This is a genomic window from Pseudomonas guariconensis, from assembly GCF_015680235.1.
In the GTDB taxonomy this organism is placed as follows: Bacteria; Pseudomonadota; Gammaproteobacteria; order Pseudomonadales; family Pseudomonadaceae; genus Aquipseudomonas; species Aquipseudomonas guariconensis_A.
The window spans coordinates 57,441-284,724 of record NZ_JADLJL010000001.1; the positions used below are offsets into that span (position 1 = coordinate 57,441).

Annotated in this window: 214 protein-coding genes, 1 tRNA gene and 5 pseudogenes (2 of these 220 only partly in view); 102 read left to right on the forward strand and 118 right to left on the reverse strand. The window is 63.0% G+C overall.

The genetic code is table 11. From position 1 onward, the window contains the following. From IRZ56_RS00250 to IRZ56_RS00270, 5 genes are all read right to left on the reverse strand, one after another. Nucleotides 1-989 carry the 5' portion of an MFS transporter gene (locus tag IRZ56_RS00250; protein WP_196143061.1) on the reverse strand. Its footprint begins 340 nt before the window's first position, so the window shows 989 of its 1,329 coding nt (coding positions 1-989); it begins with the start codon at nt 987-989; its stop codon lies off the left edge, out of view. Between the two features lie 153 nt (nt 990-1,142). Then, nucleotides 1,143-2,354 carry a M24 family metallopeptidase gene (locus tag IRZ56_RS00255; protein ID WP_196143062.1) on the reverse strand — a complete coding sequence of 404 codons (1,212 nt, stop codon included), beginning with the start codon at nt 2,352-2,354 and terminating at the stop codon, nt 1,143-1,145. Between the two features lie 249 nt (nt 2,355-2,603). Beyond that, on the reverse strand, nt 2,604-4,856 hold the full coding sequence (katG, locus tag IRZ56_RS00260) for a catalase/peroxidase HPI (protein ID WP_196143063.1): 2,253 nt from the start codon (nt 4,854-4,856) through the stop codon (nt 2,604-2,606). 172 nt (nt 4,857-5,028) lie between these two features. Further along, entirely contained in the window at nt 5,029-5,907 is an 879-nt protein-coding gene (locus tag IRZ56_RS00265; RefSeq protein ID WP_196143064.1) for a DMT family transporter, read from the reverse strand. A gap of 436 nt (nt 5,908-6,343) precedes the next feature. Next, the gene (locus tag IRZ56_RS00270) at nt 6,344-6,556 is read right to left on the reverse strand and encodes a PLD nuclease N-terminal domain-containing protein (RefSeq protein WP_084859055.1); all 213 of its coding nucleotides are present in this window, start codon (nt 6,554-6,556) and stop codon (nt 6,344-6,346) included. 144 nt (nt 6,557-6,700) lie between these two features. Here IRZ56_RS00270 and IRZ56_RS00275 point away from each other — a divergent pair, with 144 nt between their 5' ends. Then, nucleotides 6,701-7,708 (forward strand): GlxA family transcriptional regulator, encoded by a 1,008-nt coding sequence (locus IRZ56_RS00275; RefSeq protein ID WP_196143065.1) that lies wholly within the window; start codon nt 6,701-6,703, stop codon nt 7,706-7,708. A gap of 18 nt (nt 7,709-7,726) precedes the next feature. On the opposite strand, the gene IRZ56_RS00280 is transcribed toward IRZ56_RS00275, so the two are convergent. From IRZ56_RS00280 to IRZ56_RS00310, 7 genes are all read right to left on the reverse strand, one after another. Beyond that, a complete protein-coding gene (locus IRZ56_RS00280) occupies nt 7,727-8,398 on the reverse strand; it encodes a TetR/AcrR family transcriptional regulator (protein ID WP_196143066.1) in 672 nt (223 codons plus the stop codon). Between the two features lie 96 nt (nt 8,399-8,494). Then, entirely contained in the window at nt 8,495-15,757 is a 7,263-nt protein-coding gene (locus IRZ56_RS00285) for a neuraminidase-like domain-containing protein (RefSeq protein WP_196143067.1), read from the reverse strand. 541 nt (nt 15,758-16,298) lie between these two features. Then, on the reverse strand, nt 16,299-17,711 hold the full coding sequence (locus IRZ56_RS00290) for a DOPA decarboxylase (protein ID WP_196143068.1): 1,413 nt from the start codon (nt 17,709-17,711) through the stop codon (nt 16,299-16,301). Nucleotides 17,712-17,913: 202 nt separating this feature from the next. Next, the gene (locus IRZ56_RS00295) at nt 17,914-18,858 is read right to left on the reverse strand and encodes a LysR family transcriptional regulator (RefSeq protein WP_196143069.1); all 945 of its coding nucleotides are present in this window, start codon (nt 18,856-18,858) and stop codon (nt 17,914-17,916) included. A gap of 112 nt (nt 18,859-18,970) precedes the next feature. Next, nucleotides 18,971-19,681, reverse strand: a complete 711-nt coding sequence (locus IRZ56_RS00300) for a YebC/PmpR family DNA-binding transcriptional regulator (protein WP_196143070.1) — start codon at nt 19,679-19,681, stop codon at nt 18,971-18,973. 194 nt (nt 19,682-19,875) lie between these two features. Continuing rightward, on the reverse strand, nt 19,876-21,267 hold the full coding sequence (locus tag IRZ56_RS00305; protein ID WP_196143071.1) for an FAD-dependent oxidoreductase: 1,392 nt from the start codon (nt 21,265-21,267) through the stop codon (nt 19,876-19,878). Between the two features lie 12 nt (nt 21,268-21,279). Further along, a complete protein-coding gene (locus tag IRZ56_RS00310) occupies nt 21,280-22,596 on the reverse strand; it encodes an MFS transporter (RefSeq protein WP_196143072.1) in 1,317 nt (438 codons plus the stop codon). A 263-nt stretch (nt 22,597-22,859) separates the two neighbouring features. Here IRZ56_RS00310 and IRZ56_RS00315 point away from each other — a divergent pair, with 263 nt between their 5' ends. After that, on the forward strand, nt 22,860-23,729 hold the full coding sequence (locus tag IRZ56_RS00315; RefSeq protein WP_196143073.1) for a LysR substrate-binding domain-containing protein: 870 nt from the start codon (nt 22,860-22,862) through the stop codon (nt 23,727-23,729). A gap of 198 nt (nt 23,730-23,927) precedes the next feature. Continuing rightward, entirely contained in the window at nt 23,928-24,299 is a 372-nt protein-coding gene (locus IRZ56_RS00320) for a DUF2784 domain-containing protein (protein WP_196143074.1), read from the forward strand. On the opposite strand, the gene tam is transcribed toward IRZ56_RS00320, so the two are convergent. Both tam and IRZ56_RS00330 read right to left on the reverse strand, forming a co-directional pair. Then, nucleotides 24,289-25,065: a trans-aconitate 2-methyltransferase gene (gene tam, locus IRZ56_RS00325; RefSeq protein WP_196143075.1), complete on the reverse strand. Its 777-nt coding sequence runs from the start codon at nt 25,063-25,065 to the stop codon at nt 24,289-24,291. The two genes, IRZ56_RS00320 and tam, sit on opposite strands and share 11 nt — an antisense overlap. 27 nt (nt 25,066-25,092) lie before the next feature. Further along, nucleotides 25,093-25,602 (reverse strand): annotated as a pseudogene (locus tag IRZ56_RS00330) (RrF2 family transcriptional regulator); the annotation flags it as partial. A gap of 1 nt (nt 25,603) precedes the next feature. Here IRZ56_RS00330 and IRZ56_RS00335 point away from each other — a divergent pair. Further along, nucleotides 25,604-25,804 (forward strand): annotated as a pseudogene (locus IRZ56_RS00335) (NAD(P)/FAD-dependent oxidoreductase); the annotation flags it as partial. A 288-nt stretch (nt 25,805-26,092) separates the two neighbouring features. Next, complete coding sequence (locus IRZ56_RS00340; protein WP_419183243.1) at nt 26,093-27,703, forward strand: methyl-accepting chemotaxis protein; 1,611 nt, start codon at nt 26,093-26,095, stop codon at nt 27,701-27,703. Between the two features lie 148 nt (nt 27,704-27,851). Here the strand turns inward: IRZ56_RS00340 and IRZ56_RS00345 are convergent, their stop codons facing one another. After that, complete coding sequence (locus IRZ56_RS00345) at nt 27,852-29,258, reverse strand: purine-cytosine permease family protein (protein ID WP_196143077.1); 1,407 nt, start codon at nt 29,256-29,258, stop codon at nt 27,852-27,854. A 315-nt stretch (nt 29,259-29,573) separates the two neighbouring features. Between IRZ56_RS00345 and IRZ56_RS00350 the strand changes: the two genes are divergently transcribed. The 9 genes from IRZ56_RS00350 (at nt 29,574) to IRZ56_RS00390 (ending at nt 37,092) form a co-directional block, all read left to right on the forward strand. Further along, nucleotides 29,574-30,059: a flavin reductase family protein gene (locus IRZ56_RS00350; protein ID WP_196143078.1), complete on the forward strand. Its 486-nt coding sequence runs from the start codon at nt 29,574-29,576 to the stop codon at nt 30,057-30,059. Between the two features lie 132 nt (nt 30,060-30,191). Further along, nucleotides 30,192-31,235, forward strand: coding sequence for an LLM class flavin-dependent oxidoreductase (locus tag IRZ56_RS00355; RefSeq protein WP_196143079.1), 1,044 nt, complete (start codon nt 30,192-30,194; stop codon nt 31,233-31,235). Nucleotides 31,236-31,637: 402 nt separating this feature from the next. Beyond that, nucleotides 31,638-32,234 (forward strand): amino acid synthesis family protein, encoded by a 597-nt coding sequence (locus IRZ56_RS00360; RefSeq protein ID WP_084853534.1) that lies wholly within the window; start codon nt 31,638-31,640, stop codon nt 32,232-32,234. Between the two features lie 71 nt (nt 32,235-32,305). Next, complete coding sequence (locus tag IRZ56_RS00365; RefSeq protein ID WP_196143080.1) at nt 32,306-33,139, forward strand: alpha/beta fold hydrolase; 834 nt, start codon at nt 32,306-32,308, stop codon at nt 33,137-33,139. Continuing rightward, nucleotides 33,136-34,617, forward strand: a complete 1,482-nt coding sequence (locus IRZ56_RS00370) for an aldehyde dehydrogenase (protein WP_196143081.1) — start codon at nt 33,136-33,138, stop codon at nt 34,615-34,617. The genes IRZ56_RS00365 and IRZ56_RS00370 overlap by 4 nt, the downstream gene beginning before the upstream one ends. Before the next feature lie 14 nt (nt 34,618-34,631). Beyond that, complete coding sequence (locus tag IRZ56_RS00375) at nt 34,632-35,117, forward strand: flavin reductase family protein (RefSeq protein ID WP_196143082.1); 486 nt, start codon at nt 34,632-34,634, stop codon at nt 35,115-35,117. Nucleotides 35,118-35,292: 175 nt separating this feature from the next. Continuing rightward, a complete protein-coding gene (locus tag IRZ56_RS00380; RefSeq protein ID WP_012314144.1) occupies nt 35,293-35,682 on the forward strand; it encodes a carboxymuconolactone decarboxylase family protein in 390 nt (129 codons plus the stop codon). Between the two features lie 91 nt (nt 35,683-35,773). Next, nucleotides 35,774-36,526 (forward strand): GntR family transcriptional regulator, encoded by a 753-nt coding sequence (locus IRZ56_RS00385; protein ID WP_196143083.1) that lies wholly within the window; start codon nt 35,774-35,776, stop codon nt 36,524-36,526. A gap of 2 nt (nt 36,527-36,528) precedes the next feature. Beyond that, nucleotides 36,529-37,092: an NUDIX hydrolase gene (locus IRZ56_RS00390; RefSeq protein WP_196143084.1), complete on the forward strand. Its 564-nt coding sequence runs from the start codon at nt 36,529-36,531 to the stop codon at nt 37,090-37,092. Between the two features lie 91 nt (nt 37,093-37,183). Here the strand turns inward: IRZ56_RS00390 and IRZ56_RS00395 are convergent, their stop codons facing one another. Together IRZ56_RS00395 and IRZ56_RS00400 are read right to left on the reverse strand one after the other, a co-directional pair. After that, entirely contained in the window at nt 37,184-37,672 is a 489-nt protein-coding gene (locus IRZ56_RS00395) for an RES family NAD+ phosphorylase (RefSeq protein WP_328303998.1), read from the reverse strand. After that, a complete protein-coding gene (locus IRZ56_RS00400; protein ID WP_196143085.1) occupies nt 37,654-38,160 on the reverse strand; it encodes an antitoxin Xre/MbcA/ParS toxin-binding domain-containing protein in 507 nt (168 codons plus the stop codon). The genes IRZ56_RS00395 and IRZ56_RS00400 overlap by 19 nt, the downstream gene beginning before the upstream one ends. 257 nt (nt 38,161-38,417) lie before the next feature. Here IRZ56_RS00400 and IRZ56_RS00405 point away from each other — a divergent pair, with 257 nt between their 5' ends. Beyond that, entirely contained in the window at nt 38,418-39,770 is a 1,353-nt protein-coding gene (locus IRZ56_RS00405) for an SPFH domain-containing protein (protein WP_196143357.1), read from the forward strand. Between the two features lie 49 nt (nt 39,771-39,819). Here IRZ56_RS00405 and IRZ56_RS00410 read toward each other — a convergent pair whose 3' ends face one another. Continuing rightward, the gene (locus IRZ56_RS00410) at nt 39,820-40,113 is read right to left on the reverse strand and encodes a DUF1330 domain-containing protein (RefSeq protein WP_196143086.1); all 294 of its coding nucleotides are present in this window, start codon (nt 40,111-40,113) and stop codon (nt 39,820-39,822) included. Nucleotides 40,114-40,190: 77 nt separating this feature from the next. Between IRZ56_RS00410 and ribBA the strand changes: the two genes are divergently transcribed. Next, entirely contained in the window at nt 40,191-41,303 is a 1,113-nt protein-coding gene (gene ribBA / locus IRZ56_RS00415; protein ID WP_196143087.1) for a bifunctional 3,4-dihydroxy-2-butanone-4-phosphate synthase/GTP cyclohydrolase II, read from the forward strand. Nucleotides 41,304-42,448: 1,145 nt separating this feature from the next. Here the strand turns inward: ribBA and IRZ56_RS00420 are convergent. Continuing rightward, on the reverse strand, nt 42,449-43,846 hold the full coding sequence (locus tag IRZ56_RS00420; protein ID WP_196143088.1) for a PAAR domain-containing protein: 1,398 nt from the start codon (nt 43,844-43,846) through the stop codon (nt 42,449-42,451). Between the two features lie 693 nt (nt 43,847-44,539). Between IRZ56_RS00420 and IRZ56_RS00425 the strand changes: the two genes are divergently transcribed. The 4 genes from IRZ56_RS00425 to IRZ56_RS00440 are packed head-to-tail and all read left to right on the forward strand — an operon-like array spanning nt 44,540 to nt 48,462. After that, the gene (locus tag IRZ56_RS00425; protein WP_196143089.1) at nt 44,540-45,565 is read left to right on the forward strand and encodes a polyamine ABC transporter substrate-binding protein; all 1,026 of its coding nucleotides are present in this window, start codon (nt 44,540-44,542) and stop codon (nt 45,563-45,565) included. After that, nucleotides 45,562-46,479, forward strand: a complete 918-nt coding sequence (locus tag IRZ56_RS00430) for an ABC transporter permease (RefSeq protein ID WP_196143090.1) — start codon at nt 45,562-45,564, stop codon at nt 46,477-46,479. Before IRZ56_RS00425 ends, IRZ56_RS00430 begins: the two co-directional genes overlap by 4 nt. 5 nt (nt 46,480-46,484) lie before the next feature. Beyond that, complete coding sequence (locus IRZ56_RS00435; protein ID WP_196143091.1) at nt 46,485-47,294, forward strand: ABC transporter permease; 810 nt, start codon at nt 46,485-46,487, stop codon at nt 47,292-47,294. A gap of 19 nt (nt 47,295-47,313) precedes the next feature. Beyond that, complete coding sequence (locus IRZ56_RS00440; protein WP_196143092.1) at nt 47,314-48,462, forward strand: ABC transporter ATP-binding protein; 1,149 nt, start codon at nt 47,314-47,316, stop codon at nt 48,460-48,462. A 130-nt stretch (nt 48,463-48,592) separates the two neighbouring features. Here the strand turns inward: IRZ56_RS00440 and IRZ56_RS00445 are convergent, their stop codons facing one another. Then, entirely contained in the window at nt 48,593-49,504 is a 912-nt protein-coding gene (locus tag IRZ56_RS00445; RefSeq protein ID WP_196143093.1) for a LysR family transcriptional regulator, read from the reverse strand. Between the two features lie 99 nt (nt 49,505-49,603). On the opposite strand from IRZ56_RS00445, the gene IRZ56_RS00450 reads away from it, so the two are divergent. The 10 genes from IRZ56_RS00450 (at nt 49,604) to IRZ56_RS00495 (ending at nt 63,061) form a co-directional block, all read left to right on the forward strand. Further along, a complete protein-coding gene (locus IRZ56_RS00450) occupies nt 49,604-50,695 on the forward strand; it encodes a tartrate dehydrogenase (protein ID WP_196143094.1) in 1,092 nt (363 codons plus the stop codon). 183 nt (nt 50,696-50,878) lie between these two features. Then, nucleotides 50,879-52,477 carry a BCCT family transporter gene (locus IRZ56_RS00455; RefSeq protein ID WP_328310292.1) on the forward strand — a complete coding sequence of 533 codons (1,599 nt, stop codon included), beginning with the start codon at nt 50,879-50,881 and terminating at the stop codon, nt 52,475-52,477. 176 nt (nt 52,478-52,653) lie between these two features. Then, entirely contained in the window at nt 52,654-53,772 is a 1,119-nt protein-coding gene (locus IRZ56_RS00460) for an aromatic ring-hydroxylating oxygenase subunit alpha (RefSeq protein ID WP_196143096.1), read from the forward strand. 48 nt (nt 53,773-53,820) lie between these two features. Beyond that, nucleotides 53,821-55,269, forward strand: coding sequence for an NAD-dependent succinate-semialdehyde dehydrogenase (locus IRZ56_RS00465; RefSeq protein ID WP_196143097.1), 1,449 nt, complete (start codon nt 53,821-53,823; stop codon nt 55,267-55,269). Between the two features lie 62 nt (nt 55,270-55,331). Further along, a complete protein-coding gene (locus IRZ56_RS00470; protein ID WP_196143098.1) occupies nt 55,332-56,306 on the forward strand; it encodes a PDR/VanB family oxidoreductase in 975 nt (324 codons plus the stop codon). 92 nt (nt 56,307-56,398) lie between these two features. Continuing rightward, nucleotides 56,399-57,631, forward strand: a complete 1,233-nt coding sequence (locus IRZ56_RS00475; RefSeq protein ID WP_196143099.1) for a M20/M25/M40 family metallo-hydrolase — start codon at nt 56,399-56,401, stop codon at nt 57,629-57,631. A gap of 121 nt (nt 57,632-57,752) precedes the next feature. Further along, nucleotides 57,753-59,252, forward strand: a complete 1,500-nt coding sequence (gene glcD / locus IRZ56_RS00480; protein ID WP_196143100.1) for a glycolate oxidase subunit GlcD — start codon at nt 57,753-57,755, stop codon at nt 59,250-59,252. Next, nucleotides 59,252-60,304: a glycolate oxidase subunit GlcE gene (glcE, locus tag IRZ56_RS00485; protein ID WP_196143101.1), complete on the forward strand. Its 1,053-nt coding sequence runs from the start codon at nt 59,252-59,254 to the stop codon at nt 60,302-60,304. The genes glcD and glcE overlap by 1 nt, the downstream gene beginning before the upstream one ends. 9 nt (nt 60,305-60,313) lie before the next feature. Continuing rightward, a complete protein-coding gene (gene glcF, locus IRZ56_RS00490) occupies nt 60,314-61,603 on the forward strand; it encodes a glycolate oxidase subunit GlcF (protein ID WP_196143102.1) in 1,290 nt (429 codons plus the stop codon). Between the two features lie 24 nt (nt 61,604-61,627). Then, the gene (locus IRZ56_RS00495; RefSeq protein WP_196143103.1) at nt 61,628-63,061 is read left to right on the forward strand and encodes a PLP-dependent aminotransferase family protein; all 1,434 of its coding nucleotides are present in this window, start codon (nt 61,628-61,630) and stop codon (nt 63,059-63,061) included. Here IRZ56_RS00495 and IRZ56_RS00500 read toward each other — a convergent pair. Together IRZ56_RS00500 and IRZ56_RS00505 are read right to left on the reverse strand one after the other, a co-directional pair. Then, nucleotides 63,054-64,250: a CynX/NimT family MFS transporter gene (locus IRZ56_RS00500; protein WP_196143104.1), complete on the reverse strand. Its 1,197-nt coding sequence runs from the start codon at nt 64,248-64,250 to the stop codon at nt 63,054-63,056. The genes IRZ56_RS00495 and IRZ56_RS00500 overlap by 8 nt on opposite strands. Then, the gene (locus IRZ56_RS00505; protein WP_196143105.1) at nt 64,247-64,705 is read right to left on the reverse strand and encodes a nucleoside deaminase; all 459 of its coding nucleotides are present in this window, start codon (nt 64,703-64,705) and stop codon (nt 64,247-64,249) included. Before IRZ56_RS00505 ends, IRZ56_RS00500 begins: the two co-directional genes overlap by 4 nt. Nucleotides 64,706-64,950: 245 nt before the next feature. Between IRZ56_RS00505 and IRZ56_RS00510 the strand changes: the two genes are divergently transcribed. Further along, on the forward strand, nt 64,951-65,388 hold the full coding sequence (locus IRZ56_RS00510; RefSeq protein ID WP_196143106.1) for a carboxymuconolactone decarboxylase family protein: 438 nt from the start codon (nt 64,951-64,953) through the stop codon (nt 65,386-65,388). Between the two features lie 240 nt (nt 65,389-65,628). Here the strand turns inward: IRZ56_RS00510 and IRZ56_RS00515 are convergent, their stop codons facing one another. Beyond that, nucleotides 65,629-66,639, reverse strand: coding sequence for an AraC family transcriptional regulator (locus tag IRZ56_RS00515; RefSeq protein ID WP_196143107.1), 1,011 nt, complete (start codon nt 66,637-66,639; stop codon nt 65,629-65,631). Nucleotides 66,640-66,808: 169 nt separating this feature from the next. Between IRZ56_RS00515 and IRZ56_RS00520 the strand changes: the two genes are divergently transcribed. From IRZ56_RS00520 to IRZ56_RS00530, 3 genes are read left to right on the forward strand one after another with little or no spacing between them, the layout of a single operon-like run. Beyond that, on the forward strand, nt 66,809-67,993 hold the full coding sequence (locus tag IRZ56_RS00520; RefSeq protein ID WP_196143108.1) for an acetyl-CoA C-acyltransferase family protein: 1,185 nt from the start codon (nt 66,809-66,811) through the stop codon (nt 67,991-67,993). A gap of 11 nt (nt 67,994-68,004) precedes the next feature. Then, nucleotides 68,005-68,853 carry a 3-hydroxybutyryl-CoA dehydrogenase gene (locus IRZ56_RS00525; protein ID WP_196143109.1) on the forward strand — a complete coding sequence of 283 codons (849 nt, stop codon included), beginning with the start codon at nt 68,005-68,007 and terminating at the stop codon, nt 68,851-68,853. Nucleotides 68,854-68,868: 15 nt separating this feature from the next. Then, nucleotides 68,869-69,453, forward strand: coding sequence for a TetR/AcrR family transcriptional regulator (locus IRZ56_RS00530; RefSeq protein WP_196143110.1), 585 nt, complete (start codon nt 68,869-68,871; stop codon nt 69,451-69,453). Nucleotides 69,454-69,794: 341 nt separating this feature from the next. Here the strand turns inward: IRZ56_RS00530 and IRZ56_RS00535 are convergent, their stop codons facing one another. Continuing rightward, nucleotides 69,795-70,547, reverse strand: a complete 753-nt coding sequence (locus IRZ56_RS00535; RefSeq protein WP_196143111.1) for an anti-sigma factor family protein — start codon at nt 70,545-70,547, stop codon at nt 69,795-69,797. Next, on the reverse strand, nt 70,544-71,059 hold the full coding sequence (locus IRZ56_RS00540) for a sigma-70 family RNA polymerase sigma factor (protein ID WP_196143112.1): 516 nt from the start codon (nt 71,057-71,059) through the stop codon (nt 70,544-70,546). The genes IRZ56_RS00535 and IRZ56_RS00540 overlap by 4 nt, the downstream gene beginning before the upstream one ends. 124 nt (nt 71,060-71,183) lie before the next feature. Between IRZ56_RS00540 and IRZ56_RS00545 the strand changes: the two genes are divergently transcribed. From IRZ56_RS00545 to IRZ56_RS00565, 5 genes are all read left to right on the forward strand, one after another. After that, nucleotides 71,184-72,236: a catalase family peroxidase gene (locus IRZ56_RS00545; RefSeq protein WP_196143358.1), complete on the forward strand. Its 1,053-nt coding sequence runs from the start codon at nt 71,184-71,186 to the stop codon at nt 72,234-72,236. After that, nucleotides 72,233-72,766, forward strand: coding sequence for a cytochrome b (locus tag IRZ56_RS00550; protein WP_196143113.1), 534 nt, complete (start codon nt 72,233-72,235; stop codon nt 72,764-72,766). Before IRZ56_RS00545 ends, IRZ56_RS00550 begins: the two co-directional genes overlap by 4 nt. 83 nt (nt 72,767-72,849) lie before the next feature. Continuing rightward, nucleotides 72,850-74,043, forward strand: coding sequence for an MFS transporter (locus IRZ56_RS00555; protein WP_196143114.1), 1,194 nt, complete (start codon nt 72,850-72,852; stop codon nt 74,041-74,043). An 82-nt stretch (nt 74,044-74,125) separates the two neighbouring features. Continuing rightward, entirely contained in the window at nt 74,126-74,671 is a 546-nt protein-coding gene (locus IRZ56_RS00560) for a cupin domain-containing protein (RefSeq protein ID WP_196143115.1), read from the forward strand. 261 nt (nt 74,672-74,932) lie between these two features. Further along, a complete protein-coding gene (locus tag IRZ56_RS00565; RefSeq protein ID WP_196143116.1) occupies nt 74,933-75,526 on the forward strand; it encodes a DUF4157 domain-containing protein in 594 nt (197 codons plus the stop codon). 41 nt (nt 75,527-75,567) lie between these two features. Here the strand turns inward: IRZ56_RS00565 and IRZ56_RS00570 are convergent, their stop codons facing one another. Next, a complete protein-coding gene (locus IRZ56_RS00570; RefSeq protein WP_196143117.1) occupies nt 75,568-76,446 on the reverse strand; it encodes a LysR family transcriptional regulator in 879 nt (292 codons plus the stop codon). Between the two features lie 111 nt (nt 76,447-76,557). Between IRZ56_RS00570 and IRZ56_RS00575 the strand changes: the two genes are divergently transcribed. The 3 genes from IRZ56_RS00575 (at nt 76,558) to IRZ56_RS00585 (ending at nt 79,973) form a co-directional block, all read left to right on the forward strand. Next, the gene (locus IRZ56_RS00575; protein WP_196143118.1) at nt 76,558-77,619 is read left to right on the forward strand and encodes a YeiH family protein; all 1,062 of its coding nucleotides are present in this window, start codon (nt 76,558-76,560) and stop codon (nt 77,617-77,619) included. An 88-nt stretch (nt 77,620-77,707) separates the two neighbouring features. Then, complete coding sequence (gene ppnN / locus IRZ56_RS00580) at nt 77,708-79,081, forward strand: nucleotide 5'-monophosphate nucleosidase PpnN (protein ID WP_196143119.1); 1,374 nt, start codon at nt 77,708-77,710, stop codon at nt 79,079-79,081. Nucleotides 79,082-79,331: 250 nt separating this feature from the next. Next, nucleotides 79,332-79,973: a TIGR04211 family SH3 domain-containing protein gene (locus IRZ56_RS00585; protein ID WP_196143120.1), complete on the forward strand. Its 642-nt coding sequence runs from the start codon at nt 79,332-79,334 to the stop codon at nt 79,971-79,973. A gap of 92 nt (nt 79,974-80,065) precedes the next feature. Here the strand turns inward: IRZ56_RS00585 and IRZ56_RS00590 are convergent, their stop codons facing one another. From IRZ56_RS00590 to IRZ56_RS00600, 3 genes are all read right to left on the reverse strand, one after another. Beyond that, a complete protein-coding gene (locus tag IRZ56_RS00590; protein WP_196143121.1) occupies nt 80,066-81,001 on the reverse strand; it encodes a 5'-nucleotidase in 936 nt (311 codons plus the stop codon). After that, entirely contained in the window at nt 80,991-81,695 is a 705-nt protein-coding gene (locus IRZ56_RS00595) for an MOSC domain-containing protein (RefSeq protein ID WP_196143122.1), read from the reverse strand. Before IRZ56_RS00595 ends, IRZ56_RS00590 begins: the two co-directional genes overlap by 11 nt. A 137-nt stretch (nt 81,696-81,832) precedes the next feature. Continuing rightward, nucleotides 81,833-82,102: a hypothetical protein gene (locus IRZ56_RS00600; protein ID WP_196143123.1), complete on the reverse strand. Its 270-nt coding sequence runs from the start codon at nt 82,100-82,102 to the stop codon at nt 81,833-81,835. A gap of 226 nt (nt 82,103-82,328) precedes the next feature. Here IRZ56_RS00600 and IRZ56_RS00605 point away from each other — a divergent pair, with 226 nt between their 5' ends. Beyond that, nucleotides 82,329-83,015, forward strand: coding sequence for a GNAT family N-acetyltransferase (locus tag IRZ56_RS00605; RefSeq protein WP_196143124.1), 687 nt, complete (start codon nt 82,329-82,331; stop codon nt 83,013-83,015). A 110-nt stretch (nt 83,016-83,125) separates the two neighbouring features. On the opposite strand, the gene IRZ56_RS00610 is transcribed toward IRZ56_RS00605, so the two are convergent. After that, nucleotides 83,126-84,535, reverse strand: a complete 1,410-nt coding sequence (locus tag IRZ56_RS00610; protein WP_196143125.1) for an amino acid permease — start codon at nt 84,533-84,535, stop codon at nt 83,126-83,128. Nucleotides 84,536-84,968: 433 nt separating this feature from the next. Between IRZ56_RS00610 and IRZ56_RS00615 the strand changes: the two genes are divergently transcribed. The 4 genes from IRZ56_RS00615 to IRZ56_RS00630 all read left to right on the forward strand — a co-directional run bounded on the left by IRZ56_RS00615 (nt 84,969) and on the right by IRZ56_RS00630 (nt 92,845). Then, complete coding sequence (locus IRZ56_RS00615; RefSeq protein ID WP_196143126.1) at nt 84,969-86,393, forward strand: PLP-dependent aminotransferase family protein; 1,425 nt, start codon at nt 84,969-84,971, stop codon at nt 86,391-86,393. 512 nt (nt 86,394-86,905) lie between these two features. After that, nucleotides 86,906-91,492: an inverse autotransporter beta domain-containing protein gene (locus tag IRZ56_RS00620; protein WP_196143127.1), complete on the forward strand. Its 4,587-nt coding sequence runs from the start codon at nt 86,906-86,908 to the stop codon at nt 91,490-91,492. Between the two features lie 164 nt (nt 91,493-91,656). Then, complete coding sequence (locus IRZ56_RS00625) at nt 91,657-92,565, forward strand: LysR family transcriptional regulator (RefSeq protein ID WP_196143128.1); 909 nt, start codon at nt 91,657-91,659, stop codon at nt 92,563-92,565. Between the two features lie 127 nt (nt 92,566-92,692). After that, the gene (locus IRZ56_RS00630; RefSeq protein WP_196143129.1) at nt 92,693-92,845 is read left to right on the forward strand and encodes a DUF3309 family protein; all 153 of its coding nucleotides are present in this window, start codon (nt 92,693-92,695) and stop codon (nt 92,843-92,845) included. Between the two features lie 118 nt (nt 92,846-92,963). Here IRZ56_RS00630 and IRZ56_RS00635 read toward each other — a convergent pair whose 3' ends face one another. Beyond that, a complete protein-coding gene (locus IRZ56_RS00635; protein ID WP_196143130.1) occupies nt 92,964-93,695 on the reverse strand; it encodes a hypothetical protein in 732 nt (243 codons plus the stop codon). Between the two features lie 184 nt (nt 93,696-93,879). Here IRZ56_RS00635 and IRZ56_RS00640 point away from each other — a divergent pair, with 184 nt between their 5' ends. Continuing rightward, nucleotides 93,880-94,386 carry a VOC family protein gene (locus IRZ56_RS00640; RefSeq protein WP_196143131.1) on the forward strand — a complete coding sequence of 169 codons (507 nt, stop codon included), beginning with the start codon at nt 93,880-93,882 and terminating at the stop codon, nt 94,384-94,386. A 65-nt stretch (nt 94,387-94,451) separates the two neighbouring features. Beyond that, nucleotides 94,452-95,207 (forward strand): glucose 1-dehydrogenase, encoded by a 756-nt coding sequence (locus IRZ56_RS00645; RefSeq protein WP_196143132.1) that lies wholly within the window; start codon nt 94,452-94,454, stop codon nt 95,205-95,207. Between the two features lie 142 nt (nt 95,208-95,349). Here the strand turns inward: IRZ56_RS00645 and IRZ56_RS00650 are convergent, their stop codons facing one another. Next, nucleotides 95,350-97,107, reverse strand: a complete 1,758-nt coding sequence (locus IRZ56_RS00650) for an FAD-dependent oxidoreductase (RefSeq protein ID WP_196143133.1) — start codon at nt 97,105-97,107, stop codon at nt 95,350-95,352. A gap of 169 nt (nt 97,108-97,276) precedes the next feature. Here IRZ56_RS00650 and IRZ56_RS00655 point away from each other — a divergent pair, with 169 nt between their 5' ends. Beyond that, nucleotides 97,277-97,867 (forward strand): TetR/AcrR family transcriptional regulator, encoded by a 591-nt coding sequence (locus IRZ56_RS00655; RefSeq protein ID WP_230390294.1) that lies wholly within the window; start codon nt 97,277-97,279, stop codon nt 97,865-97,867. 4 nt (nt 97,868-97,871) lie between these two features. On the opposite strand, the gene IRZ56_RS00660 is transcribed toward IRZ56_RS00655, so the two are convergent. From IRZ56_RS00660 to IRZ56_RS00670, 3 genes are all read right to left on the reverse strand, one after another. Next, nucleotides 97,872-98,045, reverse strand: coding sequence for a hypothetical protein (locus IRZ56_RS00660; RefSeq protein ID WP_196143134.1), 174 nt, complete (start codon nt 98,043-98,045; stop codon nt 97,872-97,874). A 93-nt stretch (nt 98,046-98,138) separates the two neighbouring features. Next, the gene (locus IRZ56_RS00665) at nt 98,139-99,065 is read right to left on the reverse strand and encodes an alpha/beta hydrolase (protein WP_196143135.1); all 927 of its coding nucleotides are present in this window, start codon (nt 99,063-99,065) and stop codon (nt 98,139-98,141) included. Continuing rightward, nucleotides 99,052-99,882: an SDR family NAD(P)-dependent oxidoreductase gene (locus IRZ56_RS00670; RefSeq protein ID WP_196143136.1), complete on the reverse strand. Its 831-nt coding sequence runs from the start codon at nt 99,880-99,882 to the stop codon at nt 99,052-99,054. Before IRZ56_RS00670 ends, IRZ56_RS00665 begins: the two co-directional genes overlap by 14 nt. A 187-nt stretch (nt 99,883-100,069) precedes the next feature. Between IRZ56_RS00670 and IRZ56_RS00675 the strand changes: the two genes are divergently transcribed. The 3 genes from IRZ56_RS00675 (at nt 100,070) to nudE (ending at nt 103,026) form a co-directional block, all read left to right on the forward strand. Further along, the gene (locus tag IRZ56_RS00675) at nt 100,070-101,113 is read left to right on the forward strand and encodes a Rieske 2Fe-2S domain-containing protein (protein WP_196143137.1); all 1,044 of its coding nucleotides are present in this window, start codon (nt 100,070-100,072) and stop codon (nt 101,111-101,113) included. A gap of 139 nt (nt 101,114-101,252) precedes the next feature. Beyond that, on the forward strand, nt 101,253-102,380 hold the full coding sequence (locus tag IRZ56_RS00680) for a helix-turn-helix transcriptional regulator (protein WP_196143138.1): 1,128 nt from the start codon (nt 101,253-101,255) through the stop codon (nt 102,378-102,380). 94 nt (nt 102,381-102,474) lie between these two features. Then, nucleotides 102,475-103,026, forward strand: coding sequence for an ADP compounds hydrolase NudE (nudE, locus tag IRZ56_RS00685; protein WP_196143139.1), 552 nt, complete (start codon nt 102,475-102,477; stop codon nt 103,024-103,026). Between the two features lie 215 nt (nt 103,027-103,241). Here the strand turns inward: nudE and nfuA are convergent, their stop codons facing one another. The 3 genes from nfuA to IRZ56_RS00700 form a co-directional block, all read right to left on the reverse strand. Next, nucleotides 103,242-103,826, reverse strand: a complete 585-nt coding sequence (gene nfuA / locus IRZ56_RS00690; RefSeq protein WP_196143140.1) for a Fe-S biogenesis protein NfuA — start codon at nt 103,824-103,826, stop codon at nt 103,242-103,244. A gap of 58 nt (nt 103,827-103,884) precedes the next feature. Continuing rightward, on the reverse strand, nt 103,885-104,919 hold the full coding sequence (locus IRZ56_RS00695; protein WP_196143141.1) for an acyltransferase family protein: 1,035 nt from the start codon (nt 104,917-104,919) through the stop codon (nt 103,885-103,887). Between the two features lie 180 nt (nt 104,920-105,099). Beyond that, complete coding sequence (locus IRZ56_RS00700; RefSeq protein ID WP_196143360.1) at nt 105,100-107,400, reverse strand: fatty acid cis/trans isomerase; 2,301 nt, start codon at nt 107,398-107,400, stop codon at nt 105,100-105,102. Between the two features lie 175 nt (nt 107,401-107,575). Between IRZ56_RS00700 and metH the strand changes: the two genes are divergently transcribed. Both metH and IRZ56_RS00710 read left to right on the forward strand, forming a co-directional pair. Further along, nucleotides 107,576-111,283: a methionine synthase gene (metH, locus tag IRZ56_RS00705; protein ID WP_196143142.1), complete on the forward strand. Its 3,708-nt coding sequence runs from the start codon at nt 107,576-107,578 to the stop codon at nt 111,281-111,283. A 224-nt stretch (nt 111,284-111,507) separates the two neighbouring features. Next, nucleotides 111,508-111,726, forward strand: coding sequence for a DUF2970 domain-containing protein (locus IRZ56_RS00710; protein WP_196143143.1), 219 nt, complete (start codon nt 111,508-111,510; stop codon nt 111,724-111,726). Between the two features lie 268 nt (nt 111,727-111,994). Here the strand turns inward: IRZ56_RS00710 and IRZ56_RS00715 are convergent, their stop codons facing one another. After that, a complete protein-coding gene (locus IRZ56_RS00715) occupies nt 111,995-113,074 on the reverse strand; it encodes an ABC transporter substrate-binding protein (RefSeq protein ID WP_196143144.1) in 1,080 nt (359 codons plus the stop codon). A 216-nt stretch (nt 113,075-113,290) separates the two neighbouring features. On the opposite strand from IRZ56_RS00715, the gene IRZ56_RS00720 reads away from it, so the two are divergent. From IRZ56_RS00720 to dkgB, 3 genes are all read left to right on the forward strand, one after another. Then, complete coding sequence (locus tag IRZ56_RS00720) at nt 113,291-114,943, forward strand: nitrite/sulfite reductase (protein WP_196143145.1); 1,653 nt, start codon at nt 113,291-113,293, stop codon at nt 114,941-114,943. Further along, entirely contained in the window at nt 114,927-115,421 is a 495-nt protein-coding gene (locus tag IRZ56_RS00725) for a DUF934 domain-containing protein (RefSeq protein ID WP_196143146.1), read from the forward strand. The genes IRZ56_RS00720 and IRZ56_RS00725 overlap by 17 nt, the downstream gene beginning before the upstream one ends. A gap of 243 nt (nt 115,422-115,664) precedes the next feature. Further along, entirely contained in the window at nt 115,665-116,468 is an 804-nt protein-coding gene (gene dkgB, locus IRZ56_RS00730) for a 2,5-didehydrogluconate reductase DkgB (RefSeq protein WP_196143147.1), read from the forward strand. A gap of 99 nt (nt 116,469-116,567) precedes the next feature. Here the strand turns inward: dkgB and IRZ56_RS00735 are convergent, their stop codons facing one another. Next, nucleotides 116,568-117,290 carry a FadR/GntR family transcriptional regulator gene (locus IRZ56_RS00735; protein WP_196143148.1) on the reverse strand — a complete coding sequence of 241 codons (723 nt, stop codon included), beginning with the start codon at nt 117,288-117,290 and terminating at the stop codon, nt 116,568-116,570. A gap of 295 nt (nt 117,291-117,585) precedes the next feature. Here IRZ56_RS00735 and IRZ56_RS00740 point away from each other — a divergent pair. After that, a pseudogene (locus IRZ56_RS00740) lies at nt 117,586-118,925 on the forward strand (MFS transporter). 19 nt (nt 118,926-118,944) lie between these two features. After that, nucleotides 118,945-120,315 (forward strand): glucarate dehydratase, encoded by a 1,371-nt coding sequence (gudD, locus tag IRZ56_RS00745; protein ID WP_196143149.1) that lies wholly within the window; start codon nt 118,945-118,947, stop codon nt 120,313-120,315. 117 nt (nt 120,316-120,432) lie between these two features. Here the strand turns inward: gudD and IRZ56_RS00750 are convergent, their stop codons facing one another. The 5 genes from IRZ56_RS00750 to IRZ56_RS00770 are packed head-to-tail and all read right to left on the reverse strand — an operon-like array spanning nt 120,433 to nt 126,288. Further along, the gene (locus IRZ56_RS00750) at nt 120,433-121,617 is read right to left on the reverse strand and encodes an acetyl-CoA C-acyltransferase (RefSeq protein ID WP_196143150.1); all 1,185 of its coding nucleotides are present in this window, start codon (nt 121,615-121,617) and stop codon (nt 120,433-120,435) included. A gap of 26 nt (nt 121,618-121,643) precedes the next feature. Then, a complete protein-coding gene (locus IRZ56_RS00755) occupies nt 121,644-122,075 on the reverse strand; it encodes an acyl-CoA thioesterase (protein ID WP_196143151.1) in 432 nt (143 codons plus the stop codon). Further along, complete coding sequence (locus tag IRZ56_RS00760) at nt 122,075-123,238, reverse strand: iron-containing alcohol dehydrogenase (RefSeq protein ID WP_196143152.1); 1,164 nt, start codon at nt 123,236-123,238, stop codon at nt 122,075-122,077. The genes IRZ56_RS00755 and IRZ56_RS00760 overlap by 1 nt, the downstream gene beginning before the upstream one ends. Before the next feature lie 36 nt (nt 123,239-123,274). Then, nucleotides 123,275-125,053: an acyl-CoA dehydrogenase C-terminal domain-containing protein gene (locus tag IRZ56_RS00765; protein ID WP_196143153.1), complete on the reverse strand. Its 1,779-nt coding sequence runs from the start codon at nt 125,051-125,053 to the stop codon at nt 123,275-123,277. Then, nucleotides 125,050-126,288, reverse strand: coding sequence for a 3-hydroxyacyl-CoA dehydrogenase (locus IRZ56_RS00770; protein ID WP_196143154.1), 1,239 nt, complete (start codon nt 126,286-126,288; stop codon nt 125,050-125,052). The genes IRZ56_RS00765 and IRZ56_RS00770 overlap by 4 nt, the downstream gene beginning before the upstream one ends. 77 nt (nt 126,289-126,365) lie before the next feature. On the opposite strand from IRZ56_RS00770, the gene IRZ56_RS00775 reads away from it, so the two are divergent. Beyond that, nucleotides 126,366-127,283: a LysR family transcriptional regulator gene (locus IRZ56_RS00775; RefSeq protein WP_196143155.1), complete on the forward strand. Its 918-nt coding sequence runs from the start codon at nt 126,366-126,368 to the stop codon at nt 127,281-127,283. A 134-nt stretch (nt 127,284-127,417) separates the two neighbouring features. Further along, a complete protein-coding gene (locus IRZ56_RS00780) occupies nt 127,418-129,379 on the forward strand; it encodes an alkyl/aryl-sulfatase (RefSeq protein WP_196143156.1) in 1,962 nt (653 codons plus the stop codon). 40 nt (nt 129,380-129,419) lie between these two features. Here IRZ56_RS00780 and IRZ56_RS00785 read toward each other — a convergent pair whose 3' ends face one another. Genes IRZ56_RS00785 through IRZ56_RS00800 form a run of 4 tightly spaced genes read right to left on the reverse strand, consistent with a single transcriptional unit; the run spans nt 129,420 to nt 133,197 of the window. After that, nucleotides 129,420-129,713, reverse strand: a complete 294-nt coding sequence (locus IRZ56_RS00785; RefSeq protein WP_328310339.1) for a DUF202 domain-containing protein — start codon at nt 129,711-129,713, stop codon at nt 129,420-129,422. Next, on the reverse strand, nt 129,706-130,092 hold the full coding sequence (locus IRZ56_RS00790) for a YidH family protein (protein ID WP_196143157.1): 387 nt from the start codon (nt 130,090-130,092) through the stop codon (nt 129,706-129,708). The genes IRZ56_RS00785 and IRZ56_RS00790 overlap by 8 nt, the downstream gene beginning before the upstream one ends. Then, nucleotides 130,092-131,414 carry a DUF1329 domain-containing protein gene (locus tag IRZ56_RS00795; RefSeq protein WP_419183242.1) on the reverse strand — a complete coding sequence of 441 codons (1,323 nt, stop codon included), beginning with the start codon at nt 131,412-131,414 and terminating at the stop codon, nt 130,092-130,094. The genes IRZ56_RS00790 and IRZ56_RS00795 overlap by 1 nt, the downstream gene beginning before the upstream one ends. Before the next feature lie 10 nt (nt 131,415-131,424). Beyond that, entirely contained in the window at nt 131,425-133,197 is a 1,773-nt protein-coding gene (locus IRZ56_RS00800) for a DUF1302 domain-containing protein (protein ID WP_230390295.1), read from the reverse strand. A 326-nt stretch (nt 133,198-133,523) separates the two neighbouring features. Between IRZ56_RS00800 and IRZ56_RS00805 the strand changes: the two genes are divergently transcribed. After that, a complete protein-coding gene (locus tag IRZ56_RS00805) occupies nt 133,524-134,480 on the forward strand; it encodes a LysR family transcriptional regulator (protein ID WP_196143159.1) in 957 nt (318 codons plus the stop codon). A gap of 34 nt (nt 134,481-134,514) precedes the next feature. On the opposite strand, the gene IRZ56_RS00810 is transcribed toward IRZ56_RS00805, so the two are convergent. From IRZ56_RS00810 to IRZ56_RS00855, 10 genes are all read right to left on the reverse strand, one after another. Further along, the gene (locus IRZ56_RS00810) at nt 134,515-135,783 is read right to left on the reverse strand and encodes an MFS transporter (protein WP_196143363.1); all 1,269 of its coding nucleotides are present in this window, start codon (nt 135,781-135,783) and stop codon (nt 134,515-134,517) included. 103 nt (nt 135,784-135,886) lie between these two features. Then, the gene (locus tag IRZ56_RS00815; protein ID WP_196143160.1) at nt 135,887-137,050 is read right to left on the reverse strand and encodes an acyl-CoA dehydrogenase family protein; all 1,164 of its coding nucleotides are present in this window, start codon (nt 137,048-137,050) and stop codon (nt 135,887-135,889) included. A 15-nt stretch (nt 137,051-137,065) separates the two neighbouring features. After that, the gene (locus tag IRZ56_RS00820; RefSeq protein WP_196143161.1) at nt 137,066-138,613 is read right to left on the reverse strand and encodes an AMP-binding protein; all 1,548 of its coding nucleotides are present in this window, start codon (nt 138,611-138,613) and stop codon (nt 137,066-137,068) included. A 172-nt stretch (nt 138,614-138,785) separates the two neighbouring features. Continuing rightward, nucleotides 138,786-139,346 (reverse strand): nucleotidyltransferase family protein, encoded by a 561-nt coding sequence (locus tag IRZ56_RS00825; protein WP_196143162.1) that lies wholly within the window; start codon nt 139,344-139,346, stop codon nt 138,786-138,788. Continuing rightward, nucleotides 139,343-140,314, reverse strand: a complete 972-nt coding sequence (locus IRZ56_RS00830) for an XdhC family protein (RefSeq protein ID WP_196143163.1) — start codon at nt 140,312-140,314, stop codon at nt 139,343-139,345. Before IRZ56_RS00830 ends, IRZ56_RS00825 begins: the two co-directional genes overlap by 4 nt. A gap of 3 nt (nt 140,315-140,317) precedes the next feature. Then, nucleotides 140,318-141,529 (reverse strand): cytochrome c, encoded by a 1,212-nt coding sequence (locus IRZ56_RS00835; protein WP_196143164.1) that lies wholly within the window; start codon nt 141,527-141,529, stop codon nt 140,318-140,320. Between the two features lie 2 nt (nt 141,530-141,531). Next, complete coding sequence (locus IRZ56_RS00840; protein WP_084858839.1) at nt 141,532-142,071, reverse strand: (2Fe-2S)-binding protein; 540 nt, start codon at nt 142,069-142,071, stop codon at nt 141,532-141,534. Beyond that, entirely contained in the window at nt 142,064-144,895 is a 2,832-nt protein-coding gene (locus IRZ56_RS00845; RefSeq protein WP_196143165.1) for a xanthine dehydrogenase family protein molybdopterin-binding subunit, read from the reverse strand. The genes IRZ56_RS00840 and IRZ56_RS00845 overlap by 8 nt, the downstream gene beginning before the upstream one ends. Before the next feature lie 217 nt (nt 144,896-145,112). Next, a complete protein-coding gene (locus IRZ56_RS00850) occupies nt 145,113-145,412 on the reverse strand; it encodes a hypothetical protein (protein WP_196143166.1) in 300 nt (99 codons plus the stop codon). A gap of 55 nt (nt 145,413-145,467) precedes the next feature. Then, nucleotides 145,468-145,656: a hypothetical protein gene (locus IRZ56_RS00855; RefSeq protein WP_196143167.1), complete on the reverse strand. Its 189-nt coding sequence runs from the start codon at nt 145,654-145,656 to the stop codon at nt 145,468-145,470. Nucleotides 145,657-145,732: 76 nt separating this feature from the next. Between IRZ56_RS00855 and IRZ56_RS00860 the strand changes: the two genes are divergently transcribed. Further along, nucleotides 145,733-147,706 (forward strand): BCCT family transporter, encoded by a 1,974-nt coding sequence (locus tag IRZ56_RS00860; protein WP_196143168.1) that lies wholly within the window; start codon nt 145,733-145,735, stop codon nt 147,704-147,706. Nucleotides 147,707-147,841: 135 nt separating this feature from the next. Next, complete coding sequence (locus IRZ56_RS00865; RefSeq protein ID WP_196143169.1) at nt 147,842-148,378, forward strand: AAA family ATPase; 537 nt, start codon at nt 147,842-147,844, stop codon at nt 148,376-148,378. A 69-nt stretch (nt 148,379-148,447) separates the two neighbouring features. Here IRZ56_RS00865 and IRZ56_RS00870 read toward each other — a convergent pair whose 3' ends face one another. Both IRZ56_RS00870 and IRZ56_RS00875 read right to left on the reverse strand, forming a co-directional pair. Further along, nucleotides 148,448-150,349, reverse strand: coding sequence for a potassium transporter Kup (locus IRZ56_RS00870; protein ID WP_196143170.1), 1,902 nt, complete (start codon nt 150,347-150,349; stop codon nt 148,448-148,450). Between the two features lie 141 nt (nt 150,350-150,490). Further along, nucleotides 150,491-151,354 carry a GGDEF domain-containing protein gene (locus IRZ56_RS00875; protein ID WP_196143171.1) on the reverse strand — a complete coding sequence of 288 codons (864 nt, stop codon included), beginning with the start codon at nt 151,352-151,354 and terminating at the stop codon, nt 150,491-150,493. A 243-nt stretch (nt 151,355-151,597) separates the two neighbouring features. Between IRZ56_RS00875 and IRZ56_RS00880 the strand changes: the two genes are divergently transcribed. After that, nucleotides 151,598-152,977 (forward strand): DUF1329 domain-containing protein, encoded by a 1,380-nt coding sequence (locus IRZ56_RS00880; protein ID WP_196143172.1) that lies wholly within the window; start codon nt 151,598-151,600, stop codon nt 152,975-152,977. A gap of 75 nt (nt 152,978-153,052) precedes the next feature. Here the strand turns inward: IRZ56_RS00880 and IRZ56_RS00885 are convergent, their stop codons facing one another. The 4 genes from IRZ56_RS00885 to IRZ56_RS00900 all read right to left on the reverse strand — a co-directional run bounded on the left by IRZ56_RS00885 (nt 153,053) and on the right by IRZ56_RS00900 (nt 155,971). Continuing rightward, entirely contained in the window at nt 153,053-154,033 is a 981-nt protein-coding gene (locus IRZ56_RS00885; protein ID WP_196143173.1) for a quinone oxidoreductase family protein, read from the reverse strand. Nucleotides 154,034-154,117: 84 nt separating this feature from the next. After that, nucleotides 154,118-154,990: an SDR family NAD(P)-dependent oxidoreductase gene (locus tag IRZ56_RS00890; protein ID WP_196143174.1), complete on the reverse strand. Its 873-nt coding sequence runs from the start codon at nt 154,988-154,990 to the stop codon at nt 154,118-154,120. Then, nucleotides 154,987-155,637 (reverse strand): Dabb family protein, encoded by a 651-nt coding sequence (locus IRZ56_RS00895; protein WP_196143175.1) that lies wholly within the window; start codon nt 155,635-155,637, stop codon nt 154,987-154,989. Before IRZ56_RS00895 ends, IRZ56_RS00890 begins: the two co-directional genes overlap by 4 nt. Next, entirely contained in the window at nt 155,627-155,971 is a 345-nt protein-coding gene (locus tag IRZ56_RS00900) for a hypothetical protein (protein ID WP_196143176.1), read from the reverse strand. Before IRZ56_RS00900 ends, IRZ56_RS00895 begins: the two co-directional genes overlap by 11 nt. Nucleotides 155,972-156,182: 211 nt before the next feature. Here IRZ56_RS00900 and IRZ56_RS00905 point away from each other — a divergent pair, with 211 nt between their 5' ends. Continuing rightward, nucleotides 156,183-157,193 carry a helix-turn-helix domain-containing protein gene (locus IRZ56_RS00905; protein ID WP_196143177.1) on the forward strand — a complete coding sequence of 337 codons (1,011 nt, stop codon included), beginning with the start codon at nt 156,183-156,185 and terminating at the stop codon, nt 157,191-157,193. 154 nt (nt 157,194-157,347) lie between these two features. Beyond that, the gene (locus IRZ56_RS00910; RefSeq protein ID WP_196143178.1) at nt 157,348-158,469 is read left to right on the forward strand and encodes a sensor histidine kinase; all 1,122 of its coding nucleotides are present in this window, start codon (nt 157,348-157,350) and stop codon (nt 158,467-158,469) included. A gap of 324 nt (nt 158,470-158,793) precedes the next feature. On the opposite strand, the gene IRZ56_RS00915 is transcribed toward IRZ56_RS00910, so the two are convergent. The 3 genes from IRZ56_RS00915 to IRZ56_RS00925 form a co-directional block, all read right to left on the reverse strand. After that, complete coding sequence (locus IRZ56_RS00915; protein ID WP_196143179.1) at nt 158,794-160,989, reverse strand: OsmC domain/YcaO domain-containing protein; 2,196 nt, start codon at nt 160,987-160,989, stop codon at nt 158,794-158,796. Between the two features lie 114 nt (nt 160,990-161,103). Next, on the reverse strand, nt 161,104-162,453 hold the full coding sequence (locus IRZ56_RS00920) for a hypothetical protein (RefSeq protein ID WP_196143180.1): 1,350 nt from the start codon (nt 162,451-162,453) through the stop codon (nt 161,104-161,106). Nucleotides 162,454-162,809: 356 nt separating this feature from the next. Continuing rightward, entirely contained in the window at nt 162,810-163,529 is a 720-nt protein-coding gene (locus tag IRZ56_RS00925) for a TorF family putative porin (protein ID WP_196143181.1), read from the reverse strand. A gap of 302 nt (nt 163,530-163,831) precedes the next feature. Between IRZ56_RS00925 and IRZ56_RS00930 the strand changes: the two genes are divergently transcribed. Next, the gene (locus IRZ56_RS00930; RefSeq protein ID WP_230390296.1) at nt 163,832-165,238 is read left to right on the forward strand and encodes a sensor histidine kinase; all 1,407 of its coding nucleotides are present in this window, start codon (nt 163,832-163,834) and stop codon (nt 165,236-165,238) included. A gap of 111 nt (nt 165,239-165,349) precedes the next feature. Here IRZ56_RS00930 and IRZ56_RS00935 read toward each other — a convergent pair whose 3' ends face one another. Then, nucleotides 165,350-166,729 (reverse strand): purine-cytosine permease family protein, encoded by a 1,380-nt coding sequence (locus IRZ56_RS00935; protein ID WP_196143183.1) that lies wholly within the window; start codon nt 166,727-166,729, stop codon nt 165,350-165,352. Between the two features lie 285 nt (nt 166,730-167,014). On the opposite strand from IRZ56_RS00935, the gene IRZ56_RS00940 reads away from it, so the two are divergent. Together IRZ56_RS00940 and IRZ56_RS00945 are read left to right on the forward strand one after the other, a co-directional pair. Then, nucleotides 167,015-167,716 (forward strand): EthD domain-containing protein, encoded by a 702-nt coding sequence (locus IRZ56_RS00940; RefSeq protein WP_196143184.1) that lies wholly within the window; start codon nt 167,015-167,017, stop codon nt 167,714-167,716. A 370-nt stretch (nt 167,717-168,086) separates the two neighbouring features. Next, the gene (locus tag IRZ56_RS00945; protein ID WP_196143185.1) at nt 168,087-169,844 is read left to right on the forward strand and encodes an OPT family oligopeptide transporter; all 1,758 of its coding nucleotides are present in this window, start codon (nt 168,087-168,089) and stop codon (nt 169,842-169,844) included. A 236-nt stretch (nt 169,845-170,080) separates the two neighbouring features. Here IRZ56_RS00945 and IRZ56_RS00950 read toward each other — a convergent pair whose 3' ends face one another. The 4 genes and pseudogenes from IRZ56_RS00950 to IRZ56_RS00965 form a co-directional block, all read right to left on the reverse strand. Continuing rightward, nucleotides 170,081-170,599 (reverse strand): DUF1993 domain-containing protein, encoded by a 519-nt coding sequence (locus IRZ56_RS00950; protein ID WP_196143186.1) that lies wholly within the window; start codon nt 170,597-170,599, stop codon nt 170,081-170,083. A 129-nt stretch (nt 170,600-170,728) separates the two neighbouring features. Continuing rightward, nucleotides 170,729-171,087: pseudogene (locus IRZ56_RS00955) on the reverse strand (DUF6713 family protein). Between the two features lie 849 nt (nt 171,088-171,936). Further along, nucleotides 171,937-172,155: a hypothetical protein gene (locus IRZ56_RS00960; protein WP_196143187.1), complete on the reverse strand. Its 219-nt coding sequence runs from the start codon at nt 172,153-172,155 to the stop codon at nt 171,937-171,939. Beyond that, nucleotides 172,152-172,445: a hypothetical protein gene (locus tag IRZ56_RS00965; RefSeq protein WP_196143188.1), complete on the reverse strand. Its 294-nt coding sequence runs from the start codon at nt 172,443-172,445 to the stop codon at nt 172,152-172,154. Before IRZ56_RS00965 ends, IRZ56_RS00960 begins: the two co-directional genes overlap by 4 nt. 110 nt (nt 172,446-172,555) lie before the next feature. Here IRZ56_RS00965 and IRZ56_RS00970 point away from each other — a divergent pair, with 110 nt between their 5' ends. Continuing rightward, nucleotides 172,556-173,218: an SOS response-associated peptidase gene (locus IRZ56_RS00970; protein WP_196143364.1), complete on the forward strand. Its 663-nt coding sequence runs from the start codon at nt 172,556-172,558 to the stop codon at nt 173,216-173,218. 334 nt (nt 173,219-173,552) lie between these two features. On the opposite strand, the gene IRZ56_RS00975 is transcribed toward IRZ56_RS00970, so the two are convergent. The 37 genes from IRZ56_RS00975 to IRZ56_RS01145 all read right to left on the reverse strand — a co-directional run bounded on the left by IRZ56_RS00975 (nt 173,553) and on the right by IRZ56_RS01145 (nt 199,855). Further along, a complete protein-coding gene (locus IRZ56_RS00975; protein WP_196143189.1) occupies nt 173,553-173,915 on the reverse strand; it encodes a hypothetical protein in 363 nt (120 codons plus the stop codon). After that, nucleotides 173,912-174,400, reverse strand: a complete 489-nt coding sequence (locus IRZ56_RS00980; RefSeq protein ID WP_196143190.1) for a glycoside hydrolase family protein — start codon at nt 174,398-174,400, stop codon at nt 173,912-173,914. Before IRZ56_RS00980 ends, IRZ56_RS00975 begins: the two co-directional genes overlap by 4 nt. A 134-nt stretch (nt 174,401-174,534) precedes the next feature. After that, a complete protein-coding gene (locus IRZ56_RS00985; RefSeq protein ID WP_196143191.1) occupies nt 174,535-175,293 on the reverse strand; it encodes an SGNH/GDSL hydrolase family protein in 759 nt (252 codons plus the stop codon). Nucleotides 175,294-175,332: 39 nt separating this feature from the next. Beyond that, nucleotides 175,333-177,318, reverse strand: coding sequence for a hypothetical protein (locus tag IRZ56_RS00990; protein WP_196143192.1), 1,986 nt, complete (start codon nt 177,316-177,318; stop codon nt 175,333-175,335). A gap of 56 nt (nt 177,319-177,374) precedes the next feature. Then, the gene (locus IRZ56_RS23280; protein ID WP_196143193.1) at nt 177,375-180,119 is read right to left on the reverse strand and encodes a host specificity factor TipJ family phage tail protein; all 2,745 of its coding nucleotides are present in this window, start codon (nt 180,117-180,119) and stop codon (nt 177,375-177,377) included. Next, nucleotides 180,091-180,498 carry a hypothetical protein gene (locus IRZ56_RS01000; RefSeq protein ID WP_196143194.1) on the reverse strand — a complete coding sequence of 136 codons (408 nt, stop codon included), beginning with the start codon at nt 180,496-180,498 and terminating at the stop codon, nt 180,091-180,093. The genes IRZ56_RS23280 and IRZ56_RS01000 overlap by 29 nt, the downstream gene beginning before the upstream one ends. Nucleotides 180,499-180,501: 3 nt before the next feature. Continuing rightward, complete coding sequence (locus IRZ56_RS01005) at nt 180,502-180,993, reverse strand: DUF1833 family protein (RefSeq protein WP_196143195.1); 492 nt, start codon at nt 180,991-180,993, stop codon at nt 180,502-180,504. A gap of 1 nt (nt 180,994) precedes the next feature. Next, nucleotides 180,995-181,465 carry a transposase gene (locus IRZ56_RS01010; protein ID WP_196143196.1) on the reverse strand — a complete coding sequence of 157 codons (471 nt, stop codon included), beginning with the start codon at nt 181,463-181,465 and terminating at the stop codon, nt 180,995-180,997. Further along, the gene (locus IRZ56_RS01015; protein ID WP_196143197.1) at nt 181,462-183,915 is read right to left on the reverse strand and encodes a phage tail tape measure protein; all 2,454 of its coding nucleotides are present in this window, start codon (nt 183,913-183,915) and stop codon (nt 181,462-181,464) included. The genes IRZ56_RS01010 and IRZ56_RS01015 overlap by 4 nt, the downstream gene beginning before the upstream one ends. Nucleotides 183,916-183,981: 66 nt before the next feature. Further along, nucleotides 183,982-184,257, reverse strand: a complete 276-nt coding sequence (locus tag IRZ56_RS23050; RefSeq protein ID WP_328310531.1) for a phage tail assembly protein T — start codon at nt 184,255-184,257, stop codon at nt 183,982-183,984. Further along, complete coding sequence (locus IRZ56_RS01020) at nt 184,191-184,661, reverse strand: phage tail assembly chaperone family protein, TAC (protein WP_196143198.1); 471 nt, start codon at nt 184,659-184,661, stop codon at nt 184,191-184,193. The genes IRZ56_RS23050 and IRZ56_RS01020 overlap by 67 nt, the downstream gene beginning before the upstream one ends. A gap of 8 nt (nt 184,662-184,669) precedes the next feature. Then, nucleotides 184,670-185,404 carry a phage tail tube protein gene (locus IRZ56_RS23355; RefSeq protein WP_196143199.1) on the reverse strand — a complete coding sequence of 245 codons (735 nt, stop codon included), beginning with the start codon at nt 185,402-185,404 and terminating at the stop codon, nt 184,670-184,672. A gap of 63 nt (nt 185,405-185,467) precedes the next feature. Further along, the gene (locus IRZ56_RS01030; protein ID WP_196143200.1) at nt 185,468-185,836 is read right to left on the reverse strand and encodes a DUF3168 domain-containing protein; all 369 of its coding nucleotides are present in this window, start codon (nt 185,834-185,836) and stop codon (nt 185,468-185,470) included. Next, nucleotides 185,833-186,318 carry an HK97-gp10 family putative phage morphogenesis protein gene (locus IRZ56_RS01035; protein ID WP_196143201.1) on the reverse strand — a complete coding sequence of 162 codons (486 nt, stop codon included), beginning with the start codon at nt 186,316-186,318 and terminating at the stop codon, nt 185,833-185,835. Before IRZ56_RS01035 ends, IRZ56_RS01030 begins: the two co-directional genes overlap by 4 nt. After that, a complete protein-coding gene (locus IRZ56_RS01040; RefSeq protein WP_196143365.1) occupies nt 186,311-186,652 on the reverse strand; it encodes a phage head closure protein in 342 nt (113 codons plus the stop codon). The genes IRZ56_RS01035 and IRZ56_RS01040 overlap by 8 nt, the downstream gene beginning before the upstream one ends. Beyond that, complete coding sequence (locus IRZ56_RS01045; protein WP_196143202.1) at nt 186,652-187,128, reverse strand: head-tail connector protein; 477 nt, start codon at nt 187,126-187,128, stop codon at nt 186,652-186,654. The genes IRZ56_RS01040 and IRZ56_RS01045 overlap by 1 nt, the downstream gene beginning before the upstream one ends. A 3-nt stretch (nt 187,129-187,131) precedes the next feature. Continuing rightward, on the reverse strand, nt 187,132-187,524 hold the full coding sequence (locus IRZ56_RS01050) for a hypothetical protein (RefSeq protein ID WP_196143203.1): 393 nt from the start codon (nt 187,522-187,524) through the stop codon (nt 187,132-187,134). 40 nt (nt 187,525-187,564) lie between these two features. Beyond that, nucleotides 187,565-188,779, reverse strand: a complete 1,215-nt coding sequence (locus IRZ56_RS01055; RefSeq protein WP_196143204.1) for a phage major capsid protein — start codon at nt 188,777-188,779, stop codon at nt 187,565-187,567. Nucleotides 188,780-188,793: 14 nt separating this feature from the next. Further along, the gene (locus IRZ56_RS01060; RefSeq protein WP_196143205.1) at nt 188,794-189,669 is read right to left on the reverse strand and encodes a head maturation protease, ClpP-related; all 876 of its coding nucleotides are present in this window, start codon (nt 189,667-189,669) and stop codon (nt 188,794-188,796) included. A gap of 13 nt (nt 189,670-189,682) precedes the next feature. Continuing rightward, the gene (locus IRZ56_RS23065; RefSeq protein ID WP_328310391.1) at nt 189,683-190,174 is read right to left on the reverse strand and encodes a phage portal protein; all 492 of its coding nucleotides are present in this window, start codon (nt 190,172-190,174) and stop codon (nt 189,683-189,685) included. Further along, nucleotides 190,113-191,084 (reverse strand): phage portal protein, encoded by a 972-nt coding sequence (locus IRZ56_RS01065; protein WP_230390297.1) that lies wholly within the window; start codon nt 191,082-191,084, stop codon nt 190,113-190,115. The genes IRZ56_RS23065 and IRZ56_RS01065 overlap by 62 nt, the downstream gene beginning before the upstream one ends. Further along, nucleotides 191,084-192,796: a terminase large subunit gene (locus tag IRZ56_RS01070; protein ID WP_196143206.1), complete on the reverse strand. Its 1,713-nt coding sequence runs from the start codon at nt 192,794-192,796 to the stop codon at nt 191,084-191,086. The genes IRZ56_RS01065 and IRZ56_RS01070 overlap by 1 nt, the downstream gene beginning before the upstream one ends. Further along, the gene (locus tag IRZ56_RS01075) at nt 192,796-193,179 is read right to left on the reverse strand and encodes a hypothetical protein (protein ID WP_196143207.1); all 384 of its coding nucleotides are present in this window, start codon (nt 193,177-193,179) and stop codon (nt 192,796-192,798) included. The genes IRZ56_RS01070 and IRZ56_RS01075 overlap by 1 nt, the downstream gene beginning before the upstream one ends. Nucleotides 193,180-193,306: 127 nt before the next feature. Beyond that, a complete protein-coding gene (locus tag IRZ56_RS01080; RefSeq protein WP_196143208.1) occupies nt 193,307-193,675 on the reverse strand; it encodes an HNH endonuclease in 369 nt (122 codons plus the stop codon). Further along, entirely contained in the window at nt 193,666-193,845 is a 180-nt protein-coding gene (locus tag IRZ56_RS01085) for a hypothetical protein (RefSeq protein ID WP_196143209.1), read from the reverse strand. The genes IRZ56_RS01080 and IRZ56_RS01085 overlap by 10 nt, the downstream gene beginning before the upstream one ends. A 78-nt stretch (nt 193,846-193,923) precedes the next feature. Beyond that, nucleotides 193,924-194,154, reverse strand: a complete 231-nt coding sequence (locus IRZ56_RS01090; RefSeq protein WP_196143210.1) for a hypothetical protein — start codon at nt 194,152-194,154, stop codon at nt 193,924-193,926. 3 nt (nt 194,155-194,157) lie between these two features. After that, nucleotides 194,158-194,481 carry a phage holin, lambda family gene (locus IRZ56_RS01095; RefSeq protein ID WP_054889174.1) on the reverse strand — a complete coding sequence of 108 codons (324 nt, stop codon included), beginning with the start codon at nt 194,479-194,481 and terminating at the stop codon, nt 194,158-194,160. An 80-nt stretch (nt 194,482-194,561) separates the two neighbouring features. Continuing rightward, complete coding sequence (locus tag IRZ56_RS01100; protein WP_196143211.1) at nt 194,562-194,819, reverse strand: DUF2513 domain-containing protein; 258 nt, start codon at nt 194,817-194,819, stop codon at nt 194,562-194,564. A 124-nt stretch (nt 194,820-194,943) separates the two neighbouring features. Beyond that, nucleotides 194,944-195,522 carry a hypothetical protein gene (locus tag IRZ56_RS01105; protein ID WP_196143212.1) on the reverse strand — a complete coding sequence of 193 codons (579 nt, stop codon included), beginning with the start codon at nt 195,520-195,522 and terminating at the stop codon, nt 194,944-194,946. Nucleotides 195,523-195,533: 11 nt separating this feature from the next. Further along, nucleotides 195,534-195,851: a hypothetical protein gene (locus tag IRZ56_RS01110; RefSeq protein ID WP_196143366.1), complete on the reverse strand. Its 318-nt coding sequence runs from the start codon at nt 195,849-195,851 to the stop codon at nt 195,534-195,536. Continuing rightward, entirely contained in the window at nt 195,848-196,132 is a 285-nt protein-coding gene (locus IRZ56_RS01115; protein ID WP_196143213.1) for a hypothetical protein, read from the reverse strand. Before IRZ56_RS01115 ends, IRZ56_RS01110 begins: the two co-directional genes overlap by 4 nt. Beyond that, entirely contained in the window at nt 196,129-197,427 is a 1,299-nt protein-coding gene (locus tag IRZ56_RS01120; protein ID WP_196143214.1) for a tyrosine-type recombinase/integrase, read from the reverse strand. The genes IRZ56_RS01115 and IRZ56_RS01120 overlap by 4 nt, the downstream gene beginning before the upstream one ends. Next, nucleotides 197,424-197,840: a VRR-NUC domain-containing protein gene (locus tag IRZ56_RS01125; RefSeq protein WP_196143215.1), complete on the reverse strand. Its 417-nt coding sequence runs from the start codon at nt 197,838-197,840 to the stop codon at nt 197,424-197,426. Before IRZ56_RS01125 ends, IRZ56_RS01120 begins: the two co-directional genes overlap by 4 nt. Beyond that, on the reverse strand, nt 197,822-198,031 hold the full coding sequence (locus IRZ56_RS01130; protein ID WP_196143216.1) for a hypothetical protein: 210 nt from the start codon (nt 198,029-198,031) through the stop codon (nt 197,822-197,824). Before IRZ56_RS01130 ends, IRZ56_RS01125 begins: the two co-directional genes overlap by 19 nt. Continuing rightward, nucleotides 198,028-198,711 carry a replication protein P gene (locus tag IRZ56_RS01135; RefSeq protein ID WP_196143217.1) on the reverse strand — a complete coding sequence of 228 codons (684 nt, stop codon included), beginning with the start codon at nt 198,709-198,711 and terminating at the stop codon, nt 198,028-198,030. Before IRZ56_RS01135 ends, IRZ56_RS01130 begins: the two co-directional genes overlap by 4 nt. Continuing rightward, nucleotides 198,708-199,436 carry a DnaT-like ssDNA-binding domain-containing protein gene (locus tag IRZ56_RS01140; protein ID WP_196143218.1) on the reverse strand — a complete coding sequence of 243 codons (729 nt, stop codon included), beginning with the start codon at nt 199,434-199,436 and terminating at the stop codon, nt 198,708-198,710. Before IRZ56_RS01140 ends, IRZ56_RS01135 begins: the two co-directional genes overlap by 4 nt. A 242-nt stretch (nt 199,437-199,678) precedes the next feature. Then, complete coding sequence (locus tag IRZ56_RS01145; RefSeq protein WP_196143219.1) at nt 199,679-199,855, reverse strand: Cro/CI family transcriptional regulator; 177 nt, start codon at nt 199,853-199,855, stop codon at nt 199,679-199,681. An 88-nt stretch (nt 199,856-199,943) separates the two neighbouring features. Here IRZ56_RS01145 and IRZ56_RS01150 point away from each other — a divergent pair, with 88 nt between their 5' ends. From IRZ56_RS01150 to IRZ56_RS23070, 3 genes are read left to right on the forward strand one after another with little or no spacing between them, the layout of a single operon-like run. Beyond that, nucleotides 199,944-200,801: an XRE family transcriptional regulator gene (locus IRZ56_RS01150; protein WP_196143220.1), complete on the forward strand. Its 858-nt coding sequence runs from the start codon at nt 199,944-199,946 to the stop codon at nt 200,799-200,801. Between the two features lie 25 nt (nt 200,802-200,826). Continuing rightward, complete coding sequence (locus IRZ56_RS01155) at nt 200,827-201,093, forward strand: hypothetical protein (RefSeq protein ID WP_196143221.1); 267 nt, start codon at nt 200,827-200,829, stop codon at nt 201,091-201,093. After that, nucleotides 201,086-201,382 carry a hypothetical protein gene (locus IRZ56_RS23070; protein ID WP_230390298.1) on the forward strand — a complete coding sequence of 99 codons (297 nt, stop codon included), beginning with the start codon at nt 201,086-201,088 and terminating at the stop codon, nt 201,380-201,382. Before IRZ56_RS01155 ends, IRZ56_RS23070 begins: the two co-directional genes overlap by 8 nt. 85 nt (nt 201,383-201,467) lie before the next feature. Here IRZ56_RS23070 and IRZ56_RS01165 read toward each other — a convergent pair whose 3' ends face one another. Then, nucleotides 201,468-201,788, reverse strand: coding sequence for a DUF1654 domain-containing protein (locus IRZ56_RS01165; RefSeq protein ID WP_196143222.1), 321 nt, complete (start codon nt 201,786-201,788; stop codon nt 201,468-201,470). A 385-nt stretch (nt 201,789-202,173) separates the two neighbouring features. Here IRZ56_RS01165 and IRZ56_RS01170 point away from each other — a divergent pair, with 385 nt between their 5' ends. The 18 genes and pseudogenes from IRZ56_RS01170 to IRZ56_RS01255 all read left to right on the forward strand — a co-directional run bounded on the left by IRZ56_RS01170 (nt 202,174) and on the right by IRZ56_RS01255 (nt 212,800). Then, complete coding sequence (locus tag IRZ56_RS01170) at nt 202,174-202,557, forward strand: response regulator transcription factor (RefSeq protein WP_196143223.1); 384 nt, start codon at nt 202,174-202,176, stop codon at nt 202,555-202,557. A 19-nt stretch (nt 202,558-202,576) separates the two neighbouring features. Then, nucleotides 202,577-202,846, forward strand: coding sequence for a hypothetical protein (locus IRZ56_RS01175; protein WP_196143224.1), 270 nt, complete (start codon nt 202,577-202,579; stop codon nt 202,844-202,846). Continuing rightward, nucleotides 202,843-203,388, forward strand: coding sequence for a hypothetical protein (locus IRZ56_RS01180; protein WP_196143225.1), 546 nt, complete (start codon nt 202,843-202,845; stop codon nt 203,386-203,388). Before IRZ56_RS01175 ends, IRZ56_RS01180 begins: the two co-directional genes overlap by 4 nt. Continuing rightward, nucleotides 203,385-203,669: a hypothetical protein gene (locus IRZ56_RS01185; protein ID WP_230390299.1), complete on the forward strand. Its 285-nt coding sequence runs from the start codon at nt 203,385-203,387 to the stop codon at nt 203,667-203,669. The genes IRZ56_RS01180 and IRZ56_RS01185 overlap by 4 nt, the downstream gene beginning before the upstream one ends. 67 nt (nt 203,670-203,736) lie before the next feature. Further along, on the forward strand, nt 203,737-204,213 hold the full coding sequence (locus tag IRZ56_RS01190) for a hypothetical protein (protein ID WP_196143226.1): 477 nt from the start codon (nt 203,737-203,739) through the stop codon (nt 204,211-204,213). A gap of 115 nt (nt 204,214-204,328) precedes the next feature. Beyond that, nucleotides 204,329-204,904 (forward strand): DUF1566 domain-containing protein, encoded by a 576-nt coding sequence (locus IRZ56_RS01195; protein WP_196143227.1) that lies wholly within the window; start codon nt 204,329-204,331, stop codon nt 204,902-204,904. Between the two features lie 54 nt (nt 204,905-204,958). Continuing rightward, on the forward strand, nt 204,959-205,312 hold the full coding sequence (locus tag IRZ56_RS01200; protein ID WP_196143228.1) for a four helix bundle protein: 354 nt from the start codon (nt 204,959-204,961) through the stop codon (nt 205,310-205,312). A gap of 354 nt (nt 205,313-205,666) precedes the next feature. Then, the gene (locus IRZ56_RS01205) at nt 205,667-206,668 is read left to right on the forward strand and encodes an RNA-directed DNA polymerase (RefSeq protein ID WP_328310541.1); all 1,002 of its coding nucleotides are present in this window, start codon (nt 205,667-205,669) and stop codon (nt 206,666-206,668) included. 65 nt (nt 206,669-206,733) lie between these two features. Beyond that, a complete protein-coding gene (locus IRZ56_RS01210; RefSeq protein ID WP_196143230.1) occupies nt 206,734-208,668 on the forward strand; it encodes a DNA cytosine methyltransferase in 1,935 nt (644 codons plus the stop codon). A gap of 15 nt (nt 208,669-208,683) precedes the next feature. Next, the gene (locus IRZ56_RS01215) at nt 208,684-209,229 is read left to right on the forward strand and encodes a Lar family restriction alleviation protein (protein WP_196143231.1); all 546 of its coding nucleotides are present in this window, start codon (nt 208,684-208,686) and stop codon (nt 209,227-209,229) included. 80 nt (nt 209,230-209,309) lie between these two features. Continuing rightward, complete coding sequence (locus tag IRZ56_RS01220) at nt 209,310-209,912, forward strand: hypothetical protein (protein WP_196143232.1); 603 nt, start codon at nt 209,310-209,312, stop codon at nt 209,910-209,912. Then, nucleotides 209,909-210,188: pseudogene (locus IRZ56_RS01225) on the forward strand (hypothetical protein). The gene IRZ56_RS01220 and the pseudogene IRZ56_RS01225 overlap by 4 nt, the downstream one beginning before the upstream one ends. Continuing rightward, nucleotides 210,185-210,529: a hypothetical protein gene (locus IRZ56_RS01230; RefSeq protein ID WP_196143233.1), complete on the forward strand. Its 345-nt coding sequence runs from the start codon at nt 210,185-210,187 to the stop codon at nt 210,527-210,529. Before IRZ56_RS01225 ends, IRZ56_RS01230 begins: the two are co-directional and overlap by 4 nt. Beyond that, nucleotides 210,526-210,927, forward strand: coding sequence for a hypothetical protein (locus tag IRZ56_RS01235; RefSeq protein WP_230390301.1), 402 nt, complete (start codon nt 210,526-210,528; stop codon nt 210,925-210,927). The genes IRZ56_RS01230 and IRZ56_RS01235 overlap by 4 nt, the downstream gene beginning before the upstream one ends. Nucleotides 210,928-210,970: 43 nt before the next feature. Continuing rightward, entirely contained in the window at nt 210,971-211,171 is a 201-nt protein-coding gene (locus IRZ56_RS01240) for a hypothetical protein (RefSeq protein ID WP_196143234.1), read from the forward strand. 56 nt (nt 211,172-211,227) lie between these two features. Further along, nucleotides 211,228-211,455: a hypothetical protein gene (locus tag IRZ56_RS01245; RefSeq protein WP_196143235.1), complete on the forward strand. Its 228-nt coding sequence runs from the start codon at nt 211,228-211,230 to the stop codon at nt 211,453-211,455. 39 nt (nt 211,456-211,494) lie between these two features. After that, nucleotides 211,495-211,737: a DUF4224 domain-containing protein gene (locus IRZ56_RS01250; RefSeq protein WP_070572529.1), complete on the forward strand. Its 243-nt coding sequence runs from the start codon at nt 211,495-211,497 to the stop codon at nt 211,735-211,737. A 1-nt stretch (nt 211,738) separates the two neighbouring features. Beyond that, nucleotides 211,739-212,800, forward strand: a complete 1,062-nt coding sequence (locus IRZ56_RS01255; protein ID WP_196143236.1) for a tyrosine-type recombinase/integrase — start codon at nt 211,739-211,741, stop codon at nt 212,798-212,800. A gap of 111 nt (nt 212,801-212,911) precedes the next feature. On the opposite strand, the gene IRZ56_RS01260 is transcribed toward IRZ56_RS01255, so the two are convergent. Beyond that, nucleotides 212,912-212,999 (reverse strand) — tRNA-Ser (locus IRZ56_RS01260). A gap of 135 nt (nt 213,000-213,134) precedes the next feature. Here IRZ56_RS01260 and IRZ56_RS01265 point away from each other — a divergent pair. The 8 genes from IRZ56_RS01265 (at nt 213,135) to IRZ56_RS01300 (ending at nt 219,073) form a co-directional block, all read left to right on the forward strand. After that, entirely contained in the window at nt 213,135-213,806 is a 672-nt protein-coding gene (locus tag IRZ56_RS01265) for a Bax inhibitor-1/YccA family protein (protein WP_084855691.1), read from the forward strand. Between the two features lie 364 nt (nt 213,807-214,170). Beyond that, nucleotides 214,171-215,550: a nucleobase:cation symporter-2 family protein gene (locus tag IRZ56_RS01270; RefSeq protein WP_196143237.1), complete on the forward strand. Its 1,380-nt coding sequence runs from the start codon at nt 214,171-214,173 to the stop codon at nt 215,548-215,550. 87 nt (nt 215,551-215,637) lie between these two features. Beyond that, entirely contained in the window at nt 215,638-216,030 is a 393-nt protein-coding gene (tusD, locus tag IRZ56_RS01275; protein ID WP_196143238.1) for a sulfurtransferase complex subunit TusD, read from the forward strand. Between the two features lies 1 nt (nt 216,031). Beyond that, complete coding sequence (tusC, locus tag IRZ56_RS01280; RefSeq protein WP_196143239.1) at nt 216,032-216,391, forward strand: sulfurtransferase complex subunit TusC; 360 nt, start codon at nt 216,032-216,034, stop codon at nt 216,389-216,391. Beyond that, nucleotides 216,391-216,687 (forward strand): sulfurtransferase complex subunit TusB, encoded by a 297-nt coding sequence (gene tusB / locus IRZ56_RS01285; protein WP_196143240.1) that lies wholly within the window; start codon nt 216,391-216,393, stop codon nt 216,685-216,687. The genes tusC and tusB overlap by 1 nt, the downstream gene beginning before the upstream one ends. Continuing rightward, nucleotides 216,684-217,019, forward strand: a complete 336-nt coding sequence (locus IRZ56_RS01290) for a TusE/DsrC/DsvC family sulfur relay protein (RefSeq protein WP_196143241.1) — start codon at nt 216,684-216,686, stop codon at nt 217,017-217,019. The genes tusB and IRZ56_RS01290 overlap by 4 nt, the downstream gene beginning before the upstream one ends. Continuing rightward, the gene (locus IRZ56_RS01295) at nt 217,016-218,017 is read left to right on the forward strand and encodes a glycosyl transferase family protein (RefSeq protein ID WP_196143242.1); all 1,002 of its coding nucleotides are present in this window, start codon (nt 217,016-217,018) and stop codon (nt 218,015-218,017) included. The genes IRZ56_RS01290 and IRZ56_RS01295 overlap by 4 nt, the downstream gene beginning before the upstream one ends. A gap of 96 nt (nt 218,018-218,113) precedes the next feature. Then, nucleotides 218,114-219,073 carry a glutathione S-transferase family protein gene (locus IRZ56_RS01300; protein ID WP_196143243.1) on the forward strand — a complete coding sequence of 320 codons (960 nt, stop codon included), beginning with the start codon at nt 218,114-218,116 and terminating at the stop codon, nt 219,071-219,073. A gap of 34 nt (nt 219,074-219,107) precedes the next feature. Here IRZ56_RS01300 and cysG read toward each other — a convergent pair whose 3' ends face one another. From cysG to ftsK, 6 genes are all read right to left on the reverse strand, one after another. Continuing rightward, the gene (gene cysG / locus IRZ56_RS01305) at nt 219,108-220,502 is read right to left on the reverse strand and encodes a siroheme synthase CysG (protein WP_196143244.1); all 1,395 of its coding nucleotides are present in this window, start codon (nt 220,500-220,502) and stop codon (nt 219,108-219,110) included. Beyond that, the gene (gene serS, locus IRZ56_RS01310; RefSeq protein WP_196143245.1) at nt 220,503-221,783 is read right to left on the reverse strand and encodes a serine--tRNA ligase; all 1,281 of its coding nucleotides are present in this window, start codon (nt 221,781-221,783) and stop codon (nt 220,503-220,505) included. It abuts the gene before it with no gap. Nucleotides 221,784-221,807: 24 nt separating this feature from the next. Further along, nucleotides 221,808-222,182 carry a fluoride efflux transporter CrcB gene (gene crcB / locus IRZ56_RS01315; protein WP_196143246.1) on the reverse strand — a complete coding sequence of 125 codons (375 nt, stop codon included), beginning with the start codon at nt 222,180-222,182 and terminating at the stop codon, nt 221,808-221,810. Further along, complete coding sequence (locus IRZ56_RS01320; protein ID WP_196143247.1) at nt 222,179-223,504, reverse strand: replication-associated recombination protein A; 1,326 nt, start codon at nt 223,502-223,504, stop codon at nt 222,179-222,181. Before IRZ56_RS01320 ends, crcB begins: the two co-directional genes overlap by 4 nt. An 11-nt stretch (nt 223,505-223,515) precedes the next feature. Beyond that, nucleotides 223,516-224,139: an outer membrane lipoprotein chaperone LolA gene (lolA, locus tag IRZ56_RS01325; protein WP_196143248.1), complete on the reverse strand. Its 624-nt coding sequence runs from the start codon at nt 224,137-224,139 to the stop codon at nt 223,516-223,518. A gap of 62 nt (nt 224,140-224,201) precedes the next feature. Continuing rightward, the gene (gene ftsK / locus IRZ56_RS01330; protein ID WP_196143249.1) at nt 224,202-226,616 is read right to left on the reverse strand and encodes a DNA translocase FtsK; all 2,415 of its coding nucleotides are present in this window, start codon (nt 226,614-226,616) and stop codon (nt 224,202-224,204) included. 384 nt (nt 226,617-227,000) lie between these two features. Between ftsK and aat the strand changes: the two genes are divergently transcribed. Then, on the forward strand, nt 227,001-227,284 hold the 5' portion of the coding sequence (aat, locus tag IRZ56_RS01335) for a leucyl/phenylalanyl-tRNA--protein transferase (RefSeq protein ID WP_196143370.1). Its footprint extends 397 nt past the window's final position; 284 of the gene's 681 nt are visible here — the first part of the coding sequence; its start codon is at nt 227,001-227,003; the stop codon falls past the right edge of the window.

The following is a 227,284-nucleotide window of genomic DNA, read 5'->3' on the forward strand; positions in this document are numbered from 1 at the left end:
CCCAGAAACAGCAGCGAGGCGACCACCAGCATGGGCTTGCGACCAAAGCGGTCCGACAAGCGCCCCATCAGGAAGATCAACCCGATGTAGGTTGCCAGCGACACCGTCGAGGCAATGAACGAGTCACCCTCGCTCATGCCCATTTCGTTGGACAGGTAAGTCGGCATGTAGCTGAGCAGCAGGTAGAAGGCGACCGCATTCAGGCAGGTCACGCCAATGCCGATCAACACGCTGCGCCGGTGCAGGGTCAGCAGTTCGCGGATCGGTGTGGCGCCCGCGCAGCCCTTGCTTTCCAGGCGCTGCTCCATCTCCAGGAACTTGGGCGTGTCCTGCAGGCTCATGCGGATATAGCGCCCCACCAGGCCGAACGGTGCAGCCAGCAAAAACGGCAGGCGCCACCCCCAGCTGTGCAAGGCCTCGGTGCTGAGCAGCGCATGCAGGCTGGCAACGAACGCGGCGCCGAACAGCAACCCAGCGGCGGTACTGGCCGGCACGATGCTGGTGTACAGCCCGCGACGGCCTGCTGGCGCGTATTCGGCCAGAAACGCCGAAGCCCCGGCATACTCGCCCGACGCGGAAAAACCCTGTACGAGGCGAATCAGAAGCAAGAGGCACGGCGCCCACAGGCCGATCTGCGCATGGCTGGGCAGTATGCCGATGCAAAACGTCGACACCGACATGATCAGGATCGACCACGACAGCGCGTTGCGTCGCCCGTAGCGGTCGCCGAAATGCCCCCAGACCACCCCACCCAGCGGTCGGACGATGAAGGACAAGGCAAACACCGCAAAGGTGGCCAGCAAGCCGGTGGTCTTGTCGGCATCGGGGAAGAACGTGGCAGCGATGATGGTGGCCAGGTAGCCATAGGCGGCATAGTCGAACCATTCGACGAAGTTGCCCATGAAACTGGCTCGCGCAGCCTTGCGCAGCGCCTGGCGTTCGGCGTCCTGTGCCGGGAGGTCAAGGTGACGGGCGCTCATGGTGATCATCGCGCACCTCCCTGGGCGGGCAGCAAACGAGATTTCGGCACAACGGAATGACGCTGGGACATGACGGATACCCTCTGTTCTTGTAATTGGCGGCAGGGTCGAGCGGTCACTGGCGGGAAGGTCGCGGGGCAGGCCCGCGACCGTGCCCGAGGGTCACTTGCGGATGATGTTGTGCTCCGGCCCGTAGGGGAAATGGGTGATGTTCTCGGCACCGTGCTCGTTGACGATCAGGATGTCGTGCTCACGGTAGCCGCCCGCGCCGGGATGCCCTTCGGGCAGCATGATCATCGGCTCGATCGACACCACCATGCCTGGCTCGAGCACGGTGTCGATGTCCTCGCGCAGCTCCAGCCCCGCTTCGCGGCCGTAGTAATGGCTCAGGGTGCCGAAGGAGTGGCCGTAACCGAAGGTGCGGTACTGCAGCAGGTCATGGCGAAGGAAGATCTCGTTCAGCTCGCGGGCGATGTCGCAGCAGCGGATGCCGGGACGTACCAGCTTCAAGCCCGCTTCGTGCACCTCGACGTTGGCTTGCCACAGGCGCAGGTACTCGTCCGGGCAGTGGTCGAGGAACAAGGTGCGCTCCAGCGCGGTGTAGTAACCGGCGATCATCGGGAAGCAGTTGAGGCTGAGGATCTCGCCCTTGCTCACCTTGCGGCTGGTGACCGGGTTATGTGCGCCATCGGTATTGAGCCCGGACTGGAACCAGGTCCAGGTATCCATCAGCTCGGCGTCAGGGAAGCTGCGGGCGATCTCACGCACCATTGCCTGGGTGGCATGCAATGCCACCTCGTACTCAGGCACCTGATCGCGCAGGGCCTCGACCACTGCCGCGCCACCGATGTCGGCGACACGCGCACCCTGACGGATCAATGCCTGCTCTTCGGCGGACTTGATCATGCGCATGCGCATGCAAGGCGCGCCGATGTCGACCAACTCGGCCTTGGGATAACAGGCAGCGAGCTTGGCATGATTCTGTAGATTGAGATGGTCATGCTCCACGCCGATGCGCGAGGCCAGCGGCAGGGCCTGCTGGATGGCGACGAAGAAGTTGTCGCGCTGCCAGTCGGTGTAGACGATGTTGTCGGTGCCGACCGTCCGCCGCCAGGGTTGGCCGCCATCGATGTTGGCGCTGATCGAGACCACCTTGTCCTGGGTGACCACCAGCGCATAGGGGCGCCCGAACGAGCAGTAGAGGAAGTCGCTGTAGTAGTTGACGTTGTGGTACGAGGTGAAAATCGCCGCCTCGATGTCATGCTCGGCCATGTAAGCGCGCAGGCGGGCCTGGCGGGCAGCGTACTCCTGAGCGGAGAACGTGGGTTTGACTTTCTCGCCGTTGCGGATTTTCAGGGTCTTGGGCATTTGCATGGTGGGTTTCCTTGTCGTTATGGGCATGCTGTTCAGGCCGGTTGCCTGGGATGCATTGCAGCAGAACGACCAAGGGCGCTTTTGTATCTATCCGACCTGAAATTGGCGAAACGGCCACCGTCCCTTGGCGGCCTTTTTTGCGGATCACCTGGCACAAAGCCGCCCCACAGGCACAGCGCAATGGCGTGCGCAGTACCTGTGGGGCGGCCTGGTATCGCGAAAGGGGCGTACAGGCCCCTCAAGCCACGGTTACTTCAAGTCGAACCTATCGAGCTCCATCACTTTGACCCAGGCAGCGACGAAGTCCTTGACGAACTTGTCCTGGCCATCACTGCTGCCATAGACCTCCGACAAGGCCCGCAACTGGGCGTGGGAGCCAAACACCAGGTCGACGCGGGTACCGGTCCACTTCACCTGGCCAGTCTTGCGGTCGCGACCTTCGAAGGTTTCGTTGTCCGCCGAGGTCGGCTTCCACTCCACGCTCATGTCCAGCAGGTTGCGGAAGAAGTCGTTGGACAGCACACCGGGCTTGTCGGTAAAGACCCCGTGTCGGCTGCCACCGACATTGGCGCCCAGTACCCGCAGGCCGCCGATCAGCACGGTCATCTGAGGTGCGGTGAGGGTCAGCAACTGGGCTTTGTCCAGCAACAGTTTCTCGGCCTTGACGCTGTAGCGGGCTTTGGTGAAGTTGCGGAAACCGTCGGCCAAGGGCTCGAGCACACCGAACGACTCGACATCGGTCTGCTCCTGGGAGGCGTCCATGCGTCCAGGTCTGAACGGCACATTGACTGTGTGCCCACCGTCCTTGGCAGCTTTTTCCACCGCGGCGCAGCCCGCCAGCACGATCAAATCGGCCAGGGAAACCTTCTTGCCCGAGGCGTTGAACTCACTCTGGATCTTCTCCAGCGCCTTGAGCATTTTGTCCAATTGTTCAGGCTGGTTGGCTGCCCAGAACTTCTGCGGCGCCAGGCGCAGGCGGCCGCCGTTGGCACCACCGCGCTTGTCCGAACCCCGGAAGGTCGAGGCCGAGGCCCAAGCGGTGGAGACCAGTTCGCCGACGCTCAGGCCCGAGGCCAACACCTTGGCTTTGAGGGCGGCGATGTCTTGATCGTTGATCAGCGGGTGGTCCACCGGCGGGATCGGGTCCTGCCAGAGCAGCACCTCCTGCGGCATTTCCGGGCCCAGGTAGCGTGACAGCGGGCCCATGTCCCTGTGGATCAGTTTGTACCAGGCACGGGCGAAGGCATCAGCCAACTGGTCGGGGTTGTCCTTGAAACGCCGGGCGATCGGCTCGTAGATAGGGTCGAAACGCAGGGCCAGGTCGGAGGTGAGCAGGGCCGGCGCGTGACGCTTGGAAGGATCGTGGGCATCGGGGATCTGTCCTGCCCCGGCGCCGTTCTTCGGCCGCCACTGGTGGGCACCGGCCGGGCTCTTGGTCAGTTCCCAGTCGAAGTTGAACAAGTTCTCCAGGTACTCGTTGCTCCACTTGGTCGGGGTAGACGTCCAGGTCACTTCCAGGCCACTGGTGATGGTGTCGCCGCCCTTGCCGGTACCGAACTTGTTCTGCCAGCCCAGACCTTGCAGCTCGAGGCCTGCGGCTTCTGGCTCGGGTCCGACGTTGTCGGCAGGGCCTGCACCGTGGGTCTTGCCGAATGCATGACCGCCGGCGATCAGGGCCACGGTTTCCTCGTCATTCATGGCCATGCGGCCGAAGGTCTCACGGATGTCCTTGCCGGAAGCCACCGGGTCGGGGTTACCCTCGGGGCCTTCCGGGTTGACGTAGATCAGCCCCATCTGCACGGCGGCCAAGGGGTTCTCCAGGTTTCGCTCGCCGCCCAGGGCGCGCCCTTGTTCTTCTTCGTGCTTCTGCGGTTCGGCCACCAGGTCGCCCTTGCCGGGGGGTTGCGCCTTGCCGTAACGGGTGTCACCGCCCAGCCAGACCTTTTCCGAGCCCCAGTACACATCTTCATCCGGCTCCCATACATCGGCGCGCCCACCGGAGAAGCCGAAGGTCTTGAAACCCATGGATTCCAGGGCCACGTTGCCCGTCAACACGATCAGGTCGGCCCAGGAAATGTTGCGTCCGTACTTCTGTTTGATCGGCCACAGCAAACGCCGGGCCTTGTCCAGGCTGACGTTGTCCGGCCAGCTGTTGAGCGGGGCGAAACGCTGCTGGCCGGAGCCTGCGCCACCCCGGCCGTCGCCGATACGGTAGGTGCCAGCACTGTGCCAGGCCATGCGGATGAACAGCGGGCCATAGTGGCCGAAGTCCGCGGGCCACCAGTCCTGGGAGTCGGTCATCAAGGCTCGCAGGTCTTGCTTGAGGGCCTGGAAATCAAGGCTCTTGAACGCCTTGGCGTAGTCGAAGTCCGGGTCCATCGGGTCGGACTTGGACGAATGTTGATGGAGGATCCGCAGGTTCAACTGGTCAGGCCACCAGTCACGGTTGCTCGTGCCGCCACCGGCGGTCTGATGAAACGGGCATTTCGATTCGTTCGACATCTGCATGTACCTTTCGCACGGAAATGGGACAGGCATCAGGGGTGTCCCTGCCCATGCCTGCATGCCGTTTTCTTGGGGCAGAGTGAAGCCTAGCCGAGCGCAGCCAGGTTTCTAATAGGGTAAATATCTAGGCTTGATAGACAGCGACTGTCGCCTGTACGCGGCTGTCTGGTCATTTGCCGCGCTGCATCCAGGCCGCACCCAACCCACTCAGGCAGATGATGGCAATGCCCACCAGGCTGGTGATGTCCGGCACCTGGCCGAAGATCAGCAGGCCCAGCAAACCGGCGAAGACGATCTGGCAATAGCTGAAGGGTGCCAGTAAGGCCGGGGCGGCCAAGCGAAAGGCCTGGGTCAGCAGCAGGTGCGCGGTCATGCCGCAGCCACCGAGGGCGAGCATCAACAGGACGTGGTCCCACTGCGGCGTTTGCCAGAAAAAAGGCACCAGCACGCTCAAGATCACGGTATTGCACAGCCCGGCGAAGAAATTGCTGGTGGTGGGGCTGTCGTACACCGAAAGCTTGCGGGTCAGCAATTGATAGAAGCAAAAGCCCAGGGCCGAACCGAAGGGAAACAGGATTGCCGGGGTAAACAACGAGCCCCCGGGATGCACCACTACCAAGACGCCGATAAAGCCCATCACCACCGCAACCCACTGGCCGACGCTGACCCGTTCCTTGAGCAACGGCACCGAAAGCGCGGTCACCAGCACCGGAGCAAGGAAGTTGACCGATGTCGCCTCGGCCAGCGGCAGGTATTGCAGGCCCGTGGTGAACAGCAGGCTGGTGCTCAACAGGCTCAAGGCGCGTAGCGTCTGCAAGACCGGGCGGCGAGTGCGTAGTACGGCCATGCCGGCCTTAGGCAGGAAGATCCCGGCCATCAGCAGGGTATGCACCAGGTAGCGTGCCCAGACCACCATGATGATCGGGTACAGGCCGCCGAGAAACTTGGATAGGGCGTCGTGGCTGGCGAACAGGAAAGTCGCCATCACCACTAGAGCGATGCCGCGCAGCGGTTGGTTGACTCCGGAGAGCGGGGTACTGGCACTCATGGCGTTCTCGGCGGTGGCGCACGGTCGCGCCGGGAACCGCGCGGCCGGTCGGTCGGCGGGTTTACTGTGCGGATTCTAGAAGAGATGCACCGGGATGCGAAACCTGTATGTCCTGTTGCCAGCTTTATCGATCGACTAATGCCGGTCAGTTAGGCTACTTGGAGCATTTCATGGGGACTGCTGTGCAGTCCATCGCGGGGCAAGCCCGCTCCCACAAGGGCCTGCAAAATCAAGTCGCACAAAGAACGGATGGCAAGCGCTGACCTCTGTGGGAGCCAACTGTCTTGAGTCGCTTGCCCCGGTCCTATCGCTGGCAAGCCAGCTCTCATAGAACAACGCATAACTATTTGATTTTGCGGGCCTTGTGGGAGCGGGCTTGTCCCGCGATGGGCCGCGTAGCGGCCCCAATCAACTGACCGGCATTCCCCCGGGCGTTCTATTTTTCCTCGAGCACCGCCCGCCCCTTCACGGCCCGAGGTCCCATCCAGGCCCAGACGATCAAGCCGGGTAAGGGTACGTAGACCACGAAGACGATCCACAGCATCTTGCGCTCGGCACGCCGGTCGCTGCCGATGATGTGCCAGATGGCGAAGATCTCCAAGAGGATCAGGATGGCCGCGAGAATGATCCAGATCGTTCCGATTTCCATGAGCGCTCTCCCAATAGGCATGTAGTGCTTTGGGTGCCCGCCAACCGCCAGGGTTCAGTCGGATCCTGCCCGCATGCGCGACCAGTTGTCTTTCCCTCGCGCTCCCAGCAAACTCATCGGGCCAGCCAGGAAGCGGAGTCAGCAGTGTCCACGCCACGTCAGTTCAGCCAGAAAACCAGCACCAGCAATATGCTGCGGCTAAAATCCGCCTCCGGTAACGGCCAGGTGCCCTATCGGGTCGACTTCGTCCTGCTCGAACATTTCTCCATGGCCAGTTTTACCGTGGCGATGGACGTACTGGTCACCGCCAACCTGTTGCGTGCCGACAGCTTCCGTTTCAACCCGCTCTCGCCCAAGGGTGACCGGGTGCTCAGCGACCTGGGCCTGGAGCTGGTGGCCAACGAGCTCAACGCTGCCAGCCTGAAGGAGCTGGACCTGCTGGTGATCTGCGGCGGCTTGCGCACGCCACTCAAATACCCCGAGCTCGACCGTATGCTAGGCGAGTGCGCGGCCCATGGCGTGGCGCTGGGCGGCTTGTGGAACGGGGCCTGGTTCCTTGGCCGCGCCGGTGTGCTGGACGACTACGGCTGCAGCATTCACCCAGAACAGCGTGCCAGCCTCGCCGAACGCAGCCCACAGACCCGCCTGACCCCGGCCAGCTTCACCCTGGACCGCGACCGGCTCACCGCCGCCAGCCCCAATGGCGCCATGGAGCTGATGCTCGGTCTGGTCCGTCGTCTCTATGGCGACGCCCTGGCCGAAGGCGTGGAGGAAATCCTGTCGTTCTCCGGTGCCCGCTATCGCCAGGTTGGTCCTGGGGCGAAGAAGTCCATGAGCCTGCACCTGCGTACCATCGTCGAGCTGATGGAGAACAACCTCGAGGAAACCCTCAGTCTCGACCAGCTCGCCGCCTACAGCGGCCGCTCACGGCGCCAGATCGACCGCCTGTTCCAGGCCCAGCTCGGCACTTCGCCGCGGCGCTACTACATGGAGCTGCGCATCACCAAGAGCCGCCGGCTGCTGCAATACTCCGACCTCTCGGTAATGGAAGTCGCAGTAGCCTGCGGTTTCGTCTCGGTCTCGCATTTCAGCAAGTGCTATGCAGCTTACTTCGGCTACCCGCCGTCACGGGAACAACGGCTGGGCGAGTGAAGCTGCTGGGGGCTTGACTCAAGCGCGGATGTAACCCAACACCGCGTCGCGAATCATCTGCTTGTGACGCCGCTTGACCTCCTGTTCGCAGAGGTCGATCTGGAAGATCTCGCTGAAGGTGTGCCGGTTGGACACGCGGTAGAAGCAGAACGAGCTCATCAGCATGTGCAGGTCGATGACATCGATGCCTGGCCTGAACACGCCCTCCTCTACGCCACGCTGGAGGGTACGAGCCAACCCCTGCAACACCAGGCTGCTCATTTCGCGAATCGCCGGTGATTGCTTGATGTACTCGCCGTAATGGATGTTCTCGGTGCAGACGATGCGCACGAAATCGACGTTATGGTCATGGTGGTCGAAGGTGAACTCCACTACGCGCTCGATGGCCTGCACGGCCGGCAGCGACTCCAGATCGAGGCTGTGCTCGGTCTTGCGGATGTCGCCGTAGAGCTTGACCAGGCACTCGATGTACAACTGCTCCTTGCTGCCGAAGTAGTAGTAGATCATTCGCTTGGAGGTGGCGGTGCGCTCGGCGATGGCATCGACACGCGCACCGGCGAGGCCTTGCTGCACGAACTCGTGGATCGCGGCCTGGAGGATGTCCTCACGGGTTTTCTCGGGGTTGTGCTTGCGCGACTTGCGCCCCCCGTCGCCCCCGTGTCCCCCGAGGTTGACTACCGAATCACTCATACCCACTCGCAGGTTGTTGTCTTCAATGGCAAGGGATTATCCGCGAGCGGGGCGGAACAGGGAAGCGGGAGGGCATCGGCATGCCCTCCCACACCGTCAGCGGACGGTGAACTGGACGTGCAAGGTAATGTCTTTCAGGTCAACCAGAACCGACTGCTCCTTGGCATCGGGGAAGCTCAGTGTCAGCCAGGTATCGTCCTCATCGTTTGCCAACGCAATGTTCAACCCCTCGAACGGCAGCCATCGGGTGGCCGCGTTGCCGCCCTCCTGAGGAAACAAGCCATCGTCGTTCCTGGCATGGGATATCACGCTTTGGTGGCAGCCGGCGGGCAAGCCGGTGTAATTGGTCATCAGCCGTGCACGAAGCTGCCCGGAGGACTCGACATTCGCACCCTCAAGGCTCACGCCTATACGACGTACGCGACACGTGCCTGCTGCGAACTCCTCTGCCAGGCCCAACTGATTGAGACCGAACTGGACCGACAGCCTGTTCGACTCGTACGTCACACTGCTCAGCGGCAATGTACACTCGACATCCTCTCCTGCCAGCACCGCAACAATCGCCTCCGACAGGGTGGTCGGATTCCCCCCTGAGTCCTTACCGAATGAGCCTTCAAAGACCGAAGCCAATGACACAGCGCGGGTCACCTCCAACTCCCGCTTCTGCCATTTCACCCAGGCGTCCTCCATCTGCCCCAGCGCCAGCATCAGCCCCTCTCCGCACAACAAGCCCGCCCAGGCGCCGTTCCAGGTACCGGTGCGCAGGTAGGTCGTGGTGTCGCCTTTCTCCCATTGCAGTGCGCTTTGCGCCATCATGCAGCGCGAAACCGTCAGGTCGTAGTAGCTGTAGAAAATGTTCGCCAGGCGGGCACGCAGCCAGCTGTACATCGGCTTGGCGGTCATCTTGCCTTGATGGAAGGCCAGCTGTGCCGCTGCATTAGCTGCCTGGGCCTGGGTATGAGCGATCTGCATCTTGATGGACGTTTCGCGGACCGCCAAAGCATCCAGTTGCGCCTGTGCGATGGCCATCAATTTTTCGGCGCTCTTGTATTGGATCTCCCAGTCCTGGCGGCGGCGGCGGTATTTTTCCTTTTTACTGATCGCCGCCTCGGCAAATTTCAGCCCCGTCATTCCAAGCCGCGCGAGCGTCGCCGATGCCTTCAATGGCCCACCGGGCTGTCCGCCTCCGTTGGAGGTGCCAAACACGTTGGGAAATGTCTTTGTCAGGCCCTCCGATACGGCAAGGGACCCCCAGGTTCCCAGCAAGGCCTTCTTGCTCAGCGTCAAGGTCATGGCAAGATTCTCGGCGCCGCTGATGTATTCGTCATACAACGCCCGGTAATGGTCGTGCCGTACCCGGGCAGCATCCTTGAGAGCCGTGAGCCTCACCGTCTCGGCCTGCAACTCTTGGAGCGACTGCTCCTGCAACGCGACACTGCTGGCGGATAGTTCTGCGCCTTGGGTATTGAGCAGCTCCACCAACGCTTCGGCATCCTGGCGCTCAAGGAGGAGGCGCATCGTATTGCCGAACAGAATGAGGTGAGACGTCATGGCACGTGCGCTCTCCAGCAGCGGAGTGAAACGCAAGGCCGGCACACCTTTGATTTCGGGCAAGGCGTTCTCGCCACCGGCCTGAGCTGCCACCGCCGCAGCCAGCAATGCCTTTGGGTCGGCCGGTTTGGCATACAGCGGCAGATTCAGCGGCTGGCCATCCAGGCTCAGGTTGTGCCGCAGGTTGTACAGGCGAATGCGCAGTGCTTCCCAGTACCCCAGCAGCATGCGGTTGGCTTCGGGCAGGAACGATGTCCGACCGGCCTCCGCGCGATCGCCGGCTATCACACGCAAATGTGTCACATCCTCGGCACGGACGCCTTCGGTCATCAAGGCCAGTGCCTGCATGCGATCTTCCAAGGTTTGTTCCGAGGCCACCTCGCCCAGCGACGGATCATCCCAGGCGCTGCTCGCCTCGATCCAGGGTGCGTCGCCCAGCAGTCGCAAGGCGCGCTGGTACCAGACCTTCGCTTCGCTCAGGGTGTCTCGCTCCAGCTTGCGGTACGCGGCGTCGCCACGCCCCAAGGTGATATCCACCAGCCGCATGAAGACATGGAGCTTGTAGTGCATCGGGTCGTTCTGCGCCACGGCATCCGGGTCCAGCGCCTTCAAGGGCTCATCGTTCCAGTCAGTGTCTTCCTCCAGCGGGCGTACGTTCCACATGCGCCGGGTGTACTGCCCGTTCACGGTATAGCCGGCCGGGTTGAAGATGTAGGTGAGCCACTGTTCGGCCAGGTCGAAACGCTCCTCTTGCAGGAACCGCTGCATCACCATCATCGGTGTGTAGTAGAACAGTTCCCAGAAGTACAGCGCGTTGGCGCCAGCGAAATCCATCAAGGGGTTCTCGCCGCTGCCTTCGATGCCAGGTTCGGGGATCTGCTGGGTCTCGTAACTGAGAATGGTGTCGATGCCCAAAGCCGCACGCTCGGTGAGTTGGCGCGCGAACAGCGTATTGAGCCGGGTCACCCAGCCATTGCGCTTGAGATACTGCGCACCCTCGGCGGTCTCGCCGATAATCGCCGTCTGCAACGTATCGCCTTCCTTGACGACGCTGATTGTCCATTCGCGCACATGCTCCTTGCCGAACTGGAACCGCACGAGATGCTCGCCGATCGCGTCGTCCCACTCCCCCATATCGCCGACTTTCAACGTGCTGGAAAAATTGACCTGCTGCGGGCCCCCGGCCAGGTCGAAATCGGCTTTTGCCTGTTCCGTGATGGCCTCTCCTGCCTTTGCCCTATGCACGCTACGTTGTATGTCCACCGCCGCGACCTTGCCCAAGGGGTCCTTATATCGGCGGGGTGTCACCTTTTCAGCGCCTGCACCGGCTGGGTGGTACAGCAAGGACGCAATGTTGATATTGTGCGTGGTACCGGCCTCGCGATCGCGAGCGAAATTGAATCTTACATTCACCGCCTGCAATGGATATCCCAGCGTTGCGATCCTGAACCTCCCCATGTGGGCCTCGCCTTGGGCAGCCGGCACTCTCTTGAACTTGCCGGGTTCCGCGGGCAGCGGCACGTCGAATACGTCAACGATCGAATCGGCCAGGTCAGGGAAAAAGGTCTTGAAACGGGCGCGACTGACGCACAGATACCCCCAGTATTCGTTATCTTCCTTGCGCGCCATGAAAGCACCATGGCCGCTACGGGCCAGCACGGGCAACGTTTCATCTTCATCCAGAAGCGCGGGATATTCGTTCACCAGGGCGGTTATCCAGACATTCTCGATTTCCGGGCGGACCGCCTCCACCACCAATGTCGTGTCGAGGTGCAGGCTATAAGTACCCTCCCTGGTATCTGACGTATCGATAACGTTCAAACCGCCCACGACGATATCGAACACCTTGAAACCTTCAGGTACGGAACCCGGCTCGGAGCGAATATCCCCGCTCACAGGTTTGCCCTCTCCGTCGAACACCGCACACATTCCCGTGTGTTTGGCCGAATCCAGCCAATGCCTGACCTGTTTCAGATACCCCGTGATCGGTACCTCCCTGCTACTCAGGTCCTCGCGGATCTCCAGGCCACCGAAACTTTCGGGCCCTTCGGTGTCATCTTGGGGAGCCTGACGCCGATCATACAGACCGACCAATAGCGCGTTGCGCCCCGGTCGCATCGACAGGAACATCGCAAGGTCCTCTTTCGGTATCTTCGTGCAGCCTGCTTTCGGTTTTTCCTTGCACTCCAATTGCGCCACGACGTCGCTGGACAACGGGTAATCCAGCGGCGCGCTCCAGGTCCCGTCATAGCGCAACCAGGCAAGCTTGTAGGACCAACGCCATTCATGATCCCTTGGCTTGCCTTCGTCATCGCGGGTGATGAGGTGCTCCTGACGCTCTACCCACAGCAGGTACAGACGCTCACGGTAGATCACCGGCCTTATCAACCGGCCATGCACCTGGGGCGCCATGTCGATCTTCGTCCAACCGGTCCAAGCATTGGCCGGTAGTACGCCATCGCTCCCACGCTTGCCTTCGTCCACCGCACGCCACCAGTACTGGCGAGGTTCACCACGGCTGCGGCCAATGAACCAGGACTTGCCAGTGTCCGCCAGACGGCTTGCATGGTAGCCACTGACCGTTTCCAGGTTGGCCACTTCTTCGAAGGCGCCCAGGTAACCATGGAAGGCGTCGCCCACGGTGTCGTCGTTGATCTGCGCCTGCCCCAGCGTTTGGAGCATGCTGTCCATCGCCTTGGTCTGGCCCAGACGTACGGTCGGGTCGATGTAGTTTTCCGGGTAGTACATCAACATCTGCCCGGCCGACCAAGTGGCATAGCGGGCATTCCAGCGGGTCCAGTCACGGAAGAACTGCCGGTCCAGTGCTGCTGTCTTCAAGGCATGCTTGTCTTCCGGGTCCGACAGGGTGCGATGAATGAACATCTGCAGCGCCGCCGTGGCTTCGGCGATACGAGAAGTCATCACCTGCGCACCGTTCAGGCTGTCCAGTAACAGGTGCTGGTTCAGTTGCTCCACGCCAGCATGTTCCTGGGCCGCCAGGAAGCCGGCCAATGCACCACTGAGTGCTTCATCGGTAACCGAGTGGGCGCGTTTGCCCTGCGAGCGGGTCAGGCCTGCCTGGAAGGCATCCGCGAGTGTCTGCCAGGCGGCCCAGGACCCGGATAGGTAGTCCAGCTTGATCATCGCCCCGATCGTGACCGGCTGCACGCCGAACGTTGTCGCCAGTGAGACCCACTGCAGGACCACGGCAATCTCGTACCAACTGACAAGCGCTGCCGCATCCGCGATGTCCTCTCGCCAACGGGCCTGGTCGATGGCCTGGGCAATGGTCATTTCGGCCAGCCCCGAAGCTTGCGCAAGCAGCTTGGCTGGCACGCCATCGCCGCCCAGGGCGGTGATCAGCGCTCCGCTTGCCCCCGCTGGGTCTGGCAGTTTTTTCAGCCAGGTGCAAAAGTCCGCCAGGGCTGTCACCATCTCCACGTTGCATGCCAACGTCGCGCTGGCCTCGTCACCCTGCACCGCTTCTGGAGACAGCGCCTGAGGCCGCTCGACCAGAAGTGTCAACACGTCGGCAGTGACCCCAGTGGCGTGAACGATCAACGCCATTTGCGCCAGCCCGTAGGCGAACGCCGTCACCTGCTCTTGCTGTTCCTCGGGCGGGGCTTCGGTTGTCAGGATCGCACCAGCATCCACCAGTGAAAGGCCACCCGGCTTAGCCCGGTGCGCCCAGTTCAACAGCGCCTGCGCCGCGGTTTCGCCGCTCAGGCCAAACACCGAAGCCATCAGTGCGCTCAGCGCACGAACATAGTCCTGCGCGCCAGGCGTCTCGGGCAACGACGCATTGGCCACGGCCGTCGCCATATCCTGGAGCAGGTTGGAAATTTCGGTACTCGGTGGGATTTCATCGACCTTGCGGATCATCAGTGACAGGTCATGGACCGTCCAACCCCGCTCATCCATCCAGCCGCACAAGCGCGTCAGGCGCTCCAGCACCTGCGTCCATTCGACCGCAGGTGCCTCACCCAGTGCACGAGCAGTGCCCAATGCCTCCAGCACCAGTTGCAGTTCGACTGGCGCCAGCCCATGTACGCGGCCCCATATGCTCAGGGCATAGAGGCGGGACAATTGCCCAAGCGTGGTCGCGAAGCGCACGTCTGCGTCCTGTTCGGCCGCCAACAACTGGCCCAGCGTATACAAGCCTTGGTCGTCGGTCTGGCAGGCACGCTTGAGGGTGGCTTTGACGTCTGCCTGCTCCTCGGCCTTGGAAGGGTGCAGATCGAGCATGACGTAGTCTTCGCAGCTCAGCCCGCCGTCGATGAGCGGTGGGTCGTTGAACAGCCGATCGAACTGGCTCGCTTCGCCGGCCCGGGCCGTCACGCCTATCGACTTCCCGGCCATGACCAGAGCATCTTCCATGGCGATGTCATGGCGTCGGCTCAGGCACGAGGTATGCGCCAGTGTGGCCAGCGTCTGCCGGGTGATCTGCTCAGGGTTTTCGCTGTCGATGATGTCGTTCAGCTGCGCAGCGCAAAGCCCGGTGGCCTTGTGCAGCCTGATAGTCTTGTTGAGCCTGAGCAAAAACTGCGCGGGCGACAACCTGGGCATGGCGTAATGCGCATCGTATGAACGCCCCTGCATCGCGTTGGGCTCGAGTTTGATTCGGTACTCTACATACGAGCGGCCTTCTGCCGGCCCCTTCCAGGTGAATGGATAGTGGTATTCCTTCTCCGCCAGCCACTGCTCTTCGCCCAGTGCCTTTGGGGTAAGCTTCAGTTGCAGCGCATCCTTGACATCGAATCTGATGACGCCCCCGAGCTTGAGCTTGAAGCTCAATTGCCAACGGTTCCCGCCCAGGAAAAACAAGTGCGCGTAGTGGATCGCCTCACTGGTCGCTCCCACGCCCACTTGGTACACGACCCCGTCGGTCTTGAGCAATTCAGAACGATCCGTCTGCGCACCACGCCGCTCCTCGTTGACCTTGGCACCGCCATTGATGAAGCTCATCAACAGGCGGTCGTCCAGGCCAAACCATTCACGTAAACGGTCAGGGCGGAGCATCTCCTCGGGCATGGTGCCCGGAAAATACCTGGGGAACTTTTCGTCGGCATTTTCCCGGGTGATTTCATCCGTCAACAGCTCGTACAAGGCAGGCGAGATCGCGTGAAGGATACCGACACGTGCAGCGCTGCTCAGGTGCTTGGTGACATGGGGTGCCGCCCACATGTGCGCGAACGTCGGATCCTTCAGGCGATGCGCCTGGCGAAAGCGGTTGTGATGGTGATGGTAAGGCGTGGTTCCACTGCCCACATGGCGCGCCAACCCGTCCAGCGAGACGTCATGATGACTCAGCTTCGCCATCAGGATTTCATTGGACAGGCTCAGTGCGCCCACCGGCGTGTCCAGGTTCGCCTGACTCAATTCCAGCCCTTGCAGATCGGGGCGGCGGGCATCGATGTGCCAAGGATTGCCCTCGGGGTAGAGTTCCCGGGCCTCGCGATACAACGTCACCAGGTAAGCCGCAGGCGAGAACATGGACGCGACATCACCGGGGGCTGCGAACGTCAGCGCACGCCCACCGAACCAGTCCTTGTAGTCCTGTACCGAAGCGCCCGAGTCCTTCATGCCCAGCTTGATTGCCTGGGGCAGCAAGGGCGAGGCGCGGGTGAGGATCTTTTTTTCCGTTATCAGCGCATCGTTGCACGCTTTGCGAGCAGCCTGATGCAGCGTCTGCACCTGATACAAGGAGAGTTCCGCGCCCAGTTCGGCATGCAGTTCTGCACAAGAGCGCAACCCAGCCGCAGCCGTCAGAGAGACGGCAGCGGGAACATCGAATTCTTTTCGCGACATTATCCAGCCTCATTTAATCATGAGCAGGCGCGCGCCCCTGACACGGTCATCGGTCGAAGTCCAACAACGTGTCGAACCTGTACAGGCAAGGCGCTCGCCTGAAGCAAGTAAATTTCTATTGAAGGAGGCGCAGTTCCGTCGCACACACCAGACATTACAACGGAGGAAAAAGGCGGGGTGAAGAAGGACAACACCGCTGACGGTGCCGGTCAAAACATTTGAATGTTTCCCATGTGCCGTGCGCAGGGCACTCATTCATCCTGATCACATATCCTCTCACTCGTCCATATAATTAAACGGGTGTCGAACTACCCGTTCTTCCCTGTATCAAGCCGCTACATTTAACCTCTCAACCAGCGAGGCGGATGGTAGCCAAGGACAGCACCGGCACTAACTGGCAGAAGTAACAGGTATGGTGAAGAACCGTCTTTCAAGCGACGGATAACGATGTCGCAGCAAGGGAAATGATTGCAGAGCGGCCCGATCGGGGAAGAGCCCGGTGCCTACGCCCGCTAACAGGCCGCAATGCAGGCTTGTGCGCTCAAGCCTTGACGATCCCCTGCAGATTCGCCCACAACCGCTCCACATCTGCCCGCTCGGTCGGCAGCGCCCCCACTGATACCCGCACCATCCAGCGCCCATCCAAGGTCGCCGGTGTCACATAGGCATCGCCGGAGCCATTGAGCCGATCCGCCCAGGCGCGGGTATGCGCATCCAGGGCTTCACCTGCCAGCCCCGTAGGCCGATGGCGAATACACAGCGTCTGTAACTGCACGGGCGCCAACAGCTCCCATTCTGGTGCGGCCTCGACCTGCTCGGCCAACCAGCGGGCGTTGTCCAGGTCGCGGCGTAGACGTTGCTGTAGGGCCTGGACCCCTTCGCTGCGCAGCATGAACCACAGTTTCAAGGCACGGAACCGCCGGCCCAGGGGGATACCCCAGTCGCGCAGGTTCTTCACCTCCCCGTCCACCGCCGACTGCAGGTAACTGGGGTTGGTGCTCATCACCCGGATCAGGTGCTGGGGGTCGCGTACGTAGTAAATCGAGCAGTCGAAGGCCACACCCAGCCATTTGTGGGCATTGACCACCACCGAGTCGGCCAGCTCGATGCCGTCCCACATCCAGCGGCATTCGGGCAGGATCATCGCCGAGCCGGCCATGGCCGAGTCGACGTGCAACCACAGCGAATGCGCCTGGGTGATGGCACCGATAGCGGCCAGCGGGTCCAGGGCGGTGGTGGCTGTGGTCCCGGTGGTGGCGACCACGGCACAGGGCTGGTTGCCTGCGGCCAGGTCCTGCTCGATGGCCGCCTGCAGCGCGTCTGGACGCATGGCGAAACGTTCGTCGGTAGGAATCAGGCGGATGTTCTGGCGACCGAAACCGGCCAGCAACGCCGCCTTGTCCACCGAGCTGTGGGCATGGGCGCTGACATACACCACCAAGGGTTTCTCCTGGGCCTGCAGCCCGCCACGCACCAGGGCATAGTCGGTGGCCCGCTCACGGGCGCAGATCAACGCGACCAAGGTGCTGGTGGATGCGGTGTCCTGGATCACCCCGCTCCACTGCGCCGACAGGCCCAGCAACTGGCGTAGCCAGTCGAGGGTGGTTTCCTCCAGCTCACTGAGCGCTGGGCTGGACTGCCACGACAGGCCCAGCACGCCCAGCCCGGTGCTGAGGAAGTCGCCCAGTACCGAGGACAAGGTGCCGTTGGAGGGGAAGTAGCCGTAGAAGTCCGGGTGTTGCCAGTGGGACAGCCCAGGCATCAGCAGCTTGTCGACATCGGCGAGGATCGCCTCGAACGGCTCGCCCTGTTGCGGTGCCCCCGCAGGCAAGGCGGCCTTGAGGTAGCCAGGCTCGACCTGGGCCATGACCGGGCGCTCGGCAACCGTTTGGCGGTAGTCGGCGATCAGGTCGATCAGTTGGTGGCCGTATTGGCGAAAGTCTTCTGGGGTCACGTGCGCGCTCCTGGGAAATCCTGGTGGTCAGTGCAGGCCCAATCGCGGGGCAAGCCCACTCCCACGCCGACTTATAGGAACACCCCCCCAACAGGGTTGCCCAGTTTGTGGGAGCGGGCTCGTCCCGCGATAAGGCCCGCCTCGTACCCAAGAGTCTAGGCGCGCTCTATCTTTGGGAAGAACCCCGCTTCGCGCATAGCTGCTATGGCGAAGGCGCATGCCCGCCCTGTACGCCGAACTGCGACTGGCGCCACAGCTCGAACACCCGGTTGCGCAACCAACGGTGCTCGGCCGAGGCCTGCAGCCGCTGGTGCCAGACCACCCAGTAACGCTGGGTATGGTCGATGAAACCCAGTGGCCGCCAGGCCAGCGGATGCAGGCGACACAACTGGCGAGCGATATGCTCGGGCACGGTGGCCAGGCCCTGGCCATTGCCGATCACCTGCACCGCGGCGCAGAAGAACGGCACTTGCAAGCCGATCCGTCGCTGCAGCCCTTGGGCACGCAGGTGGCGGTCGATGAAACTGTCCTTGTCGCCACCGCCGGAGATACGCACATGTTTGAACGCCAGGTAGTCGTCCTGGCTCACGCTGTCGAGTGCGGTCAATGGGTGATCTTGACGCATCAGGCACACCGCCCGGTCCTCGCCCAGCAAACGCCCGTGCAGGTTGGGCGGCGACTCATCGAACAAGGTGGTGGCCAGGTCGATCTCGCCGCTGGCCAGCAGGGCGTACTGGCCGGCCTGCCAGGTGCGGTACTCCAGAGTCACCCCGGGGGCTTCGCGCTCCAGGGCCGTGACCAGCAACGGCAGCATGTGCTCGGCCACATAGTCCGAGGCCGCCAGGCAGAAGCGTCGCTCGCAGCGCGCCGGGTCGAAGACCGCCGGTTGGCGCAGGGCCTGCAATTCTTCCAGTACCTGCCGCAGGGGCTCGACCAGGGACTCGGCGTGCTCGCTGAGCACGTAGCCGCGGCCCTGGCGCACCAGCAAGGGGTCGTCGAAGGCGTCGCGCAGGTTAGCCAGCTGCCGGCTCAGGGCCGACTGGCTGCAGCCCAGGCGCTCGGCGGCGTGGCTGAGGTTCTTCAGGTGCAGGAGGCAGTCGAGGGTGCGCAGGTGCGCGAGGCTGAGGGAGGCGAAGGCGGGATTCATTGATGGGGGTTCCGGCGAGGGCTGCGCCCTCGAACGCGGAACAAGCCCGCTCCACACAAGGGCTGCAGTAGACCTGTGGGAGCGGGCTGGCCCCGCGATTGACGCCCGCTGATCAGTCAGTCAGGCCGACATAGACGTTCTGCACGTCGTCATGGTTGTCGATCGCCTCGAGGAAGGCCTCGACCTCGGCCAGGGCCTCGGCGCTCAGGCTGGCCGCGCTAACCGGGTTCTTCGGGGTGTAGCCAATCTTCGCCGAGGTCACGGTGAAACCGTGCTCCGGCAGGGCTTTCTGCACGGCATCCAGGTCGGTGGTATCGGTGATGAACAGGGTCGAGCCCTCTTCCTCGCCTTCCTCGAAGTCCTGGGCACCCGCTTCGATGGCAGCCAGTTCAGGGTCGGCATCGCCGTTTGGCGTCGCCTCGATCAGGCCGACATGGTTGAAGTCCCAGGCGACCGAGCCGCTGGCACCGAGCTGGCCCTTGCGGAAGGCCACGCGGATTTCGGCGACGGTACGGTTGATGTTGTCGGTCAGGCATTCGACGATCAGCGGTACCTGGTGCGGGGCGAACCCTTCGTAGGTCACTGCGTGGTACTGCACCGAGTCGCCGTCCAGGCCCGCGCCCTTGCGGATGGCGCGCTCGAGGGTTTCACGGGTCATCGAGGCCTTCTTGGCCTGTTCCACGGCCAGGCGCAGGCGCGGGTTCATGTCCGGATCGGCGCCGGATTTGGCAGCGATCTGAATTTCCTTGGCCAGCTTGCCCATGATCTTGCCCTTGGCGTTGGCTGCGGCTTCTTTATGCTTGGCTTTCCACTGTGCGCCCATGTCGACTCTCTTTGTTCCAGCGGCCGGTTCAGGAAGCGACCGGCCAAAAAGTGGGAGCAGTTTATACGCCCTCGCCCACTGGATCGACAAGAAATCTCGACGAGGCTGCTGCGCAACCCAATCGCGGGACAAGCCCGCGCCTACAGGACGACCCTGTGGGAACGGGCTTGTCCCGCAATTGGGGCGCAGCGATATCAGGCTTTGTCGGCCTTGCCCGCCGCCGCCGCGAACCGCGCCAGGCGCACGTCCAGGCGCCGCGGCCGTATACCGCGGTCCTCGGCATGCTCCTTGCGACGGATGGCATTGCGCACCATCAACGACCCCAGGTAACGGATCGGCTCCGGCGGAAACTGGCCCAACGGCCCCTTGACCAGCGGCGAGCGTGTCCAGGGGTTGTCCTGCCCCAGAGCCAGCGATGACAAGATCTGCCCACCCATGTGGCATGGCCCCACACCGCTGCCGGAATAACCGAAGCCATAGAACACGTTGCCCTGCCCATCCAACCGGCCGAAGAACGGCAAGCCGGTCACCGAGCGGTCGGACGGGCCGTTCCAACTGGCCGCCAGCGGCACGTCGGCCAGGGCCGGGAAGAACTCGCCGAGGCTCTCGCGCAACAACGGCCGGTAAGGCGACGGTTGGTCGAACACCGGCAACATGCGCCCGCCATAGGCGAAGGTGTTGCCACCTTTGCCGAGCATCAGCCGCCCGTCGCTGGTGTTGTGGTAGTAATGCACGAAAATCCGTGAATCAAGCACGCTCACGCCGCTGACAAGGCCGATCTCACGCAGCAGTTCCGGGCACGGTTCGGTGATCACCATGTCGCTGGAAACGATCGCCACGCTGCGTTCGAACTGCGGGAAGGCCCGCGCCATCCAAGCATTGAGGCCCAGTACCACGCGGTCGGCGCGAATGGTGCCCTGGCGGGTGCGTACCTGTACCGGCGCACCATGCTCCAACCCCGTCATTGCGGTACCTTCATGGATGCGTACCCCGCGTGCCAGGGCCACCCGCCGCAGGCCGCGCACCAGCCGGCCCGGTTGCACCGTAGCAGCGGCCGGCGAATACCAGCCCTCCAGGTGCCGGGTGGACCCGGCGAGGCGTTGCACCTGTTCCAGCGGCAAGCGCTGGAACGAATTGATCCCCTTGCTTTCCAGGGCTGCGATCACCGCATCGGGGCCGCCGACCTGGGCCTGGTTGGTCGCGGTGTACAAGGTGCCGTCCAGGCGGTAGTCGCACTGGATACCGTTGGCCGCGCAGAACTCGCCGATGGCGGTGATGCTGCGCTCCGACTCACGCACCAGGCGCACCGCCTCGGCCACCCCGAACAGGCGTTCGAGGGTGAAGTACTTCGCCGACCATGACAATGCACATCCGCCGTTCCGGCCGCTGGCCCCGGCACCGCATATATCCGCCTCGATCAGCAGTACATCCAGCGAGGGAGCCTGTTCCTTGATCATCAACGCAGTCCACAACCCGGTGTAGCCACCGCCGACGATGCACACGTCGCAACGCGCGTCACCGGGGAGCGGCGGGCATGGCGGCTCGTCTTCCATGTCCAGGGCCTGTTGCAGCCAGAACGGTCTCATTTATTACATTCCTCAGGTACGCGCAGGCTTGATCGCCATCGCTGTGTTCGGGGCCACGTCATTGGCCGCCACCAGGCTGGCCGGGCGGCTGTTCCAGTGCGGCAGCAACACCAGGGCGGAGAACAGTGCAGTACAGGCGAAGACGATGAACACGGTGACGCTGTCGAAGTACCCCGGCAGCAGGCCGCCCAGCACTGCGCCCACCGAGCCGCAACCGTTGACGAAACCTGCTGCGGTGGCACCGGCCTTGGCGGTGCCGAAGTCGATCGCTGCGGCGCCGCTGATCATCGAGTCCGGCCCGTACAGGGTCAGGCCCATGACGAACAGCAAGGCCACGACCAAGACCACGCTACCGGTGTGCATGGCACCCATGAAGCCGGCCAGCACGAGGGTCAGCAACACCAGGCTGATCACGCAGGCCGGCATGCGCCGTGCACCGAACAGCTTGTCCGAAGCCAGGCCGATGAGGATCGGCCCAAGCAGGCCGGCCAGTTCGAAAGCCGTAGGGATGATGGCTGCGCCCACCTTGCCCACCGAAGGCATTTGCTCGAAGACGATCACCGGCCCCCACAGTAAAATGGCGTAGCGCGCTGGCTTGAGCATGAAATAGGCAAGGCCCAGGGTCAGCACCGTGCGATTACGCAGGATTTCCTTCAGCGGCGCCCAGACGCTGCACAGGTTCGAGCCCGGCGCCATGCTCTGCGGCTCGGGTTCCACCGCCTGCAAACCGACATCCTCGGGCTTGTTGCGCTGGAAGATGAAGAACAGCACCGCCACGCCCGCCACCACCGCGGCGCTGGAGAAGAAGGCCGCGTGCCAGGTGCCGACCAGGGTGTAAGCCCACCAACCGGCAAACGGCGAAGCCACCAGGCCACCGAAGGCGTAGCAGGAGCTCCATAGGCCCAGAACCCGCCCGCGCTGTACCGCCGGGAAGAAACTGCCGATGTTCTTGCACAACCCCGCCCAGCCGGTGGATTGCGCCAGACCCTGGATCAGCATGCAGGTGGCGAAGATCGGGAAGGTCGCATAGCTGCCCATGACCACAGCCGCTGCGGCGGAAATCAACAGGCCACCCAGTACCACCACGCGCGGACCGAAGCGGTCGGCGAGCATGCCCCAGGTGAACTGGCCCACGGCGTAGGCCGCCAGGTAGATCGCGTCGAGATTGGCCATTGCGGCCTTGTCGAGCATGGACGTCGGGTCTTCACCGATGCCGAGTTTGGCGACCGAGAAGGCCTTGCGGGTGAAGTAGAAGGCGGCGTATGCCAACCAGGTGATTGCGAAGATCTGGACGCGCCAGCGCTTCATGGCCGCTAGGGATTGATTCATTTGACTCTGACCTCTTGCTCGAGTGTGCCGGCAGAATGTGAAAAAACGCCTGTTTTGTTGTTGTGTTGCGCACTGCATGACGAGAAGGACCGTCATTGGTCAGATGGCATCGGCGGTCGGGCGTGACCGGGGTAATGCCATGGCCCCGGGTGGTTGCTTTTGGCAACGCCGCTGGGCTGTCGAACATGGAACCAGTTGGTGACTGATAAATAAAATCGATTTATCGTATTTCACACATAAGCTCAGCTTGTTACGGAGTGGTCATGTCAGTCTCCCACGCTCAACTCAAGGCCTTTCACGCGGTTGCCGAGCAAGGCAGCTTCACCCGTGCTGCGGAAAAACTGTTCCTCACCCAGCCGGCCGTCTCCGATCAGGTGCGCAAGCTCGAGGAACGTTTCGGTGTGCTGCTGTTCCATCGCAACAAACGCTCGGTGCAGCTGACCGACCTGGGCGAGCGCCTGCTGGGCGTCACCCAGCGGCTGTTCGCCTGCGAAACCGAGGCGGTGGAGCTGCTGCAGGACTCCCGCGCCCTGCACACCGGCAGCCTGGTGCTGGCGGTGGACGCCCCGGTCCACGTTCTGCCGCAGATCGCCCGATTCTGCCAGCGCTACCCGGGCATCCAGGTGAAGATCGAAACGGGCAACACCGACGAATCCCTGGCCCGTCTGTTCAGCTACCAGGCCGACCTGGCCCTGCTCGGGCGCGATGTCGATGACGAGCGGCTGTTCTGCGTGCCCATGCGCCGCGACCCGATGGTGGCGTTCGTCTCGCGCAATCACCCCTGGGCCAGCCGCAGCTCGATCAACCTTGCCGACCTGGACGATACCCCATTGGTGCTGCGTGAACCGGGCTCGGTGACCCGCCAGACGCTCGAGGAAGAAATGCAGCGTGCCGGCCTGCGCATCCGCCCAGCGATCCAGGTAGAAGGCCGTGAGGCGGCACGGGAAGCGGTGGTGGTAGGCATCGGTGTGGGCGTGGTGTCGGCCGCCGAGTTCGGGGCGGATGCTCGAGTATGCGCGCTGCCGATCCTCGATTGCCAACGGCACCTGACCGAGACCCTGGTGTGCCTGAGCGAACAGCGCACCCGGCGGGTGGTGGCGACCTTCCTGCAGATGGTGCAAGACGAAAGTTGATGGGGCGCGAAAGCCCGCTCTCCGACGGGCGGCGATAATGCTGTGGGGCAGCGGTCCGACTTGTCCTGCGATTAGCGCGGGCCCAATATCACTGTCGCCCTTGATCGCAAGACCAGCCCGCTCCCACAAGTCCCGCAAAATCAACTAGTTATGCATTGTTCTATGCTGGTATGAATTTCCGTGCCGCGGGTACACAGCATGCTCTCCCGCCTCGCCGCCGACGCCCTGGTTCTCCTGCACCTGGCGTTCATCCTGCTGGTGTTGTTCGGTGGACTCCTGGTCATCAAGTGGCGCCCTGCCCTGTTCATCCACCTGCCGGCCATGGCCTGGGGGCTGGCGGTGGAGTGTCTGCATCTAGGCTGTCCGCTGACCGGCTGGGAAAACCGTCGGCGCGCCGCCGCAGGCCAGGCTGGCTACCAGGGCGGCTTCATCGAGCATTACATCTGGCCGATGATCTACCCCGCCGGGCTGACGCCACAGGTCCAGACTCTGCTGGGCCTGTTCGTATTGGTGCTCAACCTCGGCGTGTACGGCTACGTCTACTGGCGCTGGCGCCGCACTAGCGGGTAGCGACAACGAACAATCGCGGGAACGGCAACAGCACCTTGCCGTCGCTGGCAGCCGGGTAGTCTTGCTGCATCGCCTGCAGGTAGAGCTGCAGAAAGTCCGCCTGCTCCCGCTCATCCAGCCGCGCCAGGTACGGTCGCAGGGCTGAGCCTTTGAACCACTCCACGACCGCCTCGGCGCCACCGGCCAACGGGTGGTGGTAGGTCGTACGCCAGACATCCACACGAGCGCACAGCGGGCTGAGCAGGTCGTAATAGAACGCTGCGTTGTGCCGCGGCGGCAGTAAGAAATCGGCGAATTTGTCCGCCCACGGCCCTTGGCCGGCGATCTCGCGCAACTGCCGATGGGCAGGTTCATCGATGTTGTCCGGCGTTTGCACGGCCAGGCTGCCGCCCTCGGTCAACTGACGAACCAAATGAGGATAGAGGGTGCCGTGGTCGGGTACCCATTGCAGCGAAGCGTTAGCCAGGATCAGGTCTTGCGGCTCGCTGGCCGTCCAATTGGCGATATCGCCGATTTCGCACCGCACCTGCGGTACGCACAGGCGCCGCCGCTGGCGCGCCTTGTCGATCATGTCCGGGTCGCTGTCCAGGGCCACCACCATGGCATCGGGGTGTTGGCCACGCAGTACTTCGGTGGAGTTGCCCGGGCCGCACCCAAGGTCGGTGGCATGACGCACCGGACGTGGCGGCACTGCGGCCAGCAGGTCGCGCACGGCGCGGGTACGCTCATCTTCGAACAGGGAATACTGGGTAGCGGACCACGTCATGACAGGCTCCTTCGACAGGCTGAGTGTCTAGCATAAGCCATTTGCCGCCTTGCCGCGGGGGGGGGGGGGGCGTTTGGCCTGCGTGACCGGGATGTCGCCGCTGCCCTTGCCCTCACGCCGCTCGCTCATCCAGTCGCTGACTTTCTGGCCGAACTGTGACGGCGCCTTGCGACCGAAACGCCGCGCCAAGTCGAGGATGGTCTGCTGGGCCAGTGCCTCCTCCATGCGCTTTTGCGCACCCAGCATCACCGCATGGATCGCGCAGGTGCCCTCGGTGGCCCAGGTCGGTGGCGCGCCCTCGAACAAGGTGCAGCGCTCGCGGATCTCGCGGCAGTCGAAGATCTTCTTGGGCCCGTCGATCGCATTGACGATATCGAGCACGGTGATCTCGTCGGAGGGGCGCGCCAGGCGAAAACCACCACGTACGCCTTCGGTGGCCGCCACCAGGCCCGCGCGGGCCAGCTTGGTGAATACCTTGGCCAGGTATTCCTGGGGCACGCCTTGCAGCTCGGCCAGGTCGCGCACGCTGGATTCGCGGATCTGGACGGTCGGTGTCAAGGCCAGCCCCCTGACCGCCCAGGTGCCGGGCGAGCGTGACGGTTTCGGTCGACTGCGGGTGGACGAGCATCTCAAGGTAGCAGGCCAGGCGCATATCTATGCGACCGGCGACGTGGCCTGGGCCGCGGTGGACGATCTTGGCAACCATGCCTTGATGACCTGCCAGCACGCCATCCCGGTAAAGACCGAAATGGCGTCCGCTTGATCTGTTTGTAATTCCTTGGAGCCGCTATGCGGCCCATCGCGGGCTTGTCTCGCGATGGGCCGCATAGCGGCTTTTTCACGCGCCATGGCGCAGTAGAGCGAACATCTATCCTAGAATGATGGCACTATGTCATCACCCAATAAAAACACTATGACTGGTGAGGACTCAACGCCAACTCGCAACGCATCGAGCGCTTGGATGCGCGCCTGATCCATGCACTCGACACTGCCAACGCCAAGGAACATTCACATGCAACTTCGGAATATGAAAATAGGCATTAGGGCCGCCAGCGTATTCGCTCTATTGGGTGTGCTGGTACTGATCATGGGCCTGATCGCACTTTACGAAACCCGGAAGATGGACAGCGCCACCGACGAGATACGGGTGAACTGGTTGCCCGCGATCATCTCGCTGGGCGATATCAGCAACGGCCTGGGCCGAGCACGCGCCCTGACCCTGCGCAGCGCGCTGGAAGAGCAGCCTGCCGCGCGCAAGGTCGCCCTGGACAAGATCATCGAAATTAACCAGAAACTGGAAAAAGACCTGAAAGTATATGAAGGCACCATCGTCGACGATGAAGACCGTGCCTTGTTCAACACGTTCATGCAACTGAGCGAACGCTACCATGGGCTTCAGCAATCGATCCGAGATGCCATCGCAGCCGAGCAGTTCGACGAAGCCCGCCGACTGATCAATGGCTCCCTGGCCGAATACGCCGACAGCATGATGAAAGCGCTCGCCGCGGTCATCCAGTACAACGCCCATAATGCCGAGCAGGCATCCTTGCGCAGCAGCACGACATCCGACGAGGCCTTCGGCTTGATCGTCGGTACCTTGATCCTGATCCTGCTTGCCCTGACCGTCATCGCTACCCTTCTTACCCGCAGCATCGTCCTTCCCCTGGCAGACGCCGTGGCAGTAGCCGAGCGCGTGGCCACAGGCGACTTGACCCGCGATATCCAGGTCATCGGCCGCGACGAACCGGCCTTGCTGCTACGCGCCCTTGGACGCATGCAACAGAGCCTGCGCGAGACCTTGCGCAACATTGCCGCCGCTTCCGACCAGTTGGCCTCGGCCTCCGAAGAGCTGCACACGGTCACCGAGGACACCAGTCGTGGCCTGCACCAGCAAAGCGCCGAAATCGACCAGGCTGCCACCGCGGTCAACCAGATGACCGCCGCTGTCGAGGAAGTGGCCAACAACGCAGTGAGCACCGCCGACGCCTCCAAGGGGGCCGACCAGACCACCCGTGACGGCCGTGACCAGGTCAACCAGGCGCTGGCGTCTATCCAGCACCTGGTCAACGACGTCACCGACACGTCCGGGGAAATCGAACAGCTGGCCAGCAATGCCAATGAAATCAGCCGAGTGCTGGACGTGATCGGTGCCATCGCCGGGCAGACCAACCTGCTAGCGCTCAACGCGGCCATCGAAGCGGCCCGTGCTGGCGAGGCCGGTCGCGGGTTCGCCGTGGTGGCCGATGAAGTGCGCGCCCTCGCCCACCGTACCCAGCAGTCCACGGCGGAGATCGAGCAGATGATCAGTGGTATCCAGTCCGGCACGGAGCGCGCGGTGAGCGCCATGCACACCAGCCAGGGCCGCGCCAACGGCACGCTGGAAGTGGCCCAGTCGGCTGGTCAGGCACTGGAAGTGATCGCCGAGGCCATTGCCTCGATCAACCAACGCAACCTGGTGATCGCCAGCGCCTCGGAAGAGCAGGCCCAGGTGGCCCGCGAGGTTGACCGCAACCTGGTCAATATCCGCGACCTGGCCATGCAGACGTCGGCGGGGGCCAACCAGACCAGCGCCGCAGCCCAGGACCTGTCGCGGCTGGCGGTAGACCTGAACGCGATGGTGGCTCAGTTCAAGCTCTGAACCATTTCGGGAAAAGCCCGCTCCTGCAGGATCACGCAAACCTTACCAATGGTGGGTGTCCTGTAGGAGCGGCCTTGTGCCGCGATGGGGCGCGTAGCGGCCCTAATTGCTTACCTGACAGGCATTCGGCATTAGCCCTTCTGTCTGCTTATTCGTTGACACTCACCACCCGGCCCACCTTGGCCGGCGCCTTGCCACGGGTCGCCAGGCAGTAGTACAGCGGGCAGGTCACCAGCAGCCCGAACAGCCACGACAGGTCCGCCCCTTCCACCAGGTTCGAATACGGGCCGACATACAGCGATGTGTTGGCGAACGGCAACTGCACCAGGATGCCGCAGGCATAGGCAATGATCGCGTGGTGGTTGAAGCGCCCATAGATGCCGCCATCGGCGCGGAAGATCGAGGCGATGTCGTACACGCCCTTCTTGATCAGGTAGAAGTCGATCAGGTTGATCGACGCCCAGGGCACCAGCACCAACAGCAGCGCCAGGATCAGGCCGATGAATTGCCCGATGAAGTCGGCCGAGGCATTGAGCGCCACCAGCCCGCACGCCGCCAGAATCACCGTGGCAAGCACCACCCGTACCTTGACGCTCGGCGTCCACTGGGCCGCGAAGGTCTGGATGGCGGTGACGATCGACAGCACCGCACCGTACAGGTTGAGCGCGTTGTGGCTGATGATGTTGCACAGGAACAGCACCATCAGCACCGGCCCCAGCCAGCCCGTGGCTTGTTCCACCGCCGCCATGGCGTCGGTGCCTTCAGGCACGCACAGCACCGCCACCACCCCGAAGCTGAAGCACAGGATAGTCCCCAAGGTCGCGCCAAAATAGGTGGCCCAGAACGGCCTGGCGATACCCACTTCACGCGGCAGGTAGCGCGAATAGTCGGAGGTATACGGTGAGAAGCTGATCTGCCAGATCACCCCCAGCGATACAGTGGCGACGAACCCGGACAGGTTGAACGCGCCGCGGCTGAAGAAGTCCGCCGGCAGCGCCTGACTGAACATCATGACGAAGCCTGCCAGCAGCGCCGAGCCCATCACCCAGGTGCCGATGCGGTTGAGGGTATGGATGAAGCGGTAGCCGATCACGCCGATGGCCGTGGCGCTCAGGGCGCCGACGACGATCGCCGTGGGCATCGGCACGCTGGGGGCGATGCCATGGATCGACTTGCCCGCCAGCACGATGTTGGAAATGAAGAACCCGACATAGATCAGTGCGGTGAAGAACACGATCAGCAAGGCGCCGTAACGCCCGAACTGCCCGCGGCTCTGCACCATCTGCGGGATGCCCAGCTGCGGTCCCTGCGCAGAGGCCAGGGCGATGACCACGCCACCCAGCAGATGACCCAGCACGATGGCGAGCAAGCCCCACACCAGGTTCAGGTGGAACACCTGGACCACCATGGCACCGGTGACGATAGGCAGCGGCGCGATGTTGGTACTGAACCAGAGGGTGAACAGGTCGCGCGCCTTCCCATGGCGCTCGGCAGGGGGAACGTAATCGACCGTGTGATTTTCGACAAACTGGTGTTGCGACGACGGTTGGGACATGGTTTTCAGCTCGAAAGGTCGTTTTTTATCTTTGTAGGAAACCGCTCAAGGCGGCCTCTCAGCTGCGCACCATATTATGGTATTCCAAGCTTTTGACAACACTGCACTGTGCTTTTTCGGCGCATCTGATCCGCCTCGCGCCCCGCCTCGAAGCCTCTATTTAGCCGACAAACCCACTGAATTCGCGGCCTTGACCGTTTATCGCCTATGAACCTGTAGGAAAAATTCTGCTTGCAATCGAGGTATTACGGTATACCATCAGACACATCAACGATAAAAACGCGGACCACCGCTGCCCTACCCGAGGAACACGCCATGATCGACGCAACCGTCTACAAGAACGTCCTGGGCTCCTTCCCGTCCGGCGTCACGGTCATCACCACCCTGGACGACGACGGCTCGATCGTCGGTCTCACGGCCAGTGCCTTCTCGTCCCTGTCCATGGACCCGCCACTGGTGCTGTTCTGCCCCAACTACAGCTCCGACTCCTACCCCGTGCTGATCAAACAGAAGCGCTTCGCCATCCACCTGCTTTCCGGTGAACAGCAGGCCGAAGCCTACGCCTTCGCCAAGAAAGGCAAGGACAAGGCCGCTGGCATCGAATGGTCGCTGAGCGAGCTCGGCAACCCGCTGCTGGCCAACGCCACCGCGATCATCGAGTGCGAGCTGTGGCGCGAATACGAAGGCGGTGACCACGCCATCATGGTCGGCAAGGTGCATAACCTGATCGTGCCCGAGGAGGCGCCACGGCCGATGGTCTACTGCCGCGGCAAGATGGCCAGCCTGCCGGCCTTCGCCTGAATTACCGTTAGACGCAAGGCTCCGTGGGAGCGGGCTTGCCCGCGATCACCGGCAACGCCGGTGCCATGCAGTGATCAGATCTGACCGCCTGCCCCCAGGCAGGCGATAACAACAAGCTCCGAGGAAAACCCCATGAAATTTTCGTTGTTCGTGCACATGGAACGTTGGGATGAACAGGTCAGCCACCGCCAGCTGTTCGAAGACCTGACCGAACTGACCCTGATGGCCGAGCGCGGCGGTTTCAGCACCGTATGGATCGGCGAACACCACGCCATGGAGTACACCATTTCGCCCAGCCCCATGCCGCTGCTGGCGTATCTGGCTGCGCGCACCGAGACCATCCGCCTGGGCGCCGGCACCATCATCGCCCCGTTCTGGAATCCGATCCGCGTGGCCGGCGAATGCGCCCTGCTCGATGTGATCAGCAACGGGCGCATGGAAGTGGGCCTGGCCCGGGGCGCCTACCAGTTCGAATTCGACCGCATGGCCAACGGCATGCCCGCCACCGATGGCGGCAAGGCTCTGCGCGAGATGGTCCCGGCGGTACGCCAGCTGTGGCAGGGCGACTATGCCCACGCAGGCGAGGTGTACAACTTCCCAACCTCGACCAGCGTGCCCAAGCCGGTACAGGCAGGCATGCCGCCGATGTGGATCGCGGCCCGCGACCCGGACTCGCACAACTTCGCGGTCAAGCACGGTTGCAACGTCATGGTCACCCCACTGATGAAGGGTGACGAGGAAGTCCTGGACCTGAAAAACAAGTTCCAGGCAGCCCTGGACAACAACCCCGAGGTGCCGCGCCCGCAACTGATGGTGCTGCGCCACACCCACGTGCACAGCCCGGACGAACCGGAGGGCTGGAAGGTCGGCGCCCAGGCCATTTCGCGCTTCTACCGCACCTTCGATGCCTGGTTCGGCAACAAGACCACCCCGGTCAACGGCTTCCTCGAGCCGAGCCCGGAGTCGAAGTTCGCCGAGGTACCAGCATTCGAGCTGGAGAACATCCGCAAGAACACCATGATCGGCACGCCCGAGCAGATCATCGCGCGCATCAAGTACTACCAGGAGCTGGGCGTCGACGAGTTCAGCTTCTGGTGCGACAACAGCCTGCCTCATGCCGAGAAGAAGAAGTCGCTGGAGCTGTTCATCAAGGAAGTGGTGCCGGCGTTCGCCTGAGTTTTGTTAGTTGGGCGCAGGTTTCGATGCTGAAGCGCCTGAGAGATCGAGCGCCGCCCGCGCGGCGCATCGCGAGCTGCGCTCGCTCCTACGTTTGTGTCGGGCCAATTAATCCTGTGGGATTTTCGCGCGGACGCCTTGGCGCCTGACGCGAGACTGTGTTGTACGAACCAGGCGGTCGCGCGCGCCTGCCACAGGCGTTACTGGCCGTAAACAAACATAGGAGCGAGCGCAGCTCGCGATGCGCCGCGCGGGCGGCGCTCGATTTTCCAGACGTTAAAAATCCCGACCACTGCGCCTTTCATCCGCCCCGTCACATAAATTTCAGGCAACCTCTTGCACAACCAGTATTATGGTATACCATCAGACAACAAGAGCTGATAACCCTCACAGGAGCCCTCCATGAGTTTCGAAATCCGCAAGATCGTCACCTACTCCGAAGAGACCCGCATCGAAGGCGGCAAGGCCACCGACAAGCCGGTGACCATGGTCGGCCTGGCCGTGGTGATCAAGAACCCATGGGCCGGTCGCGGTTTCGTCGAGGACCTCAAGCCGGAAATCCGCGCCAACTGCTCCGACCTGGGTGCATTGATGGTCGAGCGCCTGTGCGCGGCGATCGGCGGTGCCGACAAGATCGAAGCCTATGGCAAGGCGGCCGTGGTCGGTGCCGACGGCGAGATCGAGCACGCGTCGGCCGTCATCCACACCCTGCGCTTCGGTAACCACTACCGCGAAGCCGTCCAGGCCAAGAGCTACCTGAGCTTCACCAACAAGCGTGGTGGCCCGGGCACCTCGATCCAGATCCCGATGATGCAGAAGGACGACGAAGGCCTGCGTTCGCACTACATCACCCTGGAAATGCAGATCGAAGACGCCCCGCGCGCCGACGAGATCGTCGTGGTCCTGGGCGCGGCCGACGGCGGCCGTCTGCACCCACGCATCGGCAACCGTTACATCGACCTGGAAGAACTGGCCGCCGAGAAGGCCAACGCTCAATAACAACAACCAGACGGGCCGGGGCGTTGCGCGCAAGCACTGCTGCCACGCCCGACCATCGAGGAGCGCCCTCCATGATTCAGCCTGTTGCTGAACGTACACCCGCCGGGACCAGCTACCTGAGCCTCGGCCAGGGCCAGCCTGTGGTGCTGATCCACGGCGTGGGCCTTAACAAGGAAATGTGGGGCGGGCAATTCGTCGGCCTGTCCAACGACTACCGCGTCATCGCCTACGACATGCTCGGCCACGGCCAGAGCCCGCGCCCTGCCGCCGATACCGACCTTGCCGGCTACGCTGCCCAGCTGGCCGAACTGCTCGACCACCTGCAGGTTGCGCAGGCCACGGTCATCGGTTTCTCCATGGGCGGCCTGGTCGCCCGCGCCTTCGCCCTGCACTACCCGCAGCGCCTGGCGGCGCTGGTGGTGCTCAACAGCGTGTTCAACCGCAGCCCCGAGCAGAGCGCCGGCGTCATCGCCCGTGCCGCCCAGGCCGCTGAACACGGCCCCGATGCCAATGCCGAGGCGGCCCTGGCACGCTGGTTCAGCCGCGAATACCAGGCGGCCAACCCGGCCCAGGTCGCGGCCATTCGTCAGACCCTCGCCGGCAATGACCCGCAGGGCTACCTGACCACCTATAAATTGTTTGCCACCCAGGACATGTACCGCGCCGAGGATCTGGGCAGCATCCAGGTACCAGCACTGATCGCCACCGGCGAGCATGACCTGGGCTCGACCCCGGACATGGCCCGCCAGCTGGCGGCGCGTATCCCAGGGGCACGCAGCGTAGTGCTGGCCGAACAACGGCACATGATGCCGGTGGAGGCGCCACGCGAAGTCAATAAGATGCTGCTGGACTTCCTCAAGCAAGCCCGCACGTTCACCGAATCCGCCAAGGGGATAGTGGCATGACCCTCGTACGTTTCCAGATGTGCATCGACGGCCAATGGTGCGATGCGCAGAGCGCCAAAACTTTCGACAGCCTCGACCCGGCGACCGCCAAGGCCTGGGCGCAACTGCCCGATGCCGATGAAGCCGACGTCGAGCTGGCCGTGCAAGCCGCCCAGCGTGCCTTCGAAAACCCGGCCTGGCGTGGCCTGACCGCCACTGCGCGCGGCAAGCTGCTGCGCCGCCTGGGCGACCTGATCGCCGAGAACAAGGAACACCTGGCCCAGCTGGAGAGCCGCGACAACGGCAAGCTGATCCGCGAAACCCGCGGTCAGGTCGGCTACCTGCCGGAGTTCTTCCATTACACCGCGGGCCTGGCCGACAAGCTCGAAGGCGGCACCCTGCCCCTGGACAAGCCGGATCTGTTCGCCTACACCGTGCACGAACCCATCGGCGTGGTGGCCGGGATCATCCCCTGGAACAGCCCGCTGTACCTGACCGCGATCAAGCTGGCTCCGGCGCTGGCCGCCGGCAACACCATCGTGCTCAAGCCGTCCGAGCATGCCTCGGCGACCATCCTGGAGTTGGCACGGCTGGCCCATGAAGCCGGCTTCCCGGCAGGTGTGGTCAACGTAGTCACAGGCTTCGGCCCCAGCACCGGTGCGGCGCTGACCCGCCACCCACTGGTGCGCAAGATCGCCTTCACCGGCGGCGCCGCGACCGCCCGCCACGTGGTGCGCAGCAGCGCCGAGAACTTCGCCAAGCTGTCGCTGGAACTGGGCGGCAAGTCGCCGAACATCATCTTCGCCGATGCCGACCTGGACAGCGCCATCAATGGTGCCGTCGCCGGTATCTATGCTGCCTCCGGGCAAAGCTGCGTGGCAGGTTCGCGCCTGCTGGTGCAGGACGAGATCTTCGACGAGTTCGTCTCGCGCCTGGTGGAACGTGCAAAGCGCATCCGCATCGGCAACCCCCAGGACGACGCCAGCGAGATGGGCCCGATGGCCACCGCTCAACAGCTGGCCGTGGTGGAAGGCCTGGTCGCCGCCGCCAAGGCCGAGGGCGCCAAGCTGCACCTGGGCGGCAAGCGCGCCGAGGTCGAGGGTGATGGCTGGTTCTATGAACCGACCCTGTTCGAGTGCGACAGCAACTCGATGAAGATCATGCAAGAAGAAGTGTTCGGCCCGGTAGCGGCGGTGATCCGCTTCAAGACCGAGCAAGAAGCCCTGGCCATCGCCAACGACTCGCAGTTCGGCCTCGCCGCCGGCATCTGGACCCGCGACCTGGGCCGTGCCCACCGCCTGGCCCGCGACGTGCGCTCGGGCATCATCTGGGTCAACACGTATCGCGCAGTCTCGGCCATGGCACCGATCGGTGGTTTCAAGAACAGCGGCTACGGCCGCGAAAGCGGCATCGACTCGGTGCTCGCCTATACCGAGCTGAAGACGGTGTGGATCAACCTCTCCACCGCGCCCATGCCCGACCCGTTCGTGATGCGTTGACCGAGGGCACGAAGATGATCGAACCAGGCATCTACAAAGACGTAATGGGCTCCTTCCCGTCCGGCGTCACGGTGGTCACCACCCTGGACGCCGACGGCGCCATCGTCGGCATCACCGCCAGTGCCTTCAGCGCGCTGTCGATCGACCCGGCGCTGGTGCTGTTCTGCCCCAACTACGCGTCCGACACCTACCCGATCCTGCGCGACAGCAAGCAGTTCGCCATCCACCTGTTGTCCGCCGACCAGACCGCCGAGGCCTATGCCTTCGCCGGCAAGGGCAAGGACAAGGCCAAAGGGGTGGAGTGGCACCTGAGCGAGCTGGGCAACCCGCTGCTGGCCAAGGCCACGGCGATCATCGAATGCGAGCTGTGGCGCGAATACGACGGAGGCGACCACGCGATCATCGTCGGCCAGGTGAAGAACCTGATCCTGCCGGCCGAGCCGGTGACGCCTATGGTGTATCACAAGGGCAAGCTCGGGGCGCTGCCCACGCTGGGTTGATTGGGCCGCTGCGCGCGCCATCGCGGGACAAGCCCACGGCTACACGACGCAGCCCTTGTAGGAGCGGGCTTGCCCCGCGATGGACTGCAACGCAGCGCCGGCACTTTCCGGGGGCCGCGCATACCCCCTCACCTTCGGTTGCGGCCCCTTTTTTTTCCACGCAGGAGCACGGCACATGAGCAACGAGAAATACGAAAAAGGCCTGCAGATACGCACCCAGGTGCTGGGTGAGGACTACGTCAATCGTTCCATCCAGAACGCCGACGACTTCACGAAGCCGTTGCAGGAGCTGGTCACCGAATATTGCTGGGGCCACGTCTGGGGCCGCGATGGCTTGTCGCTCAAAGAGCGCAGCATGATAAACTTGGCCATGATTTCCGCGCTCAACCGGCCCCACGAGCTCAAGCTGCACATTCGCGGCGCCTTGCGAAATGGCCTGAGCCGTGAACAGATACGCGAGATCCTGCTCCAGGTCGGCATTTATTGCGGCGTACCCGCGGCGGTGGACAGCTTCCGCCTGGCCCGCGAGGCGTTCGCCGAAGCCGATGCGGAGTCAACCCGTTAACAGCGGGCTGTTCGAACCACGCAAGGAGAGCGCCCCAGGTTCGTGGTGCTCCCCAGGCCGCGTCCGGGCAGCCTCATTCAGAGCGCATTCGATGAAACGCCAGCCCCTCGACGACAGCTTCAAGGTCAACCGCAACCCCGTTACCCTGCGCGAAATCGTGCTCGACAAACTGCGTGGGGCGATCATGAACTTCCATCTGCTGCCCGGCGATCGCCTGGTCGAACGCGACCTCTGCGACCGCCTCGGGGTCAGCCGCACCTCGGTTCGCGAAGCGCTACGCCACCTCGAATCCGAAGGCCTGGTGGAGTTCGCCGACGCCAAGGGCCCGCGTGTGGCGATCATCACCCTTGAAGACGCCCGCGATATCTATGAGCTGCGCTGCGTGCTCGAAGGGCTGATCGTCCAGCTGTTCACGCTCAATGCCAAGGCCAAGGACATCCGTGCGCTGGAGCGTGCCTTGGAAGTCAACCGCGAAGCCCTGGAAGAAGGCGAGCTGCAACAGGTGCTGGAGTCGGTGCAGGGCTTCTACGACGTACTCCTGGAAGGCTCCGGCAACCAGGTCGCCGCCCAGCAGCTGCGCCAGTTGCAGGCCCGCATCAGCTACCTGCGCGCCACCTCGGTGTCCCAGGAAAACCGTCGCGGCGCGAGCAACCAGGAAATGGAAAAAATCGTCGAGGCAATCAAGAGCGGCGACCCGCAGCGTGCGCACCAGGCCTCGGTAGACCACGTACGCGCCGCCGCCAAGGTGGCCCTGGACTACCTGCGTCAGAAACAGGAAGACAACGCCAAGATCCGCGACATCGTCGAACCCCTGCCCCTCAAAGACCCTCGCATAGGCCGCTGACCATGCCCCCCGCCCCGCGCTATTGCCCGCACTGCACCACGGAGCTCGCTCGGGGCATTCCCAGCGGCGACACCCATGAACGCCTGCATTGCGCCGGGTGTGGCTATGTCCACTACATCAACCCCAAGATCATCGCCGGCTGCATCATAGAGCGCGATGGCAAGTACCTGCTGTGCCAGCGCGCCATCCCTCCTCGCCCCGGCACCTGGACCTTGCCGGCCGGCTTCATGGAGGCCGGCGAGACCACCGAACAGGCCGCCTTGCGCGAGGTCTGGGAGGAAAGCGGCGTGCGCGGCGAGATCGTTTCGCCCTATTCGATCTTCAGCGTGCCCAAGATCAGCGAGGTGTACATCATCTTCCGCGCCATCGCCACGCAAGAGACCGGCCAGTACGGCCCCGAGACCCTCGCCTACCGCTTCTTCGCACCCGACGAGATTCCCTGGGACGAGATCTACTACCCTGCTATTCGCCAGATCCTCGAGCGCTACATCCTGGAGCGCCAGGCCGGGGTGTACGGTATCTACATGGGCAACGACGATACGGGCAAGGTGCACTTCATTCGTTGATGGGTTGGTATTTGTAGGGCTGCGCGGTAGCCCAATCGCCGGCAAGCCGGCTCCCACCAAGCCCCCGCAGGGCTCATATATGTGAGGCCGATCAATCCGTGCGCACCTTGAACATCCGCTCGTCATAGGCGAAATCGAACACGTCGCGCACGCGGACCTCGCGTACCGCCGGGTGCAGCGGGTTGACCACCAGGTTGCGCTCCAGTTGCAGGACTACCGAAGGTACGATGAGCCCCAGGTGGCTACGCGCTTCGAGCCAGCGAGTGCCGAACAACATGCTGGGGTTGTCGGCCGGCAACGCATCCCAGCCGGCAGGCAGCTCGTCGGCTGCAGGCTCCAGGTACAACGCCGGATCATCGGGCAGCTCGAAACAGGTGATCGTGAGTGGAAAACGTGGGCGCCCGGCGGCATGGACGAAGGTCTCCAGCGTGCAGATCGCCGGCGACAAGCCCATGTACAACGCCGGCACGTCGATCTGGTTCCAGCGCCCGCCAACGATGGCCGCGCCCCTGCCACTGAGGTCATCCGCCCGGGAAGCCTTGGCGACGCGCCAGGCCAGCATCAGACGACGCCACCCCATTCCAGGGCCACGAGCGCCCGGCGTACCTGCTTGGCGCCGATCTCGGTCTCGCACAGCAGCACCGGGGCCATGCCGCCGAGCGCATCATTGGGCCGGGACATCCAGGCCACGGCCGGCTCCTCGCCTTCGAAAACCGCCACCGCTTGATGGGTGATTTCGGCGATGCGGTCCAGGCGTTCGGACGCCACGGCATCGAGCGGCTGGTTGTCGCGCACACGGCGCTCGAGGGTCGAAATCGATGCATTGAACAATGCCGCCAGCTGTTTTTCCGGCAGGCTGAACAGGCGCTTGACTTCCTGATAGAGCCTGGCCGGCAGCCCGTCGCGGATCTGTAACAGGCGCTGGGCCTCGGTCAACTGGCCGTGGGCCTTGGAATAGCCCCAGAACGTACTGCCCGCCTCGCGGACCTCGAGCGCTGCCTTGCGCCCACCTTCGATCGTGGCATAACGCGCACGACGGGCTGGTGCTTGCTTGGTCGTCTCGATCATGCTCACCTCATTTGGTGATTCAAAAACGTCAAATGAAGGATACACCGGATCAAGCGCCTTTGCACCGGCCCTTTCCCAACCTGCTGTCGGCATTGGCCATAACGCGGTCGCCCCGCCCGCCTGAAAGCTCGTCTTCGTGCTGCACAGGCCTTGCCCACAACAGTGTGCGACGCCTCCCACAAGGAGGGCTGATCATCCCGGCAGACCCCAGCCGCGACCATCGTCAGCATGCCCGGTCTCTGGATAAGGAGCATCCCATGCATAAAAGCCCACAGGCTGAACCCGTCTTTTTACACAAGCACCGCAAGCTCATCGCCGTCATTGCCATCCCGGTGGTTGCCCTTGGTGTCCTCGCGACGCTCTTCGACAAGATATTCTTCTACAACGAGGCAGGTCAGATGACCCATGTGCGCACCATCTTCGGTGAGGAGAAAGTGGTCGAGGATGTCGGCTATGCGACCAAATGGTTTGGTCGCAGCACCATCTGGCGGCGCACCATCGGCGTTCAGTCAGCCCTGCAGGTGGATCAACAGGATGAGGCGCCTCGTGGACAAGCTGCCGTGGTTCTGCAGAACCTGCCCATCGTGTTCCTGGGCAATGTCGATGCCAAGGCTGAATTCAGCACCCAGTTTCGCCTGCCCTCAGGGGACGCATTTCTGAAAATCGCACAGGAATACCGTACGCCAGACAACTTCCTCCAGCGTGCATTGCTGCCAGCGATCAAGGAAACCCTCCAGGCCACGGCGTCGCTGATGAGTGCAGACGACTACTATGCCGGCAACCGCAGCCACTTCGGCGCTGAATTCGAGAACCAGTTACGTAACGGCCTGTACCTCACCAGCCGCAAGGAAATCCGCGTCAAGCGTGACAATCTTCCAGCGCAAACCGCCATTCTCCAAGCCGGTACGGACCAGGGCAGCTTCGGGGACAACGCCTCGACCCGTTTCGTCATCGAAAAGAAGCTCGACAAGAATGGACAGGAACTGCGCAAGCAGCAGCAATTCCGCCTGTTCGGTGTCGAAGTGGTCGATGCACGGGTCACCCATATAGACCCCAATCCGCAGTACCAGCAGCGGATGGTTCGTGTGCAGCAGGCATTGGCGGAGCTGGCTGTCGCCCGGCAGAACCGGTTGAAGGAGGAGGAAGAAAAGGAACTGGTTTCTGCTCGAGGCGCCAAGGACGTCGAGGCCAAGCGCCAAGAAAGCCTGCGTCAGCAGATCGAGCGCACCACCGAAGCCGAAACCGAAAAGCAACTCACGTTGATCAACGCCGAACGAGAGAACCGACGCGCCGAGATAGACAAGCAGACCGCCGAATTACTGCGGGACAAGGCCAGGGTCAATGCCGAAGCGACCAAAATCACCGCCGACGCCGAAGCCTACGCCCGTGAGGCCTCGCTCAAGGCCGACGGTGCCTTGCAAATCAAGCTCGAGACATTGGTGCAGATCAACCGTGCCTGGGCCGATGCAGCAGCACGAGCCCCTGTCCCGAACGTCATGATGGGTGGTGCAGAAGGTGGCATCGGGCGCCAGGATGAAATGAGCAAGCTCATGGGCATACTGGCGGCAAAGGCGGCCAAGGATCTGGCATTGGACCTCAACGCGCACTGAGTCCCGAACACACCGGTTAGGACATTGCGCCCTGTTGCGCTGTTGGCGCTCAGGGCGCAACGCCCTCGACGATGATCACTTCGGCCTTCGCCCCCCCCTGCCGATAACGGCACGCCTCCTGATAGGCCTCCGAGCGGTAGCACGCCAGCGCCTGTTCATACGAATCGAATTCGATCACCACGCTACGCTGTGGGGTAGGCCTTCCCTCCATCGCCTCGCTGCGCCCGCCACGGGCCAGCAGACGGCCGCCAAACGCGGCGAAGGCTGCCGGGGCGCGTTGGGTGTACTGCTGGTATTGCTCGGGGTCGGTGACATCCACATGGGCGATCCAGTAGGCCTTCATCCATCGCTCTCCTGTAAAAGGTTATTTGTGTATGATGGTATACCATAAAAATCACCCCACCACAGCGAGTGTGCAGCATGGCTTTCAACAGCATCGAAGAACTCCTCGAAGACTACCGGCAAGGCAAGATGGTCTTGCTGGTGGACGACGAAGACCGTGAAAACGAGGGCGACCTGCTGATCGCCGCCGAGCGCTGTGACGCACAGGCCATCAACTTCATGGCCCGCCAGGCGCGCGGGCTGATCTGCCTGACCTTGACCGACGAACATTGCCAGCGCCTGGGTCTGGAACAGATGGTGCCGGCCAACGGCAGCGTGTTCAGCACCGCCTTCACCGTGTCCATCGAGGCTGCGACGGGCGTCACCACCGGTATTTCCGCCGCCGACCGGGCCCGCACCGTGGCGGCAGCCATGGCCCCTGACGCCCGCCCCGAAGACCTGGTGCAGCCAGGCCATATCTTCCCCCTGCGCGCCCGCGAAGGCGGCGTGCTGACCCGCGCCGGGCACACCGAGGCCGGTTGCGACCTGGCCCGTCTGGCCGGCTTTGCCCCTGCCTCGGTGATCGTCGAAGTGCTCAACGACGATGGCACCATGGCCCGACGCCCGGACCTTGAGCTGTTCGCCGAACACCATGGCATCAAGATCGGCACCATCGCCGACCTGATCCACTACCGCCTGAGCACCGAGCAGACCATCAAGCGCATCGGCGAGCGCGAGCTGCCCACCGTACATGGCACTTTCCGCCTGGTGACCTACGAAGACCGCATCGAAGGCGGCGTACACATGGCCATGGTGATGGGCGATATCCGCCGCGACCACCCGACCCTGGTACGGGTGCATGTGATCGACCCGTTGCGCGACCTGGTCGGCGCCGAATATGCCGGTCCCGCCAACTGGACGTTGTGGGCAGCCTTGCAGAAGGTCGCCGCCGAAGGCGTGGGGGTGGTGGTGATCCTGGCCAACCACGAATCCTCCCAAGCCTTGCTCGAACGTGTGCCGCACCTGACCCACCCGGCCAAACCGTTCCAGCGTGGTCAGTCGAAGGTGTACTCGGAAGTCGGTACCGGCGCGCAGATTCTCCAGGACCTGGGTGTGGGCAAGCTGCGCCACCTGGGGCCGCCACTGAAGTACGCGGGGCTTGCCGGGTATGAGCTGGAGGTGGTGCAGAGTATTCCGTTTACGGGCAACTGACCTCGCCGCTGCAAAACTAAAACGCCCGGCGCGGTGCACCGGGCGCTCACCACGCGCAAGCGTCAAGCGATACGACTACGATTTGAATCGAAAGAGATACATCGCAAACAACCAGAGGACACCGATAGAGAGACAACCTATTGCTATCTGGATGCGACGCTTCAAGCATCGGGGAAGCTCCTCGACATCTTTCGGATCCAACCACCCTCGACGAACCCCTATCGAAGGCCATATGACAGCCGCGCTCATCGCTGAAACGATAAGCGCCCGTGCGTGCAGAGAATGCGTTCCCCATACTTTGATTTCCTCGCTCAGCCCGGAGCTTCTTCCAAACGCACGGCACACAGTTTGGAAATGACGAGAGGCCGCAATATGAATCGTTATCACGATCCCCATCAGCATGAGCAAAAATGGCATGCCCAACAGCAGTAGCTTGGCGGCATTGGACCAATCACTGATATCAATCATAGGTAGCGTCATAGAGCACTTCACCCCAGTTCTCTCCGAAGTACTCGCCCGTTTTTCCGGTGCCTAACGAAGTACTACCGACCAGCGCTATACCGCGAATTGCTTTTCCCCAGAATCCAAAATTGCAAATCAGTCGAGATACCAAATACGCAGGGTTGGCGGGGTATGAGTTGGAGGTGGTGCAGAGTATTCCGTTCCAAGTTAACTGAGGCTTAGTGATGAGAACCAAAACGCCCGCGGCAGTACACCAGGCGTTCGAACTTCGATCATTCAGACAGATAATTATGAAATCCTAGTTAAACTTAAAACAACAACAAGCGATTATCAACCACGCTAATGAAGGCATCTGCAACCAGAAGGAAACCCTTAGGCGCCGCCTCAAATAAGCAGGAAAGCTCTCGTTATCGCCAGGATCCAGTAAACCCTTGCGGATACCCCACTCAGGCCATAGAAGCATTAACGTGGAACCACCAACAATTAGGCTCCGGAATTTTACCGTCAATGTACCCCATGTCCTTATGTCGAATTGGAATCCTTTGCTATTTTGCAGCGCAGCACGCATCACTTCGAAGTGCCCCGTGGCTGCGATATGTGCGATTATTGTCAACCCTACCGTACCCAACAGGAAAGGCACGACCAATAGAGTAAGCTTTGCATAAACAGGCCAACAGGAGATATCAATCATAGATTTGCTCGAACACCAACTCGCCAGTGGTTCTCCCTGCCCCCTCAAGCACTTGGCTTCCAGCAATAGAACTTATCCCTACCAAGACAATACCACACACTGCTCTCCCGGCTGGGGTAAAGGCGCATACGGCTTGCGCCCCCTTCGTCGCTGCAACAGCGCCTAACATGCCTCCTATTACTCCGCCGGAAAAACTTCCGGTCTCTATAAATCGAATCCTTTTACACGCTTCCGTTTCCCCAGCCCGACACGCCTCTTGTACTCTCAGATAAGAAGATGTCGCTCCCAACCCAATCGCCACATATCCCCTATATCTCAAATACCGCGCTGTCTTCGCCACTTCGTCCAAATGCGTCGCATACCCTGGTATTTGCCCAGGCCCACCGGTCTTTTTCCAATGATGCACCAAACTTTTTGGGGAAATCCCAAGATCCCGGCGCAGCCCGTCATAGGTGCCCAGGCTCAACCGCTTATGCAGGAACGACGTACTCAACTGCGCGCTGAGTTGCTGATATAGCGCCTGTCGCGAGGCAAAGAACTCCGGGTTTCTGAGGTGCCCGTGCAAGGCAAACTGCCGCTGGTGCAGTGCCTCGATGCCCTTGAGTGTGTCCTTGACCTGCCCCAGGCCCTTTTCCAGCATGTCCCTTCCCACCCCCATCGAGGTGCTCGCCCCACTCAGGATCCCGGCAATTTCCCCGATATGCACCATCATGAAGTTGGCTTCCTCCTCGCTGAGGATCCCCAACGACTTCCGTGCATGCTCGGCCGCGCGCATCAGGTCGGCTTCTTCACGGGTGCAGGCAGTGTGGTTGTCGGGGTCGCCGATGACGAAGATCTCACCAGCCTTGAAGCCTTGGTCGAACGTGGGGTTAAGCCGCTGGATACGGGCGATGGGCAATGTCTTGTCCTGCTCCAGCAATCCGGCCAGCAATTGTGGGCCAGACATGCTGCGCGGGACGATGTAAAAGCCCGGCTCGAGCGCTTCCTGCGGGAAGGTGATACTCGCCGGCGCCTGCGCGGCGGAAACTGCATGCGCCCGCTCGACAGCGGGCGCTGAACGGGCAATGGGCGTGGCGCCGTCCAGAGCATGACTGTAGGGCACATCGCCATGCAAGGGCGCCATTACCCTGTTGCTGCCAATGGGGCACCTACACTGGACCAGCGCGCCATCCATCGCCAAGGGCTGGCCATCGGAAATCCACCCGAGATAGCCCTCCACGACGACCCCAGGTTCGCCACAGAGGGGACATTCGGTGGTTGCATCCCCGACCCGCAGGACCTTGCGCCCCTCACAGATATATCCCTCGCCACTGGCAATGCAAATGGCCCCGGTCGTGGTGATGTCTCCGTCAACTGCCTGGCCTTTACCCTCAAGACTGACGCGATACATGTACAGGTTCCTTTGCCTGGAAAAGCCAGAACCTAGCAGTTGCAAATCGGAATATTTGCTGGGGAACGGTGAAAGAGAGGCTTCCTACAACAGACCAGGCCAATTCGCATCGTCCAATCATGGGGGAAAGCCCAGTTCCTACAGGCCCACTCTGCCATGCCGCCCCTGGGAAAGCAGGTCTACCTGCGAATTCATTAGTGAATCCACTGACGCATTCGCCGGCAAGCCCACTCTCATAGAACAACGCATAACTATTTGATTTTGCAGGTCCTTTGTGGGAGCGGGCTTGTCCCGCGATAGGGCCGGGCCGGATATCACCGTCGCCTGGCAAAGGCTTCGCCCTTGATCGCGGGACAAGTCGGACCGGCGCACCGCCGCTCCCACAGGGGGAGGCTGCGCTAGCCGCTTGTTCTCTGCGCGACAGCGCAGCCCGAAGGGCTGGGTAATCTTCCACAGGGACGGCGTAGCGTTCTACCGTCCAGCACGGTTGCGTTTTTAGTGATGGCCGGTCGCCTTCGACCTCTTGCTAAAAGTTTGGAATACCATAATATGATATCCCGTAGACCTTGAATTTTCGGCCGCACCTGCACGCGTAAGAACGGCCACGCGACATCGTTGGAAAGCTGCTCCCCGAACACATGGCGGGCGACAGGAAGCCCGCTCAAATAACAAAAGCAATTGAGGGCGTTAACCATGCTGTTAAGCAAACGAGTCACCGCAGTGCTGTCCGCCAGCCTGCTGTCCCTGGCCTGCCAAACCACCCTGGCCGCCGAGAGCCTGAACTTCGTCAGCTGGGGCGGCACCACTCAAGACGCCCAGAAACAGGCATGGGCCGAACCCTTCAGCGAGAGCACCAAGATCAAGGTCGTGCAGGACGGCCCCACCGACTACGGCAAGCTCAAGGCCATGGTCGAAAGCGGCAACGTGCAGTGGGATGTGGTCGACGTCGAGGCTGATTTCGCGCTGCGCGCGGCCAGCGAGGGCCTGCTCGAGCCCCTGGACTTCACCGCCATCCAGCGCGATCGCATCGACCCGCGCTTCGTCTCCGACCATGGCGTGGGCTCGTTCTTCTTCTCCTTCGTGCTCGGCTACAACGAAGGCAAGCTCGGTGCCAACAAGCCGGTCGACTGGACCGCGCTGTTCGACACCAAGACCTACCCGGGCAAGCGCGCTCTGTACAAGTGGCCGAGCCCTGGCGTGCTCGAATTGGCCCTGCTGGCCGATGGGGTCCCGGCCGACAAACTCTACCCGCTGGACCTGGACCGCGCCTTCAAGAAGCTCGACACCATCAAGAAGGACATCGTCTGGTGGGGCAGTGGCGCCCAGTCCCAACAGTTGCTGGCCTCCGGCGAAGCCTCCCTCGGCCAGTTCTGGAATGGCCGCGTCTACGCCCTGCAGCAAGATGGCGCACCGGTGGGTGTGAGCTGGAAGCAGAACCTGGTCATGGCCGATTTCCTGGTCATCCCCAAGGGCGCCAAGAACAAGGACGCGGCCATGAAATTCCTGGCCAATGCCAGCAGCGCCAAGGGCCAGGCCGACTTCGCCAACCTCACCGCCTATGCCCCAGTCAACCTCGACAGCATCGCCCAGCTCAAGCCCGAGCTCGCCCCGAACCTGCCGACTGCCTACGCCCAGGACCAAGTCACCCTGGACTTCGCCTACTGGGCAAAGAATGGTCAAGCCATCGCGGCCCGCTGGAATGAGTGGCTGGTCAAATGAAAGTCGCCATCAACGCCCTGCAAAACGCGCAAGGTGCCCCCAGCGGCACCGGCGCTCCGGGGGCGGCCATAAGCCGCCCGCCCTTGAGCCAACGCTGGCGCGGCAGCCGCAATCTGCTGCCGGCCCTGCTGTTCCTCGGCTTGTTCTTCTTCGCACCACTGATCGGTCTGCTGCTGCGCGGCGTACTGGAGCCGGTGCCGGGGCTGGGCAACTATGAGCAGTTGTTCGCCAATTCGGCCTACACACGGGTGCTGTTCAACACCTTCTCGGTGGCGGGACTGGTGACCGTGATCAGCGTGCTGCTGGGCTTTCCGCTGGCCTGGGCGATCACCCTGGTACCGAGGGGCTGGGGCCGCTGGCTGCTGAACATCGTACTGTTGTCGATGTGGACCAGCCTGCTGGCGCGCACCTATTCCTGGCTGGTGCTGCTGCAGGCGTCGGGGGTGATCAACAAGGTGTTGATGGCGCTCGGCATCATCGATGCGCCGTTGGAGATGGTGCACAACCTTACCGGCGTGGTGATCGGCATGAGCTACATCATGATCCCGTTCATCGTCCTGCCCCTGCAGGCGACCATGCAGGCCATCGACCCGATGGTGCTGCAGGCCGGCTCCATCTGCGGCGCCAGCCCCTGGACCAATTTCTGGAAAGTGTTCATCCCGCTGTGCCGCTCCGGGCTGTTCTCCGGCGCACTGATGGTATTCGTCATGTCGCTCGGCTACTACGTGACCCCCGCCCTGCTCGGCGGCGCGCAGAACATGATGCTGCCCGAATTCATCGTCCAGCAGGTGCAGTCGTTCCTCAATTGGGGCCTGGCCAGTGCCGCCGCCGCGCTGCTGGTACTGATCACCCTGGTGCTCTTCTACTTCTACCTGAAGCTGCAGCCGGAATCCCCGGTCGGCAACGCGAGGTAAACGCCATGCTCCTGACTCCCAATGCCATGGGCCGACCACTGCGCACCGGCCTGTACCTGACCACCGGGGTGATCGCGGCGTTCCTGCTGCTGCCGATCCTGTTCATCGTGCTGCTGTCGTTCGGCTCGTCCCAGTGGTTGGTATTCCCGCCGCCGGGCTGGACCTTCAAATGGTACGAGCAGTTCTTCTCCACCCCCGAGTGGATGGACGCCGCCCTGGCCAGCCTCAAGGTCGCCGTGCTCACCACGGTGTGCGCAGTGCTGTTGGGCCTGCCCACCGCCTTCGCCCTGGTGCGCGGGCGCTTTCCGGGACGCGAGTTGCTCTATGGCCTGTTCACCCTGCCGATGATCGTGCCGCTGGTGATCATCGCCGTGGCGGTGTATGCCCTGTTCCTCAAGCTCGGCTACACCGGCACGCTGTTTTCCTTCGTGGTCAGCCATGTGATCGTCGCCCTGCCGTTCACCATCATCTCGATCATCAACTCGCTGAAGCTGTTCGACCAATCGATCGAGGACGCCGCGGTGATCTGCGGTGCCTCGCGATTGCAGGCGATCTTCAAGGTCACCTTCCCGGCGATCCGCCCGGGGATGATCGCCGGCGGCCTGTTCGCCTTCCTGGTCTCCTGGGACGAGGTGGTGCTCAGCGTGATGATGGCCAGCCCCACCCTGCAGACCCTGCCCGTGAAGATGTGGACCACCCTGCGCCAGGACCTGACCCCAGTGATCGCCGTCGCTTCGACGTTGCTGATCGGCCTGTCGGTCCTGGTCATGGTCATCGCCGCCGCCCTGCGCCGGCGCAACGAAGTCAGCGCCTGAGCGCCCGGAGACAACAACAATGAGTGCAGTGATGAAAGATGCCGCGCCCGCCAAGACCCTGGTCAGCCTGCGCAACCTGAACAAGCACTACGGTGACTTCGCCGCCGTGGACAACATCAGCCTGGACATCCAGGACGGCGAGTTCCTGACCTTCCTCGGCTCCAGCGGCTCGGGCAAATCCACCACCCTGTCTATGCTGGCCGGCTTCGAGACGCCCAGCAGCGGCGAGATCCTGGTCGACGGCCAGTCGCTGGTCAAGGTGCCGCCGCACAAGCGCGACATCGGCATGGTGTTCCAGCGCTACTCGCTGTTCCCGCACCTGTCGGTACGCGACAACATCGCCTTCCCCCTGGCGATTCGCAAGCACAGTGCCGCCGAGACTGCCAAGCGGGTCGATGCCATGCTCAAGCTGGTGCAGCTCGAGAAGTTCGCCCATCGCCGCCCCGCGCAGCTTTCCGGTGGCCAGCAACAGCGTGTGGCCATTGCCCGGGCGCTGGTGTACGAACCACGCATCCTGCTGATGGACGAACCCCTCGGCGCCCTGGACAAGAAATTGCGCGAAGACCTGCAGGACGAACTGCGCCAGTTGCACCGGCGCCTGGGCATCACCATCGTCTATGTGACCCACGACCAGGAAGAAGCCATGCGCCTGTCCCAGCGCATCGCGATCTTCAGCCATGGCAAGATCGTCGGCCTGGGCAGCGGCTATGACCTGTATCAGAACCCGCCGAATGCCTTCGTCGCCTCGTTCCTGGGCAACTCCAACTTCCTTCGGGTCAAGGCCACCAGCAACGGCGCGGCCAGCTTCGAGGGGCAATCGTTGGCGATCCGTCTGACCACCGGGCTGACGGTCGGCCAGGACGCGTTGATCATGGTACGCCCGGAAAAGGCTTTGGCCCTGACGGCCGATCAGGCAGCGCGCGAGGCGTTGCCGGCGGGCTGGAACGAGGTCACGGCCAAGGTGGCCGAGGTGCTGTTCCTCGGCGAGAGCCAGACCTGCCATGTGGTGACCGCAGGTGGCACGGAACTGACCGTGAAGGCGCTGTCGGCGGCCGGAATGGCGATGCAGCATGGCGATAGCGTGAAAGTGCGTTGGGCGGTGGCCGATGCCTGCACCTATACCGAGTGGGCCGAGAGCGACCTGAGCAAGGCCGCCGGGGCGCATTGATCCTTTGCCATGCCTGGGGGCCGCTTTGCGGCCCTTTCGTAGCACCAGGCCGCTCCTCCAGCGAATGGTGCACACGGCTCCTGTAGGAGCGGCCTTGTGCCGAGAAAGGGCCGCAAAGCGGTCCCGGCTATCACCCAGGCAACCGATACCGCTCGGCAAAATACTGCCGGAAGAACTCCACCGCCACCCGCACCTTGGCCGAGCCCGCCAGGGGTGTGGTGTACACCGCCCAGATATCCGCGACTTGCTGGTAACCCTCCAACACCTGCACCAAGCGTCCATCGGCGATGTTGTCGTGCACGTCCCACCATGAACGCAGCAAAATGCCCCGCCCATCCAGGCACCACTGGTGGGCCACCTCGCCATGGTTGCTCGACAGCGCTCCGGTCACCCGCACGCTCTCTTCGCCATCGGGCCCTTCCAGGTGCCACACGCCAAAGGGGTGGTCACGTTCCTTGATCACCAGGCAATCATGGCTGGCCAGATCCGCCAGGCTTTTCGGCGTACCGCGCCGTGCCAAGTACTGGGGGGCCGCGCACAGCACCCGACGGTTGCGTGCCAGGGGCTTGGCGATCAGGTTCGGGGCAATCACGTTGCCGACTCGGATGTCCAGGTCCACCCCTTCGGCGATCAGGTCCACCAGACGGTCGTGCACATCCAGGCGAATGTCCAGTTTCGGGTAGCGCGCGGCCAACTCCGACAGCGCCGGCGCCACGAAGCGCCGCCCCAGGCCCAGACTGCTGGCGATACGCAGTTGCCCCGCCGGTTCGCGCTGGCCGGCATTGAGGTCGTCGTCCATGCGCTGCAGGGCTTCGAAGATCTGCTGCGCCCATTGGTACACCCGCTCCCCCTCCTCGCTCACCGTCACCCGTCGGGTGGTGCGGTGCAATAGGCGCACGCCGAGGTTTTCCTCGAGCAGGCGGATACGCTTGCTGACGAAGGCCGCGGACATTCCGCGCTCGTCCGCCACTGCGGCGAAGCTGGCGCGGCGCGCCACTTGTAGGAAGATATCGAGGTCGTCCAGGTTCGGCAGATTATTCACGATTCGTGCACCAAGAATTGATGGATCGCCGGATTATCTCCGGAACGCGTCCTTATAGCATGGCCTGCATCCGTTACCCAGAACAGCGAGTGCGCCCCCATGAGCAAGACCTTCAAAATCGCCGCCATCCCCGGAGACGGCATCGGCAACGAAGTCCTCCCCGAAGGCATCCGCGTGGTCGAAGCGGCCGCGCGCAAGCATGGCCTGAACCTTGAAATCGAGTACTTCGAATGGGCCAGCTGCGACTACTACCTGGCCCACTGCAAGATGATGCCCGACGACTGGTTCGAGCAACTCAAAGGCTTCGACGCCCTGTACTTCGGCGCTGTCGGCTGGCCGGACAAGGTACCTGACCATATTTCCCTGTGGGGCTCGCTGCTCAAGTTCCGTCGCGACTTCGACCAGTACGTGAACATCCGCCCAGTTCGCCTGTTCCCCGGCGTACCCTGCCCGCTGGCCGGCAAGGCCCCTGGCGACATCGACTTCGTGGTGATCCGCGAAAACACCGAGGGCGAGTACTCGTCCCTGGGCGGTCGCATGTTCGAAAACACCGAGAACGAGTTCGTGCTGCAGGAGTCGGTATTCACCCGTCGCGGCGTCGACCGCATCCTCAAGTACGCCTTCGACGTGGCCCAGACCCGCGAGCGCAAGCACGTGACCTCGGCGACCAAATCCAATGGTATGGCCGTGAGCATGCCCTACTGGGACGAGCGCACCGCCGCGATGGCCGCACACTACCCAGAGATCAGCTGGGACAAGCAGCACATCGATATCCTCTGCGCCCGCTTCGTGCTGCAACCGGAGCGCTTCGATGTGGTAGTCGCCTCCAACCTGTTCGGCGACATCCTCTCCGACCTGGGCCCTGCCTGCGCCGGCACCATCGGCATCGCGCCGTCGGCCAACCTCAACCCTGAGCGCACGTTCCCATCGCTGTTCGAACCGGTCCATGGTTCGGCACCGGATATCTATGGCAAGAACATCGCCAACCCGATCGCCATGATCTGGTCCGGCGCACTGATGCTCGAGTTCCTCGGCAAGGACGGCGACGACGCCCGCTACCAGGCCGCCCACGACGACATCCTCAAGGCCATCGAGACGGTCATCGCCAACGGCGACACCACCCGCGACATGGGTGGCAGCCGTTCCACCCAGGAAGTGGGCAAGGCCATCGCCGAGCTGCTGGGCGCTTAATCGATAAACCTGAGCCGACTGTCAGGATTGTCTGACAGTCGACTTGCAGTACGTAACAATTCAATGCACACTTCGTTAACCAAAAGATATGCGTAAACTTTAGGTTAACAATCGAGGAAAAAAGCTATACCTGACAAGGATTTCCCAAGCGCTTAGCATTCCAAACGCTCCAGGAGACAATTGATGTCCCACAAGAATAAAAAGATTGATGTATTCCTGATCACCGTGAGCCTGATCGCCGTCTTGCTCACTGTTATCGGCCTTGCGCTGTTCCCTGCCGAGGCAGAGAGCATGGCCAACCAGCTGTTCGAACTGTCCACCCGCACCTTCGGCACCAGCGTTCAGGTGTTGGTCTTCGGTAGCTCCCTGGCCGTGCTGTACCTGGCGTTCAGCAAGTACGGCAATATCCGCCTGGGTGCAGGCAAGCCCGAGTACTCCACCGCGACCTGGGTGTTCATGTTCATCTGCGCTGGCATGGGTTCCTCGACCCTGTACTGGGGCGTCATGGAATGGGCCTACTACTACCAGACGCCCGGCCTGAACATCGCACCGATGTCGGCCCAGGCACTGGAATACAGCGTCAGCTACTCCTTCTTCCACTGGGGCATCAGCGCCTGGTCGATCTATGCCCTGGCATCCCTGGCCATGGCCTACCACTTCCACGTACGCAAGAAGAGCGGCCTGAACCTGGCCTCGATCATCGAAGCGGTCACCGGCTTCAAGGCCACCGGCCCCGTCGGCCGCACCGTGGACCTGATCTTCCTGCTGACCATGATGGGCGCGCTGACCGTTTCCCTGGCCCTGACCGCCTCGACCCTGACCCGCGGCCTGACGGACCTTGCCGGCACCCCCAACACCTTCACCGTGCAATTGATGGTGATCGGTGCGGTGGCGCTGTTGTTCTCGCTCAGTTCCTACATCGGCATCGACGGCGGCCTGCAACGCCTGTCGAAGATGGTCTGCGTCGGCGCCCTGCTGTTCGCCGTGGTGGTGTTGCTGGTCGGCCCGACCCAGTTCACCGTCAACAACACCGCCAACGCCATTGGCCTGATGATCCAGCAGTACGTACACATGAGCCTGTTCACCGACCCTGCTGGCGATGGCGCCTTCACCCGCAACTGGACCGTGTTCTACTGGCTGTGGTGGGTGTCCTATGCACCGGGCGTGGCCATGTTCGTCGCCCGAGTGTCGCGCGGCCGGCAAATCAAGGAAGTGGTGTTCGCCCTGCTGATGGGTGGCAGCTTTGGATGCTGGTTCTTCTTCGGTGCTCTGGAAAGCTACAGCATGCACCAGTTCATCAACGGCCAGATCGACGTGCCGAAGCTGCTCAGCACCGTCGGTGGCGAAGCGGCGGTGACCGACCTGCTGCTGGCCCTGCCATGGGGCACGCTGTTCCTGGCGGTGTACTTGTTCATCATGGCGGTGTTCTGCGCCTCGCACATGGACGCTGCGGCCTATGCCGTGGCGGCCACCAGCACCCGTAACTTGCGCGAAGGCGAGGACCCGAGCCCGACCCTGCGTCTGTTCTGGTGCATCGTGCTGACCCTGGTGCCGCTGGCCATGCTGTTCGCCAAGGCATCGCTGTCGACCATGAAGACCGCCGTGGTGCTGACCGCCATTCCATTCATGCTGATCCTGCTGGTGAAGATCTACGGCTTCTTCAAGTGGCTGGCCGCCGATTACGGCCAGGTTCCGGCCTACCGGATCGAGGAAGAGGCTGCGCGCCTGGCTGGCGAGGAACCCGTCGAGCAAGCACCGCGAAGCGCGGCTGCCGTGCACTGAGTTGGGACTGCACTGCCCTGTGAAGGTCAGTGCAGGTAGCGCGGGGACCGCTTGGCGGTCCTTTCGCGGCACAAGGCCGCTCCTACAGAAGAGCGGCTGAACCAAGGCAAATTTTTTTGCCCACCCTGTTAACCCATAGATACGCGTTAACCAATAAGTAAAACCGAGATAGAGCCATGAACGATTTCAAACGCCTGCCCGCCGATTTCTGCGCCAACCCTGAAGTAGCCTTCACCATTCCGGCCAATTTCTACACCCAGGCCGCGGTGTTCGAGCACGAGAAGGAAGCGATCTTCGCCAAGAGCTGGATCTGCGTCGGTCACCGCAGTGAAGTCGCCGAGAAGAACGCCTACATCACCCGTGAGGTGATCGGCGAGAGCATCATCGTCGTACGCGGCCGCGACGACGTGCTGCGGGCCTTCTACAACGTCTGCCCGCACCGTGGCCACCAACTGCTCGAAGGCAGCGGCAAGGCCAAGAATGTGATCACCTGCCCGTACCACGCCTGGACCTTCAAGCTCGACGGCGAGCTGGCCCACGCCCGCAACTGCGAGAACGTGGCCGGCTTCGACAAGGAAAACTCCACCCTGGTGCAACTGCGCGTCGAAGAGTACGCAGGCTTCATCTTCATCAACATGGACATGGAGGCCGGCAGCGTCGAAGACCAGCTGCCAGGCCTGCAGAAGCGTATGCGCGAAGCCTGCGGCGTGATCGACGACCTGCATCTGGCCGCACGTTTCGTCAGCGATACTCCGGCCAACTGGAAGTCGATCGTCGACAACTACCTGGAGTGCTACCACTGCGCCCCGGCCCACCCAGGCTTCTCCGACTCCGTGGACGTCGGCCAGTACAACCACAGCCTGCATGGCAACTGGACCCTGCAGTACGGCCTGGCCAAGCCTTCGGAGCAGTCGTTCAAGTTCGACGAATCGGTCAAGGACCCCTCCTTCGCCGGCTTCTGGGCCTGGCCGTGCACCATGTTCAACGTGCCGCCGGGAGCGAACTTCATGACCGTGATCTATGAGTTCCCGGTCGATGCCGAAACCACCCTGCAGCATTACGACATCTACTTCCTGAACAAGGACCTCACCGAAGAGCAGCTCAAGCTCATCGACTGGTACCGCGAAGTGTTCCGCCCAGAAGACCTGCGCCTGGTGGAAAGCGTGCAGAAGGGCCTGAAGTCCCGCGGCTACCGCGGCCAAGGCCGGATCATGGTCGACCAGCAGCGCAGCGGCGTGAGCGAACACGGCATCGCCCACTTCCACAACCTGATCGCCGTCGCCCACCTGGACTGATGCACCCGGCCGCCGGCCCAGCGGTCGGCGGCCTTCGGAGAACCTTGCGTGAAACTTCAAGACAACAAGCTGTTCCGCCAGCAGGCCTACATCGCCGGTCGCTGGTGCGATGCCGACGGCCGGCAGACCTTGGCGGTCAACGACCCGGCCAGCGGCGAGCTGCTCGGCCATGTACCGCTGATGGGCGCCGCCGAGGCCGTGCGCGCCATCGAAGCAGCCGAGACGGCCCTGGCTGACTGGCGTGGACGTACGGCCAAAGAGCGGGCGAACATCCTGCGCCGCTGGTTCGAACTGCTGCTCGAGCACGAGCACGACCTGGCCCAGCTGATGACCCGTGAACAGGGCAAGCCCCTGCACGAGGCCTTGGGCGAAATCCGCTACGCCGCCTCCTTCGTCGAATGGTTCGCCGAAGAAGGCAAGCGCGTCTACGGTGACGTGATCCCAAGCCCGGCCAACGACAAGCGCCTGCTGGTGATCAAGCAAGGCATCGGCGTCTGCACCGCGATCACCCCGTGGAACTTCCCGGCGGCGATGATCACCCGCAAGGTCGCCCCGGCCCTGGCCGCTGGCTGCACCATCGTGGTCAAGCCGGCCAACGAAACCCCGTTCAGCGCCCTGGCACTGGTCGAACTCGCTGAGCGCGCGGGCGTCCCGGCCGGCGTGTTCAGCGTGGTCACCGGCGATGCCCCGGCCATCGGCGCCCAGTTCACCGGCCACCCGAGCGTGCGCAAGCTCAGCTTCACCGGTTCCACCCCGGTAGGCCGCCTGCTCATGGGCCAATGCGCCGAAACCATCAAGAAAGTCAGCCTGGAGCTGGGTGGCAACGCGCCGTTCATCGTCTTCGACGATGCCGACATCGACGCCGCGGTCGACGGTGCGCTGATCGCCAAGTACCGCAACGCCGGGCAGACCTGCGTGTGCGTCAACCGTTTCTATGTGCACGACAGCGTCCACGAGCGATTCGCGCAGCGTTTCGTCGAGCGCGTGCGCGCCCTGACGGTCGGCCACGGCCATGCCGAAGGCACGCAGATCGGCCCGCTGATCAGCGACAAGGCCGTGGCCAAGGTGCGCAGCCTGATCGACGACGCCACCGGTAAAGGCGCCAGCGTGCTGCTCGGTGGCAAGGCCCACGCACTGGGAGGGCAATTCTTCGAGCCGACCGTGCTCGCCGACATCGCCCCTGGCATGGAGTTGTTGCAGGAAGAAATCTTCGGCCCGGTGGCCGCATTGGTGCGCTTCACCACCGATGACGAAGTGATCGCGCTGGCCAACGCCACCCAGTACGGCCTGGCGGCGTATTTCTACAGCCGCGACCTGGCCCGCGTGTTCCGCGTGGCCGAGCGCCTGGAGTACGGCATGGTCGGCATCAATACCGGGCTGATCTCCAACGAGGTCGCACCGTTCGGTGGCGTCAAGCAATCGGGCCTGGGCCGCGAAGGCTCCAAGTATGGCATCGAGGACTATCTGGAAATCAAGTACTTGTGCCTCGCCGTTTGAGCAGGCCAGTATCCGTGCCACGCGGCAGGGCCTGCCGCGTGTGCTGCAAGTCGAGGTGAACCATGGCCAAGCAATACGAAATGTTCAAGGTGCGAGTCACCGACGTGGAACAGGCCACGCCGCTGATCAAGCGCTTCACCCTGGCCCGCGAAGACGGCGCCGCCCTGCCCGCCTTCACCGGCGGCAGCCACGTCATCGTGCAGATGCAGTCGGCCTGCGGCAACCGGTTCAGCAACGCCTACTCGTTGATGAGCGACCCGCGTGACCTCTCCCACTACCAGATCGGCGTGCGCCTGGAAGAGCAGTCCAAGGGCGGTTCGGCGTTCATGCACAACCAGGTCGAGGTGGGCAGCGAACTGACCATCTCCACCCCCAACAACCTGTTCGCCCTCGACCCTGCGGCTGGCCGCCATGTGCTGATCGCCGGCGGCATCGGCATCACCCCGTTCCTGGCTCAGTTGCACGAGCTCGAAGGCAGCGGTACCCCCTACGAACTGCACTACGCCTTCCGTGCGCCGGAACATGGCGCCTTCCAGGGTGATCTGGAAAGCGGGCCCCATGCACAAAGCACCCGCTTCTACATCGACAGCCTGGACCGCAAGCTGGACCTGACCGGCCTGTGCGCGGGCCTGGCCGATGACGCACACCTTTACGTGTGCGGGCCCAAGCCGCTGATCGATGCGGTGATCGCCACTGCCGCCGCTGCAGGCATTCACGACTCACGCGTGCACTGGGAGCAGTTCGCCGCCGCCGCGCCTGCCGCAGGTGCCGCGTTCACCGTGGTGCTGGCCAAGTCCGGTACCGAGCTTGAGGTCGAGGAAGGCATGACCATCCTCCAGGCCATCGAGAAAGCCAAGGCGGCCAAGGTCGAATGCCTGTGCCGCGAAGGCGTGTGCGGCACCTGCGAGACCGCCATTCTCGAAGGCGAGGCCGAGCATTTCGACCAGTACCTGAGCGACGAGGAGAAAGCCTCGCAGCAAACCATGATGCTGTGCGTGTCCCGCGCCCGCAGCGCCCGCCTGGTGCTGGACCTGTAACACCCAGTGCGCCGGTGCTCGCCTGCGGGCCGGCACCGCGCGCAGTGGTCTAGGCTGTACCTCTTGACCACAAGGAAAAGAGGCCCAAGCCCATGCTTTTGTCACGCCCTCCCTACGCCATGGCCCTGGCGCTGTGCATCGCCTGCTCACCGGCGCTCGCCGCCGAGTCTTCCCCCCACGACCTGCTCGAGCAGGCCCAGGCCGAGCAAGCGGCCTACCTCGCCACCCTCAAGACCCTGGTGTCGGTCGATACCGGTACCGGCACGCAAGCAGGCCTGGCCCAGGTCGGCGCGGAACTGGCCAAGCGCCTGAAGGCCCTGGGTGCCGATGTGCATACCAGCCCGGCCAAACCCTCGGTGGGCGACAACATCGTCGGGACATTCAAGGGCAACGGCAGCAAGGATTTTTTGCTGATGGTGCATTACGACACGGTGTTCGGCCCAGGCACCGTAGCCAAGCGGCCGTTCCGGGTGCAAGGCGAGCGCGCCTATGGCCCAGGCGTGGCCGATGCCAAGGGCGGCGTGGCGATGATCCTGCATGCGCTCAAGCTGCTGCAGGACCAGCAGTTCAAGGGGTATCGCACGCTGACCGTGCTGTTCAACCCGGATGAGGAAATGGGCTCGGCGGGTTCCAAACAGCTCATCGCGCAGCTCGCCCGCAAGCATGACTATGTCTTCTCCTACGAGCCGCCGGACAAGGACGCGGTGACCGTCGCCACCAACGGCATCAACCGCCTCAAGCTCGAGGTGAAAGGGCGCTCCTCCCACGCCGGCTCCGCCCCCGAGCAAGGCCGCAACGCCTTGACCGAACTGGCCCACCAGCTGCTCCAGCTCAAGGACCTGGGCGATGCCAGCAAAGGCACCACGGTGAACTGGACCCTGGCCAAGGCCGGCGAGAAAGCCAACATCATCCCGGCCCTGGCGAGTGCGCAAGCCGACATGCGCTATTCGGACCTCAGCGAAACCGAGCGTGTGGCGGCCGATGCCAGGCGCATCGCGCAAAAGCACCTGATCGAAGACACCCAGGCCACCGTGACCCTGGAAAAAGGCCGCCCGCCCCTGGCCCGCAACGAAGGCTCGCGCCAGTTGGCCGAGACGGCCCGAGAGCTGTACGGCCAGATCGACCATACCCTCGAACCCATCGCCATGCGCTTTGGCACCGACGCCGGCTATGCCTACGCACCCGGCAGCGCCAAGCCGGCGGTGCTGGAGACCATGGGTGTGGTCGGTGCCGGGTTACATGCCGAGGATGAATACATCGAGCTCGCCAGCATCGCCCCACGGTTGTACCTGACGGTGGCGATGATCAGGCGCCTGGCGCAATGATCAGCGCGGCCACTAACGCCTCAACCGCCGGCAAGCCCGCTTCCACAGGGATACGAAGGTAGCCGGCTCGCCGGTGATTGGGGCGCTACAGCCATAACAAGAACAATTCGGCGAACGACACATGAACATCCTCTACGACGACCGTCTCGACGGCCCGTTGCCCACGATCGACAAGGCCCAATTGCTGGCCGAACTGCGCAGCACCCTGCCGGACCTTCAGGTCCTCCACCGCACCGAAGACCTCAAGCCCTACGAGTGCGACGGTCTCTCGGCCTACCGGACCGTCCCCTTGCTGGTGGTGCTGCCCGAACGCATCGAACAGGTCCAGGCCCTGCTGCGCCTGTGCCACCGTCGCGGCGTCCCGGTGGTGGCACGCGGCGCCGGTACAGGCCTTTCTGGCGGTGCCCTGCCCTTGGCGCAAGGCATCCTGCTGGTGATGGCGCGCTTCAATCGCGTCCTCGAAGTCAACCCGCAAGGCCGCTTCGCCAGGGTCCAACCCGGCGTGCGCAACCTGGCGATCTCCCAGGCCGCAGCGCCCCATGGGCTGTACTACGCGCCAGACCCTTCGTCGCAGATCGCCTGCTCAATCGGCGGCAATGTCGCGGAAAACGCCGGTGGCGTGCACTGCCTGAAATACGGCCTGACCGTGCATAACCTGCTCAAGGTCGACATCCTCACCATCGAAGGCGAACACCTGACCCTGGGCAGCGACACCCTCGACAGCCCCGGCTTCGACCTGCTGGCCTTGTTCACCGGCTCCGAAGGCATGCTCGGCATCGTCATCGAAGTCACCGTCAAGCTGTTGCCTAAGCCCCAGGTGGCACGGGTGCTGCTGGCCAGCTTCGACAAGGTCGAGGACGCCGGCCGCGCGGTGGCCGGCATCCTCGACGCCGGCATCATCCCTGGGGGGCTGGAAATGATGGACAACCTGGCGATCCGCGCCGCCGAGGACTTCATCCACGCGGGCTACCCGGTGGAGGCCGCGGCCATCCTGTTGTGCGAGCTGGACGGCGTCGAAGCCGACGTGCAGGACGACTGCCAACGGGTCGACGCCGTGCTGCGCCAGGCCGGTGCCCGCGACGTGCGCCTGGCCTGCGATGAGGCCGAGCGCGCGCGCTTCTGGGCCGGACGCAAGAACGCCTTCCCTGCGGTAGGGCGCATTTCGCCCGACTACTACTGCATGGACGGCACCATTCCCCGCCGTGAACTGCCACGGGTACTGGAGGGCATCGCCGCACTGTCCGAGGCCCATGGCCTGCGGGTGGCCAACGTGTTCCATGCCGGCGACGGCAACATGCACCCGTTGATCCTGTTCGACGCCAACCTGCCCGGCGAGCTGGAGCGCGCCGAAGCCCTCGGCGGCAAGATCCTCGAACTGTGCGTGGCGGTCGGCGGCAGCATCACCGGCGAGCATGGTGTCGGCCGCGAGAAGATCAACCAGATGTGCGTACAGTTCAACGACGACGAGCTCACCTTGTTCCACGCGGTGAAGGCGGCATTCGACCCCAATGGCCTGCTCAACCCCGGCAAGAACATCCCCACGCTGCATCGCTGCGCCGAGTTCGGTGCGATGCACGTACATCACGGACAGTTGCCCTTCCCTGACCTGGAGCGCTTCTGATGAGCCAGGATTGCGACCTGAGCGAACGTCTGCTGGAGCAGGTCAACCAGGCCCTGGCAATGGGCACGCCGTTGCGTATCCAGGGCGGCAACAGCAAGGCCATGCTCGGCCGCGCGGTCGCTGGGGAAACCCTCGATACCCGCGAGCACCGTGGCATTGTCCACTACGACCCCACCGAACTGGTGATCAGCGCCCGCGCCGGCACGCCTTTGCAACACATCGAGGCGGTGCTGCACGAGGCCGGGCAGATGCTGCCGTGCGAACCCCCTCACCTGGGCCCTGACGCCACCCTCGGCGGCATGGTCGCAGCGGGCTTGTCGGGCCCACGCCGGCCCTGGGCGGGCGCGGTACGTGACTATGTCCTTGGCACCCGGGTCATCACCGGCCATGGCAGGCTGCTGCGCTTTGGCGGCGAGGTGATGAAGAATGTCGCCGGTTATGACGTGTCCCGGTTGATGGCGGCAAGCTTCGGCTGCCTGGGCCTGCTGACCGAGGTGTCGTTGAAGGTACTGCCGCGTCCTCGACAATGCCTGAGCCTGCGCCTGCCGATGACTGTACGCCAGGCCCTGGGCGAGCTGGCCGAGTGGGGTCAACAGCCGTTGCCGATCAGCGCCGCCTGCCACGACGGCCAAGCGCTCTACCTGCGCCTGGAAGGCGGCGAAGGGTCGGTGCTGTCGGCGAGCCAGCGCTTGGGGGGCGAGACGGTCACGAGCCATTTCTGGACAGACTTGCGCGAGCAGCGGCTGCCGTTCTTCGAAGACCCTGCCCCGTTATGGCGGCTGTCGCTGCCCAGCGTCACCGGCGAGCTGGCTCTGCCCGGCCAACAACTGATCGACTGGGGCGGCGCCCAGCGCTGGTTGAAGTCTTCGGCCCCCGCGACGCTGATCCGCGAGCAGGTCGCCAAAGTCGGTGGCCATGCCACGGCCTACACGCCCGGCGACGACAGCATGTCGCCGTTGCCCCCGGCGTTGATGCGCTACCACCGCGCCCTCAAGCGACAACTCGACCCCCAGGGGATCTTCAACCCTGGGCGCCTGTACCCGGACCTGTGAGGCGATGCCATGCAAACCAACCTGAGCGATGCCGCCAAGCGCCTGGCCCGTGCCGACGAAGCCGAGCGCATCCTGCGCAGTTGCGTGCACTGCGGTTTCTGCACCGCAACCTGCCCCACCTACCAGTTGCTGGGGGACGAGCTGGACGGGCCACGCGGACGCATCTACCTGATCAAGCAGGTGCTCGAAGGCGCACCGGCCAGCGCCAGCACGCAGTTGCACCTGGACCGCTGCCTGAGCTGTCGTAACTGCGAAACCACCTGTCCTTCGGGCGTCAAATACCACGACCTGCTGGACATCGGCCGCCCCGTGGTCGAGCGGCAGGTACCACGCCCCCTGGGCGAGCGCCTGCTGCGCCAAGGCCTGCGGGCGGTAGTGCCGCGCCCTGCACTGTTCACAGCGCTCGTTCGTGCCGGGCAGGCTCTGCGGCCCCTGCTGCCGGCAACGGTCGAGGCGAAGCTGCCAAGCCAGGTGCCCCACCCCGGTGAACGACCGGCACCGCGCCATGCGCGCCGCGTACTGCTGCTCGAAGGCTGCGTGCAGCCGGCGTTGTCACCCAACACCAATGCCGCTGCCGCACGCCTGCTGGACCGCCTGGGCATCAGTGTCGAGCCGGCTCCGGGCGCCGGTTGCTGCGGCGCCGTCGATTATCACCTCAATGCCCAGACGCAAGGCCTGGCGCGCGCCCGGCGCAACATCGACGCCTGGTGGCCGGCGATCGAAGCCGGCGCCGAGGCGATCGTGCAGACGGCCAGCGGCTGCGGGGCGTTCGTCCGCGATTATGGCCACTTGCTGGAAAACGACCCACGCTATGCCGCCAAGGCTGCCCGGGTCAGCGCCCTGGCCCGGGACCTGGTGGAAGTGCTACAGGCCGAGCCGATCGAGCGCCTGGGACTGTGCGCCGAGCAGCGCCTGGCCTTTCATTGCCCCTGCACGCTCCAGCATGCCCTGAAGCTCGGCGGCGCAGTGGAACAGTTGCTGACCCGCCTGGGTTTCACCCTGACTCCGGTTGCCGATGGCCACCTGTGTTGCGGCTCTGCGGGCACCTACTCGCTGACCCAGCCCACGCTCTCGCGTCAACTGCGGGACAACCGCCTCACTGCCCTGGAAAGCGGCGACCCCGAGGTCATCGCAACCGCCAACATCGGCTGTCAGGCACACTTGGGCAGCGCCGGGCGCACACCGGTGCGCCATTGGATCGAGATCGTCGAGGCAGCCGTTCAAGGCCCTGTCGGCTGCGGTACACCTGTATGTGGGCTTGGCCCCTTGCAGCCCGACCCACAAAACCCGAAGCTCTGATCATCCTGCATTTCGGACAACCCCATGGAACTGCATATCCGCCTGCAAGGCCGCAAAGGCCTGGCCGACCAGCTCTACCAACAGCTGCGCGCCGGCATCGACAGCGGCCATCTGGCCGCCGGCACCCAGTTGCCCCCCACCCGCCTGCTCGCCGAACAATTGGGCGTGTCACGCAAGACGGTGGCCGAGGCCTATTCACGCCTGACCTACGACAACCTGCTCAGTGGCGTGGTCGGCCGCGGCACGTTCATCACCCCGCGCAAGCCGTTGCAGGCCAGCGACGCCCAGCCCGTTCCCCTGGCCGCCGCCGATACGTTGCAACGCTGGCAGCAGCGCGCCACGGTGCTAGCCGGGCAGGCCCAGGATGCGCCATCGCGTCATGACTTCGTCGGCGGCGCCTCGAGCAAGGCGCAATTCCCCTTCGACCAGTGGCGCAGTTGCCTGCAATACGCCCTGCGGCGCAGCCAGCGCCACCCCCAGCGGCATTTCCCTGCCCAAGGCCTGCCCGAACTGCGCGAAGCCATCGCCCACCACATCGCCTTCGCCCGCGGTGTGCATTGCAGCGCAGCGGATGTACTGGTGTGCAACGGCGCTCAACAGGCCCTGGACCTGATCGCCCGGGTACTGATCGAGCCGGGCTGCCAGGTGGCCATGGAAGACCCCGGCTACCCCCCGGCGCGCCAGCTGTTCCTGGCGCTGGGCGCGCGCATGCAAGCGGTGCCGGTGGACGATGAAGGCATGTGCGTGGAGCAGATCGCCGATGGCACGCGGCTGATCTACGTGACGCCCTCGCACCAATTCCCGCTGGGCATGCCGATGAGCGAGCGGCGGCGTATGGCCTTGCTGGCCCGCGCGGCCGAGCTCGGCGCACTGATCATCGAAGACGACTACGACTGCGAATTCCGCTACCAGGGGCCTGCCAGCGATGCCCTGCAACGCCTCGACCGACACGGCCTGGTGGCGTATGTCGGGACCTTTTCCAAGACCTTGCTACCGGAGCTGCGTCTGGGCTACGCCGTGCTGCCGCCAAGCGTGCTGCAAGCGGCCTGTGCGGCCAAGCACCTGACCGACTGGCACAGCCCGACCCTGCAGCAATGGGCACTGGCACGCTTCATCAGCGAGGGGCACCTGAACAAGCACATCCGCCGCTGTCATGAGGTGTACAGCACACGCCGCGAACGGATCCTGGCACGCCTGGACGGCGACCTGGCGCCCTGGCTGACGGCGGTGCCGGCCAACGCCGGCTTTCACCTCAGCGCCCTGGCAAGCCCCGGGGTGAATGTGGAGCTGCTGGTGAGCCTGGCGCGCAAGGTCGAGGTGGGCCTCTACTCGCTGGCCCCATTCTTCAACGAAGCCCCGGTACGCCCGGGGCTGCTGTTCGGCTTCGGGGCCATCGAGCTACTGGACATCGACCCGGCGCTGGACCGCGTCCGCGATACCTTGCAGGGCCTCAGCTGACCATCGCCTGCGCCGCCTGCCCCGGGCGGGAAATGGCGGTGGCATAGCCTCGCGGGACGAAGCGCACGGTCACCAGCAGCATCGCCACCACGGTGATCGCCAGCAATGTCCAGGAGGCCTGGAAGTCCCCGCTCACATCACGCAGCCAACCGGTGATATACGGCACGATACCGGTGATGATGAAACCGATGCCCTGGACGAACGCCGCCAGGCTGCCCGCTTGCGCGGGGTCTTTCTTCAAGTGCTCGAGGGTCAGGGTCAGGCTCAGGCTGAAGCATGCGCCCAGGCCCAGGCCGATCATCGCCACCCACACGCCCATGGCCAGGGTCGGCGCCAGCAGCAGGCCAAGGAAGCCCAGCAGCTGGATCGACAGTGCCAGCCACAGGCCCGGCCGACGGTCCGCCAGGCTGCGCAGCAACAGCGGCAGACCCAGGGCCCCGGTGACCTGGAAGATGGTCATCAGGCCCACCAGCTCACCGCCACCCTGGGCAGTGCCGCCATGCTCGATATGGTAGGCCGGCAACCAGGCCACCATACTGGTATAGCCGCCGTTGATCAGGCCGAAGTAGCTGGCCAACAGCCAGGCCCGACGGTTGCCGAACCAGTGCCCACCGCCACCCCCGGCCAGCTTCGGCGTATTGTGCCGTGGCCTGAGTACCAGCCAGGCCAGTACAGCCAGCACGGCGGGCAGTGCCCAGACGCCCAGGCCGGTCTGCCAGCGCCCGCTGGCCTCGCTGATCGAAGGCCCGAGCACCGCCGCCAGACCTCCCCCGCTCATCAAGGCCGCCGAGTACAAGCCCATGGTGGTCGCCAGGCGCGTGGGGAACCAACGGTTGACCAGGCCCGGCATCATGCCCTGGACGATGGCCACGCCGAGCCCGGCCAGCACCGCACTGGCGATCAGCGCCCAGGCGCTGTCCAGTTGCAGCCGCCATAGACACGCCAGGGCGATCGCCGCCAGCCCCATGAGCATGCCGCCATGCTCGCTCAGCCAACGGCGCAACCAAGGTTGCAGCAAGGGGACCAGGCCCATGCACAGCACCGGCAGAGCCGTCAGCAGAGCTGCTTGCTGGTAGCCAAGGCCGGTACTGGCGCGCATGGGTTCGAGCAGCGGGCCGATACTGGTGAGGATCGGCCGCAGGTTCAGCGCCAGCAGCAGCACCAGCAACAGGTTCAGTGCACCTCTCATGCCTGGTGCGCCTGCTTCCACTGAAGGTACAGGTCGGCCTCCCCGGCAGGCTTGAGCGGTTTCAGGGGCAGGCTCTGCTGCTGAGGCGGGCGCGCCATCTGTGCGTATACCGCGGCGGTGGACAGGCCATAGGGCTCGCCTTCGTCATTGTCATAGGCAAACCAGGCCCGTTCGATGCCGCACAAGTGCATGGCCGCCAGGCACATCGGGCACGGGTGGCCGCTGGCATAGAGCTCTGCGCCGTCCAGGCGTGGTTGCCCCAGGGCCTGGGCAGCCTTGCGGATCGCCTGCATCTCGGCGTGGGTGGTCGGGTCCTGGGTGCTGTGGATTTCATTGACGGCACGCGCCAACACCTTGCCCTGGTACACCAGCACGGCACCGAACGGGCGCCCGCCAGCCTGGATGTTGGCGCGGGCCAGGTCGAGGGCTTCGCGCATGAAACGTTCATCGGACATCGTTGGACTCTCTGGGTGCAAGACCCGGTCATTATCCCGCCTTGGCCAGGCGAGCCAAAATGAAGAGATTGGATGCAGGTCAGTGGCCCCCTGAATGGATCGATTGGTCCCCTGGCAAAACCTGGGATTGGCTATCGGGCGATCCATGGCCCGGCGCTAAGGTATGACCCAGTGGGAGCGGGCTTGCCCCGCGATGGGTCGCAGCGCGGCCGAGAACACTATCCACCCTCACACCGGAGTCAACCATGCACGACCGTATCGAATGGGCCAAGCACGCCCCGCAAGCCTACAAAGCCATGATCGGCCTGGAGCAAGCCCTGGCCAACAGCGGCCTGGAGAACTCGCTGCTCGAACTGGTTCGGCTGCGCGCCTCGCAGATCAACGGCTGCGCCTATTGCGTCAACATGCACGCCAACGATGCGCGCAAGGCCGGGGAAACCGAAGCCCGCCTGCAGACCCTCTGCGTCTGGCAGGAAACCACTTATTTCACGCCCCGCGAACGGGCCGCCCTGGCTTGGCTGGAGTGCCTTACCCGCCTACCCGAACGCGGCGCGCCCCAACCGCAGTACGAAGCGCTGCTGGAGCATTTCGAGCCCGCTGAAGTGGCCAACCTGACCCTGGCCATTGCCACCATCAATGCCTGGAATCGTTTTGGCGTGGGCTTTGCCATGGTGCCGGCCTGATCGACCTGGACAGCTTCATCGCGGAACAAGCCCACAGAGAACAAGCGGCTAACGCCGCGCCCCCTGTGGGAGCGGGCTTGCCCGCGATCAAGGGCGAAGCCCTTGCCAGGCGACGATGATATCGGGCCCGGCCCAATCGCGGGACAAGCCCGCTCCCACAAAGGACCTGCAAACTCAAATAGTTATGCGTTGTTCTATGAGAGCGGCCTTGCGCCGCGATGGGCCCCGCAGCGGCCGCCACTACCGCCCGGCCAACCGCGCCCGATAGCTCCCTGGGCTGTACCCGGTCCACTTCTTGAAGGCACGGTGAAAGGCGCTGGGCTCCTGAAAGCCGGTCTGCTCGGCGATCTCGGCGATGCTCAGCACACCTTCACGCAAGCGCTCGAAGGCCATGGCCCGGCGCACCTCGTCCTTGATCTGCTGGTACGAGCGCCCTTCCCGTTCCAGCTGGCGGCGGAACGTGCTGGCACTGATGCCCTGCTGCGCGGCCATGGCCTGCAGGGTCGGCCATTGGCCGTAGCGCCGGGCACGTAAATGGCGGTAGACCACCGCCGCCAGGCCGTTCTGGTTGCGAAAGCGAATCACCAGCCCCTGGGGTGCGCTGCGCAGGAAGGTTTTCAGTGCGGCCAAGTCCTGCACCACCGGCAGGCGCAGGTAGGCACTGTCGAACTCCACCTCGGTGCGACCGCTGCCCAGGCGCAGGTCCGGCCCCCACAGCAGCGTATCGTCCTCCTGGGCCGGGCGGGCCACCGCAAGCTCGGTACGGTCGATGGCGATGCGCCGCCCGGCGAGCCAGCAGAGCAAGCCGATCACCAGCACCAGGAAGGTTTCCTCGGCGTACACCCGGGTCAGCGGGTCGGCGATGGTCGACTGCACGCTGATCACCGCCCGACCGCCACGCACCGAGAACGCGCCGCGCAGGTCGCGCAGGAACAAGGCGAAATTGCCCAGGCACTGGCGCAGGGCCTTCTCCAGGGTGGGCTCCTGGATCAGGCCACGGCAGATCAGCGCGAAGCTGCCGATGGGCATGCCATGGCTATCCAAATGAAAGAACTCGTCATCCAGCACATGGATCAGCTCCAGCCACAGCTGGGCGAACGCCTTGGCCGGTACCCGTGCCTGGGGCTGCGCGAGCAGGGCCGGGTCGATGCCTACCGCGCGCAGGTAGGCGTCGCGCTCGCCGGGACGCTCGCGCAGGCTGTGCAGCATGGCGTTGAGGAAGTACACCGCGACCGAATCGCTATCGCGCATGGCTGGTTTTCACTGTCTATGCTGGGTGGCAAAAAATGCCAGGTTTACTGAACAGATCCGGCATAGGCCGGGCCCAGGCGTTTGCCTAGACTCGACCCATCCTGGGAACGCCGGCCATTCTCGCAGAGCCTGTGCCGGTCCCGCCATGCCTTCGCAATCGGAGCCTTCCATGAGCAACGCAGAAATCTACGTCGTCAGTGCAGTCCGTTCGGCCATCGGTGGTTTCGGTGGGTCTCTCAAGGACCTGCCGCTGGCAGACCTGGCCAGCGCCATCAGCCGCGCCGCCATCGAGCGTTCGGGTGTGGCCGCCAGCGACATCGGCCATGTGGTCATGGGTACCGTGATCCCCACCGAGCCGCGCGATGCCTACCTCAGCCGCGTCGCTTCGATGAATGCCGGCGTACCGAAGGAAACCCCGGCCTTCAACGTCAACCGCCTGTGCGGTTCGGGCCTGCAGGCCATCGTATCGGCGGCGCAGACCCTGCTGCTGGGCGATACCGACGTGGCCCTGGCCGCTGGCGCCGAGTCCATGAGCCGCGGTCCCTACCTGCTGCCGCAAGCCCGTTGGGGCGCGCGCATGGGCGACCTGCAAGGCATCGACTACACCGTGGGCGTGCTGCAGGACCCCTTCGAACACTTCCACATGGGCATCACCGCCGAAAACGTTGCGGCCAAGCATGGCATCACCCGGGAAATGCAGGATGAGCTGGCCCTGACCAGCCAGCGCCGCGCCGCCCGAGCCATTGCCGAAGGCCGTTTCGCCAGCCAGATCGTCCCCATCGAGCTGAAGACCCGCAAAGGCAGCGTGCAGTTCGCCACCGACGAGCACGTGCGCGCCGAAGTGACCGCCGAGCAACTGGCCGGCATGAAGCCGGTGTTCAAGAAAGACGGGAGCGTCACCGCGGGCAACGCCAGCGGCATCAACGACGGTGCAGCCGGCCTGGTCCTGGCCACCGGTGACGCCGTGCGTCGCCTGGGCCTCAAACCCCTGGCACGCCTGGTGGCATACGCCCACGCCGGCGTCGAGCCGGAACTGATGGGCCTGGGCCCGATCCCGGCCACGCGCAAGGTGCTGGAGAAGGCCGGCCTGGCCATCCACGACCTGGACGTGATCGAATCCAACGAAGCCTTCGCCGCCCAGGCCTGCGCCGTGGCCCGCGCGCTGGACTTCGACCCGGAGAAGGTCAACCCCAACGGTTCGGGCATCTCCCTTGGCCACCCGGTCGGTGCCACCGGTGCGATCATCGCAACCAAGGCCATCCATGAACTGCACCGTACCCAGGGCCGCTATGCCCTGGCCACCATGTGCATCGGCGGCGGCCAAGGCATCGCCGTGGTCTTCGAGCGCGTTTGAGGAGTCTGGACGTGAGCATTCAACAGATCGCCGTGATCGGCGCCGGCACCATGGGCAACGGCATCGCCCAGGTCTGTGCAGTGGCGGGCTACCAGGTAGTGCTGATCGATGTGTCCGAGGCCGCGCTCGAGCGTGGCGTGGCGACCCTGGGCAAGAACCTGGAGCGCCAGGTCAACAAAGGCACCCTGGAAGCCGACAAGGCCCTGGCGGCCAGAACGCGCATCCGCACCAGCACCGACTACGCCGAGCTGGCCAGCGCGCAGCTGGTGATCGAGGCAGCCACCGAGAACCTCGAGCTCAAGCAGCGTATTCTCAAGCAAGTCGCCGCCAATGTCGGCAATGACTGCCTGATCGCCACCAACACCTCGTCGCTGTCGGTCACAGCCCTTGCCGCCAGCATCGAGCACCCGGAGCGCTTCATCGGCGTGCACTTCTTCAACCCGGTGCCGATGATGGCCCTGGTGGAAATCATCCGCGGCCTGCAGACCAGCGACAGCACCTATGCCCAAGCGCTGGTAGTGACCGAAAAGCTGGGCAAGACGCCGATTACCGCCGGCAACCGCCCAGGCTTCGTGGTCAACCGCATCCTGGTGCCGATGATCAACGAGGCGATCTTCGTGCGCCAGGAAGGCCTGGCCAGTGCCGAGGACATCGACACCGGCATGCGCCTGGGCTGCAACCAGCCGATCGGCCCGCTGGCCCTGGCCGACCTGATCGGCCTGGACACCTTGCTGGCGATCATGGAGGCCTTCCACGAGGGCTTCAATGACAGCAAATACCGCCCTGCCCCGCTGCTCAAGGAAATGGTCGCCGCCGGCTACCTGGGGCGTAAAAGCGGCCGCGGTTTCTTCACCTACTGATCAGGAGCGAGCGCCATGCCAGTCAATGCCGCCCTGCGCTGTGCGAATTTCGAAGAGCGCCGCGACAAGGCCATGGCGCTCTTCGCCGAAAAAGGCTTTGGCCAGGTCAGCATGCGCGAATTGGCTGCGCATGTGGGCCTGACCGCAGGTTCGCTGTATCACCATTTCCCAAGCAAGCAGGACCTGTTGTACGACCTGATAGAGGAGCTGTACGAGGAATTGCAGGCAACCCTGGACCAGGGACGCCGGGCGCTGGCACGTGGACAGGCGGTATTGCCCCGCCTGATTGCCGCGCACTGGCAGTTGCATGTGGAGCGCCCCATGCAGTTTCGCCTGGCCGAACGGGACTTCTGCTGCCTGAGCGAAGCGCAGCAGGCGCGGCTGATGGAGCTGCGGGCACGCTACGAAAAAGGGCTGTTGCATCTGATCGCACCACAGCCCCAAGTGCAGGGAAAGACGTTGGCCGCTACGGGGCATGTGCTGGCGACGCTGCTCAATCAACTGCCTGGGTTGTTGTTGGGGCGAGGCTTGAGTGAGGCGCAGGCGCTTGAACTGATGGAAAGCTTGCTGCTAGGTGGGGTTGAAAGGGCATTGAGGTAGGGTTTGCCAGAATCCAGTCGCCTGGCTCTGGCCCTATCGCGGAGCACGCCGGCTTCCGCGTTGTGGGAGATCACCCAGCCCTTGAGCTGCGCTGTCGCGCAAAGAACAAGCGACCAGCGCTGGTCCCCCTGCGGGAGCGGCGGTGCGGCGGTCCGACTTGCCCCGCGATCAAGGGCGAAGCCCTTGCCAGGCGACGGTGATATCAGGCCCGGCCCAATCGCGGGACAAGCCCGCTCCCACAAGGCCCGCAAAATCAAATAGTTATGCGCTGCTCTATGAGAGCGGGCTTGCCCCGCGATAGGGCTGGTGAGCGCATCCCCGACTCGCAAGCGGCAAACGCATCACAGGCTCACCCCCAAAGCCCGCCGGACCTGCTCCCCACGCGCATCGTCCGCCTCGCTGACCAGGGCGAAGTTGTAGGCACCATGGGACCAATAACGGGCTTGCAGTCCACCGTCGGTTCGCTGCCCATTCGGCATGCGTGCATAGCGTTCGCTTGGCGAGCGCAGGAACAGACTGATGCGCTCCCCTTGTCGATCCTGGAAGACCAGCAAGGCCGCTGCGCCCTCCTCGTTGCTGAGCAACCGAGCGCCCACTGGCTGGAAACCATAGCCGGCAAGGTCAGGCAACTGCCCGACCTGCTCGAAGTGGCGCCGTAGCCAGTCCTGGAGCCGCGCAGGGTCGGTGGCCTGCATGTCCAATGCCGTACCGCCAGCGAATAGGCGATGGGCCTGGACCGCATCCTCCATGGGCTGCACGCCTGCAAACAGGGTTGCCTCGCGCGCCTGCCAGCCTCCGAGCCCACCCACTCCCAACGCCAGCAACAACGCCGCCGCCGACGCCCAGAGCCGCCGTCGGCGTTGGTGCAGCCGTTGCCGCAGATGCTCAAGATCCAGCCGAGCCTGGCCTGCCATGTCGGGGAAGCCCGCCAAGGCCGCCCGCAAACGCCTGGCATCGCTGCGCCAAGCCTCGACCCTCGCCTGTTCGTGCGGGTTGGCCGCCAGCCACGCCTGCACTTCGCCGCGCCGCGTCGGGGGTAACCGGTCATCGACGTAGGCGTGCAATTCGTCCTCGGAAGGAATCAGCCGGGTCATTTCAGTCTCCGCAAAGCCGGGGGTGTAGGGTTGCCCTCGGTCAGCTCACGCAGGGCGGCACGGGCGCGCGACAGGCGCGACATCACCGTGCCGATGGGAATATCCAAGGCCTGGGCCGCCTCCTTGTAGCTCAAGCCCTCGACGGTGACCAACAACAGCAATGCCCGCTGTTCGGTAGACAGCTGGGCGAAGGCCCGCAGGTCGGCGTGCGCCAGGACGATGCGTTCGGTCTCGCCGCCAATGGCCTCCTCCTGGGCACGTCCGAACCAGGCCAGCCAGCGCGCATGCAGGCGCTCGCGGCGCTTACCATCGAGGAACAGCCGGTACAGGATGGTGAACAACCAGGCCCGCAGGCTGTCCGCCTCACGGGGTTGCCCACCACGGCTCAGGGCGCGCTCTACCGTGGCCTGCACCAGGTCGTCGGCATTGCCCGACTCATGGCACAGCCACAAGGCAAAACGGCGTAGCCGTTGAAGCAGCTCGCGCCACTGTTGTTCATCCAGGTCATGCATGTTCAGGTCCCGGTCCTTGAAGGCTGTCAGTCTAAGGAGCAGACGCCTGGGGCTGAAATTTATTCCTCGCCTGGGAATAAAAGCCTCCCGATTACGTCGTACCGGCTCACTCAATGCGCGGATCCTGATCATGAACACACCTTTGCACGGCCCTGCCAAAGCCCTGCGTCTGGCCGCCATCGGCGCCGCCATGGCGGCCCTGGGGGCAGGCTTTGCCTACGCCGCCGGCTGGATAGGTACACCAGCGTTGACGCCCCAGCGCATCATCGACACCTTCGAGGCCCAGGCCGGGCATTTCCCCGGTTATCGCAAGAACCACGCCAAGGGATTGTGTGTCAGCGGCTATTTCCAAAGCAGCGGACTGGCAGAACCGCTCTCCCGCGCCCGGGTCTTCAGCCAACCGCGCGTGCCAGTGATCGGGCGTTTCGCCATCGGCGGCGCCAACCCGTTCAGCCCCGACACCAGCATCCCGGTGCGCAGCCTGGCCTTGCAGTTCAGTACCGACGACGGGCAAGTCTGGCGCACCGGCATGAACAACCCTCCGGTGCTGGCGGTCGCCACGCCGCAAGCGTTCTATCAACAGGTCCTGGCCATGACGCCAGACCCCACCACGAAAAAGCCCGACCCGTCCAAGATGCAGGCATTCTTCGCTGCGCACCCAGAAAGCGCGGCCTTCCGCCAATGGGCGTCCGCCTACAAGCCCAGCGACAGTTTCGCCAGCACCCAGTATCACAGCATCAACGCCTTCGTGCTCGAAGACGGTGGCGGCCAGACCCACCCGGTGCGCTGGCAACTGGAGCCGCAAACGGCATTCGCGCCCTTGCCGGGGCACGTCGAGGACAACCTGTACCTGCAGCACGACCTTCGACAGCGTCTGGCCCAGGGCCCGTTGCGCTGGACCTTGCGCCTGGTGCTGGCCGAGCCAGGCGACCCCGTGAATGATCCGTCCCAACCGTGGCCAGCTGGGCGGCGCAGCATCGACGCCGGGACGCTGGTGGTCGAGCAGGTCGACACCCCCGAGCAAGGCGCCTGCCGCGATATCAACTTCGACCCACTGATATTGCCTCACGGCATCGAGCCGTCCGACGACCCGATCCTCGCTGCGCGTTCGGCAGCCTATTCGGAATCCTTCAACCGCCGTAGCCGCGAGTCCCTCGCCACCGGAGCACGCCCATGAGCGCCACCGCCTTCCACCCCCTCGCCCGCCTGGTGCATTGGCTGATGGCCGTGCTGATCCTGGCCATGCTGTTCATCGGCGTGAGCATGGTGGGCGACCTGTCGCCCCGCCATCCTTTGCTGGTCGAGCTGCACAAAGCCACCGGCCTTGCCTTGCTCGCCCTGGTGATCGTGCGGATCGGCCTGCGCCTGACCTTGGCGCACCCACCGTTGCCGCGCGACCTGCCGCCGCTGCAACGCCTGGCGGCCGGCGCCTCGCACCTGCTGCTCTATGCGCTGATGCTGGCCATGCCCTTGCTGGGCTGGGCGATGCTGTCAGCCGGTGGCTATCCGCGGCCCCTGCAACTGCCAGCCATCGTGCCCCATGACCTGCAGCTGTACGCCATCCTGCGCCAAGCCCATGGCTGGGCCGGCTACGTGTTGTTCGCCACGGTGCTGGTGCACCTGGGCGCGGCGCTGATGCATGCTCTGGTGCGTCGGGATGGCGTGCTGCGTGCCATGTGGCCTGGCCCTTTGCGCCGAGGCGAATGACGCGGTGATGGGCAGCCGAGTCGACAGATACGGGCAATCGTCACTACCATCTGCCCTTCTGTTCCGAACTGCCTGGACTGCCCATGACCCTCGCGAAGGCCCCTGCCGCGCCCACCCTGGACCTACGCCCCCTGCTGCTGGTCAGCATGGCCTGCACCATGTCGATGATGGCGTTCGTCTCCCTGGTGGGCCCGATCGCCCGCCTGCTCGGCATGGCGACCTGGCAGGCCGGTGCGGCGGTGACCGTGGCCGGCGTGGTCTGGGTGCTGCTGGCACGCCCCTGGGGACGCGCCGCCGACCTTCACGGGCGCAGGCGCATCCTGCTGCTGGGCAGTGCGGGCTTCACCGTGTCCTACTGGTTGCTGTGCCTGTTCATCGACGGTGCCTTGCATTGGCTGCCTGGCGCGACCCTGGCGTTCGTCGGCCTGATGCTCACCCGCGGGCTGATCGGCGCCTTCTACGCCGCCTTGCCGGTCAGCGCCAATGCCCTGATCGCCGACCATGTCGAGCCGCAACGCCGGGTGCGAGCCATGGCCTCGCTGGGCGCGGCCAACGCCGTGGGCCTGGTGCTGGGCCCGGCATTGGCGGCGCTGCTGGCGCGCCACAGCCTGAGCATGCCCTTCTATGTGATGTCGCTGCTGCCGGCGAGCGCCTTCCTCGTGCTGCTGTTCAAGCTCAAGCCGCAACCACTGGCACACAGCCATGCACCAAGCCCGGTCCGGCTAGGTGACCGACGCCTGCGTCGCCCCTTGTTGGTCGCCTTCAGCGCCATGCTCAGCGTGACGGTGTCGCAGATCACCGTGGGTTTCTTCGCCCTTGATCGCCTGCAACTGGGCCCGGCCGATGCCGCCCAGGCTGCCGGCATCGCCCTGACCACCGTGGGCGTTGCGCTGATACTGGTGCAGGTGCTGCTGCGTCGTTTGGAGTGGCCACCGCTGAAGATGATCCGCATCGGTGCCAGTGTCTCGGCCCTGGGCTTCGCCTGCGCCGCGCTGGCCGCCAGCGCGCCCTGGCTGTGGGCCGCGTTCTTCGTCGCGGCTGGCGGCATGGGCTTTGTCTTTCCGGCCTTCTCGGCGTTGGCGGCCAATGCCATGCACGCCTCGGAACAAGGCGCCACCGCCGGCTCCGTCGGCGCCGCCCAAGGCATGGGTGCGGTGATCGGGCCGTTGGCCGGCACCCTGGTCTATGCCCTGGACCCACGCCTGCCGTTCCTGGCGGTGGCCGTGCTGTTGCTGGTGGTCGGGCTGTGGCCGACGCCCGCCGACCAACGCCACTGACGAGCACAGCGCGCTGCCGCCCAGAGTATGCTTTAATGCGTCGCCCATTATTTTTGACACCTCTCTATCTAACAAGGCGGCTATGGACACGGGGACACGACTCAAACTGGTGCGTGAACGCAACAACCTCTCCCAGCGGGAACTGGCCCGCCGCAGTGGCCTGACCAACTCGACGATCTCGCAGATCGAACAGAACCGTGTCAGCCCTTCGGTCAGTTCCCTGAAAAAGCTGCTCGAAGGGATTCCCATGTCCCTGGCCGAGTTCTTCAGTTTCGACGAACCGGTGCGCGAAGAGCGCTACGTATTCCGCGCTGGCGAGCAGCCGGACCTGGGCCGCAACGGCCTGCGTATGCTGCTGGTCGGTGCCAGTGTGGAAGGTCGTCAGATGCGCATGTTGCGCGAGCTCTATGCCCCAGGCGCCGACTCCGGCGAGCCGATCGTGCACTCCGAAGGCGAAGAATGCGGCCTGGTCACCCGCGGCACCGTCGAATTGTGGGTCGATGGGCATGTGAGCATTCTCAACTCCGGCGACGGGTATTACATCCCCACCACCCTGCCGCACAGCTTCAAGAACATCGGCCCCGACGAAGCCGAGATCATCAGCGCCAATACCCCGGCCAACTTCTGATCCGTACCTGGGCCATTTCGCAGCGCAAGCGCGGGACGAGCCGCCCTCATAGAACAACCCATGACTATTTGATTTTACGGGTCTCTTGTGGGAGCGGGCTTGTCCCGCGATTGGGCGAGGCCCGATATCACCGTCGCCTGGCAAGGGCTTCGCCCTTGATCGCGGGACAAGCCCGTTCCCACAGGGGTCAGCATGTTGGCCGGTGAGGATGTTCAAGCCCAGGTGCTGGAGGCAGTCGCGGCTTTGTCGACGAGACCTTGAATGAAACACGTTAATCTTCTGTTCGGCCTGTTGCTCGCTCTTCCCGTATGCGCGCAATCAGCCTGCCCGCCCGGCCAGTACGAGGTGTGCCTGATGGGCTGCTTCTGCGCGCCGATCGACCCCGGCCAGGCGGGCCAGATATTCAAGGACGTGGAAACCATGGCCTCCGGCAGCCTGGCTTTCGCGTTGCACCAGGCCCGTGACGAGGCGAGCGCAGCCGGCACCCAGCCGATCCCTCTGCACATCCGTGCCCAGCTCGAGCCGTGGTACGACTTCGCCGTGCTCGATGCAGCGCGTTATCGGGTAGGCAACGAAAAGCAGATGAGCGCGGCCAATGCCATATTGCAAAACCCGGATGTGAACGCGGTGACGTTGATCGACACGATCATCTTCCGCCGGGCGCAGGATGCCGAGGACAATGTCGCGCTCTGGGCCCATGAGCTCAAGCACGTGCAGCAATACCAGGAACTGGGAGTCGAGGAATTCGCCCGGCGGTATACGCGTAACTATGACGAGCTCGAGGGGCCGGCCTACCAGATCGAAGCACAGGTGGCCAAGGCGTTGCGCGAGAACAGTGCCGGGCGGGCCCGATAGAGGAATCAGCAGCAGCGTAATTCAATACCGGCCATGACCCCCTATTGGCCCAGGCACAGCGCCATGAACCGAGCAGCCGCCCGCGAAGGTGTCGCGGCATGGGGCATCAGGATCGAGAAATGGCGTGTCAGGGGCTGTGGCGCAATGCCCAGGCGGTGCAGGGCATTGTCTTCATGACGAATCGACATCGCTGACACGAAGCCGATGCCCATCCCTGCCCTGACTGCCTCCTTCACCCCTTCCACTCCGGCGATCTCCAGCGCTACACGCATCGCCACGCCCTCTCGGGCGAAGGCGCGCTCCACCAATTGCCGCACGCCTGAACCACTTTCGCGCAGCACCAATGGGTAAGCCCCCAACACGGCGAGGGGTTGCGTCTGGCTGTCGCTCGCCAAAGGGTGGTTGCCCGGGACGATGGCGACGATTTCATCTTCGCGCCAGGCCGTGACTTCGGTGCCCAACGCCAGCTCCTGGCCGGGCGGCCCTTCGATCAGGGCGATATCGAGGGTTTCCAGCGCCGCAACGATTTCCGAGGTGTTGCCATTGGTCGTGGTGACGACTACATCCGGGTAACGCCCATGAAAATCCGCCAGCAGATAAGGCAATAGATAGCTGGCCGGCGTAGTGCTCGCACCGATGCGCAACGTGCCACGCTCAAGGCCGCGCATGGCATCACGCAGTGCCTGGGCCTGGCGAAAGGTTTCGCGCAGGCGCTCGGCATGCCCAAGCAACTGCTCGCCGGCCGCGGTCAGGCGCACGCCACGGCCTGCGCGTTGGTACAACGGCTCGCCGAACGCTTCTTGCAACAGCTTGAGCTGGCCCGAGACGGCTGGCTGGGACAAATGCAGTGCGTTCGCGGCGTGGCTGATATTGCCATGCTCGGCAACCGTGGCGAACGTTATCAGTTGTTCTGGGGTCATTGGGTAAAAATATCAGCTAAGCGGATACTTTACATCTCAAAGTACGATTTTTTATAAGCTTATAACTGAATTAACGTAGACCTCATCTCGTCACCGTTCGGAGGTCCTACCATGACCACGGCCCCTGCCACTCCGGCCCTCGCGCCCACCCACTCCACGCGTGGGCGGCTCAATGGCATCCTGTTCGTTGCCCTGTTCGCCTTCGCTGTCACCCAAGTGTCAGCCTTGCCCGCCATCGCCGGGCTGGGCATCAGCCCACTCATCGTCGGTATCGTCGCTGGTGCCCTGTATGGCAATGCCTTGCGCCATGGCCTGCCGGAGAGCTGGGCAGCAGGTGTGAACTTTTCCGCGCGCAACCTGCTGCGCCTGGCGGTGGCCTTCTTCGGCCTGCGCGTCAGCCTGCAGGAAATCGCCCAAGTGGGTTGGTCGGGGCTCACCGTCTCGTTGTTGGTGGTCGTCAGCACGCTGCTGGTCGGCCTGTGGGTCGGCATGAAGGTGATGAAGCTGGACCGCGACACCGCCCTGCTCACGGCCGCCGGCAGCGCGATCTGCGGTGCGGCGGCGGTGCTGGCGTTCGAGTCGGCGCTGCGCTCGCAGCCACACAAGGCCGCCATGGCCGTGGGCAGCGTGGTGCTGTTCGGTACGCTGTCGATGTTCCTCTATCCGCTGACGGTGAGCGCCGGGTGGGTACAACTCGATACCTTGGGCGTGGGTCTGTTCTTCGGCGGTACCCTGCACGAGGTGGCCCAGGTGGTAGGCGCGGCCAGCAACGTGAGCCCGCAAGCCACGCACATCGCCACCATCGTCAAGATGACCCGGGTCCTGCTGCTGGTGCCGGTGCTGCTGGTGGTCGGCCTGTGGATCAGCCGCTCGCGCGCGCCGGGCCAGGCCCAGGGTGGCGGTCGCATCGCGGTGCCATGGTTCGCCTTTGGCTTTCTGCTGTTGGTGCTGGTCAATTCGCTGCAGGTATTGCCTGCACCGCTGGTCACCTCGATCAACAACCTGGACACCTTTGCCCTGACCATGGCCATGACGGCCCTGGGCATAGAAACCCGCTTCAGCCAGATCCGCCAGGCAGGCCCGCGCGCCTTGCTCACCGGGGCATTGCTGAACCTGTGGTTGATCGGCGGCGGGCTGGCGATCACCCTGGGTGTACAACGTCTGCTCGGCTAGGCTTTTTCGGCGCCCCCCTCGTTGCCGTGCGCATTTGTCGGTATGGTGGTGTCCAAGTAGGAGTTTTACACGCACAGGAAAGACTTAGATGCCCCAACGCAATGTCATCAACGCATCCGTCAGCCCCAAAGGCAGCCTGGAGACGCTGTCGCAACGTGAAGTCCAGCAACTGAGTGAAGTCGGTACCGGTAGTCTGTACACCCTGTTCCGCCAGTGCGCCCTGGCCATCCTCAATACCGGGGCCCATGTCGACAACGCCAAGACCATCCTCGAGGCCTACCAGGACTTCGAGGTGCGCATCCACCAGCAAGATCGCGGCGTGCGCCTGGAGCTGCTCAACGCCCCCGCCGACGCCTTCGTCGATGGCGAGATGATCGCCAGCACCCGCGAGATGCTCTTCAGCGCCCTGCGCGATATCGTCTACACCGAAAGCGAATTGGCCAGCCAGCGTATCGACCTGGAGAGTTCCCAAGGCATCACCGACTACGTCTTCCACCTGCTGCGCAACGCCCGCACCCTACGCCCGGGCGTCGAGCCGAAGATGGTGGTGTGCTGGGGCGGCCATTCGATCAGCAGCGAGGAGTACCAGTACACCAAGAAGGTCGGCCACGAATTGGGCCTGCGCAAGCTGGATGTCTGCACCGGTTGCGGCCCAGGCGTGATGAAAGGCCCGATGAAGGGAGCGACCATCGCCCACGCCAAGCAGCGCATGCACGGCAGCCGCTACCTCGGCCTGACCGAGCCGGGCATCATCGCCGCCGAAGCGCCCAACCCGATCGTCAACGAACTGGTGATCCTGCCGGACATCGAGAAGCGCCTGGAAGCCTTCGTGCGGGTCGGCCACGGCATCATCATCTTCCCCGGTGGCGCGGGTACCGCCGAGGAGTTCCTGTACCTGCTGGGCATCCTCATGCACCCGGACAACCAGGACCTGCCTTTCCCGGTCATCCTCACCGGCCCGCGCAGCGCCGAGGCCTATCTGCAGCAGCTGCACGCCTTTGTCGGCGCCACCCTGGGCGAAACAGCCCAGCGCCATTACAAGATCATCATCGACGACCCGGCCGAGGTGGCCCGACATATGGTCGAAGGGCTGCTGGCGGTCAAGCAGTTCCGCCGCGAGCGCAACGACGCCTTCCACTTCAACTGGCTGCTCAAGATCGAGGAAGGCTTCCAGCGCCCGTTCGACCCGACCCACGAGAACATGGCCAACCTGGACCTGCGTCGGGAACTGCCGCCTCACGAGTTGGCGGCCAACCTGCGCCGGGCGTTTTCCGGAGTGGTGGCCGGCAACGTCAAGGACAAGGGCATTCGCCTGATCGAAGAGCACGGGCCGTACCAGATTCGCGGTGACAGCGCCGTGCTGGATCCGCTGGGGCGGTTGCTGCAGGCGTTCGTCGACCAGCACCGGATGAAGTTGCCTGGGGGGGCGGCGTATGTGCCGTGCTACCAAGTCGTGACTTGAGGTCTTTGGGGCCGCTTTGCGGCCCTTTCGCGGCACGAGGCCGCTCCTACAGGCGCAGTGCGACAAGCCTGACCTCTGTGGGAGCGGGCTTGTCCCGCGATGGAGGGCTTGCAACATCCTGCAGACATTTCCTACGCCAAGCAGTGAACCTGCCTCGATAAAAACGGTCTTTCGCTGACGGTCAAACCACCGACCGGTTCATCGGCCCAGTCACCGGGCCTTCTTTTGTCCTGTTTCAGCGAAGACCACCATGCCCGACTTCCGCCCTGCCTCCCCTGCCCTTGCCACCCTGTTCGCCGCCGCCCTGGTCGCCCTCGCCGGCCCTGCCCATGCCGAAGAGCCGGCCAGCGATGCGCGCTGGGTCAGCGACAGCCTGAGCACCTATGTGCGCAGCGGGCCGACCAACGGTCACCGCATCGTAGGCTCGGTCAAGGCCGGGCAGAAGGTCACCCTGGTCGACACCCAGGGCAACTACAGCCAGGTACGCGGCCAGAACGGCGACCTGGTGTGGATTCTCAACAGCGACCTGCAATCGGTGCCTGGCCAGGCCGAGCGCCTGCCAGCGCTGGATGCGAAGGTGGCGCAGCTGTCCGATCAGCTCAAGACCATCGACGACAGCTGGAAGAACCGCGTGCAAGGCATGCAGGAGACCCTCGACTCGCGCAAGGCGCTGATCGACGAGCTGGAGGCTCGTAACAAGTCGCTCAACGAGCAGCTCGATCAGGCGCAGTCATCCCTGCGCGATACCCAGGCACGCCTGGGTGACGAGAACAAGCAGGTGATGATGCGCTACATGGTGTATGGCGGCAGCATTGCCGGTGCCGGCCTGCTGGCGGGCCTGATCCTGCCGGCCCTGACCCGTGGGCGCAAGCGCAACGACCGCTGGTTCTAAGGGCGCGTACGGGCAGCGCCAACCTGTGGGATGGCTCCGGCTTCGCCGGTGTCCGCGGGACTAGCCCGCTCCTACAGGGTACCGACCGCCGCCTAACCCGTCTGGTTGGTGACGCCGAACGGGATGTGCACCGAGGGCACCACGGTACGGGTGCTCTTCAGGTGCCCCGACTGGTCGTCGAAGAAGATGTGCGGCTTGAGCACCTGCAGCACCCGGCGCTTTTCGATGCCGCCCAGGAAGAACGCATCATTGGCCATGACGCCCCAGCTCTTGAGCGTATTTAGCGCACGCTCATGGGACGGTGCATTGCGGGCGGTGACGATGGAGACCCGCAGGCGGTTCTCGTAGCCTTCGTGCTTGAGCTTGTATTGCTCTTCGATCGCCTGGATCCTCGCGATCCGCACGAAGAACTCCTTGAGCGGCCCTGGGTTGTGAGGCTGGGTGACATTGGTCACCTCATGGGCATGAAAACCCACCAGGCCATCGCGCTGCATCACGGCTTCCGACTCGTCCCCGGCCAGCACGCCGTCGAAGTCGAAGGCGATGCGCAGGCTGTCGTCGCTTTCGTCATCGTCGAACTGCGAATCGAGCACCTGGCCCGCCGGATGGCCGGCCTGGATCGCCGCGTCCACGTGTTTCTTGTCGGCAGAGAGGAACAGGGCGATGTTCAACGCCGGGATATATTCATAGGGCGACCGGCCCTGCATAAAGATTGCCCGAGTCATGTTCAGGCCGTAATGCTCGATGGTCTTCATCACGCGCAGGCCGGTGTCCGGGTCGTTCTGCGACAGCAGCACGACCTCCACCAACGGGTCGTTGGGGTCTTCGCGCAGGTCGTTCAGCGCCAGCAGACGCTTGATGAAGGGATAAGCGATGCCCTTGCCCAACGGGGTGTGCAGGTGCTGCTCCTGGTACTTGCGGTATTGCGCCTCGCCTTCGCGGCGGAACACCGCATCGGACTCGCTGAGGTCGAACACCGCGCTCGAAGCCACGCCGATCACCAGGCGGGCGTCCACGTCATACGCCACTGGCAGGTGCTCCTTCCAGGCGCGAGGCCCAGTCTTCAACCTGGCGCTGCTCCAGGCGCCGCTGCAAGGTCCTGCGCCATGACGGCACCAGTGGCAAGGCCAGGCATTGCGCCAGCAACTCCGGTTCGAGGTGCCTGTCGAACAGCACCGCCGACAGCCTCGCCACCGACCACTCGCCATGCGGGCGCTCGACCAGCTGCAAGCGATCGCCCGGCCGCACCACGCCTTCTTCGAGCACCCGGTAGTACCAACCGGTGCGCCCGCTCTGCTGCACGCGCAGGGCCATCTGGGCCACCTCGAAGCGATCATTGAGCTTCCAGCAGGGCATGCGCCCCTGGGAGACTTCCAGCAGCGCCGAGCCCACGCGGATCCGGTCTGCCAGGCAGACATCCGTCTCGCGCCAGCCAGTGGTGCTGAAGTTCTCGCCGAACGCCCCTGGCTGCGCCAGCAATGGGTGCTCGCCGAGTTCGGCGGCCCAGTCGAGATAATGTTCATGAGGGTAATGATGAATTGCCTTCTCGATACCGCCGTGTACCCGCAGGTCGCCCTGCTCGTCGCCTTCAAGGCCCAGGAAGGTGACCTTGAGCGGGCCCTGCCGGGGCTGCTTGTCGATGGCGCTGCGTGAGCCAGGTCGCGTGAAGGGCTGGGCGTGTCCGGTGAGCAGGCAGTCGAGGGCAAGGGTGGTCTGGGGCATGCGCAATCTCATGAGCTATCGCTATAGCGCAAAGCTTACCCGAGACCAGGCCCGTACCGGAACGCCCTGGCGCCCGGTTTCGCCAGCCCCGCAACTGCACCAGCGCGAATGAGGGCCGACGAAACCAGAGGGATGCGCTATCTGCCCCGCGCCTTGTTGTAGATGGTCTTGGCGCGGTCGGCCGAGGCCTGGCATTTGGTCATGTCGCCAGCGGCCTGGGCATCCTTGGCCTGGGTGAGCAACTTCTGATAGTCCTGGGCCATGCCACCATGCAAGGCCTGGCCATCGGCCTTGTGGATGTCCTCGAGTTCCTTGATCTTGGCGGCGCAGTTGGTTTCGGGGCCGGATTCGGCGTGGGCGGCAAAGCTTAATACGGACGCGATCAGCAGCAGTGTCATGGATTTCATGGAGCCTTCTCCTTTAGAAGAACCGGACTTCTGGCAAGCGCCTGGACGGCTCGACGCAGCGAAAAGCATAGCCCTCCATGAAGATTCGGCCAGGCGCCGGGGCCGCGCGAGGACGTACCCGGTATTGCGCCGCATGACCTCGCACGGATGCGCGCCGGCCTGGGTTAAACTGTGCCCCCTGCGCTTTACCGCGCGGCACGATTCGACCCTAGCTGGAGCTTGCCCGATGTTCATCCTCAGCCGTCTCGACGGTGTACCTCCCGAATCCTTCCAGAACCAGATCCGTCAGTTGGTGATCGATCATGTCGGCGAGCTGAGCAGCGTGGCCATCACCGCGGACAACCCGCTGTATCCCCTGTACCAATATGGCGTCGGCCTGGAAGTGCATCAGTACCTGCAGGCGCTGGACGGCACACGCGGCCTGGCGGTGGAGCTGACGCTCGCCCTGGATGCCGATGCGCCCGACCAGTTGCTCGGCTTCGCCCTCGCCCTGCCCGCTCAGGACGATGCCCAGGCTTGCGCCCTGGCCTTTCTCGCCGTGTTGCCCAGCCACCGCCACCATGGTATCGCCCGTGCGCTGCTGGCCGACGTCCAGGCACGCCATGCCTGTATCGAACTCAATGCCTTCGCAGGCCAGGTGCCCTGGTTCGAGGCGATGGGCCTGCAGGTCGTCGCCACCGCCGGGCCCCAGGTATTGATGAGCAACACCGGGCAGGCCAGCGGCGCCTTGATCGGCCGCCTGGACATCGCACCGATCTACCGCACCACCGAGGTACGGCAGATCCACGCCTACCTGCTCAAGCAGCACGGCGAAGAGGCCATGCTTGAAGCGGAAAAACAGCGCGATGAGCGCCTGGATGCACTGACCTTGCAGGCACAGGCCTGCGTGAAACAGCGCAAGACCGTGCATTGAAACCGGCTGGCAGTCGTTTAGTGCCGGCCCTGCTACCGCAGTGACGTGACCTGGAATGAAACGCGGCCGGGTCCCCATGGGGAGCCGGCCGCGCTGTGCTGCAAGAGGCCTCAGTGGCGCTTGCTGGTACGGATCTGGTGCACCACGCCCATGGCCACCACGATGGCTGCGGCGATACCGGTGGAGATCACCAGGATCTGGTAGTCAGGCATGAACGCCATCACCACCAGGCAGACCACGATGAAGGCGATCACCAGGTAGGTCAGCCAGGGGAACAGCCACATCTGCAGGCGGATCTCCTTGCCCTCGGCCTGCAGCTTGCGGCGCATGCGCAGCTGCGAGAAGGCGATCACCAGGTACACCAGCAGTGCGATCATGCCAGTGGTGTTCATCAGGGTTTCCAGCACATCCTTCGGGCGCAGGGTTTCGCTGAAGTTGATCAGCGCGCAGAAGATCGCCACCGCGCACGACCCCATGATCGCGTACACCGGTACGCCGGTGCCGGCCCGGGTGATCTTGAAGAACGACGGTGCATCGCCACGCTGGCCCAGGGAGAACAGCATGCGCGAGGCGGTGTAGTGACCGGAGATCAGGCAGCTGCTCACCGAGGTCAGCACCACGAAGTTCATCAGCAGCTCGGCGTATGGCACGCCCAGCAACTCGAGGGTACGGCGGTAGGCACCATAGCCCGACTCGCCCAGGTGCGGGTCGTTCCACGGTACCAGGCAGACGATCAGGAAGATCGAGCCCACATAGAACAGGCACACACGCCATACCACCGAGTTGGTGGCCTTGACGATCTGGGTGGACGGATCCTTGGACTCCGAGGCGGCGATGGTGACGATCTCGGCACCGAGGAAGGCGAACATCACCCCCAGCAACGCACCGACCACCGTGGTGATGCCATTGGGCATGAAGCCTTCGGCGGTCAGATGGCTGATGCCACGCACCTCACCGAACTGCCAGACATTGAACACCGCCGCGGTGCACACAATCAGGAAGCAGACGATGGCCACCACCTTGATCAAGGCGAACCAGAACTCGAACTCGCCGTAATGCTTGACGTTGAAGAAGTTGACCGTGATCAGCAGCAAGGTCGTGGCCAGCACGAACACGTTGACGCTGACACCCGGGAACCAGCCATGCAGGATCTTGCCCGCCACGTAGGCTTCCCAGGCCATGAGGATGACCCAGTACCACCAGTACAGCCAGCCGATGGTGAAGCCGGCCCAGCGGCCGATGGCGCGGTCGGCGTAGGTGGAGAACGAGCCGGTGTCCGGCGAGGAAGTCGCCATCTCGCCCAGCATGCGCATGATCAGCACCACCAGGATGCCGCCGGCCAGGTACGCCAGGACCGCAGCCGGGCCTGCGCTGTGGATCACGCTGCCGGAACCGACGAACAAGGCGCCGCCGATGACCCCGGCGATCGACATCATCGTCAGATGGCGCGACTTGAGCGAGGCACTGAGCTTACTCTCGTGCTCGCCTTTCGCGGTGGTGGATGTGGATGTTGCGTCCATCAGTTGTGTACCCCGTGCTTCTTTTTATCCAAGGAAAAACTGTGAAACCCCGATGGCTATCGGTCTCACCTGACATCAGTACTTAGGCGGGCAGGAGGTGTGCGCCAGGCACACGCAGGCCTTCCGTGGCGGCCTGCTTACGCGTCCGAAGCGTGCCCTGCGGACGAACTGAAAATTGTGCGGGCCGGACGGCAGTTCGGCGCGGCGCAATGAAGGTGCGAGGCGAACCTCGACGGCAAAGCAGCGAATTTATGATTGTGCATGGCGCTGACAGGTATGCTGTGGCGATATCTGACACGTAATGTAAAAATGTCTGACACGCAGAGCCATGCACAGTGGCATGAAAAACGCACTGCACTGTACAGGCCGCCAATGCAATACACCCGCGACACCCTGCAGGCGCTTGGCGTTACGCACACCTGAAGGCACTCGAATGCTCCAGCTACATCCGGACTCCTCCACCCCGCTGGTCAACCAGATCATCGAAGGGCTGCGCGAGGCGATCGACAACCAGACCCTCAAACCCGGCGCCAAGGTGCCGTCGATCCGCGCCTTTGCCGCGACCTACTCGGTGAGCACCTTCACCGTGGTCGAGGCCTACGATCGCCTGGTCGCCCAGGGCCTGCTGGTCAGCCGCGGCAATGCGGGCTTTTTCGTCAATCGTGCGGCGAGCGAGCTGCTCGAAAGCCAGCATCAGGAGGCCGACACCAGCCGACCGACGTTCAACTCCGAGTGGTACCTGCAACAAATCTTCGAAACCCGCCAGCTGCCCTACAAACCCGGCTGTGGCTGGCTGCCCAACGACTGGATGTATGAAGACGGCCTGCGCCGCGGCCTGCGCCAGGTGGCCGGCAGTCCCCTGGAGCTCTCCGGCTATGGCGACCCGATGGGCCTGCCTGAACTGCGCGCGCTGACCGCACAGAACCTGCAGCAAGAACTGTCGATCGTTGCCAACCCAGCGCAACTGATGCTCACCCATGGCGCCAGCCAGGCCCTGGACTTGGCCGTGCGCACGCTGGTGCGCCCGGGCGATGTGGTGCTGGTGGACGACCCCGGCTACCCCAACCTGATGAGCATCCTGCGCACCCAGGGCGCCACCTTGGTGGGCGTGCCGCGCACCCCGAACGGATACGACCTGGACCAGCTCGAGCGACTGCTGGCCCACCATCGCCCCACGGTATTCTTCACCCAGCCCCACCTGCACAGCCCGACCTGCTCGCGCACCCCCTTGGCGCAATTGCATCGCCTGCTGCAACTGGCCAGCCGCCACGGTTTCCGCCTGGTGGAAAACAACCTCTATGCCGACATGGTCGCCGAACCACAGCCTTGCCTGGCCAGCCTCGACCACCTGCACCAGGTGGTGTACGTGGGCAGCTATTCGAAGAGCATCTCGCCCAACGTGCGGGTCGGCTACCTGCTGGCCAACCCCGACCTGATGCAGCAGTTGCTGCATCTGAAGATGCGCTCGGGCCTGACCACTTCACAGGTGATGGAACGCGTGGTGTATGCCGCGGTCATCGACGGCCGCTGGCGCAAGCACCTCAAGCGTCTGCGCCAACGCCTGGCCGAGGCGCACCAGGAAGTGGGCCGGCACCTGCACCGGCTGGGCTTCGAGCTGTTCATCGAGTCGGACGAAGGCATGTACATCTGGACCCGCCACCCTGCCCTGCCCGACAGCGCGGCATTGCTGGACGATGCACTGGAGCAAGGCATCATGCTCGGGCCCGGGCAGCTGTTCATGGTCGATGCCCAGCCCACGGGGTGGATGCGCTTCAATGTGGCGTTCAGTACTGATCCGGCGATGTGGGCGTTGCTGGAAAAAGTATTGGTCAAACATGTACGAAAGAGTGGCCTGTAGCGTCAAGGTGCGTCGGACCGCATGGCCTTTGCCCGTTTTTCGATACGGACGCTGATTTCTCGAACACCCAGAATTATCCTACAGATCCTTTCCCTTAACGCTCTTAAAATCAGCCCGCCAAGCAACCTATACACCCTTAACCCTGCATGTTGGGTTGCTAAAGAGCTAGAAAGACCAAGCGCTTGTTTTGAGCGAAAAACAACTACAACGGCTGCCCCTCTGAAGCGTACCTGTAGCCCGATAGGTGCATTGACCTGCTACTGCGTACGCTAATTCCCCGGCCCCTCGAAATTCGCGCAAGCCCTTCAACATCCTCCAGAACCGATATAGCACTCGCTTGAACGCTTGCCCTATTACGTATGAGCGAGCGGCGCTTTCATGCGCGCAAGACGTTAGGAGCACCTGCCCTCTGCTCCGGGCATCGTGACCGCTGTGCTGCCGTTGCGGTTCTGGAACCAGAGAAGAACCGCATGTGTAAGAAACATCGTTCGAAGCTATCACGTCCGACTCGCTTGCTGGTCTGGACGAATATTGTCGTGCAGGCCGCCTTGCCGCTGGCGATTACTGCCACGCCAAGTCAGGCGGGAGCCGACAGCGAACTGCCACCGCGCCCTGCCCAGGCAGGTGCCATTGCTGCACAGGTCATTACGCCTGGTGAGCCCCGCAAAAATACGAAGTCACCGCAGGCATTGCCGGAGCTCGGCTCCACCGCGAACACACGCCTGTCGTCCGATGAACAGAAAGACGAACAGGCGCGCAAGCTTGCCCAACTGGCCAGCAGCACCGGCAACTTCCTCTCCTCGGATGCCACCAGCGATACCGTGGCATCCATGGCCCGGAGCATGGCGACCAGCGAGGCCAGCGACCAGGCACAACAATGGCTCAGCCAATTCGGTACCGCCCGGGTGCAACTGGATGTGGACGAAACACTGTCCCTGAAGAACTCGCAACTCGATCTGTTACTTCCACTGCACGACCAAGGCAAGCACCTGCTTTTCACCCAGGGCAGCCTTCATCGCACCGATGACCGTAACCAGGCCAACATCGGGTTGGGCATTCGCCGTTTCGATGCTGACTGGATGCTCGGGGCCAACAGCTTCCTGGATTATGACCTGTCTCGCCAGCATGCACGCTTGGGGTTCGGCGTGGAGTACTGGCGTAACTACCTCAAGTTCGGTGCCAACAGCTATCACCGCCTCAGTAGCTGGCGCGACTCGCCGGATGTCGAGGACTACCAGGAGCGGCCGGCCAATGGCTGGGATGTGCGCGCCGAAGGCTGGCTGCCCTCCATGCCGCAACTGGGCGGCAAGTTGACCTTCGAGCAGTATTACGGCGACGAAGTAGCACTGTTCGGCAAGGACAACCGCCAGCACAACCCCCATGCCATCACCGCCGGCCTGACCTACACCCCGATTCCGCTGTTGACCTTCAACGCCGAGCAGCGCCAGGGCAGCGCCGGCGCCAACGACACACAGTTCGGCATGCAGTTGAACTGGCGTATCGGCGAGCCGTGGCGCAAACAGACCGACCCGGACGCGGTAGCTGCGATGCGCACGCTGGCCGGCAGTCGTCATGACCTGGTGGAGCGCAACAACAACATCGTACTTGAGTACCGCAAGAAAGAAGTCATCCGCCTGAATGTGGCGCCCCAGATCACTGGTGCCGGCGGCGAACAGAAATCCTTGCAGGTATCGGTCGACAGCAAGTATGGCGTAGACCGCATAGACTGGAACGCTGCGGCTCTGCTGCAGGCGGGCGGCAAGATCGAGGCGCATGGCAACGGCGATTACCAGATGACCTTGCCTGCCTACCGCGCCGATGCACCCGCACTCAACGTCTATACCGTCCATGGCGTGGCCGTGGACAGACAAGGCAACCGCTCCAACCGCAGTGAAACGCGCGTCATCGTCGATGCACCTGTGGTGGACGCCGGGCGCAGTACCCTGACTCCAGCGAACAGCAGCCTGCCGGCAGACGGCAAGAGCACCCAGGTCCTGACCCTTACCCTGCGCGACACCCAGGACGGTCTGGTGGATGTACCGGTCAGCGAGTTGTCCATGTCGGCCCAAGGCCACACTGGCGAAGGTGCCACGCTGTCGGACCTCACCCGCAAATCGCCGGGCATCTACGAAGCGACCGTGACCGCAGGCACCCTGGCCCAGACCCTCACATTGTCGTCCTCCCACCAGGGCGCCACCCTGGCTTCGGCGAACGTCTCGATCACCTCGGGTGCACCGACCGAAGGCAACTCGACCTTCCTGGCAGAACCCTCCACCCTTGCGGCGAACGATTCCGCCACATCGAAGCTGACATTCCAGGCCCGGGACGAGCACGGCAACCCGGTTACCGGTATCGCCGGCCAGTTGAAGTTCGCCGTGACCAACGAAGGCGCCAATGCTGGCGAGGGTGAGGTGACGGTGTACGGCCTGAGCGAAAGCACCCCGGGCAGCTACACCGCCTTGCTCAAGGGCAGAAAAGCAGCGTCCTGGACGGTGACACCGCAGTACAATGACACGCTCCTGGGGCGCCTCGACCGGCAAGTGACCTTGCTTGCCGGTGATCTGGACGCCGGTGCTTCCGACTTCCAGGCGAACCCGACCACGATCGTGGCGGACAATATCGCCGCCTCCGACTTGACCATCATCGCAGAGGACATTCACGGCAACCCGCTGATCGGCATCGCCGATGAATTGGGCTTCGACATCCAGGACAGCGACGGCAGCCCCCCCGGCACGGATGACATCCAGGTCGACAAGGTGACCGCAAGCGGCGTACCCGGCCACTACACCGCAAAGCTGCGAGGCAAGAAAGCCGGCACCTGGACGGTGACACCGCTGCACAGGAAACTGGCCATCGGCAGCCACGGCAAGCGCGTAACCCTGGTGGCCAGCGCGCTGGATGCGAGCCAGACCCAATTCACCGCCAACCCGAAGTCTATTGCAGCCGACAACAACGGCACAGCCGAACTGACCATCGTTGCCAAGGATACCCATGGCAACCCGGTAACCAACATCGCCAACGAACTGGATTTCAGTGCGATGAACAGCAGCGAAGACCCGGCTGGCACGGACGAGATCACCTTCACCGCGGTCACCGAAAGTGCCACGCCAGGCACCTATACCGCCAAGCTCAAGGGCAGGAAAGCCGATGACTGGACGATAACGCCCCGGCACAATCGTGCTGCGCTTACCAGCCTGAGCGAAACGGTAACGCTGGTGACGGGTGCACTGGATGGACGCGTGTCCGAGTTCCAGGCCAACCCTGGGTCCATCGTGGCCAATGGCACCGAGAAAGCGGCGCTGAAATTCACCGCCAAGGATGCCCAGGGCAACCTGGTATCCGGGCTCGCCGAGCACCTGGATATCGATCTGAAGGCCGATGGTGGCGCCGTGCCCCCTTCGGACAAAGTCGTTGTGTCTTCACTCACGGAAACGGCGAAAGGGATCTACGAGGCGTCCCTGAACGGCACGCTTGCTGGCGACTACACCGTGATGCCCGTCTACAAGGGCACCGCCATGAACGCTCTGGCGAAACCCGTGAAATTGATCGCCGATACCACGCCCGACGAAGGCCAATCAGCCTTCGGTGCACGGCCCACCGAAATACCCGCCAATGGTATGGCTGGCAGTACACTGACCTTCATCGCCAAGGACAAGCATGGCAACCTGATCCCCGGCATCGCCAGCATGTTGGACATCGCGCTCACCGATGATAGCGACGGTACACCCGATCCTAAACGGGTGAGTGTCAGCGCATTGACAGAAACGGCCTCGCCAGGCACCTATGAAGCCAGGCTCCGCGGCACCCTTGCAGGCAGCTACAGTGTCATGCCACGGCATAATGGCAGGGTCATGTCCGGTTTGGCTGAAACGGTGAAGCTCCTGGCCGCCACCACGCCAGATGAAGGGCATTCGGCGTTCACGCTGGACCCAAGCCGTATCCCTGCCGATGGGCGCACCACCAGTGACCTGACGTTCACTGCCAAGGACGCTCACGATAACCCGGTGACCGGGATCGCCAAAGAGCTGGCGTTCGATATCAAGAACGGCAAAGGTGAAGCAGCAGGCACAGACGTGACCGTCGAGGCTGTCAGCGAGACCTCGCCAGGCATTTACACTGCGAAGCTACACGGCAAGAAGATCGATACGTGGATCGTAACCCCCACACACGACAAGCAAACGTTCGACCGCCTGAAACAAACGGTCGAGCTGACAGCGCTGCCACCGGTGGCCGTGAATTCTACGTTCACCGCGAACCCGAAAAAGGTCGATGCCGATGGCACGACACCGATCACACTCACATTCGAAGCGAAGGATGAGCACAACCGGCCTGTCACGGGTCTCGATGGAAAACTGACGTTTGTCGTCAAGGAAGACTCTGAGGGGAATGCGCCGCTTCCAGGCGATGTGACGATCGAGGCGATAATCGAAGAAAGCGGGGGGACTTATACCGCGAAACTCACTGGGACGCTGCCTGATAGCTATACGGTGGTTTCAGTATTCGAAGACAATGAGTTCGGACTGACTGACGAGGTGGCATTCAATCCGACCAACGCGTTTACGGAAGTCATCGCGAACGGGAAATCGTTCGATATAGACGCAGGGTTCCCCAGCGTTGCATTTACAGGCGCTGAATTTGAGCTGGCCCTGAAGGAAACCAATATCGATGACTATGATATTAAAACTCCCCCGTTTGCAGTTTCGGTTACATCAACCAGCACGGGCTTGAAAATAGGGTTTAAAGGGGAAACCTCCAGCGAAACCACCATCACGCTCACCCGAAAACGAGGCAAGGAAACGCTAAGTTATAAATTCAACCCAGCGTTCGTCCACCCCTCCGGAAATACACTTACGCTCGCCAAGGCCGAGGCATCGTGCGTTGACAACGGCATGATACTCCCGACCAGCGGTATAACCAGCGGTGCGGGTGTGCGACAGATTGGCAGCCTGTGGGGGGAGTGGGGCGATTTGACCCACTATGCAGGCACCTTCGAAAGAGGACTATATTGGCGCAGCGGGGTAGATCAAGCCTTTAATCCAGAAACGGGGGCTAGCTCCAGCGACCTGCCAGACACCGAGTTTCACTATATCTGTCAATAGAAATAGCGGACCAGGCCCTACGGCGTTCATGCCGTGGGCCGTGCGCGTAGCGCGCTGCGTTTTACCCCAATCACATTCAGCTTCGCACTGATCATCTGCGTGGCTTATGATTAACAAGCTTTCTATTTACAACTCCAACTATCAGCTTTGTTTATCATAACGCCATGCCCAACCGCCTGCTCACCGACCGCCTCGACTGGAACCTGCTGCGCACGTTTCGGGTGATCGGCCAGGAGCTGTCCATCAGCCGCGCCGCCGCGCGCCTGCACCTCACCCAACCTGCCGTGAGCCAGGCACTCAAGCGCCTCGAGGAGCAGCTCGGGCGCCAGCTCATCGCCCGCCGCGGGCCGCGCTTCGAGCTCACCGAGATGGGCGAGCAACTGTTCCAGTTGGCCGGCGAGGTGTACGGCCAGATGGCACAGATCGGCAGCCTGTTGGAACGACCTGCCACCGAGTTGGTGGGCAAGGTGCGCCTACTGATGGTCAGTCGCGTGGTCGATGCCCGCTTCGACGAATGCCTCGCTGGCTTCCACCGCCAATACCCACGGGTGGAATTCGAGATCGAGGTGATGCGCAGTGCCGATATCGTCGCCGCGCTGCAGGAGAAGACCGCCACCGCCGGCCTGAGCCTCAACCGCCGCCCTCAGCCACGTCTGGAACAGCGGTTGTTCCATCGCCAGCGCTACGCTTTCTTCTGCGGCAAGCACCACCGCCTGTTCGGCCAGCTGGAGGGCGACCTGCAGCAGGAAAGCTTCGTCAGCTTCAGCAGCGACCAGATCGGCGGCATGCTTTCGCCGCTGACTATTTTCCGCGACCAGCAGGGCTTCGCCGGGCGCATCGTCGCCTCCTCGCCGAGCCTTGAAGAAGTCCGCCGCCTGGTGATCGCCGGGTTCGGCATCGGTTGCCTGCCCGAACATGTGGTGGCACCGGATGTGGAGGCCGGGCTGTTGTGGAAGCTGCCGCCCTTGGAAGGGATCGCCGATGTCGATATCCACTTGCTGTGGAACCGTGATCAACGCATGAGCCTGGCCGAAGAGGCGTTCATCGAGGCGTTGCAGGGGTGTCTGGGGTAACGGGGTCGCAGACTGCCGGGCCGACCGGCACGATCGAATGGAATCTTTGGGCCAGGCCAAGAGTCGAGATTAGCAAGAGGCCAGCATTGCCGAGCCCCTTTTCCTCGACTGACGCAAGGACTCAACCATGACCACGATCCTCATCATCATTCTGATCCTGCTGCTGATTGGTGGCTTGCCAGTGTTCCCCCACTCCCGCTCATGGGGCTATGGCCCCTCCGGCATCGTCGGTGTGGTGCTGGTCGTGCTGCTGGTGCTGTTGTTGATCGGCTACATATGAGTTGGTCAAGCAATTGGGGCCGCTACGCACCCCATCGCGGGCAAGCCCGCTCCCACACCTGAGGAGCGGGCTTGCCCCGCGATGGGGTGCATGGCAGCCCCATTGAATCAATCGGCGTTCAAGGATGCGCGAGTCTGCGCCGCTGCCGCAGGCATACATAGCCCAACCCCAGCACTGCGATCGCTAACGCCGTCAGCAGCCCCACGATCTCCCGGCTGTACCGGCCCATCCAGGCGGGGAAACCGACCAGCTCGCGGTAGACCTGCACATCAGCCGCTCCACCCGCATGCCGGATGCTGATCCCGCCCTGACGGATCAGTGAATAGTCCGAGTCGAAATAGACCCACACCTTGCACGTCCCTTCCCGCCCGATCCCGCCGATCTCGACGGTGCCGGTGGGGGCCTGGACGATGGTGTCGTTGCCCGCCTCGTCACGAATCTGCACCAACCCCTTGGCTGGCAGGCGGATGTGCACGTCCTTTAGCGGTGCCTGGCCCTTGTTGCGCAGCTCGATGAGCAACCCGGTGCGATGGTCCACAAGCCCTGCCTCGAAAGGTTTGGCGAACAGCTGCAGGTAGGGTGCCTGGGCCAGATCGACCAGCCTGTCGACCTGCTGGTGACTGAGCGCCCCCTTGCCGATAGCGCTGACCTGCTCGTGCAGGCGCTCGTACTTGAGCAGGTCATTGGTGGTGCTGATGCGTTCGCTGAACTGGCTCGGGTAAGTCAGGTACGCGTAGGTCAGGCGAGCCTCGAGTCCGCTGTCGTCCTTGAGCAGCGTATACAGCGCTGCGACGGAGGTCGCGACCACCAGCACACCCACGAGGGCTTTCCCGACTTTTTCCCAGCTCACCTTGGCGGTTCCTTCTTTCGCTGTAGGGGGCGATATGAAATGGCCGGCAAAGGGTGCCAAGAACCACCGGTTGTAGCAAGCGCAAGGGCCTTCTGATGCACCGAACCACAATGACACACTTATGTTTTTTTGTGCCATTATAGGCCGCACAAGAATAAATACGTGCCATAGCGAGGCCTGCGCCATGCAAGACAGCTCCCCAAACGCCTTCGACCAGATCGGTTTCGTCGTCGACAACCTCGACCAGAGCATCCAGCACTGGCTGCAACACATGGGTGTCGGGCCCTGGACCCTGTTTCGCGATATCGAACTGCAGGGCCACTACCGCGAGCAACCGGTCCAGGTGCGAATGCACGTAGCCCTGGCCTACCGCGGCGACCTGCAGATCGAGCTGATCCAGCCCCTTGGCGACGGCCCTTCCCCCTACCGCGATGCCCGGGGCATGCACCACATGGCCTGGGTGGTCAGCGAACTGGACAGCGCCGTTGCCGGCTTGTGCCAACGCGGCTTGCAGCCGGTGTTCCAAGCCGGCAATGCAGCCACCCGCGTGTGCTACCTGGAAAACCCCGCCGAACCAGGCGTGCTGTTCGAAGTCATCGAAGGCGCCGGCCTGCGCCAGATGATCGACCACGGCATCGCCCAGGCACGCGACTGGGATGGCGAACAGCCGATCCGGGTCGTCGCCGCCTGAGCATTTATCCAATGCCCGCGGCATACCGCCCGGGCTATTTCAAGGCAGTAGAGAGGAGCTATACGATGAGTCGATTGGCAGGCAAGGTCGCGCTGATCACCGGTGCTGCGCGCGGCCAGGGTGCAGAGGAAGCACGGCGGTTCGTTGCCGAAGGCGCGAAGGTGATGATCGCCGATGTGCTGGAACCCGAAGGCCAGGCGTTGGCCGCCGAGCTGGGCGAAGCCGCGTGTTTCCAGCCTCTTGATGTGACCTGCGCCGAACAGTGGCAGGCTGCGGTCGAGGTGATCCAGGCCCGGTTCGGCAAGCTGGATGTGCTGGTCAACAACGCCGCGATCCTGCGCATGGCGCCGCTGGAGCATTGTTCGCTGGAGGATTACCGGCGGGTGATCGAGGTCAACCAGGTCGGCTGCTGGCTGGGCATGAAGTCGGTGCTGGCGGCCATGCGCCAGGCGGGCGGCGGCTCGATCGTCAATGTGTCGTCGACCGCCGGCATGGAGGGCGTGGCGTATGGCACGGCCTATTCGGCAAGCAAGTTCGCCGTGCGTGGCATGACCAAGTCGGCAGCGCTGGAGCTCGGTGCCAGCGGGATCCGCGTCAATTCGGTGCACCCGGGAGGGATCGATACGGCGATGGCGCGACCGCCGGAAATGGCCGACTTCGACCCGGCGCAGGTCTACAAGGGCTTGCCCATCCCGCGTATCGGCCAGCCGGCGGAAGTGGCCAATCTGGTGCTGTTCCTGGCCAGCGACGAGTCCAGCTATTGCACGGGCTCGGAGTTCATCATCGACGGCGGCATGCTGGCGGGGACCGCGTTCGGTTGAGGCGCAGGGGGCCCGCTGCCCCCCATCACGGTGGCCTTGATCGCAGGACAAGCCTGCTCCCACAGCCGCGCGGTGCTTGTGGGAACGGGCTTGCCCCGCGATTGGGTCGGCCCTGCCTATGGCAAGAACCGACCCAGCAGCGTCAATGGGTGGCGCCCTCAGCCACTCTTTCGGGCTGTTCGATGGGCACCTGGCGCGCCAGGTGGTTCGCCGCGATATAGCCGAAGGTCATCGCCGGGCCGATGGTCGAACCTGGGCCCGGGTAGGTCTTGCCCATCAATGCCGCACTGGTGTTGCCGATGGCGTACAGGCCCTCGATCACCGAGCCGTCAGGGCGCAATACACGGGCATCGGCATCGGTGCACAGGCCGCCCTTGGTGCCCAGCTCACCGGCATCGATACGCAGCGCATAGTAAGGCGCCCGCTCCAGCGGCCCCAGGCAAGGGTTGGGTCGGCAGTTGCTGTCACCGTAGTAACGGTCGAACAGGCTGGCGCCTTTGCCGAAGTCCTCGTCGACACCCTGGGCGGCCTGTTGATTGAGGCGGCGCACACTCTGCTCCAACCCTGCTGCATCCACCCCGATCTTGCCCGCTAATGCCGCCAGGCTGTCGGCGCGGTAGATCACCTTGTCCAGCCAGCCTTCGGGAATCTTGCTGTCCGGCTGCACCGAGCCTGGCAACAGCACACCGCAGGGGTAGCGCTTGCGGTATTCGGCATCGAAGATCAGCCATGCCGGCACGTTGGCACCGCTGCGCTGCTGGTCGGCGTACATCGCGTAGATGATGTCCGGATAAGGGGCGGCCTCGTTGACGAAACGCTGGCCGTTACCGTTGACCATGATGCAGCGGGGAAATGCCCGCTCGACGAACAGCGCACGCTGCTTCTCCTCGCCCGGCACGTGCACGGTAGGTGCGCCCCAGGTGTGGCTCATCAAGGCCACCCCGGCGCCCTGCTCCAGGCCCACCCGGATCCCATCGCCATTGTTGATCGGCGGTGCGGCGGTCCACTGGGCACGGGTCGGGCTGGGCAGGTACTGCTCACGCATGAGCTGGTTGGCCTCGAAACCGCCACACCCCAGGATGACGCCGAATGCGGCACGCACGTTCAACGGCCGGCCCTGGCGTTCGACCAGCACGCCACTGACCTTGCCGTCATGGCTATGCAGGGCGCGCATCGGTGCCTGCAACCACAGCTCGATGCCCCGCGCCAGCATCGCCGCGCGCAGGCTGGCGACCAACGCATTGCCCAAGGTCAGGCGTCGATCCCGGGGCGTGCGCCGGCGCCAACGCAGGTCGGCCATGTAGCCAAGGCCCAGGCGCGCGGTGAGCCAGAGCCAGCCAGGCTCCTTGGCCAAGATGGTATGGGCCTCCACCTGGGTCATGGCAATGCGCCCGGCGATCAGTGTCGCAGGCGACGGCGCACGCAGGCGCTGGAACTCCTCGCCCAGGCGCGCCGCATCGAAGCTGGCCGGTTCCATGGTGCGATAGCCAGGCTTGCCGCCCTCGCGCTCGGGGTAGTAGTCAGGGTAGCGCGGCACTGCACGGAAGTAGGTCTGGGCCTGCGCGGCCAGGTAGCCGACCATCCTGGGCCCCTGCTCCAGGTAGGCATCCATGCGCGCCGGGTCGTACTCCTCACCTACGGTCGCGCGCAGGTAGGCCTGGGCCTCTTCCCGTGAATCGCTGCCGCCGAGCCCTTCGATCTGATCGTTGCACGGGATCCAGATACCGCCGCCGGAAATCGCCGTGGTGCCCCCATATTCGGCCGCCTTTTCCACCATCAGGACCGACAGGCCCTGGTCATGGGCCCGTAGCGCCGCGGTCATGGCTCCGGCCCCGGAGCCGACCACGACCACGTCGTACACGGCATCCCAGTGCACGGCATGGGTATTGTCATTGTTCATCGATGCACCTCCCCCGTTGGCGGCCATAGGGCCGCATGGCATTCCATGGAAAATCACTATGTCACATATTTTATATTTTGAGTCATTGCGTGTCACAAAAATTTGCAGCCGTGCCATTTGCTGCGACAATCGCGGTCGCTCGAGAACAAACGAATGAAGGTGTGTCGCCATGACCCGACAACTGCGCTGGGGTGACGCCAGCCGAATGGACAGCGCCGAGCAAGGGCGCCAGCAAATCCTGGAATGCGCACTGGCCGCGATGATCGAACTGGGCCCGGACGGTTTCGCCATCGATGACGTGGCCCGCCGCGCCAATATTTCCCGGCGCACGCTGTACCGTTACTTCGCAACCAAGAACGAGCTGGTCCAGGCGGTGATCAGCAGCGAGAACGCCGCTTTCTTCAGCGCCATGCAGGAGCAATTGAGCGCTTTCGAAGACGACTTCGAGCGCTACCTGGAGGAATGCCTGTGCTTCGCCGTGCGCTACCGCGACCAGCATCGGGGTGGTTTTCACCAGGGCTACCTGGCCAAGGCGGCCAGCCCTGAGGTGTTCGCTTACATCCTCGAGGACATCGCGCCGCTATGGCAGCAGGTGCTGGCCGGCCCGTTCGAGGCCTGTGCCGCCCGCCATGGCGGTGCTGCCAACCTGGCCGACTGTATTGCCTTGGTCAGCCGGCTATGCCTGGCCTATTGCCTGGTGCCCGCCGATGAGGTGCAGATCCGCAAGCAGGTACGCCTGTTGCGCCACCTGGGCGCCTGACCGCTCAGGGCAACAGGCGCATCGCGCTGGGCACCGGCATGTAGCAAGGCTGGTAGTTGGGCTGACAGTAATAGGCCAGGCTCAATGGCATGGGCAGGGGGCGTGTCAACGCGGCCACATAGGCAGCAGCGAAGGCACACACGATCAGGGTCAGGCAAAATCTTGTTGTTGTTTTCATGACCATTCCTCTACACAGGAGGGGGATGTATGAAGCCAGACTAGAATTGCCGCGCACCGCCCGCCTCGTCCAAACGGACGAGGCAAGCAACGCTCAGCACAGTGCCCGGCGGATATCGGCGCAGGCGCCCTGCAGGGCGCGGGCCGCCGCCTCGACGAACGGTGCCATGCTGACGAACCCATGCACCATGCCTTCGCAACGCGCCAGGCGCACCGCAACACCCGCGGCCTGCAAGCGTTCGGCGAAGGCTTCGCCTTCATCGCGCAGGGGATCGTACTCGGCGGTCAGCAAGGTGGTGGGCGGCAACCCTTGCAGGCGTTCGTCACGCAGGGGCGAAGCCAGGGGGTCGTCCCCCTGCCCCGCGTGCTCCAGGTATTGCGCCCAGAACCAGCCCATCATGGCCCGGGACAACAGGTAGCCTTCGGCGAAGTCGGCATAAGAAGCGCTGTCGCAGGCGGCGTCCGTGACCGGGTAGAACAGGCATTGGTGACGAATGGCCGGCCCCTGCCGCTCACGGGCGAGGCGGCTGACCGCGATGGCCAGGTTGCCCCCGGCGCTGTCACCGGCGACGGCCACGCGGCTGCCGTCCACGCCAAGGGCCTGGGCATGCTCCACCAGCCAGCGGGTCGCCGCGTAGCAGTCCTCGGGAGCCGCCGGGAAGCGTGCCTCCGGCGCCAGGCGGTAGGCCACCGACACCACCACCGCGCTGGTTTCCAGGGCCAGGGTGCGGCACAGGTTGTCGTGGGTGTCCAGGTTACCGATGACGAAGCCCCCTCCATGGAAAAACACCAACAGCGGCAAAGCATCCCGCGCCACCGGGCGATACAGGCGCGCTGCCAGCGCGCCTGCAGCACCTGCGACCTGCAGCTCGCGGACCTCCGCCATGTCAGCGCCCGGCAACGGTGGCATCAGGTTGTCGGCATGCAGGCGGTACTGGCGAGCATCGAGGGTGGCATAGTCGGGCTCGCCCTGGGCAGTGAAGCCCTGCAATACGGCGGCAAGCTGGCTATCGAGCGGCATGGGTCTCTCCTTGTACGTCGAGCATGGCAAAGCGTGGGTTGGTTTCTTCGAGGATGCTACGCAGGCGCAGCTCCAGGGCGGGTTTGAAGTCTTTGTGCGGGAGGATCCAGAAACGCTGCTGGGCGATTGCCTCGAACACCAGGGCGGCTAGTTCGCGCGGGGCCATGCCGGCGCGGATGCTGGAATCGAGCATGGCGTTCAGCGACGCCGCCGCGCCCTCGCCTGCCGAATCCGAGGCCATGATGGCACTGGCCACCGGTCCCGGACACAGCACCGAGACCGACACCGATGCCCCCACTTGCAACAGCTCGTAGTGCAGGGTCTCGGACAATGCCACCACCGCTTGCTTGGTCACGTTGTACGGGCCGAGCATCGGGCTGCTGATCAAGCCGGCCAGCGAAGCGGTGTTGACCACATGGGCCGGGCGCCCTTGCGCCAACAACAACGGCACGAAGCAGCGCACACCGTTGATCACCCCGCGCAGGTTGATGTCGAGCATGCGCTGCCACTGTGCAGCATCGATCTCCCAGCTGTAGCCGGTCTGCATCACGCCAGCGTTGTTGAACAGCAGATCGACCCCGCCGAAGCGCGCCACCGCCGCGTCGCGCAACTGCGCGACCTGTTCGACGTCGCCCACGTCGGTGACGCAGGCCAGCACATCGGCCCCCTGCCCCTGCAGCGATGCGGCCAGGGCCACGAGGCTGCGCTCATCGACATCCGCCAGCACCAGGCGCAGGCCCAGCTGCGCCGCATGCTCGGCAAGGCCCCGGCCAATACCGCTGGCCGCGCCGGTGATCACTGCTACCTGTCCCGCCATCTTGTTCTCCTGCCCGTGGCTGATGGCTGCCAGTAGATCGGCCCGGCTGACGCCGGCCATCGTCCGTTCAGACGATGACCGCTGCGTCACGGGCGGCAGAATCGCCTTGGTACAGCCAGACCTGTCGCCAGTGCCCGCAATGGTGCGAAACCGTCGGCGGCCCCAATACAGCACGGAGAACAACAAGATGAGCACGCTGCACCGTATCGAAGCCAAATTGCTGGAAGACCGCTACGCGCGCGGTTGGCACTGCCTGGGCCTGGCCGCCCAGTACCGCGATGGCAAGGCCCATCGCCTGGATGTGTTCGGCACCCGCCTGGTGGCCTTCCAGGGCGAGGACGGCCAGCTGAACATCCTCGACGGCTACTGCCCGCACATGGGCGCCGACCTGAGTACCGGCTGCATCGAAGGCAACGCCATCCGCTGCCCCTTCCACAGCTGGCGCTGGAACGCCGACGGCGTATGCGACGATATTCCCTACGCCAAGCGCATTCCGCCGCGGGCCAAAATCAAGCGCTGGCCGATCATGGAGCAGAACCACCTGCTGTTCGTCTGGAACGACCCGCAAGGCAACCCGCCGATCGCCGAACAGGCCATCCCGCGCATCGACGCCTGCTACGACGAAGCCTGGGCGCACTGGGAAATTGCCGAGCTGAAGATCGATACCAACTGCCGCGAGCTGATCGACAATGTTGCCGACATGGCGCACTTCGGCACCGTGCATGGCGCGCCGGTCGATGAGTTCAGCAACGTCTTCGAGGGCCACACCGCCTCCCAGATCATGCGGGCGCGCAGTGAACGGCTGTCCGGCGACAGCGAGCTGAACACCGTGGCCACCTACTACGGCCCGGCCTACCAGATCACCGAGATGACCGGCGCCATGGGCGGCCAGCCGATCCACTCGATCTTGCTCAACTGCCACGTGCCGATTGACCTGGACAGCTTCACCCTGCGCTATGGCGTGCTGGTGAAGAAGATCCCGGGGCTGAGCGAGGAAGAAAACCAGGCCATCGCCAAGGCTTATGTGCAACAGGCCCAGGAGGCGTTCTACGAGGACGTGGCCATCTGGCACACCAAGACCCGCGTAGACAACCCGCTGCTGTGCGATGGCGACGGCCCGGTGTATCAGCTGCGCCGCTGGTACGAGCAGTTCTATACCGATGTCGAGCTGCTGGCCGATGATACCCGTGACAGCAAGCAGTTCGTCGTACGCAGCGGCGAACGCGCTTGACAGCGACACCCCTGGCACAGCCCGGCACGGTCTGCTTCGACCGTTGGCCGGGCCTTGCAACATGACATTGCGCGCGGACAAGGACGCCGTTTATGCTCGCCGACGCCAATGCTAATAACAAGAAAATCGGTACCCACCCATGCAGAGTCTCACGCTCGAAGACTTCAGCGAGCTGGTCGGCCAGCTCTACCAGGGCCCCTTGGAGAATATCCCCTGGGTGACCTTCCTCACGCAGCTCAACAGCCTTCTGCACAGCAAGCACGTAACGTTCATCCTGCGCCCGCCCAGCAGCCAGGTCGATGGCCTGATGGTCAGCACCAACGGCACATCCACGGAAGCCACCACCTCCTACAATAAGCATTTCTACGCCCTGGACCCATTCGTGGGCCTGCCCAACCGCGAGGTGGTCGCCCTGGCCGACTACCTGCCGGAGGCCGAGCTCAAGCAGTCGGAGTTCTTCCGCAACTTCCTGGAGCCAGTGGACGTGTTCCATATCCTGGGCGTGGACATCAACACCAGCGACGGCGCCCAGTGCCGCCTGCGCATCAGCCGTGGGCGCGACGACCCGGCCTTCGTCGACACCGAAAAACACCTGTTGGCGCGCTTCACCCCGCACCTGGAACGCTCGGTCAAGGTGCACATGCAGCTCAACCGCATCGAGACCGAACGCAACCTGTATGCCGGTGCCGTCGACCAGATGGCCGTGGGCACCATCATCCTCGACGAGACCGGTAAGGTCCTGCAGACCAACCAGGTGGCCGAACGGTTGCTACAGGAGAAGGACGGCATCAAGCAGGTCAATGACGGCCTGCAAGTCGGCAGCGCCCGCGACACCCAGGAATTCCGCCGCCTGGTGCGCCAGGCCATGGTCTCGCAGAAGGGCAACCAGGCCTCAGTGGTCGAGGCCATGCGCGTCAAGCGCCCGTCCGGGCGCGCCGACTTGGGCATCATCGTGCGCTCGGTGCCCCTGGCGGCGTGGAGCGAAGGCAAGCAGTGCCCAACGGTGGTGATCTTCATCAGCGACCCGGAGCAGCAGTCCACGGCGCCTCAGGAAATCGTCCGCGCACTGTTCGACTTCACCCCTGCCGAAACCCAGCTGGCCATGCTGTTGGCCAACGGCCTGACCCTGGACGAAGCCTCGGAGGAGCTGGGCATCAGCCGCAATACCTCGCGGGCGCACCTGCGCTCGACCTTCTCCAAGACCGGCGTCACCCGCCAGACCATGCTCGTGCGGTTGATCCTGCGCAGCGTCGCTACCCTCGGCTGACATGGCCTGGCCGCCATCGTCCGCTCGGACGATGGCAGGTACCGGCAGGCGGCGCACAGTAGCGCTGACGCCTACCGCTTGCAGAGGCCCCGCCATGCGCCAGAGCCCTACCATCCTCAAGACCGAACTGCTGGCCGAAAGCAGCCACTTCCAGATCGAAGCCCTGCACTTGCAATTCAGCAATGGGCAGCGACGGGTGTACGAGCGCTTGCGCGGCACCGGTTATCGCTCGGTGCTGCTGGTGGCCATGCCTGACCCTGCGCATGTGCTGATGGTTCGCGAATACGCCGTGGGCGTCGAAGGGACTATCCTCGGCCTGCCCAAGGGCGGAGCCGACACCGGGGAAAGCTACCTGGAGGCGGCGCAGCGGGAACTGGGGGAAGAGGTGGGCCTGCGTGCCGCCCGCCTGACCGAGCTGGGTGAGCTGACCTTGGCGCCCGGGCATTTGTGCCACCGCTGCCGGGTGGTGCTGGCCGAGCAGCTCAGCCCCTGCAACAACGACGGTGGTGACGAGCCCGAGCCACTGGAGTGTGTGACGGTACCCTTGGCTGAGGTGCCGGCCCTGGTAGCCCGCGGTGAACTGCACGAAGCCCGGGCCATCGCCGCTCTGTTCATGGCCATGGGCGCGCTGGCGCAACGTGCTTGATATCGGCGCCAACCCCATCGCGGGACAAGCCCGCCCCCACAGAGGGGCGGCGCTAGCCGCTTGTTCTCTGCGCGACAGCACAGCCCGAAGTGCTGGGTAATCTCCTACAAGATCGGAGCCCCGTCCGGCCCAGGCGCGAAGCCGCTTCTGCAGGAGCGGCCTTGTGCCGCGAAAGGGCTGCACAGCAGCCCCAGGATGTTGACCTGCGAACAGGATCAGTAGTACGCGTTTTCCTTGTTGCTGTGGTCGGTCACGTCGCGCACGCCCTTGAGCTCCGGGATGCGCTCGAGCAAGGTGCGCTCGATACCGTCCTTGAGGGTAACGTCAGCCTGGCCGCAGCCCTGGCAACCGCCACCGAACTGCAGCACGGCGATGCCGTCGTCGACCACATCCACCAGGCTCACAGCGCCGCCGTGGCTGGCCAGGCCCGGGTTGATCTCGGTCTGCAGGTAATAATTGATGCGCTCGTTGAGCGGGCTGTCGTCATTGACCATCGGCACCTTGGCGTTCGGCGCCTTGATGGTCAGCTGGCCACCCATGCGGTCGGTGGCGTAGTCGACCAGCGCGTCCTCGAGAAACGGCTCGCTGACCGCGTCGATGTAGGCGGTGAAGCTCTTCAGGCCGACGGCGGTGTCGTCGGGCTTCTCTTCGCCCGGCTTGCAGTAGGCGATACAGGTTTCGGCGTACTGGGTACCCGGCTGGGTGATGAAAATACGAATGCCGATACCCGGAGTGTTCTGCTTGGAGAGCAGATCGGCCAGGTAATCATGGGCGGCGTCGGTAATGGTTATAGCGCTCATGGAAGTTCCTCACAGACTTGCGGCCAAGTGTACGCCAACCTGGCCTTCGAACAAAGTCCTAGTATTTGACTCGGGAAAGCGCAAACGCCTGCCGCTGGTCCCCGCGTGCCTGCAGCCAAGCCTGCAGGCGACGGTGCAGACCACGCTCGAGCCACTGGTAGCTGAGCCACGACATAAGGCCAATGGACAGCACGCAGACGGCGAACACGCCGTAGGGGTCCAGGTTCAGGCGTTGGCTGGCGAACCAGCCGCCGTAGAGCACCAGCACATGCATCAGATACACCGAATAGGAGCAGTCGCCCAAGGCCTTGAGCGCCCGGTTGCCATGGAAATACGGCTCGAGCGCGACGAAGGCCAGCACCACCAGCGCACTAGGCAGGCCCCAATGAAGCAGGCGCACCGAGGCATCCAGGTGGTAGAGGGCGAAGCCGGCCAGGCCCAGCACCACCAGCGGCAGCCACAACCCTTCGCGTACCAGGCCCCGGCGATACAGCACGCCAATGCCGATGCCCAGTAGGAATTCATAGATGATGCCGTTGTTGTAGAAGCGGCTGAGCACCCCGACCCGCCCCAGCACTTCGCTGACCAGCAACAGCGCACCGGTCACCAGCAGCAAGTGGTGGCGCCGACGCACCAGGAAGGCCAGGCCGAACAGCAGATAGAAGAACATTTCGAAGTTCAGCGTCCAGCCGACGTTGAGGGTCGGGTACAAGCCGTAGCCACCGGGGTTCTCCGCCGGAATGAACAGCAGCGACAACACCAGGTGCTGCCAGTCGAACACCTGGTGCGGCATCCAGCGGCTGGCCACCAGCATCAGCGCGCCCATGAGCAGGGTGTAGAACCAGTAGGCTGGTACGATGCGCAACACCCGGTTCAGCAGAAACTGCCCGGGCGCCATAGGTTTGTCGCGGGTCGAAAGATAGATCACCAGGCCACTGATGACGAAGAAGATGTCCACGCCAACGGCGCCGCGTTCGGCAAGCAGTTGGCCGACAGGGCCAGTGGCATGGAAGTCGAAGAAAATCTGCATGAAGTGGTGGCACACAACCACCCAGGCGGCGAACGCCCGGAGAGCCTGAAGCGAATACAGCATGTCGGTTCCTGCGGTCCTGGTGCATTGAGGTTCTGGCGCATGCTCGCTCGATCGCGGGGCAAGCTCGCCCCCACAGCCTTGTAGGAACGGGCTTGCCTCGCGATTGGGTTGCAACCGGAACCACCCAGGGGTCGGACCGCGGCAAACCGGGAAAGGTCAGGCGCCTTCCCCGGCAATCGATCAAAGGTTCTCGTAGCGGTTCATGTCCAGCACCCCCGCCTCCAACGGCTCGGTCTCCTTGATGAAGGTGTTCAGGTCATGGAAGTAGCGCCAGAACTGCGGGTGGCTGCGGCGCACGCCCCAGCGCTGGACGATCCGTTCGAACTTGGCGGTGTCGTCGCGGGCAGCTTCCATGTCTTCGACGAACTCCGGCACGTCCCGGGTAGGGATGTTGAAGATGAAGTTCGGGTAGCTGCTGAGCACGCCTGGGTACAGTGTCAAAGTATCCAGCCCCGGCTGGTAGCGGTAGGCCTCGCCCAGCAGGAAGGCCACATTGCTGTGGGCACGGTTGCGCAGCAGGCTGTAGACCTGGCGCTGGCCGCCCTGCCCTTCGATGCGCAGCATGGTCGCCTCGGGCAACTGGCCGATCACCTTGAGCCCTGCGGCCGGGCGCGATACCAAGCGGCTGAGGCTTTGCTCGGCATCCTGGAACTCGGCGGTCATCTGCGCACGCGAGCAATGGGCGCCCTGGCAACGGTTGATCGGGTCAGGGGCGGCATTGAGGCTGCCGGTACGCTGCAGCAGCTTGAGGCCGAAGTCTCGCTTGGGATGCCTGGCATCCAGGGCGAGACCGCTCGGGGTGCTGGTGTCGATGTCTTCGTAGTCGAGCCACATCTTTACCTTGCCGCTGTTCTGGTACCAGTCGCCGAGGATCTCGCCACGCTGGTCGGCCGGCATCAGGCGCAGGAAATTGACCTCGGCGCCATTGCGGATCAGGTCGAAGTACAGCCGTGTCTGCAATTGGTGCGAAACGTTGCCGAACACGTCGAAGTTCACCGCCAGTTGGTAATAGGTGCGCTCGAACAACGGGTAGTCGAACAGCCAGATGGTCAGCGGCACGTCACCGATCAGGCCCTTGCTCACCGCAGCGCTGTCGAAATGACGGAAGATGGTCAGCAACGCATTGTCGTTGCCGGCCCACAAGGTGGACCAGCTCGGTGCCGGCATTTCGGCGTAGGCTTCGCGGCGCAGCTTCTCGTACTCGTTGCGCTTGTCGCGGTAGGCGTGCCAGAGGCTCAGCACGCTACCCACATCGTCGATCTGTCCGGGCATGGCCAGCAGCGGCGTGGCCTCGCCGCGGTACTGGGCATCGGTGACATAGCGATCGTGCGCCGGCTCCTGGAACAGTGCCCAGAAGTTGTCGCGGATCACATCGGTGGCGATCTGCCCACGGCACACCGGGCCGCGGATGAAAGTGCGCACGAAGTACTCGGCGTTATCCAACATGAACTGGTAGCGGGCCACCGCTGGGATCGCCTCGAAGGTCTCGAAGGGGTTGGAGCGGTGGCGCGGGCCATAACCGGGCAAGGCCGTAGCGTGCCAGTCGCCGCTGTAGAACAGCTGCTTGACCCGCTTGAGCTTCTGCGGGCCCATTGGGTAGGTGATGTGGGTCTTGTGCACGATCACGCCCTGCACCGGGACCAGGCGATAGTAGAAGTCGGTGCCCGGAGGGTCGTTGGGGCGACGCGTGGCGATCAGGTCGACCGGCTGGCCGCTGGGCGTACGCGAACGCACCCATTGGAAGAAGTGGCCCGGCTCACCGCCGACGAAATGGATGTGCGCCAGGAACAGGTGCTCGTACAGCCAACGGCCGACGAGCGCCTCGGTAGAGCCGGGGCGGTTGAACAGCTCTTCCCATTCGGCGATTTGCCTGGCTTCGACCGGGCTGGGTTGGACCGGCTGGTATTCGACCGGCGCGCCGGCGGCCAGCCAGCGCTGCATGGTTTGGTACTCGGCGTCGGTCAGGCCGGTGACCGCCAGCGGCATGCCTTCCTTCGGGTGGGCGCCGGCATAGGCATCGAACTCATGGGGCAAGGGGCACATGTTGTTGCGGTTGAGCCCCAGGACGATGTCCTCGGGCAGCTTGGCATTGGGCGTGAGCGGGGTCTTGTGGCCCAGTTCGAGCATGCGCGCCATCAGCGCCGCCTGGCTGCCCTGCTTGTCGAGTACCGAATAGAAGCCCTTCTTGCGCCAAGCCTCCTCGCTGTGGGCATCGTAGAACAGGCGCGTGGTAGGCACGGCCTTGCTGCGCTCGCCTTGGTACACCGGGGTTTTGGAGGCCCCGCGCACCGCGCCCTCGGGCGCTTCCAGCTTGAGCTGGCAGGCGGCGTCGTTGCAAGCGTGGCAAGCCACGCATTTCTCGGTGAAGATCGGTTGGATGTCCCGGGTGTATGAAATCGCCGGGCTCGATTGGGAAGCTTGCCCGGACGCCACGCCGCTGATCAGCAGGGCGAAGGCGCCAGCAAGTAAACGATGCACCATGTGCCGAATGTCCTGGTTCTTGAAAGCCATCACGATTTGCCTGTCCGGTCCCTGGGTGCTTGCTACGTGCCCGTCAACATGAACGAAATTCATGCAAATGGCCAACACGTCTAAAATCCGTGCAGCTTTGTTATTATTCAGCACCTTCTGAATTTTGCCCGACCAGGTAGTTCCTATGTCCGACCGCAGCGCTCGTTTACAAGCACTCCAGCACGCACTCAAGGAGCGCATACTGATCCTCGACGGCGGCATGGGTACTATGATCCAAAGCTACCGTCTGGAGGAACACGACTATCGTGGCACGCGCTTCGCCGATTGGCCAAGCGACGTCAAGGGCAACAACGATTTGCTGTTGCTCACCCGCCCCGATGTCATCGCCTCGATCGAGAAGGCCTACCTCGACGCCGGTGCCGATATCCTCGAGACCAACACCTTCAACGCCACGCAAATCTCCCAGGCCGACTACGGCATGGAAGCGCTGGTGTACGAGCTCAACGTCGAAGGTGCACGCATCGCCCGCCAGGTCGCCGACGCCAAGACCCTGGAAACCCCGGACAAACCCCGCTTCGTCGCCGGCGTGCTCGGCCCGACCAGCCGCACCTGCTCGATCTCGCCGGACGTCAACGACCCGGGCTATCGTAACGTCACCTTCGACGAACTGGTGAAGAACTACACCGAGGCCACCCGTGGCCTGATCGAAGGCGGCGCCGACCTGCTGCTGATCGAGACCATCTTCGACACCCTCAACGCCAAGGCGGCGATCTTCGCCGTGCAGCAGGTGTTCGAGGAAGACGACGTCGAGCTGCCGATCATGATCTCCGGCACCATCACCGACGCCTCCGGTCGCACCTTGTCCGGGCAGACCACCGAGGCGTTCTGGAACTCGGTGCGCCACGCCAAGCCAATCTCGGTGGGCCTGAACTGCGCCCTCGGCGCCAAGGACCTGCGCCCGTACCTGGAAGAGCTGGCCACCAAGGCCGACACCCACGTCTCGGCCCACCCCAACGCCGGCCTGCCCAACGCCTTCGGCGAGTACGACGAAACCCCGGCGGAAATGGCCGCGGTGGTCGAGGAGTTCGCCGCCAGCGGCTTCCTCAACATCATCGGCGGCTGCTGCGGCACCACGCCGCCGCACATCCAGGCCATCGCCGAGGCCGTGGCCAAGTACAAGCCCCGTCAGATCCCGGACATTCCCAAGGCCTGCCGCCTGTCGGGCCTGGAGCCGTTCACCATCGATCGCCAGTCGCTGTTCGTCAACGTCGGTGAGCGCACCAACATCACAGGCTCCGCCAAGTTCGCCAGGCTGATCCGCGAGGAGAACTACACCGAAGCCCTGGAAGTCGCCCTGCAACAGGTCGAGGCCGGCGCCCAGGTGATCGACATCAACATGGACGAAGGCATGCTCGACTCGCAGGCTGCCATGGTCCGCTTTCTCAACCTGATCGCCGGCGAGCCGGACATCTCACGCGTGCCGATCATGATCGACTCCTCCAAGTGGGAAGTGATCGAGGCGGGCCTCAAGTGCATCCAGGGCAAGGGCATCGTCAACTCGATCTCCATGAAGGAAGGCGTCGAGCAGTTCAAGCATCATGCCCGCCTGTGCAAGCGCTACGGCGCCGCAGTGGTGGTGATGGCGTTCGACGAGGTCGGCCAGGCCGACACCGCCGCGCGCAAGAAGGAAATCTGCCAGCGCAGCTACGACATTCTGGTCAATGAAGTGGGCTTCCCGCCAGAAGACATCATCTTCGACCCGAACATCTTCGCCGTGGCCACCGGGATCGAGGAACACAACAACTACGCCGTGGACTTCATCGAAGCCTGCGCCTACATCCGCGAGCATCTGCCGTTCGCCTTGTCGAGCGGCGGTGTGTCCAACGTGTCGTTCTCCTTCCGTGGCAACAACCCGGTGCGCGAGGCGATCCACTCGGTGTTCCTTTACCACGCCATCAAGAACGGCCTGACCATGGGCATCGTCAACGCCGGCCAGCTGGAGATCTACGACGAGATCCCCGCCGCGCTGCGCGAAAAGGTCGAGGACGTGGTGCTCAACCGCACCCCGCACGGCACCGACGCCCTGCTTGCCATCGCCGACGACTACAAGGGCGGCGGCGCAGCCAAAGAAGTGGAAAACGAAGAATGGCGTGCCCTGCCGGTTGAAAAGCGCCTTGAGCACGCGCTGGTCAAGGGCATCACCGCCTTCATCGTCGAGGACACCGAGGAGTGCCGCCTGCAGTGCGCGCGCCCCATCGAGGTCATCGAGGGCCCGCTGATGAGCGGCATGAACGTGGTCGGCGACCTGTTCGGCGCAGGCAAGATGTTCCTGCCCCAGGTGGTCAAGTCCGCCCGGGTGATGAAGCAGGCCGTGGCCCACCTGATCCCCTTCATCGAGGCCGAGAAAGGCGACACCCCCGAGGCCAAGGGCAAGATCCTCATGGCCACGGTCAAGGGTGATGTGCACGACATCGGCAAGAACATCGTCGGCGTGGTGCTCGGTTGCAACGGCTATGACATCGTCGACCTGGGTGTGATGGTGCCGGCGGAAAAGATCCTGCAGACCGCACGCGAGCAGAACTGCGACATCATCGGCCTGTCCGGCCTGATCACCCCGTCGCTGGACGAGATGGTCCACGTTGCCCGCGAGATGCAGCGCCAAGGCTTCGACCTGCCGCTGATGATCGGCGGCGCTACCACCTCCAAGGCGCACACCGCCGTGAAGATCGAGCCCAAGTACAGCAACGATGCCGTGGTCTACGTCACCGATGCCTCGCGCGCGGTAGGCGTAGCCACCCAACTGCTGTCCAAGGAACTCAAGCCGGCCTTCGTCGAGAAGACCCGCCAGGAATACGTGGAAGTGCGCGAGCGCACCGCCAACCGCAGCGCCCGCACCGAACGCCTGGGCTACGACCAGGCCATCGCCGCCAAGCCGCAATACGACTGGGCCGGCTACACCCCGGCGGTGCCCTCCTTCACCGGCGTCAAGGTGCTGGACGACATCGACCTGCGCGTGTTGGCCGAATACATCGACTGGACGCCATTCTTCATTTCCTGGGACCTGGCCGGCAAGTTCCCGCGCATCCTCACCGACGAAGTGGTCGGCGAGGCCGCCACGGCGCTGTACAAGGACGCCCGCGAGATGCTCGACAAGCTGATCGACGAGAAGCTAATCAGCGCCCGGGCGGTGTTCGGCTTCTGGCCAGCCAACCAGGTCGCCCATGACGACATCGAGGTGTACGGCGACAGCGGCGAGAAGCTGGCCACCCTGCACCACCTGCGCCAGCAGACCATCAAGCCGGACGGCAAGCCCAACTTCTCCCTGGCCGACTTCGTCGCCCCCAAGGACAGCGGCCTGACCGACTACGTCGGTGGCTTCATCACCACCGCTGGCATCGGCGCCGAGGAAGTGGCCAAGGCCTACCAGGAGAAAGGCGACGACTACAACTCGATCATGGTCAAGGCCCTGGCCGACCGCCTCGCCGAAGCCTGCGCCGAATGGCTGCACGAGCAGGTGCGCAAGCAGTACTGGGGCTATGCCAAGGACGAGCAGCTGGACAACGAGGCGCTGATCAAGGAGCAGTACAGCGGCATCCGCCCTGCCCCGGGTTACCCGGCCTGCCCGGACCACACCGAGAAGGCCACGCTGTTCCGCCTGCTCGATGGCACGGCCATCGGCCAGACCGGCCCAAGCGGCGTGTACCTGACCGAGCATTTCGCCATGTTCCCCGCAGCGGCGGTCAGCGGCTGGTACTTCGCCCACCCACAGGCCCAGTACTTCGCCGTGGGCAAGGTCGACAAGGACCAGATCGAGCGCTACAGCGCGCGCAAGGGGCAGGACGTCAGCGTCAGCGAGCGCTGGCTGGCACCGAATCTGGGTTACGACAGCTGATCGCACACGGGGCTGCTTCGCAGCCCAATCGCGGGACAAGCCCGCTCCCACAGGGGGACCAGCGCAGCCCGGAAGGGCTGGGTGATCTCCCATAGAACAACGGATAACTTTTTGATTTTGCAGGTCCTTGTGGGAGCGGGCTTGTCCCGCGATTGGGGCTCAGCGAGCCCTTCCAAACACCGGTCTACACTGTCCCTGACTGCCTCTGTTTCCAGGAGCCCTTCATGGACGACAAAGACCCAGGCAAAGCCCCCACCTTCTGGCAGATGCTGCACAGCATCCTCGCCGCCGCCTTCGGCGTGCAAAGTGGCAAGAACCGCGCCCGCGACTTCACCCATGGCAAGGCTAGCCATTTCATCGCGCTCGGCACGTTGTTCACGCTGGTGTTCATCCTGGTGCTGATCGGCCTGGTGCAGTTGGCCCTACACCTCACCGCCCGCTGAAACGCAAGCCGCCCGCGGATGTCCCTTCCGCAGGCGGTTCTGGGTTTCACTCACGGTCTGAAGAAAACGGCGTTACTGGTGGCTGACCCAATACACGGCGGCCACAACGACGAGGATGATCAGGCAGAGGATCGCCCAGGCGTCGACACTGCTGTCAGCTTTGCGCAACTTGGTCGAGTTTCCCATTGCATTGCCTCTTGTAGTGGTTATGGGAATGCACTTCAACCAGCAGTTAAGACCAGCAATGCCCTTCCCTCAAGCAGGGTTTTCAATACTCGACGGGCGACGCCAAAAATGGGTAGCGAAAGTCGGCCGGGCGGCCCTGGGCGCTGTAACGGCGAAAATCGATGCCTAGGTCGTCCTGCTGTAGCAAGTCGAGCCAACGCCGCGCCTTGTCCTGGTCGATCGATTGCAACACCGGGATCCGATGCTCGCTCATCCCGTCACGGTTGATCGGCAGACCCTGGGCATCGTCGTGGAGCATGACCATGGCCCAGCCGCCCAAGGTGAAATGCCCGCCCATCAGCACCCCCAGGCGCCCTTCGATACGCGCGCGCAGGGCCTCGGGCGAGCCGTTGATGGCGCTGAAGATCACGTCCCGACCAGGAATCCGCCCCGCCTCCTCGAACGCCTTCATGGCACCGAAGGCCATCTCGTCGTTGGCCGCCCACACCAACTGCGTGTGCGGATAACGCGCCTGCAGCACCTGGGCCTGCTCATAGGCACGCCGGCGATTCCACCCCCCATAGACCACCTGGCGCAGGCGTACCTGGGGGAAATCGGCCAAGGCGCGGCGCATGCCCTGCTCGCGCAACTGCGATGCCGGCGTGTTCTTGACCCCGGAGAACGCCACCAGGTCCACCGGGCCGGTGCCAGGCGGCAACAACGCGACCATTTCGCGCAGCATCTGGTACCCGGCCTGCTCGTCATTGCCGGTCAACGTGCCGAGCAAGGGCGCGAACCTGCCCGGCTGGGCCTGGATGCTCTGCGCCTGGGCCTCGGTCAGGCCGTTGTTGACCAGGAACAGCTTGACGCCCAGGCCTTGGGACAGGCGGATGATTTCCGGGGCCAGATACTGCTCGTTGACCAGCACCAGGTAATCCGGTCGCCGAGGCCCGGCCAGCGCGGTCTTGGCCTGGGTCAAGGCCAGGTCCGTGCGCCGCTCGCTGTATTCGATCTGCAGCTCCATGCCCAACTCGTCGGCCGCCGCCTGCATGAAGCGCGAATAACCCACCCAGAACGTTTCGTTGGAATAGCCCGGGTTGAGGAACACCACGGAGGCCGCCTGTGCGCTCGCCGATGCCAGGGGCAGGCTCAGGCACAGGCTCCGGCACAAGGCCTTGAGCATGCGAATACATCCCTGCGAAGCAAACCTGGGATTATAAACAGACCCAGCGAGGACGGGAGGAAATGGCAGTCAGTCTCACTTAGTCCGATTGGTTCTTTTCATATGCAAAAACATCACTTTAGCGCATAAACACAACCTGATATCGTGCCTCGGCTCCGATGCGGAGTGCGCGGCCGTGCGCGCGAATAGCTGCCTGCAGCCTGAGACAGGACTTATATGTACGTATACGACGAGTACGACCAGCGGATCATCGAGGACCGCGTCAAGCAGTTCCGGGATCAGACCCGCCGCTACCTGGCCGGTGAGCTGAGCGAAGAAGAATTCCGCCCTCTGCGTCTGCAGAACGGCCTTTATATCCAGCGTTTCGCCCCGATGCTGCGGGTCGCCGTGCCGTACGGCCAGCTCAACGCCCGCCAGGTCCGCGTGCTGGCCAGGATCGCCCGCGACTACGACAAGGGCTACGCCCACATCAGTACCCGCCAGAACGTGCAGTACAACTGGCCGGCGCTGGAAGACATCCCGGATATCCTGGCAGAGCTCGCCACCGTGCAGATGCACGCGATCCAGACCAGCGGCAACTGCCTGCGCAACACCACCACCGACCAGTTCGCCGGCGTTGCCGCCGACGAAGTGATCGACCCGCGCCCATGGTGCGAGATCGTTCGCCAGTGGACCACCTTCCACCCGGAATTCGCCTACCTGCCGCGCAAGTTCAAGATCGCCATCAACGGCTCGAAGGAAGACCGCGCGGCCATCGAAGTGCACGACATCGGCCTGGAGCCTGTGTACAACGAGGCCGGCGAGCTGGGCTTCCGCGTCCTGGTCGGCGGCGGCCTGGGCCGTACCCCGGTGGTGGGCTCGTTCATCAATGAATTCCTGCCCTGGCAGGACCTGATCAGCTACCTCGATGCCATCCTGCGCGTGTACAACCGTTACGGCCGTCGTGACAACAAGTACAAGGCGCGGATCAAGATCCTGGTCAAGGCCCTGACCCCGGAAGTGTTCGCCGAGAAGGTCGAGGCCGAAATGGTCCACCTGCGCGGCGGCCCGACCACCCTCACCGAAGCGGAACTGCAGCGCGTCTCGCGCCACTTCGTCGACCCGGCCTACCTGGCCCTCGACAACGTCGACTACGCCCCGCTTGACCAGGACTACCCTGGCTTCGCCCGCTGGCGCGCGCGCAACACCCGCGCCCACAAGAAGCCTGGCTACGTCGCCGTCACCCTATCGCTCAAGCCTACCGGCGTCGCCCCGGGGGACATCAGCGACAAGCAGCTCGACGCCGTGGCCGACCTGGCCGAGCGTTACAGCTTCGGCTTCCTGCGCACTTCCCACGAGCAGAACATCATCCTTGCCGACGTCGAGCAGCGCCAGCTGCACGCCCTGTGGCTGGAGTTGCGCGAGCTGGGCTTCGCCACCCCGAACGTGGGCCTTCTGACCGACATCATCTGCTGCCCGGGCGGCGACTACTGCTCCCTGGCCAACGCCAAGTCGATTCCGATCGCCGAATCCATCCAGCGCCGCTTCGACGATCTGGACTACCTGTTCGACATCGGCGAAATCGACCTGAACATCTCCGGTTGCATGAACGCCTGCGGCCACCACCACGTCGGCCACATCGGCATCCTTGGCGTGGACAAGAAGGGCGAGGAGTTCTACCAGGTTTCCCTGGGCGGCAATGCCGCGCGCGATGCGAGCCTGGGCAAGATCCTCGGCCCGTCCTTCGCCCAGGACGAAATGGCCGACGTGATCGAGAAGCTGATCGACGTGTACGTGGAACAGCGTACCGAGGAAGAACGCTTCATCGACACCTACCAGCGCATCGGTATCGACCCTTTCAAGGAACGCGTCTATGCAGCGAATCATTAAGAACAACCAACTGGTCGACGAAACCTGGCACCTTCTGCCCAAGCAAACGTCGTTCGACGAGTTGACCAACTGCGACGACTACATCGTCCCGCTGCAGATGTGGCGTGACCATGCCCACGCGCTCAAGGCCCGAGACGGCGGCCTGGGCGTGTGGCTGGACAGCGACGAGGAAGCCGAGGAAATCGGTGACGACGTGCAGCACTTCCAGGTCATCGCCCTGAATTTCCCGGCATTCACCGACGGGCGCAACTACTCCAATGCGCGCCTGCTGCGTGACCGCTACAAGTTCAAGGGCGAGCTGCGCGCCATCGGCGATGTGCTGCGCGACCAGTTGTTCTACATGGCCCGCTGCGGCTTCGACGCCTTCGCCATCCGTGCCGACAAGGACCCGGAAGACGCGCTGCAAGGCCTGAAGGACTTCTCGGTGACCTACCAGGGCGCCACGGACGAGCCGCTGCCGCTGTTCCGTCGTCGCTGATCGCCACCCGCTGCATCGACCGGCCCGCCCTCAGGCGGGCCGTGTCGTTTCTGCATCGTGCAGACCCATTGCACAGGTTTCACTCACGAGCCACGGCATCATTCGTGACTCCAGCTCAAATGACCTTGACCCCTCGGCGTCTTAATCAATCCACGACAAACCCGCACACTGCTCTCAATTCGACCGATTCCATCCCTCAGGGCCCTGGATTCGATCCCTGTCATACTCACCAGGAGCAGATCAATGAGCATCCCTTCCTTCGGCCTCGGCACTTTCCGCCTCACCGGCCAGGCCGTCATCGACTCGGTCAAGTCCGCGCTCGAGCTGGGCTACCGCGTTATCGACACGGCGCAGATCTACGGCAACGAAACCGACATTGGGCAAGCCATCGCCCAGAGCGGCGTGCCACGTAGCGAACTGTTCATCACCACCAAGATCTGGGTCGACAACTATGCGGCCGACAAACTGATCCCGAGCCTGCGCGAAAGCCTGGCCAAGCTGCGCACCGACCATGTCGACCTGCTGCTGATCCACTGGCCGGCCCCGGGCAATGGCGTCGAACTTGGCGAGTACATGAGTGCACTGGCCGAAGCCAAGCAGCAAGGCCTGACCCGCCAGATCGGCGTATCCAACTTCAACATCGAGCTGACCCGCCAGGCCATCGAGGTGGTCGGCAAAGGCGAGATCGCCACCAACCAGATCGAACTCAGCCCGTACCTGCAGAATGCCAAGCTGACCGACTTCCTGAAGACGCAAGGCATCACGGTGACGTCCTATATGACCCTGGCGTACGGCAAGGTGCTCAAAGACCCCGTGCTGGCACAAATCGCCGCCAAGCACAAAGCCACCGTGGCGCAAGTCGCCCTGGCCTGGGCGATGCAGCTGGGCTATGCAGTCATCCCCTCCTCCACCAAGCCCGAGAACCTGGCCAGCAACCTGCTCGCCCGCGACCTGCGCCTGGACGACGAAGACATGGCACGTATCGCCACCCTCGAGCGCAATGGCCGCGAAGTCAGCCCTGACGGCCTGGCGCCGGCCTGGGACTGAACACACGCAACCGCGCTACAAACCCCAGGGCCGCCTCGCGGCCCATCGCGGCACAAGGCCGCTCCTACATCGGGCCGCGGTACCTGTAACCCCGCGCGTTCACCTCGCGTGCGCGACACTGCCGATATCAGGCAGCAACCGGTCCCGACTGTTGGCCAGGTGCAGCCAGATGGCGGCCCTCGCGGCATCGGGGTCTTGCCGGCGAATCGCATTGAGGATCGCCTCGTGCTCCAGGTTGGCAAGGTAGGCATGCCGGGCCAGGTTGGCGCCGGCTCGTTCGGCCGGATCGATGCGATCGCGCGGGATCATCGCCCGTCCCAGCTGGTTCATCACCTCGGTGAAGTAGACATTTCCCGTGGCCTCGGCGATCAACAGGTGAAAACGCCGGTCGGCCTCGATGCAGCTGTCGCCCGCGGCAGCCAGGTCCTGGTAGTCATCCAGCGCCTGACGCATGCGCCGCATCTGCTCATCGGTACGGCGCAACGCCGCCAAGGCGGCGGCCTGGCCTTCGATGCCGATCCTCAACTCCAGCACCTGGCGCACTCCCACAGCGGTCTCGATTCCCAGGTGCAGGCCTGCCTGGCGCTGCCGCTCGAGGACGAAGGTCCCCACGCCATGGCGCGTCTCCACCAGGCCTGAGGCCTGCAGCTTGGACAGCGCCTCGCGTACCACCGTACGACTGACACCCTGCTCACGCACGATGCTGCTTTCCGAAGGCAGCTTGTCGCCCGGCTTGAAGATGCCCAGGAGGATGCGTTGGGTTAAGTCGGAAACCAGGTCATGGGCGCGCGTATGGCTGCGCTTGCGTGGCTGTGATGCCATGTGTATCTCCGCACGAGGGAATGTCGATAGCGCGAAGTCTAACAAGCCAACTTGTATGACAACAGTATATTTTTGGTTCGCACTGGTCTTTTTGCAGCACTTATAAAATTACCAGTTAAGCGAATATAGCTACATAATTGGCGTAATTACCTCCTTTCTGTCAGTTGTATTTTGATTTTTTCCGTGAAAATTCTACTTGTCGTACAACAAGGTCCGCTCCTATGATTGACCTCGACATGTCATACAAGCTATTCAAATCCAACCCCGCACAAAAACAACTAGTGGGAGATCGGTCATGCACCAGCTCGTAGAGCCGGCCGCCGAGGACGACGTTCTCGGCCGTGCGGTAGCCAAGGTCAAGCGCCATGTGCTGCCCCTGTTCGTCATCATGTTCATCGTCAACTACATCGACCGGGTGAACATCGGCTTCGTCCGCCCACACATCGAAAGTGACCTGGGAATCGGCGCGGCCGCCTATGGCCTGGGTGCCGGCCTGTTCTTCATCGGCTACGCCCTGTTCGAAGTGCCGTCCAACATCCTGCTGCAGCGGGTCGGCGCACGCCTGTGGCTGACCCGCATCATGCTGACCTGGGGTCTGGTGCCAGCGCCACCGCCTTCATGCAGAACGAAACCCAGTTCTACATCCTGCGCTTCTTGCTGGGGGTCGCCGAGGCCGGCTTCTTTCCTGGCGTCATCTATTACTTCACGCGCTGGCTGCCGGCAGGTGAACGCGGCAAGGCCATCGCCATCTTCCTCAGTGGCTCGGCCGCCGCGTCGCTGATCTCCGGTCCACTGGCCGGTGCCTTGATGCAAATCCAAGGCCTTGGTCTGCACGGTTGGCAATGGATGCTGTTCATCGAAGGCATGGTCTCGGTGTTGCTGTGCTTTGCCGTATGGTTCTGGCTGGATTCCACCCCTGCCGATGCGAAATGGCTGAGCACCGAGGAAAAGCACGCGCTCACACAGGCCATCGAACGCGAGCAACAGGAGCGCGAAGCCATGAGCGGCCCACGGCCGTCGCTGTGGAACCTGCTGCGTGACCGCCAGATCGTGCTGTTCTGCGTGATCTACTTCTGCATCCAGCTGACCATCTACGCCGCCACCTTCTGGCTGCCGAGCATCATCAAGGCCATGGGTGGCCTGAGCGACATGCAGGTGGGGCTTCTCAATTCGATCCCCTGGCTGATCGCGATCATCGCCATGTACGCCTTCGCAGCCATGGCCGCGCGCTGGAAGTTCCAGCAAGCCTGGGTCGCAGCAGCGTTGCTGATCGCAGGCTTGGGTATGTTCCTGTCCACCACCGCCGGACCGGTATTCGCCTTCATCGCCGTGTGCTTTGCCGCCATCGGTTTCAAGTCGGCCTCCTCGCTGTTCTGGCCGATCCCACAGGCCTACCTGGATGCCCGCATCGCCGCAGCAGTGATCGCCCTGATCAACTCCCTGGGCAACCTCGGCGGGTTCGTTGCACCGGCCACCTTCGGCGCCCTGGAACAGCAGACCGGCTCGATCCAAGGAGGTCTCTATGCCCTGGCGGCGACGTCGATCCTGGCAGCGATCCTGGTCTTCTTCGTACGGACCCGCCCTAAAAGCGCAGACGCCCCCAACTCCCACTCGGCCCTGAGCCAAAGCCACTGAAACCTGCAGGTACGCTTAGATGAACATCCAGACTTCCCCGCATCACGCCACACAGTCGCTCGACAAGGGCACGCCGGTGGTCACCGAGCTGCGCGTCATCCCGGTGGCTGGCCATGACAGCATGCTGCTCAACCTCAGCGGCGCCCACGGGCCGTACTTCACCCGCAACGTGGTGGTGCTGCGCGACAGCGCCGGCAACACCGGCCTGGGTGAAGTGCCCGGCGGCGAACGCATCCGCCAGACCCTCGAAGACGCCCGCGCCCTGGTGATCGGCCAGCCTATCGGCCACTACCAGCGCGTGCTCAACGCCATGCGCCAGACCTTCGCCAGCCGCGACGCCGCCGGCCGTGGCCTGCAGACCTTCGACCTGCGCATCACGGTGCACGCCGTGACGGCCATGGAGTCGGCCCTGCTCGACCTGCTCGGCCAACACCTGGGCGTGCCCATGGCCGCCCTGCTCGGCGAAGGCCAGCAGCGCGATGCCGTGAAGATGCTCGGCTACCTCTTCTATATCGGCGATCGCAACGACACCACCTTGGCCTACCGCAGCGAACCAGATGCCGACAATGAATGGTTCGCCGTGCGCCACGAACGCGCCTTGACGCCCGAGGCCGTGGTTCGCCTGGCCGAGGCCGCCCACGCCCGCTACGGTTTCAGCGACTTCAAGCTCAAGGGCGGCGTACTGCGCGGCGAGGAGGAAATGGAAGCGGTGACCGCCCTGGCCGAACGCTTCCCCGACGCACGCATCACCCTGGACCCCAATGGCGCCTGGTCACTCAAGCAGGCCATTGCCCTGTGCCGTGACAAGCATCAGGTGCTGGCGTACGCCGAGGATCCGTGCGGCGCCGAGAATGGCTACTCAGGCCGCGAAGTGATGGCCGAGTTCCGCCGCGCCACCGGCCTGCCCACCGCCACCAACATGATCGCCACGGACTGGCGTGAGATGGGCCACGCCATCCAGTTGCAATCGGTGGACATTCCCCTGGCCGACCCGCACTTCTGGACGCTGCAGGGCTCGGTACGGGTCGCCCAGATGTGCCATGACTGGGGCCTGACCTGGGGTTCGCATTCGAACAACCACTTCGACATCTCGCTGGCGATGTTCACCCAGGTGGCCGCTGCCGCTCCAGGTGACATCACCGCCATCGATACCCACTGGATCTGGCAGGACGGCCAACGCCTGACCCGTGAGCCACTGAAGATCGTCGATGGTTTCGTCAAGGTGCCACAGCGTCCGGGGCTGGGCATCGAACTGGATGAAGACCAGTTGGCCAAGGCCCATGAATGCTATCGCCAGATGGGCCTGGGCGCGCGCGACGACAGCGTCGCCATGCAGTTCCTCATCCCCGGCTGGACCTTCGACAACAAGCGCCCCTGCCTGGTGCGCTGAGCCTGTCCCGGCTGCCCGGCCAACAGCCGGGCAGCCTTTCCATGCCAGCTTTCACGGCACGTCCCGGGCGTAGCTGCGCCCCTGCCCTGAACCCTTCTGGGCCTGGCAATATCCCTGTCACAACACTTCGAACAATCCCGCAGCCCCCATCCCGCCGCCCACGCACATCGTCACCACGACGAACTTGACCCCGCGCCGCTTTCCTTCCAGCAGTGCATGCCCCACCATCCGCGCCCCACTCATGCCATAGGGATGCCCAATGGCGATGGCGCCGCCGTTGACGTTCAACTTCGCCGGGTCGATCCCCAAGCGCTGGGCGCAGTACAAGACCTGACAGGCAAAAGCTTCATTGAGCTCCCACAAGCCAATATCGTCCACCGTGAGGCCGTGTTGGCGGAGCAGCTTGGGCACCGCCAGCACAGGCCCGATCCCCATTTCCTCCGGCGCCAGCCCTGCCACTGCAATCCCGCGATAAAGACCCAATGGCGCCTGCGCCCGGCGCGCAGCGGCAGTGCCCTCCATCAATACACAGGCGCTGGCACCATCGGAAAGCTGGCTGGCGTTGCCGGCCGTCACGCAGCCGCCTTCGAGTACCGGCTTGAGGGCCTGTAGGTCAGCGAACGTAGTGGTGGGCCTGTTACCTTCATCCCGTGCAAGGCACACGTCCTGATAGCTGACCGCCCCGCTCGCTTTGTCGACCACCTTGCAGCGCGTGGTGACCGGCACGATTTCCTCATCGAACAGGCCAGCCACCTGGGCAGCCGATGTTCGCTGCTGGGATTGCACGGCATAGGCATCCTGCGCATCGCGGCTGATGCCATAACGGCGTGCGACAAGCTCGGCGGTCTGCAGCATGGGCATGTAGGCATGTTCGCTCATGCGCAATACATTGCCATCCTGGGCTTGGCTCGCCAGTCGATTGTGGGCCTCCTGGACCAGGCTGATCTGCTCCTGCCCCGCACCAATGACCACTTCCATGCCATCGACCATGATCTGCTTGGCAGCGATGGCGATGGCCATCAAACCCGACGCACATTGACGGTCGATGGTCTGCCCGCTCACCGACACCGGCAAGCCCGCCGCCAGGGCCGAAAGGCGCGCCGGGTTGATCGCAGCGGTACCGCTCTGCATCGCGGTGCCCAGCACCAGGTCCTCGATCTGCTGGGCTTCGATACCAGCCCGCTCGACGGCGGCACGGATGGCGATGGCAGTCATGCTGGGTGTCTTGAGGGTATTGAATGCGCCTCGCATGGCCTTGGCGATCGGTGTGCGAGCAGTTGAAACGATAACCGCATCTTTCATGGTTCGGCTTCCTCGTGAAATAAGCATCAATCCTGCAGCAGATCGCTCAATACCTGGCGTAAACGGCTGGGTATCGGCGTGGGGCGACGGCTATCGCGGTCGACGAAGACATGCACGAAATTGCCGGTGGCACAGGCTTGCTCATGCGCCTCGCGGAACACCGCAAGCTGGTAATGCACCGAGCTGTTACCCAACCGGCTGATCGCCAGGCCGACCTCGATGGGCTGGGGGAACGCGACCGAGGCGTGGTATTGGCAGTTGGAGCTGACCACCAGGGCAATCACCGGCCCGGCGTGGATGTCCAGGCCTGCATGCTCGACCAGCAGGCGGTTCACCGCACTGTCGAAGAAACCGTAATAAATGACGTTGTTCACATGGCCATAGAGGTCGTTGTCGTGCCAACGGGTGGTGATGGTGGTGAAGTGCCGATAGCGCTGACGCTGCCTGGTTTCATCCATCAGTAAGCCGCCTCGTAGATGGTCAGAGCATCGGCGGCGGTGACTTCACGTGGGTTATTCACCAGCAGCCGTTGTTGGCGCATGGCATCCTCGGCCAATTGACCGAGGCTGTGCCTGGGGACCGCGACATCCCGCAAGCGCCCGGGCAGCCCGCACCGTGGCCCAAGCTCAGCCAGCTCCGCGACGAACTGCTCGCTCTGACAATGGCGGTCACCAGCACGCAGGCGTTCCCCCAACAGGGCCGGCGCCAACTCGGCATAGTCAGCTGCCGCCACCGGCAAGTTGAAACGCAGCACATGTGGCAGTACCAAGGCATTGGACAGACCATGGGGAATATGGAAATGCCCGCCCAGCGGGTAGGCCAACGCGTGCACGGCTGCCACCGGTGCATTGGCGAACGCCTGCCCGGCCAGGCAGGCCCCCAGCAGCATGGCCTGACGCGCCTGAAGGTTACCGCCGTTGTACACCGCCTGGTCGAGATTGCTGGCCAACAACCGCAGCGCCTCACGGGCCAGCAGGCTGGACAGCGGGTTGCGCTTGAGCTTGCTGGTGTAGGCCTCGATCGCATGGACCATGGCGTCGATCCCCGTCGCCGCCGTTACGGCGGCGGGCAGGCCCAAGGTGCAGTCGGCATCGAGCAACGCCAGGTCCGGCAACAGCAACGGCGAAACCACGCCCATCTTGACATTGCCAGCGGTGGTCACGATGGCGATCGGTGTCACCTCCGAGCCAGTACCGGCTGTGGTGGGTATTTGTATCAGCGGCAAGCGTTGGCCCTTGGCCTGATCGACACCGTACAGCGCTTCGAGCGGCTGACGGCTCTCGGGATGCGCCAGCAGGGCGACCAGCTTGGCGACATCCATGGAGCTGCCGCCGCCGAAGCCAACGATCAGGTCGGCACCGATATGCCGTGCACGCTTCACCGCGGCGAGCACGCAAGCCTGGCCGGGGTCGGCCGCGACTTCCGTGAAAATCGCTACACCCACCTGCGCGGCCGTGAAGCCGGGCAACAGGTCGTCGAGCATGCCCAGGCGGGCAATGCCCGGGTCGGTGACGATCAGCACGCGGCGCGCGCCGCGCTCACGGCACAGGCTGGCCAGACGTCGCACGGCCCCGGCCTCGCTGAGAATCTGGCCAGCGGTAGCAAAACTGAACGGCTGCATGTCGGTTGCTCCTTGTTCCAGTAGAGGCAGGGGTGCTCAGAAAGCGAAATCGCTCTCGGGGATCGTCATCAGGCAGCCCGCGCCGCCCAACAACGCTTCTCGGTGGGCAGTGGCACGAGGCAATATCCGGCGCCAATAGAACTCGGCAGCCTGCAGCTTGGCCTGGTAGAACGCAGCTTCGTCGCTACCCTGCGTCAACGCGGTATCGGCATGCCTGGCCGCTTGCAGCCAGAAGGCCGCCAGCAGGACGTAGCCCGAGTAGGCGAGGAAGTCCACCGAGACGGCGCCGATTTCCTCGGGGTCGTGCTGGCAGCGTTCGATGACGCGCTCGCCCAGCACACGCCATTCATCGAGGCGCTGGCTGACTGCGGCGCCCATGGCCTGCAACGAGGCCTGGGCTCCCGCTGCATCGGCGTGCAGGGCAAGCTCGTCGATCAACCCGTTGAGCTCGGCACCGCCATCACCGATCAGTTTGCGCCGCACCAGGTCCAGTGCCTGGATACCGTTGGTGCCTTCATAGAGTTGGGTGATGCGACTGTCGCGCATCAACTGCTCCATGCCCCACTCACGGATATACCCGTGCCCGCCATGTATCTGTACACCCAGGCTTGCCACTTCCTGGCCGACATCGGTGAAGAATGCCTTGACGACAGGAATGAGCAAGGCAGCACGGCGACCGGCCTGGTGGCGCTCATGAGGGTGCGGCGCACCCTGTTCCAGGTCCAACTGGCGTGCGGTATAGGTTGCCAACATGCGGCAACCTTCGGTCAGCGTCTTCTGGGTCAGCAGCATGCGCCGCACATCGGGGTGGACTATGATCGGATCAGCAGCCTTTTCAGGCGCCACGGCACCGCTCAGCGATCGCGATTGCAAACGCTCGCGCGCGTAGGCCAAGCCTCCCTGGAAGGCCGCTTCGGCGATACCAAGACCCTGCAGGCCAACCTGGAAACGCGCATCGTTCATCATCGTGAACATGCAGGCCAACCCTTGGTTGGCTTCCCCCACCAACCAGCCTTGGGCACCGTCGAAATTCATCACACAGGTCGAAGCGCCCTTGATGCCCATCTTGTGCTCAAGAGCACCGCAACCCAGGGCATTGCCAAGGCCAGTGTCGGGCAAGACCTTGGGCACCAGGAACAGGCTTATGCCCTTCACCCCGGCCGGCGCATCGGGCAGGCGGGCCAGGACCAGATGGACGATGTTGTCCGTCAGGTCCTGGTCGCCGCCGCTGATGAAAATCTTGCTGCCGATGATGCTGTAACTGCCATCGGCCCGTGGCTCTGCCCGGGTGCGCAACAAAGCCAGATCGGTGCCGGCCTGGGGTTCGGTCAGACACATGGTGCCGGTCCATTCACCGCTGACCAGCTTGCCCAACCATGTGTGCTTCAGTGCTTCGCTGCCATGGCGATGCAGCGCCAACACAGCGCCTTCGGTCAGCCCCGAATAGATGCGAAAGGACAGCGACGCGGCCATCAGCATCTCGTGGAAGCAGGCCGCGACCATCTGCGGCAAGGCCTGGCCACCGTATGCTTGTGGCCCGGTCATGCCCGCCCAGCCGTTATCCACGTATTGTCGGTAGGCTTCCCGGAAGCCATCCGGCGTGCGGACCTGGCCGTCCTGCAGGCTGCACCCTTGCTCGTCGCTGTCGCGATTGAGCGGGGCGACCACCTCACCGGCAAAACGCGCGGCCTCTTCCAGCACGTCATCGAGGGTATCGCGATCCAGCCCGGTGCCCAGGAATTGGCAGTGCTGGGTGACATCGAACAGTTCGTGCAGCACGAAACGCATCTCGCGCAAAGGCGCCCGATAATTCATACCCGGCCCTCCTGCACATCGGCCAAGCGCTTGCCACCGGCCACCAACGGGTAGAACAACGCCGCGGGTCGCCAATGCTCGCCCAACACACCTTGCAAGCGCTCCAGGCGCCCGAGGATACTCGCGACACCTTGCGCATCCGCCCAGCTCATCGGCCCGCCGGCCTGGGCGGGGAACCCGTAGCCATTGAGCCAGACCTGGTCGATGTCATGGGCGTTGGTGGCGATGGTTTCCTCGAGGATCTTCGCCCCCTCGTTGACCAGCGCCAACAGGCAGCGCTCCAGAATCTCCTGCTCATCGATGTCTCGGCGGCGGTAGCCGAGCTCGTGTGAAACCTCGAGCACCAAGGCATCGACCTGAGGATCGTGTTCGGCCTCGCGGCTGCCGGGGGCATAACGGTAATAACCTTTCCCGGCTTTCTGGCCCAGACGGCCAAGCGCGCACAGTGCGTTGTCCACCTGCACCAACGGCGACTCCATGCCCTGCCCTGCCAGTTGGCGAGCACGCCACTCAAGGTCGATGCCGACCACGTCGTACATCCGGAACGGTCCCATGGCGAAGCCGAACCTCTGAAGGGCTTCATCGATCTGGTGCGCCAAGGCGCCTTCAAGCAGCAACTTGCGCGCTTCGGCGACATAGGTGCGCAACATACGGTTGCCGATGAAACCCGGGCAATTGCCCGCTACCACCGCCACCTTGCCAAGGCGTGCTGCCAGTGCCTGGCTCACCTCCAGCACCTCGTTGGCGGTCTGTTCGCCACGCACGATTTCCAGCAGTTTCATGACGTGCGCCGGGCTGAAGAAATGCAGCCCAAGCACCTGGGAAGCGCGGGCCGTGACGGCAGCGATGGCGTCGATGTCCAGCGCCGATGTATTGCTGGCCAGAATCGCCTGTGGCTTGAGATGAGCGTCCAGCGCGCGGAAGATCTCCTGTTTGAGCGCAAGGCTCTCGTACACGGCCTCGATCACCAGGTCGGCGTGGGACAAGGCTGCGTAACCGTCTACTGCCTGCACCCGTGCAAGGTTGGCATCGGCCTGGGCCTGGGTGATGCGCTGGCGGTCGACCTGCCGAGCCCAAGTCTGGCTAACCATCGCCAGGCCAGCCTCCAGTGTCGCAGCATTGCTTTCCAGCCACAGCACGGGCAGCCCCGCACTGGCGAGGCTGACGACGATGCCGCGACCCATGGTGCCAGCACCGATTACGGCGACTTGCTGAATGTCGAAGGGGGTACTCACGCGCGCTGCTCCTGCTGCTCAAAGGGACAGCCGTCACCCTATGCAGGTCGCAAGTATTTTTGAAATTTCATTTTCATATGCCATATATTTTCCATATGAATAATATGAACTTCGATCTGAACCTGCTTCGTATCTTCGACATGTTGCTGCGTGAGCAGAATGTGTCGCGCGCGGCCGAGCGCCTGGCGCTGACCCAGCCTACGGTGAGCAACGCTCTGGCCCGCCTGCGCACGCTGCTGGGCGACCCGCTGTTGGTGCGCGTCGGCCGGCGTATGCGCCCGACACCTCGGGCATTGGCGTTGGAAGCACCGATACGGGCAGCCCTGCAGCAGATCGAACAAACGCTCTCGACCGCGGAGGCGTTCGACCCCTTGCGCAGCCACCAGCAGTTGCGCATCGCCCTCACGGACTTCGTCGAGCAGTTGTGCATGCCCACATTGCTCGCCCGTCTGCAGACGCTGGCACCGCATGTGCGCATCGACGTCCTGCACCTGGCTCCACACCTGCCGGCCGAAGCGCTGGATCGAGGTGAACTGGATCTGGTATTGGGCCGCTTCGACGAAGTGCCGGCCCGTTTCAGCCGCCACCATTGGCGCAGCGAGACCTTGCAAGTGGCGGTACGCCAGGCACATCCGATGCTCGACGGGCCCCTTGACCTCGAGCGCTTCCTTGACCTGCGCCACCTATGGGTGCATGGCGGCCAGACGCGTGGCATGGTTGACCAATGGCTGGCCGAACAGGGCCTGGCGCGGCGGATCGTCTATACCACGCCCAACTATCTGCAAGCCGCGCACCTGGCGGCCAGCACCGACCTTTGCGTCGTGCTGCCGACCCAACTGGCACGGCAGTTCGCCACGCTGTTGCCCTTGGCGTTGTATGACTTACCGTTCGCGCTGGAGCCTTTCGCCCTCGAGCTGGTCCACCTCACCCACCGTCAGCATGACCCGGCCCTGGCCTGGCTGGTGGAGCAGATCCTTGCGATCGCACCGGGCTGATCCATCGCAAAGCACGATGGTCGCCATGCCGCTCTGGTATTGGCTGTGGCTTGATCGGCTCCCTACAGTGGGACGCCGCCCGGGTCGACGAACCGGGTGACGACGGTCACTCCAACAAGAAAAAGGACTCCCCGATGCGCCTCCCTCCGTCTTTGCTTGCGCTTGCCCTGATGACACCGCTGGCAAGCTTCGCCACCACGCCCGCCAAGGATGCCACGGCCTTTACTTTGCAGAACAACCAGCAGTGGTTGCAGCGCTTGCCGTTCGCCGACCGGGGAGACTTCGAGTCCGCCGAACGCGGCCTGGTGGAGCGCTATGACGGCGTCATCGGCAATGCCGAAGGCAAGACGGTCTGGGATATGGGCCAGTACGCGTTCCTGAACCCAGGCGCGGCGCCCGCGACCGTCAACCCCAGCCTGTGGCGCATGGCCCAGCTCAATCGCATCGCCGGCTTGTTCCAGGTCACCGAAGGCATCTACCAGATCCGCGGCCTGGATTTGGCCAACATGACCATCATCGAGGGCAACACCGGCCTGATCGTGCTCGATCCGCTGCTGTCGGTGGAGACCGCCAAGGCCGGCATGGCGCTGTACTTCAAGCACCGCCCGCGCAAGCCGGTCACGACCGTGATCTACACCCACCCGCACGTGGATCACTTCGGTGGTGTGCGCGGGGTGATCGACGAGGCGGACGTCAAGGCAGGCAAAGTCCAGGTGATAGCCCCACAAGGTTTCTTCGAGCATGCCATCGGCGAGAACGTCCTGGCGGGCCCGGCCATGAAGCGCCGCGCCCAATACATGTACGGCGCAGGGCTCCCGCGAGGCGAGCGCGGCCAGGTGGATGCAGGTCTGGGCAAGGGTGTACCGGCCAATGCCACGGTCAGCCTGATCGCCCCGACCCGGGAGATCAGCCAACCGCTGGAACACTTGACCCTCGACGGTGTCGAGGTCGAATTCCAGCTCACCCCCGGTACCGAGGCGCCGGCAGAGATGAACCTGTATTTCCCGCGCTTCAAGGCCCTGTGCATGGCCGAGAATGCCACCCATGTGCAGCACAATGTGCTCACCCTGCGCGGCGCTCTGGTGCGCGACCCAAAGATCTGGGCGCACTACCTGGACCAGTCACTGGTGCGCTATGGCGACAAGGCCGAGGTCGTCTTCGCCCAGCACCATTGGCCCACCTGGGGTGGTCCGGCCATCCGCGAATACCTGGCCGACCAGCGCGACATGTACGCCTTCATCGACAGCCAGACCCTGCGCCTGATCAACCAGGGCCTGACGCCCATGGAGATCGCCGACACATTGACCTCCTTGCCACCACGGCTGGCCGCCAAATGGTACAGCCGCGACTACTACGGCTCGCTCAGTCATAACGTGCGCGCCGTCTATCAGCGCTACATGGGCTTTTACGATGGCAACCCGGCGAACCTGAACCCCTTGCCCCCACAAGCGGCCGGGGCTCGCTATGTCGCGGCAATGGGCGGTAGCGAGCAGGTACTGCGTCAGGCGCGCAAGGCCTTCGGTGAGGGCGACTATCGCTGGGTTGCCCAGTTGACCAATCACCTGGTCTTCGCCGAGCCCGACAACAGCGAGGCCCGTGAACTCCAAGCCGACGCCCTGGAACAGTTGGGCTACCAGAGCGAGAATGCCACCTGGCGCAACGCCTACCTCAGCGGTGCCCAGGAGCTGCGTGGCGGCGTTGCCGCCACTACCGGTGGTCGTGGCAACGCCGATGACATGGTGCGCGCCCTGACGCCAACGCTGTTCTTCGATTATTTGGGGGTGCGTGTGAATGCCCTGAGCGCGGCGGACAATGACCTGACCATCAACTGGCGATTCACCGACCTGGACGAGGATTACGCCCTGACCCTGCGCAATGGCGTGCTCACTCACCGAGACCTGGCCCGACACGCCCAGGCAGATGTCGAAGTCACCATGAGCAAGGCCACGCTGGACCGGATTGCGTTGAAGCAGACCGGTTTTCTCAAGGAGGCGACGCTGGGCGACATCACGATCAAAGGTGAGCGCCTGAAGTTCCTGCGCTTGATGGGTGGGCTGGAAGAAGCCGATGCCCGCTTCAACATAGTGACGCCCTGAATGCTGGCAGGCTGGCAGCCGACACGCTGCCAGCCCCTGTTCAAACGCCGCTCGCAAGCCCCCACAGCGCCGCCATCGCCAGCACGCAAACCGTCCCGCCGAGCCCCAGGATCATCCCTGGCACAGCGTGCGCGCATTCGCTCTCGAGCATCTGCAGCCCTTGCCGATACCGGCGCCCTTGCCTCCCTAGCAGCACCAGCACGGCCACCAGGGCCAGGCTCGCCAGCAGCGGTGCCTCGGCACGCCAGGCCAGGCAAACGATGATCGTCAACGCCAACGCGGTGCGTCGCCAGGCCAGCTCGGTTCGCTCGGCCTGCAAACCCGGGTCAGTCACCCCAGCACCACCAGAACATGCTGCCAGCCAACACGGCGGCCAATGCACTACCCATGGCCAATACCGGTACCAGCGCGGGCAAAGGTAGCGGCCGGCGCTGGCGCAGCGCCCGTTCCACCTGGAGCCAGCGCAGGCATGCACCGGCGCTCAGCAACAGGCTGAGCACCACCAGGCTCATCGCCATGGCTATTCTCAGACGGGGTTCGAAAGCCTGTGCGCCAAAGGCTTCGATGGCGACCCCACCCCCGAGCAAGGCCAACGCCGTGCGAATCCAGGCCAGGAAAGTGCGCTCGTTCGCCAGGGTGAAGCGGGGGTCGGGCGCTTCGCCACCGCCAAGCAAGATTTGCAACCCCATCGGACGCGGTTCATGGGAGGCCATCAGCGCACACCAAAGCTGCGCAAGGCACCAGGGGAAAAGAAAGACACACTGGTACGCAGGTTGAAGACGAAGGGTTGACGCTGCTCGTTGGTCAGCCCTGAGACATGGTAGCGACCACTTTTCAGGTCGTAGGTCACCTCCATGGCATTGACCACGGCCTCGCCAACGGGATGATAGAAGCTGTGGGCCTGGGACGTGCGCCAGAGCGTTCCATTGCGGTCGTACAAATCCGCCTCCAGGATCGCCCACGTATCTTCGTCGATGTAATACCGCCGCTTGGCATAGACATGTTGAGCTCCAGGCTTGAGGGTCGCCTCGACGACCCACACCCTGTGCAACTCGTAACGGGTGGGTTGCGGATTGACATGGCCAGGCTGGATCAGCTCACGGTAGCGCAGGCTCGGCGAGGCCAGGCGATAACTGTTGTACGGCACATGCAGTGCCTTCTTGCCCACCAGCGTCCAGTCGTAGCGGTCCGGCGCGCCGTTGAACATGTCGCGGCTGTCTGCCGTACGCAGGCCTGCCGTGCCTGGGCCGGTGGTGTCATAGGCCAGTGCCGGGGCCCGCCTCACCCGTCGCTGACTGGCGCTGTAGACCCAGGACAGGCGTGGCTCGGCCACTTGGTCGAGTGTCTCATGCACCACCATCGCGTCACCGGCGAGCCGGGACGGAGCGGTCATGCGATAGGTAAAGTAATAAAGGATGTTGTCCGCAGCCTTGCCCTGCAGGCTCTCGGGGCGGGCGAAATCCTGGCGGGCGCTCATCAGTACGAAGCGCCCGTTCTTCTGCGGTGTGACACTGTCGCAGACCAAGCTGTAGCTGGCGTTGCGGCTGCGGGTCAAATGGTTCCAGATCACCTCCAGACCGTTGCTGGGCTGGGGGAAGGCGATCACCCCACTGAACCCTTGCAACCCGTTACCGTCGTCTCTCAAGCGCACCCGCCCGGCATTGTGCGCGGCGGAAACGGCGACCTCACGAGGTACCGCGACACTGCGGTGGGTGGGATACACCGGTAGATCGAGGCTGTCGGGAAAGCGCTTGAGCAAGGCGATCTGGCCGGCAGACAGCTGGTCCTGGTACTGCAGGTAGTTATGCGCCGTGATCCGGTAGAGGGGTTGTTCGTCGGCATAAGGATCCAGCGGCGTGCCGTTGCTTCCCAAGCGTTGCTGGGAGCTCGCCAGTCCGCCTTGCCAGGCGGGAATACGCCCGTCGGCGCTGGCGCCACGCTCGGCACCTACGGGGGTCAATTCTTCGGGCAGTTGGCCGGCCGCCTGCGCGCCCATCACCACCAGCATGCCAAGCACTACCATGCATGTTCTCATCGCTACCTCCTCAGAAGGTGATGCCCAGGCCGATCGAGACAAAGTCGCGATCGCCACGGGTGCCATAGTCGCCATCGATATAGTCGGTGTACGCCAGGCTCAGGCTATAGGTACTGGCCAACGTGGCATCCAGGCCGATGCTGATCGCCTTGGAGCCTTCACTGAATGCAGAACCTTCCACCGGCCCTGTGCCATGCACGTCATGGGACCAGGAGAGGTTCGGGCGCAGGTCGAAGCCTGCGATCAGGTTTGGATAGACCCAGGTCGCCCGCAGCCGATAGCCCCAGGAAAACGGCGTGAGAAAGCCTTCGTCATTACAGTGCTGCGGCGTCTTGGAGATGGCCTGGCAAACGCTGTTATCGGCCAGCTCGCCGCTATTGAACGTGCCGGATCGGCCGTAGCGCGGCCCATAGCGGCCTTCCAGCCCACCGACATAGGTCGCACCCGCTTCGCCCACCAGGAACAGCTGACTGGCCCCCATCACCTGGTTGAAAGAATGCACCGCGCTGACTTGCAACTGGGTCATTTCCTTGCGCCGATAGCCATCGAATGCAGCGCCTGCCTGGTCGGGTCGCAGCCCGTCGCCGACGAGAGGCGAACGCGCATCGACATTGAGCAGCGACTGGATGATGTCGGTGCCGTTCAGTTGCATCGGCATGTTCGGCCGATAGCTCAGTTCGCCTTGCAGTGCCGTGCCACTGCGCAGAGTGGTGGCGAACGACAGGCCATAGAGGCGGATATCCTCCGGATACTGCACCATGTACTGGGCCGTACCCAGCCGTAGCGCCCCCGCTAGCGATTGCCCTGACGAAGAATTCAGGAACGCACCACAACCGGCCGGCCCGATGCCCAGGTTGCCGCACAATTGCGACGCGAAGCCGGTATTGTTGAAATACGGGCTGCTAATGGTCCCCATGTACGGCGTTCGACTGTGGTAGTTGGCCGCATAGACGCCGAATTCGGTATCCAGCGCGCTCACGTACCAGCGCAGGGAGACGCCCCACTGGCCCGTATTGCGTGCATCCTGGTCACTGGCCCGGCGAATGCGGACGCCCTCTTCGGTCAGGTTGACCCCAAACGGCGTCAGCCCGGCCACGGCAGCAGCATTACCGAGCAACTTCGCCCCGACATCCAGGCCATCGCAGCCATCGGGCAAAAAGTCGTTATTGGAAAAATAGGTCCCACAGTTGTCCAGCTGGGTCTGTTCCCAATCCAACTGGTAGAACGCATCGAACGACAGCGCCTCGGTCAGGTTCTGGGTAACGTAGAACAGGTTCACCGGCACCAGCGCATCCTTCACTTCCGAACCAGGTCGACGCAAGGCCGAGAGGTTGAAAGGATTGATCACGTTGAGGCCACCTTGGATGAAGGTACTTTCTCCCCAGTTCACCACCTGCTTGCCCAAGCGTACCGAGCCGGGTTGCCCCTGGATGTCATAGAGGTAGTAACCGAAGGCATCGAGCAACTGCGCGCCCGCGGTCTTGGCCGAACGCTTGCGATTATTGTCCTCGACGTTCTTGAAGCGTTGGTCGTGGTCACGCAGGGCCGTGTCGTACCAATAGGTTCCGCGCAGGAAAACACCGACGTTATCGTGCTTGAGCTCCAGATCATGAGTCCCTTTGAGCGGCGCCGAAAACACATCGCCCGAGCCGAAGTTCAAACGGCCATCGTCACTGTTGGCACTGGTATGCAGATCAGGATCGGGGTTTGACGTGGACAGGCTCACACCAAACGACAGCGAGGAATCGAACTGTCCCTCGACGTCCCCCCATTGGAATTGCATGGCATGGGATACGCAAAAAGGGAAACAACAAGACACTACAAATACAGACGGCCGGCAAAGACCGCGAATAAAGGGTGCCATCACTCCTGACCTCTTATTGTGTTTATTAGAGAGTGAGATGTTTTGCAGGCACGGGACTCGAACGGGAGCTTGAAACACCCAGAAGGCTCGCCCCAGAGCAGGTCACGCAGATAAACATCGGTTCAATGGGTTGGCCAGATATCCTCCGGATGCGGTATTAATGGATACTAAGTACGCTACCTGGGCACCACAAATAGCGTGTTCGGATAGTTGCCATATCACTTCGGCATAGCCAGAGAATGCCCATGACCTTGAAACAGCTGCGTTATCTCATTGCCATTGTCGAGGCTGGCAGTTTCTCCAATGCCGCACGTCGCGCGTTCATCGCTCAACCCGCCCTGAGCCGGCAGATCGGCTTGCTGGAGAACGAGCTGGAGATGCAATTGCTGGCGCGCCAGCACGACGGCATAGCGCTGACCGATGCCGGGCGCCAGTTGTACGAAGTCGCCCGGTCGGTGATCCAGAAGCTCGATTCGGTCAAAGACGAGCTCAAGTCCAGCCGGGGCAACCCCATGGGCCATGTGGCGATCTCCATTCCCGCCACCGCGTCGGCGTTGTTGCTGCCAGCGATCATTACCCATGGGCAGTCGAAATTTCCCGGCATCAAGCTGACGGTCTGGGATGGGCTCAGCCGCGAAGGTGGCCAGGCGATCGAGCTGGGCAAAGTGGATTTCGGTGTCGTGCCCAATGCCGAGGAACTCGACCATGTGATTGCCGAGCCGGTGTTTACCGAAGACCTTTACTGGGTAGGTACACCCGGGCATTGCGGCGACGCTTCGCCGATCACCCTGGCCGAGGCCGCGGCAACGCAACTGGTGATGCCACCCCGTGCCCTGCACCTGCGTCGACGGGTCGAGCAAGCAGCGATGGAGGCCGGTGTCGTCCTGGACTCCAGTTATGAGCAGCAGTCCGCGCCAGGGATCAGCAGCCTGGTACGCGCGGGCCTGGCGGCGACCATCAGCAACTGGCCTCCGTTGGTGGAGCTGCTGGAGCCTACCTGCGCCCGTTTGATCGTGGAGCCACGCATCACCCGGACCATCTCACTGGCGCACTCGCAACACAAACCTCTGTCGTTTGCGGCTGCATGCATGCGTGACCTGGTCAGGGGCTTGCTGATCGAAGCCGTACGCAACGATCAGTGGAAAGGCAGCTTGATCGAACGCCAGGCCGAATACGAATCAGGCCTGGCGGTAGAGCCCTGACTGCCATGCAGTGGGCACTGCTGGCGCCTCGCGCTCAGGTATAGGGCTGGTCGGCCCGTACCTGGATGCCTGGCTCTTTGCGATGCAACCGTCGTAGGGTCTTTTGCGGGTCCATCCAGAACAGCCCGACCAGACCCGCAATCACCAGAACCGCGCCACATACCAGAAACCCTTGCGCGTATCCTGCCGGGTGTTCGGCACCGGCCCCCTGCACCAGCAAGCCTGTCATCACCGGCGCGGCCATGCCGGCCAGCGAAGCGATGCCGTTGCCGATCGCCAACACCCCGCCACGTTGGGTACCTGGCGTGAATTCGGCAAGCATCGCAGGCCCCACCGAATACATCACCAGTGCCAAACCACCGCTCAAGGTCAGGCTGATGATCCGTACGGTGGTGGACAGTCCTGGCAGGAACAATGCCGCCGCCAACAACCCACTGACGATCAGGCAAACCGAAACGAATGCGCCACGCGACCAACGCGACACCAACCCGCCACGCAGCAAGCGCTGCGACAGCCAGGCCATGAACAGGCTCAACGGCGTCGTCACCACCACGAACAGTACGAACATCTTACCGGTCATGATCGCGTCGATGCCCAGCCCAATCTCCAGGTAGCTCGGCACCCAAGTCAGGGTCAGCGCCAGCGACCAGTTGGCCGCGAAATGGCACAGGTAATTGCTTAGCACGGTGCGATCGCTGAGTAACCGCCCATATGGCACATGCTCATCGTCCACCTTCAGCTGGCCGGGGCGAATGCGGTCCAGTGTGCCCTCTCGCCCCAGCCATAACCACAACAGGCACCACACCGCACCGATCACCGCCAGGACGATGAAGTTCATGCGCCAACCATAATGCAGGCTGATCCAGGGAATCATCGCGCCGGCCACCAACAGCCCCAGGGCACTGCCGGTATGCAGGAGGGCGACCGGCAAGTTGCGCCGGTCATTGGCGAACCATTTGTACAAGGCATGGGTGGCCACCGGCGATGCCGGCCCTTCGCCGATGCCCAGCAATACCCGGCAGGCGACAATGGCCCAGAGCGAGCTGACGAACAGCATCGGCAATTGAATCAATGCCCAGAACACCCCCATGCCCAGCAGCAGGGTGCGCGTAGGGCGACGGTTGGCCATGAAACCGCCGATGACGGCAGAAACGGCGAATAGCCAGTGCAGGGCCCCTGCCACCAGGCCGAACTCGGTAGGTGTCAGACCCAGCTCCTTGGACATGGGCACTGCCACCAGGCCGATCACCACCTTGTCGAGGAAATTCACCAGCATCAGAAAAGCCAGCAATATCGCAATCATCCAGGCCGTGCCCGGGCGCGCGGAGGTATCAGTCATGATCGTCTCTCTTATTGTTCTGATCGAGATGTCCGGCCAGGTATGACCGGACCTACAAGGGGGCACGCTAGTCAGGCATCAGTATTCCCTTGGCGATGGTATTGCGCTGGATCTCGCTGGTGCCGGTCAGGATACGCATCATACGCGTCGCACGGAAAATCCATTCCACCGGATGGCCACGCAACAGACCGGCGCCCCCATGGATCTGAACGGCGCGATCAGCGATGCGGAATGCCGCTTCGGAAACGAACAGCTTGCACATCGAGGCCTGGGTGCGGATATCGCCACCTGCGTCATTCAGCGCCGCCGTGGCATAGACCATGCTGCGCGCTGCATGCAGCTCAGTGGCCATGTCGGCGATCATGTGACTGATCGACTGGAACATGGCGATCGGCTGGCCGAACTGTTTGCGCGTGCGGGCGTAGTCGACCGACAAGTTCAGCGCCAGCCCGGCCAACCCCAACAGCGTTGGACAATGCAGCAGGCGGTTGAGGGTAATCCGCCCCATCGCCAGCTTGAACCCTTGCCCCTCTTCGCCGATGCGGCTGGCCACCGGTACGCGGACGTCATCCAGCAAGATATCGCCATGCGCACCGCCGCCGGACATCACCGCATAATCGCTTTCGACCCGCACCCCTGGCGCCTTGAGATCGACGAAGAAAGCAGAAATTCCCTGGGTGCCACGGCCCGGCCCGGTGACGGCCAGCAGCACGGCGACATCGGCATAAGGTGCGCCGGAGATGTATCGCTTGCTGCCGGTGAGCAGGTAATGGTCCCCGTCACGGTGCGCGACGGTCTTGATCGCCGAAGCATCGGAGCCCGCCTCGCTCTCGGTCAGCGCGAAGCATACGGCTTTTTCGGCGCGACACACCGGTTGCAGGAAGGACTCGACCTGCCAGGGGCTCGCCACTTTGAACAGGTGGCCGATGCGCGGCGGGCCGGACAATTCGCCGAGCACATGGGGTGCCAGCATCGAGCCGGTCAGCACCGTGGCCTCTTTGACCGCACACAGCTCGGATGCACTGAGCCCGGCACCGCCCAGCGCTTCAGGCAGCATGATGTTGTAGAAACCCTGTTCGCAGGAACGTTGCCAGACCTGCCTGAGCACCCCATAGGGGTGCGGTTCGGCCCAGCTCAACCCCTCACGTTGTTCCAGGGGTATGATCTCGTCACGGATGAAACCACCGATAGCCTCGATGATTTGGCTAGCCTTTTCGCTTGGCTGATACATGATGTGCTCCTCGAGTCAGATGCGGCGTTCGCTGTGTTGCCAGTACGCATCGCGGACCAGGCGGCGCACCACCTTGCCGTTGGGGTTCTTGGGCAGTTCGCTGACGAAGTCCACGGCACGAGGTTTCTTGAACCCGGCCAGGGTCTGTGCGCAGTGGTCGATGATGTCGCGCTCGCTGAGCACCATGCCAGGCTTGAGCACCACGACCGCCCGCACCGCTTCGCCCCACTGTTCGTCCGGCACGCCGACCACGGCGGCTTCGAATACCTGCGGCAAGCCGTACAGCACCTGCTCGACTTCGGTCGGGTAGATGTTGAAGCCACCGGAAATGATCATCTCCTTCTTGCGGTCGACGATGAACACGTAGCCCTGCTCATCGACCGTGGCCAGGTCGCCGCTGAGGTAATAGCCGTCGCGCATCACTTCGGCAGTGAGCTGCGGAGCACGCCAGTAGCCCTGCATGATGTCCGGGCCTTTGACGACGATTTCGCCGATCTCGCCTGGTTGCACGTCCTGGAAATCCTCATTGACGACCCGCAGGTCCGTCTCGAAATAGCAGCGGCCGCATGACGCCAGGCGACGAAAGTCACCGTCCTCGCACAAATGGTCCTGTTCAGTCAGCACCGTGACCAAGGAGCAGGTTTCGCCTGCGCCGTACCCCTGCGCCAGGATCGGCCCGAATACTTCGATGGCGCGCTTGACCAGCGCCGGGGCCATCGGTGCGGCCCCGTACATCACCAGCCGCAGGCTGCTCAGGTCGAAACGTTCGACCCCAGGGAAGTTCACCAGCCGATTGATCATCGCCGGCACAAGGAACAGCCGGGTGACACGCTCGCGCTGGATGGTTTCCAGCAACAGCTGGTCGTCATAGCGCTCCAGAAGCAGGTTGCAGGCGCCCACCGCCAGCAACGGCATGAGCTGCATACCGCTGGCATGGGTAATGGGGCCGACGTGGGCCATCACATCGCCGGGCGCTGCGCGACGGGTGGGGCTGGCAATACTCTTGCGGATCAGCGCCTTGCGGTTGCCGACACTGAGCATCGCTGCCTTGAGCACGCCCGAACTTCCCGAGGTGTAGTGCAGCACGGCCAATGCGTCATCGTCAGGGTCACAGGCAATGGGCTCGGCGCTACCCTGACGCAGCAGTGCCGGGTAAGCGACGTCACCGCCCTGCTCGCCCAACGCGACGATCAGGCGCAACGCCGGCACCGCCGCGCGTCGCTCGATGAGGGCCTGGGCGAAGGACGGTTCGGCGATCAGCGCGACACTGCACGAGTCGTTGAGAATCTGGATGACTTCGTCCAAGGACAGACGCGCGTTGACCGGCACCTTTACCATGCCGGTCTTGTAGAAAGCGATCTCCGCCTCCACCAGTTCGACCCGGTTGGCGGCAAGGATAGCGACGTGTTCGCCAGGGTTGATGCCCTGGGCCAGCAGCGCAGAGGCCAGTTGGTTGGTGCGCTGTTCGAGCTGGGCGAAGGTCAGGCGGGTGTCGCGATCGATCACGGCCAACCGCTCTGGCCAGTACCTTGCACTTCGACTGGTTATTTTTCCGAGGTTCACGTTGTTGTTCTCGTCGACAGTAAAGACCGAGTCGATGCTAAACAGCGTGGACGTGGAGCGAGTAATACCAGTTGTTGATGCGAGCTATAGCGGTTTTAGCTGGATGGTTGCACACGATGATGCCGGGCAAGCGTGGCTCATGCTTGCCTGAGACGCAGAGCACCTCGCCCCTCTACAAAGCGTTTGGCGTATCCACGTCGCGCAGCACACCCTCATCGTCCACCGCCACGGCGACACAATGAGCTGGGTTCGCCCGGACCACGCGACGAGCCCCTTCATCACCCACCAGCTTCATCAGCGCTGGCCAGAATACGCGACCGAACACCACTGGATGCCCCTGCCGCCCTGCATGCTGAGGCAATACGATGTTCGACGCCGAGGCCGCCTCGGCCAACCGACGCAGGGTCGCACAGCTGATCCATGGCATGTCCCCCAGCACGACCGCGACCGCCTGTGCAGAGCTGTCGCCCAAAGAGGCAACGCCTGCCGCCAGGCTGTGGCCCATGCCCAACGCAGCATCGGAGCTGTGCACCACCGAGCAGCCTTGCGGCAGGCCCAGGTCCTGAGCGCACTCGCCATCACGCAGCACCACCCGCACTTCGTCGAACACCGCCAGGGCGTGCTCGACGCTTTGCCCCAGCACGCTCGTCCCTTCTGCCAGGGCGGCACGACGCTTGTCACTGCCAAAGCGCGCGCTGCACCCAGCCGCCAGGACCAGCGCAACGACCGTCACAGCGCCTCGCGGGCGATGCCGCTACGGGTACGCAGGATATCGGCGAGCACCGCCAAGGCGATTTCCGCTGGTGTCTTGCTGCCCAAGTTCAGCCCGATGGGCGCATGGATGCGGGCCAGCTGCCCCGCGTCCAGGCCACCGATGCGTTGGAGACGCTCACGGCGTTTGTCCGAAGTGGTGCGCGAGCCCATCACACCGATATAGAACGCCTCGGTGCGCACCGCCTCGAGCATCGCCAGGTCATCGATCTTCGGGTCATGGGTCAACGCCACCACCGCCGTATCGCCATGGCAGCCGCCATTGGCGATGAACACCGAAGGCAGCTCGCGGCGGACCTCGATGCCATCGAGTACCACGCCTTCGAGCACCTCGTCGCGGGGGTCGCAGAGGATGACCTCGAACCCCAGCCCCTTGCCGAACTCGGCGCAGAAATGCGCGACGCTGGAATACCCCGCCAGCAGCAGGCGCTGGGCCGCGCCCACCCGCAGGCGAACGGTGTCGGTGTCGTAGACCACCCTGGGGCCTTGGCTGTGATCGTCGTCGAGCCGGCGCTGGCCATTGCGCAGGTCCACGTGGCGAAGCAGCCGGCGCTGACCAAGCAGCGCCGACTCCAGCTCACGCAAATGCGCCTGTACCTGGCAATCGGCAGGCAGGTTCTCCACCAGCACATCCAGTACACCACCGCAGGGCAGGCGGATGTTCGAACGTGTGTCGCTGCCATCGCCGTAGCGCACCACGGTGGCAGGCTCTGCGAACTCGCCTTCGGCGACCCGTGCGAGGAAATCTTCCTCGACACAACCACCGGACAGCGAACCTACCCACTGCCCGCGATCGTTGACCGCCAGCAGCGAGCCCGGCGCACGGGGCGCCGAGCCGTAGGTGAAGAGCACGCTGCACAACCAAACACGCTGGCCGGCGCCAGACCATTGCAAGGCCTGGCGCACCACTTGCAGGTCAAGATGCTGCACGGCTCACTCCGCGCTCAGGTGCGCAAGCTGCTGCGCACTGAGGTCGCCCGGCAAGCCACCCCAGGCTTCGCGCAGGTAGTTGACCAGGTCGGCGACCTGCTGGTCGTCGAGCTTGTCGGCAAAGCCCGGCATCGGCTGCATGCGCTCGAAGCCGGTGAACTGCTGCTCACGGATGCCTTCGAGAATCACCTTGGCCAGGTTGCGCGAGTCGGCCTGGCGCAGCACGGTATTGCCTTGCATGGCCACCGCGATGTGCGGCTTGCCCTCGCCTTCGACGCCATGGCACCCGGCGCAGACGTTGAGGTACTGCTGGCGGCCACGCAGGGCGCTTTCGCCAAGCTTGTCCACCGGTACGGCCTGCACCACTTTGGCCGCAGGCGGCTGGTCGCCCAGCAGGTAGGTGGCCATCGCGGCCAGGTCGGCATCCTCCAGGTGCTGGGTGCTGTGGTGCACCACCGGGAACATCTCGTTGAACATGCTGCCCTGGGCACTGATGCCGTGCTTGAGGAAGGTGGTCAGGTCCGGCTGGGTCCAGCCACGCTCGGCCAGGTCCTGGGCCAGCAGGCTGGGCGCCAGGTAGCCGCCGAGCAGGCCGCCGGTCAGGCGCTTGTCCTGCTCCAGGGCGCCGATGCTGTTACGCGGGGTATGGCACTCGCCACAGTGGCCGAGCACTTCCACCATGTACTGGCCGCGCTGCCAGGCCTCGCTCTTGCCCTCGGTGGGCTGCAGCTGGACGCTCTTGCCATACAGCATGTTCCACCCGGTAAGGCCCATGCGCACGTTGAACGGGAAGCTCAGGCTGGTTTCAGGTGCCGGCCGGTTGATCGGCGGCACCGTCATCAGGTAGGCATGGATCGCATCGGCGTCTTCACGCTTGAGCAAGTGGTAAGAGGTATAGGGCATGGCCGGGTACAGGTTGGCGCCGTCCTTGCGCTTGCCCTCGGTGAGGGCAGCGAAGAACTCGTCGCTGTTGTAGTCACCGATGCCGTACTGCTTGTCCGAGGTGATATTGGTGCCGTAGATGGTGCCGAACGGCGAATGGATCGGCAGGCCACCGGCGAACGGCGCCCCACCTTCGGCGGTGTGGCAGGCCATGCAGTCGGCCGCCCGAGCCAGGTACTCGCCGCGCTTGACCAGGGCTTCGTCAGCCGCCTGGGCACCGAGCGACAGAACCGCGCCCACGGCCAGGGCGAGGCCGGAAAGAGCTCGCAGCATGCTCAACCCTCCTTGACCAGGCCGAGGTCGCTGAGCACCTCGCGGGTGGCGTCGTAGTAACGCACGTACCCGGTGCAGCGGCAGATGTGATGGCCGAGGCTGGCTTCGATGGCGCCTTCCAGCTCGCTTTTCTTCAACGGCTGGCGCTGGGCCTTCTCCACCAGCACGGTGGCGGCGTTGACGAAGCCTGGTGCGCAATAGCTGCACTGGAAAGCGAAGCGGTCGACGAACTTCTGCTGGATCGGGTTCAGTTCGCTGAGGTTGCCGGCCTCGTCATGCTTGGCATGGCCTTCGATGGTGCGCACTTTCTTGCCTTCGAAGTAGTGCGCGCCGGTGATGCAGGTGCGCACTTCCTCGCTGGTGCCGTCGGGGTTGTCGACGATGACCACGCAGGCGTGGCAGATGCCCTGGCCGCAGCCCAGGCGCGAGCCGGTGAGGTTTTGGTATTCGTGCAGGTAGTCGATCATCGCCAGGTCCTCGGGGACCTCGGCCGGACCGACGGGTTGACCGTTGAGGGTCATCTGGAGCGGACGGTTAGCCATTGAGGGCCTCCTTGACGCGGGCTGGAGTGATGGGCAGGTCGCGAACACGCTTGCCGATGGCATGGGCCACGGCGTTGCCGATGGCACCGACCACCGGGATCATCACCACTTCGGCGATACCCTTGGAAGGGTCGGTGGGCGACAGCGGTGGCAGGATTTCGCTGGTCTGCTTCCAGACTGCCACGTCCTTGGCCATCGGCAGGCGATAGCGGTTGAAGTTCCAGTTCCCCTCGCCCGGGCCGCCCTCGTACAGCGGCATCTCTTCGGTCAGGGCATGGCCGATGCCCATGGCGATACCACCTTCGAGCTGGCCCTTGACCAGTTCCGGCACCAGCACCCGGCCGCACTCCACCCAGCTGTGGTGGTTGAGCACCTGGACCTCGCCACTGCCTTTGTTCACCATCACTTCCACCAGCGTGGCCACCGGGCTGTAGTAGGTCACCATGGCATTGTTCAGCTGGGTGGCCGGATAGGCCGCGTTCTGTCGGTCCAACAGGTGGTAGCTGGCGCTGTTCATCTGCGCCTTCTTCGCGTTCGGGGCACCGTCGCCGTACTTGACCGCCAACGCATCGAGCGGCAGGCGCTCGCGTACACCGTCGATGACGAAGTCGGCTTCAGCCCAGCTCCAACGGTTGAACGCATGCACGCTGACGCCGGTGACCAGGCCCATTTCATGGGCCTTCTTCGCCAGCTCCGCGAACGGGATGGGCGACAGGCCGTTGCCGGTAAGCTCGCCGTTGACCCATACCGCGTTCTCGCGGCGTACCACCAGCGGGTTGGCCTGGCCGCCAAACGGGCCCTGGCGCCAGAGCGAAAGCGCCGCTGGCCACAGGCCGTGGTTGAACAGCACACGCGCCGCTTCACGGGTGGCATGGCTGAAGTAGAAAGCCGAGTTGGTGGCCGATGACGGCGAGGCCAGCTTGCCGACCCAGCGCGGGTCACGCAGCGCGGCGTCCTGCTCGGCCTGGCTCATCAGGTAGGGGTTGCCGCTGGTGGCCAATTTCAGTTCCGGCCATTCGGTTTCTGCGGTGGTCACCTCGTCGGCCGGGCGCCCCAGGAAATCGCTGACCACGAACGCCTGGGAGGTCGACATGCCGGTGCCCAGCTCGGTGCCGATGTGGCGCAGGCTGATACGGCCATCAGCGGTGAACTCGATGCTGGCCATGGGTGCTTCGGCACCGGTGCCGAAGTCTTTCTGGCAGATGGCGAAGCCGACGCCGTACCAGTTGTGCGGGTCCTTGGCTTCCATCGCTTTCTTGTGCGCGTCGCGGTTCTTCCACACCTCGTGGGCGCTGGCCTTGTCGAGGATCTCGTGCAGGCGCAAGGCACCGGCGGGCACGGCGCCCTGGGTGTTCTTCATGCCCGACTTGAGCGCGTTCTTGCGACGCAGCTCGATGGCGTCGACGCCGAGGCGGTTGGCGACTTCATCGACCATCATCTCGGTGGCGGCCATGCTCTGCAGGGTCCCATAGCCACGCATGGAGCCGGCTTCGACACCCCGTGAGTGGTAGACGGTCACCGCCAGGTCGCTCTGCGGCATGTAGTAGATCGACTGCGCGGCGGTGGCCCCCACTGCAGCCACCGACGGGCTGTAGTTGATGCGCCCGCCCCCGTCGACGCTCATGTCGGCGCGGAAGATCTTGAAGCTCATGTCGTTCTTGTCGACGGCCAGCTGGTAGCGGATGTCGAACGGGTGGCGCTTGATGCCGCTCTGGAACTGCTCGTAGCGGTCGTTGGCCAGGCGGATCGGCACACCGGCCCCATACAACGCAGCGACGGCGGCATAGAACACGAAGATGTTGTTGTCCTTGGAGCCGTAGCCGACGGTGTAGCCGGGGTGCATGTTCAGATTGTTCAGCGCGAAGCGCGACGGCTTGATCATGTGCACACATTCCTGCGCCACTTCGAACGGGCACTGGGTAGCCACGACGAAATGCAGGGTGCCGGTGGCCGGGTCGTACCAGCCGTTGCCGTTGTCCGGCTCCAGCGCTGCGGGCTCGATCGACGGGGTCTTGTAGCGCTCGTCGAACAGCAGCCAATCCTGCGGCGGCTGCTTGAACTGCTCATCCATGCGCTGGGCGTAGAACATCCCCTGCTCGGTCAGGGTGCCGTGCTGCTTGGGCTCGGCGGTCCACACCGGTTTGCGCGCAAGGATGGTGGGGAACAGCATGGAATTCTTCAGGCTCGAGAAGGTGTCCTCATCGAACGGCGTCTGGCCGCCGACCCGCACGAAGCGGAAGCTGCCATAGGGGTCACGCTGGTACAGCGGCGCCTGGGCGCCATAGCGGATCGCCTTGTCATTGAACTGCAGCTTGAGCTTGGCCTGGCGGAAACGTTCGAAATCGTGCCAGATCAGGATCGCCACGGGGTGGCCGATGAACATTGGCACCTTGCCAGGCGGCAGCAGAGGATCCGGCGAATGGGCCTCGGGCCAGGCAATTCCGTCCTTTTCCAGGTCGGCAGCGGTGACGACACGGTCCGGCTGCAGGTCGGCGCCCAGCCACGCCAGGTCGTAGCCTGCATAGATGCGGTCGGCCTTGGTGGTCTTGAGCAACAGGGCGTGGCCCTGCTGCTGGGGCCAGCCGGGCATGTCCTTGGCGCGGATGTCGCGGGCGAACACTTTGTTGCCGCACACCTTGGACAACGCATCGTTACGAAAGCGCGCCTTGCCATCATGGCTCATCCACTTCTGCGGCGAAGTGGTGACACTGTTTTCCATCAGGGCGGCGAACGCCGGGCTGCCGAGCGGCGCGAGAGTCACCCCCACGCCAGCGATCACGCCGCCTTGCAGGAAGGCGCGCCGGGAAATATCACGGTTGGTCATGCTTCATCCTCTGGGCAGAGCGAGCCTGCCCATGACGTATTCTGGTACTTGATAGCTCGGAGGGCGGAATCATTGACGTTCCGAAAGCAGGTCGGAGTGGGGACCACAAAAACTGACCTTGGCGTCAAGTTTAACGCACTCACCGCGCGCCTGGCAAAGTCAAGCGGGCAACTTGTCGCGCCTTCGCCATTGCGCCGAGGCGCGGTGCGGCTACCGGCTAGCGCTTGCACCGCGCCAATACCACTTGGCAGGTGTTGGGCGTACCGCCGGATCGGCCAGCGTAGCGGATGCAATTGTTGAGAGATTTCTGCCGGGCGATGCCCAGGCTCGCGCCCCAGGCCAGGCCGCCCTCGCCCGCCGTCGGCAGCGCCTTGGCGAAGCAGTTCGAGCCTTGGGTGGCGGCGGCGTAACGCATGGTGCTCGCTTTTCGGGTGCAGCCGGCGGTGGCGGCCAGGCTGATGACGAGCAAGGCACATAGGCCCCAGGAGGCGACTTCAGAAGGTGTCTTGGCCCACATGCTGCTACTCCAGCGTTCAGAAACAGGGCAAGGCCGGTGCGCCCGGATAAGGCATTCAAGCAGCTTCGAACGCAAGCGAAGCCCGTTTGAAGTAAAGCAGGCACAGCAATACCTGCAACGCCAAGATGGCCCATGCAGGGGCATTTTCGGACCCTGCCCTGGGGGAAGACATTTGAGAATTTTCGTCACGAACGGTACGGTTGTTGGTTCCTTCGAGCTCGCCAGCCTCGGCAACGGCGTTCATTCAAGGTGCTAACCTTGGAAAATGCTTGCGTGCCTAGCTGCGCTTGCAATGTTTAAAAAAGGAGAAAACTGCCGCAATGACTGCAGCCGCAAAACCCAGGAGTACCCTCAACCCCCCCGTCTTCTACAGCAGCGCCATCCTTATCTTTCTGCTCGTTCTGTACGCCACGGCATTCCAGGAGCATGCCCAAACACTGTTCGAACAGGTCCAGGCCTGGATCGTCACCAATGCCAGCTGGTTCTATATCCTCACCGTGGCGCTGGTATTGATCAGCGTGGTGTTCCTCGCCGTCAGCCGCTTCGGCGACATTAAGCTGGGCCCCGACCACAGCGAACCGGACTACCGCAAGAGCACCTGGTTCGCCATGCTTTTCTCCGCCGGCATGGGCATCGGCCTGATGTTCTTCGGCGTAGCCGAACCGGTCATGCATTTCACCAACCCTCCGGTAGGCGATCCCGGTACCGTAGCCGCCGCGCGCGAAGCCATGAAGATCACCTTCTTCCACTGGGGCCTTCACGCCTGGGCGATCTATGCCATCGTCGCCCTGATCCTGGCTTACTTCAGCTTTCGCAACGGCCTGCCCCTGACCTTGCGCTCGGCTCTCTACCCGTTGATCGGCGAGCGGATTCACGGGCCGATCGGCCACGCCGTGGATGTATTCGCCATTCTCGGCACCGTGTTCGGTGTGGCGACCTCGCTGGGCTACGGTGTGCTGCAGATCAACAGCGGCTTGCACCATGTGTTCGGCCTGCCGGTGAACTCGACGGTCCAGGTGATCCTGATCACCGTCACCTGCGCCCTGGCCACGCTGTCGGTGGCCAGCGGGCTGGATAAGGGCATTCGCATCCTTTCCGAGCTCAACCTGGGCCTGGCCGTGGTGCTGATGCTGTTCGTGCTGCTGCTCGGGCCAACCGTGTTCCTGCTGCAAACCTACATCCAGAACACCGGCGCCTACCTCTCGGACATCGTCAACAAGACGTTCAACCTCTACGCCTACGAGCCCACCGACTGGATCGGCGGCTGGACCTTGCTCTATTGGGGCTGGTGGTTGTCCTGGTCGCCCTTCGTCGGCCTGTTCATCGCGCGCATCTCCCGAGGCCGAACCATCCGTGAGTTCGTCTGTGGCGTGTTGTTCGTACCGGCAGGTTTCACCCTGCTGTGGATGACCGTGTTCGGCGACTCGGCGATCCACATGATCCTCAACGACGGCGTGAAGGAGCTGACGACGGTGGTCGGCCAGGACAGCTCCCTGGCGCTGTTCGTGTTTCTCGAACACTTCCCGTTTTCCAGCATCGTTTCGCTGGTCGCCGTGCTGATGGTCGTGGTGTTCTTCGTCACCTCGGCCGACTCCGGGGCGCTGGTCGTGGACATGCTGGCCTCTTCCGGGCAGGGCCATTCGCCGCTGTGGCAACGCATCTTCTGGTCGGTGAGCATTGGTGCGGTCGCCATCGCGCTGCTGCTGGCCAACGGGCTCAAGGCGTTGCAGACCGCGACCATCGCCAGTGCACTGCCCTTCGCGGTCATCCTGCTCACCGCGATCTGGGGCTTGTTCAAGGCCTTGAACCTGGATGCGACACGCCGCGGCCTGCGCAACCAGGCGCTACCGGCACCTCGGCACACCCGTCAACCCCATGGGGGTTGGCAACGACGCCTGCGCAATATCGCCATGATGCCGCGCCGGGCTCATGTCACACGCTTCATCGCCGAGGTGGTCAAGCCCGCCTGCGAAGAAGTGGCCGTCGAGCTGCGCAAGCAAGGCTACGAAGTCACGGTGAACGAACGTGACGACGGACGTGTGACCCTGGAACTCTCCCATGCCGGCGAAGGGCGGTTCCTGTATGAAGTACGCCCGCGTGCCTTCAATACACCCAGCTTCGTCATGCGTGACACCGAGGACGCGACCGATGCGCGCAAGTACTTCCGCGCCGAAGTGCACCTGCGCGAAGGCGGCCAGGACTACGACATCATGGGCTGGGGGCGTGACGATGTGATCGGCGATATCCTCGATCAGTACGAGCGCCACCTGCATTACTTGCACGTGGTCAGGTGACATTCGCCTTGCTGGGCCACCCAGCGCGGTTCCCGCTCCGGGCGCCTCGCCGGGCGGTTCGCACGGGACTATGCCGGGCGCTGGCGCCAGGAAACGGTATAAGGTTCGGCTGAAATTTTCTGGAGCCTTTGGTCGATGGACAACTTCGTGATCATTTCCGGCTGCTCGGGCGGCGGCAAGTCCACGCTGCTGGCTGAGCTCGAGCGACGCGGCCATGCCGTGATCGAAGAGCCCGGGCGGCGTGTGGTACAGCAGCAGCTGCGCGAACAGGGCCAGGCGCTGCCCTGGCTCGACCTGGTCGGTTTTCTGCACCGGGTGATGGACATGGCCCAGGCCGACTACGCGTCGGCTGCGCAGAAAAATGCGCAGTGGGTGTTCTTCGACCGTGGCATGATCGATGCCGCCGCGGCCCTGGAGCGCCTCACGGGCGAGCCTGTGCTGGCGGCCGCGGCCGAGTCCTGCCGTTATCGCCGGCAGGTATTCCTGACGCCGCCTTGGCCTGAGATCTATGTGCAGGATGCAGAACGGCGCCACGGCATGCAGGCTGCGCTGGAGGAATTCGAGCAACTGCAGGGCGTCTATCCTGCCCTCGGCTACCAGGTATCGCTGCTTCCCAGAACCTCTGTCGCCGAACGCGCCGACTTTTTGCTGCGCGCGTTGGCCGGCCACTGAAACACCGCCCGTCGAGGGCTGGTGGGCGCCGGCTTGCCGGTGAATGGGCGGGTGCGAAACCGTTTCAAATCACATTTCGACCTGGGTACCCAATTCGATCACCCGGTTGAGCGGCAACTGGAAGTATTTCAGGTTGCTGTTGGCATTCCTCAGCAAGAACGCGAACAGTTGCTCGCGCCACCGCGCCATGCCCATGCGCCGGGTGGCGATCACCGTCTCGCGGCTAAGGAAGTAGGTGGTGCGCATTGGGCTGAAGTCCAGCCCTTCACGCTGGCACAGGCTCAAGGCCAGCGGTACGTCGGGCTCCTCGATGAAACCGAAATGCAGTGTGACGCGGAAGAACCCTTCGCCGAAGGCCTCGACCTCACAGCGTTTGTCGGCACTGACCCGAGGCTCGTCCTCCGACACCACGGTCAGCACCACCACCTGCTCGTGCAACACCTGGTTGTGCAATAGGTTATGCAACAACGCATGCGGCACGGCATCGGTACGGGCACACAGAAACACGGCCGTGCCCTGCACACGATGGGGCGGCTGGGCCTGCAGGCTGGCGATGAACAGATCCAGCGGCAGCGCAGCTTCATCCAGGCGCTCGACGATGATCTTGCGCCCGCGCTTCCAGGTGGTCATCAGGATGAACAGCGCCACCCCAGTGACAACCGGGAATGCCCCGCCCTGCAGGATCTTCGGTGCATTGGCGGCGAAATACAGGCTGTCGACCAGCAGGAAGCCCAGCAGCATGGGGATGGCCAACCAGCGCGGAGTTTTCCACGCCAGCAGCACCACCGCGGACGACAGCAGCGTGGTGATCAGCATGGTACCCGTCACCGCCACACCGTAAGCCGCCGCCAGTGCGCCCGAAGACTCGAAACCGATCACCAGCAACACTACGCCGACCATCAGCGCCCAGTTCACCGTACCGATGTAGATCTGCCCCTGCTCCTCGCTGGAGGTGTGCTGGATGAACATGCGCGGCACATAGCCCAACTGGATGGCCTGGCGCGTCAGCGAGAAGGCACCGGAAATCACCGCCTGGGAGGCAATGATGGTGGCCAGCGTGGCCAGGGCGACCATCGGCAGCAACGCCCAGCCAGGGGCCAGCAGGTAGAACGGGTTACGCACCGCCTCGGGGTTGCCGAGGATCAGCGCTCCCTGCCCGAAATAGTTCAGCACCAGCCCCGGCAGCACCAGCATGAACCACGCCCGGGCGATGGGCCTGCGGCCGAAATGCCCCATGTCCGCATACAGCGCCTCGGCGCCGGTCAGGGCCAGAACCACCGCTCCCAGGATAGCTACGCCCACGCCTGGGTGCAGGACGAAGAAACGCACCGCCCAGGCCGGGTTGAGCGCCTGCAGCACCTCGGGCCGCTGCACGATCCCCAGCACACCCAGCGCACCCAGCACGACGAACCACAGCACCATCACCGGCCCGAACAGGATGCCGATGCGCGCGGTTCCGTGCTTCTGGATCAGGAACAGTGCCACCAACACGATCAACGAAAGCGGCACGACCCAGTGCCCGATCCCGTCGAAGGCAAGCTCCAGCCCCTCCACCGCCGAAAGCACGGAGATGGCCGGGGTGATCATGCTGTCGCCGTAGAACAGCGCCGCACCGAACAGGCCCAGCAGCACCAGCACCCGGCTCAGTTGCGGATAGGGCGCCGCAGCCCGCCGCGCCAGCGCGGTCAGGGCCATGATGCCGCCCTCGCCCTGGTTGCTGGCGCGCAGGATGAACAGGACATACTTGACCGACACCACCCAGATCAACGACCAGAACACCAGCGACAACACGCCGAGCACGCCTTCCGGGGTGGGCTGCACGCCATAATGCCCGGCGAACACTTCCTTGAGCGTATACAACGGGCTGGTGCCGATATCGCCATAGACCACGCCGACAGCGGCGACGAGCAGGCCAAGGCCTGTGGTTTTCGAAGAGGGGGAATGATTCGCAGCAGTCGCGGCTTCGCTCACGGGTGACTTCTCTGGGCAGACGGTAAACCGCGCTAAGTATCGCTTCACGCCATCATTTGAGCCGTAAAAAGCGCGTAAAGATCGCGCCCTGGTGGTCCCGCGTGCCGATCCTGCCGACACGCGGATACCCTCGGCCCGCCCTCACCCAGCGATCGAGCGGTACCGCTTGACCCGGTACATCTCGCCATCGGCATGGCTGAGCAAGGTATCGGCATCCTCGCCATCGCCGGGGTAGCAGGCCACGCCGATGCTGCAGGACGGCATCTTCAATCCGCCAAGCTCGCCTCCCAGCGGCTCGGCCATGGCGGCGAGGATCTGCTCGACCTTCTCGTAGACGGCGCCGTGGGCTTCAATGTCCGTCAACAACACGGTGAATTCGTCGCCACCCATCCGCGCCACGGTGTCGGTCTCACGCACGCAGCCCTCCAGGCGCCGGGCGACCGCGCACAGGACCCGGTCGCCGATGGCATGGCCGTGAACATCATTGATGCCCTTGAAATCATCGATATCCAGGAACAACAGCGCCAAGGTGCTGCCGTGGCGGCGCGCCGCGCGCAGGGCTGCGTCCAGGCGCACATTGAACACCGAGCGGTTGGTCAGCTTCGTCAGCGGGTCGTGGTGAGCCAGGAACCGCAGCTCCTCCTCGGCCTGGGTCAAGGCCGTCACGTTGCGCGCGACGCCGATCCGTGCCCCCACCTCCTCCGACCAGCAGGCCGCCCACAGAATGTGCACGATAGCGCCATCCTTGCGAATGTAGCGGTTGCGAAAATCGATGTGGGACTGGCCGTTCATGACACGGATGATCGACGCACGGGTCGCCGCCAGGTCGTCCGGGTGCATGTACTGGGTGATGGGCGTGCCAACCAGCTCCTCGGGCAGGTAGCCCAGCAGCGCCTGGCAAGCATCGCTGACGAACACGATCTGGTTGTCCCGATCAACCACGAAGACCGTATCCAGCATCAGGTGGATCAGCCGTGGGTACAGCGCTTGCAGGTCAACGGGCATAGGTCGGCGGGGTCCGATTCATACGGGCTTGAGCATAGCCCGACGGCGAAGGTGTGTGTGTTCTAGTGCATGTGGCAAGGCCGCGTCAAGCCTGCACCGACGCTTGCAATCGGATGCCATGAGCGTTTCGGTAATGATGGCTGAGCGAAGCGGTGGCGGTGCCCCCTGGGGCCCTATGGCTCAATGACGGCGAGCCTGCGCCCGGTGCAGGCCTTCGTGCCCCCAACAGACGAGAACAACAAGATGACTTGCACACCCCGCCTGCTGCCCCTTTTGCTCTCCATAGGCCTTGCCAGCGCGAGCTTCCCGAGCCTGGCCCAGGTTAGCGCGGATGAAGCCGCACGCCTGGGTAACGACCTGACCCCGATGGGGGCCGAGAAAGCAGGAAATGCCGACAACAGCATCCCGGCCTGGAGCGGCAAATGGCGCGGTACGCCACCTCATGTCAGCTTCGCCGGCACCGGCCATAAGCGTCCCGACCCCTACGCCGGGGAAAAGCCGCTGTTCACCATTACCGCGCAGAACATGGCCGAGCATGCCAGCCGCCTGTCCGATGGGCAGAAAGCCTTGTTCAAGCGCTACCCGCAAACCTATCGGATCGTCGTCTACCCCAGCCACCGGGATTTCCGCTATTCGCAGGAGGTGGAACACAACATCCGCTACAACGCCCTCAATGCGCAGCTCGTCAATGACGGTTACGGCGTGACCAACGCCTACGGCGCCTCGCCGTTCCCGGTTCCGAAAAACGGCTATGAGCTGATCTGGAACCACAACCTGCCCAGCCGCGCCTGGAAAGAAGAAGCCACCTACCTGATGGCGCTGACCTTCTCCAACCAGAACCGAGTATTCGAGAAGGTCCGCTACCAGATCCTTTCGCCCTGGGACAACCCCAGCGGCAAGGCCGAAGCCTACGACGGCATCCAAGCCTACGCGATGATCAGCACCCTGGAGCCGACCCGCAAGAAAGGCGAAATCATCCTCACCAACGAATTCAGCAACCCGGTCGCCCAGCCCCGCCAGAGCTGGCAGTACATCCCCGGTACCCGGCGCGTACGACGCGCGCCCACGGTCGGCTATGACACGCCCTATGGAGTGGGAGGCTTCCGGGTGATGGACGAGGACCGCCTGTTCAACGGTGCCCCAGACCGCTACCAATGGAAGCTGGTGGGCAAGCAGGAAATGTACATCCCCTACAACAACTACACGCTAGATGACCCCGACCAGCCCCTGGACACGCTGCTCACCGAGCACGGCCACCTCAACCCCGATGCCGTGCGCTATGAGCTGCACCGTGTCTGGGTGCTGGAGGCCGAGCTGCGCCCCGGCAGCCGACACACATATGCCAAGCGCCGCCTGTACCTGGACGAGGACAGCTGGACCGCCGCGCTCGCCGACAACTACGACGCCAAGGGCCAGCTCTGGCGCACCAACGTGCAGACGTCGGTCTATGCCTATGAAGTCCAGGCCTTCCATGCGCGGGTCGCGGTATTCCACGACCTGATCGCCGGTTCGTACCTGGTGGACCGCCTGGTCAACGGCATGGGCGCCACCGCCCGGCTCAATGATGCGCGCTTCGATGCGGGCTACTTCTCCGCCGGCAACCTGCGCAAGCTCGGCCAGTGAAACCACGCGGCCCCGGTCGGGTGATGGAAGATCGCCCGGCCGGGGCCGCTTTTTATGCGACAGCCTGGTGGCGAGTCAGTCGCCATCCGCCACCTGCAGGACCAACTTGGCCTTCGCGCCGCCATGCTGCAGCAGGTCGTGGGCGCGGGCCACCTGTGCCAATGCCAGGATTTGGATGCGCGGCGTGCGCACCTGCCCTTCGGCCAGCAAGGCAGCGATGCGGGCGAGGTTGGCACCGCTGGGCATCTTGCTGTAGGTAACGGCCGTGCGCAGTCCGCGCTGGGCCGCTGCGGCATGGTCAGGGCCGGCATCGCCTTCGGCCAGGGTCAGAATCGCCACCAGCAGCCCGCCAGGGCACAGCATGTCCAGAGCGCCCGGCAGGCTGGCGCAGCCCACGCAATCGAGGATCAGGTCCACGCCTGCGGGTGACCACTGCTTCACAGCGGCCAGGATATCCTGGCTGCGGTAATCGATCGCCTGGTCGCAGCCCAGCGCCTCGACATAGCCAAGGTTCCCTGCATTACAGGTCGCCACGACCTGCGCCCCGGCGGCCTTGGCGAACTGGATGGCGAAGGTCCCGACAGCACCAGCCCCGCCATGCACGAGCACCTTCTGCCCGGCCTGCAACCCACCATCGTCGAACAGCCCGGCCCAGGCCGCCAAGGCCGGGGTCGGGACCGACGCAGCCTGGGCGAAGCCCAGCCCCTCAGGGATAGGCACGACAGAATCCTGCCTCACGCAGCAATACTCGGCATAGCTACCCCAGTTGCCGGCCCCCACATCACTCTGCGCGAACACCCGCATCCCAGGAGTGAAACCTGTAACGCCCTCGCCCACCGCCACTACGGTCCCGGCCAGATCGAAGCCCAGGACGAACGGGAAACGGTAGGTAAGAAAGCCCTCCAGGTAGCCTTCGCGGCACTTCCAATCGGCCGGGTTGACCCCGGCGCATTGCACCCGGACCAGTACGTCATCGGGGCCCGGCAACGGCTGGTCGAGCGTCGCGAGGCGCAACACCTGCGAGGTTCCCAGTTGGTCAATCACTACAGCGCGCATCGCAACACCTCTCTTTGTGTCCTTGCTTGAAAAACAACGGCGACCTAGGTCGGTCGCCGCGCGATGGCTGCATCACCGGCCGTATCAAATGCCCAGAGGCTCGATGGCAGGGTGCGCCCATTCGGGTATGGTCGCGGCCGGCAGCCTGCTCCGAGCGTCCAGCGTGTGCACGGGCAACTGATGTGCCAGGGGAAAATGCAGGCTGTGGGCTACCAGGCCGGTGCGCTTGTGGGCCGGCAGCTGGCACAGGGCCAAGGCGGTTTCGACCAGGTACTCGACAGGCTCGGTGGGATAGTCCTCGGGGATATACCGCCCCCCGCCCGGGGTACGGATAGCGGTGCTCGGCCCCACCGAATTGACTGCGATGTTGTCGGCCTCGAGCTCCGCGGCCAGCCCTTGAGTGAAGCGGTTTATGGCTGCCTTGGCCGCCGCGTAGACGGCAATCCCGCCGAAGCGCTCGAAATCTTGGAAGGGCCTTTGGGGCGGCAAGGCCGTGACCGAGCCCAGGTTGAGGATCCAACCCGCACCTCGGGCGCGCATCAGCGGGATGGCCGCCTGGCTGAGCACGAACGGGATCCGCAGGTAATGGTCCAGGGTGCGCTCGTACACCGCCATCGGCATGTGTTCGACACTGTCGTATTCGGCGTACCCGGCATTGTTCACCAGGATGTCTAGGCCGCCTGCCACCTCGGCAGCCCGCGAAACCAGGCTGTCGCGCTGGGCCGCCACTTCGAGGTCCGCAGTCAGGACGATTGCCTGGCCACCGGCTTGGGTGATCAGCTCGGCCGTTTCGGCCAAAGAGCCTTGCACGCCGGACGTGGGTTCGAGCGTACGCGCGCTGATCACCACCATGGCCCCTTCGGCAGCGAAGCGTTGGGCGATGGCACGGCCGATACCACGGCTGGCACCGGTGACGAGCGCGACCTTGCCGGCCAGCAATTGCGTTGTTTCAGTCATGGCTGTTCCTTGCGGTCAGGGGAAAGCGGACGGGTCAGGAGGCTGCTGGCCAGGGGGCAGAAGGCATGGGAAATGGCCTCGACGGCCCACTCGGGGCATTCCGGGTCGAACCAGCGGTCCACCCAACCCCAGTGGAAGGGGTGGGTCAGGTATTCCCCCTGGAGGTCTTCGAGGCGAGCGAACTCCTGCTGCCAGACATGGGTCCAGCGGCCCGGGCAGCGGACCCGGCCCAATTGCCAGTTGCCGATGCCTTGCATGTAGGCCGGCATGCGCAGCAGGTCCCGCTCCAGGGCTTCGACGATGGCTGGGCTGCGGCCCTCACGCAGACGAAACAGCAAGGTGCGCCAGGTACCGTCGCGTAGCCCGGGTGCTCGCTGGCCGCCGGCCACACGCTGATAGGCCACCCGGTCCACATGGGCCAGGCCGGGCAGCTGTGACAGGCAAGCCTCGGCGTTCTCTTGGAAGGCGTTGCTGGCAAAGCACAGATCCAGGGTGAAATCGCCGCTCCCCCAGCTGCCGGGCAGGTTTTGCCCCAGGTTGAAGAAGACCAGGCCAGGCAAAGCCTGCAATTGGTACCGCAGTCGCGCCTCCAGAGTGCTCGCGGCAAAGCCCGGCGCCAAGTACAGCTGCACGGTTTCATGCCACATCGTCAGGCTCCTGCGCTGTGGCCAAAGGCTGGCCTGCGTCTCCTAGCACATGCCGAGCACGCTGCTGGCACACGCCATCGACGACATTCCAGAACGCCAGCACTTGGGCACCGGCGCCCAGGCGCATACCGTAGTAGCCCCACACATCGGGTACCTGCCATAGCAACCAGAGGCGGTTGGCCTCGCCAGCGACAGCCACCGGCGGCGACACCCAGCGCTGCAACAAGGTCAGCCCACGGGCGGCGCTGTGCGGTAGGTAGAGCGCGTCCAACGCCTCGAGCACCGTTGGGAGCTGCTTGGGCTCGAGCAGGATTTCATCCAGGATCTGGATCATGACTTGCCCATCCTCTGTTCAGGTGACAGGCTGGTGCGATTCCACAAGCGAGTGACAGCGATGCTCATGTTCCGGGTACTCCGCGAAAGTTGCAGGGTTCGCCGCGTTTTCAGCGCGGGCTTGCCGTCCATTGAGCCATAGCAGCCAGGGGCAGACCGCTACAGGTTCGCTCACCCACCACCACCGAAACGATCAGCAGGCGAGGTTGAAGATGGCGTTGCACTCCACAGCACCGGTTCGAGTTCCCCAGGGCCTGGACACCCGCCTGCTGGCGGAGTTGCAACGCAACAACCTCGCTCTGGAGCCGCCACCATCGGCCTTGCTGTCCGCGGCGCAGCGCTTTGTCGCCCTGTATCGCCAGGCCATCGAGCAACTGGAGGCGAAAGTCGCCCAAGGCGAAGGACAACCGCCGATGCGCAAGGCAGAGGTTGACCTGATGTGCCGCTGCCTGCTCAGTTGCGGGCACCTGGACGAAGCCATTGCCTGTGCCGCGCAGTTCTGCGCCATGCTCGACCCGCGCGCAGGCAGCCTGAGCCTGGAGGTCCAAGGCACGACGGCCACCTTCCACATGGACTCGTTGCGCCACAAGCGCAGCAGTGCGGCATGCCTGGTGGACCTGACCGGGCTGTTCTGCTACCTGCAGTTGTTCGGTTGGCTCATTGGGCAGCCACTGCGGCCCGACCAGGTCTTTCTCGCCCACCCCCAGCGCGAGGATGCTGCCCCCTTCCTCGGCCTGTTCGATGCGCCAGTCGCTGTCGGTAGGCGCACCTACGGTTTCAGCTTCAATGCCGCACTGCTGTCTCGTCAGGTGATACGCACGCCTGCAGAGCTGGCGCTGTTCCTGGTGGACTTTCCGTTCCGCCTGATCGGAGCGCCCCCAAGCGCAGTGGCGATCACTCAGCAAGTGCGCGGTTTCCTCGATGCAGCGCTGAGCCATGAACGGGAGGTGCCGGCGTTGAGCGCCATTGCCGCCGCCCTGGGCACCACCTTGCCGACCTTGCGTCGGCGCCTGGCCGCCGAAGGCTCCAGCTATCAGGCGCTGCGCCGGCTCAGCCTGTGCGAGTCGGCGCAGCGCTGCCTGCGCGATACCGATTGGACGATCGGGCGCATCGCCGGCCACCTGGGCTTCGCCAGTGAAGCGGCGTTTCGCCGAGCTTTCCTCAGCTGGACCGGGAAGGCACCCAGCCGTTATCGCGCCCAACAGAGTGGCGCGAACGGCTAGCGCGATATCACTTTGACAATATGGCTCGGCGCTCAAACCCGTTCTAGCATTAACACTCTATTTCCAGTACGTGTGTGCTCATGAGCGGTATCGCGCCTGTTCATGCCCCGAGAAAACACACTCCCATCAGACGCATTGATGCATAAGGCCTGCCATGCGACTTTCAACGTTTATCCTGGACAACATGGAAAGCATCCTGCAAACGTGGGAAGCATTTGCACGGTCTGTAGAGACACCGAACCGGGACCTGAGCGCCAATGGCCTGCGCAACCATGCCGAACACATCCTGCGCACGGTGGCCCAGGACATGCGCACGCCACAGACAGAACAGCAGCAGATCGCCAAGTCCCATGGCCTGGGCCCCTCGTCCAGCCAGGAGACCGCCGCCCAGACCCACGCCGTGCTTCGCCTCATCGATGGCTTCACCCTCGACCAGATGGTGTCGGAATACCGCGCCCTGAGGTCGAGCGTGCTGCGCCTGTGGCTGGCGCGAGACCCGGTGGAGCATAGTTACCAGGTCGACGACATGATCCGCTTCAACGAGGCGATCGACCAGGCGCTGGTCGAATCGATCGGTGCCTATGGGCAGGAGGTCGAGTCGACGCGCAAAACCGTGCTTGGCGTGCTCGGCCATGACCTGCGTTCCCCCTTGACCGCCGTGCTCATGGGCTCGTCCCTGCTGAGCAAGAGCCCCCAGTTGACTAGCCGCGAGAAAGACGTCGCGACCCAGATCGCCACCAGCGCGCAACGGGCGAACCAGATGGTCAAGAACCTGCTGGACCTTGCGCACTGCAACCTGGGCACAGGCATCCCGATCGTTCGTGCGCACACGGAGCTGAACCAGGTCTGCAAGGCTGTAATCGAGGAAATCAAAGCCGGTAACCCCGGGCTCGACATCGTGCAGGTCGATGAGCGGACCATTGCCGGCGCGTTCGATGGGGCGCGGATGTCCCAGGTGTTCTCGAACCTGATCGGTAATGCGGTCCGTCATGGCCAAGCGCGTCAGCCGATCAAGGTCCTACTGAGTGGCGACGGCGAGCGGGTGATCCTCGAGGTGCATAACTTCGGCGAACCGATTCCCGCCAGCGCCCTGCCCTCACTGTTCAGTCCCAAAGGACGTTACACCCGGTATACGGACAAACAGAAAAAGCCCACCGGGCTGGGCTTGGGCCTGTTCATCGTATCGGAGATCGTCGCAGGCCACGGTGGGCATATCGAGGTGGAATCCAGCCATGCCCAGGGCACCCGCTTCCGGGTGATCATGCCGACAGGCTGAGGCCGGCGCCTTTATCGTGCCCAATCGCCGGCAAGCCGGCGATTGGACCTCAGGAGCCTCAGTGCGCCGAAGCCTTGCGGCATACGGCCATACCGTGGCCAGCACGATCAGCGCGGCGCCCGCCCGCAGTGGCATGATCTTACCTACCATCGCGGGACAAGCCCGCCCTACAAAGAACCCGTCATCGGCAAGGTTTGCGTGATCCTGAGCGGGCTTGTCCCGCGATGGGGCGCGTAGCGGCCCCAATTATTAAGGCAAAGGCAGCTATTTATTGCGCGGAGCGCAGTCGAAAGGTTGATCTCTCACAAGATTCTGGTGGCGAACCTACGCCACCGCATTGGCCCGCGCACGGTGCAGCTTCTTGTAGCTTTCGACCAAACGCAAATGCCGGTCGAGCCCTTCGAGCTTCAGGCTAGTCGGCGTCAGGCCATGGAAACGCACGCTGCCCTGCACCGAGCCCAGCACCGCATCCATCCGCGCATCGCCGAACATCCGCCGGAAGTTGACCTCGTAATCGGCCAGCTCCAGCTCATCGTCCAGCGTCACTTCCAGCACCACGTTCAAAGCCTGGTAGAACAGCCCGCGCTCGACGGTGTTGTCGTTGAACTGCAGGAACGCCTCGACCAGCTCCTTGGCCGCTTCGAACTCCTGCAAGGCCAGGTAGATCAGCAGCTTGAGCTCGAGGATGGTCAACTGGCCCCAGGCGGTATTGTCGTCGAACTCGATGCCGATCAAGGTCTTGATGTCGGTGTAGTCGTCCAGCTCGCTGTCCTCCAGCCGCTCGACCAGCGCCTGCAAGGCAGCGTCGTCGAGGCGGTGCAGGTTGAGGATGTCGGCACGGAACGCCAGGGCCTTGTTGGTGTTGTCCCAGATCAGGTCTTCCACCGGGTAGATTTCCGAATAGCCCGGTACCAAAATGCGGCAAGCGGTCGCCCCGAGGTGTTCGTACACCGCCATGTACACTTCCTTGCCCATCGATTCGAGAATGCCGAACAGGGTGGCGGCTTCCTCGACGTTGGAGTCCTCGCCCTGGCCGGAGAAGTCCCACTCGACGAACTCGAAATCGGCCTTGGCACTGAAGAATCGCCACGACACCACGCCGCTGGAGTCGATGAAATGTTCGACGAAGTTATTCGGCTCGGTCAGCGCATGGCTTTCGAAGGTAGGCTGCGGCAGATCGTTCAGGCCTTCGAAGCTGCGCCCTTGGAGCAATTCGGTCAGGCTGCGCTCGAGCGCCACCTCGAAGCTTGGGTGGGCGCCGAACGAGGCGAACACGCCACCGGTGCGCGGGTTCATCAGGGTGACGCACATCACCGGGAATTCGCCGCCCAGCGAAGCGTCCTTGACCAGCACCGGGAAGCCCTGCTCTTCCAACCCCTGGATACCGGCCAGGATGCCAGGGTACTTGGCCAGGACCTCCTGCGGCACATCCGGCAGGGCCAGCTCGCCTTCGAGGATCTCGCGCTTGACCGCACGCTCGAAGATCTCCGACAGGCACTGCACCTGCGCCTCGGCCAAGGTATTGCCGGCGCTCATGCCATTGCTCAGGAACAGGTTCTCGACCAGGTTGGACGGGAAGTACACCACCTCGCCATCGGACTGGCGCACGTACGGCAGCGAGCAGATGCCCCGCTCGACGTTGCCAGAGTTGGTGTCATACAGGTGCGAGCCACGCAGCTCTCCCTCGGGGTCGTAGATTTCCAGGCAGTACGGGTCGAGGATCTCTGCCGGCAAGGCATCCTTGCGGCCCGGCTTGAACCAGCGCTCGTCCGGGTAGTGGACGAAATCAGCGTTGGCGATCTCCTCGCCCCAGAACTGGTCGTTATAGAAGAAGTTGCAGTTCAGGCGCTCGATGAACTCACCCAGGGCCGACGCCAGGGCACTTTCCTTGGTGGCACCCTTGCCGTTGGTGAAACACAGCGGCGACTGCGCGTCGCGGATGTGCAACGACCACACGTTGGGCACGATGTTGCGCCACGAGGCGATCTCGATCTTCATGCCCAGATCGGCGAGGATCTGCGACATGTTGGCGATGGTCTGCTCCAGCGGCAGGTCCTTGCCGGGGATGAAGGTGCTGGTATCGTTGCCAGGGTTCACCAGCAGCAGCGCCTGCGCATCGGCGTCCAGGTTCTCGACTTCCTCGATGATGAACTGCGGCCCGGTCTGCACCACTTTCTTGACCGTGCAGCGGTCTATGGAGCGCAGGATGCCCTGGCGGTCCTTCTCGCTAATGTCGGCCGGCAGCTCGACCTGGATCTTGAAAACCTGGTTGTAGCGGTTCTCCGGGTCGACGATGTTATTCTGCGACAGGCGGATGTTATCGGTGGGGATGTTGCGCGTATTGCAGTACACCTTCACGAAATACGCCGCACACAAGGCCGACGACGCCAGGAAGTAGTCGAATGGGCCTGGGGCCGAACCATCGCCTTTGTAGCGGATGGGCTGGTCGGCCACGACCGTGAAGTCATCGAACTTGGCTTCAAGACGAAGGTTGTCGAGAAAGTTGACCTTGATTTCCATGCGGGAATACCGTGATAAAAAGCAGAACAAAATGGCTGTCATTATCCGGGTTTTGCTGCGAAACGGCTAACCTTTCATGCCTCCGGGCAACCCGTGCCCGGAGGCATGCCGGGGTCATTCCAGCAATTGCTCCAGGCTCGGGTCGCGAATCACCCGCTGCATCGGCTGTGGTGCACCATGGCCGGGCTTGGCCATCTTCAGCTTCATGCTCGCAACCTTGGCACAGGCGTTGGCGCCATCGGCGTAGATGCCGCTCATGTCGCATTTCCATTGGTAGAAGTTCACCAGGCCGCCCGACATCTGCAGGCTGTAGTCGGTGCTCTGGGTGCCTGCCGTGAACGGCACCCCGGCCGGGATGTTCTGGAACCACTTCATCCAGTCAGCCGAGCCCACCGCTGGCGGGTCCGCCTGGAACAGCGGGTTCATGATCGCCATCTGGGGCGCCTCGGCGGTCATGTGGCAGCTCAGGCAGGAGCTGTTGGGGTTGTCCACCGGGCCGTTGAGCCGGCCATTCCAGCCCAGGTGGGTCGGCGGCAGCTCTTGGGTATCGGCGTTGATCGCGGTCTGCTGCAACGCGGGGTTGATCTTGGTGACGGTCGGCTCCGGGTTGGTGTAGTCGTTGCTGGTGACCTGCGGGTCGTTGCCCCACATGATGCCCACCGGCACCAGGTTGTCCCAGCCGGCTTTGCCGGTCTTGGCGCCGTTGTACTGGAAGGTGCCGAACAGCCAGCCAGTGTCGCTCATGCGAGTATCGCGCACGGCGATGTCCATCTGGATCAGCGCCACTTCCTTCAACTTGCGGTTGGCGGACTGGAACGTCTCGGTGATATAGCCCTGCCACAGCACCGGGTTGGCCAGGAACGGCACCGTGCTGCGGTCGATATCGGCGAACAGTGCCTTGCACACCACGGTTCCGTTGGCAAAGCTGTTGGGCTTGGAGGTGAAGCTCGGGTCGGGGTTCTGCGGGTCCTTCCAGACCTGGCCGAGGGTATAGGCGCCGATGTCGTTGTAGATACCTACCGCGTAGGTCTGCCCGGTCGCGGCCTGCCCCGCCGCCAATTGCCTGGCCTGGATTTGCGCTTCCTTGGTCAGGCCGTGGATGCCTTCGCGCCCCAGCGGCCCGTAGTGCTGCCAGGGCATGTGGTACCAGTTGCGCACCTTGTTGTTCTGCACGTACCAGTCGGCTTCGACGTTGCCTTCCAAGCAATAGGCCTTCGCCGCATCCATGTAGGCGCGCCAGGTCTCGAAGTTGTTGTCCGGCTTGGCCGGCAGCAACTTGAAGAACGCCGGCAAGGTGCCCTGGGGCGGCGTGTTGGGGTAGCTCTGGCTGAGGGTGAAGGTCGGGCCTTTGTAGCTGGCGGGCGGAGCATAGCCATAGTCCGGGTAGGTGCCGGCCTGGGCCGCGAGGCTGAACAGGGCGGCCATCATGGCCAAGGCTGCAGGCTTTCCTTGGAACGGGGTCATCACGGATCTCCTTGATCGCACAAGCCGGGCATCGCTCGGGCCCTTGCCCACCAATGCGGGGCTTCCATCATTGTTATTGGTCTGGGCCCTGGCACCGGCCAGGGCCGGCTTCACGGTAGGACCGGGTCTGGGTCGTGGGCCTCCTTGGCAATGCCGCTGGGACGAACGCGGTCGGCCCCCGAGACGAGCGCGGGGGAGACCAGAAAGGAAAGAAGATGAAGGGGCGAGAAATGGCGCATGTCGACTCCTGTCGATCATTGACCGTCTTCCTTGCTAACAGGTGTAGGCCATCCTGGGAAAAGTGCCATCCTTTTCACATCAAACTGTGAGCAGGACCGCAATGGACCGTGGCGGCCTCAGAAGAAACTGCGCTGGGCCTTGAGCGTCACCATGCTTTCGCAATAGCTGTTGATGCCCGCATAGGCGTCGCAACCAGCACCGCGCAGGTCGGAGTTGCTGTAGATCAGGTTGAGGTCGATGCCCAGCCAGGGGCGCGAGAGCTCCAGCGACCAGTCGTTGAACGTGTCGACATGGCTGCCGTCGCCGATGGTGAAAGGCGTGCCGAGGCGATGATGGGCCAGCTTGACGGTGAGGCCGACATCGAACAGCGGCAACTGGCCGAAATCGGCGAACAGCGTGCCGGTGCGGTTGCCGGGGTTGTCGCGCAGGGCGCCGCCGAAACGGCTGCCGAATACCGAAACACCGCCGTACAGCGCATAGCTGTCGCTGTCGGCGAGGTTCGGCTGACTGTAGTGGATCAACCCGGCCTCCAGGCCCAGGCTGTCGTCGAAGCGCCGCTTGTAACCCAGGTAGCTATCCAGGCGCAGGGTCGAGGTAGGGGACAGGCCCACGCTGGGGGCGTACTGGCCGACGTACCAGCCGCTGGGGTGGCTGAGGTCCAGGCCACCGTGAAAGGCGCCGACGGCGCTGGGGGAAATCAGCCCCTGGGCCATGGTGCGTGAAGCGGTCGTGCCCAGCTTGAAGTCGAAATCGCCCAGTTCGCGCTGGATCTGCTGGGCCAACAGCATGGGGCAGAAAAGCAGCGCCATGCTCGGCACCAGCCAGTGCCTGGTCATGGTCACCGTCCTGGAATGCCTGCTTTGAAGAGCAAGAGGATAACGGGGTTGGTTGCCGGGGGGAACCGTGGCCATTTGGTCATGCCCCGGTGTCCAGTAATACGGCAAGGCCCGCGTGGGTGCAAAGCGACGCCGGGCGGGTAGGAGCTGGCTTGTCAACGATGGGGCCGCTGCGGCGACCAAGCCAGCCTCCCTGCCCCATTGCGCAGGTATGCACCTACACTGTCTGGCAGGTCATCTGCAGCATCGGAGGCGCGATGCAACTACGTGCTGGGTGGTTCCGTTCCTTGCTACCGACGATCATGTCAACGGATCCCGGCGAGCCGTTCAACCTGATGCGGCGCTTCTCGCTGATCAGCTTCGTCATCATCAGCGGTGTCGCGGTTGGCCTGGCTTCGTTGTCGACACGCTTTCTGGTCAATGAAAGCCTCGAGCGGGACGCCCTACTGTCGGCGCAGTTCATCCAGTCCATGGCTGCCGGCGAAATCCGCCACCATGGCCTGCTCGGCATGAACATGGGTGACGTGCTGTCGCTCACGTCCTACAGCATGCTCACCACCGATACCCTGCACAACCGTGACCTGGCCCGTTCGGAGTTCCTCGACCACCTGAGCAACCTGCCGGATATGCTTTTGGCCAGCATCTTTTCCACCGAACGCCAGATCATCTGGTCGACCAACCCTGCCCTCGTCGGCCGCAGGGTGCATGACGACGAGGCGCTGGAGACAGCATTCAGCTCAAGCGGAGGCATCAGCGCCCGCTACGACGAGGTAGAGCCCGGTCGGACCGAGCAGCAGTTCACCCGTGCGCCGAAGATGTTCTTCGTCGAGAACTACATCCCGTTGATGGACAGCCAAGGCAAGGTCCTGGCCATGGTGGAGCTGTACAAGGAGCCGGTAGACCTGCTCGAGCGGATAGAGCGTGGGCACCAGCTCATCTGGGCCGCCACCGCCCTGGGTGGGCTGATCATCTACTTCGGCCTGTTCTGGATCGTCTGGCGCGCCGCACAGCTGCTGGCTGCACAACAGGACCAACTGGTGGCGAACAAGACCTACGGCGGCCTGGTGGAAATGTCCACCGCAGTGGCCCATAGCTTGCGCAACCCGCTGGCCAGCATCCGCAGCAGCGCCGAGCTGGCCCAGGTCATGCCGGGCCAGCCGGCAGTGCGCAACATCACCGACATCATCGCCCAGGTCGACCGGATGTCGAACTGGGTGGGCGAGCTGCTGCAATGCCTGCGCCCGCTACGCGGGGAGTCGGAGCCGGTCGACCTGGTGCAGGCAGTGCACACGGCGCTCGACGGCTTCGCGCCCCAGCTTCGCCAGGCAAGGATCGAGGTCACGTTCGATGCCGATGGCAGCGTCATGGTGACCAGTCATCACCTGCTGCTCATCCAGGTTCTGAACAGCGTCCTGGCCAATGCCATCGATGCCATGCCCAGTGGTGGAGCGCTGACGGTCACGCTCGAGCGCAACGACGCGCAGGTGGTGCTGCTGATCGACGACACCGGCCCCGGACTCAACCGGCAACAGGAGATGATGGCGTTCAAGTCGTTCTACACCACCAAGCAAGGCCGCCTCGGTATCGGCCTGGTCATGGTCCGGCAGGTGATGGAACGTTTTGACGGGCAAGCGAGCCTGAGCAACCTGGCGCCGCAGGGCACCCGGGTGTATCTGCAGTTTCGTAGGGCGATGGCGGCGCTTCAGTGAAGGCTGCGCCGCAGTTGGCCAGCCCAGATGGCCGCCGTGTAAGATTGGGTTCTGGTTTGGGCGCTGGAGAACAGGCCCCGGCCTCTTGGGGTTGGGGCGCCAGGTTGGCCCTCAGTCAGGTACGGACGCCTGCAGCGCTGCAGACTTGGCCGCAGGCTGGCTGTTGACCATGCAATACAAGGCCCCCGCCAGGACCAGGCCCACCGCCCAGCTGATATCCGCCCCCAGCCAGTTCGCGACGAAACCGGTGTAGAACGACAGCTTCATGAACGGAATGGTGCCGATGATCGAGACGGCATACACCGCCAGCGTGCGGCGATTGAAGCGCCCGTAGCGCCCCTTGGCGTTGTACAGCTCCCCGACTTCATAGTGCCCACGGCAGACCCAGTAGTAGTCAGCCAGGTTGATCGCACTCCACGGGATCAGGAGGTAGAGCTGGCCGATCAGGATGTCGGCGAAGAAAGTGTCGAACCGGTACTGGGTGGCGATGGCGATCAGCGTCGCCGCCACGGTCAGCACGGCCATGATCAGCGCTTTTGCCGACGCCGTGACGTGCCGCAGTTCACCGAAGGCGCCGAAGATGGTCACCGACGACATGTAGGCGCTGTACAGGCAGAGCACGTTGTACTGGATGACGCCCAGCGCAATCACACCCAACGCCAGCGGCGCCCAGGGCCCGAACAAGGTGGCGATGGCGGTGGCAGGGTCGTGGCCGAGCGCGGATGGGATGGCGACAGCCAGCAAGGCGCCCAGGGCCATCATGGCGAACGAGCCCAGCGCGCAGCCGCAATAGGTTGTCCAGAATGTGGTGCGGGTGTTCACGTTTGCCGGCAGGTAGCGCGAATAGTCGGCTACGTAAGGGCCATACCCGAGCGTCCAGGACGCCGCCTGTGCCACGACCAGGTTGAAGGCCGTCCAGGAGAAACCGCTGCTGAGCGAGGTACTCACCCCGGCCTCGCCGGGGTGCAGCAGGATCAACACCAGGGCGCCGCCGAACACCAGGGTGGACAGCAGGCTCATCCACGCCCCCAGGCGGTGGATCAGCTCGTAGCCGATGAAGCCGATGACGAATGTCAGCACGCCGACCAGGATGATCGCCTGGTCGTCGCTGATCGGCAGCAAGGCCTTCAAGGCGTCGCGCATGAGCACGCCGCTGGCGGCCAGGAACAGCACGGCGGCCGTGACCATCACCAATAATGGAATCGCAGCGCCATGCACGCCGAACTGCGCCCGGCTCTGGATCATTTGCGGCACGCCCAGGTGAGGCCCCTGGGCGGAGTGCGCGGCCATGAAGATGGTACCCACCAGGTTGCCGACCAGCAGGCCGAGCAATGTCCAGGCAAAGCTCAGGCCTGAGGCGATACCCAAGGTGCCGACCATCAGGGCCGTCACCTGGAAATTGGAGCTGAACCAGATCGTGAACAGCCGTTTGGGTGAACCATAGCGTTCGGCGTGGGGGACAAACTCGATACTTCGCGTTTCCAGCTTCACGGGCGTTTCCTAATTGTTGTTATTCGGCGGATTATCAGCCTGGCAACCGAACCCCATTCGGCCTGGCGACGAACACTTCATAGCTATCAACGACTTACAGGTGCAGTTCGTCGGCTTCTGGCAGCGATGTGGCAACCCCGTTGGATCGAATCTTGCTGGTTCTTGCGAGTTGGCCAGACGCGGTGTCACCGTCTAGTCCGTTCAGAGGATTCCAAAGCCACACCGAAGGCCGACCATGGTCCGCTCAAGGTCATTCCCGACCACGCCGTGTGTAAGGAGAGCTTCGTGCAGAAAGTCATCTACCTGCTTTGGCAACCTGAGCAAGACACCTCCGAGTCGTTCGCCGCTGCACTGCGCGGCCCCCTCGCCGACCGCCTGCAGACCCTCGGCGCCCGGCACCTGCAATTGAACCTCGCCGATGCCGACGTCAGCCCCGCCCAGGGCCTGCGCCAGCAACAGGCCGGCCCCCTGCCCCAGGCCGTGCTGAGCTTCTGGCTCGACACCGCCATCGCCGAGTTCCGTCGCCCGTTCGACGACACCCTGCACGCCAGCTGCGCACGCATCGCCGGGTACCTGGTGTGCGAATCGGTGCCTATCCGCAACACCCGCTTCCCTGCCCAGCTCGGCCAGCGCACCCACGGGTTCTCGCAACTGGCCTTCCTTCAGCGGCCAGCACGCTTGACCCACGAGGCCTGGCTCGAGGTGTGGCAGAACTACCACACGCGGGTGGCCATCGATACCCAGGACAACTTCGAATACGTGCAGAACCTGGTGGTGCAGGTGCTCACCCCCGGTGCCGCGCCGCTGGCGGCCATCGTCGAGGAGTGCTTCCCGCCCGCCGCCATGAACGACCCGCAGGCGTTCTTCGATGCACCGGGCGATGCGGCGAAGTTCCAGCACAACCTCGCGGTGATGATGGACAGCTGCCAACGGTTCATCGACTTCGACCAGCTGGGCGTGCTGCCCACCAGCCAGTACCCACTGTGAATGGGCACTTTCGCCTGGCCTCAAGGGCTGGCCACACAGCCGTGATCGAACTCTCCCCTGTGGGGGCTTGCCCCGCGATCGGCCGGGCCCGATATCTCGTCATCTGGCAAGGGCTTCGCCCTTGATCGCGGGACAAGCCCGTTCCCACAGAGGTGCTTTATGCTCTGCGCGACAGCACAGCCCGAAGGGCTGGTTAATCTCCCACAAAAGATTACCGCTGAGTACACCGGCAGTTAGGTGTCGATAGCAAACGGTCATGATAAGCCGCTGTGTTCCCGAGCCGCCGCTTACGGAGTGTCTACGGTGAACCTTCGCGGCATTCGGAACTCAGTAGCCCAGACGGCGCCTGTAACTTCTACAAAGGATTGCCATGGGACATGCTCCATCCACCGTTTTCTCAACGATTCGCGTAGAACGTGAACTGAGCCTGCGGGCCGTGCTCACCGGCGCGGTGCTGGGCATTTTGCTCACGCCATCGAATGTCTATGCGGGGCTCAAGATCGGCTGGTCGTTCAACATGTCGATAATCGCCTTGCTGGTCGGTTGTGCCCTGTGGCAGGGCCTGGCGGGAGGCAGGAAGGGCCTGCCGGCATGGTCGCTGCACGAAAGCAACATCAACCAAACCGTGGCTTCGGCCGCCGCCTCCATCGTTTCCGGCGGGCTTGTCGCGCCCATTCCCGCCTATACACTGCTCACCGGCCACCAGCTGGACCCGGTGCCCATGATGGCCTGGGTCTTCTCCGTGAGTTTCCTGGGCATCTGGATCGCCTGGTACCTGCGCCCCACCCTGCTCGCCGACCCTAACCTGAAGTTTCCCGAAGGCATTGCTACCCTGGAGACCTTGCAGCAGATCTACAGCCAGGGGCGTGAAGCCATGGCGCGGATCAAGGTTCTGTTCAGCGCCGCGCTGCTGTCAGCGCTGGTGAAATGGATTGATGTGTTCGCCTGGACGATACCGCGTTGGTCACCCACACCCACGTTAGAACGCCTGACCTTCACTGCCGACCCTTCGCTGATGCTCATCGGCTTTGGCAGCATCATCGGCATTCGCGTGGGCCTGACGTTGCTCTTCGGCGCCGCGCTGGCATGGGGCGGGCTAGCGCCCAGGCTGATCGACCATGCGCTGGTGGTGCTCGCCCCAAACGCCAGCGGCCCACAGTTTGCCGCATTGGTGGAGTGGTTGTTATGGCCGGGGGTGAGCCTGATGGTTTGTGCGACCCTGACGTCTTTGGCTGTTCGTCTATTGCAAGCGCATCGACGGTTGCCCGCCGACCTCAAGGCAAATCGCACACCGAGCCCCCAGATACGGTTTTCCCCGTGGCCTGCTTCGGGGCTACTGCTCTCCATCGCGCTGATCGTGCCCCTGCAAGTCCTACTGTTCGCCATTGATTGGTGGATGGCTCTGTTGAGCATTCCATTGGCGGTGTGCCTGGCGGTGGTCGCCGCGCGCGTGGTCGGCGCCACCGGCATCGCGCCGATCGGCGCTATCGGCAAGCTGTCGCAACTGAGCTTCGGGCTGATCGCCCCGGGCCAGGTGACCATCAACCTGATGAGCGCCAACACGGCGGGTGGCGCAGCCGGGCAATCCACCGACCTGATGAACGACTTCAAGGTCGGCCAGGCGATCGGCGCAACGCCGCACAAGCAGTTGATCGCGCAATGCATCGGCATCTTTATCGGCAGCGTGTTTGGCGTACTGGTCTACCTGATGCTGATTCCCGATCCGCAGGCCCTGCTGCTCACCGAGCAATGGCCCGCACCGGCCGTAGCGACCTGGAAAGCGGTGGCCGAAACGCTAACCCAGGGGCTGCAGGCACTTTCGCCGGAAATCCGCTATGCGATAGCGACCGGAAGTTTTATTGGCGTGCTACTTGGCGCGTTGGACAGCCTGCTGCCGCAACGGCTGGCACGCTGGCTGCCGAGTACGGCAGCGTTGGGGTTGGCTTTCATATTGCCGGCATCGATCAGCATGATGATGGGCTTGGGTGCGGTACTCACTTGGCTGGTTAGCTGCCGTTGGCCGAGTGTCACTGAGCGATTCGCGATTACGGCGGCGGCGGGGTTGATTGCTGGTGAGAGTATTTTGGGTGTGGGGGCTTCGTTCTGGGAGATGCTTCGGGCGTTGTAGATGGGCGATTTGGTCTGTGCTAACCCTAGAGACGTTTTCCATAACCAGTAGCGGGTCTCGGCACATTTCCTAAGCGCCCGTCTAGGCTCTGTCTGAAAAGTCTTGAGACGCCGGTCAGGCAAGGCGAAAACAGCCGAGGAAGCGGAGTTTACGGGTTGTAAATGAGCATTCCGAGGCTGTTTTCAACGCAGCATGACCAAGTATCAAGGCTTTTCAGACAGAGCCTAGCGAGTGGTTCACTGTCGCAGATAGGCGAACATGTGCTGCACGTAATCGGCTTTTCCGAGCGGAACGCCATTGTGACGCAGAATGTTGTAGGCCGTAACGAGATGAAAGTAAAACTGTGGCGTAACCCAATCGACTGCGTACTCACTGCCGGTCATATCAAAGGTGATGTGATTTGGTAGCACGATTGAGATCTTGAGGTCTGCTGCTGCATCTATCGCTACGGCATCAGCAGCTTCTAAGAACCGCAACGTTCGTTCAATCAGCGCCTTCGCCGATGCGATGTCCTCTGGCGGCGAGAGCGTCTCAAGCGGCTGATGTGTAAGCCGCTGAACCGCCTCCTGCGCCTGGACACATGCATATTGAACCTGCCGAGAAAGATTGTGCATGTCAGGTGCTAGCCGAGACTCAAGCAAGATTACCGGATCGTAGCCCCTTTCAAGCGCGCAGGACTCTCCCTTGGACAAAAGAGTCGATAGGGCCCGTAACATTTGGGCGAAACAGGGGATGGTGATTGCATAGATGGACATATCTTTTCCCTAAGTAGTTATTCGACATGGATACCAGCGGCCAACGTTCATCACTCTGAACCACTCAAGTTGCTCTGCGGTGCTGATGAATTGCGCACCCATGTCGGGTCAAAGAAACGGCGCCGACCCTCACGGTACCGAGGAGCGGATTTTAGCCATCAGCCATATGGAACCGACCAAGCACAGCATTAGGACGGATATCGAAGCAGGCAGATGAAACTGGTGAAAGCCAGCCAAGCCGAAACCGGCATGGATAAGGAACGTGATCAGGCCTAGGCCAGCACAAATTTTTGCAAAGACCACCGCGTTGACCGCACCCAGCAACACGTTTCGATACCCAACCAGAACCACAGGTATTGCGAAGATATTGAACAGCAAGAAGCCCTGCACCCCGCCCGGTAGGAAAAACATCTCCACTCCTGCCAGTACGCGGCATCTATTTGATGAAGGATCAGTGCAAGCATTGTTACGAAATAGCTTCTTTCCATGTAAGCAATCCCTTCAGCTAGTGGCCAATGCGGTCCTATTGAGGCTCACACGATGAGCAAGCACACCTGGGGCCTTGGACGGTCCGCACAATTCCAAATGTTGGCCTTATCGGCTCCACCGGCTATGCGAACGACTCGATTTGGAGTGCAGTATATGCAAAAGCGGTGGGCAAACTGAAAGATGCCATGGACCAAGCGTTTGACGGGCCAGCGACCTACAGACGTGCTGGTGATGAGGCGGGACGACATTTAGGGCGATGCCCTCGGCGTGGAGCAAAAGAAGCCCCATAAGAAGCTGAGAATCATGCTCGAGGTGTACGGCGTGGAAAGCAGCCTGAGTGCCCTGGTCAGGAAGATTCTGGAGCGTAACGCGGCTCACGGATCCATACATACTGACTGCTGATCGACAATGGAAGGCGGGTCACGACACTCATGCTTCGCCATCGCTGGGACGATGCTCGGGCGGAAGCGGTTAAGGCCGCAGTTGCCCCCCCTGGCGACCCAGTACTGGCCGGCCGGGTCGGCCAACTCCAGTTCCGCGACATTCGCCCGAAGGCATGGTTAGATTTTCCATGCCTCAAAAACGCAAAAAGCCCTGATAAATCAGGGCTTTGAATATGGCGGAAGCGTAGAGATTCGAACTCTAGGATAGTTGCCCATCGACGGTTTTCAAGACCGTGGTACAAACGTCCAGCGCCTGCGTCCTCAGGGTCGAAATCGATTCCAAAACAAACAGGAAACGGCACGGCTACAGGCCGCATACTGCAAGGGTCGTCGTTTTAGTTTTGGAACCGATTCCCCCCCCCTGCCCCGGCGTTCTGCCGCCCCGCCTCCAGCCCTTGGCAGGCGTCACTCTCCCCCTTCGTTTTCGTGCTCGACCAGCGCCCACAGTCTGGCCGACTCGGCTATCTCCAGCATGTCCACTAGGTCACCTTCATCGATATCCTGCCGCCGGTGCGCGGCATAGGCCATCTCGCTGAGAACGGCCGCGCGGCCATCTGGATCAGCGATCAACGCGACCTGGTCGCCCAGCTCTGCCAGCCAGGCCTTTGGCAGCCCGGTTATCATTCCAGGCGGCACCACCACGACTGCGCGTACAGCACGCCGTCGATCTCTTCGAATCCGGTGATGTTCATTCCGAGCGTTGCCATGCCATTCACGCACGCATCGTGCAGCCGAGGGATGATGTCGCCTCCCGGCGTCGGGTTGAACACCCATGCCTCAATGCATGGCCGACCCAGCACCTTGCTATGGCTGTACTCAATGTGCACATCAGCCCGCAGCGGTTTGATCTTCGCGAGCTGGTCTCTGGGGATGGCGACGCCGCGCTCACGGCGGCGAGTGAGAAGGAAGTACATAGGGTCACCGAAATACTGTATATGTGAACAGTATTTCACCAGATGACTGGCCAGGAAAAGCCATGGCGACGGGCGGAGCTATGCTTGTCAGTTCATGGGGAGGGAAAGAGATGTGCGGAAGGCTCAGCCAGTACCGCGGGATACATGACTTCGTGGAAACCCTCAGTCTGCCCGAGGCGTGGCGGAACAACGTCGGCGACCAGCCGCTTGGCCGGTACAACGTCGCGCCGACCACGTCGGTTGCAGTGCTGCGGGTAGATGACGCAGGCCCGCGCGCGGACCTGGTGAGGTGGGGATGGCGGCCGCACTGGGCAACCGATCGAGCGGCGCCAATCAACGCCCGGGTCGAGAAAGTGGCTCACGGGCCATTCTTCCGAGCGGTCTGGCCGCACCGAGCAATCACGCCAGTGGACGGGTGGTATGAGTGGGTCGATGAAGGTGGGCCGAAGAAGCAGCCCTACTACATCCGTCGGCGGGATGGGCGCCCTGCCCTTTGCGCCAGCATCGGCCAGTTCACGGGCAGCGAGCACGATGGGTTTGTGATCATCACCACCGACGCCCAGGGAGGTATGGTCGATGTGCACGACCGAAGGCCAGTCGTGCTTTCGCCTGATCTGGCGCGGGAGTGGGTGGCACCAGGCACGGCCAAGGAACAGGCAGAGCAAATGGCGCTCAACTTGGGCGAGCCCGCAAAGGCCTTCGAGTGGTGCCGGGTAAGCGTAGCAGTGGGGAATGTCCGAAACCAGGGTCGGGACTTGATCACCCCCATTTAACGGCAGGACGAAACGGCAGCCTCGAGCTGCTTCTCATATCCGATCCTTTGCCGCCGCTCGGCCAGCAGCGCCCGCACCTTCACTTCCAAGCTATCGGTCCTGCGCAGGCCGGCGGCTGCCCAGGCCGGCACCGCAATCTCCGGTGCACGACACGGCACCTGTACAGGTACCTCGACGCGCACGTATTGCACTTGCGGCTCTACTTTACCGGCGCACCCAGCCAGGGCCAGGGTCAGAAGTATCCCGCTCCTACAGGCTAGGCCACGGATTACACGGCCTTCAGCGCGAAACCACCCCGCTCCGCTCCTGCAGAAACGCAAGTTAAGCCCCAGCCTCATAACCCCAGCTCCTTATCGATGATCGAGGTCGCGGCCACGCACTGATCGCCGCCGGTTCGCTCCTGCTGCAGGCGATTGGCCGCGGCGTAGTCGTCCTTTGCACTGGCCCGGGCATCGTTCACCGCCTGCTCCGCCCTGGCCTGGCGCTCATTCGCGGCCAGGGTCAGCTCGCCCAGGGCCTTGCCCTGCTCCGCGGCCAAGCCAGCCAGGTTGTCGCGCGCGGCGGTGCACTGGGCTGCCTTGTCCTGCTGATCATCAAGCAGCGGGCGGAAGTGGCTGGTAGTGGCCCAGGTACCGACAGCCATGCCGAGCAGGACCAGCAGACCGGCTCCGGCGAGGCGCAGCGCCCAGCCGCTCACGCCAACACCCCACCCAGCTTCACCCACTGCGCCAGCAGCTTGTCCAGGCGGTGCGGGTTCTGGTCGTAGTTATTGCCAGGCATCGAGGCCCAGATGTTCGATGCCTTGGCGATCGCATCGGCAATGCGGCCGGCCTTGATGTCTTCCAACGCCCTACGCTCACGGATCTGCTGCAGCGCAATGCGGTCCTGATTCTCCGGCGTGAAGCCACCGGACAGGCGCAGGCTGACCCGGTACGCATCCCAGTAACGTTCAAGCAGCTGGTACCGGCCGGCAGCTGTGCTGGTCACCGGCCTGCCGTTTATGGGGAAGGTCAACTTCTGGCGTGGGTGGTCGGCGTAGCCCGTAAACAGGCCCCGCCCATACAGGACGTTGTACCCGTCATCGCTGCCGGCGACGGTCGACGTGCCTTCCGAAAAGGCGATCAGATCAAGAAACCGGAGCACGCTCGCGCCTCCGGCCTGGGATTCGGTGAGTCTGGCCATCGTTTTCTCCAGGCATGAAAAAGCCCGCGACTGGGCGGGCATTGGGAAGGGGCTGTAGCAGTTTCTGCTCGGCGATGGGCGTGCTGGCTTTTCTCCAAACCAAGGAAAGCCCGCGATTTCCGAGCTTTATCTATTCATTTTCTCGATTCCGCCCTAGACCCCTTCGCGGCGAGATACATCCTGAAAAGCCGTTCAGCATATAAGGAGTGCCCAATATCGTTTGGGTGCCATTTAACCCCATCGGACACGCCCCAACCCTTTGTTTCAGGGATAAAGCTTATATCTCTGACGGAGCGATACGGGACTCCTTTTTCCGCAGCAGTACTGGCCATTACACGATCAATCACACCAGGCCAGCCGGCATATTCTCCCGCTGGGGATCTCGCTGCCCCTGACCACGGCCCAACTGCCAGAACTATAGGTTTGCTAGGAAGTGACTTGGCCGCCTGCAGCAGGGCGGCATAAGACTTACGAAGAGCGCTCTCTCCGTCTGACTCCTTCTCATGCTCGCCAAGCTGAATGATGACTAGATCAGGATCAGAGTCAGCAACCTCATTCATAGCATGCAAGCGCTCGAGCGCCTTTCCTGATCCACCGTATGTATGGAAGCAGGATACAACCTGCTGTTTTCGCTGGCTAGCAATGCGATTCACCAAGCCGCTTGCATAGTCTTTTCCAGGCTTTGAAGCCGCCATACCTGACACGTGAGTCCAGCCTAGGCTCTTTCGAGTCCAGTCACTAACGCCGTGAAGCGTAATGCTGTCGCCTATGAACAAAATTCGATAGGCGCCTGATGTTTTCCGGCATGATTGATGGTGATCTAACTGTGACTGCTCAGCAGCAAACGTGGCACCAGTAACCATTGCAAGCGCGACAAGAAAGAACTTAAGCATTTCACCCTCCGCGAAGAATAGTGCAATGCTATCACATCTCTATGTCGCGTAGTTTACTACCGATGTCGCGACCATGGCCGACCCGTTCCAATAGAACGTCACAAGGGTTGTTGTGTTTGCAGGAACACTCGTTGGGGCAGGAACTGCGGTGGAAAACTTATACACGGCGGACCATGCGGTAATTGCCTTTGCGAACGCATCTGCTGCAAGCCGGAGAGTGAACGTTCTGCCAGCTAAGGAGGCGGCTGGTGAAGCAAGCTGTACCAGCGCCGTCGTTCCGGCAAGCTGGACGTAACGAGATGTCACGCCAGCGTTTGAGAAGTCCATGACCAGAGTGCTAGCCCAGGCCGTGGCAACCTCGTAAACCGGAATTGTGCTTACGCAAATCCACTCGGAGGCAAGAGAGTCGTATACGTACTTGAGCCGATTTCCTTTGCCTCGAGCGGCGACACCGCCGACTGTACATACAGTGAAATCGTCATCAATACACAAGGTTAGCGATTGGCCAGGAACACCTCCCGAGAAGGCAGAAATGGTAGTCTGCACGGTATTCTGAGTTCGGTAAACAGCGGCCCCATGTGAAGCATTAATAGATCCAGCGCCAGCTGCAATCTTGATAACTCCAGACTCAATTCCAAGCGCGGGACCATAAGTGTTATTCTTATTAACATCCAGAGCAGTTACACGCGTACCAAAGTCGTCAAAGGATATATTCCTATTCTCCCCATTCTGCCCCATGGTGCAGTATTTTACCGTTATTCTATCCCCAAGGGTAATAAGAACACCACGCTGAGTATTCAAGATGATTTTGGCAAATAATATCCTTACATCGGAGCAGTTTATTTGCGTTCGTGTTGCAGGCGACTCATAATAGTCGCCTATCAAAGCTCCATGCGTGGAACACCCACTCAGTTCTCCTCTAAGCCAAACGATATCGCTTGCAGGCCTAACGCCATTTGCATTCGTTGTGCTGAAGTGATCTCGGGTATATACGTGCAATGTATTGTTGTTCCCCCCTCCCCCGCAATCGACCATTCTGACATTCGAGGCTCTGCTGTAGATGCCGGCCCCATTGATATTGTCGGATACGATCGCGAATCCCTGAACAGTGGTCAGGCTGGCATTGCATCTCTCGAGATGAACGCCCCTCATTTTCACAGCGAAACCGTTAGGCCCACCATGATGATTACAATCCATGAGAACAACATCGCCGCCAGCTGCGCCAAGCGGATCTGTGCCGTTCTGCTCCCAGAGGTGCCCATGATTGTTTGCACGGGTATTGACTCTAGAAACATAGATATAACGGGTATTGGGTCCAACTCCAGTTACTGCGTTACCGCCGGCAGCGTAGTTGTCGATCGACATCATTCCTGCAGTCACGCGCCGCCTATTGTCAAAACGAACGCTGCCAATGACCAGAGTCCCATTTCCATCCCACTGTGACGCCCCGACATTCCAGGTCATTTCGCCGGCGCCAAACAAACTGCAATCATCTGGGATGGTTAGATTCAGCTTGATAGTTCCCTTTGGCAGCCGGACTCTCGGCCAAACGGAAAAAGCTGAAAGAACTTTACTGGTTTGGTCGGTCACTCCATCGAGAATTAGATCTTGAGGCGTGTACCATCCTGCTTCTAGGTTGCCTGAGATTTGCTGTCTCAGCCCCTGATCCCCAACAGCTTGAAGCTTTGGTGCGTCAGTTGCCCAGGTACCGGTCAGCGTCAGAGGAATATCCGAAGCATTCATGACCCGGTAAAGTTCGCCATCGCGTTGAACGAGCTGAGTCTGTCGCTCTACGATTACGCCTGAGCCGTAGGTGAGGTAGACCGACTCGTAACCAGACTTGATCAGGTAGTCGGTGACCTGCTGCTGGATTCCTTTCCAAGACTTCTTCTCTTTTCCTGCCCGGTCTACCCAAGTCAAGGCCTGGCCGTTCATGGCCAGATCCAAGTTACCAGTATTGTCGAACGCATCGCGGAAGTCAGACGAGCCGTATGGCTCAACCGGGTTGCCAGTGTTGTAGCGCATGGGTGCTCCCCAAAATAAAAACCCCGCACAAGGCGGGGTTCGGAAGGATGGTTTTGCTATGCGTCAGCCGGCGCCGGCGCGTTGTCGAAGAGGTAGACCCGGTCGTCGTAGTTGACGCCGCGGGTAGAGCACATTTCCAGGCCGCGTGGCTCTACGCTGGTCGCCAGAACGGGGTGTATGCGGCCGAACAGCAAGTGGGGCGGCTCTCGATCCCACGAAAGATCAGGAGTGAAGCCGAGTTGCGAGATCCGCAGACGGTAATCGTCAATTCGGGTCGCGCTCCACGGCCCGTCGACACGGCCATCCTGTTTCCTCAGCGCGACCTGGGCCATGGGCACAGAAGCCCAGTCCAGTGGATCACTGCTCTCGAGAACCACACCGCCAGCATCCATCGCGAACGACTTAAGATAGGTGCTTTGGCCGCTTCCTGGTGTGTCATCTGAAACAGCCGCCAAGCTCAGGTAATCGCTGTTGTTGGCGTCCAGTTCCGTCTCGAAGCTGTATGTCCAGCGACGGTACCGTTGCTCGGATCGACGGCGCATCCCACGCTGGTAAGCCTTGTCGCGGTCCGTTACGCCTACAGCGCTGACCTTCTCTGGCTTCTGCCCGAGATCCCCGGGAAGCCGGCATTTCACCACCTGCTTCTGGAACGTGCGGCCATCGACGTACTCAACGTCAACACCGTCGTTGTCATCCGGGGCAGGCGATGTGAAGGCTCGAGCAAGCGAACCTTTCATGTTCTGCGCGGAATAGGCCCAAACCTCACCGTTGGCCGCCGGGGCCGTGTAGTTATGGTCAACGCCTTCACGCAGAGCATCGCGGACCGGCCGTAGGCGCCCCCGCCCGGTGGTCAACTCGGAAAAACCAGCGGACAGAATATCGCCAAGCACTTCTTTAACCGTGCTCGCCGAGTCGTACTGGAAGTCGAACGTGTCGCCTCTCGCTTTCCACACCTCCGCGAGGGCATCTATCTCCACCAGGTCGAGGTCAGCATCCTGATAGCCGGCCTTCTTGGCCACGTAGCAGAACGGGGCGACCAGGTCACGCACCGGGCGCTTCTCTGTCCATTGGCCGTTTTCCCGGGTTGGCAAGATTCGAGTGCCTACGACCGAAATGCGATTCTCCGACTGGGCGCCAAGTCGGCCGCCACCAGCCACAGCAATCGATATCGTAGTGGCGCCCGGGTACGAAGCTGGGCTTGGCAAGCGCGAACGCAGCCCGTACCACTGGATCATGTCTTGCACGTTGGTTTCGGTCGATTTCGCTCCGATGCGCCGCATCCTGATTTCAGGGCGCATTGGGTATGCCAGATCGAGTTTCCGAGTGAACGCAATCTGATCCAGCGTTGCTCGGGTGATCGTCTCGCGATAGGAGGACCAGGTACCCGCCGTCGCCATGTCACGCCACTGAACCTCATACGTGACGGACCGGCTATTAACGCGCCCCTTCTTGTCCACGCTCGCCAAGCCTTGCGGGCACATCACATCGAATTCAAACGAAGTCGCCAGTTCGCCAACTGGGCATCCGGCGTAGGCGCCGGCCCAGTCTCCCTCGAGGGTTGAGCTGTCCAGTTGGATGGAAGCCGAGTTGCTCTCGATGTAATCGAATCCAGGCCAATCCGGATCCACGTCCCCGGTGTCGGTTATACGCTCAAGTGCGATCTGGGCCGTATTTGCTGCAGTGATCCGATATCGCAGCCCCTCATAACCGATACAGGCCCAACCGGTTCCGAACTGCAGGCCCAGGACCGGAGCGCCACTCCGGGTGTTCAGTGTCATCTTGGCAGGATCACTGCCGGCCGGCGGCGTATAGTCGTGGACGACATACTGCCCTTCGTTGGCCCCCGTCACCTCAATGACCATGCCCGGGTAAGCGCCCAGCTGGGCAAGCGGCCCTGAGATTGTGTCTCGACCACCAGCGCCAGTGCCAGCAGTGACCGTGTACTGGTACATGACCTCGACGCGGACGATCATGCCTGCGCTCCAGTCCGCAGGTAACGCGCCGGCACCTACCGGGACAGTGACCAGGTCGCCGTCAAACTGGTAGGCCTGCGCATTGGCAGAAGGTGTCGCCGGGCTCGTGGTTCGCAGGTCAATGCCCGCGGTACCGGTTGAGGTGGCCCCCACCTCGGATACCGAGTACCACCACTCTGCCGCAGGATCGAGAGCGACGCTCTCGCCCGGTCCGTAAATCTGATAGCGGGCGTTGGTGCCAAGCGAGATGATCGGGGTGTCCCCAACCAGAATATCGCTTGGCTGGATCTCATATTCGCCGATGCCCACCGCCAGCAGCATCTGGACCCATTCAGTGCGCTCTGTTGGAAAGCCGCGACGTGGAGGAACGATGACATCCGGGTAGATCCGGTTCCTGCCGAACGCTTCCCGAATGATGTCGCCATAACGCACCTGGTTGGCCTTGGTGCGCGAACTTTCAAGAGGATCTCCCTGCCGTGGGCCCTGGGTGTTTGGCATCTTGATCCGCGGCATGAACAGTTTCATGACCGCCTGGAAGCCCTTGATCGCAGCGATCGTGATCGAGATCGGGTCGGTGCCCTTTGGCTCCCGCCAGATGCGCACGTCATCATCCGGCCCAATATCCGTCACGCGCCAGGCGCTCACATGCACCAGCTGACCATTCACCGTAATACTGACCGGGTTCAACTCTCCGCGCCGAATGCGACGGCGGTTGCGACGGTAGTTGGTCACGTTGCCGCGCAGCCAGGCATCCAAGGTGGTTTCACGGCGGATCGGATACTGCCGCAACGGCTGGGCATCAAGCTTGTTCGCGAAGAATTCGATCACGGTAGAAGATCACTCTGCTGAAGTTTTCCATGAAGTCCTGCAAGCGCAGGATGCGGGCACCTGACCCTGGGTTGATTTCCAGCACCTGCAGACGCCCCTCTCTCGACACCACTAGGGCAATGTGAACGCAGGCATCCCCATCCATTGCCGCTGCGATGGCCCCTGGGAACGGCTGGCATACCTCCAAGGCCGCCTCCACCTGCCGTCGGTAGGCCCTCTGGAAGGACATGGCGCTGCTGCGAATGACCCCGCCGAAGCTTTCCAGCAGCGGCATTCCATAGAGCTCATGCCGGGCCAACCGGGTCAGCCCCCAGCAATCCACGCGCGGCAGTTCGCGCCCGCAATCCTCATAGATCGCAGCGAGGTATCGTTGAAACATGGGTCAGCCTTCGTACTTGATGCAGGGCGTGATCTGGGAGTTGAAGTCGTCCCGTGGGAATTTGGCGTCAATCAAATTGAAGTAGCGGGCCTGGACCTCGACATGGTCGACCTCAAGCGTGCCGCTGCCAATCGTCATGTAATACGGCCGCTGAGCTGGCTTGGACAGGTCGGTACTCAAGTACAAGCGCATAGTCAGCCGAACGGGCTTTTCTTGATCGACCGTCGCCTGAACCAAGTTTTGCGCCTTCCCTGTCACGCCATCGATTGCAAAAGTAATGGCTTGACTGCCGGTGTTGTCCTTCTTTGGCATCGATACATCGATACCGTGGGCCTCATAAGTCAGGGACCTGCCGTCCTCGGTTATGGCAGTGATGTCCGTGAACATATGGGTGAGCAAAATGGGCTCTGACCAGGCGTCACTGGTGATTTCCAAGGCAGGGATCAATACCTCCAAGCCTGAAGGAGACGCGAAGGCCACTTCCAATGGGTCCATATCACGCCTCCGGCCAGTGGCCTCGTCCATTCATGGCGAGGTCAAGAATGTTCATGTTGAACCAGTAGTCTGGGAATTCCTCCCAGCCCGGCGGCATCATTGGTCGCTCTCGAAGCTCAAGCGTTGCCGAGAATTCCCAGTACCTCCCACCTACCAGGCGCGGCCCCTCATAAATCCCGAGAATCCTGCAGGTTCTTGGCATCAGCCCCTGCGTGGTTTTCACTTCAGCGTCGAACCACTTCGTTCCTTCCACGAGAGTCCGAGAGAACCAGGCCTCGAAGAAAGCGGCCTGGGCATCATTCATGATCCACTTCACCTTGATGCGCGTCGGAACCTCAACGGCCCTCCGGCGCTCACGAATCCGACCAGACGCCATGGGCGTGGCCATCTTCGGGTTGGTGGTCTCAAGCTCATACCCATCCTGTAACGGCTTAGGGAGCTGCCGCGGGTATTGAATGGTTTGCTCGCTCATCGCCCCACCGTGCTTAGCCCGTACTTGTTCGAGAACACTTCGTGCACCTGCTCATCACCGGCCAAACTGCCGCAGATGACATCGATTACCCACTGCTTGTTTTCCATGCGCGCTGTGGCCTTGGTCCCTGAGGGGGCGTTATAGACGTTGAGCTGTGGCTGCCCAGAGGCGCTTTGCTGTCGCTGTCCGTCCTGATCGGCCTGGATTCTGCTCAAGGTATGATCGAGCTTGGCGCTAGTCTCTGCAGTGGTAACCCTCTCCCCTTTCTGCAGGTACCAGGTTCCGTCCTCCGGAACGGCGTCGATGCCGTCATGCGCCATGCCTGCTACGGAGCTGATCATGCTCATAAAGCTGCCAGCCGATCCGAGCGCAGACGCCGCAGCCGCAGGCGCCGCAAGAGGACCGACAATCGGGATGGCGGCCGTCGAGGTGAACGCGTTGAGAGCGGCCATAGCCACCTGGGCGGTGCCCCATTGGATGAGCATGCGCAAGGCTGACTGGGCGAAGGTGGCCACCATGTCGTCCATGGAAAGCTTGCCGGTGGTGACGAACCCATAGAGGGCATCATTCATTCCCGAGAACGCATCCGAAAACATGCTCTTCGTCTGGCCGGAAATGTCCTGCGCCTGGTCAAGGTAATTGCCCCAGGCCGATGAAACACCGTCAAGCCAATTGGCCTGCGCTTCATCCTGGCGGGCGTAATACTCTTGCTGAATCTCCATCCGCTCGGCCAAAGCGTTGCGCAGCAGCTCCGTTTCCTGGTTGTAGAGCTCTTCGCTAATATCGCCGCCGTTGTACTGCTTTTGCAGCTCGGCCAGTTGGCTCTGATATTCCTGCTGGATAGCCAGATCGGCCTGGAGCCTCTCCTTCATTTTGTCGCTTTCGCCGGCGCCGGCGAGCTCGAGATCAAAACCCCCACGGGCAGTTCTGTTAACTTCCGACAAGGTGGCGCCGAATGCCTGGGCTTTGGCCGCATCCTCGTTTGCCTGCTTCAGTTTCTGCAGGCGATCCAGTTCTGCAGCCAAGCCCTTGAGCCTCTCCTGCTGCTTTTCGTTGATGCCAACAAGCCGCCCTGACTCAATTTCAAACTGGAGCTTGGCCACCTCTGTGGCCTTCTTACTCGCGTCCGCGCTGGTGTTGATCAGTGCGATCTGACGCTTCAAGTTTTCTTCAGTGGTTTCAAAGGTCTGGTTCAGCTTCTTGGCCGCAGCCTCCGCTTCCTTCTGGGCTGCCTTTTGCGCATCCGTCTGCCCTACAAACCCAGGACCTGAGGCGCCTGGTGTGAGCTTTGGCAAGTCCGCATAGGCCTGCCTGGCTTTCGCCACGTACTCGCGAATCGCATCGCCTGCCAGCGGCTTTTCCAGCTCTTTGCCGATAGCCTCGGCGGCGACCCGAGCATTGCCGAAGTTGACTAGCGCATCTTGGCGCATATTTTCGGCGGCAGTGCGAAACTCCCGCGAAGTTTCCCCGAACGTGATTTTGCCGAGAATTTCGTTACCAGCAGCACCAATGGAGTTGAAATAGTACATGGCAGTGTCGAAACTGCCGACCAGCGCCTGCGCAGTGATTTTGAATGCTCGCGCGATGCCGTCGCCAATGCTGGCCACAACCGCGGTCGTCTCCACCAACGAGTTGGCTAAGGATTTCATTTGCGATTGCAGGCCACCCGCTTCCTTGGTCGTATCCACCAAGTCTTTAGACAGCTGTGCCAGAACCGGCATGAATTCGGCGGCCAATGCCGTCTTGGCAGAGCTGGCGTACTGCCCCAGCACAGTTAGCTGGTTGTTGAACTCCTTGGCGGAGGAGATGGTGGCATCGTCAAGGATCATCCCCGTGGATTGTGCGGCGTCACCCAGCTCCTTGAACTTCCTCCCACCATCGGCCAGCAGCGGTACCAGCGCAGTGGCCTCATCCGCAATGGCCTCCATGAAGAAGGTCATTTGCGCCTGGCTGACATTGGCCTTCTGCAGACTACTCACATACAACTGCAGGGCGTCGGCGCTGTTTAGGTTGCGGAACTGCTCAGCCGTGACGCCGACCTGCGGCGCAATGGTTTCGAAGAAGTTTTTCAGCTCTCCCCCGCCGGTCGCCAGGAAGTCGCCGATCTTGTCGTTGGTATCTTTGAAGATATCCGAGAGCTTGTCCTGCTCGATCCCAACCGAGGCGGCACCGGCCGCGTACCGTTGGAACTCGGTAGTTGAAAGGCCAGATATGCTGGCTAGATTGCTGATCTCCTTTGCCGCCATTGCTGAGCTGGTGACCAGGCCAGTGACAATGGCAGGCACCGCAGCAAGAGCGGTGCCAATGCCTTTACCCAACTGCTCAGCTGACTTCTTGATTTCAGCCATCCGCTTCTGGGTTTCGCGGCTGGCCTTGTCCATTGGGCCCGTGAACCCGCCTATCCTGGCAACCAGGTCCAATGTAAGGGTGCCCAGGGATTTACTTGCCATACTGTCCTCCAGGGCATAGAACGGCACGCCGGACGCTGGCCGGCGTGATTGGCGTTTGGGTGCGGGCTATGCCCAAGACTTAATGGCTTGCTCAAGCGTCAGTGCAGGCTCAGCTTCATGCGGCATAAAGTCGTAGAGGGTGAACCCACCCTCCTTGGTGTGCGCATTCGCGTAGAGCGTGGCAAGCAGAGCTGCGCCCCGCTCCACTCGCATGCCCAAATGGAGCGATCCACGCAACTTTCGGTACTTCACCCAGGCGCGGAACTCGGGGAAGCTCAGCCTTTCCTTCGCTTCGGCGATTGTCCTGCCGCCGATGCCGCAGAGGACGAGCTCGTGCCAGATCTCGTCGAGGTCGGTGAGCTCGTCGTCTTTCCCATGTTGTTGACCTCGTTGATCGCCAACATCAGGGCCACGGTAAGGTTGCCATCAAGGGCCCCCATACGTTTGGTGCTGTCCGGGTCCTTCGCCAGCTCATCGGGATCAAGCGGTCCATGCGTGATATCGATCGGCGTGAAGATGGAGTTGCCCTCCTCGTCGCAGATCGCGGCGGCAATGCGCCCGGCGATGTTGTCCTTATGTTTTCCGCCCGCGGCCAACACATCGTTGACTGCAGATTGATACCCGAGAGGACGAACAAAGACCGTAGCGGTGAAAGTTTCATCGCCTTGGCTCCAGGTGATTTCCTTATCAACCGGGCGCCCTGTGAAGGACCCCATCTTTTTTAGCGAGTCGATTGTGAGCTTCACGGGAAACCTCAAGCATTGGTGGTCTTGCGGATCCAGGCGGAACCGCCGGAACGCTGGATGGAAACGGCCGAAGTAACGGCGGCGTTTGCGGCGAAGTCGAACGGGAAGTCCGCGACGTAGCCATCGAACAGGAACCAGGTACGCGTTGGGGGCAGTACGAAGTCTTCTGGGTCACCCAAGACCGCAAGCGCCGTCGCACCAGTACCATCACCATCAGCCAGCGTAATTGTCGGCGCGCTGGTGTAGCCCGACCCCTCATTGGTGATGGTGAATCCGACCACTGCGCCGCCCTGGATGATGGCGGTGGCGGCGGCTCCCGTACCGCCTCCTCCTGAGAACGTGACGGTTGGCGGCGTGGTGTAGCCGCTCCCGCCACTGGTCAGCTCAATGGCAGCCAGCGTTCCTGCAACACCAACGGTTGGTGCGATGTCTACACCATCGGACCAACCTACAACCCAACGAATACTTTCGATGGTGTCGTCTTCCGAAAGCTGATGCAGGCGGACGTGCGAGGCGTTTCGCGGGTCAGCGTTCAAGGTCAAGGACGCCTGCCCTGGGGTGCGCAGACCACGCAGGTATTTACGGACGCGGTCACTCAAGCAGGTGACTTCAACCTGGTCGGCCGGGTTTCCGCCAGGGTTGAACGCAGTAGCGCACTCAATCTCCATGACCTCGAATTGCGACGGGCTACCAACATGAGGCACCAGAGCATAGATCTGGGTGCCTTGAGCGAGAACTGCCATGGGCTTCTCCAATTGCGGGCAAAAGAAAACCCGCACTGGGCGGGCTATTGGGGGATATTTCGGCTATCGAGGGACTATCCAGTCCACGTCGAAGCTGGTTCGGTAATTCTTGGTGGCGGGGTCACGGCTCTCGCCGCCCCACCGAGTGATGTGCGCTTGCAGCTCGATAGCATCACGGATGGCGTCGCGAACCTGGCGCACCGAGGTACCGGTGGTGCCGTACACATCAACCTGCAGCGTGAAGCCGTCGGCGTCAGGCCGGCCGGCCAGGTAGTTCTCGGGACTGCCGTTCACCAACTGCCATACCGCATAGGGCCTGGCCACGCCTTCTGGTGCTTCGCCAAAGGAGTAGAGCCGCAGATCAACGCCAGATCCCAGCAGCGCGGTAACGGCGGCGGATGCCGCGCAGGCCTGAACAATCGGTGGAGTCATCTGGACGCTGCCTTCTTCGCGGCGCGACGGATCGCGCGGTCAATCGACTTCTCGTACTCGGTGACGAAGGTGTTGGTCACCTCGGCGATGCTGTTGGCAAGGGCCGGCCGCATGAACGGCGCGGCAGCCATCTTCTCGGTACCGAACTCGATCAAGCGCCAGTGAGGCGTCGGTGCGTTCGGACTGAGGTCGCCACCATCCTTGAGGACGGCGCCGTGCAGCACGCCGATCCGGAAGCCAAGGTCGCCGGTCTGCTTGAACAAGCGGCCATTCCAGCGCAGCGCGATGTTGTCGGAGATCGAGCGCCCGGTTTCCTTGTCGTCGATCCGCTCGGCGCCCTCCTTGGCCTTCTGCACCACTATCTGAGCGGCCTTGCGCAGCGACGCCCGACCGCCTTTGCGGCGAACGTCATAGCTCACGCTATCCAGCTTACCCAGCAGGCTGTCCAGGCCGGTGATGCTGAACTCGACACCGTCAGCCATCCTTCACCCCCTTCTCGACCAAGATCGTCAGGTAGTCGAGTCCGGATTTGGCGTCAGCCAGCGGCGGGCCGACGATGCTGTACGCCTCACCCCGGTACAGGATGCGCATGGTGGGGAGCACCCCAGCCCGGTACCGGATGACCATCCGGCCCGTGGCCTGGGCCTGGCCCGCCTGAGCCGCGATGAAGTCTCTGGCCGACAGGTCTTCGACACTCGCCGGGCACTTCTCCCACCGAGTGACCCATTCCGGCTCCCCAAACTCCAAGGTCACCGGGTCACGCACCGGCTTCAGCTCCTGAATGTCGATCCGGTGGCGCAGTCTGCCGGCCTGCATCACACACCCATCCGGATGCGGTAAGGCATAAGCAAGTGCTGGGAAGCCAGCGGCAGTTCAGCGGCGATGGTACCGGTGACCACCTCTTCGCGGTTGGCGAACAGGTGCCCAAGCTTCAGCAGGCAAGCAGCCTGGAGCGCGGGGTTGACCACCATGCCGTAGGCGATAGCGTCTGCCTGGTCATAGGCGTCCGCCAGCGCCTGGCGGGCATGCTCGAGTAGCCGACAGCGCAACGTGAGGTCAGGCTCCTGCTCGGCGGCAGCAACCGCCGCAGCATTCGCCTCCTTGGCTTGCTGCAAGGCTGCCGAAACGCCGGCGCGAGCCTCGTCGAGCTTGACCTGGTCCAGATAAAAACGGCGGTTTAGGAACTGCATGGCCGCCTCCTCCGCCGCATCGAGCTGTGCCTGGACCAGCACCTGGTCTTCAGGTTCGGCCAGCAGGTGGTGCATGGCCAGGTCGATGGCGATCACAGACATGGTTTACTCCTGCACAGGCGGCTTGGCCTCAGCTACTAGGCGATCCAGCTCCTTCTGCGCGTCAGCCTTGTTGCCTACGAAGTCGCCAACCTGCTTCTCGTCCTCGCCGATGATGATCCACTTGCCGTGGCCTTCCTGCTTGAGGTTGAGAACACGAACTGGTGCAGTCGGCGGGTCAGCCAGATCCCCCGCGACCAGAGAGTCGCTTGTCAATCGCCCTTGACCAGCTGCCAAAGGCTGCGTCAGATCTACCGCAGCTGCGCCTTCGGAGTTGTCCGGTTCGGCGTAGCCCTTGTGGATCAGCTCGCGACCGTGCTGCTCGATGGTCTCGAAGGGTGTGCCTTCCACCAGCGTTTGCCCGCCCAAGTAAAGAGGTCTGAGGGTTTTCAGTTTCATGATTGCCTCCAGGGCCGCCACGCGGGCGGCCCGCTTAGGGTCAAGGGGTCGTCGGTGCGGTGAAGTTGCCGTAAATGAAGGCCTCTGGGCGCTTCACGGCCAGAGCAACACGCTCCTCGCCACGAATCGAGATCATGTTGCGTTCGAAGTCGTCGGCGTTTTCTGTGGAGATCACCACGTTGGCATCTTCACGATCGAACAGCTGCGCACCGGTCTGGAAGGCACCGGTCAGGAACTTGCCCTGGAAGGCCGCGATTTCGGTTGCCACCACCGGGAGACCCCACAGCACAGGACCAGCGAGGCCCAGCGGGTTCGCGAGGATGTAGCGGCCCAAGGTGTCCTTGGTCAGCTCGATCTTCGCCCAGTCGATGAAGTGCAGTACGTGGCCGGAAGCAGGCAGGCGGGCCAGCTGAGCCTGGAGCATCGCCAGGCGCAGGTCATCGATGCCGTTCTGTTGCTCTACCGCGAATGCCGCGCTGAAGGCCGAGGCCTGCGGCACGATGCCTTCGAGGTGTGCGCCGGTACCATCGCCGAAAAGGATTTCCTGCTCCTCTACATACTTCAGGCCGAAGCGCATTTCGGTGTCGATCATCGACTGGAGTTGAGCAAAGTCGTCGAGGATCTGCTTCGACGCCTTGAACATGTGTGCGATGGTGCGCACCGGGGTGATCTTTTCAGCGAACTCGATATCGCTGTACGGCTTGGTGGTGTTCTCTGGCACCACCGCGGCGCGATTGGTGAACCCGGTCTGCTGAACCCAGTAGATGGTGTTCGAAGTGGTTCGGCCCGGGGCGATCAGATCGCGAATGAACAGGCGCTGCTTCGGCGCGACATCGATACCCGGCAGCCGATCAGGTGCAACGATGGTGCCGGGCACGTTGACGCTCAGCAGAGCAGCCTGAACGGGAACGCTGATGCGCTTGCCGCCTTCGACGTTTGCTGCAAACTGTTTCAGCCCCTCGCTCTTGATCACCACGCCACCGGCAGTATCGCGGGCTGTTGGCGTGCCAGATGCGGGCAGTCGCGCGAACTCCTGCTCGAGTTCGCCCAGCTGGGCCTTGAGCTGCTTCTCGGCCTCGGTCAGGCTGTTGAACTTGGTCGCCAGCTCGTCGACGGCGTTCTTGGTTTCTTCGGACAGGCTGCCGGCCTTCTTGGCCTCGGCCAGGGCGTTCTCCGCCTGCTTGCTGAAATCGCTGGTGGCCTGCTTGAGTTCGTTGGAGACCTGTTTCAACAGGTCAGCAGTAGTGTCTGCCATGGAATCATCTCCGGTTACTTGAGAGCTGCTGCCGAGAACCGCGATATGGCGGCCTGTAGCTCGGCAAAGTGATTGGCCAGGTCGGCCTGGGTGTCGGCAGCGGTGCGCGTACCGGAGGAGGCAGCGCCAGGCGTACCCCCTTTGAGTTCCTGAATAAGGGCGCGGCGCTCAGAACGCGGCATACCCTGTTTCGCCAGGATGGTGTCCAGTCGGCGGGCGGCGATCTGCTGAGGAGCGAGAGCCTGCGGGTCTTCTTGAGCTGCGTCAGAAGGAAGGAGGCCGTCTGCAAATCCAGCCTCAACCGCGGCGCTGCCGCCCATCCATGTCTCGACATCCATCAAAGCGCGCATAGCGGCGATGTCGTCACCCGTCCTGACCGAATAGATATCAGCCAGGGTTCCATCAATCTGGTCGAGAAATTCCGCGACCTCGGTGAAATCGTTGCGGTCGCCGGCGGCGATGGTCCAGGCGTTGTGGATCATCATGAAACCGGCCCGGGCGATCTGGATCTCATCGCCGGCCATGGCGATAAACGACGCAGCGGAGGCAGCCAGGCCAAGCACCTGAACGGTGACCTTGCCCTTGTGCTCGCGCAGCAGGTTATAGATCGCCAAGCCTTCGAAAACATCGCCGCCCGGGCTGTTGATCTTCACGGTGATGTCTTTGTCGCCGATGCTGCGCAGAGCGGCACTGACGCGCTTGGCGGTTACGCCCTCGCCCGTCCACCAGTCCATGCCAATCGGGTCGTACATGGTGATGGTGGTGGCGTCGTCACCGGTAGCCGCCTTGATCGCTGGATTCCAGCGCTCCATGGCCTTGGGCAATAGATCCGATTCGACGCGCGCGTGCGGCCGCACCGCCGGCGCTGCCGGTAGTGTCTTGAGAGTCATGGGTTACTCCAGGTCAGGCCGCTTTGAGCAGCGGCATCGATATCAGCGCGTGGGCCATCATGGGGCCGTCTGGATTTCCGGTTTCCAGGGCCTGGGACGCCAGCTCGACCGCCTTGTTGATGGCCTCTCGGTCGTCGTTGTTGCGTGCCGAGACCAGCCGAAGCATGAATGCCGAGGCAGCCGGCGAAACGCCTGTCGCCGGTTTTCCGAGCTGATCCAGGGGGACCAGTGCAGACTGGACCGTGTACGTGTCGCCACCTGGGATCGGCGGCATGTTTTCCAGCCGGCGAACCTCGTTGCGAGACATCCAGCCATTTTGCAGGGCCGTGTTGTACCAGGCGCCACGGCCGGCACTATCGGCTCGAAGCAGACCTTCCACAGCGAACTCTGCGAAGTAGTCGTCCGCATCGACTTCACCAATGAGGCAGCGGGTGATCTCCTGCTCAATATTGACCAAGAGCGGACGCAGGCTGTTGGTGAGGAAGTGCAGGTTCTGCGCCTCCACGGAGGAAGCCCAGCTGGACTGCTTGTCTCATATGCCCAACCATGAAAGGCGGGACGCGGAACCAGCGGCAGATCTCCTCGACATTGAATGCCCGAGACTCCAGCATCTGCGCCGCTTCGGGGTTCATGGTGATCCCCTGGTACTTCAGGCCAGCCTCGGCGACCATGATCTTGCCGGCGTTGTTCGAACCCATGAAGGCGGTAAGGCTAGCTCGCAGCTGCTCTCGCTGAGCAGGTTTCAAATCATTGTCGCTGCTGAGGATGCCGGACGCTTGCATGCCTTGAGCGAACACCTTAGCTGCTGCCTCCTCTGCCGACATCGCCGAACCGAGGATCTCGCGCCCCGTGGTGATGGGGAGCATCCCGCATACCCCATCGAGGCCGAACGCACGAATGTGCATCAGGTTCTTTTCGGGGATCTCCCGTTCGACTCCGTTCTCGCTGTACTTGTACTGAAGACGACCGTTTTCCAGCCTCTTCACCGACACGCACTGAGGAAGCAGCGGCACCAGCGCCACTACGCGCTGGCCGACCATCTTCTTCTCGACAAAGGCGTTGCCCCGCAAGCACAAGCTTGCCACCACCAACAGCATGAACCGCTGAGGAGTCATTTCGGCATTTGGCACTCGACACAGCAATCGGTACAGCGGGTGATCCTTCGCCGGCTCCCTCGATCCATCCGGAAGACGCCGGTAGAACCTCAGTGGCAGCGTGGATACCGATTCTGAGAGCAGCCGAACGCATGCCCACACCGTCGACAGTTGAAGCGCCTTGTCTACGGTGACGTGCTTGCCACTGGCCGAGCTGCCGAACCACTCTTGCCAGAAGGCGCCGGTATTCAGGCCGATGGGCACGCCCAGCCAGTCCAGCAGTGCGGTCTTTACCCGCCCTGGTTTCTTATTGCGCGCCATTAGATTCCTACCATGATGGGGTTTTCGAAGAAGCCATCCAGATTGGAGTTGTCGGCTCCACCCAACTTGATCACCACGGCGCAACCGGTGATCAGGCTCACCATGCCGTCGATCTTGTTCTCCGGACGCTCCTTGTTGGGATAGATGTTGTCCTTCACGTCGAGCTTCGCGACGACGTTCGAAGCCATCCAGGTCAGCACCGGGCAGTCGCCGTGGGCCAGCTTTCGTTGCAGCACCAGCGCCTCGACCTCTTTCATGGGCTCGCTCAGGTTCTGCACCGTCTGGCGCAGCTCAACCATCGGCAGCCCCTCGGCATCCATTTCCTGGGCAAGCTGGGTGGCCTGCCATGGGTCGTAGGCATAGGCTCGAATGTCGAACCGGCCGGCAAATTCGCGCATGTCCTCTTTGATGACTTCGAAGTCGGTGACCTCGCCATCGGTGAGTGTCAGCAAGCCAAGCGCATCGAACTCGCGGTATCGGGCGGTGTTGCTGTCCAGCTCCTCGAGCACGCGCGCTTCCGGCAGGTAGTACCTGGCATGGATATGCCAGAACGGATCGTCGCCATGCGGCGGAAAGATCAGCACATTCGCGGCAATGTCGATCTTGCTCGCCAGGTCGAGGCTGCCGTAGCACGGGCGCCCCTCCAGCTCCGCAAGGCTCTTCCTGGCCGGAGCCTCTTTCCAGCGCAGCATGTTGAGCCAGGCATTCTTGGCACCGACCCACTCGTTGAGGTGCTTGGTGCGGAAGGTCGCTTGCTTGGTTGCCGACTGCATCGCGTCACGCTGGCGGGCCAGCAAGAAGTCCTCACCGACAGAGATCCCGAAGTTTGGGTTTGCCTTGCGTAGCGCTATATCGCTGGTCCAGTCGTCTCCCTGGTCGATGGTGTAGAGAGCCGCCCAGAGGTCTGTCCGATCGATCACGCCTTCCAGCATCCGCTCGGCATCCCGGATCAGTTGGTGGCATGGGCCACCAATGCTTGATCCAGCTGTGGTGATCACCAGCATTACGGGCTGCTCGCGCGCCCCCATGCCAGTCTCCATCGTGTCATACAGCGTGGAGTCTTGGTGCTCATGGTACTCGTCAACGATCGAACATGATGGAGATGCACCGTCGCCTGGCTTTCCGATTACCGGCTCGAAGCGCGATCCGTCGGCCAGCACGACCATATTGGAGGCGTTCACGTCGACACCATAATGCTCGCGCAGGTCGTCGGTGCGTTCGACCATCTGCTTGGCCGGCCTGAACACCTCCCAGGCCTGCTTCTCGGTGGTAGCGCCGGAGTAGACCTCGGCCCCGAATTCTCCATCAGCGACGAACATGTACAGGCCAACCCCGCCGCCGATGATCGACTTGCCATTCTTGCGTGGCACAAAAATGAGGATTGTCCGGTAGCGCCGGGTGCCGTCCTTCTTGCGGACCCAGCCGAACGGCACGCAGACAGAAAAAAGTTGCCAGGGCTCAAGCTTGATCAGCTGCTTCTTTCCGCCCCATTTGCCCTTTGTGTGCGGCAGCAACTGCAGGAACTTGGCGACTCGCTCCCCCTTGGCCGGATCGAACTTGTACGGGAAGTCCTTTCGCTTCGAAGCAGCCAGGTCGTCAAGGTGACGCTGAGCCAGCAGCTTGATCCACTTGCAGACGAGAATCTTCCCGGCGACAACATCCTTGGCGTACTTCTCAGCCGCCTTCATCAGCGGAAATTTCGTCTTTGCCATCACAGCTCCGCGAATGCATTGCCCTTCGGCGCGTCCTTCTTGACGCCGCCAACCTTGGATCGGTCGGCCGGCGTCATGCCGAACTTGCCGAGCATGGCCTCCAGTCGCACCAGCTTGGCAGCAGGGAAATCGAGTGGGTCATTGCGGAACTGGGCCAGTAGGTTGGCGGCCAGTTCCAGTGTCAGTCGGTCGGAGTTCGTCAATACGCCTCCTGGGGCGTACTTGGCGATTTCCTTCCAGGCGTGGAGCACTGCTCCATTGATGTGAGCTGGCGGGGCGGTCAGCTCGCCCACCGGTTCAGCATCCTCGCGGCGCCGCTGGGGGTCTTTCTTGAACGCACCCGTCAGCTCAAGCACGTTCGTCGGCTTGCGCGGTCGGGCCATTTTGGAAACCTGAATTTTGCGGAAATAGAAAAAAGGCTGAGGGCGCGGTGTCCGAGCGAAAGGGCCTGAACTTTTGACCCTCCCCCTCCCCATAGGCGAGATTTCGTCTCATTTGCGCCGTTTTCGATCATTTCTTGATCGATTTCGACTCCCGCTGCGTCTTCGCCTTGTGGCAGTCGCGGTTGATCGCCCGAAGATTGTCGTCATCGTCGGTACCGCCGTGGGCTATGGCCACGATGTGGTCAACCTCATGCGCTTCGCGGATGCGACCATGCCGGGCGCAGTCGTCGCACCGACAGAGGTACTGGTCTCGCTTCAGGATTCGCTCACGCTTGCGGCGCCAGGGGCGACCACCACGGCCCGATCCCTTGCGTGTCGCCCAGGCCTTGGCCTGCTCTGCAGCCAGGTCGGAATGGCCATCACAGTAGCCATTGGCGTTGCGGTGCAGTGATCGGCAGCCCTGCGCCCGGCATGGTCGCTGCGGTCTCAACGGCATGGCGCACCACTCAGGTAAGTCAGTGGCGGGGTATCGGGATCAGGGCCAAAGTCATCCGCCAGAGCTTCGATCAGCGCCAGGTTCTGCGTTGCGATCTGCTCCAGCAGGCCGGTCTGCTTTTGCTGCTCGGCCAGGACCTGCTCCAGCAACGAGATCACGGGCTCGCTCATACGCCACCTTTGTCCACTTGTTGATCCATTCGCGCCGGGCGGCGCATCCACTGCAGGCCATCGCCTACCTCCCGCTACTTACTCGCCGCTCCAGCCCATCAGCTTGAGCTGATCATCGATGGCTGTGAGCTCTTTCCTGAAGTGTTCTGCCAGAGACCCCACAACAGCAGCCAGAACATCTGGCGCCTGGTAGTCACCGGTGATCATCAGCGCGACACCTGAGCCACTCAGCACGGTGTCCAGACGACGCTGTACCTGGTCTCGCGTGAAGAACAGGCTGTTCGCGGTGGCGATCTGGTTTCGATTCATTGGTTACCCTTGGGCCTTTCGAGACAGGAACAGGTCGGAGTAGCCGCGAAGCTTCTCCACCCCCATGAAGCCGACCATGCCGCCCGCGAAGGTTGCCATACCCTGTGGCAGGCCCATCCATTCGAGCAGCGGCACCAGGGCCAGGGTGATGAGGCCACACAGAGCACCCTCCAAGAACATCTGACGGCGGGTACCGCCGCCATACACCACCCGGAGGACGGCGATCGCAACGGACAAGCCGGCGGCGCCAAGCTGGGGCTGATGGGCAATCACCCAGGCGAGCACAGCGGCCCACAGGCCAGGATCCTTCTCGGGCATGTTTGGCATCTCGGTTCCTCCCTTTTCGGGGAGCTCAAATGAAAAAGCCCCGGCATTCGCCAGGGCTCTGTGTCGATAGAGAATTAGGATCAGCTTTCTTTATTAAGCCGATCCAGCAAGTCATGACCGCTCCAGGTCAGCTTAAAGCAGTCAGAACCAGCAAGTGAGGGCTCACGTCGAACAAAGCCACCACCGGTAAGAAGATCGAGTTGGTAGTCGAATGAAGCAGAATCCGAGACGGTAACGAGCAAGCCTTCACGCAACTCATCTCGCCGAACCCCGCTCAATGGAGAGTTCTCCTCCAGCCAGATCAGAACTCTTTTGACCAGCTTCAAATCACGAAACATCTCATCTTTCCTTGACTACAGATAAAACAAAGCCCGACGCAATGGTCGGGCTTCTCTTCGTCACTCCTCAACACGCGCAGGAATGACAGGATGTAGAAATAATCGGCCATGCGGCCATTTGATGTCAAGCGGCATTTTCCATCGAAAGACCTTCGTAGCTCAGGATGTCGGCAGCAGCCTCCAGTGCTTCTTCGGCCATCTGCTTCAGAACGTCCTCGATGTCTTTCCTCCAGCGGCGCCGCGTTCGCTCAGGCCGGGCATCCGGGTCCCATCGGTTGATGTCGTAGAACTGAGCCGGCAGCACGATCATGTCGCTCGACCGCTTTCCGTCGGCGCCCTTCATCTTCGGAATCGCCCAGGCCGTAACGGCGCTGGTAATGAACAGCTTCGGGGCATGAGAGGCAACCATGGGTATCAGGCGACTGATCGACTGAACCTTCCGCCCCTTGTGCGTGCTGAATCTGGCCACCAGCACATCCCAGTGGCGTGGCTTCAGCTGACTGTGCAGCCGGGCGAATACCCAGCAGTCCGCGTCCATACGACTGATCTCGCCGCGCTCGACCGATCGGCTCAAGGTGGCCATGTCGTGACCGTCTTCGCTGCCGGGCTCGTATAGCTTCTGCCAGGCCTGCTTGCTGGTGTTGTCGATCGCTTCTGCAGCCAGGGCCGAGACGACCGCCGCGAGTACGCTGCTGTAAATCATGTCCTTCCCCCTCAGTCCCCGGTGTAGTTGGTCCCGCCGGCGCCGCGCCGGTTGCTTCCCTGATATGTCGCCTCAGGCCCGGATGCCTGAGGGTTCTTCAACTGCTCGATCTGCCGGAGCGCTGCCCGAAGCCTCATGCTGAGCTGGGTCACCAATTCATCCAGGGCCAGGGCGTCGCCGTTTGCAGCCGCTACCCAGCCCGAGGCGTTGCAGTGGTCGCATGGCAGTTCGTGAAACACACCCTGAGTGACCGCTCTCCCACGGCACAAAGGGCACTCGTCCAGCTCGATCACGGCCTTCTTAAATGCCGGGCCGTGCTTCTTCATCAGCCGACCACCTTCAGCCCTTGGGCGCGCAGCGACTTATCAGCAACTTCGCGCGCCCATGCTGCATCCGGGTCACCCATCTGGACGGGGAACGGGTTGGTGACGCGAAGGCTTTCACGGGAGGCCTGCCAAGCCCACCAAGCGACTGCCGTTTCGCGATGCACAAACCCGCCTTCACACCACTCGAATCGACACTCTCGGATGTTCATTCCTTCTGCTAGAAGCAGGCTGCGGTAAGCCTTCACGAACTGATCCCGTAGGGCCTCGGGCTCGGAAATATTCATTTCGAATCCTCGCTAATTACAAATGCGGTAAGGTCGCTCGAAGCCGCGCCCGCTTTGGGCTGCACCAGATTCTGCGAATTTGCGGTTAAGGCCTCGGTAAGGTTGTGGATGGCCTTGAACCCGACCTGATCGAGCCAGCCGTGCCACGTCTCCAGGGCTGCCCGGCGCTGCTGCATGGCTTGGGTGTGGATGTAGGTGCTGGCGATCTTGCCCAGCGTGTGGTTCAGCAGCATCTCGCCGATGTGGCCGTCGATGCCGAGGTCGGTCCAGGTGATGCGGGACACCTTGCGCAGGTCGTGGCTGGTCCACTCTCCCTGCCCCAGCCGCTTGAACACGTTGCTGGCCTGGGTCTCGCTCAGTGACACGCCGCGACGACTCGGGAACAGGTACACGCCCTCATAGCCGCGGGCCTGCTGAGTCGCCCGGTACCGGACCAGCAGCGCCTTCACCTGGGCAGTCAATGGCAGGCGGTGTTCGGCCCGGGTCTTGGTGTTGGCGGCCGGGATGAACCACTCGGCAGCGGCCAGAGAAATATCGCTCCAGCGCGCCATGCGGGTCTCACCGATGCGGGTGCCGTGGGCCAGCATCATCAGGGCCAGCATGGCGTCGCCCGGTGCCTGCTCGAACGCCTGGGCCAGCTGCTGCATCAGCTCCGGCAGTTGCACGTCACGCAAGCGGGCCGCCTTGGGCAGGATCTTGGCCTTGGTGAAGTCGTTGAAGCGCATCCCGGCCATGGAGTTGTGGTCGATCAGGCCAAGCTTCAGGGCTTGGCGGAACGCTGTCAGCAGCAGCGCGAACATTTGCCGCAGATACGACAACGACACCTCGGCTTGGCAGGGCCACATCAAGTGCTTGTCCAACGACTCGGCACTCACGTCGGCAATGGCCAGGCCGCCCAGGCGTGGCTTTAGGTGCTGGGCAACGGCGGAACGCGCACCGGCCTTTCGTTTCGCCGATAACGAACGGTCACGGGCCAGGCGGTCGCCATACCAGTCGAGCAACTGGCCCACGGTGGCCATGCCAGAGGCTACCGGCGCCGTGGCGGGGTCGCGCAACAAGCGTTGGCGGAGGGCGGGCAGCTCGGCGATCACCGCCGTCGCGCTCAGGTCAGGCCAGCGAGCGATCGGCACCCAGCGCTTGCCACGAACCAGATACCAAGTGCCACGGTCGCGACTGCTCCAGAAGCGCAGGTAAAGCCCCGGATGACGCGGGTCGCGCAGGTCGCGCACCGACTTGTCGCCGGCCTGCCGGCGGACTTCGGCCTCGCTGAGCTTCACTTCGCGGGTCGCGGTCATGCGGCCACCGTGGCGGGCTGCAGCAGGTAATGGTGGATGGTCTGGATCGCATCGATTCTGCCCCGGCACACCACAGCCAGGTAGCCTTGCCGGTGAAGCTTCTGCAGGTAGGCATCCTGGCTCGGCGATACCGGCGCATCGAACGGCGGCTGAGCCTTGAACTCGATGTACAAGCCAAACCAGCCGCCGCGCGCCATAGGCAGGACCAGGTCAGGCACGCCAGCCTTGACGCCCTGCCCTTTCAGCTTGGCAGCCACGGCCTTGACCCGATGCCCACCATTCGGGACGTGGTAGATCAGCGAGTAGGCCTCGGGGAAGCGCAATTGCAGCTCCTGCATCAACGCGGCCTGTTCCTGCCCCTCCCTGTCGATCGGCTTGGCGCGGCCAGGCTCCATCACCGCGAATTTGCGCATAGGTCTTCTCCTTGGAGGTCGATGACGGTAAAGGCGCCGGGCCACATCCGGGCGCCGTGCGCCTGGGCCAACGCCTCTTCGCGGTACAGGGCCACGGGCTCCCGGGCGCCATACGAAATGTCGAGCTGGTCGCTGCGGCAGTAGAGCGCGTAGCGGTACTCGGCGGGATTCGGGATGAGCAGCGTGCTCATGTTTGTCTCCTTGCAGCACGAATGGCGGCCAATGCGGCGTTGCCAACCTGCGGGGTTCGCCTGGCGGCGACTTTGGCCGGGAGTGCCAGAGGCATTTTCTGCAGGGGCTCACCAGCCATCAGCCGGCGAACAGCGATGGTGTAGTTGCGCTCGAACAACTTCGCACTGGCGTCTTCGGGAAGCTTGTTCAAGTTCTCGAAGCCACACTCCTTGGCGGCGTGCCACACCGCGTCGTGGCTCCACTTGCCCTGACCAGCCATGGCCGGGTGAGCGTTACGGCATGCCTCGCGGAAGGCGGCTTTCAGCGCTGGGAGGCCAAGCATTTCTGGCGAGGGTTGGCACCACTGGATGAATTCACCAGGCGGAGGGATAAATGGGGTGCCCGACTGTCTGCAGCGCATCAGCCCGAACTGCAACTGATCGGCGCTGTTGATGCCGGCCTCAAGGAATGCGGTCAACCACTGCTGTTTCGACGCGCTATAGGTCGCCTGATCGGGCCAGGCTTGTTTCCAGGCGGTGCAGATCGATCGCAGATCGCGGAACAGGTCGTTAATCACCGCGGCGGTCTTGCGGTTGAGCTCAGCCTTCACGTCCGCCGGCAGTTCGAAGCCGACTGGGATGCGTTGACCCGATTGAATTTTGGCCCACAGGCCGTGGGTGACGACAGATACCTGGTTCATTGGCCGACCTCCTGGCTCATCCAGGACGTGTCTTCATCGTCAAACGTCGTCGCACCGCCACCGCTTCGCAGCGGGACGACCTTGGCCGCCTTCGTGAAATCGCGCTTGATCCAGCCGACCAAGGCTGCAATCCACTGGCTTTCTGTCTGCGCTACACCCTTGGCATCGTGATGAACGACAAACCCGCCGATGGCCTCGCTCGAGAACTCTGCGATAGGAACACCTGAGCGCTTGGCATAGGCCTCCAGCTGCGATTGATCTGGAACCCATTCGAGGTGCATCGCGAATGGCTCACGCGGTGAGTGTGTATTACTTCCCTTCCCTTCCATTCCGGGGGTGATCCCTCGACCACCGCTAGACGAGCCTTCGCCATCATCTAGACGATCACTCGACGAGGGCTCGACGAAACTGGGGTGCTTGAATGTTGGCCTGTCGATCTTCTGATGGTGCCAGCCGTTGACGTGAAGGTACTGCTTCGACGAGGCCTCATAGAGGCTGACCAGGAGGTTCGACACCAGCTCACCGATCAACTCCTCGACTGCCGACGCAGTGATGTCATCACCGGGGAAAACGAGAGCCTTTATGGTCTTCGGCGACATCGGGTGGTTGCCGGCGTCGTCGCAGAAGTTCCAGAGGCCGATGAAGAGGAGTCGAGCCATCGCCGAGCATTCCATGACTTGCTCGCTGGTCCAAAACTCCGGCTTGATGGTGCGGATACGAGCCATTACAGACGCCCTCCATGACTGAAAGCCTGACGCGTCAGATTCGGCGAGGGCCTGGAAACTGACGTGGAATGCGCGGTATTGCCTGCATCGACTGTGCGGTGCATAATCGACCTCGATGTGTTGTTGAAGAAGCCGGGCTGCCACCCGGTTTTTTTATGCCTGCGATTCAGGTACTGGATGGATCAGCAGGTGTTTTGGTCATCTACTGGCGCAAGGCCAAGCAGGTGAAAATGTCTTCAATGTCATGCAGCTGCGTCCGCCTTCCCGGCTTTAAGCGCACCCTCCGTGATCCGCTCAATCTGGTACTGGCGCAACTCAGGCACGTCCGCCCACTGCCGGACTGCCTCATAGGTCACTCCCAGCGCCTTAGCGAGCGCCGTTATCGACCCGAAATGTTTGATTGCCTGGCTTTTGGTCATGGCGACCTCCTTTGCTCGTCTTGATATTCAAGCATGCTTGCATATTCAAAACAAGCATGCTTGCCAAGCAACCTTGTAGATTGCGCACATGAAAACCACAGATCGAATCACCAAGCTCGTATTGGCCCGTCGTCCCGAATTGGGCGTGCGCAACGTCAAGCGGGACATCGCGAATACCTGCGGAATCAGCTATGAAGCTGTACGCCAGTGGTTCGCGGGCGACACCGAGAACATCAAAAACGAGAATCTCGTAGCCCTTGCGGACGGCTATGACACGACTGTGGATTGGTTGCTCGCGGGCAAAGGGGAGCCGCCAAGACGCAAAGATGCGCCGGCGCCTAAAGCGGAAGAAAAACAATCGCGATCAGCGGCTGATCTTGTTCAGCAGATGCTTGCCAAGCACGGTAAAAGCCTGACCGAGGAAGCTCGACAGAAAATCGCTAGCGCGGTTGAAGAGACAGCCGCGGCGGTGTCGATGAACAACGTCATCACTGTAGATTTCTCACGCCCCGGGTTGGTCGGCGATGAGGTATGCATCGCTCACTATGATGTGCGCGGGGCCATGGGCGGCGGACAGGTTGCCCCCGACTACCCTGAAATGCTCCAGGACGTCCGCGTCAGCCCGAAGCACCTGCGCGAGCTGGGCGTGGAGTTCACCGAGCACTACCACCTCAAGCTGGTCACCGGATGGGGCCAGTCGATGGCGCCCACTATCAAGAACCGTGACCCGTTGATCGTCGACGTAAGTATCCGTGAATTCGCCGGTGACGGAATCTACCTCTTCTCCTGGGGCGATCATCTGTACATTAAACGGCTCCAAATCGCGGATGAAGACCACTTCGAGATGATTTCGGACAACCCCAAGCACAAGGATCGGATGATCCGGCGGGAAGAGACCTACATCCAGGCCCGCGTGCTGCTGGTCTGGAATGCGCATCTCGTCTGATGCAAACCAATTACGTGGGGCAGCAATGGCATCTGATGAAAAAGAATTAGGCACTAAGGTTATAACTGCTAAAGACCTGGTCGCCGCTATCAGCCCGTATCACACCGCAATGGCTCGGCTAGGCTCAAGCTTGATCAGCGTTACTGCCGCTCTACGCGAAAGTGAAGATCCGTCGGTAAAAAAGCATGCTGATGAAGCTTGGACACGCCTCGATCAGTTCATCACGCAAATGGAGCTAGCGGCAGCCACCCTGGATAGATTAATGAAGCATGAGGGCGGCGATCGTGAGTGAACTCCAGGATAATGTGCGATATCTTAAAAAGGAGTTTGAGGCCCAGCCCGCCCCAAATCACGTTAAGCTGCGGGATGGCGGTGGAGGAGGAGGATCTGATTTGGAAGCTCGGATTGCCAAGCTCGAAACCCATGTTGAATACATACGACGCGATCTAGATGTGATCGTTGATGATTTGCGCGAGCATAGGAAAGAGACGAGGTCCGATTTTCGTATTTTATTTGGAGCTCTCATTACAGCTACGCTTGGACTGGCCGCACTGATGGCCAAGGGGTTCGGCTGGCTTTAACACCCCCCACCCTTTCAATTCTGCCAACCCGAAAGATCAGAAAGAATCCTCAGAGCCCGCCATCCAGCGGGCTTTTTTGTTTCCCTCAGAAAGGCGGATCCTCGTCGCTAACCTCGGCTTCCTCGTCACCACCCTCCCGCTCAATCACCTGATCGCCATCGTCCGGCTTCTCCCATTGTAGGATCACCGAGCCGTCATCGCAGAAGGTCATGTCCAGGCCGTCTGTTTCGGATAGCAGCTCCATGATCGCATCCCAATCCTGATCGCTGTCCGTGTCCAGACGGTGGATCAGCACCCTCCTCCCCAGCTGCGCTAGCGGGGAATTAATCATTGCCGAAACCCTCAAGCCCAGCCGCTCTAAGCTCGTCAATTCCGCGATCCGCACTGCTTTTTCCTGCGCCGACATCCGCAATCTCCTACTAACTGGATATCCATACAGTACGAAAAATTAATACAAGCGTGCTTGCATTTAAAAAACAAGCATGCTTTTATTGTTGCAAGTTCGCTTGCATATGCATCGGGCCAGGCAGCCCAGGCAGCCACCGCTCTTTAAATAACTCGACACCCGTCACCCTCAGCGGCACATGAGGGCAGCAGCTGCCTCACGCAGTGAGCTGGGTTCAGGTAACCAAGTGGCGCGCATGCCAATGCGGGGAAGCGCGTAGCCCAGAGAGCGATGGGCGCCTGGATCACTTCGATTTCACTGGCTGGCCTTGGCGACAGGGCCAGACGGGAAGTCAACGAGCTGTAAACCGAAAGCTTACAACTGGCCTGATAGCCCTGGAGTCATCATGGAAACGATCACCTGCGGCACATGGACCGGCCGACTTGGCCAGGGCCTAGCGCCTCGCGAACTGGAAGCCTTACTCGGCGTCGCCCAGGGCTTTACCGCCAAAGAGATTGCCCGCCAGATGCAGATCACTCCGGGCACCGTGAAGAATCGCATCGAGAACGCGATGTTCAAGCTCGGCGCGGCGCGGAGGGCTGCAGCGGTAGCCGAAGCCATGCGGCGCCAGATCATCAGCCCCCTGTGCATTGCCCTCGCCGGCCTCATCGCCATGCACGCAGCCATCAATGACAGCGACCCGATGCGCCGCGACCGGCGCGCCCCGGAACGCCGCGTCGCTCAAGTTCGAATCGTTCGCAAGGCCGAGGCCTTCGAGCTCCACGCCTGATCACATCGAGGACCATTCCATGCAGACAGCAATGCACCCTGCTTTCCAGCAGAAGCTTGCCGTGCTCGCAGCCCTGCTCGAGCGTAGCAAGTCAGCCAGAACCGAGGACCAGGCCAAGCTCGATCAGCCTGCGCCGCGCTTCCAGGCGTCCAACACGGGCGGCAATTGGGATGTGGTGGAGATCGCCACTGGCGCTGTCCATGGCTTCGCCTTCAGCTACCGGACCGCAATGCGCTTCGTGGATGCGATGGAGGCAGGTGCGGCGAGCAAGCAAGGCGGCATGCAATGAACGGGGGCGCGATCACCGACCAGCGCTCCGCAGTACTGGCCCAGCTCAATGCAAGTATTGACAACTTCTTCCTCAACGGGGGATCGGTGCAGTCCCTTCCTGCGAGTGAGTACGTACCCCGACGCCCTCACCGCGATCTGGAGCCTGCTCGATTGGTAAAGGCGCCTTTGAGCAAGCGCGCAGAAAAGCGAAAGCAGAGGCTCGAAGAAATCCGAGCCCTTGCTAAGCGGATGACCTACGCAGAGACAATGGCACACACCGGCCTTTCCCAATCGTGCCTGGTTCGGGCGGCATCGGAAGGGAAATTCAAGTTTCAGCCTGACCCGAGGCGGGGCAAGGGCAAGTTGGGCAAGAAGCTCAGCGATCCGGTAGCGGATAGAGAGAAGGCTGACCAGATCATCGCCTACCGAAACCTATGCCTGAGCCGCTATCGAGTGGTGCGGCTGATGAAGATATCCGACAAGCAGCTAAAGCGGCTGCTGCGCGAGTTCGATATCGACTTCCCAACCACAGCCGAAAAGCGGGCACTCCGCACAGCATGAAGCGCATCACCGACCGCGTCCGGCACGGTCGGCGCCAGCAACACATCAATCTGCCGCCCAGCGGCTTTCGGAAGATCGAGGAGTCTTGCCGCATGAGAATCGACCTCCCAGGTCAGATCGATCTGCCGATTCAGATTTCCCACGAATCGCCAGCGGCGCCGACGGGAAGCAAGGAAGAGCTGGCTGAGCGTATAGCCAAAGCGCTGATCAAATACGAAGCGCGGCCATCTTCTGCCCTATGGATCGAAATACAGGCCTGCGCCAAGGCAATCCTGAAGTAGCACCCCCCCTGAGTTTTCACATCCCCGCCACCAGCCATGGAGGGCGGCCTACACCCTGGAGAAAGTCATGACCCAATCTGTACTGCAATCCATCGCCGCAGTTGATCTTCCGGAACGCGGTCAACCGCTGGCTGGCGGCACCTTCGTCGCCCGATACTGGCTCAACGGCCAGGAGCGCGCCCTGGTGCTGCTCGATGACGAGTTTGAAGGCGCCTGGGGCGAGTATGGCGTCGAGATTCCCGGCGCCGACAGCTACAGCGACGGCGAAGCGAACACCCGAGCAATGGCCGAGGCCGGCAGCGGGATCGCCATCAAGGCGCTTGAGCTTGGAGCGTTTATCCCGTCCTGCCTGGAAGGTCAGCTGGTTATGGCGGCCAAGGCTGAAGGCCTGGCGACCCTGCGCGAGGATCGCTTTCATTGGTTGAGTTCGCAGTTCTCCGCCAACCTCGCCTACGGCATGGACTTTGAGGTTGGCTGGCTCAGCTTCAGCGGCAAGGACCACGAGCGTCTTGTCCGCCCCGTCCGCAGCCTTCCTATCCAGTAATTCACCCATTCATTCCTTTCTCAGCAGGCGATTCCGGGTTCGTCAGGATGGCGATCAGACCAGAAGCACGCCGGGAAGCGCCGGCCGCCTGCCCCTTTCCATCAGGAGTCGCACCATGCAGCAACAAGTCAGCATCAACGTTGACGCCAGCCTGGCGTCTCGGATCATCCAGCGCGAGATCGACAAACTGCTCGGTACCGCGCCCGCCGCAACCTCGCAGCCCGATGTTCCAGCACTGGGTTCGTACTGGCCTGGCCAAGGTGGTTACAACGGCGGCCTGGTGCGCGGAGAGAACGGCGCGCCAGACTACTACTTGATCGTTCCAGTCCTTGCCGAACAGTTGCGCGCCAAGTGGGGCGGCTACGGTGACGAAGTCGAAGTGGCAGCAAGCGCCACCGATGGCCTGGCCAACACCAAGGCTCTACTGGCCGACAGCAATGAACACCCGGCCGCCAAGCTGGCCAGCGAGTTCACCGCCGACGGCCACAGCGACTTCTACCTGCCTGCACGGCGCGAGCTGCAAATCGCCGAGGCGAACGTGCCAGAGCTGTTCGAGAAGGCCTACCACTGGTCGTCTACGCAGTTCTCCGCCGACGGCGCCTACTACATGGGCTTTGAGGATGGCTGGCTCAACCTCGACGGCAAGGACTACGAGCGTCTTGTCCGCCCCGTCCGCAGATTTATTCCGTAATTCAGTCCTTCATTCCTGGGCGCGCATGCGCCCTCGCTTTTCTAGGAGGCCAGGATGGCCCTGCATACCGAGCTTGAGATTCACAAGGTGGCCGAGGAGCTGTTTCAGCTCTCCCTCAACCTGGTGCGCCACATCCCGCGCGACCTGAAACAGGTTGCTGGCAACAAGATCCGGGACGTTTGTTTGGAGATCCTGCTGTTTATCGGGCGGGCGAACATGGCGCACGACAAGCGCCAGCATCTCACCCGGGTGATCGAAAGCACCTGGGCGCTCAACTACCTGTTCAGGGCTCTTTCCGACAATGGCGCTATCAGCCGAGGCCAGCACGCCAAGGTGATGAAGCTCACGGCCTCCGTAGGCCGCCAGGCCAATGCCTGGAAGAAATCCGCAACCGCGCCCGCCGCTTGAGGGTTACGGCTCTCCTGCCTGTGCGCTGAATCTGGTCGTGCCGCTGACCTGTGGTCACCGCCATGCGCAGCACGGATACCGCTCGCGAATGCGGGTAGGTCCGGCGCAGTTTCCAGGCTGAGCAATCGTCCTGGCGACGTAGATAGCACGATAGGTCGCAGTTCTCCGCCAACAACGCCTACAACATGGACTTTGAGAATGGCTGGCTCAACAACAACGACAAGAACAACGAGCGTCTTGTCCGCCCCGTCCGCAGATTCAACCGTTGCACCCTTCACCTTCGAGGAGTTGGCCCAAGCCTACTACGACTGCCGGCGGCACAAGCGGAACACCGCGAGCGCCCGACGCTTCGAGATAGACATGGAAGCCAATCTTCTCGACCTGAACGACGAACTCCTGGCTGGCACCTACCGGCCAGGCCGCTCCATCTGCTTCGTCGTCACCAGGCCCAAGGCCCGCGAGGTATGGGCCGCCGAATTCCGCGACCGCATCGTGCACCACCTGCTGTACAACCACATCGGCCCTGGCATCGAGCGAACCTTCATAGCGGACAGCTGCGCCTGTATCCCCGGGCGAGGTACGCTGTACGCCGCGAGGCGGCTTGAGTCGAAGATCCGCAGCCAGACGCAGAACTGGTCGCGCCCCGGCTTCTACCTCAAGTGCGACCTGGCCAACTTCTTCGTGTCGATCGATAAGCGTGTGCTCGGGCGCCAGCTCGCCGAGCGAATCAGGGAGCCGTGGTGGCAGCAGCTGGCACTCCAGATCCTCATGCACGATCCGCGAGAAAATCACGACCTGCGCAGTCACCCGAAGCTGTTCAACCGGGTACCGCAGCACAAGCGCTTGGTCGTTCAGCCGGCTTACCTGGGCCTGCCCATCGGCAACCTGTCCTCGCAGTTCTTCGCCAACGTCTACCTCGACGCCCTGGATCAGTTCTGCAAGCACACGCTCAAAGCCAGGCATTACATTCGCTACGTCGACGACTTCGTGCTGCTGCATGAGTCGCCGCAGCAGCTCAACGACTGGCTGTGGCAGGTCGAGCAGTTCCTGCCCAGCCTGGGCGTGAAGCTCAACCCTTCGAAGACCATCCTTCAGCCAATCGACCGTGGGGTCGACTTCGTCGGGCACGTCATCAAGCCCTGGCGGCGCACTACCCGCAAGAAATCGGTGGCCCAGGCCTTGAAACGTACTTCTGCAGTGCCAGGCGAACACCTGCGCGAGACGGCCAACAGCTACTTCGGCTTGCTCGGCCAGGCCAGCCACAGTCAGAAAGACCGGGCTGCCCTGGCCAACCTTGTGCTGCGCCGTGGCCATGTGGTCAATGCAGCACTGACCCAAACCTACCCGAAGCGATAGCGCTGCCCGCCAGCGCCTTCCTCTATTCAACGATAACGATCACGCCGCGCCGGCGAGGACCGCCCATGTCTGCATTTCAGAAAGAGAACCCGCTCGACTTCAAAACCCAATACGGCCTTGGCTTTGATCCGCAAGACGATGAGATCGTGGTGGACTTCTTCTGCGGTGGCGGCGGCGCAGGTACCGGCCTGGAGATGGGCCTGGGCAGGCCGGTCACAGTGGCCAAGAACCACAGCCCGGCGGCCATCAGCATGCACACCGCCAACCACCCTGCGGCGCGCCACTTCACCACCGATGTGTTCGAGGGTGATCCGGACGAGGAATGCCAGGGCCGCGCCGTGGGATGGTTCCACATGAGCCCGGACTGTACCCACCACAGCCAGGCTGCGGGCGGGCAGCCGCGCAAACGCGAGATCCGCAATCTATCTTGGATCGGCCTCAAGTGGGCCGGCAAAAAGAAGCCCCGGGTGATCAGCCTGGAGAACGTGAAGCAGATCCTGCAGTGGGGTCCACTGATCGCCAAGCGCGACAAGGCCACCGGCCGGGTAGTGAAGTTGGACGGCACCGTGGCGGCCATCGGCGAACGCGTACCGGTGCAACAGCAGTTCCTGGTGCCCGACCCAAAACGCCGCGGCATTACCTGGCGCCGGTTCGTGCAACTGCTCGAAGGCATGGGCTACCAGGTGGAATGGCGCATCATCAAGGCATGCGACTTCGGCGCACCAACCAGCCGTGAGCGCCTGTTCATGATCGCACGCTGCGATGGCCAGCCAATCGTGTGGCCAGAGCCGACCCACGCGAAAAACCCAGCCAAGGGTCAGCAGAAGTGGCGCACCGCCGCCGACTGCATCGACTGGGGCGTGCCGAGCAAGAGCATCTTCGGCCGCAAGAAGCCACTGGCAGCTGCCACACTGCGTCGGGTAGCCAAGGGCATGAAGAAGTTCGTGCTCGACAATCCGCAGCCCTTCATCGTGCCGATCGCGAACTGGTCGGGCGAGCTGGCCCAGTCCGCGCAGGATCCTCTGCGCACCGTCACATCTTGGCCGCGAGGCGGATCCTTTGCTATGGCCAGCCCTACCTTGGTTCAGACCGGATACGGGGAGCGTACCGGTCAACAGCCACGCGTGCCTGGTCTGAATCAACCGCTGGGCACAGTAGTCGCCGGCGGCGTGAAGCATGCGCTGTCGAGCGCGGTGATTCTGCCAGCAACCCATCAGGGAACTGACCGGGTTAACAACCCGGGTGAACCGCTGCCCACGGTTACCGCCGCCAACCGAGGGGAACTGATGATGGCCAGCCCCGTGATGGTCGGGGAAGGTGGGCCGGTGTACGCCGGCAAGCCTGCGCCAGCCGATCAACCCATGGGCACGCTGATGACACAGAACCACCGAGCCCTGGTCACTGCTTTCATCGAGCAAGCCAACGGCGGATTCAACACCACGCCAGCCAAGGGCGCGGATGAGCCGCTGACCACAGTCACCAACACCGGCAGCCAGCAACGCCTGGTGACGGCCAGCCTGGCCACGCTCCGGCGCAACTGCGTGGGCCGTCCCGTAGATGACCTGGTGCCGACAATGACCGCCGGCGCCGAGCATCACGCCCTGGTCGAGTACAAGCTGTCGCCAGAGCAAGAAGAAGGCGCCCTGCGCGTCGCGGCATTCCTGATCAGCTACTACGGCACCGAGAACACCAGCGCAGCAGACGCGCCAGCGCCGACTGTCACCACCAAAGATCGACTGGGCCTGGTCACCGTCTTCGTGAAGGGCACCCCGTACGTGATCGTCGACATCTGCCTGCGCATGCTCCAGCCGCACGAGCTCTACCGCGCCCAGGGATTCCCGGCCAGCTACATCATCGACAAGGGCGCGGACGGCATGCCGTTCACCAAGACCGAGCAGGTGCACATGTGCGGCAACAGCGTCAGCCCTCCACCGATGGCAGCCCTAGCCCGCGCCAACGACCCTTGGCGCACCACGAAATCACAAGCTGAAGCCGCATGACGCGGAGGTATCCCCATGCCCACAGAAAACCGACCCAGCAACACAGAGATGGTCAGCGAGCTGCTGCCGTGCCCCTTCTGCGGACAGCAGGACGTACTCATTGAGCGCCTAGACAGCGACGCTTCAGTGGTGATCTGCCAAGGCCTGACCGGTCCGCATGAGGCCTGCCTGGCCCGTGGCCCAGTGGGCGTAGCGCAGAATGAAGGCGAGGATCAGCCAGGCCGCGACAAGGCGGTCGAGCTGTGGAATTCGAGAGCCAAGCAGCACCAAGGCGAGCCGGCTGTATCGATCCCCGAGGGTTACTGCCTCATGCCAAGGCGGCTCACCGCCGAGAACGGCGCCAAAGCCCTGCTGCTGGGCGAGTTCAAGCTGGAGGTCACGCGCGAGTGCCCCGAATGCCTTGAACTGGACGAGCCTATAGAGGGCTGCGTGATCTGCGATGGTGAGGGCGACTACGCGCAGCGCTACACCATCCCGTGGGAGCAGATCAAATTCATCTACAGCGAGGCTGTGAAAGGTCTCTCCCTCAATCCGGACGCCGACCAGAAGCAGACTGCCTGACCGGAGTACAAATGTACTCCGCCCAGCTGTAACCCCTCCCCCCTCTATTCACTGCCGCGATATGGCGGCGAGGCGAAGCTATGTCTCAAGCAAAGGAACGCCCAATCCTGTTCAGCGGGCCGATGGTCCGCGCCATCCTGGAAGGAGATAAGGCTGTCACCAGGCGGGCGGTGAAGATGACTCATCTTCTCCGGGTATGCCTGGAGCCGGTAGAAGGCGAATTGAAGCTGAAAGCCGCGAAGAAACTTTGCCCGCTGGGCCGACCCGGCGACCGTCTGTGGGTGCGCGAGGCCTGGGCTGCTGACGCCCAGGTCGACTCGATCGCACCACGCGAACTAAGCCTGGGGGAGCCAATCTTGTATCCGGCGGACGGCGTTATCCGGCAAACCGGCTGCGCCATGATCTCTCGGGGCAAGATCCGGCCATCGATTCATATGCCCCGCCGGCTTAGCCGCATCCTTCTGGAGATCACCGACGTTCGTGTCGAGCGACTGCAGGACATCAGCGAGCAGCAAGCGCTGGCCGAGGGCGTAATGAGCGCGGAGCGTGATATTGACCCGGATGGCAACGGCTACTCCCCTGTGGAACTGTTCGGTGGGCTCTGGGTGAAGCTCAACGGCATGGATTCATGGAGCGCCAACCCTTGGGTCTGGGTCGTCGAGTTCCAGAGGATCCAGCCATGACCCGCCTCGCCCTCTGCCTCCTGCTGCTGGCCACCGGCGCCAGCGCTGAACAGATGACCCTCAATATCGAGGTTATTCACGACGACAAAACGTTCCGTCACCTGCTGGACCTATGACCGAAGCAGCGGTGCAGGAATCTCCTGCCTACCCGACTGGATGCTGAAAGCTCCCGATGTGGCCGGCAACCAGCGCCAGCTCTCCCCGCATGAAACACAACCCGAACCTACACCCGCACTGGCGCCTGGGCGCTGGATTGATGAGAGGTATCAGCTGTGAGCACAGAAGCCCTTTCGCGAGATCAGGCGCGCGAACTCTTCGCAAAGTCCGGCCTGACCTACAGAGTGCTTTCGCCAGAGAGCATGCGCAGCCTTCGAGCCAAGATCAACGAGCGGATGATCGCCAGCGGCCTCATGAAAGGCGCCCTTCGCTGCCGGCAGCGCGCAACCATTCGTGATGGCTATGCCGAGATCCGCTGCAAAGCCAGTTACTTCGACAACCGAGAGGCCATCACCTTCAACACCGACGGCTTTATCGGATTCGCAGGCTGGGCAGACAACGACAATGTTCAGCCCATCTTGCAGGGGTTCACGGACTGGGTGAAGGAGATGGCGCCATGAGCGACCTGATCGAAGTGAAGACCTGCACCTGCCCATCCGGCGACGGCTCACTGCGCTGGCCGTGCCCGGTTCATCCGGCGAAGGAATTTTACTCTACCGAGCAAGCTTCTCAGCATGCCGCCGACTGGTGCAAGCGCAATCCCGCATGGCGCCGGATCTGCGATATCCCGGATATCTCCGTGTTCGAAAAAACCTACGATGAGATTCCAAAGCGAGAGCGTGCCTACTGGGAAAAGAACGGCGGGGAAGAATGCTGGCGTGAATTCGGCGCCGGAGGTACCAAGGTGCCTACCGGATTCATCTCTGGAAAGGGCGAGTTCTTCGACCACGTCCTCAAGGTTCCGCTCCATCACAACATGATGATGGTGTACCGCGTCGGAAAGGGGTGGAAGCCATGATTGCCCTCGCCTACATGGCCTACCTGATCTACAGGGGGCCGCGATGAACAACCACCAGTACCAGCCATTCTCTGCTCGAGGCTTCGGTAGCTGGCACACCTGCAGCGTCTGCGGAACATCCAAGCACAGCGGCTATTACTGGCTTGGCGGCTACAAGAGCAAGACCGAGCCGCCCTGCATAGCCTGGAAGATCGACCAAGAGTGGAAGGCCAAGGCCATACCCGCGCCTATCACCGAACTCTAACCCATCCCCCAACTACTCAAGCCCGCCGACATGCGCGGGCATGGAGAGCTATTGCCATGCCAATCATCACCGTGACCTCCACAGTCATCACCCGCTTCGACGTGCCTGAAGGCGTGGGCATCGATCTGATCCGCCACCAAGCGCTGTCCGTCCTCGGCGAAGACGACGAAGGCACTGATGCCGTGGGCGTATTACAGAGCACCGCCATCAACATGGTGTTCATGGGAGCTGCCGACGCGCGCTCGATGAGCGTCGAGCATTCCATCACCGAAGGCACCGCCTGACAACCAACCTGCCGCCACCGGCAGCGTGGAGACCATCCCATGGAAACCGAGATCCTTTCGGACGAAGAGCTGGCCGACCTGACCGGCTATAAGGCCAGGGGCTGGCAGCGCCGCTGGCTCAATGAACGCGGCTGGCACTTTGTCGAGAGCCGTGGCGGACGGCCCCTGGTGGGCCGCCAGTACGCCCGCATGAAGCTTGGCGTGACCCTCGAAGTGGTGCCATTGGCGCCGCCCCCTCCAACTATCCCCGCGTGGACACCAGATATTTCGAAGGTGAGGTGAAATGCGCCCAAGGAAGACCGAGAACAGGGATCTGCCGCCCGGCATGTACCGACGCAAGCGCACCAGCAAGAGCAAGAAGAATCCGCACAAGGAATGGATCAGCTACTTCTACCTGGACAAATCCGGCAAACCGATACCTCTAGGCAACGACTTGAACCTGGCCAGACTGAAGTGGGCCGAGTTAGAAGCGAAGGAAAAGCCAAAGGACCTGGTCATCATGGGAGCAATCTTTGACCGGTACATACGCGACATCATCCCGAAAAAGGCGCCTCGCACGCAGAAGGACAACCTGGCCGAGATACGACAGCTGCGCAACTACTTCGAAAAGGCGCCAATTGACGGAATCACTCCAGCCCACGTAGCGAAGTACCGCGATGCGAGAACGGCCCCGGTCCGGGCGAATCGTGAGATCGCTACCCTATCCCACATCTTCAACATCGCTCGGGAATGGGGCCTTACGACCAACGAGAACCCATGCCAGGGTGTTCGCAAGAACAAGGAGTTGCCGCGGGACTTCTACGCAAACGATGCCATCTGGAACGCGGTTTATGCCAAAGCAGTGGACGAATTGAAGGACGCCATGGACTTGGCGTATTTGACAGGCCAGCGGCCGGCGGACGTGCTGGTGATGAGAAGGGATGACATCGAGGGCAATGCCCTTGGAGTGAAACAGAAGAAGACCCACAAGAAGCTGCGGATCATGCTCGAGGTGGATGGCATGGAGAGCAGCCTGGGCGCGCTCATCAGGAAAATACTGGAGCGGAACAGGCCGCATAGCTCGCCGTACCTGCTCCTGACCGAAAACGGAAAACGGGTTACGGCGCCGATGCTTCGCCATCGCTGGGATGACGCCAGGGAGGAGGCGGTAAAAGAAGCAGTCGCTGCCGGCGACCAGGTGCTGGCAGGCAGAATCAGCCAGTTCCAGTTCCGCGACATCCGCCCAAAAGCGGCTTCGGAAATCACCGACGTCGACCACGCAAGTCTTCTGCTGGGCCACACCAAGGGCGACATCACCGAGCGGGTATATCGCCGAGTTGGAGCCTTGGCGAAACCCACCAAATAGCAGAAGTATTGCCAGCGCTGACAAATCAAACCATTACCAAGCCCATTCGTATGGTTAGATTTTCTATGCCTCAAAAACGCAAAAAGCCCTGATAAATCAGGGCTTTGAATATGGCGGAAGCGTAGAGATTCGAACTCTAGGATAGTTGCCCATCGACGGTTTTCAAGACCGTTGCCTTAAACCACTCGGCCACGCTTCCAGCTTGCTTTGCGGCGGCAATCATACCGTAATGAAACAAGCTGTCAAACTCTCTGTGTCGCGGGTTGCGGCAGCTCTGATATCCTCATTGCAACCACACGTTTCAAACCCACAGGTTTCATCAAGGAGTGTCGCCATGCGCGAACAGGATTATGCCGTACAACACGGCCAGCAGGCCGAGCAGCAGGAGGTCAGCCGTGTCCTGCGCAACACCTACAGCCTGCTGGCGCTTACCCTCGCCTTCAGCGGTGTCATGGCCTTCGTGGCCCAGCAAATGCGCGTCGGCTACCCGAACGTGTTCGTGGTGCTGATCGGCTTCTATGGTCTGTTCTTCCTCACCGCCAAGCTGCGTGACTCGGTCTGGGGCCTGGTGTCCACCTTCGCCCTCACCGGCTTCATGGGCTTCATCCTCGGCCCTATCCTCAACCGCTACCTGGGCATGAGCGGTGGCGCCGAAGTGGTCAGCTCGGCCTTCGCCATGACCGCCCTGGTGTTCGGTGGCCTGTCGGCGTACGTGCTGATCACCCGCAAGGACATGAGCTTCCTCAGCGGCTTCATCACTGCCGGCTTCTTCGTCCTGCTGGGTGCCGTGGTGGCCAGCTTCTTCTTCCAGATCAGCGGCCTGCAATTGGCGATCAGCGCCGGTTTCGTGCTGTTCTCGTCGGTGTGCATCCTGTTCCAGACCAGCGCGATCATCCACGGTGGCGAGCGCAACTACATCATGGCGACTATCAGCCTGTATGTATCGATCTACAACCTGTTCGTCAGCCTTCTGCAGCTGTTTGGCCTCATGGGGCGCGATGACTGATCGAGGTTGATGCAGAAAAAGCCCGCTTCGGCGGGCTTTTTTATGGGTGATGCGTGCCCATCGTGGGACAAGCCTGCCCTCATAGAACAACGCATAACGATTTGATTTTACAACCCCTATGGGAGCGGGCTTGCAACCGCGATTAGGCCGGGCTCGATATCACCGTCGCCTGGCAAGGGCTTAGCCCTTGATCGCGGAGCAAGCCCGCGCCTACAGGGGAGCAGCGCTGGCCGTTTGTTCTTTGCGTGACAGTGCAGCCCAAAGGGCTGGCGGCCCGAGGCGCAACGCTCAGGCATTTCCCACTACCCCAAACCCGCCTCGCCCCGTAGAATGCGCTCCTTTTTTCTTCCGGGGCAGCTTTCCCATGAGTTCCATCGAACACGGGCCGGGCGCGGCGGCGCCTGTCAATGAACTGGTCCTCGGCCTCGAGGACAAGCCGCGGCCGTTGATCGGCCTGTTGGCTGCGCTGCAGCACCTGCTGGCGATCATCGTCCCGATCGTCACCCCGGGCCTGCTGATTTGCCAGGCGCTGGGCGTATCGCCGCGCGATACCAACCTGATCGTGTCCATGTCGCTGGTGATTTCCGGTATCGCTACCTTTGTCCAGTGCAAGCGCTTCGGGCCGTTCGGGGCCGGGCTGCTGATCGTGCAGGGCACCAGCTTCAACTTCGTCGGCCCCCTGATCGCAGGTGGCGCGCTGATGGTCAAACAAGGCACGCCGGTGGAAGGCGTGATGGCGGCGATCTTCGGCGTGGTGATCGCCGGATCCTTCGTGGAAATGGGTGTGTCGCGCATCCTGCCCTTCGTCAAACGCCTGATCACGCCGCTGGTGACCGGGATCGTCGTGCTGATGATCGGCCTGACGTTGATCAAGGTCGGCCTGATCAGCATGGGCGGCGGCTTCACCGCCATGGGCAATGGTACCTTCGCCAACGGCGAAAACCTGCTACTGTCGGGCGTGGTGCTAGCGATCATCGTGGTGCTCAACCGTATCCCGGTGGTGTGGATGCGCAGCTGTGCCATCGTCATCGCCCTGGCCGTGGGCTATGCCCTGGCCGGTTACCTGGGCCGTCTGGATTTCACCGGCATGCACGAGGCGGCGCTGTTCCAGGTACCGATGCCCCTGCACTTCGGCCTGAGCTTCTCCTGGGCGCTGTTCATTCCGATGTTGGTGATCTACCTGGTCACCTCCCTGGAAGCCATCGGCGACGTCACCGCCACCAGCAAGGTCTCGCGCCAGCCGGTCGAAGGGCCGCTGTGGATGCAACGCATCAAGGGCGGCGTACTGGTCAATGGCGCCAACTCGCTGCTGGCCGGTGTGTTCAATACCTTCCCCAGCTCGATCTTTGCCCAGAACAACGGCGTCATCCAGCTCACCGGTATCGCCAGCCGCCACATCGGCGTATGGATCGCCGTCATGCTGGTGCTGCTGGGCCTGTTTCCGAGTGTCGCCGGGGTGATCCAGGCGGTGCCGGAGCCGGTGCTCGGTGGCGCGGCCATGGTGATGTTCGGCGCGGTCGCCGCGTCGGGAATCAATATCCTGGCCAGCACCCGCCTGGACCGCCGTGCGCTGCTGATCATCTCTGTGTCCCTGGCCCTGGGCCTGGGCGTGGCCCAGGTGCCGGAGTTCCTGGCGCACATGCCATCGGCCCTGCGCAATGTGCTGGAGTCGGGCGTGGCCACTGGCGGCATCTGCGCCCTGGTGCTGAACTGGTTCTTGCCGGAGAGCAAGGAAAACGCCTGATAGGCGCCTGGCCAGCCGACAAAGCCCGCGCCTGCCTGCGCGGGCTTTTTGCTTTATCATGGCCGCATTCCTTTGCACGAGTTGTCCATGAAATTCGCTATCGCGGTCTTTTCACCGGCCCATGCGCCCTCCTCGCGCCGCGCCCTGCGCTTTGCCGAGGCAGCGCTGGCAGGCGGGCATGAGATTGCCCGGTTGTTTTTCTATCAGGACGGGGCGCACAGCGCCTCGGCCAACGTGGTTGCGCCCCAGGACGAACAGGACATCGCCGCCCAGTGGCGTGCCTTCATCGAGGCCCACCAGCTCGACGCCGTGGTATGCATCGCCGCGGCCCTGCGCCGTGGGGTGCTCGACGAAGCCGAAGCCAACCGCTACCAACGCCCGGCGGTGAACCTGCCCAAGCCATGGGAACTGTCCGGCTTGGGCCAGTTGCATGAAGCTGCGCAAACCGCCGACCGCCTGGTCTGCTTCGGAGGCGACTGAAATGGCCAAGTCCCTGTTGATCATCAGCCGCCAGGCGCCCTGGAACGGCCCGTCCGCCCGCGAGGCATTGGACATCGCGCTGGCCGGTGGCGCCTTCGACCTACCGCTGGGCATGCTGTTCCTCGACGACGGTGTGTTCCAGCTCGCCCCTGGCCAGCAGCCTGCAACCTTGCAACAGAAGAACCTGGCGGCGAACCTCCAGGCGCTGCCGATGTTCGGCGTCGATGAGCTGTTCGCCTGTGGCCACAGCCTGGCCGAACGCGGCCTGGCCGGCGATGCCCTGGAGCTGCCGGTACAGGTGCTCGACGACGCAGCCCTGGTCGCCTTGATTGCCCGTTTCGACCAGGTGGTGACGCTCTGATGACGACCTTGCATGTAATCAACCACTCGCCCTTCGGCGACAACCGCCTGAACAGCTGCCTGCGCCTGCTGGGCGCCGACGACGCCCTGCTGCTGTGCGGCGATGCGGTCTATGCCCTGCGCCCAGGCAGCGAGCCGCTGCGCAAACTCCAGGCCGCCGGCCTGCAGGGCCGCCTATTCGCCCTTGCCGAAGACCTGCAGGCGCGGGCCATCGACAGCACGCTGGCCCAAACGGTGGACTATCCCGCGTTCGTCGAGCTTTCCCTGCATCACGATAAGGTCAACAGCTGGCTATGAGTACGCTGACTATCGGCGATCGGCAGATCGCCCTGGACAAGGACGGCTTTCTGGTCGATCTGCAAGACTGGTCCCACCCCGTCGCAGAAGCCCTGGCAGCGCGCGAAGGCATTCCGTTGACCAGCGATCACTGGGAAGTCCTTGAACTGCTGCGCCAGTTCTACGCCCAATACCAGCTCTCGCCGGCAACGCGCCCGCTGATCAAGTACACCGCGCTCAAGCTGGGCCCGGAAAAGGGCAACAGCCCGCACCTGAACCGCCTGTTCAACGGCACTCCCGCCAAACTGGCCGCGAAGCTCGCGGGCCTGCCCAAGCCGACCAATTGCATATGACCGACCCTCGCCCACTGACCCTGCAAACCCCGGCCGAACACCCCTTCGCCGAATTCGTGCGCATCCTCGGCAAAGGCAAGCGCGGCGCCCGCGGCCTGACTCGCGAAGAAGCCCGTGCAGCCATGACCTTGCTGCTCGAAGGCAGGGTCGAGGACACCCAACTGGGCGCCTTCCTGATGCTGCTGCGGCACAAGGAAGAAAGCGCCGAGGAGCTGGCCGGTTTCACCGAAGCCCTACGTGCGCAGTTGCAGGCGCCCGGCATCGCCGTGGACCTGGACTGGCCCACCTACGCCGGCAAGAAGCGCCACCTGCCGTGGTACCTGCTGGCAGCCAAGTGCCTGGCCGCCAACGGCACACGCATCCTCATGCATGGCGGCGGCGCGCATACCGCCGGGCGCCTGTACAGCGAGCAGCTACTGGGCCTGCTGGATATCCCCCTGTGCCGTGATTGGCCCTCGGTGGCCAAAGCCCTGGACACGCGTAGCCTGGCCTTCGCGCCCCTGCAGGACTGGGCGCCCCAGCTGCAACGGATGATCGACCTGCGCAACACCCTCGGCCTGCGCTCGCCCATCCACTCCCTGGCCCGCGTGCTCAACCCCCTGGGCGCTCGCTGCGGCCTGCAAAGCATCTTCCACCCCGGCTATCAGGCCGTGCACCGCGAAGCCAGCCGCCTGCTGGGCGACCATGCCGTGGTGATCAAGGGGGACGGCGGCGAGATCGAGGTCAACCCCGATGTCATCAGCCACCTCTACGGCACCACTGCCGGCGATGCCTGGGATGAAGAATGGCCGGCATTGAGCGCACAACGCCACGTCAAGCCGGCCAGCCTGCAACCGGAGCACCTGCTCGCGGTATGGCGCGGCGAGGCCGACGACAGCTATGGCGAACTGGCCGTGGTGGCCACCATGGCCCTGGCCCTGCGCGGGCTTGGCCACCCCCGGGAACAGGCGTTCGAGACTGCACGCAGTTATTGGGTGAACCGCAAACACATCGAATGAATCGATCTAAATAGTGCGGTCTTTGCGCTATTTATTCGAACGCTTTTGCCTAGACTGAGCTCCAACGACAAACGACTTTGTGCCGAGGAGCTCACCATGGGCCTTTTGATCGACGGCCGCTGGCACGACCAGTGGTACCAGAACAGCAAGGACGGCGCGTTCCAGCGCGAGACCAGCCAACGCCGCAACCCATTGCCGGCCGCCGAAGCCGGACGCTATCACCTGTACGTGTCGCTGGCCTGTCCCTGGGCCCACCGCACCCTGATCTTTCGTGCCCTCAAGGGCCTCGAGCCGCTGATCGACGTCTCGGTGGTGAGCTGGCTGATGGGCGAGCATGGCTGGACCTTCGACCAGCAGCAAGGCTCTACCGGCGACCACCTGGACGCCCTGCAGTACCTGCATCAGCGCTACACCCAGGACGACCCGCACTACACCGGGCGCGTGACCGTACCCGTGCTGTGGGACAAGCAGGAAAAGCGCATCGTCAACAACGAGTCAGCCGAAATCATCCGCATCTTCAACAGCGCCTTCGACGAATTGACTGGCAACCGCCTGGACCTCTACCCCGAGCCGCTGCGGGCGACCATCGATGCACTGAACGAACGCATCTATCCGGCAGTGAACAATGGCGTATACCGCGCAGGCTTCGCCACCACCCAGGATGCCTACGAGGCGGCCTTCGACGAGGTGTTCGCCGAGCTGGACCACTTGGAGGAATTGCTAGGCCGCCAGCGCTACCTGGCCGGTGACTACCTGACCGAGGCCGATGTACGCCTGTTCACCACCCTGGTGCGCTTCGATGCGGTGTACCACGGCCATTTCAAGTGCAACCTGCGTCGCCTGACCGCCTACCCGAACCTGTCCAACTGGCTGCGCGAGCTGTACCAGTGGCCGGGCGTGGCAGGCACGGTGAACATGGAGCATATCCAGAAGCACTATTACATGAGCCACAAGACCATCAACCCGAATGGGATCGTGCCCAAGGGGCCACTGCAGGACTTCAACCAGCCCCATGATCGGGAGCGGCTAGCGGGGAAAGGGATCTGGCAGGGTTGAACCAGCGGGGGCTGCTCTGCAGCCCCCTTTTCATTCAACCGTCCTGCTGCGCCCCTTCGAACCACGCCAGCTTGTCGCGCAACTGCACCACTTCCCCGACGATGATCAGGGTCGGCGCATGCACTTCATGCCGTGCCACCAGCTCGGGTAGATCAGCCAGGGTTCCGGTGAACACCCGCTGATGACGGGTAGTCCCTTGCTGCACCAGCGCCGCCGGCGTACTGGCCGCGCGGCCATGGCGGATCAGCTCGGCACAGATGGTCGGCAACCCCACCAACCCCATGTAGAACACCAGGGTCTGGGCCGGCGCCACCAGGTCCTGCCAGGGCAGGTTGCTGGTGCCGTCCTTGAGGTGGCCGGTGATGAAACGCACCGACTGGGCATAGTCCCGATGGGTCAATGGAATGCCGCCATAGGCAGAGCAACCACTGGCCGCGGTGATACCCGGCACCACCTGGAACGGGATGCCCTCTTCAGCCAACTCCTCGATCTCCTCGCCACCGCGGCCGAAGATGAACGGGTCACCGCCCTTTAGCCGCAGCACGCGCTTGCCCTGGCGCGCCAGGTCCACCAGCAGGCGGTTGATCTGCTCCTGGGGCACCGCATGGTCGGCGCGGCGCTTGCCCACGTAGATCCGCTCGGCGTCGCGCCGGCACATCTCGATGATGGCAGGCGCCACCAGGCGGTCGTACAGCACCACGTCGGCCTGCTGCATCAGCCGCAGGGCACGGAAGGTCAGCAGGTCCGGATCGCCCGGACCGGCACCGACCAGGTACACCTCGCCCCCTTGCTGCACCGCTGCACCATCGACCTTGGCCTGCAACAGGCGCTCGGCCTCGCTGGCCTGCCCGGCCAGCTGGCGTTCGGCGATCGGCCCCTGGAATACATCCTCCCAGAAGCCGCGACGCTGGTTGACGTCCGGATACAGCGCCTTGACCTTGTCGCGAAACCGCGCCGCCAGCCCGGCCAGCTCGCCATAGGCGGCTGGAATCCAGGCCTCCAGCCGCGCACGAATCAAGCGCGCCAGCACCGGTGCGTCGCCGCCGCTGGACACCGCCACCACCAGGGGCGAGCGGTCGACGATGGCCGGGAAGATCACCGTGCACAGGGCGGGCGCATCCACCACGTTCACCGGCAGGCTACGCGCCTGGGCATCGGCCGAGACCTGGGCATTGAGCCCGGAGTCGTCGGTGGCTGCGATCACCAGACGGCAACCGTCCAGGTCACCGGCCTGGTAACCACGCACCAGGACGTCACCGCCGCCCTCGCGGGCCAGCGCGGCCAGCTGGCCGTCGACATCCGGCGCGACCACCCGCAGCGCGGCGCCGGCATCGGCTAGCAGACGCGCCTTGCGCAAGGCGATCTCGCCACCGCCGACGACCAGTACCCGGCCGCCCTGCAGCTTGTGGAACAGCGGCAGGTAGTCCATTTAGCGGATGACCTCAACACCGCCCATGTAGGGCTTGAGTACATCCGGCACACGGATCGAGCCGTCGGCCTGCTGGTAGTTCTCCAACACCGCTACCAGGGTACGGCCCACGGCCAGGCCGGAACCGTTCAGAGTGTGCACCAGCTCCGGCTTGCCGGTTTCCGGGTTGCGCCAGCGGGCCTGCATGCGGCGAGCCTGGAAGTCGCCGCAGTTGGAGCAGGAACTGATCTCACGGTACTTGTCCTGGCTCGGCACCCAGACTTCCAGGTCGTAGGTCTTGACCGCGCCGAAGCCCATGTCGCCAGTGCACAGCGCCAGCACGCGGTACGGCAGCTCCAGCAGCTGGAGCACACGCTCGGCGTTGGCGGTCAGGCCTTCCAGGGCTTCCATGGACTTGGACGGCTCGACTACCTGCACCATCTCGACCTTGTCGAACTGGTGCTGGCGGATCATGCCGCGGGTATCACGGCCCGAGGCACCGGCCTCGCTGCGGAAGCACGGGGTGTGGGCGACGTACTTGATCGGCAGTTGCTTGGCGTCGAGGATCTGGTCGGCCACCAGGTTGGTCAGCGATACCTCGGCGGTCGGGATCAGGTAGAAGTCGGCCTCGCCTTCGCGGCTGATCTTGAACAGGTCTTCCTCGAACTTCGGCAGCTGGCCGGTGCCTTGCAGGGCTGGCGCCTGCACCATGTATGGGGTGTAGGCCTCTTCGTAGCCGTGCTCACCGGTGTGCAGGTTGATCATGAACTGCGCCAGGGCGCGGTGCAGGCGGGCGATCGGGCCGCGCAGCACGGCGAAGCGGGCGCCGGACAGCTTGGCGGCAGCTTCGAAGTCCAGGCCACCGCTGATCTCGCCCAGGGCGACGTGGTCCTTGATCTCGAAATCGAAGACCTTCGGGGTGCCCCAGCGACGTACTTCGACGTTGTCGTCTTCGCTGGCACCGACCGGCACGCTGGCGTCCGGCAGGTTGGGGATGGTCAGCAGGATCGCGTCCAGTTCGGCCTGGATGCCGTCCAACTCGGTCTTGCCGGCCGCCAGCTCGTTGGCCATGCGCTCGACGTCGGCCATCAGCGGGGCGATGTCCTCGCCCTTGGCCTTGGCCTGGCCGATGGACTTGGAACGGGCGTTACGCTCGGCCTGCAGTTGCTCGGTGCGAGTCTGCACCGCCTTGCGGCGCTCTTCCAGTGATTCGATGCGCGCGACATCCAGGCTGAAGCCACGGGAGGCCAGGCGATCCGCCACTTCCTGAAGTTGGCCGCGTAACAGTTTGGAATCGAGCATATCGTTCTCTCGTTGTGTGTTGGTTCAGAATTTGGTCAAGGACAGGCCGGCCCAAGTGGCCAACAGCCCGCCCACTACGCTGATCGCGCTATAACCCAGGGCCAGCGGTACTTGCCCGCTTTCCATCAGGCGCACGGTATCCAGCGAAAAAGAGGAAAACGTCGTCAGGCCACCCAGAAAGCCGACGATCAGGCCCGCGCGCAACTCGACCGGTGCCAGCGGCTTGTGCAGGAACACGCCGTAGAGCAGGCCGATCAGCAGGCAGCCGACCAAGTTGACCGCCAGCGTACCGAGATAGAAGTGGCGTGGCCAGTGGGCAGAGACCCAATTGGCCGTGGCGAAGCGCAGCAAGGTGCCGGCTATACCGCCGGCACTGACCGCGGCGACCAGGGCAATCATGGTTTTCTCCGCTGGCGGGGGCTGCTGCGGTCGAGGTCGGCCAGGTGGCGCAGTTTCTCGCCGATCTTCAACTCCAAGCCTCGCGGCACTGGCTGGTAGTACTGGCGCGGCTCGAGCTGCTCGGGGAAGTAGTCCTCGCCTGCGGCGTAGGCGTCCGGCTCGTCGTGGGCATAGCGGTATTCTTCGCCATAGCCCAGTTGTTTCATCAGTTTGGTCGGCGCATTGCGCAGGTGCAGCGGCACCTCCAGCGAGCCGTGCTCGGCCGCCTCGCGCATGGCCGCCTTGAAGCCCATGTACACCGCATTGCTCTTCGGCGCGCAGGCGATGTAGGTGATGGCCTGGGCCACCGCCAGTTCGCCTTCTGGGCTGCCCAGGCGTTCCTGAACGTCCCAGGCCGAAAGACACAGGCTCAGGGCACGAGGGTCGGCATTGCCGATGTCCTCGCTGGCCATGCGCACCACGCGGCGGGCGATGTACAGCGGGTCGCAGCCACCGTCGAGCATGCGCGCATACCAATACAGGGCCGCATCAGGGTTGGAGCCCCGCACCGACTTGTGCAACGCAGAAATCTGATCGTAGAAGGCCTCGCCACCCTTGTCGAAGCGTCGGCGGCTGTCGCCCAGCAGGCTTTGCAGCAGCTCGACGCCGATCTCCTCGCCATCGTCGGCCAGGTCCGAGGCGTTCTCCAGCAGGTTGAGCATGCGCCGGCCATCGCCGTCGGCGGCGGCCATGAGCATCTGGAAGGCTTCGTCGCCCACCCGCAGCTGGCGCGCGCCAAGGCCACGCTCTTCGGTCAGGGCGCGGTTGACCAGTTTACGCAGGGCCGCTTCATCCAGGCTCTTGAGCACATACACCCGCGCCCGCGAGAGCAAGGCGTTGTTCAGCTCGAAAGACGGGTTCTCGGTGGTGGCGCCGATGAAGATCAGCGTGCCGTCTTCGACATAGGGCAGGAAGGCATCCTGCTGGGACTTGTTGAAGCGGTGTACTTCGTCGACGAACAGGATGGTCCGGCGGCCGTACTGGCCGGCCTGCTGCTTGGCCACCTCGACGGCCTGGCGGATCTCCTTGACCCCCGCAAGCACCGCCGACACCGTTTCGAAGTGTGCGTCGCAGAACTGCGCCAGAAGCCGCGCCAGGGTGGTTTTGCCGACCCCGGGTGGCCCCCAGAAGATCATCGAATGCAGCGCACCCTGCTCCAGCGCCTCGCGCAGCGGCTTGCCGCGCGCCAGCAGGTGCTCCTGGCCGACGTACTCGTCCAGGTTGGACGGACGCAGCCGGGCGGCCAGGGGCTGGGCGACGGGTTCGCTTCGAAACAGGTCCATGATGGCTCTCGTTATTCCTGGATGACGTCAGCGCCTTCCGGGATCTTGAACTGGAACGTGCTCGCCGGGATCGGCTCGTTGGCCTTGACCCCGTTGAACAGGATATTGGTACGCTGGCCCACGCTGTCGACCAGTTGCATGTCATTGATCAGCCCGCGGCGGAACGACACGCGCAGCGAGTCGAACAGCGTGTCCTTGGTCTTGGGCTTCAAGGTGAAGTCCATGACTTCGCCCTGCTCCTTGGAGGTGATGTCGAAGCTCTGGCTGATCTTCGACACATCGCCGGACAGCAGCAGCGCCGGGGTCTGGTTCAGGCGTACGTCGAGCTTCTTGACCGTGGCCTGCTCCAGATCCGGGTCCCACAGGGTGACTTTCTGACCATCGGACACCACCACCTGCTCCTGGGGCGCATCGGTGTGCCAGTAGAACAGGCCTGGGCGCTTGACCGACATCTGCCCACTGGTCTCCTGCAAGCTGGTGCCGCTGGCGTCCAGGGTCAGCTGGGAGAAACGGGCGGAAAGGGTCTGGGACTTTTCCAGCAACTGGGTCAGGCGCGCCACATCCTTCTCGTCGGCATGGGCCGACACCGCGCCCAGGGCCAGGGCAGAAACCAACAGCATGCGAATCGCGCGCATGGGAATCCTCGTCGAACAGTGGGTAGGCCGGGCACCGCCATTGGCACCCGGCAAGGTGATCATCAATCGCGCGGGCCACCCGGGGCAATCACTTCCCGCGAGCCGTTGCTGTTCATGGGGGTGACCACGCCGGCCATCTCCATCGCCTCGATCATTCGCGCGGCACGGTTGTAGCCGATCTTGAGCTTGCGCTGCACCGCGGAAATCGACGCCCGGCGGCTTTCCAGCACGAACTGCACCGCTTCGTCGTACAGGGCGTCGGCTTCCGGGTCGTCGCCGTCGCCACCACCACCGCCGCCGCCTTCGAAGCCGCTGCCGGCCTCCTCGACGCCGTTGAGGATGTCGTCGTTGTAGTCCGGCGCACCGCGCATCTTCCATGCCTCGACCACGCGATGGACCTCGTCGTCGGAGACGAATGCGCCATGCACGCGGATCGGCAGGCTGGTGCCCGGCGGCATGTAGAGCATGTCCCCGTGGCCAAGCAACTGTTCGGCACCGCCCTGATCGATGATGGTCCGCGAGTCAATCTTGCTCGACACCTGGAACGCCATACGCGTCGGGATGTTGGCCTTGATCAGGCCGGTGATCACGTCCACCGAGGGGCGCTGGGTGGCGAGGATCAGGTGGATACCGGCGGCGCGGGCCTTCTGGGCGATACGGGCGATCAGCTCTTCCACCTTCTTGCCGACGATCATCATCATGTCGGCGAATTCGTCGACGATCACCACGATGGTCGGCAGCGTCTTCAGTGCCGGCGGCTCGTCGTCCATGCTCTCGCGGCGATACAGCGGGTCGTGGATGATCTCACCGGCCTCCTGGGCGTCCTTGATCTTGCGGTTGAAGCCGGCCAGGTTACGTACACCCATGGCCGCCATCAGCTTGTAGCGCCGCTCCATCTCGGCCACGCTCCAGCGCAGGGCGTTGGCAGCGTCCTTCATGTCGGTGACCACCGGGCACAGCAGGTGCGGGATGCCCTCGTAGATCGACAGTTCGAGCATCTTCGGGTCGATCATGATCAGCCGCGCGTCTTCCGGGCTGGACTTGAACAGGATCGACAGGATCATCGCGTTCACGCCCACCGACTTACCGGAGCCGGTGGTACCAGCCACCAGCAAGTGCGGCATCTTGGCCAGATCGGTGATCACCGGCTTGCCGCCGATGTCGTGGCCCAGGGCCAGGGTGACCGGCGACTTCTGCTCGTCGTACTGCGGCGTAGAGAGCACCTCGGAGAAGCGCACCATCTGCCGGTTCTCGTTGGGGATCTCGATACCCACGGTGGTCTTGCCGGGGATGACCTCGACCACGCGCACGCTGGTCACGGCCAGCGAACGCGCCAGGTCCTTGGCCAGGTTGGCGATACGGCTGACCTTGACGCCGGCAGCCGGCTGGATCTCGTAGCGGGTGATCACCGGGCCCGGGTGGATCGAGTCCACCGATACTTCGACGCCGAATTCCTTGAGTTTGATTTCCAGCAGGTGGCCGACACCGGCCAGGGACTCTGGCGAGTATTCGATCTTCTTCTGCTCGGCCGGGTCGAGGATGGAGATCGATGGCAGGGTGCCCTCGACGGCGCTGTCGACGAACAACGGCGCCTGTTTTTCCTTCATCACCCGCTTGCTCGGCTCCGGCGCCTTGACCGGGGCCGGCATGATCACCGGGGCCGGCTGCTGTTCGCGCTGGGCCACATGCTTGGTCAGGGCCTCGTCGCGTTCGATGATGCGCTCGCGGGCCTTGGCCTGTTCGCGTTTGTCCGGCACCACCGGCGCCACCACTTCGTCGACCTGCTCGTCCACCTCGCGCAACTGCGCCACCAGGCGCTTGCGCTCGTTGCGGGCCTCCCACCAGCGGTTGGCCGCGCCCTGCACCAGCTCGAACAGATCGAGGGTGATCTTGCCGGTGATGTCCATCACCTTGAACCACGACAGGTCGGTGAACACCGTCAGGCCGAACAGGAACAGGGCGATGAACATCAAGGTGCTGCCCTGCACGTTCAGCAGGTTGCGCGCCAGCTCGCCCAGGCTCTCGCCCAGGGCGCCGCCCGCGGAGAACGGCATGCTCGCCGGCGGGTGGAAATGGATATGCGCCAGGGCCGCGCCCGACAGCACCAGGAACACCAGGCCGATGAGCCGCCAGGAGAACAGCCAGCCGCTCCACTCCCAGGGCTGATGGCGCTCACGGAAGATCTGCCAGGTCTTGATCGCCAGCAGCAACGGGAAGATGTAGGCGAAGTAGCCCAACACCATGAACAGGATATCGGCGAAATAGGCACCGGCACGGCCGGCGGCGTTCTGCACCTGGTCGACGTTGCTGGTGTGGCTGAAGCCCGGGTCTGCCGTGTCGTAGGTCAGCAGTGCCATCCACAGGTACAGGCACAGGGCACCGACAGCGATCAACGCGCCTTCCTTGAGGCGGTAATGCAGCTGCTGGCGCCACAGGGGCACGGGCAAGGGGGTCGGGGTTGCGGTGGATTTCTTCAAAACGCGTCTATTCCTGCGCTTGCTGCGCGTCCAGTAGTGTGTCCGGTCAATGAACCACTACTTTTAACATTACTGCCCGCCAGTCGCCATGGCAGCGCGCCACGGGCATGAACGGGGCGGATTCCCTATGGGTGCAATTTGAGCACGCATTTACTTTCGTGACAAAGGCTTATGCTGTGTTTTTGCACAGGTGTGACAGCAAATACGCCGGATGGTGCCGGTGGCGGCATGCATGTGCATGAAATCGCCCCGCACAGCGGTCTGGCCCACCGCCATCGCCGGCAATCCGGCTCCTACGACGCCAGGCCGGCACAAGGCCAGAGATTGACCTCCTCGACCCTGCACGCCATGCTGCCCTCTCCCCTCCCCCACCACCGAAAGACCATGCTCACCTGGCTGACCCGCGATTCCCTGACCTTCCCGCCCCTGGACAAGGCCCTGCACGACCCCAACGGCCTGCTCGCCGCGGGCGGCGACCTGACCCCGGAGCGCCTGGTGCAGGCCTATCGCCATGGCTGCTTCCCCTGGTACCAGGACGGCCAGCCGATCCTCTGGTGGTCACCCGACCCTCGCACCGTGTTGTTCCCCGACGAATTGCATGTATCCCGCTCGCTGGCCAAGTTCATCCGCCAGGGCCATTACCAGGTCAGTTTCGATACCGACTTCGC

Coding starts and splice junctions, on each gene's coding strand:
- IRZ56_RS00455 (WP_328310292.1), top strand. CDS start 50,879: ATGTCCCACAAGAATAAAAAGATTGATGTATTCCTGATCACCGTGAGC.
- IRZ56_RS00390 (WP_196143084.1), top strand. CDS start 36,529: ATGCCCCCCGCCCCGCGCTATTGCCCGCACTGCACCACGGAGCTCGCT.
- IRZ56_RS01115 (WP_196143213.1), bottom strand. CDS start 196,132: ATGAATATTTCCGAGCCCGAGGCCCTACGGGATCAGTTCGTGAAGGCT.
- IRZ56_RS00650 (WP_196143133.1), bottom strand. CDS start 97,107: ATGAACAATGACAATACCCATGCCGTGCACTGGGATGCCGTGTACGAC.
- IRZ56_RS00695 (WP_196143141.1), bottom strand. CDS start 104,919: ATGCTGTATTCGCTTCAGGCTCTCCGGGCGTTCGCCGCCTGGGTGGTT.
- IRZ56_RS00505 (WP_196143105.1), bottom strand. CDS start 64,705: ATGTCCGATGAACGTTTCATGCGCGAAGCCCTCGACCTGGCCCGCGCC.
- IRZ56_RS00665 (WP_196143135.1), bottom strand. CDS start 99,065: ATGCCGCTCGATAGCCAGCTTGCCGCCGTATTGCAGGGCTTCACTGCC.
- IRZ56_RS01090 (WP_196143210.1), bottom strand. CDS start 194,154: ATGAATCGAAACCAGATCGCCACCGCGAACAGCCTGTTCTTCACGCGA.
- IRZ56_RS00925 (WP_196143181.1), bottom strand. CDS start 163,529: ATGACCAGGCACTGGCTGGTGCCGAGCATGGCGCTGCTTTTCTGCCCC.
- ppnN (WP_196143119.1), top strand. CDS start 77,708: ATGCCCCAACGCAATGTCATCAACGCATCCGTCAGCCCCAAAGGCAGC.
- IRZ56_RS01010 (WP_196143196.1), bottom strand. CDS start 181,465: ATGAGCGAGCAAACCATTCAATACCCGCGGCAGCTCCCTAAGCCGTTA.
- IRZ56_RS00615 (WP_196143126.1), top strand. CDS start 84,969: ATGCTCCAGCTACATCCGGACTCCTCCACCCCGCTGGTCAACCAGATC.
- IRZ56_RS00585 (WP_196143120.1), top strand. CDS start 79,332: ATGCCCGACTTCCGCCCTGCCTCCCCTGCCCTTGCCACCCTGTTCGCC.
- IRZ56_RS00305 (WP_196143071.1), bottom strand. CDS start 21,267: ATGAGACCGTTCTGGCTGCAACAGGCCCTGGACATGGAAGACGAGCCG.
- IRZ56_RS00795 (WP_419183242.1), bottom strand. CDS start 131,414: ATGAGAACATGCATGGTAGTGCTTGGCATGCTGGTGGTGATGGGCGCG.
- IRZ56_RS01200 (WP_196143228.1), top strand. CDS start 204,959: ATGGCCCTGCATACCGAGCTTGAGATTCACAAGGTGGCCGAGGAGCTG.
- IRZ56_RS00440 (WP_196143092.1), top strand. CDS start 47,314: ATGAGTGCAGTGATGAAAGATGCCGCGCCCGCCAAGACCCTGGTCAGC.
- IRZ56_RS00385 (WP_196143083.1), top strand. CDS start 35,774: ATGAAACGCCAGCCCCTCGACGACAGCTTCAAGGTCAACCGCAACCCC.
- IRZ56_RS01250 (WP_070572529.1), top strand. CDS start 211,495: ATGGAAACCGAGATCCTTTCGGACGAAGAGCTGGCCGACCTGACCGGC.
- IRZ56_RS01065 (WP_230390297.1), bottom strand. CDS start 191,084: ATGGCGCGCAATAAGAAACCAGGGCGGGTAAAGACCGCACTGCTGGAC.
- IRZ56_RS00605 (WP_196143124.1), top strand. CDS start 82,329: ATGTTCATCCTCAGCCGTCTCGACGGTGTACCTCCCGAATCCTTCCAG.
- IRZ56_RS00720 (WP_196143145.1), top strand. CDS start 113,291: ATGTACGTATACGACGAGTACGACCAGCGGATCATCGAGGACCGCGTC.
- IRZ56_RS00840 (WP_084858839.1), bottom strand. CDS start 142,071: ATGGCTAACCGTCCGCTCCAGATGACCCTCAACGGTCAACCCGTCGGT.
- IRZ56_RS01295 (WP_196143242.1), top strand. CDS start 217,016: ATGACCGACCCTCGCCCACTGACCCTGCAAACCCCGGCCGAACACCCC.
- IRZ56_RS00895 (WP_196143175.1), bottom strand. CDS start 155,637: ATGTGGCATGAAACCGTGCAGCTGTACTTGGCGCCGGGCTTTGCCGCG.
- IRZ56_RS00560 (WP_196143115.1), top strand. CDS start 74,126: ATGGACACGGGGACACGACTCAAACTGGTGCGTGAACGCAACAACCTC.
- IRZ56_RS00370 (WP_196143081.1), top strand. CDS start 33,136: ATGACCCTCGTACGTTTCCAGATGTGCATCGACGGCCAATGGTGCGAT.
- IRZ56_RS00555 (WP_196143114.1), top strand. CDS start 72,850: ATGACCCTCGCGAAGGCCCCTGCCGCGCCCACCCTGGACCTACGCCCC.
- IRZ56_RS01195 (WP_196143227.1), top strand. CDS start 204,329: ATGCAGCAACAAGTCAGCATCAACGTTGACGCCAGCCTGGCGTCTCGG.
- IRZ56_RS00630 (WP_196143129.1), top strand. CDS start 92,693: ATGACCACGATCCTCATCATCATTCTGATCCTGCTGCTGATTGGTGGC.
- IRZ56_RS01120 (WP_196143214.1), bottom strand. CDS start 197,427: ATGACCGCGACCCGCGAAGTGAAGCTCAGCGAGGCCGAAGTCCGCCGG.
- IRZ56_RS01145 (WP_196143219.1), bottom strand. CDS start 199,855: ATGACCAAAAGCCAGGCAATCAAACATTTCGGGTCGATAACGGCGCTC.
- IRZ56_RS01220 (WP_196143232.1), top strand. CDS start 209,310: ATGTCTCAAGCAAAGGAACGCCCAATCCTGTTCAGCGGGCCGATGGTC.
- IRZ56_RS00565 (WP_196143116.1), top strand. CDS start 74,933: ATGAAACACGTTAATCTTCTGTTCGGCCTGTTGCTCGCTCTTCCCGTA.
- IRZ56_RS00815 (WP_196143160.1), bottom strand. CDS start 137,050: ATGTATCAGCCAAGCGAAAAGGCTAGCCAAATCATCGAGGCTATCGGT.
- IRZ56_RS01035 (WP_196143201.1), bottom strand. CDS start 186,318: ATGGCTGACGGTGTCGAGTTCAGCATCACCGGCCTGGACAGCCTGCTG.
- IRZ56_RS00980 (WP_196143190.1), bottom strand. CDS start 174,400: ATGGCCAGACTCACCGAATCCCAGGCCGGAGGCGCGAGCGTGCTCCGG.
- IRZ56_RS00540 (WP_196143112.1), bottom strand. CDS start 71,059: ATGCATGACCTGGATGAACAACAGTGGCGCGAGCTGCTTCAACGGCTA.
- metH (WP_196143142.1), top strand. CDS start 107,576: ATGTCCGACCGCAGCGCTCGTTTACAAGCACTCCAGCACGCACTCAAG.
- ribBA (WP_196143087.1), top strand. CDS start 40,191: ATGGCTTTCAACAGCATCGAAGAACTCCTCGAAGACTACCGGCAAGGC.
- tusC (WP_196143239.1), top strand. CDS start 216,032: ATGGCCAAGTCCCTGTTGATCATCAGCCGCCAGGCGCCCTGGAACGGC.
- IRZ56_RS00320 (WP_196143074.1), top strand. CDS start 23,928: ATGCTCTCCCGCCTCGCCGCCGACGCCCTGGTTCTCCTGCACCTGGCG.
- IRZ56_RS00865 (WP_196143169.1), top strand. CDS start 147,842: ATGGACAACTTCGTGATCATTTCCGGCTGCTCGGGCGGCGGCAAGTCC.
- IRZ56_RS00765 (WP_196143153.1), bottom strand. CDS start 125,053: ATGAATTATCGGGCGCCTTTGCGCGAGATGCGTTTCGTGCTGCACGAA.
- IRZ56_RS00600 (WP_196143123.1), bottom strand. CDS start 82,102: ATGAAATCCATGACACTGCTGCTGATCGCGTCCGTATTAAGCTTTGCC.
- IRZ56_RS00510 (WP_196143106.1), top strand. CDS start 64,951: ATGCACGACCGTATCGAATGGGCCAAGCACGCCCCGCAAGCCTACAAA.
- IRZ56_RS00400 (WP_196143085.1), bottom strand. CDS start 38,160: ATGATCGAGACGACCAAGCAAGCACCAGCCCGTCGTGCGCGTTATGCC.
- IRZ56_RS01210 (WP_196143230.1), top strand. CDS start 206,734: ATGTCTGCATTTCAGAAAGAGAACCCGCTCGACTTCAAAACCCAATAC.
- IRZ56_RS00475 (WP_196143099.1), top strand. CDS start 56,399: ATGCTTTTGTCACGCCCTCCCTACGCCATGGCCCTGGCGCTGTGCATC.
- IRZ56_RS00680 (WP_196143138.1), top strand. CDS start 101,253: ATGCAGAGTCTCACGCTCGAAGACTTCAGCGAGCTGGTCGGCCAGCTC.
- IRZ56_RS00860 (WP_196143168.1), top strand. CDS start 145,733: ATGACTGCAGCCGCAAAACCCAGGAGTACCCTCAACCCCCCCGTCTTC.
- IRZ56_RS00755 (WP_196143151.1), bottom strand. CDS start 122,075: ATGGATGAAACCAGGCAGCGTCAGCGCTATCGGCACTTCACCACCATC.
- IRZ56_RS00625 (WP_196143128.1), top strand. CDS start 91,657: ATGCCCAACCGCCTGCTCACCGACCGCCTCGACTGGAACCTGCTGCGC.
- IRZ56_RS01055 (WP_196143204.1), bottom strand. CDS start 188,779: ATGGCAGACACTACTGCTGACCTGTTGAAACAGGTCTCCAACGAACTC.
- IRZ56_RS00880 (WP_196143172.1), top strand. CDS start 151,598: ATGACTTGCACACCCCGCCTGCTGCCCCTTTTGCTCTCCATAGGCCTT.
- IRZ56_RS01130 (WP_196143216.1), bottom strand. CDS start 198,031: ATGAGCACGCTGCTCATCCCGAATCCCGCCGAGTACCGCTACGCGCTC.
- IRZ56_RS00500 (WP_196143104.1), bottom strand. CDS start 64,250: ATGAGAGGTGCACTGAACCTGTTGCTGGTGCTGCTGCTGGCGCTGAAC.
- IRZ56_RS00885 (WP_196143173.1), bottom strand. CDS start 154,033: ATGCGCGCTGTAGTGATTGACCAACTGGGAACCTCGCAGGTGTTGCGC.
- IRZ56_RS00530 (WP_196143110.1), top strand. CDS start 68,869: ATGCCAGTCAATGCCGCCCTGCGCTGTGCGAATTTCGAAGAGCGCCGC.
- IRZ56_RS00355 (WP_196143079.1), top strand. CDS start 30,192: ATGAAATTTTCGTTGTTCGTGCACATGGAACGTTGGGATGAACAGGTC.
- nfuA (WP_196143140.1), bottom strand. CDS start 103,826: ATGAGCGCTATAACCATTACCGACGCCGCCCATGATTACCTGGCCGAT.
- gudD (WP_196143149.1), top strand. CDS start 118,945: ATGAACATCCAGACTTCCCCGCATCACGCCACACAGTCGCTCGACAAG.
- IRZ56_RS00535 (WP_196143111.1), bottom strand. CDS start 70,547: ATGACCCGGCTGATTCCTTCCGAGGACGAATTGCACGCCTACGTCGAT.
- IRZ56_RS00285 (WP_196143067.1), bottom strand. CDS start 15,757: ATGTCGCGAAAAGAATTCGATGTTCCCGCTGCCGTCTCTCTGACGGCT.
- IRZ56_RS01240 (WP_196143234.1), top strand. CDS start 210,971: ATGAACAACCACCAGTACCAGCCATTCTCTGCTCGAGGCTTCGGTAGC.
- IRZ56_RS00435 (WP_196143091.1), top strand. CDS start 46,485: ATGCTCCTGACTCCCAATGCCATGGGCCGACCACTGCGCACCGGCCTG.
- IRZ56_RS00350 (WP_196143078.1), top strand. CDS start 29,574: ATGATCGACGCAACCGTCTACAAGAACGTCCTGGGCTCCTTCCCGTCC.
- dkgB (WP_196143147.1), top strand. CDS start 115,665: ATGAGCATCCCTTCCTTCGGCCTCGGCACTTTCCGCCTCACCGGCCAG.
- IRZ56_RS00850 (WP_196143166.1), bottom strand. CDS start 145,412: ATGTGGGCCAAGACACCTTCTGAAGTCGCCTCCTGGGGCCTATGTGCC.
- IRZ56_RS01100 (WP_196143211.1), bottom strand. CDS start 194,819: ATGTTTCGTGATTTGAAGCTGGTCAAAAGAGTTCTGATCTGGCTGGAG.
- IRZ56_RS00700 (WP_196143360.1), bottom strand. CDS start 107,400: ATGGTGCATCGTTTACTTGCTGGCGCCTTCGCCCTGCTGATCAGCGGC.
- IRZ56_RS00910 (WP_196143178.1), top strand. CDS start 157,348: ATGCGACTTTCAACGTTTATCCTGGACAACATGGAAAGCATCCTGCAA.
- IRZ56_RS00280 (WP_196143066.1), bottom strand. CDS start 8,398: ATGAGTGATTCGGTAGTCAACCTCGGGGGACACGGGGGCGACGGGGGG.
- IRZ56_RS00365 (WP_196143080.1), top strand. CDS start 32,306: ATGATTCAGCCTGTTGCTGAACGTACACCCGCCGGGACCAGCTACCTG.
- IRZ56_RS01165 (WP_196143222.1), bottom strand. CDS start 201,788: ATGTCGGCGCAGGAAAAAGCAGTGCGGATCGCGGAATTGACGAGCTTA.
- IRZ56_RS00950 (WP_196143186.1), bottom strand. CDS start 170,599: ATGTCCATCTATGCAATCACCATCCCCTGTTTCGCCCAAATGTTACGG.
- glcF (WP_196143102.1), top strand. CDS start 60,314: ATGCAAACCAACCTGAGCGATGCCGCCAAGCGCCTGGCCCGTGCCGAC.
- IRZ56_RS01045 (WP_196143202.1), bottom strand. CDS start 187,128: ATGTCTGTGATCGCCATCGACCTGGCCATGCACCACCTGCTGGCCGAA.
- IRZ56_RS01075 (WP_196143207.1), bottom strand. CDS start 193,179: ATGGCCCGACCGCGCAAGCCGACGAACGTGCTTGAGCTGACGGGTGCG.
- IRZ56_RS00430 (WP_196143090.1), top strand. CDS start 45,562: ATGAAAGTCGCCATCAACGCCCTGCAAAACGCGCAAGGTGCCCCCAGC.
- IRZ56_RS00775 (WP_196143155.1), top strand. CDS start 126,366: ATGCCATATATTTTCCATATGAATAATATGAACTTCGATCTGAACCTG.
- nudE (WP_196143139.1), top strand. CDS start 102,475: ATGCGCCAGAGCCCTACCATCCTCAAGACCGAACTGCTGGCCGAAAGC.
- IRZ56_RS00790 (WP_196143157.1), bottom strand. CDS start 130,092: ATGGCCTCCCATGAACCGCGTCCGATGGGGTTGCAAATCTTGCTTGGC.
- IRZ56_RS00710 (WP_196143143.1), top strand. CDS start 111,508: ATGGACGACAAAGACCCAGGCAAAGCCCCCACCTTCTGGCAGATGCTG.
- IRZ56_RS00595 (WP_196143122.1), bottom strand. CDS start 81,695: ATGCCCCAGACCACCCTTGCCCTCGACTGCCTGCTCACCGGACACGCC.
- IRZ56_RS01155 (WP_196143221.1), top strand. CDS start 200,827: ATGGCATCTGATGAAAAAGAATTAGGCACTAAGGTTATAACTGCTAAA.
- IRZ56_RS00495 (WP_196143103.1), top strand. CDS start 61,628: ATGGAACTGCATATCCGCCTGCAAGGCCGCAAAGGCCTGGCCGACCAG.
- IRZ56_RS00670 (WP_196143136.1), bottom strand. CDS start 99,882: ATGGCGGGACAGGTAGCAGTGATCACCGGCGCGGCCAGCGGTATTGGC.
- IRZ56_RS00270 (WP_084859055.1), bottom strand. CDS start 6,556: ATGGAAATCGGAACGATCTGGATCATTCTCGCGGCCATCCTGATCCTC.
- IRZ56_RS01050 (WP_196143203.1), bottom strand. CDS start 187,524: ATGAAACTGAAAACCCTCAGACCTCTTTACTTGGGCGGGCAAACGCTG.
- IRZ56_RS00810 (WP_196143363.1), bottom strand. CDS start 135,783: ATGATTGCGATATTGCTGGCTTTTCTGATGCTGGTGAATTTCCTCGAC.
- IRZ56_RS00460 (WP_196143096.1), top strand. CDS start 52,654: ATGAACGATTTCAAACGCCTGCCCGCCGATTTCTGCGCCAACCCTGAA.
- IRZ56_RS01185 (WP_230390299.1), top strand. CDS start 203,385: ATGAAGCGCATCACCGACCGCGTCCGGCACGGTCGGCGCCAGCAACAC.
- IRZ56_RS00410 (WP_196143086.1), bottom strand. CDS start 40,113: ATGAAGGCCTACTGGATCGCCCATGTGGATGTCACCGACCCCGAGCAA.
- IRZ56_RS00780 (WP_196143156.1), top strand. CDS start 127,418: ATGCGCCTCCCTCCGTCTTTGCTTGCGCTTGCCCTGATGACACCGCTG.
- IRZ56_RS00425 (WP_196143089.1), top strand. CDS start 44,540: ATGCTGTTAAGCAAACGAGTCACCGCAGTGCTGTCCGCCAGCCTGCTG.
- IRZ56_RS01005 (WP_196143195.1), bottom strand. CDS start 180,993: ATGGACCCATTGGAAGTGGCCTTCGCGTCTCCTTCAGGCTTGGAGGTA.
- IRZ56_RS00675 (WP_196143137.1), top strand. CDS start 100,070: ATGAGCACGCTGCACCGTATCGAAGCCAAATTGCTGGAAGACCGCTAC.
- IRZ56_RS00550 (WP_196143113.1), top strand. CDS start 72,233: ATGAGCGCCACCGCCTTCCACCCCCTCGCCCGCCTGGTGCATTGGCTG.
- IRZ56_RS00315 (WP_196143073.1), top strand. CDS start 22,860: ATGTCAGTCTCCCACGCTCAACTCAAGGCCTTTCACGCGGTTGCCGAG.
- IRZ56_RS00905 (WP_196143177.1), top strand. CDS start 156,183: ATGGCGTTGCACTCCACAGCACCGGTTCGAGTTCCCCAGGGCCTGGAC.
- IRZ56_RS00420 (WP_196143088.1), bottom strand. CDS start 43,846: ATGTATCGCGTCAGTCTTGAGGGTAAAGGCCAGGCAGTTGACGGAGAC.
- IRZ56_RS01000 (WP_196143194.1), bottom strand. CDS start 180,498: ATGTTTCAACGATACCTCGCTGCGATCTATGAGGATTGCGGGCGCGAA.
- IRZ56_RS00845 (WP_196143165.1), bottom strand. CDS start 144,895: ATGACCAACCGTGATATTTCCCGGCGCGCCTTCCTGCAAGGCGGCGTG.
- IRZ56_RS00725 (WP_196143146.1), top strand. CDS start 114,927: ATGCAGCGAATCATTAAGAACAACCAACTGGTCGACGAAACCTGGCAC.
- IRZ56_RS01290 (WP_196143241.1), top strand. CDS start 216,684: ATGAGTACGCTGACTATCGGCGATCGGCAGATCGCCCTGGACAAGGAC.
- IRZ56_RS00640 (WP_196143131.1), top strand. CDS start 93,880: ATGCAAGACAGCTCCCCAAACGCCTTCGACCAGATCGGTTTCGTCGTC.
- IRZ56_RS01320 (WP_196143247.1), bottom strand. CDS start 223,504: ATGGACCTGTTTCGAAGCGAACCCGTCGCCCAGCCCCTGGCCGCCCGG.
- IRZ56_RS01190 (WP_196143226.1), top strand. CDS start 203,737: ATGACCCAATCTGTACTGCAATCCATCGCCGCAGTTGATCTTCCGGAA.
- IRZ56_RS01125 (WP_196143215.1), bottom strand. CDS start 197,840: ATGCGCAAATTCGCGGTGATGGAGCCTGGCCGCGCCAAGCCGATCGAC.
- IRZ56_RS00295 (WP_196143069.1), bottom strand. CDS start 18,858: ATGAATCCCGCCTTCGCCTCCCTCAGCCTCGCGCACCTGCGCACCCTC.
- IRZ56_RS00395 (WP_328303998.1), bottom strand. CDS start 37,672: ATGGGGTGGCGTCGTCTGATGCTGGCCTGGCGCGTCGCCAAGGCTTCC.
- IRZ56_RS00890 (WP_196143174.1), bottom strand. CDS start 154,990: ATGACTGAAACAACGCAATTGCTGGCCGGCAAGGTCGCGCTCGTCACC.
- glcD (WP_196143100.1), top strand. CDS start 57,753: ATGAACATCCTCTACGACGACCGTCTCGACGGCCCGTTGCCCACGATC.
- tusB (WP_196143240.1), top strand. CDS start 216,391: ATGACGACCTTGCATGTAATCAACCACTCGCCCTTCGGCGACAACCGC.
- IRZ56_RS01140 (WP_196143218.1), bottom strand. CDS start 199,436: ATGGCTCGTATCCGCACCATCAAGCCGGAGTTTTGGACCAGCGAGCAA.
- katG (WP_196143063.1), bottom strand. CDS start 4,856: ATGTCGAACGAATCGAAATGCCCGTTTCATCAGACCGCCGGTGGCGGC.
- IRZ56_RS00360 (WP_084853534.1), top strand. CDS start 31,638: ATGAGTTTCGAAATCCGCAAGATCGTCACCTACTCCGAAGAGACCCGC.
- tam (WP_196143075.1), bottom strand. CDS start 25,065: ATGACGTGGTCCGCTACCCAGTATTCCCTGTTCGAAGATGAGCGTACC.
- IRZ56_RS01215 (WP_196143231.1), top strand. CDS start 208,684: ATGCCCACAGAAAACCGACCCAGCAACACAGAGATGGTCAGCGAGCTG.
- IRZ56_RS01095 (WP_054889174.1), bottom strand. CDS start 194,481: ATGCCAAACATGCCCGAGAAGGATCCTGGCCTGTGGGCCGCTGTGCTC.
- IRZ56_RS00575 (WP_196143118.1), top strand. CDS start 76,558: ATGACCACGGCCCCTGCCACTCCGGCCCTCGCGCCCACCCACTCCACG.
- IRZ56_RS01270 (WP_196143237.1), top strand. CDS start 214,171: ATGAGTTCCATCGAACACGGGCCGGGCGCGGCGGCGCCTGTCAATGAA.
- IRZ56_RS00900 (WP_196143176.1), bottom strand. CDS start 155,971: ATGATCCAGATCCTGGATGAAATCCTGCTCGAGCCCAAGCAGCTCCCA.
- IRZ56_RS00970 (WP_196143364.1), top strand. CDS start 172,556: ATGTGCGGAAGGCTCAGCCAGTACCGCGGGATACATGACTTCGTGGAA.
- IRZ56_RS00645 (WP_196143132.1), top strand. CDS start 94,452: ATGAGTCGATTGGCAGGCAAGGTCGCGCTGATCACCGGTGCTGCGCGC.
- IRZ56_RS00255 (WP_196143062.1), bottom strand. CDS start 2,354: ATGCAAATGCCCAAGACCCTGAAAATCCGCAACGGCGAGAAAGTCAAA.
- IRZ56_RS01175 (WP_196143224.1), top strand. CDS start 202,577: ATGCAGACAGCAATGCACCCTGCTTTCCAGCAGAAGCTTGCCGTGCTC.
- IRZ56_RS01070 (WP_196143206.1), bottom strand. CDS start 192,796: ATGGCAAAGACGAAATTTCCGCTGATGAAGGCGGCTGAGAAGTACGCC.
- IRZ56_RS00375 (WP_196143082.1), top strand. CDS start 34,632: ATGATCGAACCAGGCATCTACAAAGACGTAATGGGCTCCTTCCCGTCC.
- IRZ56_RS00930 (WP_230390296.1), top strand. CDS start 163,832: ATGTCAACGGATCCCGGCGAGCCGTTCAACCTGATGCGGCGCTTCTCG.
- IRZ56_RS01265 (WP_084855691.1), top strand. CDS start 213,135: ATGCGCGAACAGGATTATGCCGTACAACACGGCCAGCAGGCCGAGCAG.
- IRZ56_RS00570 (WP_196143117.1), bottom strand. CDS start 76,446: ATGACCCCAGAACAACTGATAACGTTCGCCACGGTTGCCGAGCATGGC.
- IRZ56_RS00660 (WP_196143134.1), bottom strand. CDS start 98,045: ATGAAAACAACAACAAGATTTTGCCTGACCCTGATCGTGTGTGCCTTC.
- IRZ56_RS01150 (WP_196143220.1), top strand. CDS start 199,944: ATGAAAACCACAGATCGAATCACCAAGCTCGTATTGGCCCGTCGTCCC.
- tusD (WP_196143238.1), top strand. CDS start 215,638: ATGAAATTCGCTATCGCGGTCTTTTCACCGGCCCATGCGCCCTCCTCG.
- IRZ56_RS00985 (WP_196143191.1), bottom strand. CDS start 175,293: ATGCTTAAGTTCTTTCTTGTCGCGCTTGCAATGGTTACTGGTGCCACG.
- IRZ56_RS01060 (WP_196143205.1), bottom strand. CDS start 189,669: ATGACTCTCAAGACACTACCGGCAGCGCCGGCGGTGCGGCCGCACGCG.
- IRZ56_RS01080 (WP_196143208.1), bottom strand. CDS start 193,675: ATGCCGTTGAGACCGCAGCGACCATGCCGGGCGCAGGGCTGCCGATCA.
- IRZ56_RS23355 (WP_196143199.1), bottom strand. CDS start 185,404: ATGGCAGTTCTCGCTCAAGGCACCCAGATCTATGCTCTGGTGCCTCAT.
- cysG (WP_196143244.1), bottom strand. CDS start 220,502: ATGGACTACCTGCCGCTGTTCCACAAGCTGCAGGGCGGCCGGGTACTG.
- IRZ56_RS00345 (WP_196143077.1), bottom strand. CDS start 29,258: ATGTCCCAACCGTCGTCGCAACACCAGTTTGTCGAAAATCACACGGTC.
- IRZ56_RS01030 (WP_196143200.1), bottom strand. CDS start 185,836: ATGACTCCACCGATTGTTCAGGCCTGCGCGGCATCCGCCGCCGTTACC.
- IRZ56_RS01170 (WP_196143223.1), top strand. CDS start 202,174: ATGGAAACGATCACCTGCGGCACATGGACCGGCCGACTTGGCCAGGGC.
- IRZ56_RS01255 (WP_196143236.1), top strand. CDS start 211,739: ATGCGCCCAAGGAAGACCGAGAACAGGGATCTGCCGCCCGGCATGTAC.
- IRZ56_RS00655 (WP_230390294.1), top strand. CDS start 97,277: ATGACCCGACAACTGCGCTGGGGTGACGCCAGCCGAATGGACAGCGCC.
- glcE (WP_196143101.1), top strand. CDS start 59,252: ATGAGCCAGGATTGCGACCTGAGCGAACGTCTGCTGGAGCAGGTCAAC.
- IRZ56_RS01015 (WP_196143197.1), bottom strand. CDS start 183,915: ATGGCAAGTAAATCCCTGGGCACCCTTACATTGGACCTGGTTGCCAGG.
- IRZ56_RS00750 (WP_196143150.1), bottom strand. CDS start 121,617: ATGAAAGATGCGGTTATCGTTTCAACTGCTCGCACACCGATCGCCAAG.
- IRZ56_RS01040 (WP_196143365.1), bottom strand. CDS start 186,652: ATGCAGGCCGGCAGACTGCGCCACCGGATCGACATTCAGGAGCTGAAG.
- IRZ56_RS00990 (WP_196143192.1), bottom strand. CDS start 177,318: ATGCGCTACAACACTGGCAACCCGGTTGAGCCATACGGCTCGTCTGAC.
- IRZ56_RS01180 (WP_196143225.1), top strand. CDS start 202,843: ATGAACGGGGGCGCGATCACCGACCAGCGCTCCGCAGTACTGGCCCAG.
- IRZ56_RS00735 (WP_196143148.1), bottom strand. CDS start 117,290: ATGGCATCACAGCCACGCAAGCGCAGCCATACGCGCGCCCATGACCTG.
- IRZ56_RS00920 (WP_196143180.1), bottom strand. CDS start 162,453: ATGACCCCGTTCCAAGGAAAGCCTGCAGCCTTGGCCATGATGGCCGCC.
- lolA (WP_196143248.1), bottom strand. CDS start 224,139: ATGCGCGCGATTCGCATGCTGTTGGTTTCTGCCCTGGCCCTGGGCGCG.
- IRZ56_RS00965 (WP_196143188.1), bottom strand. CDS start 172,445: ATGTACTTCCTTCTCACTCGCCGCCGTGAGCGCGGCGTCGCCATCCCC.
- IRZ56_RS01105 (WP_196143212.1), bottom strand. CDS start 195,522: ATGATTTACAGCAGCGTACTCGCGGCGGTCGTCTCGGCCCTGGCTGCA.
- IRZ56_RS00915 (WP_196143179.1), bottom strand. CDS start 160,989: ATGGAAATCAAGGTCAACTTTCTCGACAACCTTCGTCTTGAAGCCAAG.
- IRZ56_RS00300 (WP_196143070.1), bottom strand. CDS start 19,681: ATGGGCGCACAGTGGAAAGCCAAGCATAAAGAAGCCGCAGCCAACGCC.
- IRZ56_RS00515 (WP_196143107.1), bottom strand. CDS start 66,639: ATGCGCGATAGCGATTCGGTCGCGGTGTACTTCCTCAACGCCATGCTG.
- IRZ56_RS00800 (WP_230390295.1), bottom strand. CDS start 133,197: ATGCAATTCCAATGGGGGGACGTCGAGGGACAGTTCGATTCCTCGCTG.
- IRZ56_RS00380 (WP_012314144.1), top strand. CDS start 35,293: ATGAGCAACGAGAAATACGAAAAAGGCCTGCAGATACGCACCCAGGTG.
- IRZ56_RS00715 (WP_196143144.1), bottom strand. CDS start 113,074: ATGCTCAAGGCCTTGTGCCGGAGCCTGTGCCTGAGCCTGCCCCTGGCA.
- IRZ56_RS01245 (WP_196143235.1), top strand. CDS start 211,228: ATGCCAATCATCACCGTGACCTCCACAGTCATCACCCGCTTCGACGTG.
- IRZ56_RS01235 (WP_230390301.1), top strand. CDS start 210,526: ATGAGCGACCTGATCGAAGTGAAGACCTGCACCTGCCCATCCGGCGAC.
- IRZ56_RS00265 (WP_196143064.1), bottom strand. CDS start 5,907: ATGAGTGCCAGTACCCCGCTCTCCGGAGTCAACCAACCGCTGCGCGGC.
- IRZ56_RS00805 (WP_196143159.1), top strand. CDS start 133,524: ATGACCTTGAAACAGCTGCGTTATCTCATTGCCATTGTCGAGGCTGGC.
- IRZ56_RS00875 (WP_196143171.1), bottom strand. CDS start 151,354: ATGCCCGTTGACCTGCAAGCGCTGTACCCACGGCTGATCCACCTGATG.
- IRZ56_RS00855 (WP_196143167.1), bottom strand. CDS start 145,656: ATGAACGCCGTTGCCGAGGCTGGCGAGCTCGAAGGAACCAACAACCGT.
- IRZ56_RS00960 (WP_196143187.1), bottom strand. CDS start 172,155: ATGATAACCGGGCTGCCAAAGGCCTGGCTGGCAGAGCTGGGCGACCAG.
- IRZ56_RS00610 (WP_196143125.1), bottom strand. CDS start 84,535: ATGGACGCAACATCCACATCCACCACCGCGAAAGGCGAGCACGAGAGT.
- IRZ56_RS00835 (WP_196143164.1), bottom strand. CDS start 141,529: ATGCTGCGAGCTCTTTCCGGCCTCGCCCTGGCCGTGGGCGCGGTTCTG.
- IRZ56_RS00520 (WP_196143108.1), top strand. CDS start 66,809: ATGAGCAACGCAGAAATCTACGTCGTCAGTGCAGTCCGTTCGGCCATC.
- IRZ56_RS00310 (WP_196143072.1), bottom strand. CDS start 22,596: ATGAATCAATCCCTAGCGGCCATGAAGCGCTGGCGCGTCCAGATCTTC.
- IRZ56_RS00945 (WP_196143185.1), top strand. CDS start 168,087: ATGGGACATGCTCCATCCACCGTTTTCTCAACGATTCGCGTAGAACGT.
- IRZ56_RS01085 (WP_196143209.1), bottom strand. CDS start 193,845: ATGAGCGAGCCCGTGATCTCGTTGCTGGAGCAGGTCCTGGCCGAGCAG.
- IRZ56_RS00405 (WP_196143357.1), top strand. CDS start 38,418: ATGCATAAAAGCCCACAGGCTGAACCCGTCTTTTTACACAAGCACCGC.
- IRZ56_RS00470 (WP_196143098.1), top strand. CDS start 55,332: ATGGCCAAGCAATACGAAATGTTCAAGGTGCGAGTCACCGACGTGGAA.
- IRZ56_RS00450 (WP_196143094.1), top strand. CDS start 49,604: ATGAGCAAGACCTTCAAAATCGCCGCCATCCCCGGAGACGGCATCGGC.
- serS (WP_196143245.1), bottom strand. CDS start 221,783: ATGCTCGATTCCAAACTGTTACGCGGCCAACTTCAGGAAGTGGCGGAT.
- crcB (WP_196143246.1), bottom strand. CDS start 222,182: ATGATTGCCCTGGTCGCCGCGGTCAGTGCCGGCGGTATAGCCGGCACC.
- IRZ56_RS01300 (WP_196143243.1), top strand. CDS start 218,114: ATGGGCCTTTTGATCGACGGCCGCTGGCACGACCAGTGGTACCAGAAC.
- IRZ56_RS00760 (WP_196143152.1), bottom strand. CDS start 123,238: ATGCAGCCGTTCAGTTTTGCTACCGCTGGCCAGATTCTCAGCGAGGCC.
- IRZ56_RS00340 (WP_419183243.1), top strand. CDS start 26,093: ATGAAAATAGGCATTAGGGCCGCCAGCGTATTCGCTCTATTGGGTGTG.
- IRZ56_RS01135 (WP_196143217.1), bottom strand. CDS start 198,711: ATGAACCAGGTATCTGTCGTCACCCACGGCCTGTGGGCCAAAATTCAA.